The organism is Actinosynnema sp. NPDC020468 (assembly GCF_040642015.1).
Lineage (GTDB): Bacteria > Actinomycetota > Actinomycetes > Mycobacteriales > Pseudonocardiaceae > Actinosynnema.
The window spans coordinates 84097-285684 of record NZ_JBFAEO010000002.1 but is presented as its reverse complement, the minus strand read 5'-3'; the positions used below and the strand labels follow the sequence as shown (position 1 = coordinate 285684).

Here is a 201588-nt window from a genome sequence, read left to right as displayed (position 1 = left end):
ATCACCTCCCTGGGCCTCCATTTATAACTTTATTCTCAGGGTGCGGGGGGCGTTCCCCCCGCCCCTGTTGCGGGGGCGCCCGGCGGGGGTGGGGCCCCCCCCTTCTCCTCGAGGCTCGGGCGGTCAGAGCGTGGCGCGCAGGAACTCGGCCACGTCGGCGTGCGACACCGGGGAGATCGGCAGATCCGTGTACAGGCCGTAGAAGCCGTGGATCTGGCCCTTGTACTCCTTGTAGACGGTCGGCACGCCGGCTTCCTTGAGCCGCTCGGCGTACTGCTCGCCCTCGGTCCGCAGCACGTCGTACTCCGCGGTCATGACGAACGCGGGCGGCAGGCCCGACAGGTCCTCCGCGCGCGACGGCAGCAGGTAGGGGTTCTCCAGGTCCGCGGGCTTGGCCGGGTACTGGGCGAAGAAGAACCGCATGGAGTCCGCGGTCATCCCGTAACCCTCGGCGTTGTCCACATAGGACACCAGGCCCTCGTCGTCCGAGTGCGCGGTGACCGGCACGACCAGCACCTGCGCGGACACCTTGGGACCGCCGCGGTCCCGGCTCATCAGCGACACGACGGTGGCCAGGTTGCCGCCGGCGCTCTCGCCGCCGATGCCCACCCGCGAGCCGTCGATGCCGTGCTCGGCACCGTGCGCGGCCACCCACTCCAGGACCGCGTAGCAGTCGTCGGGCGCGGCCGGGAACGGGTTCTCCGGCGCCAGGCGGTACTCGACGGACACCACCGCGACGTTCGCCTCTCGGGCGACCCGCCGGTTGGCGACCTCGTTCTCCTCGATGCTGCCGATCGTCCAGCCGCCGCCGTGCATCCAGATGAACACCGGCACGGGACCGTCGGCCTCGGGCAGGTACAGCCGGATCCGCAGGTCGCCCGCCGGACCGGGCACGGACAGGTCGGTGACGGAGCGGACCTCGGGCAGGTCGTCGGGCAGCGACAGCATCGCCGCGAACCCGGCCCGCATCTCGGCCGGGGTCGGCGGGGGCGCGCCCTCGGGCGCCTCCGCCGGTGCGGGCATCGCCGCGAGCATCGCGGCGACAGCGGGGTCAAGTGCCATGGGAACTCCTTCTCCGGACGCGATTACCAGGATCCGTCGGCGTTGACCGCCCGGTCCGTCCACAGTGGATCGAGCTCCGCCCGCAGCTCGGCGCCGTGCTCGGCGACCAGGCGGAGCGCACCCAGGTTGTCGTCGAACTGCGCCGCGCGGCTCACGCCGAACAGCACGTTGGCGACGGCGGGGTTGGTCAGCGTGAACGCGATCGCCACCTGGGCCGCGGAGGCGTCGTGGCGGGCGGCCACCTCGGCGACCTTGTCGGCCGCCTCGCGGATCGCGTCGCGGATGCCGCCGGGGTCGGCGCCGATCTTGCGCTCGGGGAACTTGCGGCCGGCCAGGATGCCGCCCTCGAAGATGTCCGACGCCTGGAGCGCGAGCTTGCCCGAGGCGAAGTACTCGCCGTAGAACTCGCCCTCGGCCATCGTGCGCCGGGCGATGCTGTACTTCAGCTGCGCGAAGACCGGGGGCGTCAAGCCCTCCTTCTCCGCGAACACCAGGGCGGTCTCCAGGTCGGCGGCGACCCAGTTGTTCACGCCCCACGCGTCGAAGCGGCCGGCGCGGATCTGCTCGGCCACGTCGGTGACGATGGACGGGATGTCCGGCGGGGACATGTAGTCGCCGACCACGACGGTGTCGGCCTTCTCCACGCCGATGCGCTCGAGCGAGGTCACCATCTGCTGCTCGAAGCTGGTGGTGGGGTACTCCCACAGCCACAGCTTGCCGCACAGGTGGTAGTCCTCGCGGGCGATGCCGGCCGCGCGCACCGCCTCGCCGAAGATGATGTCGGTCCGCGCCTGCTCGGCGTGCGGGCCCATGTTGTAGTGCGCGACGTCGAACATGGTCACGCCGGCGTCGACGGCCTTGCGCAGCAGCGCGACGGCGTCGTCGAACTCCATCCGGTCCCAGGTGTTCCACGAACCCAGCGCGAACAGCGGCACCTGCGGACCGCCTGGACCCAGCTGTCGGACCGGGACGCTTGGCGCCTCGCCCATGAGTTACTCCTCACTACCGCGGGAAGTTTGGTTTAGTCTACATACATAGACTAAAAACCGGGATACCGGCTGATGTGGTGCCTATACTGAGGCCGCTTCATCTACATCTGTTGACGGAGGACACCGTGACCCGACACGCCGACCTCGTGCTCACCGGTGGCACGGTGCTCACCTTCGACGCGCAGGACAGCGAGGCCGACGGCCTGGCCGTGCTCGACGGCGAGGTGGTGGCGCTCGGCGACGTCGCCCCGCTCGTGGGTCCGGACACCCGCGTGGTGGACCTGCGCGGCCGCACCGTGCTGCCCGGCATCAACGACTCGCACCTGCACGGCGCGTGGCTGGGCGCGATGTGGCCGAACACGCTGCTCGGCGGCCCGCCGGCGGAGCAGACCGGCCCCCTGGTCTCCGACGCGGCGTCCCGCCGGGCCGCGATCCTGCGCGCGGGCGACGTGGTGGCCGAACTGGGCATCACCAGCTACACCGAGCCGGGCCTGGGCCCGGGCGAGGACGAGGGCGCCACCGGCTGCTTCTCGGCCGCCGTGCTGGAGGAGTACGCCGCGCTGGCCGCCTCCGGCGAGCTGCGCGCCCGGGTGACCGCGCTTCGCCTGTTCGGAGTACTCGACGGCCCGAGTTCGCTGGCCGACTTCGAGCGCGGCCTGGCCACCCCTCCCCCGGCCGCCGACCCCCGCTGGCTGGCCGTGACCGGCGTGAAGATCTTCGCCGACGGCATCCCGCCGATGAAGTCGGCCTGGACGCACAGCTGCTACACCGACGGCACGTCCGGCCACCTGCTCGTGGACGGCGAGCACGACGCCGAGCGCGAGGCCAACCTCCGCCGCATGATCGACACCGCGCACCGGGCCGGCGCCCAGATCGGCGTGCACGCGACGGGCGACCGCACGATCGACGTGGTGGTGTCCGCGATGGCCGACGCGATCGCCGCGCACGGCCGCGCGGGCAGGCACTACCTGATCCACGGCGACCTGATCTCGGCCGCGACCCTGGCGACACTCCCCGGTCTCGGAATCGGGCTGAACACCCAGCCGGGCATCGCCACGTCCACCGGCTCGTGGCTGGTGGCCGCGATGGGCGAGGACGCCCTGCACTCCGCCTGGCCCCTCCAGTCCGCCTTCGACCACGGCGTCCCGGTGTGCCTGAGCTCCGACGCGCCGGTGCTCGGCCCCGACTGGCGCCAGTGGATCGCCGCGGCCGCCGAGTGGACCGCCGCGACCCCCGGTCCCGACCTGATGCGCCGCCTGCTGCGCGGCTACACGGTCAACGCCGCCCTCCAGGACGGCGCGGAGTCCTGGAAGGGCACCCTGGAGATCGGCAAGGTGGCCGACCTCTGCGTGCTCGAGACCAACCCGCTGACGATCAACCCGGCCGACCTGCCGAAGGTGGGCGTGGAGCTGACCGTCGTGGGCGGCAAGGTCGTGTTCGAGCGGTAAACCGCAGCTCACCGGCCCCGTCGACCTGCCCGTCGACGGGGCCGCGCTGTCTCTCGGCCAGGGTTGTGATGATCGATATCTCAGATATGAGATACGCTCCCGCCCCGTGACCCAGGATCTCGACGTCTCCAAGCCGTACCTCGCCCAGATCGGCAACCTCATCCGCGACTCGCGGCGGCACCGGGGGTGGACGCAGGCGCAGTTGGCGACCGCCGTGTCGACCAGTCAGAGTGCCATCAACCGGATCGAGCGGGGCAACCAGAACGTCAGCGTCGACATGCTCGCCCGGATCAGCGAGGCGCTGGACTCCGGCATCGTGACGCTCGGGCCCGCCGCCCCGATGCACCTGCGGGTGACCGGCGGACGCACGCTCTCCGGCTCGATCAACGTCAAGACCAGCAAGAACGCCGGTGTGGCACTGCTGTGCGCGTCCCTGCTCAACGCAGGCCGCACGACCCTGCGCAAGGTCGCCCGGATCGAGGAGGTCAACCGCATCCTCGAGGTGCTGGGCAGCATCGGCGTGCGGACGCGGTGGCTCGGCGACGGCAACGACCTGGAGATCGTGCCGCCCCGGAACCTGGACCTGGCCGGCATGGACGCCGAGGCGGCCAGGCGGACGCGGAGCATCATCATGTTGCTCGGTCCGCTCCTGCACCACCGCGACACGTTCGAACTGCCCTACGCGGGCGGCTGCGCGCTGGGCACCCGCACCGTGGAACCCCACCTGGTGGCCCTGCGCCCGTTCGGCCTGGAGGTCAAGGCCGCCGCCGGCCGCTACCAGGCCGAGGTCGACCGCACCGTGCGGCCGGCTCGCCCGATCGTGCTCACCGAACGGGGTGACACGGTCACCGAGAACGCCCTGATGGCCGCGGCCGGCCGGGACGGCGTCACGGTCATCCGGAACGCGAGCCCGAACTACATGGTCCAGGACCTGTGCTTCTTCCTGGCCGAACTGGGCGTGCGCATCGAGGGTGTGGGCACCACGACGCTGACCGTCCACGGGGTGGGCGCCATCGACCGCGACATCGACTACTCCCCGTCCGAGGACCCGATCGAGGCCATGAGCCTCATCGCGGCGGCGATCGTGACCTCGTCCGAGATCACGGTCAACCGGGTCCCGATCGAGTTCATGGAGATCGAACTGGCCCTGCTCGAGGAGATGGGCCTCGACTACGACCGCACCGAGGAGTACCCGGCCGCCAACGGCCGCACCCGCCTGGTCGACGTGACGGTCCGCCCGTCGACCCTGCGCGCGCCCATCGACAAGATCCACCCGATGCCGTTCCCGGGCCTGAACATCGACAACCTGCCCTTCTTCGCCCTCATCGCCGCGACCGCGCACGGCTCCACCCTGATCCACGACTGGGTGTACGAGAACCGCGCGCTGTACCTGACGGAGCTGACGAAACTGGGCGCGAAGGTCACCCTCCTCGACCCCCACCGGGTGTACGTGGAGGGCCCGACCCACTGGTCCGGCGCGGAGGTCATCTGCCCGCCCGCCCTGCGCCCGGCGGTGGTCGTCCTGCTGGCCATGCTGGCCGCGAAGGGCACCTCCGTGCTGCGCAACGTGTACGTGATCAACCGGGGCTACGAGCAGCTGGCCGAGCGCCTGAACGAGCTGGGCGCCGAGATCACCACGTTCCGCGACATCTGACCGGACGCGGGAGGCGGTGGTCCCCCCGGGCTCGACCCCGGGGAACCACCGCCTCGTGAGGACCGGACTACAGCCGCGCGTACGTCTCGTCGTACCGGTCCGGGTCCATCGCGAGATGACCGTTCGCGTCGACGTGGAACGTGCCGTTCGCGTAGCAGGCGTTGAAGAAGCCGATCATCTGCTCGACACCGGCGAACTCGACCTCCGTGCTCTCGCCGACCAGCACCCCGGCGACCCGGGCCTGCTCACCCGGCCGCCAGACCGCGGCGTAGAGGTCGCCACCGCCGCCGCCGAGCACCGGCACCCAGTGCTCGCCCAGCACCGGGTCGCCCCGGTAGTGCTCGCGCACGGCCACCGCCTCCGCCAACGACAGCGGCGCGTACCCCGGAATCACGTTGACGTCGTCCTGGACCTGGCCCTCCCGGACCTCGACCCCGTCACGCCAGCCGAACCAGGCCACCACCTCCGCGGGCAGGTCGGCGCCGAGCACCGCCTCCACCGCGGCCGGCTCCAGCCCCGGCACGAGCCACCCCACCACGGGTCGGGACAGGGCGTCCAATCGCGCCACCAGCGAATCGAGCTCGTCGATCAGCACAACCGCCCCCCACGTCAACTGGTCCTGACATAGTACTGGTCACCGTTCCCGATGCCGTTGTCCCGCAGGAAGGGCCACAGCGAATCGCGGCCGTGCGACACGTTCTCCGCCCTCGGGATGAGCCGCAACGTCGCGCCCGCCCCACCCTCCCGAGTGGACGCGAACGGGAACTCCTCCCACGACATGCCGTCGGCCAGGGTGCCCGGCCGGGGCTGACCGGCCTGCGCCGCCGCCCGGTTCGCCCGGATCGCCGACCGGCCCGTCATCCGGGTGACGATCGGGCTCGCCCCGTTCGACACCGCGTTGGTGAAGTTGTCCGCGACACCCGAGTACACGCCGGAGTCGATCTCGTGCACCGGCAGCGAGGTCGCCTCGCCGGCGGAGTCGACGGCGAAGATGCGGGTGCCGCAGTTGTGGACCAGCACCGGCGTGCCGCCGGCGACCACGTAATAGGTGTGGACGCCCTCGACGGTGAGGTCGTACACCGGCTCGTACCGGGTGTGGTGCTCGACGTCGGCGACCGCCGGGTGCGTGCCGTCGACCGAGGTGAGCCGCGAGCCCGCCGTCAGCTCGCCCAGGTCCACGAACCGGTGCTCGGAGTCGACCCAGACCGGGTGCCACGAGGTGCCGTCGACCGAACCGGTGGACCCGTCCGCGGCGGCCACGGTCAGCTTGACCAGGTCGCCCTCGTCGGAGTGCACGAAGGTCGCCACGACGTCGCGGTCGGTGGTCTGCCCCGTCTCCGGGTCGGTGGCCTTGACCCGGTCGCCCAACCGCACCTCGGAGATGGGCTTCTCCGAGCCGTCCGCCATCACGACGGTGGTCGCGCCGACGAAGCTGTGCGACGCCGGGATCGGGCAGGACCCGCCGATGCTCTCCGCCTTGCCGCCGACCTTGCCCAGTCGCTCGGTGACCGCCGCGGCCGCCTTCTTGGCGAGGTCGCCGACCTTGCGGACGATGCCCTGCGCCTTGTCCACGATGGAGGCCAGGCGTTCGACCGCCTTGAACGCCTTCACGCCCGCCTGGAGGATCTTGCCGACCTTGCCCCACGGCACCAGTCCCAGGACGAGGCCGCCGCAGGCCATGATGTCGCCCTTGGTGAAGCAGTCGACGATGTCGTTCCACCCGGAGATGTCCTTCAGGACCTCCCAGGCGACCTCCTTGATCACGTCCCACTTGGTCTTGTGGGACTCCTCCAGCGCCTTGGCGTAGTCCTCGGCGGAGATGCCCTGCTCCGCCATGGCCTTCGCCATTTCCTCCTTGTAGACCGTCTGCTGGTACTGGACCTGGCGGTTGATCGCGATGTAGGTGTCGCGCTCCTGGTAGTACGTCGGCGTGTAGTTCGAGCCCGCCGACGGGTACGGGCTGGACGCCGCGTGCAGGCCGCACGCCACGCCGTCCGGACCGCAGTTGATGAACAGGCCGGTCGGGTCCGAGTAGGTGACCGGGTTGTTGTTCGCGTACGCGTACCCGTTGAGCTGCTGCGGGTCGTTGTTGTCGATCACCGGGTCCGCGGACAGGAACCGCCCCGACGCCGTGTCGTACTGCCGCGCCCCGACGGTCACCAGACCCGACTCGTCGTTCCGGCCGCCGACGAAGCCCAGCCGGTCGGGCCAGGAGGCCGGTACGCCGCCGCGCGCGCCGCCGTACGGGGTCTGCCGGCGCTGGGTGACGTCCATGGTGGCCGGGTTGATCGCGACCTGGTTGGTGCCCTGGTGGTCGCCCGCCATCCACTTCAGCCCGCTGACGCTGTTGCGCACCGCCACCACGTGGCCGTTGTGGGTGTACTGCCTGGTCCACGTCGGCGTGGTGGTGTTCTTCTCCAGGCGGATCTCCTGGCCGAACACGTACAGCGTCGTCGCCGACGGCTCGCGGCTGATCAGCCGGGCGCCTTCCGCGTCGTAGAGGTACTTCGACTCCTGCGTGCCCGTGACCACCCGCGACAGCCGGCCCTCGACGTCGTACTCCAGGGTTTGGGCGTTGCCGCCCGCGGTGCGCGAGGTCGTGCGACCCGAGGTGTCGTAGCCGAACGTGTCCAGCGCGGTGCCCGTGGGGCTGGTCGTGGTCACCGACGTCGCGGTGTGCGGCCGGACCGCGCCCGCCGCCGGGTAGGCGGTGGTGCGGACCGTGTCACCGGCCGCGGCGTGGGTCGTCTCGGTCAGCCGGTTGCCCGTCTTGTCGAACGTCCACGACTGCCAGTACGGCGCCGCGCCGCCCAGCGCCGACGTCGACTTCGGGTCGCCGCAGTTGGTGGACGACGGCGTCCACGCCTCCGACAGCCTGCGCAGGTGGTCGTAGGCGTAGCACTGCACGTCCGACGCCGCGCCCGCCGGGGTGTCGGCGACCCTGAGGACGTTGCCGGACGCGTCGTAGCCGTACGCCCGGTCGGCCACCTTCTCCGCGGTCGCCGTCTCCCGGACGACCGACGTGGTCGCGAGGCGCCGGGTGCCGACCTCGTAGGTGTTGGTGGTCCAGACGTTCTTCACCGACGCGCCCGAGCCGCCCTGCACCTCCTGGAGCACCTCGCCGTAGCTCGAGTAGCTCGTGCTGTCCACGTACACGTCGGTGCCGATGGTGTCGTTGAGCTGCCCGGACGCGTTGTACCGCACGCCGACGGTCTCGGCGGGCACGATGGTCGTCCCGCCGGAGGTGACCGCCTTGTACGTCACCGTGTCCGGCTTGCCGGTGTAGGTGTAGGTCTGCGACAGCTCGTAGGTCGTGCCGAGCACGCCCTCCTGCGCCGCCGGGACGATCACCTTCTGCCCCTTGGGCCGGCCCGCCGCGTCGAGCTCGGTGGTCTTCCTGGTGTACGTGCCGCCGCCCGCGAACCGCCGCGACGTCTGGAGCACCCCGAGGCCGCCGGGCAGCGTGTCGTACTCCCACTCGGCGATCTTGGTGCCGGTGGTCGGGCCGCTGTACCGCGCCGTGACGCGACCCAGCTTGTCGTAGACGTTGGACACCGTGCGGTTCTGGGCGTCCGTCGTGGACACCACGCGGCCCGCGACGTCGTAGGTGCTGGTCGAGTGACCGGCGTCCGGGTCGTCCGTGGCCACCACGCGACCGCGCAGGTCGTAGGTGTAGGACCAGGCGTTGCCCGCCGGGTCGGTCACCGTCTTCAGCTGACCGGCCGGGGTGTAGGCGTAGGAGGTGGTGTCGTAGGTGCTGCCCAGACCCGCCGTGTACTGGCGCTTCTCCTTGGTGCGGCCGTGCGCGTCGTTGATCACCACGACCGCGGGCGAACCCGGCGGCGGGGTGGTGCTGACCCGGTCGCCCGCGTAGAGGGTGGTGGTGCGCCACTGCTCGACGCCGAGCCTGCGGAAGATCGCCGCGGTCGGCCGGCCCATGCCGTCGTACTCGGTGATCGTCTGGTTGGGCACCTCGTTGTCGAACGCGCCGACCAGGGTCCCGCTCGCCGCGGCGCTGTTCCAGTACGCCGAGTTCTGCTTCCACGCCAGACCGCGCGTGTCGTAGTAGGTGTCGGACACCAGCCGACCGCCGTCGGGCCCGGTCGCCGGCACCTGGTTCTGCCGCTCGCGCAGCAACCCGTCGTAGAGCGTGTACCCGACGCGGTACTGGTTGTCGTCCTGCAACTGCTTGGACACCACGACGGACGGCTTGTCGTTGTTGAACTGGTACTCGAAGACCGCGTCGGCCTTCACGCCCTGCGCGTTCTTGTCGTGACCGGGCAGCCAGGCCGACACGAGCCGGCCGAGCGGGTCCAGGGCGAGGTCGACGTGCCGGTTGTTGGCGTCGGTCGACCCGACCGACAGGCCCCACGCCGGGTTCAGCTGCTCCTTCGCGACGTGGCCGAGCGGGTTGGTGCTGGTGACCTCGGTGACGGGGCCCGTCGCCGGGGTGTAGGCCGTGGTCGTCTTGTTGTCGCTCGAGTCCCACACGTCCAGCGGACGGCCGTAGGAGTCGTAGCTCGCCCTCGACGCGGTCACCCACGTCTGGCCCGAGGCGTCCCACTTGTCGAGCACCTCGGCCTTGGTGATCAGGCCGCGCGTCGGCGCGACGCCCAGGGCCTGGTTGTCGAAGTACGACCGGGCGCTGGACTGGACCGTGGCCGCCGACGCGGTGACCGCGCAGGTGCCCGTCACGGTCTCCACGGCGCTCGCCAACGTGATGATCCACGCCGTCTCGTTGCGCGCGTAGGTGTACCGGGTGCAGCTCTCGTCACCGGTCACGGCCGTGTCGCCGAGGTCCTCGACCCGGGTGACGACGCCCTCGGTGTTGAAGGTCTTGTCCACCCTGGTGCGCCGCCACGTGCCGTCGGCGATCTTCGTGCGACCGCGCACCGACGCCGTGCCGTTGACGAACGCCTTGAGGCCGCCGGAGTCGGTGGCCGTCGGCGTGGTCGGCAACCACGGGTCGTTGACCGAGGCCGAGACCAGGGCGCCCGCGGTGTACTGCCGGGTCTCGCGGACGAAGCCGCGCAACCGGTCGCTGTCGACGACCGACGCGCCCTCGCTGTCGGCCACGCTGACCGAGCGCGTGCCCGACGGCAGCTTGTCGCCGTCCATGCCGCGCAGGTAGAGGGACTCGCCGACCGACTGGGTGCCCGCCGGGTCGCCCCTGATCGTCCGCACGACGCCGTAGCCGCGCCACTGCGACCAGGTGCGCCTGGCCGGTTCGGCGAAGTCGGCCTCGTCGTAGTGCCACGCCGGGTCGCCGTCGTACTCGTACCTGGTCTTGACCAGGCTGGACCCGCCGGTGCGGTCGTCCTCGGTCACCGCCGTCACGACGTACTTGTGGAAGTAGTCCAGGATCGGGGCCTGACCGCCGTCCGGGGTCCACCACGTCGGGTAGCAGCGCAGGGTGTTCGACTCCGGCGCGGTCGGCATCCGGGTGCCCCGGACGCAGTCCGGTCCGCTGTACTCGACCTGCGTGACACCGCCCGCCTCGCCGGTGATCCGGTCGATCCGGTAGCGGGTGATCGCGGGCTGGTCGTCGGTGCTGTCGTCCACCCGGTTGTCCAGCGCCTTGTGCGAGAACGTGGTGGGCGGCAACGCGGTGCTGCCGCCGACGAGTCCGGTGTGGACGACCTGCTTGAGGTTCATCGCGGGCGCGAGCCCGTCACCGGTGGCCAGGAACTCGTGGGTCAGCGTCCACGAGTCGACGTCCTGGAACGTGGTCGCGTCCTTGGCGTAGCGGGTCACCACCCGGGTCAGGCGCTTGCGGGTGAAGAACGACGGGGTCAGCCGGTTCGCGCACTGCTGGCCCGAGTCGCAGATCTGGTCGAACGGGACGTCCGGCCACGACGCGGCGTTGGCCGCGGTGAGCTGGGCCGGCGCGCAGGTGATCGCGCCCGAGGGCAGGCAGCGCTCGGCGGTCTCGAACTCGACCTTCGCGGCGGGCCGGTCGTACACGGCGGTGGAGCGCAGGCCGTACTCGACGCGGTTCAGCGTGCCGGCGCGGACGTACTGGGTGCCCTTCGCCGCGTCGCCCTGCCGGCCGTAGTAGTTGAACTCCCGGTCGTAGTAGTAGGTCGTCACGTTGCCGTGCGGGTCGACCACGTAGTCGAGGTTCCAGCGGTAGGCCTGCTGGCACCACGAGTCGGCGTACGCGGCGGCGTTGCACGGTTCGCCGGAGTTGTTGCCGTACACCGGGACGGTCCACGCCGACTGGGTTTCGGGCTTGCCGGCAACCCAGCCGGGCAGGCGGTTCTGGCCGAGGAAGTACTGGGTGCCGTCGGTCGTGGTGACCTTCCAGTACTCGCCGTTGTTGTCGCCGTTCGTGGCGCCGTACAGGTGTTCCACCTTGGCGCCGTCGTCGTTCTGGGCGCGCCACTGCTCGGTGCCGGGGATGTTGACCAGCTTGCCGGACACGCCGACGAGGCTGATGGTGGCGTTGTCGGTGCCCCAGCACTGGTCGCCGTACTTGGTCTGGCCGTTGTTGCCGCCCAGGTCGAGCGAGCAGGGCTTGTAGGTGCGCTCGATGAACCCGCCGGGCGAGATGTCCCAGCCGTCACCGGCCCACGAGGCCTGGTTGTTGGTGGCCGACGTGCGGCCGTCCAGACTTTGCGCCGAGTAGCCCAGCGCCACCGACGGCGTGCTGCCGCTCAACGCCGGCGGCACGCGCATCGGGACGCTGTAGGTGAAGTCGCCGGACGAACTGCCCGCGCTCCAGGAACCCGCCGGCGCCAACGAGGTCGCCGAGTAGGTGCCCGCGCCGCTGGAGGTCGCGGCGGCCGCGGCCAGCACGACCGGGCCGGAGGAGGCCATCGTCGTGCGACCGGAGACCGTGCCGGACTTCGGGTCGTTGCGCGGGTTCTCCACCGGCGTCTGCGTTCGGCACTCGGGTTTGTCCGGAGTGGACAGCGCGCACGCGGGCAGCTGCACGAGCTTGAGCCGCGAGGCGTAGTCACCGCCGAACGACGGCGCGAACGACCGGTAGTCCAAGGTCACGTCCACCGGCGCGTCCGCCGCCCCACCGCCGTCGGTGAGGCTGAACACCACCGGGCCCAACTCCGCCTTGCGCGGGTGGACCTGGACGCGGACCTTGCCCGCGTCCGCCTTCCTCGCCCTGGCGCCGACCGCGTCGACCGCGGCCAGGCCCACCGACACCGGGGTGCCCGCGACCCGGACGCCCGCGCCCGCGGCACGCGCCGTGATCGCGGACGCGGCGGCGAAGTCCACCGCGCCCGTCGCCGGCGCCGGGAACGTCGCCTTCCTCGCCGGCTGGGCGACCACCTTCGCCGCCGAGGTGTCGTCGGGCAGCGCCCGGGTGTCCACGGCCGAGACCGGGACCGACTTCTCCTTCTGCAACTCCGGCAGCTTCCACCGGTACTGGTTGCCGGGCGCGGCGCTCGCCTGCGCCGTCGACAACCCGAACACCACCGCGGCGGCGAGCGCCACCGCCCTGGTCATCCGACCGCGTGCAGCAGTCATCGTTGTAGTGCCCCCTGTTGTTCGCGTGACTTGCGCTGTGCTCAGTTGTGCAGCGACGAGAGCCGGCGCTGCTGGATCTCGGACCCCGTCAGGACGCCGGAGAACACCCGGACGTCGTCCACGCTGCCCAGCCACTGGTCGGACCGGTTGCCGCCCCACAGGGTCCGGCCGACGTAGAGCGGGCCGGAGGCGTTCCACCCCCACACGCCCGTGCCGTCGGTGGTGCCCTGGAAGGTGGTCGTCTGCTTGACGCCGTCGACGTAGAGCGTCATCCGACCGCGCGGCGCGTCGAACACGCCGGTGAGCTGCACCCACTGGCCGGTCTGCGCGGGCGCGTCGGACATCGCGATCCAGCCGTCACCGCTGGGGCCCTTGGACATCAGGAAGCCCCACTTGCCGGTTTCCGGTCGGTACCCGAGGATGAACGGCGCGTGCGTGGCGTCGCCCATGCTCACCGCGGCGCGCGCCCACTGGTCCGCGCTGGTCAGCTTGACCCACGCCGAGACCGTGTACGAGCGGTCGGTGCGCAGCAGGTTCGGCCGCGGCGCGGAGACCTCGCCGGTGGACGTGTAGTTGAGGTCCAACCACTTCTGCTCGCTGGACAGCACCTGGTTGGGGTCGTCCGGGTCCGGCGCGACGCCGCCCCAGGTCGCGCCGGCCGCGACCGTGCCGTACTGGCCGCTCACCTCGTCCTTGGTCTGGTTGCCGGTCCGCTCGTCCAGGTTGTAGTAGGCCCGCGCGAGGCCGATGTTGTTGGCGTCCGCAGCTTCCGAGGCGGTGAGCGTCCGGTCCCACACCCGCACGTAGTCGATCGCACCCGGGAAGAACTCCGTGCGCACCCCGGTCCACCTGCCCGCGCCGACGACCAGGCCACCGGTCGGCTTCCACAGGTTCGGCATGGTCGCGGTGTTCTGCGGCTTGCCGTCGACGTACAGCGAGACCTTGCCGGTGTCCGGCGCGTAGGTGCCCATCAGCTGGTACCAGACACCGATCTCCGGCGCGGCCAGCGAGGTGGCGAACGCGCCCGCCGGAGCCGCGACGTCCGCGCTGTACGCGGTCATCGTCCAGCGGTCGATGTCCTGCCGGTACTGGAGGGCGAACGGGCTGGTCTGGCCGCCGTCCTGGCTGATCGCGGTGAAGTAGCCGTTCTTGCGGTCGAGCTTCGCCCACGCGGACACGGTGAAGGACCTGGTCGTGTCGAGCACGGTCGGCGTCGTCGCGCCGTACGCGGTGGAACCGTTGAGGTACAGCGAGTTCGAGGCGTACCCGGCGTTGAACGTCGCGCCGGCGGTGAGCGCCAGCGCCCGGTTGCCCGGGGTGGACTCGAACGCGCTGGTGCCGGCGGACTCGTTGAACTTCCACTCGCCGGTCGGCCCGGTCGCCGCGGCGACGCTGAACTGGTAGACGGCGTTCGTGCCGGACCGGTTGCCCGCCTTGTCGTACGCCGTGACGTACAACGTGTTCACGCCGGTCTGGGTGGGCGTGATGGTCGCGGTCGTGGTGCCGTCGGCGGTACTCACCGGCACGAGGGTCTTCTGCGGGACGTCGTTGTTCAGCGACCACCCGTAGTTCGCGACGTCCATCGTGCCGCCGGCGCCGGTGTTGCCGTTGACCTTGAAGGTGAACGTGCCGGACTTGCCGGGACTGCCGTTGAACCCGGACGTCGGGTAGTCGGTCGAGGTGACCGCCGGCGTGTTCGGCACCGTGCTGTCGACGGCGAACTCGCACGTCGTGGAGAACGTGCTGAGCTGGTAGTCGCCCGCCCACAGCTGGTAGGAGTACACGCCGTCCGCGCCGATGTAGCCGGTCGGCACGGTCACCTCGGCGAACGAGCCCGAGGGCACGTTGCCGGTGCGGATGTCCTGGCCGTTCCACGTGTAGCCGGTCGACGGCCCGACGAACAGCCGGAACCCGGCGTCCAGCATGCCACCGTCCGGATCGGACAGTCGCGCCCGGAGGCGAGGGGTCTTGGAGGACACGTACGGCCGGTTCGCGCCGACGACGCACGGCTTGGCGTCGGTCGGGGTGCTGCCGTCGACGCCGAGGTCGGTCGGCGCGTTCGGGTAGCTGTTGTACTTGACCTCGAGGTACGGGTTCAGGTCGAACCGGCGCCACGAGGTGTCCAACTGGTTCTCGTACTTGGCCTTGAGCATGAACGTCGCCGCGCTCCACCCGCCGCCGACCGCCTCGCGCACGCCCGACAGCGCGTCGAAGTCCGCGCCGCCGTCGCTCGGGCAGTAGCCGGGGTTGTTGGAGCGGTTGTTCTCCGAGAGCGCGCGGGTCCAGCCCGGCTGGTTGTTCCACGTCACGGTGCTGTCGATCCAGCCGACCAGCCACAGCTCGGTGGGCGACGGCGAGCACGAGTAGCTGGACACGACCTTGGTGTGCAGCGTCGCGCTCGCGATGTACTTGCCCAGCAGCGCCGAGGTGTTCATCTGGAGGTACGTGCGCGAGACGCCGTTGTTCGGCGCGCCGAGCGAGTTCTTGTTGAGGAAACCCGCCTTCAGGTCGCCGAGGTCGCCCGAGGTCACGTCGTAGTTGTGCGCGTTGGGCCACTGGTCCTGCACGACGGCGTGGTGCGTCTTGCCGCAGTTGGTGCACGAGTACTCGGGGTCGAGCAGCACCGGGTAGGTGGTCTTCGGGTCGTCCAGGAACGCCCGGTCGGGCGTGATCGACACCGCGTCGGGCGTGACCGCGACGGCCATCCCGGCCTGCCGGTCGCCGTCGGCGGGTCCCTCGGTCTGGTTGGCCGCGGAACGGCTGGAGGAGTCCCACATCCGGGACGCGTCACCGGCGAACACCGGCTTGCCCGCGTCGTCCTTGACGACCAGGCTCGCGCCGGAGCGGTCCTCGACGCGGGCGCTCTCGGCGTGCGTGGGGAACGCGATGGTGCCGAGGTTGCGCGCGGCGTCGCGGTTCTTCACCACCAGCACCTGGCCGAACCCGGTGAGGCTCGCCTCGACCTTGAGGTCGACGCCGGGCAGCACCTCGGCGTAGGTCAGCCCGCTGCCGTCGATGCGGGGTTCGGGCAGGTCGCCCTGCCAGCGCAGGCCCACCTCGCTGCCGCCCCGCGCGACCTTGGCCAGCGGCTCGAGCCCGGATCCCGTGCCACCGGCGGAGAACGCGACGTCGACCGGCGCCGCCTTGGGCGCGATCGTGCCGTCCGGCTTCCGCTCCAGGGTGAGGTCGACGGGCGTCCACCCGTCGCCGCGCTTCACCCGGACCGGCGCGACGTGCTGGACCAGCGTCATCGACCCGTCGGGATTGGCCCGCACCTCGTCGGTCTCGGTGGTGGCGGACGTGACGAGCACCGGTGTGCCGCTCTGCCTGGCGTACCGGGTCGCCGTGGTCGGGTCGGACGCCTCGGTCGGCGTCGGCGCCGCGGTCGCCACGACCGGGACGGCGACCACCCCGGCACCCAGAAGTGCTGTTGCCGCAACGAAAGCGCGCAGGGCGAAGCCCCGCGCTTGAGCGCGTGAACGCATGTCGAAAGCCCCCCGCCGGACCCACCGGCGTTTCCTCGTCCCAGCCCGGGTCCCTCGACCCGAGGTGGAACTATGAATGTCAGGTCCGGGTAAAGCACTAGCCCGAACGGAGCAATCACCGACGGTCATGGCCCGAGTGGTCCAACCACTCAGGAAGACCACGTTCCGTCACCTCGGCGACGATCTCCGAGTGGTCCGCCTCACCCCGGACCGCCGTCGTCCACTTCGGCGGGAAGTGGTGGGGGCCGACCGAATCGTTCGGGTGTAACGACTTCGGCGGGCACGACGACAAGCCCTTCGCGACGGTCCGGTGAGGACCTGACGAAAGCGGGGGTGCAGCGTGACCGCGACGGCCTTACCGGAGGGTCGGCACCTCGCCGTTGCCCGTCCACGCCACCTCGACGCCCCGCACACCCCTCGTCCACGCCGACGTCACGTCGGCCAGGGTTGACGGTGGGGGCGGTGTCCGGCCGAGGCCGATCGCGTAGCGGGTGACGGTCGCGGTGTGCTCGAACGGGCGGGGCCAGGCGTGCACGTCGCGGGCACCGGTCGCCTCGATCGCGGTCAGCAGGGCGCGCAGCCGGCCGCGCACCTGGCCGACCAGCGCGTTCGGCGCGGTGAGCACCGCCCACGCGGCGTGGGCGCGGTGCAGGTCCGGTGGTGCGGTCAAGGTCGCGGCGGCGCCGGCGGAGGTCAGTTCCCAGGCCCGGTAGAGCTCCTCGGTGAGCAGGTCGCGGAAGCCCGGTCCCACCTGGTCGGTGCACGAGCGCACCGGGTCGGTCGGGGTCAGGATCGTGACGGGCGCGCCGGTGCGCGCGGGCGGGTCGGTCAGCGCGATCGGGTCGCGCCAGTCCCACGCGGCCCACCGGGCGAAGAACTCGGCCGGGTCGTCGGAGGTTCGGGCGGCGATCGCGGCCAGGACCGACCACCCGACACCGGGCACCCCGCCGAAGGGCGCCGAGTCCAATCCCCGCGCCCTGGCCCAGGCCCGCACCCGGCGCGCCAGTCCGGCGCCCGCCCGCAACGCCTCGGCGTCGGTCACCGCGCTCAATGCCACGGCCGGGTCCGCCGGGTCGGCCACCGTGAGGTCCACGCCCAGCCCGTCGACCGCGAACCGCAGCCCCGGCGTGCGGGTCCCGACCACGGCCCGCACCTCCACCGCCTCCGGCAGCACCGCCCGCACCGCCGCCTCGACCGCGGCCGGATCCGCCGACACGGTGATCAGGTCCAGATCCGCGTCGGGCACCGCGCAGCCCATCCGGCGCGAGCCGACCACGTGCAGCTCCAGCACCCCCGACAGCACGGCGGTGACGCGCTCGGCCACCGCGTCCAGTGACACCGGCGCGGTCGGCTCCTCCGCGCACCACCGCACCTCGCCCGTGCCCAGGGACACCACCGCGCGCGGCCGCATCGGTTCCGCGCCGCGGCGGGACAGCACCACCAGTTCGCCGACCCGGTCGACGCGCGGCGCGATGCCCTCGGCCGCCCGCCGGGACCCGCCGACCGTCAGGTGCGGGGTGAACCTGGCCGCGCAGCGCGGAAAACGGCGGCGCGCCGCGGCGTGCAGGTCCTCCCACGGCCGCGCGCCGGCCGCCGCCGGATCCAGCCACACCACGTCCTCGCCGAACACGCCGACACCGTCGACGGACACCGGGAACGGCTCGATCGCGGCGACCGCGTCGGCCAGCAGCGGCACCGCGCGGGCGAACTCCGACTCGGGCGCGAACCCGAACAGCAGCGTCACGTGCGCGGGCCAGCGCCGCGCGCGGCGGTCGTGCTCGGCGCGCACCCGGTCGACCTCGGGCCACGGACCGGGCAGCCACACCACCGCGGTCCGCGCCGACGGCGCCACGTCCAGCACGTCGGCGGCCACCGCGCGCGGCTCCAGGTCCACCAGCACGCCGTAGTGGTCGGACACGAACACCCCGTCGACCGGCCGGGTGCCGAGCAGTTCCGCGCCCACCGCCCGCAGCCCGCCGCGCAGGAACACCCGGTCCAGCCGCGCGGCGCGCCCGGACAGCGAGGAGATCGCGGCCAGCGGGTTCGCGCCGGGGTCGAACGTCGGCGCGTCGTCGTCCCGCGCCTGCGTCCACGCGTCCCGCAGGTCGAGCGCCTTGCCGGGCCGCGCGCTCCCGTCGTTGAAATCGCCCGCCAGCACCACCTCGCCGAACCCGGCGAACGCCTCCGCCACCACGGCCAACTGCCGCTTCCGCTTCGCCGCGCCGTCGGCGGTGTGGTCGCTGGTCAAGTGAGTGGCCGCGACGACCAGCGGTTCCGCGCCGGTGTCCACCACGGCCGCGGCGACCGCCTTGTGCGCGCTCAACGCGAGCCGACCCGACTCCAGCACCGGCAGCCTGCTCAGCAGCACCACGCCGGTCGCCTCCACGTCCGGCCCGGTCGGGTCGACGTCCGCGGTGTAGTCCGCGCGCACCCACGGTTGGGCCAGCAGCACGGCCAGCAGGTCGCGCCGGACCTCCTGCAACGCGATCACGTCCGCGTCGGCCGCCCGCAGCGCGGCGAGCAGCAACGGCGTGCGGCGCTCGGTGTCGATCAGGTCGCCGTCGTACCGGTCCCACAGCACGTTCCACGTCACGACCCGGGGCGCGACCGTCGGGACACCCCGGGTGCCGGGCGTCCACCCGGACAGCGGGTCCCACACGTGCGGCGTGGCGGCGGCGAACGCGGGCGCCCGCAACCGGCGCGGCGCCCGGACCCGACCCGCGCCCGTCTCCCCGACCAGGTCGACGCCGGACGCCCGGTCCCACACCACCTCGCCGTCCGCCTCCACGAACAGCACCCGGTGCCACGGCACCTCGCCGCCGGGCGCGAACGCGGGCAGCGCGACCCGCTTGGCCGGCGCGTCCCGCTGCTGCACCCCGAGCACGAACCGCGCCGGGTCCAACCGGGGATCCCACCGGATCTGGTGGTACACCTGCTCACTGGTCCGCATCGGACCGCGTCCCCTTCCCGCGACCCCGCCCACCGGTCGCGCCACGATCAGGCCGCGCGACCGGCTCGCCGCGGTGGCGGACCTGCCGGTTCCCGTCCATCAGACCGCGTCCTCCACGGTGCCCGACGCGCCCACGTACCAGGTCCGGTGCGCCTGCCACGGGTACGGCGGCGCGAAGCGGCGCAGCTGGCCCGCCAGCACCTCGCCCGGCACGGCGTGGACGCGGTTCCCGTTGCGGCGCACCACTTCTTCTTCGTCCACGACCAGCACCGCGTGGGTCAGCAGGGCGTTGCGGCGCCGGGCCACCGCGTGCACCGACGCGCGTTGGCGGTCGTCGAGCGACGTCGCGTCCCACACCACGGTCCGCTCCCCCGTCAACGCCGCCCCCAGCCGGTCGACCGCGGCCCGCCACACCTGCTGGTTGCCGCGCTGGTCGGCCCGGTTGCCCGCCCGCTCGCGGAGGTCGTCCATCGACACCACCTCGTCCACATCGGACAGTCCGGCGACGAAAGTCGACTTGCCGCTTCCGGCCACCCCGACCAGGTGCACCAGCGTCGGGAACCCGCCGGCGTGCCACCGCCACGTCGCGGCCACCGCCTCCTCGACGTCGAGCACGCGCCCGGCCCGGATCGACGCGGCGCGCGCCTCGGCCCGTCGCCGCTCGGCCGCCCGGCCGGGACCGAGCCGGTCCCGCAGCGCCGCGTCCAGGGCGGAGAGCGAACCCGCGTCCTCGGCGTGCACCGCCGACCAGGCCACCTGGTCGCGCTCCTCGACCGCGGTCGCCGGCAGCACCGACGCCGCGACCGCGTGCAGCACGCCCAGGTCGGCCGCGGTGGACAACCGCAGCAACCCCCTGCGCCGCTCGGCGTCCGGGAACGGCGCGTGCACCAACCGGTGCAACCCCACGAGGTCGGCGACCCGCCGCGCCGACGGCAGACCGACCACAGTGGACAGTCGCGTCAGCACCTTCGGGCGCCGCTCCCGGTGCAGCGCGGCGGCCAGCGCGCCTTCCAGCCTCGCGTCACCGAGCAGGCCCAGTGCGTCCACTCCGGACAGTGCCTCGACCGCGGCTTCCTTGTCACCGGCCAGGTCCACCAGGGCTAGCAGGTCTTCCGGGTCGACCGGCGCGCCGGAGCGCGCGTCCCACAGCACGGCCTCGCGCCCGAGCCCGTTGGGCACCACCGGCGCGTGCATCCAGTGCGTGGAGGTGCGCACGTGCGCGGGTCGGACCCACTTCGCGACCCGCCGGCCGAACTCCGCGCGCCCGAACCCCTCGACGGTGCGCACGACGAAACCCTCCTGCCGCGCGGTGTCCACCCGCAGCGCCCGCAACGCGCGCTCGTCGAACACCCCGCGCCACAGCACCGGCGGGGTCGGGACGCCGAGACCGCGCAGGAAACCGACCGCGGCGTCCCAGTCCAGGCAGTGGTCGTCGTCCCACACCGAGAAGCCGTAGAACCAGCTCAGCAGGTCGTCGTAGGCCAGCGAATGACGGGCGTGCACGTTCTCGCCGCAGATCCGCCTGCCGACCGCCAGCCGGGGCCCGACCCGACCGTGCAGCGCCTTGACCCACGAGCGGGACGGGTGGTGCCCGGAGTCGAGCGACCGGGCGTGCAGGCCGTCCCGGTACAGCGTGGTGTTCTCACCGTCGAGCTTCTCGGTGACGACCACCTCGCGGCCGCGCCACCCCTCCAGGTCCGCGACCCGCACGTCGTCCGAGGACGCGCCCGGCGACCACGGGAGGTGCGGCGTGCGCGGGTAGTGCGTGCGCATGTCCCCTCCCGCCAACGGTTTCCGGTGCACTGTAGACACCGCGCACCGGCCGGTCGACCGGTTTCAGCCGCGGTGACGGGCGAGCACCCGGTCCACCAGCCACCCGGACGCGCCTAGGTAGCGGGTCGGGTCGAGCAGTCCGCGCAGCTCCTCGGGGTCGACGTCGGCGAGCCCCGGCTCCGCGCGCAGCGCCTCCTCGAACGGCCGGTCGCCGGTCGCGATCGAGGCCAGCAGCTTCTTCGCGCCCGCCTTGCCCAGCCTCGGCGCGAGGAACGCGGTGAGGCGCTCGGACACGATCGACCCGCCGGTGAGGTCCAGGTTCGCGCGCATGACCTCCGGGAACACCCGCACCCCCGCCGCGAGCTCGGCCACCGTGGCCGCCGCGCCGCCGGTGAGCCGCAGGCACTCGCGCAACGGCTGCCACTCGGCGTGCCACGCGCCGGCCGACCGCTCGTCCTCGGCGACCACCGACTGCGCGAGCACCGTCGCGTACAACGGGACCTGGCGCGCGGCCGAGGTCAACAACGTCGCCAGCACGGGGTTGCGCTTCTGCGGCATGGCGGAGGAGACGCCGCGCCCCTCGGCGGCGGGCTCGGCGAGTTCGGCGACCTCGGTGCGGGACATGCCCTGCACGTCGAGCGCGATCTTGCCCAGCGCGACGGTGACGAACGTGCACACCGCGCCGACGTCGGCCACCGGCGTGCGCAGCGCGTGCCACGGCACCAGCGCCTCGACGAGCCCGAGTTCGGCCGCGAACTTCTCGGACAGCCGCGCCGCGTGGTCCGGCGCGCGACCGGCGTACTCGAGGTAGGAGGCCAACGTGCCGGCCGCGCCGCCGAGCTGCGCGGGCAACCGGAGCGCCCGGACCCGGTCGCGGGCGTCGAGCACGAGCGTCAACCAGCCCGCCGCCTTGAGCCCGAACGTGATCGGCACGGCGTGCTGGGTGAGCGTGCGCCCGGCCATCGGCGTGTCCCGGTGGGCCGCCACCAGGTCCGCGAGCGCGTCGGCGGCGGCGGTGAGGTCCCGGTCGACGGCGGCGAACACCCGGGTGGCGATCAGCATGGACGCCGAGTCCAGCACGTCCTGACTCGTCCCGCCCCGGTGCACGAACTCGGCCGCGTCCCGGTCGACCCGCGCCACCTCGGCGGTGAGCGCCTGCACCAGCACCACCACCGGGTTGGCCGCGCCCCGCGCGCCCACCGCGAGGGCCTCCAGGTCCAGCCGCTCCCCGACCGCGGCCGCGGCGATCACCTCGGCGGCGTCGCGGGGCACCACGCCGAGCGCGGCCTGCGCCCTGGCCAACGCCACCTCCACGTCGAGCATGGCCTGCGCCCAGGCCTCGTCGGAGGTAGCCCCGGCGACCGCGGACCCGGCCCACCCGGGCGCGAGCAGCCCGCTGTCGATGCGGTTGGTGGAAGTCATGCGCCCGATCCTCACGCGGGCACGCCGACACGGCAATCGCCACCGCCCGCAATCACACCGCGGGCTCGCTCCCCACGGCCACGCGGAGGTCGGTGGGTACCCGCGCGCCGGCCGCGACGGTGCCGACGACGGGGGTTCCGCCAGCCTAGCGTACGGGCAGGTCCGAGCCGCGACCTCGGCTCGCAGCGAGCCGGCACGCCGACCGCGCCGCGCCCCTCGTTCCGCCGACCGCGAGTCAGGCGCACGGGCGAGTCCGAGCCGCCACCTCAGCCCGCAGCGAGCCGGCACGCAGGCCACGCCGCGCCGCGACCCTCGATCCGCCGGCCTGGCGTACGGGCAGGTCCGAGCCGCGACCTCGACTCCCAGCGAGCCGGCACGCCGACCACGCCGCGCCGCGCCCCTCGTTCCGCCGACCGCGAGTCAGGCGTGCGGACCCGGCACGCTCGTGCGCGCACGCCGACCGCGCCGCGCCCTCACCCTCGTTCCACCGACCGGGAGACAGGCGTACGCGCAGGTCGGAGGTGCGATCTCGAGGCCCGCGACCGACCGGGCCGGCGCCGGTACGCGCGGGGCCGCCGGGCCGGGCGCGGGAGGGAGTGGGGTCGTACCGGTTTCGGTGGGGTTCCCGTGAGGTACAGTCGGCCGGGTTGAGGGCACGCGCTGTCGGCAGTCGGCCGGCGGGGCTCTCGACCCAGTCCGGTTCCGGGATTCGCACCCGGCCGGGGACGGGAGCACCGGCTTGTCGCCGGACCAGTCACGCGTTTCGACATCTTCTTCCTCGCTCACCACCGAGGCCGAGCGGCCAGGTCGGTCGCGCGGTGCCGCGACGGGGTTCGCCGACGCGCGCGCCGCCGCCGACCGCGCGGAGACGGTGCAGCGCAGCCAGGCCGCGCGCACCGTGGCGCACAACTCGCTGGACGACGGCGACCTGCGGGAACTCCTGCGCATGCTCGACCTGCCGGACCCGCCGCCCGGGGAACTGCGCCCGGACGCCGCGTCCCACTCGACCGAAGGAGCACGCGAATGACCCAGGGCACCATCAAGTGGTTCAACGGCACCAAGGGTTTCGGCTTCATCAGCCCGGAGGGCGGAGGCGCCGACCTGTTCGTGCACCACTCGGAGGTGCAGGGGTACGAGGCGAACGCGCTGGCCGACGGCCGCCGCGTCGAGTACGAGGTCGGGCAGGGCGACAAGGGACCGCACGCCGTGGGCGTCAACCTGCGTTAAACGCCCCGCGCGTCGACCCGGAGGTCCACTGGGGACTCCGGGTCAGTAGGCGTGTCCGGCCATGAGCCGCGCCAGCACGGCGCGCGCCACCCTGGGCGGTGGCGTGGTGGGCGCCGGGTCGCGGCGGCGGGCGAGCGCGTCCGCGACGAACCGGACCACCTCGTCGGGCGCCGGCACGAGGTCGCCGCCCTGGCGGGACAGCACGATCTGCTCCTCGCCCGGGTTCGTCTCCACCAGCACGACCCAACCCTGCCGCTCGTTCCAGACCAGCATCAGGTCGCGGTCGGGGTGCGCCGGGTCCCGGTCGCCCAGCGCGAGGTACGCCGTCACCGTGTCCGTCACCTCGCACGTCGCGCCTTCCGGCGGCACGCCGACCGCCTCGGCGACCACGCGCACGTACCCGTAGAGGGCGGCGGTGAGGTCGTGCGCGGACAGGGTTTCGGTATCGGTCACGCTGTCTCCGTCTCCGTGCTGGGCCGGTGGCTCCGCGCCGGCTCGGGCGTCGCGCACCGGATGTCCACTCAGGACAACGTCGCGACGCGACGGGGAATTCCCGCCCGGTCGGACACGGCGGCCACCGCCTCGCCCGCGGTGGCCCGGATGATCAGCTCCGCGTCCACCCCGGTGATCTCCAGGACGCGCAGCACCCTCCTGCCCGCGGCGGCGATCGCGAACCGCATCCCGGCGCGCGCCGCCCGGCGCCGGGTCACGACGACCACGTCCACCCCGGTCGAGCCGAAGAAGCGGACCCGGGTCAGGTCCAGCACCAAAGCGGCGGGCAGCCGGTCGAACTGCGCGTCGAGCACGGCTCTGATCGCGCCGTCGCCGGCGATGTCGACCTCACCGTCCAGCGACACCACGGCCGTGCCGTCGCGATCCTCGACCCTGATCGTCACGTCGGGCACGGCCACGACGAATGCGCCATCCACGGGAACTCCTCCGGTTGCTCACGAAACCCGGCAACCGAGCTCCTTCTCAACCCGAATTGTCGTCCCTCGCCGCGTTGCTCGAACGAATGACCTACCCGGTCGACCGTACGGTGTCCGGGCCGCCGGCACAACGTCGCGGGCAGCCCCCGAAGTGCGGCGCGACCCGATCAGTCCACTGTGGACGAAGTGTCGCCGTCGTGCTCCAGACCGGCGCAGACGGCCTCCAGCACACCGAGCGCGGCGGTCAGCGCGGGCCGTCGACCGGTCGGTGTCCGCCACACGCCGTAGATCCGCCGCATCGGCGGCGACTTCACCGTCAGCACGCGCACCGTCGGCGGCAGCGCGCCGCGCCCCATCCTCGGCACCAGCGCGACACCGAGTCCGGCGCCGACGAGTTCGATCTGGCTCGCGTACTCGCTCACGATGTGGGTGAAGCGGGTCGGGCTCGGCGTGCGGTGGAACGCGTTGAGCAGGAAGTCGTGCGCGACCGAACCCGGTTCGTAGAGCCACGGGTCGTCGCACAGCTCCTGGAGGTCGACCGACGCGCGGTCGGCCAGCGGGTGGGTGTGGTGCGCGAGCACGTCGGACAGGTCGTTGCCCAGGTGCCTCGCCTGCAACCCCTCGGGCAGCGACAGCGGGATGGCCAACCAGTCGTGCGCCACGGCCAGGTCCGCGGTGCCGCGCGCGACCAGTTCCACCGCGCGGTGCGAGTCGGCCTCGATCAGCCGCAGCTCCAGACCGGACCACCGCGCGGACAGCTCGCGGGTGGCGGCCGGCAGCACGCCGCGCGCGGCGGTGGGGAACGCGGCGACGGTCAGCGACCCGGTGACCGTCTCGGTCTGCGCCTGGAGTTCGGCGCTCATGCTCTCCAGCTCGATCACGATCCGGCTCGCGGACTCGGCCAGGATGCGGCCGGCGACGGTGAGCGTCGTCCGGCCGCCCTGGTGTTCCACGAGCTGCTGGCGCACGTCCCGGCTGAGCCGGGCGATCTGCTGGGAGATGGCCGACGGGGTGTACCCCAGCGCGCTGGCGGCGGCCGTCATCGACCCGTGGGTGGCGAGGGCCTCGATCGCGCGCAGCCCCGCCAGGCTCACCGTCAGCACGCCGGCGTCACCTCACTCCCCGTACCCGGCCTCCGGATTCATCCTGGCACAACGCCGACGGATCGCCGCCGATCATGACCTTGCGTCACCGGATGGGAGCGGCAGGTGCAGGACGGCGTCGACCTCGACCTTCACCTGCCGCAGTCCGACGACCACCGTCGTGCGCGCGGGCCGGTGCGCGCCGAAGTGGTCCGCGTAGGCGCGGTCGAACTCGGCGAAGTCGGCCGCGTCGATGAGGTACGCGGTCACCTTCACCACCGACTCCGGCCCGCCGCCCGCCGCGGCCACCACGGCGGCCAGGTTGCGCAGCGCGAGCGCGGTCTCGGTGGCCACGTCGGCCGGCGCGTACGTGCCGTCCGGCTCGCGCGGCACCTGGCCGGACACGTACACCGCGTCACCTGCCCGGGTGAACGGCGAGTAGTGCCCGGCGGGACGCGGCACGGTCATCCGGCCGCCTCCCTGGTCACCCGGATCGCCTCCGAGACCTGGAAGGCGTTGAACCGCTGCCCGGTGGCGAAGTCCGCGTCGACGCCCGCGAGGAACGCGAACGCGGGCGCCAGCCGGGCCGGCGGCACGATGCCGATCCGCATCTCCTCGGTGTAGTGCGAGTCCGACATGGGCGTGTCGATGGGTCGGCCGGTGGACATCGTGTTGACCGCGATGTTGTGCTCCCTGCCCTCCAGGGCGAGCACCTTCATCAGGCCCTCCTGGGCGTGCTTGCCCGGCGTGTAGGCGGTCTCCTTGACGAACCCGAACAGCGCCGAGCCCGAGGACAGGAACACGATGCTGCCGTCCCGCGCCTCGACCATGTGCGCCCACACGGACTTCGTCAGCACGTAGGCGCCGCCCAGGATGATGTCGACCTCGCGCCGCCAGTTCTCGAAGGTGACGTCGAGCAGGGACACCTCGCGCAGCACGGCGGCGTTGTGGATCAGCACCCGCGGCGTGCCGTAGTGGCCCAGCGCGGTCTCGACGGCGGCGGCCGTGGCGACCGGGTCGGCGAGGTCGACCACGATCGGCAGCACGTCCGCGCCGCCCGACCGCAGCTCGTCGGTCAGCGCGGCGAGCTTGTCGCCCTGCACGTCCATCAGCGCCACCCGCATGCCGCCCGCGACGAGCTCGCGGGCGATCTCGCGGCCGAGACCCTCGGCGGCGCCGGTGAGGAACGCGACCCTGCCCCGGATGTCGATCACGCGGACGCTCCTTCCCGGGCGACCCGGATGGCCTCGGACAGCTGGAAGGCGTTGAACCGGTGGCCACTCGCGAAGTCCGCGTCGACACCCGCGAGGAACGCGAAGGCGGGCGCCAGCGCCGACGGCGGCACCATGACCGCGCGCATCGCGTCGGTGTAGGTGTAGGCGAGCGGGCCGTCGATCGGCGCGCCCGTGGTGATCGTGTTGGCGGCGACGTTGAACTCCTTGCCCTCCAACGCCAACACCTTCATCAGGCCCTCCTGGCCGTGCTTGCCGGCGACGTAGGCGGCCTCGTTCGCGAACCCGTTGAGCGCCGAGCCCGACGAGACGAACACGATGCTGCCGTCCCGTGCCTCGACCAGGTGCGGCCACACGGTCTTGGCCAGCACGAACGCGCTCTGGAGGATGCTGTCCGCCTCGGCCTTGAACGTCGCGACGTCCAGGTCCAGCACGGACACCTCGCGGAACACGGCCGAGTTGTGCACGACCAGCCGCGGCGTGCCGAACCGGGCCAGCGCCTCCTCGACCGAGGCGCGCAGCACCTCGGCGTCGGTGAAGTCGGTGACGAACGCGTGCGCGTCGGGCAGCTCGTCGGCCAGCGCGCGGACCGCGTCGGCCTGGTCGCACAGCACGGCGACGGTCATGCCGGCCGCGACCAGCTCGCGGGCGACGGCGTGGCCGATGTCCTCGGCGTTGCCCGCCACGATGGCGAACCTGCCGGTGGGGTCGATCATTCGGTGCTCTCCTTCGGTGGGTCTAGACGATCTCGGCGACCAGGGCGACGACCTGGCCGGGTGCCTCGATGCGGGCCAGCGTCGGCCGCAGCAGTGCCAGCACGGTGCGCGGGAACGGCGCGCGGAAGGTTTCCACGACCTCGCTGGACAGCGGGTCGAGCAGCTCGCCGATCACGGTGCCCTCGGCGACGACGGTGCCCAGCGCGGCCTCGCGCAGCAACGGCCGGTAGATGCCCGGGCGGGAGGTCGACAGCGGCACCTTGCCCACGCCCAGCGAGCCGGGCTCGTCGGGCAGGTCGGCCTCGGTCAGCACGCCCGCCTTGCCCAGCGCCCGGCGCAGGCCGCGGGTGACGGTCGCGGCGCGGTCCTCCTCGAACTCGCCGCGGCCGCCCATCTCGATCCACACCGCGACGGCGCCCTGCGCCCGGGCGTGGCCGGTGAGGCTGGACGCGCGGTCCGGCCCGTCCATGATCACCGGGGTGCCCATCCACTCGGCGACGTGCTCGCTGCCGGGGAACCGGTAGGTGAAGCAGTTGATGTTCCAGCTGCCGCCGCCGTGCACGTCCAGCACGACGTCGGCGCCGTCCACGGCGTGCTCGGCGAGCACCGCGGCCAGGCGCTGGGTGTGCGAGCCCGCCGGATCGCCGGGGAACGAGCCGTTCAGGTCGAGCAGGTCGAGGTGGGTCTGCCTGGCGTCGGCCTCGGTGGCGAGCGGGTGCGCGACGGGCACGACCCGCAGCGTGCCGGTCAACTCCTCCAACCGCACGTCGGCGAGCAGTCGGTTGATCGCCAGCGTGCCCCACGGGCCCTCGTCACCGTGCACGCTCGCCACGAGCAGCCCGACGGGGCCGCCCTCACCGACCGTCCCGATCCGGACGTCGACGGTGCCGTAGGCCAGCGACGAGGTGACCGGGTGATCGGTCCACACGATCGACTCGGCGAGTGTCGGCATATTCGCGCTCCCTGCTGTCCATTGCGCTTCGCATTCGGTGCGCGGATTCTGTGCAGAGCGGCGCGGAGAACACAAGACAGAGGTTCGACAAAGCGTCGATTAGGTTTGCTTAACGGCCATCTGCCCAGTTCAGACCCCCTTTAGCAGAGCTTAACGCCGGGCTGCACCGATTGTTGCTTGTCAGCTCGGTGACACCCCTGTTCACTCTGGTGATCCGCGGTCCACCCTCACCGTCGAGAAGATGTGGATGCACAGCATGAATCGAAGAAAGATTTCCGGCGTGGTCGCCGCCGCGCTGGTCCTGTCCGCGTGTTCCGGCGGCGCGCCGGAGGGCGGTGACACCGGCAACCAGGTGCGCGGCGAGGCCAACACCGTCAACGCCGGCACCGCCAAGCAGGGCGGCACGATCACCTACGTCCTGGAACGCAACATCCTCGACTGGAACCCGCTGGGCGCCGACATCGGCGTCGCGACCCAGCTGGTCGCCGACGTGTACGACCCGGGCGCGTTCACCACGCTGCCCGATCTCAAGACCATCGAGCTGAACAAGGACCTCCTGGTCAGCGCCGAGCAGACCGGCACGTCACCGCAGACGCTGGTCTACAAGATCAACCCGAAGGCCGTGTGGAACGACGGCACGCCGATCACGGTCGCCGACTTCGACTACGTGTGGCGGGCGTCCAACCCCAAGGCGTGCCCGAAGTGCGAGCCCGCCTCCACGATGGGCTACGACGGCATCTCCTCGCTGGTCGGCACCGACGACGGCCGCACCGTCACCGTCACGTTCGACAAGCCGTTCGGCGACTGGAAGTCGCTGTTCGGCCCGATCCTCCCGGCGCACGTGGCCAAGAAGCTCGGCGACGACGGCACCCCGGAGGGCCTGGCCAAGTCGTTCAACGACGGCTTCCGCTACAAGGACTCGTTCCCGGACTGGTCGGGCGGCCCGTACATCTTCAAGTCGTGGACGACCAACCAGGCCGCGACCCTGGTGCCGAACCCGAAGTGGTGGGGCAAGCCCGCGACGCTGGACAGCCTGGTGTTCCGGGTCATCACCGACACCACGCAGGAAGTGCCCGCGTTGCAGAACAACGAGGTCCAGATCATCAACCCGGACCCGCAGGTCGACCTGCTGCGCAACGTGCAGGCGCTCGGCGACGTGAAGTACCAGCTGGTCTCGGGGCTGCGCAAGCAGATGATCCTGCCGAACCTGAACAACCCGGCCATGCAGGACCCGGCGCTGCGCAAGGCGCTCTACACCGCGTTCGACGTGAACCAGACCATCGGCAAGACGGTCGGCCAGTTCTCCTCCGACGCGAAGCCGCTGCGCAACCGGATCTACGTGCCGCAGCAGCCGGAGTACAAGGACAACCTCGGCACGCTGGGCACCGGTGACGTGGAGAAGGCCAAGAAGATCCTCACCGACGCCGGGTACAAGGTCGACGGCGGCAAGCTGGTCGACCCCAAGGGCGCACCGGTGCCGGCGCTGACCATGCGCTACATCCAGAACAACCAGATCCTGCAAACCGTGTGCCAGTTGTTCTCCGACACGGCCAAGCAGCTGGGCGTGACGATCGACGTGCAGACCACGGACTCGATCGGCGCGACCGTGACCCACCAGGCGGGCAAGGACTTCGACCTGTTCGCCATGGGCTGGATCGGCCAGACGTTCGTCGCCTCGCAGTACTCCCAGGCGTTCATGACCAAGGCGGGCCTGAACTTCGGCGGCTACTCGAGCCCCGTCGTCGACGACCTGCTGACCAAGGCGCTGGGCGCGACCGACGAGTCGAAGGCCGCCGAGTACCTCAACGGGGTGGACGCGCAGCTCACCGAGGACGCCTACATCCTGCCGCTCTACCAGGTGCCGGACCTGTTGGCGTACAAGGCGAACCTGGTCAACGTCCGGGCCAACGGCACCTACTACGGGCCGCCCTACAACGGTGGCGAGTGGGGCATCGCCGGATGAGGCCGCACGGCGCGGACGCCCTGGGGGGTGGGACGTCCGCGCCGTGCCAGGGGAAGGTGGGTTAGCCATGGTGGCCTACGTGCTGCGGCGGTTGCTGCACACGATCCCGATCGTGCTCGTCGGCTCGTTCATCACGTTCGTGATGGTCAGCGCGTCCGGCGACCCGCTCGGTGACCTGAAGGCGAAGCAACCGCCGGTGTCGCAGGCGATCCTGGACGCCGAGGCGCACCGGATGCGGCTCGACCAGCCGGTGCTGGAGCGCTACTGGCACTGGTTGACCGGGATCCTGTCCGGTGACTGGGGCCCGTCGGTGAAGAAGATCGACATCGGCGCGGAGATCTGGCCGCGGCTGCTGGTGTCGGTGCGGCTGGTGGTGCTGGCCGTGCTGCTGGCGCTGCTGCTCGCGCTGGTGATCGGCGTGGTGAGCGCGGTGAAGCGGTACTCGGCGGTGGACTACCTGTTCACGTTCGTCGGCTTCCTGCTGCTGTCGATGCCGGCGTTCTGGTTCGCGATCCTGTTGAAGCAGCAGGCGATCAACGTCAACCAGGCCACCGGCACCACGCTCGTCTACACCGTCGGCGACGCGTCGATCCCGCCGCCGACCGGGTTCTGGCCCACCGTGCTGGACGTGCTCGGGCACATCGTGCTCCCGACGATCGTGCTGGCGATGACGTCGTTCGCGCCGTGGAGCCGGTTCGTGCGGTCCTCGATGATCGAGGTGCAGCAGAGCGACTACGTGCGGTTGGCCCGGGCGAAGGGGCTCAAGCGGCGGACGGTGCTCGTGCGGCACGCGCTGCGGACCGCGCTCGTGCCGCTGACCACGGTGGTCGCGCTGGACCTCGCGGTGCTGTTCTCCGGGGCGGTGATCACCGAGACGGTGTTCCAGTGGCGCGGCATGGGCTCGTTCCTGCTGACCTCGGTGCGGGACAAGGACATCTACGCGGTGATGGCGTGGCTGCTGCTGGTGTCGGTGATCGTGGTGTTCTTCAACCTCGTCGCCGACCTGCTCTACGCCGTGCTGGACAGGAGGATCCGCCTTGGTTGACCTCGGGCAGACGACCGCCGTGCCGAGCGCGGACGGCGAGGTGTCGGTGGCGACGCCGCGGTGGCGGCTGGTGGTGGGCCGGTTCCTGCGGCACCGGCTGGCGACCGCGAGCCTGGTGGTGTTCGTGCTGCTGGTGCTGCTGGCGTTCGTCGGCGGCGCGCTGTGGCACTACCAGTACGACGTGTTCACCCCGGACAACTCGCACCCGCCGTCGGCGAAGCACCCGTTCGGCACCGACGCCACCGGGTACGACCTGCTGGCCCAGGTGCTGCGCGGCACGCAGCGGTCGATCGAGATCGCGCTGTTCGTCGCGGCCGTGTCGGGCGTGTTCGGCAGCGTGTGGGGCGCGGTGGCCGGGTTGCACGGCGGCAAGGTCGACACGCTGATGATGCGGATCGCCGACCTGGTGCTGATCTTCCCGGCGATCGCGGTGGCCGCCGTGCTGGCGAACAACGTGGGCGCGACCGACCAGGGCTGGCTGCTGATCGGGTTGGTGCTGGCCGCGTTGACCTGGCCGTACGTGGCCCGGTTGGTGCGCGGGCTGGTGCTGTCGTTGCGCGAGCGGGAGTTCATCGCCGCCGCGCGCACGTTCGGCGCGGGCTCGTGGCGGATCATCTTCCGGCACGTGCTGCCCAACGCGATGGGCACGATCATCGTGGCGGTGACGATCATCGTCGCGGTCGCGATCCTGGCCGAGACGGCGCTGTCGTTCATCGGGTTCGGCGTGCGACCGCCGGACACCTCGCTCGGCCTGCTGGTCAGCCAGAACCAGACCGCGGTGTCCACCCGGCCGTGGCTGTTCTACTTCCCCGGGCTGTTCATCGTGGTCATCGCCCTGAGCATCAACTTCATCGGCGACGGGCTGCGGGACGCCTTCGACAACACCAGGTCACGGAGCAGGCGATGACGACAGCCACCACCGCGGAGGTGCTCGGCATCCGCGACCTCACCGTGGAGTTCCCCGACGAGCGCGGTCGGGTGACCGCGGTGCGCGGGGTGTCCTGGTCGCTGCGCGCGGGCGAGGTGCTGGGCGTGGTCGGCGAGTCCGGCTGCGGCAAGTCGGCGACCGCGCTGGCCGTGATGGGCCTGCTGCCGACCGGCGCGCGGGTCGGCGGGTCGGTCCGGTTCCGCGACCGCGAGCTGGTCGGGTTGTCCGACGACGAGATGGCGTCGGTGCGCGGCCGCTCGGTGGCGATGGTGTTCCAGGACCCACTGTCCGCGCTGAACCCGGTGTACTCGGTGGGGTTCCAGGTCGCCGAGGCGGTGCGGGCGCACCACCCCGGGTTGAGCCGGGAGGACGCGACCGAGCGCGCGGTGCGGCTGCTGGAACTCGTCGGGATCCCCAACGCGCGGGACCGGATCGCGGACTACCCGCACGAGTTCTCCGGCGGCATGCGGCAGCGGGTGGTGATCGCGATCGCGATGGCCGACGACCCGGACGTGATCATCGCCGACGAGCCGACGACCGCGCTCGACGTGACGATCCAGGCCCAGGTGCTCGACGCGCTGCGCACCGCCCGCGAGGAGACCGGCGCGGCGACCATGCTCATCACGCACGACCTCGGCGTGGTCGCCGGGCACGCGGACCGCGTGGTGGTGATGTACGCCGGGAAGGTGGTCGAGTCCGGCACCGTCGAGGAGGTCTTCTACCAGCCCCGGATGCCCTACACGCTGGGGCTGCTGGGCAGCCTGCCCCGGTTGGACGCCCGCGAGGACGCCCGGCTGACCCCGATCGCGGGCACCCCGCCGGCGCTGGACCAGCCGGTCGTCGGGTGCGCGTTCGCGCCGCGCTGCCCGTTGGCGCGCGAGGTGTGCCTGACCGAGGAGCCCGCGTTGACGGCCGTCGACGGCGAGCACCTGGCGGCGTGCCACTTCAGCGCGGAGCTGGTCGGCCGCCGGCCGCAGGACGTGTTCCCGCCGCGCGCCGCGCCACCGCCGCCGGACGCGCCGATCGCCGGGCAGGCGACGCCGATCGTGGTCGCGTCGGGGCTGGTGAAGCACTACAAGGTGCGCGGCTCCGGGTTGTTCCGGCGGGACCGGGGCGAGTTGCACGCGGTGTGCGACGTGTCGTTCGACCTGTCGGCGGGCGAAACCCTGGGGTTGGTCGGCGAGTCCGGCTCGGGCAAGTCGACCATCGCGAAGTTGTTGATGTCGCTGGAGAAGCCGACCGGCGGCGTGGTGCGGCTGGACGGCGAGCCACTGGGCGGGCGGCGGCACGCGCGCGACCTCCAGATCGTCTTCCAGGACCCGATGAACTCGCTCGACCCCCGGATGACGGCGGCCGACCTGGTCGCGGAACCGTTGCGGATCAACGGGATGGGCCGGAGGGAGGCCCGGGCGCGGTCGCTGGAGCTGCTGGCCTCGGTGGGGTTGTCCGGCGCGCGGTCGGAGCGGTACCCGCACGAGTTCTCCGGTGGTCAGCGGCAGCGGATCGGGATCGCCCGGGCGTTGGCGCTGCGACCGCGGGTGCTGGTGCTGGACGAGCCGGTGTCGGCGCTGGACGTGTCGGTGCAGGCGGACGTGATCAACCTGCTGGAGGACCTGCGGGACTCGCTGGGGCTCGCGTACCTGTTCATCGCGCACGACCTGTCGGTGGTGCGGCACATCGCGGACCGGGTGGCGGTGCTGTACCTGGGCCGGGTGGTGGAGACCGGTGGCCGCGACGAGGTGTTCGACCACCCGGAACACCCGTACACCAAGGCTTTGGTCTCGGCCGTGCCGCTGCCGGACCCGCGCAAGGAACGGGCCCGCGAGCGCGTCCTGCTGACCGGCGACGTGCCGAGCCCGGTGGACCCGCCCTCGGGCTGCCGCTTCCGCACCCGCTGCCCGAAGTTCCTGGGCGAGCTGACCGACGCGCAACGCACCCGCTGCGCCTCCGAAACCCCCGCCCTGGTCGCCGACGGCCTGACCCACCCGGTGGCGTGCCACTGGGCCGGACCCCGCTCATGACCGCCCACTCCCCCGACGCCGAGTCGCGCGACGCGGCCCTCACTCCCGGCCGGACCCGGTGCGACCGCGACGCCCGCCGACCGCCGGGAAACCACCTGGTCCGCACCTCGCCCGGGAGCCGGACGTGAGCGGGCGGGTCGCGGGGAAGGTCGCGGTGGTGACCGGCGCGGCGCGGGGTGTCGGGCGGGCGTGCGCGTTGCGGCTCGCGGAGGAGGGCGCGGACCTGGTGCTGCTGGACATCGGCGTGGTGACCCGGATGGCGACCGTGCCCGACGACCTCGCCACCGCCGACGACCTCTACCAGGTCGCGGAGCGGGCGCGGGCGCTCGGGCGGGAGGTGGTGTCGCGGTTCGTGGACGTGCGGGACGGCGACGCGTTGCGGGCCGCCGTGCAGGCCGGCGTGGCGGCGCTCGGGTCGGTCGACATCGCGGTGCCGGCCGCCGGGGTGCGGTCGCGCGGCGGCGCCTGGACGATGCCGGAGGCCCAGTGGCGCGCCATGATCGAGGTGAACCTGACCGGGGTGTGGCAGACCGCGAAGGCGGTGGCGCCGGTCATGGTCGGGCAGGGGGCGGGTTCCATCGTGTTCATCGGGTCGGCGCTGGCGCACGCGCCGGTCGCCGGGTACGCGCACCTGGCCGCCGCCAAGCACGGCGTCGCCGGGCTCGTCCGGTCGTTCGCGCTGGAACTCGCGGGCACGGGGGTGCGCGCCAACAGCGTCGACCCCGGTCCGCTCGACGACACCGGCGTGGCCGACGTGGCCAACGCCGTGCTCTACCTGGCCTCCGACGAGGCACGCGGTGTGACCGGATCGTCCATTGTGGTCGGTTCGGCGTGAAGACGACCGAGGGAGACACCGACATGGCGGCAAGCCGTCATTCCGTCGAATCACGGCGGGTGCTGCGGACGCACCTGCCGGAGCGGGCGGACACGCTCGGCACGTCCGTGCGCGAGGCGGACCTGGGGCTGCGGTTGGACGGGGCCGGGCACGGCCTGCTGGACACCACGCACTTCGACACGGTCCGCTTCCCGCCGCCGGACTGGGCGCTGCCCGCGTTCACCGCCGCCGCGCAGGACGGCGACCTCGCCTACACCGGCTACCGCGGCAACGCGGACGTGCGGGCCACCGTGGCCCGGTCGGTGTCCGCGCTGCTGGGCGTGGACGTGGACCCGGACCGGAACATCGCGGTGACGACCGGCACCCAGGGCGGGCTGTTCGCGACGTTGAGCGCGCTCGTGGACTACGGCGACGTGGTCGCGCTGGCCGACCCGGAGTACCTGTTCGTGGAACGGATGCTGCGGTTCCTCGGCGCGCGGGTGGTGCGGATCGGCATGGTCGAGGACCCCGCCGGGCCGCAGCTCGACCTGGCCGCGCTGGAGGTCGCCGCGCGCGAGGGCGTCAAGCTGGTGCTGACCTCGAACCCGAACAACCCGACCGGCACCGTGTACACCCCGGCGACCGTGCGCGGGTTGGCCGACCTGGCCGTGCGGCACGACTTCCTGGTGGTCGTGGACGAGCTGTACTGCCGGCTGGTCTACGACGGCGTCCCGTTCACCCACCTCGCGGCCGAGCCCGGGATGGCGGAGCGGACGGTGACCCTGCTCGGCGGGTCGAAGACCGAGTCGCTGAGCGGGTACCGGGTCGGGGTGGCGGTCGGACCGGGTCCGGTGGTGGACGCGATCGAGCAGGTGATGGCGATCTCGTGCCTGCGCGCGCCCGCGTACTCCCAGCACGTGCTGACCCGGTGGCTGGTGGACGACGTGGAGTTCGTGCGCGAGCGGGTCGGCGAGCTGCGCGCGTTGCGGGAGCTGACACTGGAGAGGTTGCGCCGCGTGGACGGGCTGGTGGTGCGTCCCGGTTCGGGGACCGCCTACCTGTGGCCGGACGTGTCGGCGCTGGGGTTGACCGACGTGGAGGTGGCGCGGTTGTTGCAGACCGAGGCGGGGGTGGTCGTGAGCCCGGGATACCAGTTCGGCCCGTCCGGGCACGGGCGGTTCCGGGTGTGCTACGCCCGGGACGAGGGGTTGTGGAGCGCGGCGCTGGACCGGGTGGTGGGCGCGTTGAACGGCGCGGCGAAGGCGGTGGCCTCGTGACGAAGGTGATCATCTGCTCGCCGTTGGAGCCGGAGCACGTGGCGCGGATCGCGGCCGTGGACCCGCGGGTGGAGGTGCTGTACGAGCCGGAGCTGCTGCCCGTGTCGCGGTACGAGGGCGACCACGTCGGCGTGCTGCCGGAGCTGACCGAGGCGCAACGGCGGCGCTGGTTCGAGCTGACGTCCTCGGCCGAGGTGGCGTTCGACTTCGACCGCCGCGCGCCCGCCGAGGTGAACGAGAACTTCCCGCTGCTGCGCTGGGTCCAGGGCACGAGCGCCGGCCTGGGCAAGCTCACCGACCGCTTCCCGCTCGACCTGGACGAGGTCGTGGTGACCACGGCGGCGGGGGTGCACGCGGTGCCGCTGGCCGAGTTCGTGCTGACCGGGTTGCTGCACTTCGTCAAGGACGTGCCGCAGCTCAGGCGCTGGCAGGCCGAGCACCGGTGGACCCGCTACACCTCGCGCACCCTGTCGGGTCAACGGGTGCTGGTGGTCGGGTTGGGCGCGGTCGGCAAGCACACCGCCCACGTGCTGGCCGGGCTCGGCGTCGAGGTGGTCGGCGCGGTGCGCCCCGGAGGCACCTCGGGCGCGCCCGGTGTGGCGGAGGTGGTCGGGTTCGACGCGATCGGCTCCGTGCTGCCGACCGTGGACGCGGTCGTGCTGGCCTGTCCCCTCACCCCGCAGACCGAGGGCCTGATCGGGGCGGCCGAACTGGCCGCGCTGAAGCCGCACGCCGTGCTGGTGAACATCGCGCGCGGCCAGGTGGTGGACGAGCAGGCCCTGATCACCGCGCTGTCCACGGGCGCGCTGCGCGGCGCGGTGCTGGACGTGGCGACGGTCGAACCCCTGCCCGTCGACTCGCCGCTGTGGGACCTGGAGAACGTGGTGGTGTCGCCGCACTCGGCGTCGACGGCGGCGAACGAGAACGCGCTCATCACCGACCTGTTCTGCGCCAACCTCCGGCGTTGGCTCGACGGCGAGGAGCTCCACAACCGCTACCGCCCGGACCTGGGGTACTAGGAGGACCCGGGTCGGTCGCGCCTCACGCGCCCGGTGCGACCGACCCGCCTCCGCCCCGACGCACGATCCAGCGCCAGGAGGCGAGCAGCATCAGCAGTTGGGCGGCTCCGCCGACGAGGAACGGCGTCCGCAGGTCGAAGTAGTGGGCGAGCGCGCCGCCGAACAGCGCGCCCAGGGGCGCGGTGCCGGTGCCCAGCAGCAGGTACACCCCGTTGACCCGACCCAGGACCCGGGCCGGCACGGTCGCCTGGCGGAACGCGACGGTCAGCGACACGTGGGTCACCGAGCCCGCGCCCATCAGCAGGAACAGCACGCCGACCGCGACCACGTCCGTCGTCAGGCCGACGAGCAGGCACGCGCCGGCCGCGACGCCCAGGCCGGCCAGGGCGGTGGGGAACGTGCCGAAGCGGCCGGCGAGACGGGCGGCCTGGGTGCCGCCCAGCAGTGCGCCCAGTGCGCTGACCACCAGGAACAGGCCGTAGGCGCCCAGCGGCACGCCCACCCGGTCGACCAGGTAGAGCACCGTCACCACGGTGGCGGCGCAGCCGAAGAAGACGACCGCGCCCAGCATCACCGCCAGCACGGTGAGCAGCCGGTCGTCCCGCAGGTGCCGGACGCCCTCCCGGAGCATCGCGGACCAGCCCGGGTGGTCGGTGTCGGTCGGCTCCGGCGGCACGACCGTGCGCAGGGACGCCATCAGCACCACGCCGACCGCGAAGCTCGCCGCGTCGACCAGGAACGGCAGCGCGACCGCGGCCGCGAACAGCACGCCACCGCACAACTGGCCGACGGTGTCCCGGAAGACGGTCTGGGCGGCGAACAGCCGACCCGCGCCCGCCGCCAGGCGCGAGGGGTGCACCACCTGCGGCAGGATCGACTGCGAGGTGACCGCGAACAGCACCTCGCCGACCCCGAGCAGCAGCGTGATCACGCCCACCACGGCCAGGTTCGCCACGCCCGTCCACACCGCGACGCCGAGCGCGCCGACCAGCAGGAACCGGGCGACGTCCACCCAGACCAGTACGAGCTTGCGCGGCCAGCGGTCCGCCGCGACGCCCGCCAGCGGCGAGATCAGCATGGGCAGCGTGCCCGCCACCGTCACCGCGGCCAGCAGCAGCGGCTCGCGGGTGTAGGACAGCACGAGCAGGGGCAGCGCGGTCAGCCGCACGCCGTCGCCGAGCGAGGAGAGCGCGGACGCCGTCCACAGCCGGCGGTAGCCGCCCCACCCGCCCGCGCCGAACACCACCTCGGACCGCCGGGTCCGCTCGCCCATCCGGACTCCCCCGCTCGGCGACGGCGTGCGCCCACGCCCGTCCGCGACGGGCGCACGCCGAGGACTGCTACCGACCCTCGGTCGCCCGGATCAGGCTCGCGGGCCGCAGGTCGGTCCAGTGCTCCTCCACGTAGTCGAGGCAGGACTGGCGGCTCTCCGGCCCGTGCACGCCGCGCCAGCCGGCCGGCACCTCCACGAAGGTCGGCCAGAGCGAGTGCTGGTTCTCGTCGTTGACCAGCACCAGGAACGTGCCGTTCTCGTCGTCGAAGGGGTTCGTCATCGGGTTCCCACTCTCCTCGGTCGGGTTGTCACAGCAGGGTCGAGAGGTACGCGCCGTACTGGCGCATGGCCGCGGGTTCGAGCATCACGGCGTGCCGGCAGTCGACCGGGAACACGTGCACCTCGCCGGTCACGTGCCGCCGCCAGCTCTCCGGCCGCAGCACCTCGAGCCGTTCGTCCTCGGCGACCACCAGGTGCAGGTCGCCGTCGAAGACGTCGGGCTCGTGGCGTTCGGCCACCGCGCGGTTGACCATCATGTTGTCCATGATCACCTCGAAGAACCCGGCCGGCGGCAGCGCGTCGACCAGGCCCTGCGCGTCGGCGGCGCGCCACACCTCGTCGTAGGTCAGGCGACCGATGTCCGGCGGCAGCACGATCCCGTTGTTCCGCACGTACTCCTCCAGCACGCTCTCGGCGAGCGTGGCGCGGTCGACCTCGGGCGCGTCCACGAACCGGTGGACGTAGGCGTCGAGCAGGACCAGCCGTTCCACGACGCACCCCCTGGCCCGCAGCGTCGCCGCGATCTGGTGCGCGACGACACCGCCGAACGACCAGCCGAGCAGCCGGTACGGCCCCTCGGGCTGGAAGGCCCGCACCAGGTCGGCGTAGTGCTCGGCCATCTCCTTCACCGACCGCACGGGCGTCCCGCTGTCGTCCGGGATCTGCCGGATCGCGACGATCGGGCAGCCCAGGTGCTCGCCGAGGCCCCGGTAGCGCCACCCCATGCCGCCACCGGGGTGCACGCAGAACAACGGCGTGCCGACGCCGTCGCGGACCACCGCGAGCGGTTCGACGGCGGGCAGTTCGACCCCGTCCGCGCCGGTGTCCACGACCCGGGCCAGCCGCGCGACCGTCGACGCCTCGAACAGGATGCGCACCGACACGTCCACGTCGAACGTCCGCTGCACGGCCGCGATCGCGCGCATCACCAGCAGCGAGTGGCCGCCCAGGTCGAAGAAGTCGTCGTCCACCCCGACCCGCTCGACGCCGAGCACCTCGGCGAAGATCCCGGCCAGGGCCTCCTCCACCGGGGTCGACGGCGGTCGGTAACCGGTGTCGGAGACCAGTTCCGGCGCGGGCAGCGCGGCCCGGTCGAGCTTGCCCTGGACGGTCAGCGGGAGGTGGCCGAGCACCACCACGGCGCTCGGCACCATGAACGCGGGCAGCCGGTCCGCCGCGTGCTGCCGCACGTCCGCCGCCAACTCCGCGGCACGCGGGTGGTTCGCGTACCGCGCCGGCGAGTCGAGCCCGGCGTGCCGGAACACGCCGGTCGGCGCGCGACCGTCGGCCGGGTCGTGGAACACCGCGTCCACGCACCCCGTCGTCGCCGACCAGGTCACGGCGGCGGCCAGGCCGTGCCGCTCGGCCAGGACGTGCAGGTGCTCGGGCAGCAGACCCTCGTCCGGCGCCGCGGCCTCCACCGGCAGGCCGGCCCGGATCCGCGCGGCCGCGGCGACCTCGTCGGTCAACCCGCCGTGCGGAACGCCCGTGACGCGCAGCGGCCGGCCGTTCCGATCCCGCACCAGGTCTTCCAGCCGGGTGGCGGAGTCGAACGCGACGGTGTCCACATCGGACAGATCGCGGGTGTCGGCCGGAGCCTTGTGCAGCACCACGTCGTACCGGTACCGGGTCAGCTCGTTGACCGCGTACCCGCGTTTGAGCCGCACGTCCACCCCGGTGACCCCGGGCAGGTCCCGGGCCAGCGCGGGGAAGTACTCCGGCGCCAGCACCAACTCCCGCTCGGTCGCGACCACCCGGCGCACCCGGTCGCGGATCACCCCGGGTTCGGCCGACGGGTCCCGTGCCACCTGCACGGCGGTCGCGAACTCCTCCAGCAGGGCGAGGTTGCGCACGTCGCCGACGAACACCGCGCCGCCCGGCGCGAGCAGCCGCACCGCCTGGTCCAGCACCCGGCGCAGGTAAGCCTGGTCCGGGAAGTACTGCGCGACCGAGTTCACCACCACCGTGTCGAAGTACTCCTCCGGCAGCCCGGTCACGTCGGTGGCCTCGGCCGCCCGCAACCGGACCCGGTCCGCCCACGGCACGCCGGACGCGGTCAGCCGCGCGCCGAGCTTCGCCACCGTGACCGCCGACAGGTCCGTGCCCCAGTACTCCTCCGCCTCCGGCGCCAGTCGGGTCAGCAGCAGGCCCGAGCCGACGCCGATCTCCAGCACCCGCCGGGGTTCCAGCGCCAGCACGCGCGCCACCGTGGCCGCCTGCCACTCCCGCATCTCCCCGACCGGGATCGGCTCGCCGGTGTAGCTGCTGTCCCACCCGCCGAAGTCGGCGTCGAGGGCGGCCTCACCGGGGCTCGAGTACAGGTCGTCGTACACCCGGCGCCACTGCTCGACCAGCTCGGTCGAGCCGGCCGCGTCCGGCGCCACGTCGGCGGGCACCACGTAGGCGACCAGTCGCGGGTCGCCCGCCCGGTCCTCGCGGGCGACGACGGCGGCGTGCGCGACCAGCGGGTGGTCGGCCACCACGGCCTCGATCTCGGCCGGTTCGATCCGGTAGCCGCGCACCTTCACCTGGTCGTCGGCCCGACCGACGTACTCCAGCTCGCCGGAGCGGTTCCAGCGCACCAGGTCGCCGGTCCGGTACAGCCGACCGCCGCCGAACGGGTCGGCCACGAACCGGGACGCGGTCAGCCCGGGTCGACCCCGGTACCCGAGCGCCACGCCGCCGCCGGACACGTACAGCTCGCCGACGACGCCGACCGGGACCCGCGCCAACCGCTCGTCCAGCACGAAGAACGCGAGCGAGGGCAGCGGCCCGCCCACCGGGCTCACGCCGGAGGCGGCGTCCGCTCCGGTCAGTTCCCGGAACGACGCGTGCACCGTGGTCTCGGTGATCCCGTACAGGTTCAGCAACCGGGGCGCGCCGTCGGTCAGCCAGGGCGCGACCTGGCGCGGGTCGAGCGCCTCGCCGCCGAACACCACGTCCTCGACGTGCCAGCGCGGGCCGCCGGGTTCCCGGGCCACCGCCGAGAGCACCCCGAACGCCGACGGCGTCTGGCTCAGCACGGTGACCCGCTCGGTCACCAGCAGCTCGTGGAACTCCCGGGTCGAGCGCGCCACGTCGTCCGGCACCACGACCAGCCGGCCGCCGTGCAGCAGCGCGCCCCACAGCTCCCACACCGAGAAGTCGAACGCGAACGAGTGGAACAGCGACCACACCCGCTGATCGCCCTCGCGCTCGTAGTCGAACCGGTCCGCCAGGGCGGCGAACAGGCCGACCACGTTGGTGTGCGGCACCACCACGCCCTTCGGGGTGCCGGTCGTGCCCGAGGTGTAGATCAGGTACGCCGCCGAGCGCGGGTCCGGGAACGGCACCTCGGCGGGCTCCGCCGCGGCCAGGCGGGGATCGGCGACGTCGACCACCTCGACGGCGGACTCCGGGAGCAGCGCCCGCAACCGGATCGCGTTGTCCTGGCTCGTGATCACCGCCGCCGGCGCCGCGTCCGCGAGCACGAACGCGATCCGGTCGTCGGGGTAGGCCGGGTCGACGGGCACGTACGCCGCGCCCGCCTTGAGCACCGCCACGATCGCGGTCACCGCGTCCGCGCCGCGCGGCAGCAGCAGCGCGACCCGGTCGCCGGGCGACACGCCGGACCCGACCAGGAGCGCCGCCACCCGACCGGCGTCCGCGTCCAGCTCGCGGTAGGTGCGCGACCGCCCGTCGAACACCACCGCGACCGCGTCCGGGTTCGCCTCGACCCGGCGCGCGAACAGCTCCGGGATCGACACCGGCTCGACCCGGGTTTCGGCCGCCCGGTTGCCGACCACGTCCAACCACCGCTGTTCCCGTTCGTCCAGCAGCACGAGCGAGCCCACGGTGGCGTCCGGGTTCGCGACCGCCTGCGTCAGCACGGCGCGCAGCCGACCGGTGAGCGCCTCGACGGTGGCCCGGTCGAACAGGTCGACCGCGTACTCCACGTACCCCGCCCACGCGGTCCGGTCGGCGGTATCGGCGATGTTGAAGAACAGGTCGAACCGGGAGGTGCCGGTCCAGGCCTCCAGCGCGGTCATCCGCAACCCGCCGGACGCCAGGTCCGCGTTCGCGGTGTTCTGGAACGCCAGCGCCACCTGGAACAGCGGATGGTGCGTCGCCGAGCGCACCGGGTCGAGCTGCTCGACCAGCACCTCGAACGGGATGTCCTGGTGCGCGTACGCGCCGAGCGCCCGGGTGCGGACCTGGTCGAGCACCTGCGCGACGGTGGCCGAGCCGGACACGGAGGTGCGGAACACGAGCGTGTTGACGAAGAACCCGACCAGCTCGTCCAACGCCTCGTCGGCCCGGCCCGCGATCGGCGACCCGATCACCACGTCCTCGCCCGCGCCCGACCGGTGCAGCACGACCGCGAGCGCCGCGTGCAGCACCATGGACACCGTCGCGCCCGCGCTCCGGGCCAGCCGCTCGACCCCGCGGCGCAGCTCGGCGTCGAGGGTGAAACCACTGGTGTCACCGCGATTCGTGGCCGACGACGTGGGCGGCCGGTCGGTGGGCAGCGGCACGCGCTGGGGCAACCCCGCGAGCTCCGCGCGCCAGTAGTCGAGCTGGGCGGTGAGCGCGCTGGCCGGGTCGTCCGCCGAGCCGAGCCACTCCCGTTGCCACAGCGCGTAATCCGCGTACTGCACCGGCAGCGGCGCCCAGTCCGGGGCCCGGCCCGCCGACCGCGCCAGGTAGGCGGTGGTCAGGTCGTCGATCAACGGTGCCCACGACCAGCCGTCGCCCGCGATGTGGTGCACCAGCAGCACCAGCACGGGGTCGCCGGCGCCCCGGTCGAGCAGGCGGGCGCGCACCGGGATGTCCGCGCCCAGGTCGAACCGGTGGCGGACGGCCGCGGTCACCTCGGCGTCGAGCCGCTCGTCCGACCAGTCCGCCGCCGCGACCACACCCCACACCTCGGCGCACTCCGCCGGCGCCGCCACGCGCTGCCGCGGCACGCCGTCGACCTCCGGGTACACCGTGCGCAACGCCTCGTGCCGGGTCAGCAGGTCGGTGAAGGCCGCGCCGAGGGCGGCGTGGTCCACCGGGCCCTCGAGTCGCAGCACCAGCGGCATGTTGTAGGTCGCGGACGGCCCTTCCAGCCGGTGCAGGAACCACAACCTGTTCTGCGCGAACGACAACGGCAGCACGTCCGGTCGGGCGCGCGGGCGCAGCGGCGGTCGGGTCGTGCGGTCCGCCGACGCGATCACGGTCGCGAGCCGCGCCACCGTCGGCGCGCCGAACAGTTGGCGCACCGTGACGTCCACGCCGAACGCGCGGTGGATGCCCGCGATCACCCGCATCGCGAGCAGCGAGTGCCCGCCCAGGTCGAAGAAGTCGTCGTCGGCGCCGACCCGCTCGGCGCCCAGGGTGTGCGCGAAGATCCCGGCCAGGGTGTCCTCGGTCGGGGTCGACGGCGGTCGGTGGCCCGTCGACCGCGGCGACCTGGCTTCGACCTCGTGGCGCACGGGCGCGAACTCGTCGCCCAGGTCGAGCGCGCCGACCGGGACGTCCGGGTTGTCGATCACCTGCCGCAGCACGCGGAGCACGCACTCGCCCAGCCGGCGCGCCGTCGCGGCGTCGAACACGTCCGCGCGGTACTCGACGGTGCCCGCGACGCCGCCCTCGCCGGCCGTCTCGACCAGGTTGAACGTCAGGTCCACCCGCGCGGCGCCGGTGTCCACCGGCACGGTCCGCGCCTCGACTCCCGCCAGGTCGTAGTCGGTCGAGCCGGCCGTGGTCTGCCACGCCACCATCACCTGCACGAGCGGGTGGTGGGTCAGCGAGCGGGTGGTGGCGAGCCGGTCCACCAGCACCTCGAACGGCACGTCCTGGTGCGCGTACGCGCCGAGCGCCGCCTCCTTGACCCGGGCCACCACCCGGGCCGCGGTCTCGTCGGCGACCACCCTGGTCCGGATCACCAGGGTGTTGACGAACGACCCGACCAGGTCGTGCAGCGCGGTGTCGGGCCGGCCCGCGATCGGGGTGCCGATCGCCACGTCGTCCCGGCCGCCGACCTTGGCCAGCACGATCGCGACCGCCGCCTGCACCAGCATGAACACCGTGGCGTCGTGCGCGCGGGCGGCGTCCCGCACTCCGCGCGTCGCCTCCGGCGGCCAGGCCAGGTCGAGCAGCCCGCCACCGTGGTCGGCGACGATCGGGTACGGCCGGTCGACGGGCAGGTCGACCCGCGGCGGCACCCCGTCCAGCTCGACCCGCCAGTGCTCGAGCTGGCGCGCGATCTCGCTGTCCGGGTCGTCCGGCGAGCCGAGCCACTCCCGTTGCCACAGCGCGTAATCCGCGTACTGCACGGGCAGCGGCGCCCAGTCCGGCTCCCGGTCGCGGACACGGGCCGCGTAGGCGGTGGCGAGGTCGCGCAGCAGCGGTGCCCAGGACCAGCCGTCGCCCGCGATGTGGTGCACCAGCAGCACCAGAACCGAGTCACCCGGCCCGGCCCGGAACAGCCGGAACCGCGCCGGGATCTCGGCGGCGAGGTCGAACTCGTACCGGGCCGCGTCCTCGACGGCCGCGTCGAGCTCGGCCGCCGACCAGCCCGCCGCGTCGACCGCGGCCCAGGCCGCCCCGGTGGCCGGCACGACCTGTTGGAACGGCACGCCGTCCGCGTCCGGGAACACCGTGCGCAACGCCTCGTGCCGGGTCAGCAGGTCGGTCACGGCCGCACCGAGCGCCTCGGCGTCCACCTCACCGGTCAACCGCAGCACCAGCGGCATGTTGTAGGTCGCGGACAAGCCCTCCAGCCGGTGCAGGAACCACAACCTGTTCTGCGCGAACGACAACGGCACCACGTCCGGTCGCGGCGACGGTTCCAGCGGCGGTCGCCGACTCGCGCCCGCGCCGGCCGTCACGATCGCCGCCACGCCCGCCGCCGTCGGCGCGCCGAACAGCTCCCGCACGGACACGTCGACGCCGAACGCGCGGTGCACCCCGGCCAACACCCGCATCGCGACCAGCGAATGCCCGCCCAGGTCGAAGAAATCGTCGTCCATGCCCACCCGGTCGAGGCCGAGCACCCGGGCGAAGATGCCCGCCACGACCTCCTCGGCCGGTGACGACGGCGCGCGGTGGCCGCGGCCCGCGAGCAGGTCCGGCGCGGGCAGCGCCGCGCGGTCGAGCTTCCCGTTGGCCGTCACCGGGAAGCGGTCGAGCAGCACCACCGCGGCGGGCACCAGGTGCGCGGGCAGCCGCTCCCCGGCGTGCCGGCGCACCTCGGCGGCGTCCACCGGCCCGGCCGCGACCACGTACCCGACCAGGTGCCTGCCGCCGGCACCGTCCTCCCGCGCGACGACCGCCGCCCGGGCGACCGACGGGTGTGCGGTCAGCGCGGCCTCGACCTCGGCCGGTTCGACGCGGTGGCCGCGGATTTTGACCTGGTCGTCGGCGCGACCGACGTAGGTCAGCTCGCCGAAGCGGTTCCACCGCACCAGGTCGCCGGTCCGGTACACCCGACCACCGCCGAACGGCGAGGCCACGAACCGCGCCGCCGTCTCACCCGGCCGGCCGCGATAACCCCGCGCCACACCGTGACCACCGATGTACAGCTCGCCGACCACGCCGATCGGCACCCGGGCCAACTGCTCGTCCAGCACCAGCAGCACCGCGCCCGGCACCGGTGACCCGATCGACGGCGTGCCGGAGCCCGCGCGCAACGGCGCGCTGATCGTCGCGTCGACGGTGGCCTCCGTCGGCCCGTACACGTTCACCATGATCCGGTCCGGCGCCCAGCGGTCGACCAGGTCCGCCGGGCAGACCTCGCCGCCGACGATCACCGTGACGGGACCGACGTCCTCGGGAGCCAGTTCGGCCAGCGCGGACGGCGTGATCGGCAGGTGGGTGACGCGTTCGCGCCGGATCAACGCGGTCAGCTCCGCTCCCGGCAGGACCTGCTCCGGGGTGGGGATCACCGCGGCGGCGCCGGTCAGCAGCGCGGACCACAGGTTCTGCGCGGAGGCGTCGAACACCAGCGGGGCGAACTGGAGGATCCGGCTGTCCTCGGTGAGGTCCGCCCGGGTCGCCAGCCCGTGGACCAGGTCGGCGATGCCGGCGTGGGTCACCGCGACGCCCTTCGGCGTCCCGGTGGTGCCGGAGGTGTAGCTCACGTACGCGAGCAGGCGGGGGTCCGGGTGCGGCGGGACGGTCGGCGTCGCCGCGTCGGGCGCCGGGTCCGCGAGGTCCACCACGACCACGTCGGCCAGCGCGCGCGCCCGGTCCACGTCGGTGGTGAGCACGGCGGTCGCGCCCGAGTCGCGGAGCACGAACCCGACGCGGTGGTCGGGGTGGCCCGGGTCCAGCGGCACGTAGGCCGCGCCGACCTTGAGCACCGCCAGGATCGCGATCACCGCGTCCGCGCCGCGGGGCAGCAGCAGCGCCACCGCGTCACCGGTCCGCACCCCGCGGTCGAGCAGGACGCCGGCCAGGCGGTCCGAGGCGTCGCGCAGGTCGGCGTAGGTCCAGGACCGGTCGGCGAACACGACCGCGGTGCGGTCCGGGCCCTGGGCGACCCGGTCCGCGAACAGGTCCGGGATCGACCGCGCGCCCGCCGACTCCCGGCTGCCGAAGGCGTTGAGGCGCGACGACTCCAGCTCGTCGGGCCGGTCGAGCGCGCCGACCGGCCGACCCGGGTCGGCGAGCATCCGGGTGAGCACGTGCCGGACCCGGTCCACCACCAACCGGATCGTCGCCGCGTCGAACACGTCGGTGCGGTACTCCACGAAGCCGTCGATCCCGGCCGGGCGTCCGGCGTCGGTGAGCCGCTCCAGCAGGTTCACCGACAGGTCCATCCGCGCCGCGCCGGTGTCGACGGGGAGCGGGACGGCGGTCAGGCCCGGCAGGCCGTGGTCGACCTCGGCGTTGTTCTGCCAGGCCAGCATGACCTGCACGACGGGGTGGTGGGTCAGCGACCGGCGCACCGCGAGGTGTTCCACCAGCACCTCGAACGGCACGTCCTGGTGCGCGTACGCGGCCAGCGCGCGCGTCTTCACCTGGTCCAGCAACTCCGCCACCGTCTCGGCGCCCGACACGGTCGTCCGCAGCACCACGGTGTTGACGAAGAACCCGACCACGTCGTCGAGCGCGGCGTCGGTCCGGCCGGCCACCGGCACGCCCACGGCCACGTCGCGGGTGCCGGCGAACCGGGCCAGCACGACCGCGAGTGCCGCCTGCACCAGCATGAACACCGTCAGGCCGTGCGCGCGGGCGGCGTCGTGCAGGCGCTGCTGGAGGTCCGCGGGCCAGGAGACCGCGACCCGGTCGCCGCGGTGGTCCGCGACCGCCGGGTACGGCCGGTCGGTCGGCAGCTCCAGCCGCGGCGGCAACCCGGCCAGCTCCGCGCGCCAGAAAGCCAGCTGGGAGGCCAGTTCGCCGCCCGGCGCGTCGAGGTCGCCGAGCCAGGACCGTTGCCACAGCGCGTAGTCCGCGTACTGCACCGGCAGCGGGGCCTGGTCGGGTGCCGCGCCACGGCGACGCGCGGCGTAGGCGGTCGCCAGGTCCCTCAGCAGGGGCGCCCACGACCAGCCGTCGCCCGCGATGTGGTGCACCAGCACCACCAGCACCGACTCCGCCGGGCCGACCCGGAACAACCGCACCCGCACCGGCGCCTCGGACACCAGGTCGACCACGTGCCTGGCCGCGGCGGCGACCTCCGCGTCGAGCCGTTCCGGTGCCCACCGGGCCGCGTCGACCACCTCCCACACCGGTCCCCAGCCGCCCACCGGCAGCACCCGCTGCCGCGGCACGCCGTCGACCTCCGGGAACACCGTGCGCAACGCCTCGTGCCGGGTCAGCACGTCCGCGACGGCCGCGCCCAGCGCCGGTTCGTCGGGCACGCCGGTCAGCCGCAGCACGAGCGGCATGTTGTAGGTGGCCGTGCGGCCTTCCAACCGGTGCAGGAACCACAACCTGTTCTGCGCGAAGGAGAGCGGCACGACGTCCGGGCGCGGCACCGGCACGAGCTCCGGCCGGCTGCTCGGGGTCCGGGTGTCGACCGCGGCCGCCAACCCGGCGACCGTCGGCGTCTCGAACAGCCGGCGGACCGTGAGGTCGACGCCGAGGTCGCGGTGCACGGCCGCGATCACCCGCATCGCGAGCAGCGAGTGCCCGCCCAGGTCGAAGAAGTTGTCGTCCACGCCGACCCGGTCGACGCCCAGCACCCGGGCGAAGGTCGCGGCGACGGTCCGCTCGGCCGCCGTCGTGGGCGCGCGGTAGTCGTGCTCCGACACCGGTTCCGGCGCGGGCAGCGCGTCGCGGTCCAGCTTCCCGTTGGCGGTCAACGGGAAGCGGTCGACCACCACGACGCCGGGCACCATGAACCCGGGCAGCCGCTCGGCCGCGTGCCGGCGCACCGCCGCCGCCACCGTCGCGGCCTGCGGGAAGTTCGCGTACCGCGCCGCGGCCTCCAGCGGTCCGGCCGGCACGAACACCCCGGTCGGCACCGCGTCGGCCGCCTCGGGCGGGAGCAGCACCGCGTCCATCCGCCCGGGCCGGGCCGACCAGGTCACGACGGCGGTGCGCCCGGTTCGGGCGGCGAGCCGGTGGACGTCCTCGGGCAGCAGGCCGTCCTCGCCGGGCCGCAACCCGGCGTGCGGGACACCGGTGACCCGGAGCGCGCCGGGACGGGCGCGCACGGCCGCGTCGAGCTGGTCCGCGGTGTCGAACACGACGGTGTCGGCCTCGGCGGTCGACCAGGTGCGGGTCGGCGCCTTGTGCAGCACCACGTCGTACCGGTAGCGGGTCAGCTCGTTGACCGCCGTGCCGCGCTTGAGCCGGATGTCGACCGCGCCGATGCCCGGGATCTCCCGGCCCAGCGCCGCGAAGTACTCCGGCGCCAGCAGCAGCTCCTGTTCGGTGGCCACCGCGCGGCGCACCCGGTCGCGCAGGGTGGTGACGTCGGGGTCGCGGGCCAGCTGCACCGCGGTGGTGAACTCCTCCAGCAGCACGAGGTTCCGCACGTCGCCGACGAACACCGACCCGCCCGGCGCGAGCAACCGCACCACCTGGTCGAGCACCCGGCGCAGGTAGCCCTCACCCGGGAAGTACTGCACCACCGAGTTGAGGACGACGGTGTCGAAGTACCCCTCCGGCAGCACCCTCGCGTCGACGGCCTCGGCCACCCGCAACCGCACCCGGTCCGCCCACGGCGCGCCCGACCGCGCGAGCCGGTCGCGCAGGTTCGCCACCGTCACCGGGGAGAGGTCGGTGGCCCGGTACTCCTCGACCTCCGGGGCGATCCGCGCGAGCAGCAATCCGGACCCGACGCCGATCTCCAGCACCCGCCGGGGTTTGAGCGCCAGCACACGCGCCACCGTGGCCGCCTGCCACTCCCGCATCTCCCCGACCGGGATCGGCTCGCCGGTGTAGCTGCTGTCCCACCCGCCGAAGTCCTCGCCCAACCCGGAGCCGTCGGGGTCCTCGACGCCCGACTGGAGGTCGTCGTAGACCTGGCGCCACTGGTTCACCAGGTCGTCCGCCCCGCCCCGGACCTCGCCGCTCGAGTCGACCGGGATCACGTACCCGACGAGGCGCCGATCACCCGGTCGGTCCTCCCGGGCCACGACCGTCGCCCGCGCTACTCCCGGGTGCCCGGTCAGCACGGCCTCGATCTCGGCCGGCTCGACCCGGTAGCCGCGGATCTTGAGCTGGTCGTCGGCCCGACCGAGGAACTCCAGCTCGCCGGACCGGTTCCAGCGCACCAGGTCACCGGTCCGGTACAGCCGACCGCCGTCGAACGGCGACGCCACGAACCGGGTGGCCGTCAACCCGGCCCGGCCCCAATACCCTCGCGCCACACCACGTCCGCCGATGTACAGCTCGCCGGGAACCCCGATCGGCACCCGCGCCAACCGGTCGTCCAGGACGAACAGCGCCGCGCCCGCCACCGGCGACCCGATCGGCGCGATCCCGGTGCCCGCGCGCAGCGCCTCGCTCATCGCGGCGTCCACGGTGGCCTCGGTCGGGCCGTAGGCGTTGACCAGCACCCGGCCCGGCGCCCACCGGTCGACCAGCGCGGGCGGGCAGGTGTCGCCCGCGACGACCAGCGTGCCGACCGACTCCCAGCCGGCCGGGTCGAGCGCCTCCAGCACGGCCGGGGTCACGTCGGCGTACGACACCCGGTGGCGCGCGACGAGTTCGGTCAACGCGGGACCGGGCATGGCCTCCGCGTCGCTCGGCACGACGGCGGTCGCGCCGGCGGCCAGCGCGGTCCAGAGGTTCTTCACCGACGCGTCGAAGGTCGTCGGGGCGAACTGGAGGACCCGGCTGTCGTGGTCGACGGCCGACCGGCGTGCCGGGGTCGTGACGAGATCGGCGATCCCGGCGTGGGTGACCGCCACGCCCTTCGGCGTCCCGGTCGTGCCGGAGGTGTAGATCAGGTACGCCAGGTCGCGCGGGTCCGGGTAGGGCACCGACGCCGGCGGCAGAGCGTCGACGCGCGGGTCGTGGACGTCGAGCAACGCCACGTCACCCCGACGAACCCGGTCCAGGGTGGTCGCGGTGCCGAGGACCGCGACCGGGGTCGCGTCGCCCAGCACGAACGCCACCCGGTCGTCCGGGTAGGACGGATCGATCGGCACGTACGCGGCGCCTACCTTGAGCACCGCCAGGATCGCGACCACCGCGTCCACGCCGCGCGGCAGCAGCAGTGCCACCCGGTCGCCCCGCGCCACCCCGGCCTCGACCAGCGCGGTCGCGAGTCGGCCGGACGCCCCGTCCAGCCGGAGGTAGCTCCACACCTGCTCGCCGAACACCACGGCGGGCGCGTCGGGGCGGGCCGCGACCTGACGCGCGAACAACTCCGGCGCGGACGGGACCGGTGAGTCCTTTGTGGACAGCACGTCCCGGTGGCCGAAGCCGTCGAGCGCCCGGCTCTCGTCCGGGTCGAGCAGCGCCACCCCGCCGATCGGCGCGTCGGGCGCGGCCGTGACCCCGTGCAGCACGGCGACCAGGCGGGCCACCAGGGCCTCGACCGTGTCCCGGTCGTACAGGTCGGTGGCGTACTCCACGAACCCGTCCCAGCCGGTGCCGCCGGGTCCGTCGGCGATGGTGAAGAACAGGTCGAAGCGCGCGGTGGCCGTGTAGGTCGGCACCGAGGTCGCCGCGAGCGGGCCGAACCCGACGGTCGGACGGGTGTTGTTCTGGAACGCCAACGCCACCTGGAACAGCGGGTGCTGCCCGGCCGAGCGCTCCGGGGCGAGCTGCTCCACCAGCACCTCGAACGGCAGGTCCTGGTGCGCGTAGGCCTTCAACGCCTTCGCGGTGACCTGCGCCAGGACCTCGGTGAACGACGCGTCGGGGTCGACCGCGACGCGCAGCACCCAGGAGTTGACGAAGAACCCGACCAGGTCGTCCAGCGCCTCCTCGGACCGACCCGCGACCGGCGAGCCGATCGCGACGTCCCGGCCCGCGCCCATCCGGTGCAGCAGCACGACCAACGCCGCCTGGAGCACCATCGACGGCGTCGCGCCCGCCCGCCGGGCCAACGCCTCCACCGCGGATCGCAACGCGGCCGGGACGCGCAGCGGCGCGGTGTCGCCGACGTAGGCCGCCACGGCGGGTCGGGGTCGGTCGGTGGGCAGTGCGATCCGCTCGGGCACGCCGGCCAGCTCGGCGCGCCAGTACCCGAGTTGGCGCGCGATCTCGCTGTCCGGGTCGTCCCACGACCCGAGCCAGTCCCGTTGCCACAGCGTGTAGTCCACGTACTGCACCGGCAGCGGCGCCCAGTCGGGCCCGTGACCGGCGCGGCGCGCGGCGTAGGCCGTGGACAGGTCCGCCAGCAACGGGGCCCAGGACCAGCCGTCACCGGCGATGTGGTGCACCAGCAGGACCAGCACCGACTCCGCCGGGCCGACCCGGAACAGCCGTGCCCGCACCGGCACCTCGACGGCCAGGTCGAACCGGTGCCGCGCCGCCGCCGTGGTCCGCTCCTCCAGCTCCGCCGCCGACCAGCCGGCCGCGTCCAGCACCGCCCACGCGGCGCCGCACTCCCCCACCGGCACGATCCGCTGCCGCGGCACGCCCTCGACGTCCGGGAACACCGTGCGCAACGCCTCGTGCCGCGCCAGCACGTCGGCCACGGCGGCGCCGAGCGCCCCGGCGTCCACCTCACCGGCCAACCGCAGCACCAGCGGCATGTTGTAGGTCGCGGACAAGCCTTCCAACCGGTGCAGGAACCACAACCGCTGCTGCGCGAACGACAACGGCACCACGTCCGGTCGCGGCACGGGTGTCAGCGCGGGACGTCGACTCGCCACGCCCTCGGCCGCGAGCACACCCGCCGGCGTCGGCGCGCCGAACAGCGTGCGCACCGCGATCTCCACGCCGAGCACCCGGCGGATCCGGGCGACGAGCTTCATCGCGGACAGCGAGTTGCCGCCGAGGTCGAAGAAGTTGTCGTCCAACCCGACCTCGGGCACCCCGAGCACGTGCGCGAACGCACCCGCGAGGGCCTCCTCCTCCGGTGTCGCGGGCGCCCGGAACACGGTGGTGGACAAGAACTCCGGCGCGGGCAGGGCCGCGCGGTCCAGCTTGCCGTTCGGGGTCAGCGGTATCCGGTCGAGCACCACGACCGCGGCGGGCACCATGAACTCCGGCAGTCGGCCGGCCGCGAACCGGCGCGCCGCGGCGCCCAGCCCGGACACCGGTCGCGCGGCGACGACGTAGCCCACCAGCCGGGTGTCGCCGGGCCGGTCGGCGCGGGCGAGGACCACCGCGCGCTCGACGTCCGGGTGCGCGGCGAGCACCGCCTCGACCTCGGCCGGTTCGATCCGGTAGCCGCGCACCTTCACCTGGTCGTCGGCCCGACCGAGGAACTCCAGCTCGCCGGAGCGGTTCCAGCGCACCAGGTCGCCGGTCCGGTACAGCCGACCGCCGCCGAACGGGTTCGCCACGAACCTCGTCGCGGTCAACCCGGCGCGGCCCGAATAGCCCTGCGCGACACCCGGTCCGCCCACGTACAGCTCGCCCGCGACACCGACCGGCACCCGCGCCAACCGCCGGTCCAGCACCGCGAACGACAGCGTCGGCAGCGGCGTGCCGATCGGGCTGACGCCACCGTCCACATCGGACTCGGCCAGCTCGCGGAAGGAGGCGTGCACGGTCGTCTCGGTGATCCCGTACATGTTGATCAAGCGCGGTCCGCCGAGCCACGACCGCACCCGGCGCGGGTCCAGCGCCTCGCCGCCGAACACCACGACCTCCACGCACAAGCCCGGGTGGTCGGGTCCGGCCACCGCGGTCAGCGCCTCGAACGCGGACGGCGTCTGGCTCAGCACCGTGACCCGTTCCGCGACCAGCAGGGCGAGGAAGTCCCGGGGCGACCGCACGACGTCGGCCGGCACCACCACGAGCCGACCACCGTGCAGCAGCGCGCCCCACAGCTCCCACACCGAGAAGTCGAAGGCGTACGAATGGAACAGCGACCACACGTGCCGCGCGCCGTCCACCGCCGACCCGATCCGGTCCCGCAGCCCGGCGAACAACGCGACCACGTTGGCGTGCGTGACCTCGACGCCCTTCGGCACGCCGGTCGTGCCCGAGGTGTAGATCAGGTACGCCGCGGACCGCGCGTCGGGACGCGGCAGCTCCACCGGCGGCACGGCGTCGACCAGCGGATCGGCCACGTCGACCACGACGGCGTCCAGGTCGAGCGCCGCCACCAGCGCGCGAGCCGCGCCCGGGTCGGCCGCGACCACCGCCGAGGGCCGGGAATCGCCCAGCAGGAAGCCGATCCGGTCGTCGGGGTGGCTCGGGTCGACCGGCACGTAGGCCGCGCCGACCTTCACCGCGGCCAGGATCGCCACGACGGCCTCCGCGTCGCGCGGCAACAGCAACGCCACCCGCGACCCGGCCGACACCCCGCGCTCCACCAGCACCGCGGCGAGCCGACCCGACGCCTCGTCCAGCTCGCGGTAGGTCCACGAGCGCGCACCCGACACCAGCGCGACCGCGTCCGGTCCCGAGGCGACGCTGCGCGCGAAGAGTTCGCCGATCGACGTCGCGCTCGCCTCCGCCGACAGGCCCACGTTGCCGACCGCGTCCAGCAGGCGCCGATCGGCCTCGGTCACCAGGTCGACCGATCCCACCGCGGCGTCCGGGTCGACGGCCAGTCGGCGCAGCGCGGTTTTCAGCCGCGCCACCACGTCCTCGACCGTGTCGCGGTCGAACAGGTCGGTCGCGTACTCGACGGTGCCCCGCCACGCCGCCCCGGCCGGGGCGTCCGCGACGGTGAGGAACAGGTCGAACCGCGCCGTGCCGGTCCACACCTCCCACTGCTCGGCCCGCAGTCCGCCGAGGTCGACCTCGGGCGCGGCGGTGTTCTGGAACGCCAGCGCCACCTGGAACAGCGGGTGGTGCGCCGCCGACCGCTCCGGGGCGAGCTGCTCCACCACCACCTCGAACGGCACGTCCTGGTGCGCGTAGGCGGCGAGCGAGCGGTCCTTCACCCGCGCGAGCAGCGCGGACACCGGCTCGTCGGCGGACACCCTGGTCCGCAGCACCACGGTGTTGACGAAGTACCCGACCAGGTCGTCCAGCTCCGCATCCGCCCGACCGGCGACCGGCACCCCGACCGCCACGTCCTCGGTGCCGCCCAGCCTCGCCAGCACCAGCGCGAGGGCGGCGTGCAGCACCATCGAGGACGTCAGGTCCGCGTCCCGCGCCAGCCGTTCGACCAGCCGGCGCAGATCGGGCTCGACCACGAAACCGAGCGTCGCGCCCCGGTGGCTCGCGACCGCCGGGTGCGGCCGGTCGGTCGGCAACGCGATCCGCCCGGGCAGCCCGGCGAGCTCCTCGCGCCAGTAGTCCAGTTGGCCCGCGACCGCGCTGCCGGGATCGGTGACCTCACCGAGCCACTCCCGTTGCCACAGCGCGTAATCCGCGTACTGCACCGGCAACGGCGCCCAGCCCGGCTCGGCGCCGACCGACCGCGTCGCGTACGCCGTCGACAGGTCGCGCAACAGCGGAGCCCACGACCAGCCGTCGCCCGCGATGTGGTGCACCAGCACCACCAGCACCGACTCCGCCGGGTCGACCCGGAACAGCCGCACCCGCACCGGGACCTCGGCCGCCAGGTCGAACGCGTGCCGGGCCGCGGCCGACACCTCGGCCTCCAGCCGGGCCGCCGACCAGCCGGCCGCGTCCACCACGTCCCACTCGCCCCCGGTGTCGCCCACCGGCAGGACGTGCTGGCGCGGATCCCCCTCGACGTCGGGGAAGGTCGTCCGCAGCGACTCGTGCCTGGCCAGCACGTCCCGGACCGCCGCGCCCAGGGCCGCCTCGTCCACGGCGCCGGACAACCGCAGCACGAGTGGCATGTTGTAGGTCGCCGACGGACCTTCCAGCCGGTGCAGGAACCACAGTCCCCGCTGGGCGAACGACAGCGGCACCACGTCCGGCCGCGCCCGCGCCCGCGGTCGGGGACGACGAGGCCCGGTGGCACCGGCCGCGATCACCTCGGCCAGTCCCTCGACCGTCGGCGCCTCGAAGATCGTCCGCACCGTGACGTCGACGTCGAGCGCGCGCCCGATCCCCGCCACGGCCTGCATCGCCAGCAGCGAGTGCCCGCCGAGGTGGAAGAAGTTGTCCGCGACCCCGACCCGCTCCACACCCAGCACCCGGGCGAACACCCCGGCCACCGCTTCCTCCAGCGGCGTGGAGGGCGCGCGGTACCCGGTGTCGGACAGGTACTCCGGCAGCGGCAGGGCGGCGCGGTCGAGCTTGCCGTTGACCGTCCGGGGGAAGTGGCCGACCACGACGACCGCGCCGGGCACCATGAACGCGGGCAGCCGCTCGCCGGCGAACCGCCGCACGTCCGCCGAGAGCGCCGCGGCCTGCGGGTGGTTCGCGTACCGCCGCGCGGGTTCGAGCGGACCGGGCCGGAACACGTCGGTGACCACGCGGGTGTCCGGGTCGAAGAACACCGCGTCCTGGTGGCCCGGCCGAGCCGACCACGTGACGGCCACGCCGTAGCCCAGCCGTTCGGCCAGCACGTGGACGTCCTCGGGCACCAGGCCTTCCCCGATCAGGCCCCGGTGCGGGATGCCCGTCACCCGGAGCGCGGCCGGTCGCCCGACCAGCACGGCCTCGAGGTCGCCCGCGAACCCGACCTCCGGCACGTCGGCCACCGAACGCGCGGAAGCCTTGTGCAGCACCACGTCGTACCGGTACCGGGTCAGCTCGTTGACCGCGTACCCGCGTTTGAGCCGCACGTCCACCCCGGCGATCCCGGGCAGTTCCCGGGCCAGCGCCGGGAAGTACTCCGGCGCCAGCACCAACTCCCGCTCGGTCGCCACGGTCCGCCGCACCCGGTCGCGGATCACCTCCGGCTCCGCGTCGGGGTCGGCGGCGAGCTGCACCGCCGTGGTGAACTCCTCCAGCAGCGCGAGGTTGCGCACGTCGCCGACGAACACCGCGCCACCGGGTGCGAGCAGCCGCAGCGCCTCCTCCACCACCCGGCGCAGGTAGCCGTGCGAGGGGAAGTACTGCGCCACCGAGTTCACCACCACGACGTCGAAGTGGCCCTCCGGCAACCCGGACACGTCGACCGCCTCGGCCACCCGCAGCCGCACCCGATCCGCCCACGGCACACCGGCGTCCGCCAACCGGCTCCGCAGCGTCGAAATGGTCACCGGCGACAGGTCCGTGCCCCAGTACTCCGCGCACCCCGGAGCCAACTCCGAGAGCAGCAACCCGGACCCGACACCGATCTCCAACACCCGCCGCGGCCCCAGCTCCGCGATCCGCTCCACGGTCGCCCGCCGCCACTCCCGCATCTCCTCCACCGGGATCGCCGCACCGGTGTAGCTGCTGTTCCAGCCGCTGAAGTCGGCGCCGAGCCCACCCCGCTGCGCCGCCTCCGCGTACTGCGCGCCCGAGTACAGGTCGTCGTACACCTCGCGCCACTGCTCGACCAGGCCGGAACCCGGGTCGGACGCACGGGGCACCTCGTCGGCCGGGATCACGTAGCCGACCAGCCGCCGGTCGCCCCGCCGGTCCGCGCGCGCGACCACCACCGCCCGGTCCACCCCCGGGTGCCCGGCCAGCACGGCCTCGATCTCGCCGGGTTCGATCCGGTAGCCGCGGATCTTCACCTGCTCGTCGGCCCGACCCACGAACTCGAGCTCACCGGACCGCGTCCACCGCACCACGTCGCCGGTCCGGTACAGCCGACCGGCGCCGAACGGGTTCGCCACGAACCGCGCCGCGGTCAACCCCGGCCGACCCCAGTACCCCTGTGCCACACCGAGTCCACCGAGGTACAGCTCGCCCGCGACACCCACCGGCACCCGACCCAACCGCGCGTCGAGCACGAACAGCGCCGTCGACGCCAACGGCACACCCACCGGGCTCGCGGCGCTCTCCGCGTCGGCGGCGGTCAACTCCCGGAACGACGCGTGCACCGTCCCCTCGGTGATCCCGTACATGTTGATCAACCGCGGCCCGCCGAGCCACGACCGCACCCGACGCGGGTCCAGTGCCTCGCCGCCGAACACCACGTGCCGCAGACTCGACCCCACGAGGGTCGGCAACGCCTCGAACGCCGACGGGGTTTGGCTCAGCACCGTGACCCGTTCCGCCACCAGCAGGTCCGCGAACTCCCGGGGCGAGCGCACCACGTCCTCGGGCACCACCACGAGCCGGCCGCCGTGCAGCAGCGCGCCCCACATCTCCCACACCGAGAAGTCGAACGCGAAGGAGTGGAACAGCGACCACACCTGGTCCTCGAACGGGAACCGCTCACGCAACCCGGCGAACAACCCCACCACGTTCGCGTGCGTCACGGCGACACCCTTGGGCGTCCCGGTGGTCCCCGAGGTGTAGATCAGGTACGCGGCGGTCCGCGCGTCCGGGTACGGCAACTCCACCGGTTCCGCGCCACCGTCCGCGACGTCCACGACCACCGAGCCCCACGCCCGTGCCGACGGCACACCGACGACCGCCGACACGCCCGCGTCGGCCAGGACGAACGCGACCCGTTCGTCCGGGTACCCCGGGTCCACCGGCACGTACGCCGCGCCGACCTTCACCACCGCCAGGATCGCGACCACCGCGTCCGCACCGCGGGGCAACACCACCGCGACCCGGTCACCCGACGACACCCCCGCCGCCACCAGCGATCCGGCCACCCGAGCCGACACCGCGTCCAGTTCCGCGTACGTCCAGGACCGGTCGCCGAAGCGCAGCGCGACCGCGTCCGGCGTCGCGGCGACCTGGCGGGCGAACAACTCGGGCAGCGAGGCGGTCGGCGCGGGCAGGGCGAGCGCGGCGCGGTTGGCGCTCGCGTCCAGCACCCGGCGTTCGTCCGCGTCCACCAGGTCGAGCGCGCCGACCGGTGCGTCCGGCTCGGCGACCGACCGGGCCAGCACGCGCAGGAACCGCGCCGCGACCAGCTCGACCGTGGCGGCGTCGTAGAGGTCGGTGGCGTACTCGACGGAACCGACCCACCCCGTGCGGTCGGCGGTGTCGGCGATCGCGAAGAACAGGTCGAACCGCGCGGTGGGCGTCCAGGTCTGCACCGGCGTCACGTCGAGCGACCCGAGCGCGAACTCGGCGCGCGTGGTGTTCTGGAAGGCCAGCGCCACCTGGAACAACGGGTGGTGCCCGGCCGAGCGCTCCGGCGCGAGCTGCTCCACCAGCACCTCGAACGGCACGTCCTGGTGCGCGTACGCGCCCAACGCCTTGGCCTTGACCCGGGCCAGCACGTCGTCGAACCCGGCGCCCGACTCGACCGGCACCCGCAGCACCCACGAGTTCACGAAGAACCCGACCAGGTCGTCCAACGCGGCGTCCGACCGTCCCGCGATCGGCGAGCCGATCACCACGTCGTCGCCCGCGCCCAACCGGTGCAGCAGCACCGCCAGGCCGGCCTGGAGCACCATCGACACCGTCACGCCCGCCCGCCGCGCCAACGCCTCGACCTCGGCCCGCACCCCGGGCTCGATCGTGAAGGTGAGCGTGTCGCCGCCGTACCCCGCGACCGCCGGTCGTGGCCGGTCGGTCGGCAGCGTGATCAGCTCGGGCGCCTCCGCGAGTTCCGCCCGCCAGTACGCCGACTGCCGGGAGAGCTCGCTGTCCGGGTCGTCCCACGACCCGAGCCAGTCGCGTTGCCACAGCGTGTAGTCCACGTACTGCACCGGCAACGGCCGCCACCCGGGAGCCGCGCCGGCACCACGCGCGGTGTAGGCGGTCGACAGGTCCCGCAGCAGCGGTGCCCACGACCAGCCGTCACCGGCGACGTGGTGCACCAGCAGGACCAGCACCGCGTGGTCCTCGGCGGTGTCGCGCAGCAACCGGACCCGCACCGGGACCTCGTCGGCCAGGTCGAAGGCGTACCGGGTCGCCGCGGTGATCTCCGCGTCCCACCGCTCCGGGTCCCACCCCGCCGCGTCGACCACCGCCCACACCGGCCCGCAGTCCTCGACCGGGACGACCCGCTGCCGCGCGACCCCGTCGGCGTCCGGGAACACCGTCCGCAGGGCCTCGTGTCGCGCCAGCACGTCGCCGACCGCGCGTTCCAGCGCCCGCTCGTCCACCCCGCCGGACAACCGCAGCACCAGCGGCATGTTGTAGGTCGCCGAAGGACCCTCCAGCCGGTGGATGAACCACAACCTGGTTTGCGCGAACGACAACGGCACCACGTCGGGCCGCTCGACGGGCCGCAGCGCGGGCCTCCCGGTACCGCCCACCGCGACGGCCGCGGCGACCCCGGCCGCGGTGGGCGCGTCGAAGAACCGCCGCACCGGCACGTCCACCCCGACCGCGCCGCGCAGTCCCGCGATCACCCGCATCGCGGACAGCGAATGCCCGCCCAGCGCGAAGAAGTCGTCGTCCACGCCCACCCGGTCGACACCCAGCACGCTCGCGAAGACGCCCGCCACCAGCTCCTCGACCGGCGAGGACGGCGCCCGGAACCCGGTGTCGGAGCCGAACTCGGGCGCGGGCAGCGCCGCGCGGTCCAGCTTCCCGTTGGGGGTGGCCGGGAACCGCTCGACCAGCACCACCGCCGCCGGCACCAGGTGCGCGGGCAACCGCTCGCCCGCGAACCGGCGCACGTCCTCGGCCCGGACCGTCCCATCACCGATGACGTACCCGACCAACCGCTTGTCGCCCGGCCGGTCCTCGCGCGCGACCACCACCGCGCGGTCCACCCCGGGACACCCGACCAGCACGGCCTCGACCTCGCCGGGTTCGATCCGGAACCCGCGGATCTTCACCTGGTCGTCGGACCGGCCCACGTACTCCAGCCCACCGGACCGGTTCCACCGCACCAGATCGCCGGTCCGGTACAGCCGGCCGGCGCCGAACGGGTTCGCCACGAACCGCGATGCGGTCAACCCCGGCCGACCCCAATACCCCTGTGCCACACCGGCGCCGGCGATGTACAACTCGCCCACCACGCCGACCGGCACCCGCGCCAACCGGTTGTCCAGCACGAAGAACGCCGCCGACGGCAGCGGCCCGCCGACCGGGCTCACCCCACCGTCCACATCGGACTCGGTCAGCTCGTGGAACGACGCGTGCACGGTCGTCTCGGTGATCCCGTACATGTTGATCAACCGCGGCCCACCGAGCCACGACCGCACCCGACGCGGATCGAGCGCCTCGCCGCCGAACACCACGTGCCGCAGACTCGACCCCACGAGGGTCGGCAACGCCTCGAACGCCGACGGCGTTTGGCTCAGCACCGTCACCTGTTCCGCCACCAGCAGGTCGGCGAACTCCCGAGGCGACCGCACGACCTCCTCCGGCACCACGACCACCCGACCGCCGTGCAGCAGCGCGCCCCACAACTCCCACACCGAGAAGTCGAACGCGAAGGAGTGGAACAGCGACCACACCTGCTCCTCGAACGGGAACCGATCACGCAACCCGGCGAACAGGCCCACCACGTTCGCGTGCGTCACCGCCACACCCTTGGGCGTGCCCGTCGTCCCCGAGGTGTAGATCAGGTACGCGGCGGTCCGCGCGTCCGGGTACGGCAGCGGAAGTGCCGCCACCACGCGGGAATCGGCGACGTCGACCACCGGGACCACACCGGCGAGACCCCGCACCCGGTCCAGCCGCCCGCGATCGGTGACCACCGCCGACGGATGCGCGTCACCCACCACGAACGCGATCCGCTCGTCCGGGTATCCCGGATCCACCGGCACGTACGCCGCGCCGACCTTGAGCACCGCCAGGATCGCGACCACCGCGTCCACGCCGCGCGGCAACACCAGCGCCACCCGGTCGCCCGCCGTCACGCCGGAGTCCACCAGCACGCGCGCCACGCGAGTCGACGCCGCGTCGAGTTCCGCGTAGGTCCACGACCGGCCACCGAAGCGCACCGCCGTCCGGTCCGGCGCCGCGGCCACCCGACCGGCGAACACCTCGGGGATCGACGTCGTGCCCGGAACGAGGACCGGCGAGCGGTTCCCGAGCACGTCGAGTTCCGCGTGCTCCCGCTCGTCCACCAGGTCGATCGCCCCGACCAGGGCGCCGGGCTCGGCGACGAAACGCCGCAGCACGTGGCGCACCCGCCCGATCAGCGCCTCGACGGTGGCCGGGTCGAACAGGTCGGTGCGGTACTCGGCGACACCCTCGAAGCCCGCGAACGGCACCGCGCCCGACGACCGCTCGGCCAGCGTGATCGTCAGGTCCACCCGCGCGACACCGGTGTCGATCGGCACCGGTGCGGCGTCCACGCCGAGCAGCGGCCGGTCGGGCACCGAGACGTTGTTCTGCCACGCGAACATCACCTGCACCAGCGGGTGGTGGGCGGCCGACCGGGCCACACCCAGCCGTTCCACCAGCACCTCGAACGGCAGGTCCTGGTGCGCGTACGCCTCGGTCGCGGCGGTTCGCACCCGGTCCAGCAGCCCGGACACCGGGTCGGTGTCGAGCACGGGCGTCCGCAGCACCACCGTGTTGGCGAACGACCCGACCAGCTCGTCCAGCTCCGCCTCCGGCCGACCGGCCACCGGAACGCCGACCGCCACGTCGGCGCTGCCCGCCAACCGGGCCAGCACCACGGCGAGCGCGGCGTGCACCACCATGAAGACGGACGCGCCGTGCGCCCGGGCCAGGTCGTGCACACCCCGGTGCAGCTCCGGCTCCCAGGAGATCGGCACCCGGGCACCGGCGTGCGTGGCCGCCGGCGGGCGCGGTCGGTCCGCGGGCAGCTCCAGGCGCGGCGGCAACCCCTCCACCGCCGTGCGCCAGTACTCGAGCTGGGCGCTGAGTTCGCTCTCCGGGTCGTCGGCCGAGCCGAGCCACTCCCGTTGCCACAGCGTGAAATCCGCGTACTGCACCGGCAGGGGTTCCCAGTCCGGCGCCACGCCGCGCAGTCGGGCCGCGTAGGCGGTGGAGAGGTCCGCCAGCAGCGGTGCCCACGACCCGCCGTCGCCGGCGATGTGGTGCACCAGCACGACCAGCACCGCGTCGGCCGGACCGCGGACGAAGAGCCGCACCCGCACCGGGACCTCGGTGGCCAGGTCGAACCCGTGGCGCACCGCGTCGAGCAGCCGCGCGTCGAGCAGCTCCGCCGACCAGTCGACGGCGTCGACCACGTCCCACACCGACGGGCACTCGGCGACGGGCAGGATCCGTTGCCGCGCGACGCCGTCGACGTCCGGGAACACGGTCCGGAGCGCCTCGTGCCGGTCCACCACGTCGGCCACCGCCGCGCCCAACGCGTCCGCGTCCACCGCGCCGGACAGGCGCAGCGCCAACGGCAGGTTGTACGTCGCCGACGCGCCCTCCAGCCGGTGCAGGAACCACAACCGGCTCTGTGCGAACGACAGCGGGATCATTCGAGGCCCTCTCGTGAGTACCTGCCGAGCGCAGGTCGTGCTGTCCGCTTGCCCTCGCCGACCCGGGCCCGACGCGCGAGCGCGCCGACCGTCGGCGTCTCGAAGACGGCCCGGACCGAGATCTCCGCGCCCAGCTCGACGCGCACCCGGCTGACCAGTCTCGTCACGAGCATCGAATGCCCGCCCAACTCGAAGAAGTCGTCGTCCACCCCGACCCGCGCGACCCCGAGCACCCGCGCGAACACGGCCGCCATCGCCTTCTCCGGCCCGGTTTCCGGCTCGCGGTGCCCGGTGCCCGGCGGCACCGCCGGCGCGGGCAGCGCGGCCCGGTCGAGCTTCCCGTTCACCGTCAACGGAATCCGCTCGACCACCACCACGGCCGACGGCACCAGGAACCTCGGCAGCCGGTCCGCGGCGAACCGCCGCACCTCGTGCGCGAGCGCCGCGGACTCCGCGCCGGCGGCCGTGACGTACCCGACGAGCCGCCGATCACCCGGCCGGTCCTCGCGCACCACAACCGCCGCGCGCGCCACGCCGGGGTGCGCGACCAACGTCGCCTCGACCTCGCCCGGTTCGATCCGGAACCCGCGCAGCTTCACCTGGTCGTCGGACCGGCCGAGGTACTCCAGCTCGCCGGAACCGTTCCACCGCACCAGATCCCCGGTCCGGTACAGCCGACCCGCGCCGAACGGGTTTGCCACGAAGCGGGCCGCGGTCAACCCCGGTCGATCCCAGTACCCCTGGGACACCGCGAGACCGCCCACGTACAACTCGCCGACCACCCCGACCGGCACCCGACCCAACCTCCGGTCCAGCACGAAGAACGCCGAGGTCGACAACGGGACGCCCACCGGGCTGACACCCGCGGTGGTGTCCGCGAGGGTCAGCTCCCGGTACGAGGCGTGCACCGTCGTCTCGGTCGTCCCGTACAGGTTCACCAGCCGCAGCGCGTCCGGGCGGGTCAGCCAGGAGGTCAACCGGCGTGGTTCCAGCGCCTCGCCCGCGAACAGCACGGTCCGGACGGCCAACCCCGCGCCGTCGGTGACCGTCGACAGCGCGTCGAAGGCGGACGGCGTCTGGCTCAGCACCGTGACCCGCTCGGCCGCCAGCAGTGCGCGGAAGTCCTCGGGCGAGCGCGCCACGTCCTCCGGCACGACCACCACCCGGCCGCCGTGCAGCAGCGCGCCCCAGAGCTCGCACACCGACACGTCGAACGCGTACGAGTGGAACAGCGACCACACCTGGTCCGCGCCGAGGTCGAGAGCGTCCAGGCCGGCGAACAGCTCGAGCACGGCCGCGTGCGTGACGGCCACGCCCTTGGGCGTTCCGGTGGTGCCGGAGGTGTAGATCAGGTAGGCCACGTCCCGCGGCCGCGCGAGCGGTCGTGCCACGGGCTCGGCCCGCCGCACGCGCGGGTCGGCCACGTCGAGCACGACGTCCGCCCAGGCCCGGACCCGGTCGACACCGGCACCGGTGGTGAGCACGGCCGACGGTCGCGCGTCGGCCAGCACGAACGCGACCCGTCCGTCCGGGTAGGACGGATCGACGGGCACGTACGCGGCGCCGGCCTTGAGCACCGCCAGGATCGCGACCACCGCGTCCGCGCCCCGAGGCAGGAGCAGCGCGACCCGGTCACCGCGCCCGACGCCGACGTCCAGCAGCACCGCGGCCAACCGACCCGACTCCTCGTCCAGCGCGCGGTAGGTCCACGACCGGTCGCCGAAGCGCAGCGCGACCGCGTCCGGCGTCCCCGCCGCGCGCCGGCCGAACAACTCCACCAACGACGCGTCCGGCGCCGTGCCACCGCCGCGAACACCCCGGTTGCCGAGCACGTCGAGCCGGTGCCGCTCGGGCTCGTCCAGCAGGTCGATCGAGCCGACCACGACGGCGGGATCGGCGGTGATCCGCTCCAGCACGAGCACCAGCCGCCGGCACAGCGCGTCGACGGTGGACCGGTCGTACAGGTCGGTCGCGTACTCGACGAAACCTTCCCAGGCCGTGCCGCGCGGACCGTCGGTCAGGTTGACGAACAGGTCGAACCGGGCGGTCGCGGTGAACGTCGGCACCGGCGTCACGCCGAGCCCGCCGAGGTCGATCTCGGGCCGGGCGGTGTTCTGGAACGCCAGCGACACCTGGAACAGCGGGTGGTGCGCGGCCGAGCGTTCCGGGGCCAGGTGCTCCACCAGCACCTCGAACGGCACGTCCTGGTGCTCGTACGCGGCCAGCGCGGTGCCCTTCACCCGGGCGAGCAGGTCCTCACCGGTGTCCGCGCCGGACACCGGGGTGCGCAGCACGAGCGTGTTGACGAAGAAGCCGACCAGGTCGTCCAGCACGGCCTCGGGACGCCCGGCGACCGGCACGCCCACGGCGATGTCACCGCTGCCGCTCCACCGCGCCAGCACCACGGCCAACGCCGCGTGCAGCACCATCGACACCGTCGCGCCGGCTCGCGAGGCCAGTCGTTCCACCGCGTCCCGCAGATCGGGTTCGACCCGGAACCCGGTGACCGCGCCACGATGGCTCGCCACCGCCGGTCGCGGCCGGTCGGTGGGCAGGTCGAGCCGCCGCGGCAACCCCGCCAACGCCGAACGCCAGTGGTCCAGCTGGGCGTTCACCTCGCTGTCCGCGTCACCCCGGTCGCCGAGCCACCGCCGTTGCCACAGGCCGAAGTCCGCGTACTGCACCGGGAGCGGCGACCAGCCGGGCGCGTGGCCCGCCGCACGGGCCCGGTACGCGGTGGACACGTCGCGCAACAACGGCACCCACGACCAGCCGTCGGCGCAGATGTGGTGCACCAACAACACCAACACCGCGTCGAACCCGAGCCCGCCACCGCACCGGAACAACCGCGCCCGCACCGGGACGTCCACCGCGAGGTCGAACTCGTGCGCGGCCTCGGCGGCGACGGCGGCGTCGACCCGCTCGCGGGTCCAGCCCGCCGCGTCGACCACGGCCCAGGCCGCGCAGTCCGCGGTCGGCACGATCCGCTGCCGCGGCGCGCCGTCGACCTCCGGGAACACCGTCCGCAAGGCCTCGTGGCGGTCCAGCACGTCGGCCACCGCGTGCCCGAACGCGACCTCGTCCACGGCGCCGGACAGGTGCAGCACCAACGGCATGTTGTAGGTGGCCGACGCGCCTTCGAGCCGGTGCAGGAACCACAGCCGGGACTGCGCGAACGACAGCGGCACGACCTCCGGCCTGGCCACCGCCGCCAACCTCGGCCGCCGACTCGCCACACCCCGGGCCGCGATCGCGGCCGCCAACCCGGCGACGGTCGGCGCCTCGAACACCAGCGCGACCGTCACGTCCACGTCGCAGGCCCGCCGCACGGCCGCGATCAGCCGCATCACCAGCAGCGAGTGCCCGCCCAGGTCGAAGAAGTCGTCGTCCACCCCGACCCGCTCGACCCCGAGCACCTCGGCGAACAACCCGGCCAGCGTGTCCTCCTCGGGCGACGAGGGCGCCCGATAACCCTGCTCCACCAACGCTTCCGGCGCGGGCAGCGCCGCCCGGTCCAGCTTCCCGTTCACCGTCAGGGGGAACTGGTCCACGACCACGACGGCGGCGGGCACCAGCGACCTCGGCACCCGGTCGGCCACGAACCGGCGCACGTCCGCCGCCAGCGCCGAGGCCTGCGGGTAGTTCGCGTACCGGGACGCCCGTTCCAGCGGTTCCGACGCCTCGAACACGTCCGTCAGCCGGTCGGTCGCCCCCGGTTCGAGGAACACCGCGTCCATCCGGTCCGGCCGGGCCGACCACGTCACGACCGCCGTGCCACCGCGGCGTTCGGCGAGCCGGTGCAGCTCCTCCGCCGACCACCCGGTGCCCGCGAGCGGTCCGCGCCGCGGAATGCCGGTCACCCGAACGCTTCCGGCCCGTTCGTCCAGAACGCGGGCGAGGTCGAGGTCCTCGAACGCGAGCCGCGGCACGTCGGCCAGCGACCGCGGCCGAGCCGGCGCCTTGTGCAGCACCACGTCGTAGCGGTACCGGGTCAGCTCGTTGTCCGCCGCGCCGCGCTTGAGCCGGACGTCGACCCCGGTGACGCCCGGCAGTTCCCGGGCCGCCGCCACGAAGTACTCCGGCGCCAGCAACAACTCCTGCTCGGTCGCGACCGCCCGGCGCACCCGTTCCCCGATCACCTCCGCTGACGCGGTCGGGTCCTTCGCGCGGTGCACCGTGGTCGCGAACCCGGTGAGCAGGGCCAGGTTCCGCACGTCGCCGACGAACACCGCGCCACCCGGCGCCAGCACCGTCAGCGCCTGCTCCAGCACCCGGCGCAGGTAGCCGGCGCCGGGGAAGTACTGCACCACCGAGTTGACGACCACCACGTCGAAGTGGCCCGCCGGCAACCCGACCCCGTCGACCGCCTCGGCCACCCGCAGCCGCACCCGGTCGAGCCACGGCACACCCGCGTGCTCCAGCCGGGACCGCAGCGTCGCGATGGTCACCGGGGAGAAGTCCGTCGCCCAGTACTCGTCGCACCCCGGCGCCAGTTCCGACAGCAACAACCCCGAGCCGACACCGATCTCCAGCACCCGCTCCGGCCGCAACCCCCGAATCCGCGCGACCGTCGCCGCCCGCCACTCCCGCATGTCCGCCACCGGGATCGCCGCGCCGGTGACGCTGCTGTTCCACCCGCTGAAGTCCGCGCCGAGACCACCCCGCTGGGAGTCGTCCGCGAACTCCGCGCCGGAGTACAGGTCGTCGTACACCCGGCGCCACTGCTCGACCAGCTCGCCGGACCCGCCGGGCGACGCGGTGTCGGCCGGGATCACGTACCCCACCAGCCGGCGGTCGCCGGGCCGGTCCTCGCGCGCGATCACCACCGCGCTGCGCACCCGCGGGTGCGCGGCGACGACGACCTCGACCTCGGCGGGCTCGATCCGGTAGCCGCGCACCTTCACCTGGTCGTCGGACCGGCCGAGGTACTCCAGTTCGCCGGAACCGTTCCACCGCACCAGATCGCCGGTCCGGTACAGCCGACCCGCGCCGAACGGGTCGGCCACGAACCGCGACGCGGTCAACCCCGGGCGGTCCCGGTAGCCCAGCGCCACCCCGCGACCGCCCACGTACAGCTCACCGGTGACCCCGACCGGCACCCGCGCCAACCGCTCGTCCAGCACGAGCAGCGCGGCGCTGGGCACCGGCGGCCCGATCGGCGGCACGCCACCGGCGCCCAACGGCCTCGAGACGGTGGCGTAGACCGTCGTCTCGGTCGGGCCGTAGGCGTTGACCACGGTCCGCCCGGTCGCCCACCGCTCGACCACCTCCGCCGGGCACGGCTCCGCCGCGACGACCAGCGTGGTGACCGACTCCAGTCCGTCCGGCGACAGCATCGCCAGTGCCGACGGGGTGTGGCTCAGCACGTCGACCCGTTCCGCCACCAGCAGTGCGCGCAACCGCTCGGGCGAGCCCACCACCTGCTCGGAGGCGACCACCAGCCGACCGCCGTGCAGCAGCGCGCCCCACAGCTCCCACACCGAGAAGTCGAAGACGTAGGAGTGGAACAGCGACCACACCCGTTGCGGGCCGCCGTCCACGCCGAAGTCGAACCGCTCGCGCAACCCGTCGAACAGCGCCGTGACGTTGGCGTGCGTCACCACGACGCCCTTGGGTGTGCCGGTCGTACCCGAGGTGTAGATCAGGTACGCGGGTCGACGCGGGTCCGGGTGCGGCAGGTCGGCGGGCACCCGACCTTCCGCCGTCGCGACGTCCACGACCGCACCGGAGGTCGCGAGCGACCGCGTCCGCGCCAGGTTCGCGGCGTCGGTGAGCACCGCCACCGGCGCGGAGTCCTCCAGCGCGAAGCGCACCCGATCGTCCGGATAGGACGGATCGACCGGCACGTACGCCGCGCCGGTCTTCAGCACGGCCAGGATCGCGATCACCGCGTCCGCGCCGCGCGGCAGCACCAGCGCGACCCGGTCCCCCGCCACCACACCGGTGTCGACCAGCAGCCCGGCCAGCCGCCCGGACGCCGCGTCCAGCCCGGCGTAGGTCCACGACCGGTCGCCGAACACCAGCGCGACGGCGTCCGGCGCGGCGATCACCCGGCGGGCGAACAACTCCGGGATCGACCCGGCGGGAACGGCGGCGGGGAGCCCGCGGTTGCCGAACCGGTCGAGCCGGGCGCGTTCGGCCGCGTCGACCAGGTCCGCCGAGCCCACGAGCGCGTCGGGCGCGGTGACCATCCGGCGCAGTACCACGAGCAACCGGCTCGTCAGCGCGTCGACGGTGTCCCGGTCGTACAGGTCCGTCGCGTACTCGACGAAACCCTCCCAGTCCGTGCCCGACGGGCCGTCCGCGAGGTCGAAGAACAGGTCGAACCGCGACGTGCCGGTCGAGGTGCGGGCCGGTGTCGCGGTCAGCCCGTCGAGCGCGATCTCCGGGCGGGCGTTGTTCTGGAACGCGAGCAGCACCTGGAACAGCGGGTGGTGCCCGGCCGAGCGCTCCGGGGCGAGCTGCTCCACCAGCACCTCGAACGGCAGGTCCTGGTGGGCGTACGCGGCGAGCGCCTTGGTCCGCACCCGCGCGAGCACCTCGGCGAAGCTCACCCCGGGGTCCACCGCCACCCGCAGCACCCAGGAGTTGACGAAGAACCCGACCACGTCGGTCAGCGCCTCGTCCGCGCGACCCGCCACCGGCGAGCCGATCGCCACGTCCGAGCCCGCGCCCAACCGGTGCAGCAGCACCACCAGCGCCGCCTGCACCACCATCGACGGCGTCGCGCCCGACCGCCGGGCCCACGACTCCACCTCGGCGCGCAGGTCGGCCGGGACGGTGAACCTCGTGCCACCACCGGCGAAACTCGACACGGCGGGACGCGGCCGGTCGGTGGGCACCGCGATCCGCTCCGGCACGCCGGCCAGTTCGGCGCGCCAGTAGGCGAGCTGCCGGGAGATCCCGCTGTCCGGGTCGTCCAGCGACCCGAGCCAGGCCCGTTGCCACAGCGCGTAGTCCGCGTACCGCACCGGCAATGGCCGCCGGCCGGGAGCCGTCCCCGCGCGCCGCGCCGCGTACGCGGTCGACAGGTCGCCCAGCAGCGGGACCCAGGACCAGCCGTCACCGGCGATGTGGTGCACCAGCAGCACCAGCACCGACTCCGGACCCCGCCGGAACAACCGCACCCGCACCGGCACGTCGACCGCCAGGTCGAACCGGTACCGCGCGGCCTCCGTCACCGCCGCGTCGAGGTCCGCCTCCGACCACCCGGTCGCGTCGACCACACCCCACGCGGACCCGCACCCGTCGACCGGGACGACCTCCTGCCGCGGCACGCCGCCGACGTCCGGGAACACCGTCCGCAACGCCTCGTGCCGGGCCAGCACGTCGGCCACCGCCGCGCCGAACGCGGGCTCGTCCACCACACCGGCCACCCGCCACACCAGCGGCATGTTGTAGGTCGCCGACAACCCCTCCAACCGGTGCAGGAACCACAACCGCTGCTGCGCGAACGACAACGGCACCACGTCCGGCCGCGGCACCGGTTCCAGCGCGGGCCTGCTGCTCGCCCGCACGCCGGCGGCGAGCAGTGCCGCCACCCCGGCGGGCGTCGGAGCGCCGAACAGCTCCCGCACGCTCAGGTCGACGCCGAACGCCCGGTGGACCGCCGCCAGCACCCGCATCGCGAGCAGCGAATGTCCGCCCAGGTCGAAGAAATCGTCGTCCAGCCCCACCCGCTCGCGCCCCAGGACCCGACCGAACACCTCCGCCAGGAGCCGCTCCTCGCGGGTCGACGGCGCGCGGTAGGCCGCGGCACGCCGCCGTGCGGGCACCACCTGGGCGACGCGCGGCCGCTCGTACTCCGCGAACACCTCGAGCGACCCGACCACCACGTCGGGATCGGCGACCACCCGCCGCAGCACCTCCGCCACCAGTGCCACCAGGTGCTCGACCGTGCCCGCGTCGAACACGTCGGTGCGGTACTCGGCGACCGCCTCGATCCCGTCGAACCCGCCGTCGGCGGCGAACCGCTCGGTCAGGTTCAGCGTGAGGTCGACCCGGGAGACCCCGGTGTCCACCGGCAGCACCGTCGTGTCCAGACCGGCGAGCCGGAAGTCCGCCTCCCGGTTGTTCTGCCAGGCCAGGATGACCTGCACGAGCGGGTGGTGGGTCAGCGACCGGGTCGCCGCGAGCCGGTCGACCAGCACCTCGAACGGCACGTGCTGGTGGGCGTAGGCCGCCATCGCCGCCGCCCGCACCCTCGCCAGCACCCGCGAGGCCGTGTCGTCGGCGGACACCCGGGTCCGCAGCACGAGCGTGTTGACGAAGAACCCGACCGACTCGTCCAACGCCTCGTCGGACCGACCGGCGACCGGCACCCCGATCGCCACGTCGGCGCCACCGCCGACACCGGCCAGCACCACGGCCATCGCCGCCTGCACCACCATGAAGCTCGTCGCGCCGTGCGCCCGGGCCGACTCCCGCACGCCGCGCTGCAACTCCGCCGGCCACACCGACCGCAGCTGCGCGCCCCGGTGGTCCGCCACCACCGGGTACGGCCGGTCCACCGGCAGGTCGACCCGCTCCGGCAACCCCGCCAACGCCTCCCGCCAGTACCCGAGCTGGACGCCGATCGCGCTGTCCGGGTCGTCCGGCGACCCGAGCCACTCCCGTTGCCACAGCGCGTAATCCGCGTACTGCACCGGCAACGGCGGCCAGTCCGGCGGGCGGCCCGCCACCCGGGCCTCGTAGGCGACCGACAGGTCCCGGGCCAGCGGTGCCAACGACCACCCGTCGCCGGCGATGTGGTGCACCAGCACCACCAACACCGGATCCGGGTCGCCGACCTTCCCGCGCAGCAACCGGATCCGGGTGGGCACCTCGGTCGCGAGGTCGAACTCGTACCGGGTCTCCTCGACCACCCGGCGGTCGAGCGCCTCGGCCGACCAGCCGCCCGTGTCGACCACCTCCCACGCGCCGCCGCACCCGGCCACCGGCACGACGTGCTGGTGCGGCACGCCGTCGTCGTCCGGGAACACCGTCCGCAACGCCTCGTGCCGGGTCAGCACGTCGCGCACCGCGAGGCCGAGCGCGTCCTCGTCCGGCGCGCCGGAGAGCCGGAGCACCAGGGGCACGTTGTAGGTCGCGGACGGCCCCTCCCAGCGGTGCTGGAACCACAACCTGTTCTGCGCGAACGACAACGGCACCACGTCCGGCCGCGGCCGCGCGCGCAGCGGTGGCCGGCCGCTCACCCCGCCGGTGCCGACCACGGCGGCCAACCCGGCCACCGTCGGCGCGTCGAACACCGCCTGTACCGGCACGTCCACCCCGAACGCCCGGTGGACGCCGGCGACGATCCGCATGGCCAGCAGCGAATGCCCGCCCAGGTCGAAGAAATCGTCGTCCACACCGACCCGGTCGACCCCCAGCACCCGCGCGAAGATCTCCGCCAGCGCCTCCTCGACCGGGGTGCCCGGCGCGCGGAACCCGCTGCCGGGCAGGAACTCCGGCGCCGGCAGCGCGGCCCGGTCGAGCTTGCCGTTCACGGTCACCGGGAACTCGTCCACCACGACCACCGCGGCGGGCACCATGAACGCGGGCAACCGCTCGGCCGCGTGCCGGCGCACGTCCGTGCGCAGGGCCATGGCCTGCGGGTTGTTCGCGTGGTGCGCCGGGTTCCGCGGCGGTCCGACGGGCTCGAAGACGTCGACCGGCGCCACGTCGAGGTCCGCCTCGGCGGCGAGCAGCACCGCGTCGAGGTGACCGGGCCGCGTCGACCAGGTCACGAGGGCGACCCGCCCGTGCTTCGCAGCCACCGCGTGGAGGTCCTCGGGCAGCAACCCGGTGCCCTCCCGCGGCGGCACGACCAGGCCGGCCCGGACGTGCTCGGCGGCCACGACGTCGGCCAGCAGCCCGCGGTGCGGGATGCCGGTGATCCGGACGTCACCCGGGTGCGCGCGCACGAGGTCCTCGACCGCCTCGCCGCCGAACTCCACCCGCGGCAGGCCCGTCACCGACCGGGTGGGCCGGGGTTCCTTGTGCAGCACCACGTCGTAGCGGTACGCGGTCAGCTCGTTGACCGCCGAGCCGCGCTTGAGCCGCACGTCGACACCGGCCACCTCGGGCAGTTCCCGCGCCAACGCGGGGAAGTACTCCGGCGCCAGCACCAACTCCTGCTCGGTCGCCACGATCCGGCGCACCCGGTCCCGGACCAGCGCCGGATCCGCGCCGGGCGCCCGGGCGAGTTGCACGGCGGTCGCGAACTCCTCCAGCAGCGCGAGGTTGCGCACGTCGCCGACGAACACCGACCCACCGGGCCGCAGCAACGCGAACGCCTGCGCCACCACCCGGTGCAGGTAGCCGTGCGAGGGGAAGTACTGCGCCACCGAGTTCACGACCACCGTGTCGAAGAAGCCCTCCGGCAACCCGGACACGTCGACCGCCTCGGCCACCCGCAGCCGCACCCGGTCGGCCCAGTCCACCCCGGACCGGGCCAGTCTCTCCTCCAGCCGGCCGATGGTCACCGCGGAGAAGTCGGTGGCCCAGTACTCCTCGCACCGCGGCGCCAACTCCGAGAGCAGCAACCCGGACCCGACACCGATCTCCAACACCCGCCTCGGCCCGAGCTCCGCGATCCGCTCCACGGTCGCCCGCCGCCACTCCCGCATCTCCTCCACCGGGATCGCCGCACCGGTGTAGCTGCTCGTCCAGCCGCTGAAGTCGGACCCGAACCCCGGGCCGTCCGCGACCGCCTCGGTGTACAGGTCGTCGTAGACCCGCCGCCACCCGGCCACCAACCCGTCGTCCTTCACCACCACGGGTTCCGGGCTCTCGTCGGCCGCGGTCAGGTAGGCGACCAACCGCCGGTCACCCGGCCGGTCCTCCCGCACGACGACGACCGCGCGTTCCACGCCGGGGTGCGCGGCCAGCACGGCCTCGACCTCACCCGGCTCGATCCGGTGGCCGTTGACCTTCACCTGGTCGTCGGCCCGACCCACGAACTCCAACCCGCCGGATCCGTTCCACCGCGCCACGTCGCCGGTGCGGTACAGCCGACCACCGCCGAACGGATCGGCCACGAACCGGGTCGCGGTCAACCCCGGCCGACCCCAATACCCCTGAGCCACCCCGGAACCGGCCACGTACAACTCGCCGGCCACACCGGGCGGCACCGGCCTGAGCCGCTCGTCCAGCACGTGCAGCGGCCCGGTCGGGAGCGGTGCGCCGATCGGGCTCGCCCCGCCCTCCGCGTCCCGCGCCGACAACTCCCGGAACGACGACAGGACCGTCGCCTCGGTGACCCCGTACAGGTTGACCAACCGCGGCCCGCCCAGCCAGGACCGCACCCGGCGCGGATCCAGCGCCTCACCGCCGAAGAACACCAGGTCGACGCCCGACCCGCCGGCCACCGCCGCCAGCGCCTCGAACCCCGACGGCGTCTGGCACAGCACGCTCACCCGCTCCGCCACCAGCAGCTCGTGGAACGCGCGCGGCGACCGGACGACGTCCTCCGGCACCACCACCAGCCGACCGCCGTGCAGCAGCGCGCCCCAGATCTCCCAGACCGAGTAGTCGAACGACAGCGAGTGGAACCACGTCCACACCCGCTGCCTCCCGTCGGCGATCGGGTACTCGACCAGGTCGCGCGTCCCCTCGAACAGCGCGGCGACGTTCTCGTGCGTCACCACCACGCCCTTGGGCGTCCCCGTCGTGCCCGAGGTGTAGATCAGGTAGGCCGCGCTCCGCGGGTCCGGGAACGGCAACTCCACCACCGCCGCGCCGGGTTCCGCGACGTCCACCGGCACCGCGCCCGGCACCGCGACCCGGGCAAGGGTCTCCGCGGTGCCCACCACCGCCGACACGCAGGCGTCGGCCAGGACGAACGCCACCCGTTCGTCCGGGTACCCCGGATCCACCGGCACGTACGCCGCGCCGACCTTCACCACCGCCAGGATCGCGATCACCGCGTCCGCACCACGCGGCAACACCACCGCGACCCGATCACCCGACGACACCCCCGCCGCCACCAGCGACCCGGCCACCCGACCCGACACCACGTCGAGTTCCGCGTAGGTCCACGACTGCCCGGCGAAGGCCAACGCCGGTGCGTCCGGCGTCGCGGCCACCCGCTCGGCGAACAACCGCGGAACGGAGTTTCCCGTCATCTCTCACCCATCCAGGACGCAGTGGACACGGCTCGGCGAAGTCTCAGGAGGACATCGCGGCGGAGCCGAGGAGTTCCGACAGCCGGCGGATCGTGGTGTGGCGGAAGAGGTCCTGCACGGCGAGCACCGCGCCTCCCCGGCCCCGCAACGCGGCCACCAGGCGCACGGCGCGCAGGGAGTTGCCGCCCAGCTCGAAGAAGTCGTCGTCCGCGCCGACCGGGACGCCGAACTCCGCCGACCACAGCTCCACCAGCACCCGCTCCGTCGAGGACGCGGCGCGCACGGGCGCCGTCCGGACGGCGGACCGCGGGTCGGGCAACGCCGCCACGTCCACCTTGCCGTTGACGGTCAGCGGCAACAGGTCCAGCACGGTGATGCCGGCGGGCAGCATGAAGGCGGGCAGCCGGTCGGCCAACGTCGCGCGCAACGCCCGCACCTCGAGGGGCGCGTCCAGCACCACGTAGGCGTCGATCCGCGCGGTCGTCGGATCCTCCTGGTCCGACCGCACCACGACGGCGGCCTCCCGCACGGCCGGCTCACCGAGCAGCACGGCCCGGATCTCCTCCAGCTCGATCCGGAACCCGCGCACCTTGACCTGGCTGTCGATCCGGCCGCGGTGCACCAGCCGCCCGTCGGGGGTCAGGTGCCCCCAGTCGCCGCTGCGGTACATCACCCCGCCCGCGAACGGGTCCGGGACGAACCGCTCGGCGTCGGACGGCGCGGCGTTGACGTACCCCTTCGCCACCCCGGCGCCGCCGACGCAGATCTCGCCGGGAACGCCGAACGGCTGCACCCGGCCGTCCCGGTCGGTGACGTACACGTGCCAGCCGGGCAGCGGCGCGCCCACCGACCGCGAGCCCTCCAACGCGGCCCGCCGGGTCACCGTCTGCGCCGTCACGTGCACGGTCGTCTCGGTGATGCCGTACATGTTCACCACCCGGCAGTCCGGCCGGATGTCGAACCAGCGCAACAGGACCCGCGGGTCGAGCGCCTCGCCGCCGAGGACGACGAGCCGGGTCGACAGGGTGACCGAGCGCCCCTTCATGGCGTCGATCAACGCCGCGACGGCCGACGGCGTCTGGCTCAGCACGGTCACCTCGGCCTTCTCCAGCACCCCGAGGAACTCCACCGGCGACCGCGACACCCAGTAGGGCACGACGACCAACCGGCCGCCGGTGAGCAGGCACCCCCACAGCTCCCACACCGAGAAGTCGAAGGCCACCGAGTGGAACATCGTCCACGTGTCGGCCGGGCCGAGCCCGAAGTCGTCCGCCGTCGCGTCGATCAGGGCGGCGACGTTCGCGTGCGACACCGCGACGCCCTTGGGCCGTCCCGTCGAGCCGGAGGTGTGGATGACGTAGGCGGTGTCCGCGACCCCGGCGTCGACCGGCTCCGCGTCCCCGTCCACCGCCTCCAACTCCTCGACGGTCACCGCGTGCGCGAAGGCGTCGACCGCGTCGCACTCGGCGATCACGACCGCCAACCCGGCGTTCTCCGCGATGGAGGACAGCCGCCCCGCCGGGTAGTCCGGGTCCATCGGCACGTACGCGGCGCCCGCCTTCAGCACCGCGAGCAGGCACACCACCAGGTCCGCCGACCGCTCCAGGCACACCCCGACGTGGTCGCCCACGCCGACTCCCTTGTGCCGCAACGCGTTCGCCAGGCCGGTCGACCGGGAGTCCAGCTCCCCGTAGCCGATCTCCCGCCCCTCCACGACGAGCGCGACCGCGTCCGGCTGCTTCGCCGCGCGCTCCCGGAACACCTCCTCGATCCGCCGCGCGCCGGTCGACGTCGGCCGCGGCCCCCGTCCGGCGGCCACGATCCGCCGCCGCTCCTCGTCGGACACCACGTCGATCGCCCGCACGTCCGCCTCGGGCCGCGCCAGGAGCGCGTGCGCGGCCGCCGCGTGCCGGGCGAACCGGGCGACCCGGTCCGGCGAGACCGCGTCCAGCCGGTGGCTCCACCGCAGCACGGGCCTGCCGTCGGCCGACGCCGCGGCCACCGTCAAAGGGAAGGGCGGCACCGGGTACGGCACGTACTCCGACCGCGGGTTCCCGTCCGGCGACCCGACGACCACGCCGACGCCCACCGGCACGGTCGCCTCGACCGGTCCCGCGACCAGGTCCGCCAGGTCGGTCACCAGCCGGTCCGCCGTGGTCGCGCCGTCCAGCGGGACCACCACCGCGCCACCACGCTCGTCGGCGACCTCCGGCGGCACGGCCAGTCGGCGGAACCCGACCACCGGCCGATCGGTGTTCTCGTACCGCGCCAGCACCACGCCGAGCGCGGCCATCCACCCGATCCACTCCTGGGCCGTCGGCGCGCCGTCCAGCGGGAGGTCGTGGTGACCCCACTCCCCCGCGCGACCCGCGTCGCCCTCACCCCACGGCACCGCCGCCGGCACCGGCGCGACGTGCTCGGCCAGGTCCGTCGGCACCACGAGCGGCAGCCCGTCGGCCAGGTGACCGGCGACGAGTTCCAGCCCGCGCCGGTCCAGCCGGTCCCGCCGCGCGACGAGCACCAGGTCCGCCCGACCGTCCGAGTACCGCAGCACCACGGCCCGGAGCCCGCGCCGGACCGGGACGGCACGGGTGAGTTCGGCACGCCTGCGGCGAACCGACCGCGCGTCGTCCGCGCCCGCGGCCACCTCCTCGACCCACAGCCGCGGCGCGACACCCCACCCGGACCACAACCCGTCCGCCGCCCGGAACCGCTCGACCACCGGTCCGACGTCGTCGGTGAGCCGGGTCCGGAGCGCGTGCGCGCCGTTGTCGATTTCCCTTGTCCCGTATGGCATTGCTGCTCCCCCGAGCCGGAACTAGTGTGCGGTGAAACCACCGTCGACCGTGACGACGGACCCGGTGACCCGGCTCGTGTCGTCCGACGCCAACCACACCGCGGCGGACGCGACGTCCTCCGGTTCGACCAGCGCGTTCAGCGGCTGGTCCGCGGTGAACGCGGTCTCGTGCCCGTCGACGGGGACACCCAGCGACCGCGCGACCTCCGACAGCATCCGGCCCTCGACCCACGCCGAGTCGCGGATGTTCCCCGGGCACACCGCGTTCACCCGCACCCTGTGCGGCGCGTAGTCCAGCGCGACGGCCTTCGTCAGCCCCACCAACCCGTGCTTGGCCGCGACGTACCCGGCGAAGTGCCGGTACCCGACCAACCCGGCGGTGGACGCGATGTTGACGATGCTGCCCGAGCGCTGCGCCGTCATGATCGGACCGACCGCGCGGATCGCCCGCCACGCGCCGGACAGGTCGACGTCCAGCAGCAGCGCCCACTCCTCGTCGGACACCTCGTGCACGACCTTGCCCGACGGCGCGACGATGCCGGCGTTGTTGACCAGCACGTCGATCCGGCCGAACCGGTCGTGCGCCCGCTCGACCGCCGCCGTCACCGCGACCGAGTCCCGCACGTCGGCCCGCGCGGTGAGCACCACCCCGCCCGCCTCCCGGCACAGCTCGGCGGTCAGGTCCAGCTGGCTCCCCGAGCCCAGCGGGTACGGCACGCCCTCGATGTCGTGCCCCACGTCGAGGGCCACCACGTCCGCGCCGGCCCGGGCGAACGCGACCGCGCACGCCCGACCGACACCACGAGCCGCGCCGGTGACGATCACGCACCTGCCGGCCAGCGTCACGACCCGACCGCCCGCACCACGTCCTCGGGCCGGTCGACCAGGTACATGTGCCCGCCCTCGGGCTCCACGAGGGTGAACCCGGCGGTGGTCTCGCGCTCCCACTCCCGCGCCTGCCCGGTGTCGACCAGCTCGTCCGACCGCCCGCGCAACGAAGTGATCGGCACCGGCAACGGGTCGCGCGAGCTGGGGCGGTAGTTCTCGTGCATCTCCACGTCGGCGCGCAACGTCGGCAGCACCATGTCCCGGACACCGTCGAAGGTCATCGCCTCGTCGGTGAACCCGGCGAACCGGCCGACCTGGCGCAGGAACTCGTCGTCGGGCAACCCGGTCGCCCGGACCTCGCGACGCGTCGTCGGCCCCGGCGACCCGCTGACCAGCAGCCGGGACACCGGCAGGTCGGTGTAGTCGACCAGCCGCCGCACGATCTCGAAGGCCAGCACCGCGCCGAGGCTGTGCCCGAACACCGCCACCGGTCGGTCTCGGTCGACCTCGGCGAGGAGATCGGGAAGCAGCCCGTTCACCGCCCGTTGGACATTCCGGTAAGGCGCCTGGTCGATCCGGCGCTCGCGGCCGGGCAACGACACCGGGAGCACCTCGACGTCGTCGGAAAGGTGGTCCCACTCGCGGAAGAACGACCCTCCGGCCCCCGCGAACGGCACGCAGATCAAAGTGACACGCGGCAACGCACTTCCCCCCAGTTCACCCCTCCGACCGGTATTCCGCCCCAATCCTGATCATCGTTCCCGGTCGCATCCCGTCATCCCATCGTCACAACCGGTCATGCGGATGTCAACCCATGCGACCGGGCATCGGCTGTCAACCGCCACCCCGCCCAACCAGGGCGTCCGCCGGCGGGCGCCGCCCCGGCCGGGTCGCCGTCACCGAACGGCGGACACCAGTGCCGCCCGAACGCGCCCGGTCCGCCGGCGTTCCCACCCGGCCATCGCCGCCGAATGGTGCACCTCGACCCCGAGCCGGCCGCCGAACGAATGGATGACGCAGGTTCCGCTGACCGCGTGCCGGGAACCGCCCGGAATGGGTTTTCCGGCCATCGCGACGCGGTACTCCTCGAATACCGACCCGGCCGTCGAAGGCAATTCCGGAATACGCCCGAAATTGGTCGCGGCGACCACGAGCCGGGTAGTCGGCTCACCCTCCTCCGGCGCGTCGCCCAGGTGCAACGGGGTTTGCAGTGGGAGGCCGGCCGCCACCTGGCTCTCCAGTTCCGACCGGATCGCCCGGGCCAGTCCGACCAATTCCGTCGGCGAGGTGGTGGTGGGCGGGTACACCGCCGAGCCGACCAGGTTCGTCGCCTCCGCGGCGCCGACCGGCGGGCTCACCATCGGGCGCAGGTTGACCGCGTACACGTGCAGCAGGTGCGCGAGCGAACACCCGCGGCACTCCGCCTCAGCGAGCAGGATCGCCGCCGAGACGAGACTGTTGACGGTCACGCCCTCCGCCCGCGCGAGCGCGACCAACCCGGCCGTCTGCTCCACCGTGAGCAGGACCCTGGTGGCGCGCAACGCCAGGAACCCGCGTTCGTCCACTTCGGACTCGTCCTCGCCGGCCGCCACCTCGACCGGCGGGGCAGGCGGCACGCAGTCGACCACCCGCGGCAACCGGTCGAGCGGGATCTTCACCACCCCGCGCGCGGTCAGCACCTGCTCGGCCGGCAGCGGATAACCGTGCGGCTCCACGACGACCGGCCGCCCCTCGACCGCGTCGGCGTACCGGGACCAGAGCGCGGCGAGCAGCGCGACGCCGTGCGCGCCGTCCGCGACGGAGTGGTGCAGGGACAGCGTGACGCTCGCCCGGGCCCCGTCGCGGACCAGCCCGACCGCGCCCAGCCGCACGCCCTGGTCGAGCACCGACCCGGCGAGCAGGTCGTCCGGGTCACCGGCCACGACCGAGATCGCGGGCGGCGTCTCCGACGTCACGAGCACGTGCCCGCCGTCGGGATGGGGTTTCAGCGCCGCCCCGACCACCGGGTAGGACCGGACGACCGCGTCGAACGCCGCCGCCAACGCGTCCTCGTCCACCCGACCGGCGACCAGGACCGCGTGCCCGATGTAGGCGTGCGCACCGGCGAAGATCTCCTCGCCCGGCGTCAACCGACGAATCTCCTCGACACTCACCGCGACGAAGCTAGCACAGCCCGCGACCGGGTCGAACTCCTTGCCACACCGGGACTTCAGCGCCAGCTGGGCAACCAGAGCTCGGCCTGCCACTGGTCCGCGCTGATCGGCACGCCGTTGAGGATGGGCCACAGCCACACGAAGTTGGCCACCACCAGGCCGGTGTACATCGCCACGACCAGCAACCCGGTACCGCGCCGCTCCGCGCCGGCACCCGCCCGGCCGAGCACGTCACCGCACGCCAGCACCAGCCCGAGCACCAGGAACGGCGCCAGCGGCGTGGTGTAGAAGAAGAACATCTGCCGGTCGACGTTGAGGAACCACGGCAGCAGGCCCGCCAGGTAGGCCACCAGCACGGCCGCGTGCCGCCAGTCCAGGTGCGCCAGCGCGCGCCACAGCGACCACCCGATCATCGGGAACGCCAGCCACCACATCGCGGGCGTGCCGACGAGCATCGTCGCGCCGACGCACTCCGCCGCGCCGCACCCGGCCGCCAGCGGGCTCGGCGACTGCTCGTAGTAGTAGAGCATCGGCCGCAGGCCCATCGGCCACGTCCACGGCTTGGACTCCCACGGGTGGGTGCCGACACCGGGCGCGTTGGTGAGCAGGTTCTCGTGGAAGCGCAGGACGTTGCCCTCGTAGAAGAAGAACGACCGCAGCGCGTCGGGCAGCCAGTCCGACGCCGCGACCAGGGTGCCGGCCGCGTGCCGGTCCACCGCGGTCTCGCTCGCGAACCAGGCCCACCAGGACCCCAGGTACACCAGCACGGGGATCAGCAGGATCGCCCACAGCGCGGGCAGCACGTCCCGCAGCAGCGCGCCGACCCACGGGCGGGCCACCCCGGCGGCCCGGCGGGCGGTGGCGTCCCAGATCACGGTCAGCAGGCCGAACGCGGCGATGTAGTACGCGCCGTTCCACTTCACCGCGCACATCAGGCCGATCGAGATCCCGGCTGCGAACCGCCACCAGCGGAACCCGAGCCGCGGCCCGTAGTCCGACAGGCCGATCCACCCCTCGTCCACGGCGGCGGCCAACCGGTCGCGGACCTGGTCCCGGTCGACCAGCAGGCAGGCGAACGCGATCACCACGAACAGCGCGCCGAAGATGTCGAGCATGCCCATCCGCGACTGCACGTGACTGACGCCGTCGCAGATCAGCAGCACCCCGGCGAGCGCGCCCAGCAGCGTGGACCTGGTCAGCCGCCGCGCGATCCGCACGACGAGGAAGATGCACACCGTGCCGGCGACCGCCGAGGCGAACCGCCACCCGACGCCGTCGTAGCCGAACAACCACTCGCCGACGGCGATCAGCTGCTTGCCGAAGGGCGGGTGGACCACCACCTCGTAACCGGGGTTGTCCTCGTACCCGCCGTTGCGCAGCACCTGCCACGCCTGGGCGACGTAGTACTTCTCGTCGAAGACGGGGGTGCCCTTGTCGGTGGGCCACCCGAGGTTCCAGAACCGGACGACGCCGCCGAGCAGCGTGACCGCGAGCGTGACCCACCACCCGCGCGCCCGGTCGCCCGGCACCACCGGCCGAAGCCGACGCACCCGATCGTCCGGGCCCAGCTCCGCCGGCTCGCTGACCGGCGGCAACTCCCCGACTTCCACAACGCCGGTCATCGCCACCCGAGCGATCTTAGACCGACACCGCGCACCCCTCCGATCGGCGGGGTCGGCCCGTCGCGGCCGGTCCGCGGCGCCCACCCGCGCGGTGAGGTCCGCCCGCCCGATCCGCGCCGGCCGTCCTCGTGGCACCCGCCCAGGGCGGCCCGCCGTGACCTGGAGAGCGGGCACCGTGCCCGGCACGGTCCCGAAGAGGGTTTACAGCCGGTAGTCGTCGCGCAGGTAGTGCCGGTACAGCGTGGCCGCCGCGGTCGCCGGGTCGCCCTCCGCCAGCACGTCCACCAGCTCGCGGTGCATGCGGGGCATGTCGGCCAGGTCCAGGTGCTGCTCCTCCAGCGAGGAGCGCATGACCGCGCCCATCTGGGCGTCCATCCCGCCGAACAGCTGCGCGAGCCGCGGTTTGCGCGCGGCGGCGACCAGGCGGCCGTGGAACGCGGTGTCCAGGTCCACGATCGCCGCCAGGTCCTTGGCGTTGGCGGCGTGCGCCATCCGCTCGACCAGCTCGGCGAGCGGGTCGAGCAGCTCCGCCACCCCGTGCGCCAGCACGGCCCGCAACGCGCCCTCCTCCAGCACGTACCGGGCGTAGCACGCGTCCTCGATGTCCGCGTGCGACAGTCGCGTCACGACGCTGTGCCGGCGCGGGCTGATCTCCACCAGCCCGTCGCCCTGCAACCGGGTCAGCGCGAGGCGGACCGTCGAGCGGCTGACACCCAGTTCCTGCGCGATCGAGGCCTCCACCAGGCGGGTGCCCGACGGCAGCTCGTTGTTCAGGATCCGGGTGCGCAGCAGGCGGTGCACGCTGTCCGGGAGGGACAGGTGTTCCAGATCAGGCATCAGGGCACCCCAGCAGCTCCGGTGTCACGCCGACGTGGTCGACCGGGTCCACCCGCACGGCGAACGACGCCGCCGGTCCGCACAGGATCGGCATCGCGCCGGGACCGTGCCCGGGCAGCGGGCTCGCCGCGTGGACCACCACCGCCACCGTCAGCCACCCCTCCCGGCGTCCCGCGTTGTGCCGGACGTCCACGTCGTCAATGCATAGCAGATCACCCAGCCGCCAGTGCGCCGCGTCCGCCCGCGCGACCTGCACGTCCAGGTCCCACATCGGCGCGGGCCGGCCGAACCCGTTGCCCACGAGCCAGGACGGCACCCGCGCGCGCACCGACAGCGGACTGGTCAACTTCGCCAGCACCGCCGGGTCGATGTTGAGCGAGTCCGGCGCGCCCTGGCCGTAGGCCCGGATCGCGACCTGGTCGGTCGGCGCCATCCGGGCCAGCACGTCCGGCGCGAACACGGCGATCACCCGACCCTCGTCGCCGCGCTTGCCGAGCACCCGCCCGGTGCTGCCCGCCGCGGCGCCGGTGCGCACCACGACCTCGTTGCCCAGGCAGGAGAACGCGGTCAGCGCGTGCCTCGCCGCCGGGTCCGGGTGCACGAGCGTGACGCCGGGCGCGGCGTGGTCGGCGTCGAAGTCGAACACGCCGTCGCCCAGCCGCAGGCCGAGCACGACCCCGCCGGTCGCGGTCGGCACGTAGGGCCGCCCGTCCCGGTCGACCAGGTACGGGTTCGCGCCCAGGCGCGGTGTCTCCACGACGCCGAGCAGGGTGGTCGGGACGAGTGCGGTCACCGGGCTCCTCCGGAGGTCGGCGGCACGGGACGACGAGCACCGGGTGTGGTCGAGGCGAGTGCGGTCACCAGGCTGCTCCGAGGTTCGCGGTGGGGTCGTCCACCAGGTCGAACGCGTCGACCGGGCCGGTGAACAGCGTGCTGGGACCCGGGCCGTGGCCGAACAGCCGGCAGTCGCCCGTGGTGATCGCGCCGATCGCGACGTACCCCGGCCGGTGGCCGCGGCCGAAGCGGTGGTCCTGGTCCTCCAGCGCCACCAGGTCGCCGATCCGCAGGCCCGTCACGCCCATCAGGTCGGTGTTGGCGAACTCCGACACCATGCCGGTGCCCGCGCCGACCGCCGACGCGGGCACCCGCGCCGCGACCGACACCCGCAGCCTGCCGTCCGGCGCGGTGTCCACGGGCAACGCCGGCAGCAGGTCCGGGTCCAGGTTCTTCACCACCACGGACGGGTGGTCGAGCAGCACCAACCCCTGACCGCGCGCCCGGATCGACACCCGGTCACCCGGCACGACCTCCTCCGCGCCGTCCAGGTCGACCAGCACGTACGCGTGCTGCCCGATGACCCGGCCGACCGGCATCCATCCACTCAGGACGGTCACCGGATTGCCCACGCAGGTGAGGAACTGGAGCGCGTTGTTCGCCTCCGGGTCCGGGTGCCACACGGACAACCCCGGCTCCAGGTGGTCGGCCGCGTGCCCGGTCGCCGGGTCGCCGACCCGCACGCCGAGCGTGACGCCGCCCATGCCGGGCAGCAGGAACGGCGCGCCGTCGCCGTCGACCCGGTAGCCGAACCGGTCGCCGCGCGGCGGGCACACCTCGCCCACCAGCACCTGCGTCAGCAACCGGTCGGCGTTGGTGCGGGGCGTCATCGCGGACCGAACCGGAAGCCGTGACCGCGCACGGCGGGCGCGGTGACCGAGCCGTTCCACACGTTCATGATCGGCTGGGACCGCAGCTCGGCGCCCACCCCGTCCACGGTCGCCAGCAGGTCGAACACGGACTGGGTGAACCGGGCGCCGGCCACCGGCTCGCCCAGCGCGCCGTCGGTGATCCGGAAGCAGGCGTCCCGGCTCACCCCGGTGATGGTGCCCGCCTGGCGGTCGACCAGTCGGGTGTACCAGAAGCGTTCCACGTACAGCCCGTCGTCGACGCCCGCGATCAGCGAGGCCTCGGTCTCGGTGCCCGCCGCCATCACCACGTTCGCCGCGACCGTCGCCGGCGCCGCCTCCCGCGCCACGTGCGCGTGCCCGGTGCGCTCGGTGACCGCGGCGCCGACGAGCCCGTCGGTCAGCAGCGGCACCACCACCTTCGGCGTGCCCAGCTGGTCGAACGGGATCGGCAGCCCGAACGGGTGGAACGCGTCGTCGGCCACCGTGACCAGCCGGGACGCCGCCCGCCCACCGGCACGGCCGGCCACCACGCCGACACCGGCGTCCGCCAGCCCGCCCTCGAACCCCAGCACGCCGAGGAACCCGAGCAGCTCGCCGGTCGCCTCGGGTCCGAGCACGACCGTGTACTGCCCGTCGGGCAGCGGTCGCCGGCCGCGGGACCGGACCGCCCGCTCGACGGTGCCCGCCACGTCCACGCCGAGCGCGTCACTCGACCGGTGCAGGTTCGCCCAGTGGGCGGAGCCGTCCCGGTCGCCGACGGTGAGGCTGCCGATCGCCTCGGTCGCCAGCACGTGCCGCAGCGTCCCGGCACTGCTCGCCACCGCGAGCTGGGTCAGCGCCCGACCCACCATGCCCGCCGCCGTGGTGCCGGCCGCCCGGGCCCGACCCATCGCGTCGGCGGCGATCGCGACCCGGGCGCCCGCGTCGAACGCCTCCGTGTCCGCGTGCCGCAGCACCTGGTCGTCGGCGCCCGGCTCGCCGGAAACCCAGGCGCCACCGGGTTTTCCGGCCGTGCGGGCCAGGTCGCGGGCGATGGCGGTGGCCCGGCGCACCGCGTCGGGCACCCGGTCGACCCGACTGGTCGACACCCTGGCAGCGTGCCCGGCCACGACCGCGCGCACCACCACCTGGTGCTCGGTGATGTCCTGCGGCTGGTGGACCCGCTCGCCCGCGAACCTGGTGTACTCGCCGGCCCGCGCGAGCAGCGTGGCGTCGACGTGGTCGGCCGCGACGTCGCGGACCGCCGAGGCGAGCAGTTCCCGGGCGCGGTCCGGGTCGACCGGTGCGGCGAACGACATCACGCCACCCCCACCCGGACGCCGCGCACCAGCGTGGACGGCGCGCCGTGGCTCAGGAAGCTCCACTGCTTGGGCTCGCCCTTGCCGCACGGGTAGCCGAAGATCCTCAGGTCGTCCGCCACGGCCTCCACCGATCCCCAGAACGCCGGCGTGACACCGCCGTAGGAGAAGTTCTTCAGCAGCCGACCGCGCCGACCGCCGCGCACCTCGTAGGCGACCTCGGTGCCGAACTGGAAGTTCAGCCGCCGCTCGTCGATGGACCACGACCGGTTGTCCTCGGCGTAGTAGCCGTCGCCGAGCCGCTCGCACAACTCGTCCAGCGTGCCCTCGCCGGGTTCCAGGTAGACGTGCGTGGCGAAGCAGACCGGCGTGTAGGCCCACCCGTCGGACCGCGCCGCGCCGGTGAGCGCCGCGCCCGTCCGCCCCGCCGAGTCCAGTGTGGACAGCGTGTTCCGGACGACGCCGCGGTCGATCAGCGTGCTGCGGCGGGCGGGTGTGCCCTCGTCGTCGTAGGCGAAGCTGCCGCGCGTGCCCGGCACGGTGGGGTCGCTGGTGATCGTGACGGCCGGCGAGCCGTACCGCAGCGAGCCGATGTCGCCGACGCCGATGAACGACGTGCCGGCGAAGTTGGCCTCGTCGCCCAGCATCCGGTCGAGCTCCAGCGCGTGCCCGGCGGACTCGTGGATCTGCAACGACATCTGCTGCCCGCCCAGCACCACGTCGGCGGTGCCGGACGGCGCGACGGGCGCGGTGAGCAGCGCGACGGCCTCCTCGCCGACCCGCGCGGCGTTGGCCACCAGGTCGCGGGCCTCCACGAACTCCCAGCCGGCCGCGCCGGTGTCGCCGTGGAACGAGTTGGGGTAGCTGCGCCGCTGCACGTCGCCGTGCCCGGCCGCCATCACCAGCACCAGCACGCCCGACTCCAGGAAGTGCTGGTGCTGCCGGGAACCCGCGAGGTTGCCGAAGTGCCGGTGCTGCCGCTTGGCGTTCACCCCGGCCTGCGCCGACACCACCTCGCGCGGCGCGGCGGCCGCGTCCAGCGCGTCGGACAGCAGCGCCTGCCGCACCTCCTCGGACACCGCGAACGGGTCCCGCGCCACGACCGTCTCGTACCGCCCGCTGCTCGGCTCCAGCACCGGCAGCCGGACCGGCGCCGACGTGCCCTTGGCCGCCACGGCGAGCGCGTGCGCCCGTCGGGCCGCCGCGACCGCGTCCGCGCCGTCGGCCAGCGGGCGGGCGGCGAACCCCCACACCCCGTCGACCAGCACCCGCACCCCGATGCCGAGCGAGTGCTCGAGCCGTTCGTCCACGTCCGCGCCGAGCTGCCGGTACACCCGCAGCTCCTCGGCCTCGACCAGCCGGACGTCGGCGTGCTCGGCCCGACCGTCCAGCTCCTCCAGCGCCACCTCCACCAGTGCCCGCGCGGTGGCGTCGTCGGCGAGCGAACCCCAGCCGTGCGCGCTCACGCCACGTCCCCGGCCACGTCGTCGGCCAGCGGGAAGTCGACCCACGCGCGCCGGCGGAAGGACGCCTCGAAGGCGTTGACGGTTTCCTGGACCAGCGCGCCCTGCGCGAAGTCGCCCTGGTTGACGTCGCCGCCGTCGAGCAGCTCGGTGGTGAAGTCGGCGCACAGGTTCGCGTAGAACAGCGAGTCCCAGTCCTCGGCGGAATCGCCGCCCGGCGGGAAGAACTCCCGCGGGATCTCCCGTTCCACGAACTCCACGTCGTCCTTGGTGGCGGTGCGGATGGTCTGACAGATGCCCGCCTCCTCGACGAGCCGGACGATCAGCGCGCCCTCCGAGCCGTAGAACCGGGCCTCGATGCCGGGCAGGTTGCCGACCGTGACGTAGGAGGACTGGATCGAGCCGAGCATCCCGCCGTCGAACTCGCAGATCCACATGTCGCCGTCGTCGATGTTCAGCCGCTGGCTGCGGCCCGTGGCGCGGACGACGCGCTCGGGCACGAAGTTGCGCATGGTGCCGACCACGGACGTGAGCCCGGCGTCCGCCCACCAGTGCATGATGTCGATGATCGGCGCGCCGTAGCCCTCGATGGACGAGGTCGCCAGCACGGCGGGGTCGGCGTCCGGGTCGACCTGGCGCATCGGCGTTGCCGGGTCGATCCACTGGCTGTTCTGCTCGAACCCGTTGAACACGTACGGGGTGCCGATGAACCCGGCGTCGATGAGGCTCTTGGCGTACCGGACGGCCGGCGCGTAGCGGAACGTGAAGCCGAGCTTGGTCTTGAGGCCCTTGGCCCGCGCGGCCTCGGCGAGCCGGCGCGTCTCCCGGTAGTCGCGGTGCACGGGCTTCTCGCACAGCACGTGCTTGCCCGCCTCGATGGCCGCCTCGGACACCTCGAAGTGCGCGGTGTTGGCGGTGGCCACGTCGATCACGTCGATCGACGGGTCGTCCAGCAGCTCGCGGTAGTCGGTGGTCAACCGGCCGATCCCGAACCGGCGGCCGGCGTCGGCGAGCACGTCGGCGTCGGTGTCGACCAGCGCGACCACCTCGACCCGCTCGTCGCGCTGCCACCCCGGCACGTGCGCCCGCTGCGCCCACCTGCCGGCACCGACGACCGCGACCCTGAGCCTGTCCATGCGCCACTTCCCTCCGCTCGGTGTCCCGACCGTAGGCCGACTGTCGATTGCCGACAATCGACAATGACAGTGACCCCGGTCACAGCGCTACCGACCGAGCTCGCGAGTCCCGCCCACCACCGGCCCGCGAATCGATACCATTCGAAGCCGACCTGAGCCGGAGTCGAAAGGACGACAGTGGAAACGCTCGCGTTCCAGTCAGAGGCTCGTCAGCTGTTGCAGCTGATGATCCACTCGATCTACTCGAACAAGGACACGTTCCTGCGCGAGTTGGTCTCCAACGCCTCCGACGCGTTGGACAAGCTGAGGCTGGAGTCGTTCCGCGACAAGGACCTCGTCGCGGACACCTCGGACCTGCACGTGGCCATCGAGGTCGACCGCGAGCAGCGCTTGCTGACCGTGCGGGACAACGGCATCGGCATGACCCACGACGACGTGGTCGCGCTGATCGGCACCATCGCGAAGTCCGGCACGGCCGAGTTCGTCCGCCAGGTCAAGGAGTCGCAGGACGCCGCCGCGCAGGACCTGATCGGTCAGTTCGGCATCGGCTTCTACTCGACGTTCATGGTCGCGGACAAGGTCACCCTGGTGACCAGGCACCCGCGGTCCGAGCGCGGCGTGCGGTGGGAGTCCACCGGCGAGAGCACGTACACGATCGAAGACGTGGACGACGCGCCGCAGGGCACCGCCGTGACGCTGCACCTGAAGCCGGCCGACGAGGAGGACCACCTCGCCGACTACACCTCCACCGCCAAGATCACCGAGATCGTCAAGCGGTACGCGGACTTCATCACCTGGCCGGTCCGGTTGGCGGGCGAGGACGGCGCGGAGCCGACCACCGTCAACTCGCGCAAGGCGCTGTGGGCGCGCCCGTCCAGCGAGGTGACCGAGGAGGAGTACGCCGAGTTCTACCGGCACGTCAGCCACGACTGGAACAAGCCGCTGGAGACGATCCGGGTCCAGGCCGAGGGCACCTTCGAGTACCAGGCGCTGCTGTTCCTGCCGTCCCAGGCGCCGCTCGACCTGTTCATGCGCGAGCGCAAGCGCGGCGTGCAGCTCTACGTGAAGCGCGTCTTCATCATGGACGACTGCGAAGAGCTGATGCCGGAGTACCTCCGGTTCGTCAAGGGCGTGGTGGACGCCCAGGACCTGTCGCTCAACGCGTCCCGGGAGATCCTCCAGCAGGACCGCCGGATCCAGCTGGTGCGCCGCCGGCTGGTGCGCAAGGTGCTCCAGACCGTCAAGTCGATGATGACCGAGAAGCCCGAGGCGTACGCGACGTTCTGGCGCGAACTGGGCGGCGCGGTCAAGGAGGGCCTGCTCTCCGACACCGACAACCGCGACTCGATCCTGGCCATCGCCTCGTTCGACTCGACGCACGACGCGGACGCGCAGACCACGCTCGCGCAGTACGTCGAGCGGATGAAGGAGGGTCAGCAGCACATCTACTACATGACGGGTGACTCGCGGGCCGCCATCGAGCAGTCGCCGCACCTGGAGGCCTTGCGCGCCAAGGACTTCGAGGTGCTGGTGCTGACCGACCCGGTGGACGAGATGTGGGTCGACGCGGTGCCCGGGTTCGAGGGGAAGACCTTCCGGTCGGTCGCCAAGGGCCAGGTGGACCTGGAGACCGACGAGGAGAAGGTCCAGGCCGAGGAGCGGAAGAAGGACTTCGCGGACCTGCTGGCGTGGATGGGCGCGACGCTCGCGGAGAAGGTGAAGGAGGTGCGCCTGTCGACCAGGCTCACCACCTCGCCCGCGTGCGTCGTCGGCGACACCCACGACATCACGCCCACCCTGGAGAAGATGTACCGGGCGATGGGCCAGGAACTGCCGCAGATCAAGCGGATCCTCGAGCTGAACCCGGACCACCCGCTCGTCGTCGCGCTGCACCGGGCGTACGGCGAGCGCGAGGACCGGACCGGGCTCGCGGACACCGTGGAGCTGCTGCACGGCATGGCGCTGCTCGCCGAGGGCGGCGACCTGGGCGACCCGTTCCGGTTCTCCCGGCTGCTGGGCGAGCACCTCGAGCGCTCGCTCTGACCGGTCGGCGCCGGGGGCTCCGCGGAGTCCCCGGCGTCAGGCCCGGGCACTCCACCTCCCGTCGTGCCGGCTCACCCGGATCGGGTGCTCGAACGCCGCCGAGACGTGCTCCGTGGTCACGACGTCGGCCACCGGCCCGGCCGCGACCACCCTGCCGCGGGAGATCAGCAGCGCGTGCGTGGTGGTCGACGGCAGCTCCTCCAGGTGGTGCGTGACCAGCACGGACGCGATGTCGGGGTGCGTGTCGTCCAGGCCGTCGAGGGTGGTCAGCAGCTGCTCGCGGGCGGCGACGTCGAGGCCCGTGGACGGCTCGTCCAGCAGCAGCAGTCGTGGCTCGGCGACCAGGGCGCGGGCCAGCAGCACGCGACCCCGTTCGCCCTGGGAGAGCACCGGCCAGCGCTCGTCCTCCTTGTGCGCCAGGCCGAGGCGGGTCAGCAGCGTGCCGGCGCGGGCGAGCTGATCGGCGTCGGGCCGCCACCGCGAGGGCACCTCGACGCTGCCGGTGAGCCCGGTCAGCACCACCTCCCGCACGGTCAGCGGTGAGCGCAGCGGGTGCCGCGGGTTGACGTGGCCGATGCGCCGGCGCAACGCCTGGAGTTCGACCCGGCCGAACGTCTCCCCCAGCACCCGCACCACGCCGGACGACGGGTGGGTCACCGCGCCGCAGAACCCGAGCAGGGTGCTCTTGCCCGCGCCGTTGGGCCCGAGCAGCGCCCAGTGCTCGCCCTCGCGCACGGTGAACGACACGCCGTGCAGGATCTTCTTGCCGTCCCGGCGGAACGTGACGTCGTCCAGCTCCACGACGGCGGTCACCCGAACACCTCCGCCAGCGCGGTGAGGTGCACCCGGCTCGCGGCCGCGGCGGCTCCCGGGTCCCGGGCCGCGATCGCCTCGACCAGGTCGGCGTGCGCGGCGTGGTCGGCATCCGGGTCGGGCAGCGGTCGCACGCGCAGCGCGGCCACCATCGCCGACCGCACGCGCGGCACGAACGTGTCGAACAGCTCCAGCAGCACCTCGTTGTGTGCGGCCACGACGACCACGCGGTGGAACGCCATGTCCGCGTCGACCAGGTGCTCCGGTCGTTCGCGTTCGGCGAGGGCTCGGCGCAACGCCCGCAGGTCCGCCGGCGTGCGTCGGGACGCGGCGAGCCTGGCGGCTTCGGCCTCGACCGCGATCCGCGCCTCGACCACCGCCACCGCGTCCACCCGCCCGAGCACCGCGTCCCAGTCCTCGACCACGTCCAGCGCGGCGACGAACACGCCCGCGCCCTGCCGGGACTCCAGCACGCCCCGGCCTGCCAGCTCGCGGACCGCTTCGCGCACCGTCGACCGGCCCACGTCCAGCTGGGCCGCGAGCGTCGTCTCGCCCGGCAGCTTCGAGCCCAGTGCCCACTCACCCGCCCGCACCCTCGCCAGCAGCGCCTCCGCTGCCCGCGCGGCGAGCGGCCGTCGTGCCACGGCCACCCTGCACTCCTCTACTTGTCTGAGGAGTGCAGGGTAGCCCGACCGGTGGCGCGACCGGTCGCACGGGGGGTACTACGCGGCGGAGAGCAGGTGGTCGACCTCGCGCTGGCGCGTCGCCGGGTCGTTGAAGTAGGCCGTGTGACCCACCTCGTGCGACACGATCAGCCGGGAGCCCTGGATCTGGCAGGCCAGGCCGATCGCCCACGGCAGCGGCGTGGACGGGTCGTGCTCACCGCCGACGACGAGCACGTTGGACACGCCGCGGACCGGGTAGTTGCCCCACGGGTAGTTGGCCTTGACCGGCCAACCCGCACACCCGGCCTGCACGTCCCAGCCCTCGACGTAGCCCCTGGTGACCGGTGCCAGCCGCAGGGCTTCCTGCCGACGGGCGGTCAGGTCCGCGAGGCTGCGCACGTCGCTCGGGAAGTCGTGGCACGCGATGACGCGGTAGGCCGCGTCCGTGTGCGCCCCGGCGAAGCGCGCCGCGTTCGGCGTCGGGGTGAGCACCTCGGTCAGGACCTGAGCCAGCGGCGCCCAGTTGTCCCGGAGGTAGATCGCGGAGTACACGGCGTACCCGATCTCCTCCGCCGAGACGCCGTCCGGGATGCCCTCGGCCGGGATCGGGGTCCGCTCCGCGCGTTCCAGCAGCGCGCGGTACTCGGCGACGACGTCGTGACCGTGCAGCGCGCACGACGTGTCCTCCGCGCACCACTTCGCGAAGAGGCGGAAGACGTCCTCGTAGACGCGCGTCTCGTCCGCGACCATCCGACGCGGGCCGAGCGCGTGGTCTACCGCGCCGTCGAGCACCGCCGACCGGACCCGGTTCGGGAACAGCCGGGCGTAGGTCGAGCCCAGCAGCGTGCCGTAGGACAGGCCGAGCCAGCTGACCTTGGACTCGCCGAGCGCGATCCGCACCGCGTCGAAGTCCTTGGCGGTGTTGACGGTGTCGGCGTGGTCGATCAGCGGGCCGGTCGCCTGCCGGCACGACTGCGCCACCTCGCGGTTGTAGGCCACCAACCGCTGGAACTGCTCCTCCGTGCGGGGGAACTGGGTGATCTTCGGGTCCTGCGGCGGCTTCGGGCAGGTGATCGCCGGGACACTGTCACCCACGCCGCGCGGGTCGACGCCGACGATGTCGAACCTGGCCCGCAGGTCCGCCGGGAACGCCTCCTGGACCTCGTCGCGCACCACCGAGACGGCGGGCGCGCCGGGTCCGCCGAAGTTGATGAACAGCGCGCCGATCCGGCGGGCCGGGTCGGCCGCGGACACCCGTGCCACGGCCACCGAGATCCGGCCGGCGTTCGGCTTCGTCCAGTCCAACGGGACGGACACCGAGCCGCACTGGGCACCGGAGTTCCCACAGCTGCGCCATTCCACGCCCGGCGGCGCCGCCTGGGCGGCGGCGGGAACGGCCACGACGGACGCCCCCACCGCGACGAGCAACGCGATTGCACGTTTCATGAAATCCCCTCGTTTGTCGGGTGGGGCAGATCTTGGCGGCACCGCGGCGCTGCGGTCGTCAACCGGCGGGCTGACCCGGGGTCATTCTGTCGACCGATCGTGTGACACTGTCATCTTGACAGTGTCATTGCTCGCCGGCAGTATCGACCACGTGACCGACGACGAGCTGTGGACGATCGACCAGCTCCCGACCCAGGTCGCCGCGCTGTTGGCCGAGAACTACGACGGTCAGCCCAGCGGCCGGGTCCGGGAGCTGCCGAACGGTCGCGCCATCCGGTGGTACACCACCATCGGCCTGGTCGACCGGCCGGCGGGCAACCGGGGGCGCGCCGCCCTGTACGGGACGCGCCACCTGCTGCAACTCGTCGCGGTCAAGAAGCTCCAGGCGGCCGGGCACACCCTGGCCGAGATCCAGGCCATGACGGTCGGGGCGTCCGACCGCACCCTGGCCGAGCTGGCGGGCCTGCCCCACCTGAACCTGACCGACGAGACGGTTCCCCGCACCGACGCCTTCTGGCGCCTGCGCCCGGAGGTGGGCGGCGTCCTGGCGCCACCCACTCCCCCACCCGACGAACCGCCCGCCCCACCCGCACCGAGCCCGACGACCTGGGGCGCGGTGCAACCCGATTCCCCTTCCCCCGCTTCAGGTTCCGCCGCGGCGTCCGCACCGCCGGGCTCCACACCGGCCGGTTCCGCCCCTCCCGACCCGACCACCCCTCCCGCCACCGTCCCTCCGACCACCAGCCGTCCCCGACCGGTCCCGTCCCTGACGCTGTCGTCGACCGTCGTCCCGAGCGTCCGGCTCGGTGACAGTGTCACCGTCGTGCTCACCGGCGCGGACCGCGTGCCCGACCAAGCCGAGTTGGCGGCCATCACCGCCGCCGCGGCACCACTGCTCGACCTGCTCGGCCGCCTGGGCCTGGCGCCCACCACCGGAGAGGACAACGGATGACCACCCGCATCGCGCCCATCGAGGACTTCGTCCCCCGGCCGTCCGAGGCCGCCGGGGCCGCCGAGGACGGTCTGGGCTGCCTGCGCACCGAGCGCGGCAACCTGCCACTGGAGGAGGTGGCCGTCCGCGCGACGGTCACCGGCCTCGCCTCGCTCACCACGCTCACCCAGGTGTTCCGCAACCCGCACGACGAGCCGATCGAGGCGACGTACGTCTTCCCGCTGCCGTCCCGCTCGGCGGTGACGGCGCTGCGCATGGAGGCCGACGACCGCGTGGTGGAGGGTGTGCTGAAGGAGCGCGGCGCCGCGCGCGCCGACTACGACGAGGCGATCGCCGACGGCAGACGCGCGGCCATCGCCGAGGAGGAGCGGCCCGGGGTGTTCACCACCCGCGTCGGCAACGTGCTCCCCGGCGAGCGGGTGACGGTGCGGCTGACGCTGGCCGGCGTGCTGGCGTACGAGGACGACGCGGCCACCTACCGGTTCCCGCTCGTGGTCGCGCCGCGCTACATCCCCGGCACGCCGCTGCCCGGCGGTCAGGTGGGCGCCGGGGTCGCCTCGGACACCGACGCGGTGCCCGACGCGTCGCGGATCAGCCCGCCGGTGCTGCTGCCCGGTTTCCCGAACCCGGTGAGGCTGTCGCTGGAGGTCGAGGTCGACCCGGCCGGGCTGCCCCGGGCCACGCCGTCGTCCAGCCTGCACGCGGTGCTCACCGAGGAGACCGCGAGCGGCTTCCGGGTGCGGGTCGAGCCGGGTGCCCGGGTGGACCGGGACTTCGTGCTGCGCCTGAGGTTCGCCGACGCCGGCGTGGTGCGCACGGCGCTCGCGGTGCGCCCGGACGAGGCCGGCGGCGCGGGCACGTTCGCGCTGACCGTGCTGCCGCCCGAGGCGGTCGCCACGCGTCCGCGCGACGTCGTGCTGGTGCTCGACCGCTCGGGCTCGATGCACGGCTGGAAGATGGTGGCCGCGCGTCGGGCCGCGAGCCGGATCGTGGACTCGCTGACCGCCGCCGACCGGTTCGCCGTGCTGGCCTTCGACGGCCGCGTCGACACCCCCGACGCGCTGCCGTCCGGTCTGGTCGACGCGACCGACCGCAACCGCTACCGCGCGGTGGAGTTCCTGGCGGGCGTCGACGCGCGCGGCGGCACCGAAATGCTCGAGCCGCTGCGCCGGGCGGGCGCGCTGGTGGGCGCCGCGGGCGACCGCGAACGCGTCGTGGTGCTGGTGACCGACGGCCAGATCGGCGACGAGGACCGCCTGCTGCGCGAACTCTCGGCGGTCCTGGCGGGCGTGCGGGTGCACACCGTGGGCATCGACCAGGCGGTCAACGAGGCGTTCCTGCGCCGGTTGGCCAGCTCGACCGGCCGCTGCGAACTGGTGGAGTCCGAGGACAGGCTGGACGAGGCCATGCGCCGCGTCCACCACCGCATCGGCGCTCCGGTGCTGACCGGGCTGGCGGTCCGCGCCGCGGGCCTGGCGGTGGACCTGGCTTCCCTTGCCCCACAACCACTTCCCGACCTGTTCGCGGGCGCGCCGATCCTCCTGACCGGCCGCTACACCGGCGAACCGACCGGCGCGGTGGAGCTCACCGGTTCCGGAGGCTGGCACGAGGAGCCGGCCGCCGTGCCGAGCGACAACCCGGCGCTGCCCGCCCTGTGGGCCCGGGCGAAGGTCCGCGACCTGGAGGACGAATACGTCGTCGGCACGAGCGACCCCCACGACCTGGAGCAGCGCATCGTAGCCACCTCCCTCCGCTTCGGCGTCCTCTCCCGCTTCACCGCGTTCGTGGCGGTGGACCAGCGGGTGGTCAACGAGTCCGGCCAGGTCCGCAGCATCACGCAACCGGTCGAACTCCCCGCCGGCTGGACCGACCAGGCCGCGGCCTTCGGCGGCGGCGCCATGCCCGCCTTCGCCCCGACCAAGCCCGCCATGCCTCTGAGCGCGGCCCCGGCCGGCGCCGCACCCCGACTCCGCGCCCGAGCGTCCGCACCGAAACTCAGCGCCCCCGCCTCCATTCCCCCACCCGCCCCTGCTCCCGCACCCGCGCCGGCCGCGGACCTGGCCCGAGCCGAAGCCTCCTTCCCGTCCCCGCCCCCGTCGCTCAGCCCGGCCGTCCCTCCGGCCCCGGACCTGACGACCTTCCTGACGGCGCGGGTGGAGTCACTCCGCAAGGCAAGCCACCTCGACCCGACCGCCCAGTCCGCCGCCCTGACCCACCTGGCCGAGGAACTGGCCCACCACAACGCCGCCTGGCGCGCGGCGGGCGTCCCGTCCGCAACCCTGGAAAAGCTGGAGGCCTTGACCACCACCCTGACCACACCCACCACCAATACGGCCGACCTGCTGCACCACACGATCACCACCCTGGAAGCCTTGATCACCCCACCCCGCCGCCGCCCGTTCTGGAAGCGATGACCCATGCTGACCAGGGCTTGTCCGGTTGCCGTCGAGCCAGAGGGGCAGACCGGCGCCAGTACGGACGACAAGGGAGCAGCAAGCGACCTCGCCGTAACGGCCGACCACCCGCCCCGACCTCGTCGGTGGCGGCCACGGATCGCCCCGCTGTCGTGGACCTTGCCGGTGCCGGTCACCGGTAAGGCCGGGCGAGCGCACAACCGCCAACGGCCTGCCGCCTTCGTCACCGCCGAGGCGGCCCTGCCGGCCAGTCGGCTGTCGCCCGGTGATCACGCCACCTCGGCCCTCCGCGTAAGCCTTCGACCGTGCGGCGGCGATCCGATCCGCGCGTTCCGGGCTGACGACCACGATTCCCCGACAGCGCGACCTCCGCCGGGACCGGGGATCCTGTTACACCCTGTCCACGATCACCGCATCCGATCGTGATCGCGGACATCCCGGCCCGGCACACCGGCCACCGGCCACCGGCCACCGATGCAGCCGAGCACTGGCGGCAGCTGCGGGTCACCCCCGCTGGGCCGGCGGTGTGCGGCGCCCGCATGGGCCACGCCCGCCGACGGCGAGGTGGGATCTTGGCGCTCAGTCCGCCGTGCGGCCGGCCAAGCCTCCGTCACCTCTTCGTTGTTCCTGATCAGGGAACTGTGGTCGATGAGCAGCGGTTCGGTCTGGTCGCGGCCGCGCGCACCGCCGGGCACCGGGTCGCCTACCAAGCCGCACACCGTTCTCCAGCAACGCACACAGTTCGCTGCCAAGGCCGAGGGGATGCTCGATGCGCACCACAGCCCCGGTGTTCCGGGATCGGCGCGCGCGTGCGCCCGCACCTCACCGCCCACAAGGCGACGGCGCGGGCGCCGACCGCTCCCGATCCCTCACCTCGTCGCGACCGACCACCGCGGCCAGGACACCGGGCGACACCTCGATCAGCTCCTCGCGACGCAAGCTCTCAGTCTCCTGACCGCGAGTGACCGCCCGCGAGCCGCGGCCTGCGGGTCGTCAGGTGCGGCGGAGGGCGAGGACGCAGATGTCGTCGTCGCCCTGGGGTTCCATCGAGCCGATCACCCACGGCGCCAGGTGGTGCGGGTGCCGGGGCAGGTGGGGCGTGGCGAGCAGGGCGCACAGCGTGGCCGTGCCCTCGTAGAGGTCGCGGTCGCGGCGTTCCACCAGGCCGTCGGTGAAGCAGAGCACCAGGTCCTCGCGGGCCAGGGTCAGGTGGTGGGTGCGGTAGGCGTGGTCGGGCACCGCGCCGAGGATCGGGCCGTGCTGGTGCGGCACGTACGCCGGTCTGGTGGTCGAGGTGATCAGCACCGGGTGCGGGTGGCCGGCGTTGGCGTACTCGAGCAGTCCGGTGGGCGGCGTGTACACGCCGTAGAAGGCGGTGGTGAGGGCCAGTTCCGGGTCGACGTGGACCAGGCGGTTGAGCTGGCCCAGGACGTAGTCGGGGTTCGGGTTCTGCAAGGCGTAGGCGCGGATCGCGTTGCGGACCCGGCCCATGGTGGCGGCGGCGTCGATGTCGTGGCCGACGACGTCGCCGACCACCAGCGCGACGCGGTCGCCGGTGACGGCGAACACGTCGTAGAAGTCGCCGCCGACGCCGACCTCACCGTCCGCCGGGCGGTAGACGGCGGCGACCTCCGCGTTCGGCACGGCCGGGATGCGGGGTGGCAGGAGGGCTTGCTGGAGGCGCAGGACGAGGCGGCGTTCGGCGGCCAGGTCGTCGGTGGCGATGTCGGCTCGGCGGGACGCGGCGCGGGGGGGGGGGGGCGCGGGGCGGGGGGCGGTGGGGGGGGGGGTGGTTGGGGGGGGGGGGGTGGGGGGGGGGTGGGGGGGGGGGGTGGGGGGGCGGGTCGGGGGGCGGGTCGGGCGGCGCCACGTTCACGTGGCGCGCCCTCTTGCCCTCAAGGGCTTGGTCCGCGTTCGGACACATCGCGCGCCGGCCACCTCGCGCCACCTCCCGCCTGGTTGGCCCAGACCATCCCGGGCGGCCCCCAACCTCGCGCGGCCCAACCTCGCGCGACCCAATCTCGGGCCGCCCGGTTTCGGGCGATCCCTCGCCTCGTGCGGGCGTCCTGCGCGGCACCTGTTTGCGGAGGTCTCTGTTTGGCGTGGTCCGGCTGGCGAAGGGCCGACCCGCGCGGTCCCCCTGTGTGGCGCGGCTCGTCGTGTGGGCGGGGATTGTTCAACAATTCTTCGATTCTACGTGGGGGCGATCCCACTTTTCGGGATTGGGGGATTGTTGAACGATTCTACTTGTCTACGAGGTGTCACACTGTCGGGTGGTTGTTGGATTGTTGAACGAGTACCCAGGGTGAGCGGGAGTTGACCTCCAGTAAGGTGCAGGTTTTATGGTCGAACGCATGGTCGTGAAGCTGAACCACACCATCGTCGCCGCCCGTGACGCGCGGGTCACCGCGGACTTCCTGAGCGAGGTCCTCGGTTTCGCGCCCGCCGAGCCGTTCGGGCCGTTCCTGTCCATCCACACCGACAACGAGGTCACCCTCGACGTCCTCACCACCACCGACGACATCGCGCCGCAGCACTACGCGTTCCTCGTCTCGGAGGAGGAGTTCGACGTCATCTTCGCCCGCGTCCGCGCCACCGGCGGCCGGTACTGGGCGGACCCCTTCCACCAGCACCCCGACGAGATCAACCACGCCGACGGCGGGCGCGGGGTGTACTTCGAGGACCCGTCCGGGCACAACCTGGAGATCATCACCCGCCCCTACGGCGGTTAATACAGGTGTGGTCGTGCGCGAGGCCGAGAAGGATCGACGCATGACCTCACGAGTCCGGCACATCACCGTCGACTGCGCCGATCCCCACGCGCTCGCCCGCTTCTGGAGCGACGTCACCGGCCGCCCGCTCTCCGACGACGACAACCCCGGCGACCCCGAGGTCTTCCTCGACCTCGGGGCCGGTCCGGGGTTGCTGTTCGTCCGGGTGCCCGAGCCGAAGGCCGGCAAGAACCGGGTGCACCTCGACGTCCAGCCCGACACGACCCGCGACGCGGAGGTCGACCGACTCCTCCACCTGGGCGCACGGCTCGAGGACGACCGGCGCCGCCCGGACGGCACCGGCTGGGTCGTCCTCGCCGACCCCGAGGGCAACGAGTTCTGCGTGGAGCGGAGCGCGGCCGAACGCAGCGCAGCCGAACCATCCACAACCGCCTAGGCACGGTCACCCACAAGCACCAAGGCGTTGTCCACAGACACCGCCGGGTTGTCCACAATCCGCAGGTCACCATCCACAGGCCACTGCGGCCCACCGCACCCCGCCGCGACGCCAGCCTCCGCTCGGGTGACGCACGGCGATCGACACCGCCCGGAGTGAGGCCGGCGTCACGTCCGCGGGCGGTCCGGTGAACACGCACGTTCCGCAAGGACCAATCAAGGTAGGAATCACGACCAGGTCTCACCCGGAAAGCCCAACCCTCCGCGACCAGCCGTAACCGCACTGCACTCGAAGGTGGCATCAAGGAGTCAACCGGGCAGTTGACGGGTTACTGTCGCCTGGTCGGGGATGGAAGCGTGACCAGAACGTAGCGCCTTGCGGCGTGCCGCCAGAAACGTGGAGACTGCGCCCGGACCATGACTGCCAACGCCGTGCTGAGCCCCATCCCCAGCCCCCCACACCGGGAACCGCCGCCCGGGGTCACCGCCATGGTGCGGATGATCCGGGAGAGCTTCGCGGTGGTGGAGCCGCGCTCCGAAGAAGTCGCGAAGTTCTTCTACGGGATGCTCTTCAGCCTCGCGCCGACCACCCGCGAGATGTTCCCCGCGAACATGGAGGTGCAGCGCAGCCGCCTGCTGCGCGCCCTCGTGCACGTGGTGCAGATGGTCGACCGCCCGGACGACCTCATCCCGTTCCTGCGCCAACTCGGCCGCGACCACCGCAAGTTCGGTGTGATCAACTCGCACTACGAGTCGGTCGGCACCGCGCTGCTGGCGGCCGTGAAGAAGTACGCCGGCCCCGCGTGGACGCCCCAGGTCGAGATGGCCTGGGCCGAGGCCTACACGATCATGGCCCGCGCCATGCAGGAGGCGGCGGCGGCCGACGACGGCCCGGCCTACTGGCACGCGACCGTCCTGGAGCACCAGCGGGTGAGCCGGGACCTGGCCGTGGTGCGCCTCCAGCCGGACCACCCGGTCAACTACCGCGCCGGCCAGTACGTCAGCGTCGAGACGCCGCAGCGCTCGCGCCTCTGGCGCTACTACACGCCGGCCAACGCGCCGCGCGAAGACGGCATCATCGAGTTCCACATCCGGTCCGTCGAGGGCGGCTGGGTGAGCCGCTCGGTCGTCGGCCACACCAGGGCGGGCGACGTGTGGCGCATCGGTCCGCCGATGGGTCGCCTCGCGGTCGACCGCACGTCCGGCCGCGACGTGCTGATGGTCGCCGGCGGCACGGGTGTCGCGCCCATGCACGCGATCATCGACGAGCTGGCGCAGTGGGGCGAGAACCCGCGCGTGCACCTGTTCGTCGGCGGGCGCACCCGCGAGGACCTCTACGACCTGGACAACCTGCAACGGGTCGCGGCCAGCAACCCGTGGCTGACGGTCGTGCCGGTGCTGGAGTCGGACCCCGGCGCGCGCGGCGTCGAGCAGGGCACGCTCGCGGACGTCGTCACGCGCTACGGCGCGTGGGAGGAGCGGGACGTGCTCGTGTGCGGGTCGCCGGGGATGATCCGGGCCACCGTGTCGCGCATGCTCGTCGCCGGCACGCCGCTGGACCGGATCCGCTACGACCCGTTCACGCTGGACTGACGCGCTAGCGCTGCTTGGGCTTCCACACGACCAGCGCGGTTTCGTGCCGCACCGGCACGAGGTCGCGGCGGTACGAGGCGTGCACCGACGCCGCGGCCGCCTCGGCGGCGGCCATCGCGGACGCCAACCGCTCGGTCAGCTCCTGCACCTGTGCGCGCAGCGCGCCGACCTCGTGCTCCAGCTCGATGATCCGCTTGATCCCGGCGAGGTTCACGCCCTCCTCCTGGGACAGGCGCTGCACCTCCCGCAGCACCACGATGTCGCGCATCGAGTACCGCCTCCCGCCACCGGACGTCCGGCCGGGCGACACGAGGCCCAGCCGGTCGTACGAGCGCAGCGTCTGCGCGTGCAGACCGGAGAGCTGCGCCGCCACGGAGATCACGAAGAACGGGGTGTCCTCGTCGGTGCCGGGCGGGAACGGGAAAGTCATGTCGACCTCTTCTCCACCAGGGTGTTGATCTCCGGTCGGGGGTCGTGGTCCTCGGTGGCCGCGGCGTAGGCCTCGAGGGCTTCCTTCGCGGCCGGGTCGAGCTTGTTCGGCACGGACACCTGGAGCGTCACCAGCAGGTCGCCGACCTTGCCGTCGCGCTTCTCGACGCCCTTGCCCTTGGCGCGCATGACCCTTCCGGTGGCGGTGCCGGCCGGGACCTTGAAGGTCACCTTGCTCTCGAGCGTCGGCACCGTCAACGTCGTGCCGAGGGCCAGTTCGGCGAAGGTCACCGGCACGGTCAGCGTCAGGTCGTTGCCCGAGCGGCCGAACAGCGGGTGCGGGTTGACGTGCACCCGGACGTACAGGTCGCCCGCCGGCGCCCCGTTGCGGCCCGGTTCGCCCTGGCCCGCCAGCCGGATGCGCTGCCCGTCCTCGACGCCTGCGGGGATGCGGATGGTCAGGGTGCGGGTTTTCGTGCTCACGCCGTCGCCGCCGCACTCGGGGCACGGGTCGTCGATGATCCGACCGGTGCCGCGACAGTCCCGGCACGGCTCGGAGAACGCGAACGCGCCCTGGTTGCGGGTGATCAACCCGGCGCCCGAGCAGGTCGGACAGGTCCGCGGCGTGGTGCCGGGCTTGGCGCCGGAACCCGCGCACGTGCCGCAGGTCGACGGCGAGGACAGCCGCATGGGCACGGTCGCGCCCTTGACCGCCTCGGTGAAGTCGATCCGGACGTCGGTTTCCACGTCCTCGCCGCGCCGTGGCCGGTTGGCCGCGCCGGTGCCGCCGCCGCGCTGGCGGTTGAACAGACCGCCGAGCAGGTCGCCGAGCCCACCCGCGCCGCCGCCCGCCTGCTGCTGGCGGTTGAACAGGTCGCCGACGTCGAAGCCGCCACCGGAGCCGAAACCGCCGGGGAACCCGCCGCCGCCCGCGAACAGCCGGCGCGCCTCGTCGTACTGCTTGCGCTTCGCGGCGTCGGACAGCACGCCGTAGGCCTCGGACACGGCCTTGAACCGCGCCTCGGCCTTGGTGTCGCCGGGGTTGGCGTCCGGGTGGAGTTCCCGGGCCAGCTTCCGGTACGCCTTCTTGATCTCGTCGGCCGAGGCGTCCGAGGAGACGCCCAACTCGCGGTAGAAGTCCTTTTCGATCCAGTCCCTGGCGCTCACCGCCAACGTCCCCTCTGTGTTGGATTGCCGCGACTCCGTCGCGGCGGCTCGGTCGCCTGGAAGTCGACCATCCGCCGCCGATTTCTCCTCGATCGAAAAGCGTGATCGAGGAGAAATGGGCAGCGGATGATCGACGCGACCTCGCGGTGGGTCGGTGTCGGCGGTCCGTCTTCGAGAGCCGACTGGGTTCCCGGTGGATCCCCACCTGTGGTGGGTGTCCGTTGGGGGTGTGCCGGTGCCCGCTGCCGGGCGGGTTTCCGGCCGGTCGGTGCGCCGGAGGGCGGTTCCCCGTTTCGGCGGGGAACCGCCTGTGGTCAGGCTTCCGGGGTCGGCTGGTCTGGTGCGGGCGGTTCCGGTGACGGCTCGTGGTCGGTCACGCCCACCAAGGCCGGGCGGAGTACGCGGTCGCCGAAGCGGTAGCCGCGGCGGAGGACGGCGGTGACCGTCGGGCCGGACACGTCCGGCGAGGTGGAGTGCTGGACGGCCTCGTGGACGGAGGGGTCGAACTCCTCGCCCTCGTGGCCGAACGGCTCCAGGCCGGTCGAGTGCAGCGCGTTGACCAGCTTGTCCGCCACCGCCTTGAACGCGCCGGTCAGGTCGCCGTGCGCGGCGGCCCGCTCGACGTCGTCCAGCACGCCCAGGAGTTCGTTCGCCACCTGCGCCTTGGCGCCGTTGACCACGGCCTCGCGGTCGCGCTCGACGCGCTTGCGGTAGTTGGCGTACTCGGCCTGGAGGCGCTGGAGGTCGGCGGTCCGCTCGTCGAGCTGGAGCTTCAGCTCGGCGGCCTGGTCGACCTCGGGCGCCGCGGACTCCTCGGGGGCGGCGTGCTTGCCGCCCTCGGGGGTCTCCGACTCCTCGACCTGGGTCACGCGCACCTCTCCCGTCTCCGGGTCGATCCGACGTCGGTCGTGCACGACCACGTTCGGCTGCTCGTCGGGGGTGGTCGTCACTTCTTCTCGTCCTCGTCGACGATCTCGGCGTCGACCACGTCGTCCGCCTTGGCGTCACCGGTGGTCGCACCGCCGGCCGCACCCGGCGCGCCCGCGTCCGCGGTCGGCGTGGCGCCCGCGTAGAGGGACTGGCCGATGGCCTGCGACTCGGTCGCGAGCTTCTCCACGGCGGCGCGGACGGCCGCGATGTCGGTGCCCTTGAGCGCCTCGGTGGTCTCGGCCAGGGCCGCGTTCACCTTGTCCTTGACCTCGGACGGCAGCTTCTCGTCGTTTTCCTTGATGACCTTCTCGGTCTGGTAGACGAGGGTTTCGGCCTGGTTGCGGACCTCGGCCTCGTCTCGACGGCGCTTGTCCTCCTCGGCGTGCGCCTCGGCGTCCTTGACCATGCGCTCGATGTCGTCCTTCGGCAGCGCGGAGCCGCCGGAGATCGTCATCGACTGCTCCTTGCCGGTGCCCTTGTCCTTGGCGGACACGTGCACGATGCCGTTCGCGTCGATGTCGAAGGTGACCTCGATCTGCGGGACGCCGCGCGGCGCCGGCGGGAGGCCGGTCAGCTCGAACATGCCGAGCTTCTTGTTGTCCGCGGCGAAGTCGCGCTCGCCCTGGAAGACCTGGATCTGCACGGACGGCTGGTTGTCGTCGGCCGTCGTGAAGGTCTCGGACTTCTTGGTCGGGATCGTCGTGTTGCGCTCGATGAGCTTGGTCATCACGCCGCCCTTGGTCTCGATGCCCAGGGACAGCGGGGTGACGTCGAGCAGCAGGACGTCCTTGACCTCGCCCTTCAGCACACCGGCCTGGAGCGCCGCGCCGACCGCGACGACCTCGTCCGGGTTCACGCCCTTGTTCGGCTCGCGGCCGCCGGTCAGCTCCTTGACCAGCTCGGCCACGGCGGGCATGCGGGTCGAGCCGCCGACGAGCACCACGTGGTCGATGTTGCCGACCGAGATGCCGGCGTCCTTGATCACGTTGTTGAACGGCGCGCGGGTGCGCTCCAGCAGGTCGTTCGTGATGCGCTGGAACTCGGCCCGGGACAGCGTCTCGTCCAGGAACAGCGGGTTCTTGTCGCCGTCGACGGTGATGTAAGGGAGGTTGATGGTGGCGTTGTTCGAGCTGGACAGCTCGATCTTCGCCTTCTCCGCGGCCTCGCGGATCCGCTGGAGCGCCATCTTGTCCTTGGTCAGGTCGATGCCGTTGCTCTGGCGGAACCGCTCGACCAGCCAGTCCACGACGCGCTGGTCCCAGTCGTCGCCGCCGAGGTGGTTGTCACCGGAGGTCGCGCGGACCTCGACGACGCCGTCGCCCAGCTCCAGCAGCGAGACGTCGAACGTGCCGCCGCCGAGGTCGAAGACCAGGATCGTCTGCTCGGTCTCGCCCTTGTCCAGGCCGTAGGCCAGCGCGGCGGAGGTCGGCTCGTTGACGATGCGGAGCACGTTGAGGCCCGCGATCTGGCCGGCCTCCTTGGTCGCCTGGCGCTGCGAGTCCTCGAAGTAGGCCGGGACGGTGATCACCGCGTCGGTGATCTCCTCGCCCAGGTACGCCTCGGCGTCGCGCTTGAGCTTCATCAGCACGCGCGCGGAGATCTCCTGCGGCGTGTACTTCTTGCCGTCGATCTCGGTCGTCCAGTCGGTGCCGATGTGGCGCTTGACGGACCGGATCGTCCGGTCGACGTTGGTCACCGCCTGGTTCTTGGCGGGCTGACCGGTGAGCACCTCGCCGTTCTTGGCGAAGGCCACGATGGACGGGGTGGTGCGCGACCCCTCGGAGTTGGCGATGACCGTCGGCTCGCCACCTTCGAGAACCGCGACGACGGAGTTGGTCGTCCCCAGGTCGATGCCGACCGCTCGCGCCATGGATTCCTCCTGGTAGTACGTGTGTGAGAGCCCTGCGTTGAGCGGGCCCGGCTCAAGTTTGCCAGGTGGGCCGTACTTGAGTCCACCCGGCTCAAGGTTTCTGATCCGTCCAACGTGCGGGGTGGGGGTGGTGTTCCCGGCGGGCCGGTCACGATCGGGTGATGCGGGCCACGTCGGAAGGGGTGGGGACGCAGGTCGGCCCCACCCCGGTGGACGGTCGGGGGTGGGGCCGGTGGCACGCGGGTTCGGCTAGGCGGTGCGCAGGACGACGTTGCCGCTCTTGGTGTCCAGGACGATCTCGGCGGTGCCGTTCGGGTCGTCGGCCACCGAGACCCGGTTGTCGCCGGAGCCCGCGTCGGTGCGCACGTGGTACTTGCCCTGCGGCACCGTCACGTTGACGTCGCCCGAGCTGGCGTCGGCCTTGACGTTCTGCGCGGTCGCCATGGTGACGCTGATGTCGCCGGACCTGCCGTCGACGGTCACCGGACCCTTCATGTCGGTCAGCGTCGTGGTGCCGGAGCCGACCAGGGCGGTGAACGCGCCGGACACGTCGGAGGCCACGACGTCGCCGGACTTGGCGTCCAGGTGGACCGGGCCGGAGACCTTGCGGAGCGTGGCGGTGCCGGAACTGATGCTCAGCTCCACGGAGGCCACGCCCTCCACCCGCACGTCGCCCGACGAGCTGTCGCCGGTGACCTTGGTGTCCGCGGAGGGCACCGTGACGTCGTAGGAGACCGAGCACTGGTTGTCGCAACCGTCCAGGACCAGGGTCGAGCCCTCGACGCGGGTCGTCGGGTCGGTCGGCTTGTCGGCGTTCTTCGGGTAGTTGATCACGCGGCGGACGACCGTGTCCTTGACGCCGTCGGCGCTGCGGATGGTGACCTCGCCGGAGTCGTTCTGCACCCGGATCGTGGTGATCCGGTCGGTCACGGTGCTCTCGTCCCTGGCGGTCTGCTGGACGAGCCGGACGCAGGACGTGAGCGAACCGGCCACGGCCACTCCCGCGACCAGCCACAACGCGACTCGGTTGACCACCACTGCCCCCTCAGGCATCGGGATTTCCGCTGGGCCGAAAGGGTTTCGCCGATCAGCCGGGTTGATGGGACAAAGCTATGCGGCAGCGGGGACGGGACACACCGGGGAGGCCCCCGACCTCGTACGGGGGTTGTCCCTACCCCTCGGTCAGGGGAGGGGCGGCGTCACCTCTGCCGGCGGGTGCTCGGCCAGGCCAGCGTCTGGATCGTCGTCCTCAGTGCCGTCGCCGTCTTCGCGTGGTCCGCCAGGAAGTTCGCCGACGCGATCACGTGGTTGCCGGTCAGGCGCTCCCAGATCAGGCCCTGCACCGGGACCGCGGTGATCGCCAGGTGGAACGGGTTCTCCGAGGGGCCGAAAGCGGATTCCAGCGCCTTCACCACGTCCGCGGTCGGGAGGGTGGCCGGGCGGATCGGGTGGGTGGCCGCGTAGGTCGCCGCCCGCGGGGCCAGGGCGACGATCGCGGCGCGCAGGGCCGGGCGGACGGACAGGGACGGGCCCGTCGGGTCCGCCGGGTTCGGGGTGACACCCCTGGTGTGGTCGAGGATGTCGGCCCACCACTCGAGCCACTCCTCCGCGGCTCTCGCGCGGTTCGCGTTCGGCGGGATGTGGACCGGTACGGGCGGGTCGAGGCCCGGGAGTTCCGGGACGGTGTCGACCGAGAGCGCCAGGGTGTCGCGGAGGAACAGCGCGGTGTTCAGGGCTTGGTTCGTGTCGTGGGATACCTGCCAGGACTCGCGGCCGGCGTGTCTCATGAGTTCATTGTGAGCTTTTTTCGGGGTGTTCGGGCATCAGGAGGGACACGACCTGGAGCACGTCCGCATACCTGGGCGGGGTGTCCGCGATGAGGCCCTGGAGCAGCAGCCCGTCGACGCCCGCCAGCAGCGCCCTGACCCGAGTGGTGTCGCCGAACGCCGCCAGCAGGGCGGTGAGCCACTGCCGGGCGGCCGGGCGGAGGGTCGGGTTCCGGGCCGCCTGGAGGTACAGCTCGTACCCGGCGAGGGTTCGGGATCGGTGTTCGGTCAGGGCCGAGACCAGGAAGCCCGCGATCGCCGCCGCGGTGGGCGGCAGGGCGCGGACCGCTTGGCGGACCTCGTCGGCGGACGTGGTCAGGGCGGCGGTCAGGAGGGCGTCGACCGACGGGAAGTAGTAGACGACCGACGACGCCGGCACGCCCGCCTCCAGCGCCACCGAGCGGTGCGAGACGCCGGTGACGCCGGAGCGCTCCACCACCGCCAGGGTCGCCGCCACGAGGGCCGCGCGCCGGGCCTCGCCGCGGGCCAGCCGGCCGTCACGCATGGGCGCCCAGCTCGATCGCCACCACCCCGGCCACCACGAGGACCAGGCCCAGCACGGTCGGCCAGTTGAGGGTTTCGCCGAACGCCACCACGCCGATCGCCGCGACGGCCGCGATGCCGAAGGCGCACCAGATGGCGTACGCGACGCCGATCGGCATGCCCAGCTTGAGCACGAACGCGAGCGCGGTGAACGCCACCAGGTAGCCGACCACCACCACGATCGACGGGACGAGCCGGCTGAAGCCGTCGGACACCTTCAGGGACACGGTGGCCGTCACCTCACCGATGATCGCCACCGCCAGCAGGACGTAAACCACCGCTAACCCCCCTGCACAACTTGAACAGATGTTCAACTAGTCTACCGGCGGTATGCGATCGACCACGTCCAAGTGGTTACCGGCCAGTAATCGGGCGTAGGCTGCCCAGCCAGGAGTACGGACGAGAAAGGCCACCACCACAATGGGAGCCCTCCAGCTCACCCTCGGCGCCCTCGGCGTCGCCGTCAGCGTGTACGCCTGGGGCCTGTTCGTCGCCGGTGTCGCGAGGATGATCCGGATCATCCGGCTCGGCCAGCCGGACGCCACCCGCAACGGGCCGTTCGTGCCGCGGCTGCGGACGTTGGTCGTGGAGTTCGTGGCGCACACCCGGATGGCCAAGTTCCGCAAGGTCGCGCCGTGGCACTGGATGGTGATGTGGGGCTTCCTCATCGGCTCCCTGGTGCTGTTCGAGGCCTACGGCGAGGTCTTCGACCCCGGCTTCCACTGGCCGGTCATCGGCACCTGGTCGGTGTGGGCGCTGCTGGTCGAACTCCTCGGTCTGGGCACGGTGGTCGGCGGCGTCGCGCTCGCGGTGATCCGCCAGCTCAACCACCCGCGCCGCGCCGACCGGCTGTCCCGCTTCGCGGGCTCGGACTTCAAGGCCGCGTACTTCGTGGAAGCGGTCGTGATCATCGAGGGGCTCGGCATCCTCGGGGTGAAGGCGTTCAAGCTCGCCTCCGGCCTCGAGGAGGCGCCGCTGTGGTCGTCGTTCGTCACGGAGCCGCTCAGCACGATCCTGCCGACGAACCCGGACTGGGTGTCGATCATGGCGATCGTCAAGCTGCTGTCCGCGATGGTGTGGCTGGTCGTGGTCGCCAAGAACCTCACCATGGGCGTGGCGTGGCACCGGTTCAGCGCGTTCTTCAACATCTACTTCAAGCGCGAGGCCGACGGCGGTGTCGCGCTCGGCGCGCTGAAGCCGATGATGAGCGGCGGCCGGGTGCTCGACCTGGAGGAGGCGGACCCGGACAAGGACGTCTTCGGCGTCGGCAAGGTCGAGGACTTCTCCTGGAAGGGCCTGCTGGACTTCAGCACCTGCACCGAGTGCGGCCGCTGCCAGTCCCAGTGCCCCGCGTGGAACACCGGCAAGCCCCTGTCCCCCAAGCTGGTGATCACCCAGCTGCGTGACCACGCCTACGCCAAGGCGCCGTACCTGCTCGCGGGCGGCAGCCGGGACATGGCGGGCGACGAGGTCGGGCTGGTCGAGGACAAGTACGAGGACTACAAGAAGCGCCTCGAGTCGATCGACGTGCTGGCGATGGCCGAGTCCGAGCGGCCGCTGATCGGCGGGCCGGACGAGCTGGGCGTGATCGACCCCGACGTGCTGTGGTCCTGCACCACGTGCGGCGCGTGCGTCGAGCAGTGCCCGGTCGACATCGAGCACGTCGACCACATCGTGGACATGCGGCGCTACCAGGTGCTGATCGAGTCGAACTTCCCGTCCGAGCTGGGCGGCATGTTCAAGAACCTGGAGAACAAGGGCAACCCCTGGGGCCAGAACGCCAAGGACCGGCTCGCCTGGGCCGAGGGCCTGGAGTTCGAGGTGCCGGTGTTCGACGGCGAACTCGGCGACGCGGAGTACCTGTTCTGGGTCGGCTGCGCCGGCGCGTTCGAGGACCGGGCGAAGAAGACCACCCGCGCGGTCGCCGAGCTGCTGCACACGGCGGACGTGAAGTTCACCGTGCTCGGGCCGGAGGAGACCTGCACGGGCGACCCGGCGCGGCGCGCGGGCAACGAGTTCCTCTTCCAGATGCTGGCCCAGCAGAACGTCGAGGTGCTGAACTCGGTGTTCGAGGGCCGCGAGGCCGGTCGGCGCAAGATCGTGGTGACCTGCGCGCACTGCTTCAACACGCTGGCCAACGAGTACCCGCAGGTCGGCGGCACCTACGAGGTCGTGCACCACACCCAGCTGCTCAACCGGCTGGTGCGCGAGCGGCGGCTGGTGCCGGTGGCCGAGGTCGCCGAGGACGTGACCTACCACGACCCGTGCTACCTGGGCCGGCACAACAAGGTCTACGAGGCGCCGCGCGAGCTGGTCGGCGCGTCCGGCGCGAACCTCCGCGAGATGCCGCGGCACGCGGACCGCTCGATGTGCTGCGGCGCGGGCGGCGCGCGGATGTGGATGGAGGAGCGGATCGGCAAGCGCATCAACGTCGACCGGGTGGACGAGGCGCTCGGCACCGCCCCGTCGAAGATCGCGACCGGCTGCCCGTTCTGCCGGGTGATGCTGACCGACGGCGTGACGGCGCGGCAGAACGAGGGCAAGGCCGGCGCGCACGTCGAGGTGGTCGACGTGGCGCAGCTGCTGCTGACGGCGGTGAAGCGCGGTCAGGAGCAGGCGGCCGCGGACGCCGTGGCGGCCGAGTAGGCGCCCGTTCCCGGCGAAGGCCCCGGTCCACTGTGGACCGGGGCCTTCGTCACAACCGGCCGGTGAAGGCGAAGTGGAACACCAGGCCGAAGCCGCCCATGATCAGACCGCCCCACAGCGCCGGCCACAGGCCCTGGACGTGGAACGGCAGTCCCAGCACGCCGGCCAGCCACCCGGTGACCCAGAACGTGACCGTCATGATCACCACGTCCACCACGTCGAGCAGGCAGCCGAGAACCGGCGACTCGTTGCGGTCGCTCAGGGCCATGAGCGGGATCTTGGGCAGGAAGTTCACCAGCATCAGCAGGATCGCGACCACGAGCAGCGTGCCGATCCGGCCGGGCGTCGACGTGTCGCCGAAGTCCACGCCGGGCAGTGCCGTGGTCACCCACAGGGCGAGCGCGGTCAGGACCACCTGCGCCAGGAACAGGATCATGCTCGAACGTTAGGGCGTGGCGCCGGTTCCGGGACCGCGCGACGGCGGATTCGGTGCGGGGTTCAGTCGCCGTCGAACACCCGGTCCGCGACGATGCTCAGCACCCAGCCGACGAACGCGACGATGATCGCGCCCCAGAACGCCGGCCAGAAGCCCGTGACCACGAACGGCAGGCCCAACTTGTCGGCCAGGTAACCGGTGAGCCAGAACATCAGGCCGTTCACCACCAGGCCGATCAGGCCGAGCGTGACGATGTAGAACACGCAGCCGAAGAACTTGACCACGGGTTTGACCACCGCGTTGACCAGTCCGAACAGCAGCGCGACACCCAGCAGGGTGCCGATCTTGGCCACCGGCGACGCGTCACCGAGGTCGATACCCGGCACGACGGTGGAAACCCACACCGCCACCGCCGTCAGCAGCACTTGCAGCAAGATGCCCATGCCGAAGGCTAACTCCGCGAGTGGGCCGGACGGGTGAGGCGAGGCCTGCGCGCCACCCGTCCGGCTCACACCGTCGCAGCCGTCAGCTCGCGGCCAACGGCTTGACGACCACGTTGTTGCCGCCGGTCGGCCCGTTCTCCCAGTCCGCCGCCGCTTCGAACCGCACGTCACCGGTCAGCGCCACGTCGGCCCGAGCGGTGATCGTGAACGACTCGCAGGCGCCCGACGGGGTGTCCGACTGGTAGAAGCTCGACAGCGACACCGTCCGCCCGTCGACCCACGTGGGCCGACTCCCGGTCGCCGACACCACCGTGACGCCCTGCGGGAACTCGACCCGTCCCCACAGGACCGTCGGCACGTTGCCGGTGTCGCAGAGCTGAACGGTCGCCTGGAACTCCGCGCCGACGGCGACCGACGCGGGCAGCGACACGTCGCCGACCCCGGTGTCGATCACCGCGTTCTTCAGCCCGATGCCGAGCGGACCGGCCGAACCGCCCACCGGCAGGGTGATCGGCGCGCTCTGCCCCGTGGCCGGGTCCACGACCGAGTCGCCGCCGCCGACCGTGAAGCCGTAGCGGTTCGACGAGACGTAGGTGCCCAGGCGGTAGTCGTCCGCCCGCAGGTCGCCGAAGCGGTAGTGGCCCTGGGCGTCGGAGTTCGTGGCGTAGAGGCTCGACCGGGATCCGGTCAGCCGCATCGAGAATCCCTCGACGGGCGGCTCACCCGGCTGCCGCACGCCGTCCACGTTCTCGTCCAGCCACACCGAACCGGTGATCTCCCCGCCCCGGTACCCGAAGCCGACGTCGGTCCTGCGGTTCGGCCTCACGGTCACCACGACGGTGTCCGGCGACGTGGTCGCCAACCCGTCCGGCTTCGCCGCCGCCACCCGGTAGCGGCCGGCGGGCAGGTCGGACACGTCGGCCGGTCCGCCGTTCACCGTCGTCGTGGTCCGCGTCGCGCCCGTGACGACGTTCTTCAGCGTGATGTCCACCGGGGTGTGACCGGGTTCGCCCGCGTCCGGGACACCGTCGGAGTCGTGGTCGAAGAACGTGGTCACCCGGAGCGCCCCCGCGCCCGGAGCGGCCTCCGCGGTCGCCGTGCCGGCGAGCGCCAGGGCCACCAGGGCAGCACTCATCACCATGCGTTTCATTACAGTTCCCCCCTGTAAGTGACGTACACCCGGAAGACGCCCACCGCGGACCGGGGTTGCGCCGGGGTGTGCGCGGGTTCGCGCGGGCCTACGGTTCACGCATGGCCTCGGACGAAAAGGGTTCCGGCGGCGAGAGCACGGTCACCGTGCTGCTCGCGCTCGGGGTGAACCTGGCGATCGCGATCATGAAGGCCGTCGCGGGGGTGATCACCGGCTCGGCGGCGATGATGTCGGAGGCCGCGCACTCGGTCGCGGACACCTTCACCGAGGCGCTGCTGCTGACCGCGTTGCGCCGGTCCGAGCGCCCCGCCGACCGCCGCCACCCGTTCGGGTACGGCAAGGAGCGGTACTTCTGGTCGCTGCTGGCGGCCGTGTCGATCTTCGTGTCGGGCGCGGTGTTCGCGTTCTACGAGGGTTTCCGGACCGTGTTCGGCGAGGCGGAGGAGCAGACGTCGCCCCTCGTCGGCTACATCGTGCTGGCGATCGCGTTCGTGCTGGAGGGCGTGTCGTGGTCGCAGGCGGTGCGCCAGGTGCGGCGGCAGTCGCGCGAGGAGGGGCGCTCGGTGTGGGCGTTCCTGCGGGTGTCGGACGACCCGACGGTGAAGACGGTGTTCCTGGAGGACTCGGCGGCGCTGGTCGGCCTGCTGCTCGCGTTCGGCGGGTTGGGGTTGCACCAGCTGACCGGGTCGTCGGTGTGGGACGGCGTGGCGTCGTTGGCGATCGGGGTGCTGCTGGCGTTCGCGGCGTACACGCTCGCGTCGACCAACCGGGGGTTGCTGATCGGTCGCCAGGCCGACCCGAAGCTGGTCCGCGGCACGTGGGCGTACCTGCGCGACGAGGTGCCCGAGGTGGAGCAGGTCGTGGACCTGCTGACGATGGCCGTCGGCACGGACCGGGTGCTGCTGTGCGCGCGCCTGGACTTCGACGACTCGCTGGGCGCGGCGGACCTGGAACGCGCGTGCGTGCGCATCGACGGCGAACTGCGCGAACGTTTCCCGGACCTGGACGAGGTGTTCCTGGAGCCCGTGCCGCGGACGGACCCGGAGCTGAGGTCGCGCGTGCTGGCCCGGTACGGCGACCTGAAGCTCTAGCGCTTGGTCGGGCTGCGGTGGAAGTTGAGGTACGCGCGACTGGGCGTCGGCCCGCGCTGCCCCTGGTACCGCGACCCGGCCTGCGACGACCCGTACGGGAACTCGGCCTCGCTGCTGAGCCGGAACAGGCACAGCTGCCCGATCTTCATGCCGGGCCACAGGGTGATGGGCAGGTTCGCGACGTTGGAGAGTTCCAGCGTGATGTGCCCGGAGAACCCGGGGTCGATGAACCCGGCGGTCGAGTGCGTGAGCAGCCCGAGCCGACCGAGCGAGGACTTGCCCTCGAGCCGGCCCGCGAGGTCGTTGGGCAGCGTGACCAGCTCGAACGTCGACCCCAGGACGAACTCGCCGGGGTGCAGCACGAACGGCTCGTCGTCCTCGCTCTCGACCGCGCTCGTCAGGTCGTCCTGCTGCACCGACGGGTCGATGTGGGTGTAGCGGGTGTTGTTGAAGACGCGGAAGAACCGGTCGAGCCGGACGTCGATGCTCGACGGTTGCACCATGACGTCGTCGAACGGATCGAGCACCAGTCGCCCGGAGTCGACTTCCTTGCGCAGGTCGCGGTCGCTCAACAACACGGTGCCCACCCTATGTCCCCGCCGAACCCACCACGCGGCGGGCCTGTGTATGATCGGTCGGGCACGAGCAAGCGGGTGTAGTTCATTGGTAGAACGACAGCTTCCCAAGCTGTAGAGGCGGGTTCGATTCCCGTCACCCGCTCGGAACGACGAAGCCCAGGTCAGAGTCGGTGCAACCGGCAGACCTGGGCTTCGTCGTGATCGGGCTCTGACCCCGTCGTGCTGTTGGCGTGCTGTTAACCGATAGGCGCAAGCACCCCTGACGGGCCGTCATCGTCTCCCCCTTCCGGGACCAACCCGGCGAACCTCTCGGGCATCACCCGGGCGAGCATCCGCATGGCCTCGCGCTCCTCCTCGGTGAAGCTCCGCCACGCGGCCAGGCTCTCCTCCTCGGTCATCCGACCACCACGTTCCCGGGCGATCAACGAATCCAGGCCCGTCGCCAGCTCACGGCCGGCCTCGGACGTCGCGTGCTGGTAGATCAAGGCGGCCCGAGGGCTGTCATGCCCCATCCGCGCCATCAGGTCCCTGGTGCTGACCTTGGTCCGCGCGGCCAGCGTGTTGCCCGTGTGCCGGAGGTCGTGGAACCGCAGACCCGGAACACCGATCGCGGCCACCGCCTTCTTCCAGCCGGTGCGGGGGTTGAAATCACCGCGCCGAAGCGGATTCCCCCGCTGTCCCGTGAACACCCAGGCATCAGGGGCCGAGCCGGTGAATTCTTCGAGGTGGGCGAGCAGCACTTACCGGATCGACTCCGGAATCGTCACCGTCCTAAGACCGGCGCGCGACTTGGGCGGACCGTGGACCAGGCCGCGACCGGGCAGCTCTACGAATGCCCCGGAGACCCGGACCGAACTCGCGTCCGGCGCGACGTCCATCCGCCGCAGAGCGGTGATCTCACCCCACCGAAGCGTGGCGAACGCCGCCAGGAGTACGAAGGCGCGATAACGCCTGTCCGCCATCCGCGCCGCCAGGTCGAACACCTGCGCCACGGTCAGCACCGGCCGTTCCTCGGGGTTCTCGGTGCCGGCACCACGCACCTGACACGGGTTGCGCGGGATGATCCGATCTTCGTTGGCGGCGGTCGTCAGCACAGCCCTCAGGAGGCGGTACGCCTTGGCCGTCATCGAGTTCGAGACGCCCGCGGCTAGCAGGTCCGACCGCCACCGCCTGATCATCGGCGTGCTGAGCTTGCCGAGTTGGACCTCACCCAGGTGCGGAGTGACGTACTTGGCCAACAGCCAGCCGTACAGGTGGACCGTGCGGGGACGCAGATTGGGCCGCTCCACGATCCAACGCTCCGCGTATTCCTGCACGGAGACCTTGCCCAGTTCCGGATCGGTCCAATCGTTGCGCATGATCGCACCTTCGACCTCGACCAACCATCGATCACATTCACGCTCGGTCGCAAATGTCTCAGACGCAAGGTGCCGACCCCCGTTCGGGCCGAGATAACTCGCCTGAAATCGACCGGAGGGCAATTTCCGCACCCAGCCGAACCTGCGCCTCTTCCCGCGCGCCATCAGGCAGCCCTCCTCAGATCGCGACGGACAGAGGCCGCGGTGATCGGCTCGACCCGGCCCGATTCGACGTAAGCCTCCAGGTCCGCTCGCTTGAACCGCACGTAGCGGCCCACCTTGTAGAACCTGACACGCCGATCGGCGACCAGGCGGCGAATGAAACGCACCGTGGTGCTGAGGTAGTCGGCAGCCTCAGTCACCGAGTAGTGCTCGCGAGCAGTCATGCTGCGTCCTCCTCTACGTGCTTGCGTTGTCGTTGTGCGCGGAGCCGTTCGGCGACGGCCGAGGCGAGTTCGCGTTCGGCATCGTTGGCGTAGCCGGACCCGGCGTAGGTCCAGTCGTTGACGATGAGCACCTGGTCCTCGTGCAGGCCGAGGCGTTCGAGCGTTTCGGCGGCGCGGTAGGCGCGTCGGTCGTCGCGGATGCGTTTGAACGTGGTCGAGTAGTGCTTGGACTTGGTGAGGAAGTGGCCGCGGAAGGCGAGCATGTGCGCCCATTTCCGCAGGTTCAGGTCCTGGTAGAAGGGGTGTTCGCCGAGGTCCCACGCGGTTTGGATCATGGCCCGGTGGTGTGCGGAGACCCTGAGGTGGTCGAGGTCGAGTTGGGACCGGACAGGGCGGTCGGGGGTGTCTCGGGCGCCGGTGCCCTTGGTGGCGTACTTGGCGACATAGGCCGCCAACCTGGCGTCACTGAGACCGCCCGCGTCGTCCTCCAGCTCGACGGAGGCGCGGATCGGGCGGACGTCGACCTGATCGCCCCACCTGAGGTCGAGCACGGTTCCGTCCGGGCGCGGGACCTCCACCAGCACCCTGCGGGCAGCGGCACGGACGGCCTGGTCCACGAGTTCGGCGGTCGCCCAGGCCGGTGACGGGTCGTGCGGGCCGTCTGCTCCGTCGATCCGGACCACGGCGTGGAAGTGGACCAGGCCGCGCCGCTGGTACTCGGCGACCTTCGCGTAGGACAGGCGCGCGACGTGCTGAAAGGACCGAACAGTGAGGCCGGCGGACCGGGCCAAAGCGCGGCGCAACGCGATGGTGAACCGGTGCCACAGCTTCCCGGCATGGGCCTGCCACAGCACCGCGCCCTCGTAGTCGTACTCCCCCACCGGACCGCCGATGCGGGGGTCGTCGGCGTGGTGGAACTCGCCGCACCCGGTGCACGGGCGAGGCTTGCCGCCCCTGGTCTTGGGCCGGTTGTGGACGGTGCCGAACGACGGCGCGGTCAGCGTCACGAACAACCGCGGCTTCTCGGCGACCGATTCCGGCACGCCCTTGGAACCACCGGACAGACCGGCACGCATCAGGTGGAACGCATCGGCCGCGTACCGGTCAGAACAGGTCTGGCACACCGACGCACGCCGATTCCCGCACGGCACCATCACGTCCCCACCCAGGTGGGCGAGGACGTCGGGACGGTCCCGGCCTTGGACCTGCCAGGCACCGGACAGCCGGATCGGAGCGGAACACCCGCCGATCGCGGTGACCTTGTCCCGCCATTCCCGGTAGTCGGTGCGACGGACCCGGTCGGCTATCCGGTCTTGCAGCGTGAGGACCATCGATCCTCCCTTCGTTAAGCGGTGTTGAGCTGCGAGGCGAGGGCTTCGGCGTAGGACTGGGGCACGTTCACGACGTCTCGGACGTCGGCTGGAGTCAGGGACCGGCCCTCACGACGGGCCTGTGCCGCGCGGTTCTCCAGCGACGTCCGCAGTGGGGCCGGCAACCGCAGTGACGGCGAGGGCCGAGCAGGCTCCGGAGGCTCGACCCGGTCCCGTGCCGCCACGCAGCGGTGTTGCACGATCGGCAGGACTTCGGCGCGTGGAGCTGGTGCGATTCGGCGAGCCGGTCACGGAGCCTGCGCACCGCCCGCGTCTCGGTCACGACGCTTGTCGGCCGGGCGGCGCGTGCAGGAGTTGACGCTCACGCCCAGTGAGGCCGCCGACGACACCGGCCGCGCGGTACCGGTTGTTGCCGGCTCCCCGGGCTTCCCAGTCGAGTTGATCGGCACGGCACGTGTGGAGCACTGGGCACGCGGCGCAGATCTCCGCCGCTTCCTGTTCCTTGCTGTAGGAGAAGAACAGGCGCGGGTCGGTGTCCTTGCACGCCGCTTGGTCGCGCCACTCCGGCGGCTCGCCCAGCCCGCCGAACAACGCGATCATCAGCGTGCGGTGACCTTCGTGCTGCGGTTGGAGGCCGTTCACGCCGCCACCGCCGTTCCGGCCTGCACGAACGCCACCAGTTCGGCGAGGTCCCGATCACTGGTGTACGCCGCGCGCACCCGTCGCGGGGTGCGGGACCGTCCGTCGACCCGGTACCCGACCCCGGCCGTCGACTCGTCGGCGGCGATCTCGTCCGCGATCGCGCCACGTTCCCGCGCCCCGTCGCCGAGCACCATGTCCGGGTGCCGCTCCGAGGTCACCCGCAGGCACACCCGGTGCGGCAACAGATCCCGGATCGGCACCACGTCTTTCGACGGTTCCTGCACGTACACGTCCAGCACGTCGTTGGTGGCACGGCCCATGCTGGAGATCACCGCGCACGCGTTGGCGATCTCGTGCGCGAACTCCGAGTTGTACGCCATCAGGTAGCCGACTTCGTCCAGGATCAGCCAGTCCACCGGGTGCTCGACCGACACCGGAACGCCACGCACTCCCTTGCGCTGCAACCGCTTCTGCTTGCGCTCCATTGTGGACACGAACTTCGCGATCAGCTCCGCGCAGTCCTCCGGCGAATCGGCGTACCGACCGTGCAGGATCGGCTTCAACGCCACGAACTCCAGCAACTTCGGGTCGCACACCCACGGCCGCACCAGGCCGTCCCGGATCATCGGCGCGACCGCCCGCAACTTGGCCATCACCACCGAGTTCTTGCCGGACCCGGTCGCGCCCGCGGTGAGGTGGTGCGTGCCGATCAACGGCTCCCGCCACTCCCCGCCCAGTTCGTTCTCGCCCAGGCACAACGACTTCAGGTCCACCGCGGCGGACGACTCCGGCATCAGCGGCGCGGGGATGACGAGGCCGAACGGTTCGTCACGCTGGACGATCAGCACCACCTCACCCGGCCGCCCTTGCTCGACGGCGACCCGTTCGGCCTTGAGCGTCGCGGTCAGCTCCGGCAGCGCCGACGTGAACGCCCGCAACGCCTGCCCCGGCACCAGCCGCACCCGCACCGTGTCGATCGACGCCGACCACGACCGGACCTTCAGCACGCGCGGGACCAGCACCTCACCGGTCTTGTGGTGGACCGTGGTCAGCCCGCACGACCCCATCAACCCGACCCACCGCCGACCCGAGTACGCGCCCACCCACCTGCGCCGCCAAGCACGCACCACCGGCGCGGCCCAGGTGTCGAACGTGTCCGGGTGGCCCCGGTACCAAGCCCCGGCACCGACCACCAGGCCGCCGACGACACCCCCGGTGACCTCCGGCCCCAACCCCACCACCGCCCCGCCCACGAGGCCAGGGCCGACGGCCGCGCCGGGGTGGCGGACCAGCCACCGCACCACGCGGAATTCCCACCCGGCCGTGCGGCGGGACCTGCCGGAAGGCAGTTTCGACATGACGTCCTCCAGTGATCCGGGCACGGCAACGGCCGACCACCCGCGACAGGTGACCGGCCGTTGCCGTGAAACGTGGCTACGTGCGTGGACCGCCCCGCCGTCGACGCGCGGGCGCCAACTGCGACCGGGAGTAGGACAGCGAGGTCCGCAGCACCGCGACCGACCGCACGAACGCGTTGTGCCCGCCCCGGAACCCCTCCCGCCGGTACGGAATGCCGACCGTGGCCTGCCGGAGAAAACGCATCGCCCGGTCCAGGCTCTCCAACGCCGTGTTCATTTCCTGCGACACGCTCACACCCTCCATTCCCGATTCTTCAACTCGGCCTCGTACCGCATGGCCTGATCCTTGAGTTCGGTCAGCCGTGCCTTGACCGTGTCGATCAGCTTCCTCAAGTCCTCCGGCGGCGTGACCCGCCAGGAACCGGGAGGAGCCGGGTTGTCCTTCATCTTCGCGACCATCTTCTCCAGCGGCGCGAATTGTTCGCTGACGAACTCGATCGCGTTGACGAGGTTCGCGAACTTCTCCTCAGCCCGCTTGTTCGTCACCGGCGGACCCCTTCAACCGGGCTGACGACTGCAACGCCTGCCACTGCTCGTACAGGTCCCACCCGGCCTCGCTGACCCACACGGAGACCACCGGCGCGAAGATCGCACCCTGCCGCATCCTGGTGCGACTGGCACCAGTCCGAGCGAATCCCGCGTGCAGCAACCGCAGCACCACCGATGCCTCCAGTCCTCCGACTGGCCGCATCCGCGCTTCTCCGATCTGCCGATAAGGCCGACCGGAAGCGACGGTCAGCACGTATCCGTTGACCGAACACGCCTGCCCGAGAACGTCGAGCACCAGTCGCATCTCGGCGGGGTCGCCAGGTCGGTCCATCGCGTACGCCAAGCTCTTTTGCATTGCCACTCCCCACATGGTTGACGTGAGGCGCACAGAGTTGTGCGCCCCGTTTTCTGGCATGGCTCTACCCACTGTGGAATTGACAAGGAACGAACAGCCGCGAAGAACGGCTTACGAATCAGTCACTCAGGCCGCAGCGCGCACCGGACGTACCGCCGGCTTCAACCCGGCTGCCTTGAACCACAATCCGGCCGAGGCGATCTTGCGCGGGTCCACGCGGTCGGGAATCTCGTAGGTGTTGACCACGGCGTCGATCAGCTCGACGTACATCCCTTCCTCGAACCCTTCGCCGGGGTCACCGGGCAGGTTCACCCGAATCTCCTCGCCCTTCCCCGCGCGACGCCCCTCCACCGGCAACGGCTTGGCGAACAACGTGACGACGTACTGGACGTCCCCCGACAGCCGATCCACGACCGGCGACACCGACCCGTCGTCGGCCTCCCGCATCTTCATGACCGGTGCTTCCGTGACCATCAACCGATAGCCGCCGAGCATCACCGGCAAGTCCTGCAACGCCACCCGCTCCACCTCCACCCGATCCTCGCTTACCTCACCAGCATAGCTAGTAAAGCTGACAGAGACGGTAGTCCGTTCGGGTGACTTTCAGCTGAGCTAGCTTTGCCGCTACAGTCGGCGCATGGCCCTAGACGCGGCGGACCCCAGACCGGCGTACCAGCAGATCGCGGACGACCTGCGCCGTTTCATCGCCTCCGACGAGGCTGAGATCGGCGACAAGCTCCCGTCCCTCGCCGAGCTGCAAACCAAGTACAACCGCGCCGTGATGACGTTGCAGAAGGCGCTGGACCTGCTGCGCAACGAGGGCCTGGTGCTGTCCCGCCAGGGCGAGGGCACGATCATCGTCCGGAAGCCGGAATCCCGTGCGGAGACCGAAGTCCCGTCCCCGCACGAGATCCGACAGTTGTTCGACCGCGTCAACGAGGCCCTGGACGACCTCAGCCGGCGCGTCGCCGCGGTCGAGGCCGAGGTGTTCCGCTCGACGTCAGACGGTCCTCCAGCCGCTGAAGACGACCGGTGAGATCGTCCAACCGCTCGACCAAGTCCTGAGACCTGGCGTGCAACTCGCGCCAGTCCTCAGCCGTCCACTCGTTGTCCCCGGCCACCCGCACGCCCCCTCTGGTCGTCGGCTCAGACTCGTTGCGCGTGAGCCAAGTCCTCCGGTTCCTGCTCAAGCCGTGAGTTGACGGCCGGCAGCCAGACGATGCGTGCGGACACGTCGTCGTCCGCGGCGGTGAACACGCGCAGCGCGCTCTCCGCGTCCTGGACCCGCATCCGGAGCCCGCCGTCGACGGCGACGACCTCCGCGTGACCCGGGAACGCCATGCCCCAGGCGGCGAACCACCCGTTGAGCCGGTCGCCGTACTCCTGCACCACGGCGAAGAGCCGAGGCGCGAAGTCCACCACCATCCCGTTCAGGATCTCGGCGAACTCCTCCTCACCGCACAGCGGTTCGAGGGTTGTGGTGTCGTGATGGGTAGTCGATTCCATACGACGAGCATCAACCCAAATAACCGCACGTCACAGTGTCACCGACCGGACGTCGGGGTGACGTGGTGACATGAGCGCGTCACCCCGGCGTCACCTGTGTTGCGTGCACGCCACTGACACACTGGAGGGGTAGACGGGAATCGGGAGGTACCGCCGTGAGCAGCGACGTTCCGAGCTGGGCGCGCCGGATCAGGGTGCTGCGCGAGGCCCGCGGCTGGTCGCAGTCCGAGGCCGCGGAGCAGATGCGCCGACACACGCAGGACGTGTTGCCGGACCCCGACCACCTGGTGCGTCGGTGGAAGGCTTGGGAGCGCGGCGAGAACAAGCCGAGCCCGCACTACGCCCCGATCATCGCCGCGACCCTGCACACCGTGACCACGGCCCTGTTCCCCCCGGTCACCCGCTCGGAGTCGGGCCTGGAAATCGTGGACGCCACCGGCATGGACACGATGGAGATCATCTCCCGGTTGCAGTCGTCGTCGGTGAACGAGGCGACCTTGCAGGCCCTGCGCATCACCGTGGACCGCCTGTGCTCCGAATACGCCCACAGCCGCCCTGACGAGCTGCTGATCGAGGGGCGCCGGTGGCTGCGCCGCATCGTGGAGATGCAGGAACAGCGGTTGAGCTTCACCCAACGCCGCGACACCCTCGAACTGGCCGGTTGGCTCGCGTTGTTGGTGGGCTGCCTGGAGTACGACCTGGGCGATCGCCGAGCCGCGGAGGCCACCCGCCAGGCCGCCCTGAACCTGGGCCATGAGGTGGGCAGCCCCGGAATCCTGGGCTGGGCCTACGAGATGAAGGCGTGGTTCGCCCTGACCTCCGGCGACTACCGAGGCGTGATCGCCGCCGCCGGAGCCGGCCAATCCGCCTCCGGCAGCCATTCGGTGGGCGTCCAGCTCATCGCCCAGGAGGCGAAGGCGTGGGCACGCATGGGCCGTGAGCCCGAAATGGAAGACGCCCTGGAACGCGGCCGGGTACTGCTGGACTCGATGCCCTACCCGGAGAACATCGACAACCACTTCGTGGTCGACCCGCTGAAGTTCGACTTCTACGCCATGGACTGCTACCGCCACGTAGGCAACGACCGCCTGGCCTCAACCCTGGCCGACGAGGTGATCCGAGGAGCCACCGACTTCAACGGCTTCGAACGAGCCCCCATGCGCATAGCCGAAGCCCGCGTAACCCTCGGCGTGGCCGCAGCCCGCGACGGAGACCTGGAAGCAGCAGTCGCCTACGGCCGCCAAACCCTGGACAGCGAACGCAAATCCCTGCCCTCCCTCGCGATGGTCTCCCAGGACCTGGCCACCGTCCTGACCCAACGCTACCCAGGCGAACCCGAAGCCGAGGACTACCTGGACCGCCTCCATGAAATCCGCCGCACCCGCTGACCCGACGCCGATAGCCCAGGTGTTCAGAGTTTCTTTTCTTCTTCAAGGCGGCCCCCTCCGGGGGCCGCTGGCCGCTCGTGTCTATTCAGGCTGTTGCGGCCAGGCTCCTGCGGTGTTGTCGGTCGCGCCAACGCGGGCCTGGCGGCCCACGGGCGCGACCTGCGAGGCACCGAAGCCTGCCCGCAACAGCCCGAGGCCACGGCCAGCGGGCCTCGCCGAGCAAACACGTTGTCGAACCAATTCACTTGTGCTGAGGAATTACCTTCGGTGGTGAGGTTTGAACGATTGTCTATGTGTAGTCGTGATCAGGTTGGCCATGGCGCTCGAATAACGCACCCGCAGGCAGCACAAAGCACTAAAGACATCGGCCTGCCCACAGCCTTGTCATCACGCGACTTTAGTGCGGCAACGTATAGCAGGGCTGAAACGAAGCGAAGGACAAAAAGAAGGAACCTGTATCGGGCGAATACTCAGCATTGAAACAGCGAGCACGAGAACCGACATCAGGTAATGATGCCGAAACTCAATCAGGCATCGCACTAATCGCCACCAGACCGCGCCACTGTCACTATCGTCGCGACTACCGCAAGACCCAAATACTTGGCCATTCGTACTGGCACCGCATTTCCTATTTGCCGCTCAATAGACTCATAGGTGCCCTCGAAGTCGTAAGTGTAGGGAAAAGTTTGAAACCAAGCTGCTTCGCGAAGCGTGATTCCGCGGTTCTCAATCGGGTGAATGAAGGAGCCACATGCTGGTGTAGTGCACCGAGTGGTCATGGTAGGTGCCGGCGAGTCCAGTCGAATTCGACCATAGGAGCCTGTCGCACGCCGCGCCCCTTTTCCTTTGCGGTCCACATCGTTGTGACAACGAAGGCGGAGATGCTCAGGAAGGTCAAACCGGGTGCCCCCTACAGGAATCGCACTTACGCGCGCCAGCGTTTTAGCTGCTAGCTTACGGTACTTTGATAGCGGATCACCGACCCGGCTTTCTTGATCCAACCGCTCAAGCGCATTGCCAGCAGTTACCGCCGAAGGCCGTTCGTCGCTGGCAAAGTTGTCCCAAAAATTTTCGGGAAGCCTGCTTCTTAGACCCTTAACCGCAAGAACCACAAGGCGACTCCTGCGTTGAGGTACGCCGAAATCGATAGCGTTCAATCTATATGTAGAAAATGAGTAGCCAAGTCCGGACAGTCTCGATGTAAGCTCGCCGAAGCGAGGATCACGTGCGAGCCCCGGTACGTTCTCAAGCAGAATTGCCCTTGGTTTGAACGCTCTTACAAAACGCACTACCTGACGAATAAGGTCATCCCTTGCCTCGTCGGTACTACGCCCACCGGAAAGTGTGGAAAAACCTTGACAAGGAGGACAAGCCTTCAGGAGTGTCAGTTCACCACTGGCCAGCCCTAGATCTCGACGCATCTTCTGGGCAGGTAGCGTGCGTATGTCGCACTGATACAAACGCGTGTCGGGGTGGTTCAACTTATACGAACGCGCAGCATCTGAATCCAACTCGACCGCACCGAGCACCTGGAAGCCAGCATCTCTGAGACCTTGCGTGGCTCCGCCTGCACCGGCGAACAGGTCTACGGCGGTCAATGCAGTCACCAGCGTATCTTAGCGGATGACTCCAGCTGCCGTTAGACTGTTGGGCAACAAATCGATCACACAGTTTCCGTGCCGTGCGACGTTGCAAGGCTCGATGCGATCCGCTCACTTACCACGTCTGGTGACTGACGCATATTAACCAAGGACAGTTTGGGCGTCACTCGTACCAACTGACCTGACAGGGCCTCCAAACCAAAAAGTACTTGATTGAAGTCCTCTGCTACCATCTTCTTCCATTCTGGTTTCGACTGCCGAAGCTCCAGCATGGCAACAGGTTCACCGCTCGCGGTCCCTTGCTGCTTCTCCCAAAGAATTTCAAGAACCTCCCTCCAGTCTACTGAAGTTTCGAGAGGTGTGAACATTTGCGCAATACGCTTTTCCTTGTCGTTTGGCGATTCTATCGCACGGAGAACCTCAGCGATAGCGGTCAAAGGATAGTGAAATTCCTGCACCGCACGGTAGAGTTCGATCAACGAGTCAACAGCCAGAATGGCGACAGGAGGATCTTGCGTTCTGCACTCTTGGAGAATGGCTGGCTCAGCGTCCGCAGAGCTTCTGGCGAAGCCAGCAAACTCGCGAGAGATCACGACAGCGAAAGAGGCTCCAGTCTCCTTTGCGTGCGCGGCGGCTCCGCTAATTTCTGCGGCATCATTCTTCAGAGGGTGTTTTGACCCTTTGGCTTCGACGGTGAAACGAAGCTCGTTCTCTCCGACCGGAGCGACGACCATGACATCTTTCTTACCGGAAGCGCCGTCTACCTTGGTCTTGAACCCCATGATGGTGAACAGCTTGGCCAAAGCTTGCTCAAATGCGCTCCCACCCTTATAACTCCTATCGGCGACCTCCTTGATGATCAAGTCTGGGCTATCTTTAAATGTAGTCGCAAGTGAGCGAAGCAGCGACTCACGCCATGCCATCACTCTGTCAATCAACTCGCTATCGACGCCTGCATCGAGGAGGTGACCTTTCAAGAGCAAGTCGGCAATGGCGTACATCTCTACTAGCTTCTGAGCCTGCCTGCTGTTTTTATTCCTTCCGAATGTGTCGACCATAGTGGTGAACAGTGGATGGTCAGTATTGGTGACAATCCTGTTGTCGTCAATATCCAGGCGCGCGGGGACCTCGCTCGAACCATTGGGCTCGATCGCCAGTCTCGTTTTCGACGGGTCCAGACGCGACAGATCTGCATTCGGGTCACTCAAAATCAGCGCGGTCAGCGGTTCGCGCACCATCTCGCGAGTGGTAATAGGCAGCTCTGCCACGTGAGGAGCGCTGGGTGAAGAACTGTCGACTGCGGTCAACCGCTGTCGTGCAGCCCGGTAGAGCGCAACCTGTAGAAATTCGAGCTCCCTACCGGCCGGGCTTGCCCGATGAAGCCTCTCGCGGTCGGCAAGCAATTCATTATCGAGGCCGTCTGCGCGAATGACTATCTGCATCCTGTTGAAGACGCCGTACGAAGGCTCGTGAAGAAACAGCTTTGGGTCGTCGGAGTTTAGAAGCCTATCCCTGACCAGGATGAAGAAACCTTCGCTCCGCCCTGCATCGGTCCTCCCCTTCTGGAAGAGTGACCGATCGTATAGTCGGACCTCGAAGCTAACTTCACCCATCACTGGAAACGTGACTGTTTTTCCCCGCGCGACACTATCGGAGAACGTCAAGTCTCCCGCGAATACTCCGGCCTGCCGGACTTCTTTCCAATCTGTCCCAAGACGTTTCTTAATGTCTTTGGACGACGCATCCCAAACGGCGATAGGGTCTTTCTCAATTTTGGGCTTTACTTCAGCATCATCAACATACACTTTGAAGTCGGGCCTGCTGGGCATTCCATTTCCTAGAACCCAACCCAACCTTGCAGATGTCAGGGAAATGTCTGGTTTAAGCCGATCAATGATCGCTAGCGTCCAAGAGGGCTTATTCCATGCTGCGGAGAAGCTTTTCGGTATGACTCGAAAGAGAGACTCGGCATAGGTTCTTGCTTCAGGCTCGGAAAGTTCCGAGACGGGAACCTCGAAACTTCGCCGACTGTCGGAATCATTGGGCTCAATCTTAGGCGCGAGCCCGTAATCGACAGCGATTAGATAGTAATGCCCATCGCGATGACAAAGGTGGGAGATCGTACGGCCAACGGCATAGCTCGCCAGCTTCCCGATCCCAAACTTACCGATCATCGCACGGGTGCGTTTACCGTCAAACGATCTCGCGATTCTTTCCGTGCCGTCAGCTTTAGGACTTTTGGCGATCCACCAGAGGTGCTTAATTCCCTCGATGTTCATCGAATCGCCATCGTCCCAAACCAGAACGGTACTGTTCGTCACAACGCCAGGAAGGTGTACGCGAACCTGCTGGGCCAGGGCATCGTACCCGTTTGTGACCAACTCTTCGACGGCTTTATTCGGTGAGGAATAGAGGTGCTGGGAGAAGTGCTGCAAGATCGCATAGTCGATTTCTACACGAACCGTCGCAACGTGGTTCCCTGATGCCTCGGTGTCACTCATTCAGCTCCCTCGCCCACGGCACGCCAAGTCCACTAGGGTAGGCGACTTTTCGGTGCGACTAAATCACTAGATTGAGTGGTGCTGATACGATTTAATCGCTCATATGTTCGAGTCGCAACCGGCTCACGTGATGCATCTGCCGACAATGTTATCGGAGGTAGAGCTTTGCTCACGTCGCACCCAACGGTGGTATGTACGAGCTGGTGGCTCTCACAGGTCTACAACGCGGGTGGGAGGATCGACTCTACGCTTGATGTTCGTGCCGTAGGCGGCTTCGAGGTATGAATCGTCTACATCCGAAGGGCGGCACGGTCCTCGCCGGACGGGCAGGCCAACAGGATGGTGGGGGAACGACGTGACGTCGCGTTGGGAGATGGGCCGGGACATCGCACCATCCCGTCGACCTCCACGAGGGCTATCACGCAAGTCGGGGGCCTGCGAGCCTGGGAGGTCGCCTCCAGTTCACGGGCATGTCGCAGGCCCCCGACTTGCGTGACAGGGCTACGCCAGGTCGACGGGATGGTGCAAAGCCCCTCCTTGTGAGGAGGTCGCGCCGCGGTTCGGTGGCAGCCCGGCGTGCTGTTCGCGTGCTGTAAGCACCGGTCAGGAGCGGTCGGCGCGGGGTACTTGGGGCCGATCTCCGCCGCAGGTCGAGGCTCCTACCTGGGGTAGCAGATCGGGTTCCCAAGCTGTAGAGGCGGGTTCGATTCCCGTCACCCGCTCGGAACGACGAAGCCCAGGTCCCGCTGGTCTCGCCGGCCGACCTGGGCTTCGTCGTGATCGGGTTTCCCCCGCCGCCGTGCGATCCACGTGCTGTCAGCCGGGTGTCGCGAACCCACGCCTTTCCGATCGGCAAGAGCCTGCTGCCGTCCTGAGGGCCAAGCGAGCCGCCGTGGTCGGACACCCATGCGGAACGCCGTGGAGTTGCTCGGCGGTAGTTCACACGAACGGCGCAACTGAGCTCTGTGTTGTCGATTGGTCGGACGGATGTCTTGCGTCGCCATCGGGCTTGGTGTTATGCGCGCGATATGCGCGAATGAGGCCCCCTCGAAGCGCACTCGATAACCGTTCCCGGCGGGTGCCGAGCAAAGCGAGAACGCCTCCACCGGTGGGTGCGGCGGCGTGTTCCGCGCACCCTCCGCTGCCTTGGCCGGGCTGTAATCGGAAGAGCACGCAGCGTCCACTTCCATCTTTCGCCCGATATAAAAATGGACCCGACGTCCAGTTCCACAACGCTCCTACCAGCGGTTTCAACAGCCGGCACAGCCGGATCGATACCGTGAGGGTTACTCACACACGACTTCGGCGGGCGACCGGTGAATCGGCCGCGAAGGGAAAGGTTGACAAGTCGGGTAGTTTGCGGCTGCCGGTTCTAGCGGAGGTTGGTCGTGAAGTTCACCCGTTTCATGTCGTTGGGCTTTTTACTGGGCGTTCTCGCCGGATGCGGCGATGCCGGGCAGGGGACCAGTCAGGTTCCGGTCGGCAATGCGGCCGCCACCACCACCATGGCCTCGCCGCAGTTGTTCAGGCTCGGGGAGGAGGCCACCGAGGGTTGCGGGAACAGTGGTTGCGCGTTGAAGTTCACGCTGGTCAAGGTGTCCGAGTGCACGGGTGAGCGCGGCGGGGAGACGCTGCCTCCCGGCACCAGCCGAAAACTGCTCTGGATCGAGGTGGAGACGAGCAACGCCTACGACGCGTCGACGTTGCCGGCGTCCCGGTTCACCCAGTTCACCGCCATCAACCCGACGGGCGTCACCAAGGGCGCGATCAACCCGACGACGCCCGGGCCGTGCGCGGCGAAGGCCGATCGGGTCGGGTTCACCGGTGAGCCCTGGGCCCAGGGTCGGAAGTACTCGGGCGCGGTGGAGGTGTTCCTGCCGGACACCGCGACCAAGGTCGTCAACGCGGAGGGTTACTGGCAGTGGGCGGTGCAGTGAGGCGGTGCGTCACGACGAGCAGGTGGGACGAGACGCCGATCATCGACTCGTCGCGCTCGGTCTGCTCCAGTGACCACATGAGGTAGTCCAGGTGGTCCGGGTCGGCGTAGATCGCTTCCAGGTCCGCGTTCGGCAGCATCCAGGCCGGCCCCTCCACCGCGAACGTCCCGGTCACCGTCAGCCCCGCCTCCGCGGCCTCCGACGCGCCCTCCCACGGCTGGTGGAAGTACGCCTTCGTGAACCACGGGGTGTCGGCCGGCGGGTGGTGCTCACCCGTCGCCACGGCGGTCGACACGACCTGGCGGTAGCGCGGGTCCAGCGGGAACTCCTTGCGCAGGCCGTCCCACATCGAGGCGTGCCGGGTGATCACCTCCGCCGCCACCAGGCCTCCCGGGCGCACGACGCGGCACGCCTCGCGCCACGCCGCCACGCGCTCGGCGCGCGACAGCAGGTGGTAGAGCGGCCCCATCAGCAGCACCGCGTCGTGCGGTCCGTCCGGCAGGTCCGACGCGAGCCCCTGGACCGCGCGCAGCCCGGCCGCGGACGCCTGCTCCACGTGCAGCGGCACGGGGTCGACGACCAGCACGTCGTGCCCGTCCTCGGCCAGCCACCGCGAGTGGATGCCCGCGGCACCGCCCACGTCCACCACCGACGAGCCCGGCCGCAGGAAGCGGCGCAGCAGTGCCCGCACCCTCAGGTACTCGAGCCGACCGTTGCCCGCGAGCAGCCTCCCGGACTCCTCGCCCCGTTCGTAAAACGTTCTGATCGTCTGGTCCACACGTCCAAACTACGAAGCGCCCCAAGCGAATTAGCCACCGTCGTCGGGTCGCGACGAGGCGCCCGGAGCCCCTCGACCCGGCGGGTCGACGCACGTCACCACTTCGGTCACCCCGAAGTTTTTCCGCCCGACCACGTCATGCCGGCCGATCACGGCACTCCTCTCCACATGGGTGCAGGGGTGAACGAGCGTCCGTCGTCCGCGGCGGGCGCCGCGAAGCATGCCGGCGGGCCGGGAATTGCGCTGGTGGATCCGGTTCCGCTGTTCCGGGAAGGGGTCGCGGCGGTGGTCAGGCGCACACCCGGGTTGCACTGGCTGGGCGCGACCGGCCACCTGCACACGGCGGTGCGGCTGCACGAACGGCTCCGGCCGGATGTGCTGCTGGTGGACTCGGTGTTGGACCCGCAGGGTCACCTCGCCACCCTGCTGGTCGAAACCGACCCGGGGCTCGCGGTGGTGTCGCTGGTCCGCGAACCGCACCGCACGGCCAAGTACGTGCGCGCCGCGCTGGCCGCGGGTGTGCGCGGACTGGTGCCGCGGACCGGCGAGATCGCCGAGATCCTGCTCGCGATCACCCGCTCGCACCAGGACCGGGTGTACCTCGACCCGACGCTGGCACCGCTGGCCGCGGGGTTCACGCCGGCCGCCGAGGCGGGGAGCAGACGGGCGCTCTCCAGACGCGAGTACGAGGTGCTCCAACTGATCGCCGACGGCCTGGAGAACCAGGCGGTCGCGAACGAGCTGTACGTCTCCGTGGAAACCGTGCGCACGCACGTGAAGAACATCCTGCGCAAGCTGCGGGCGAGGGATCGCACACACGCGGTCTCGCTGGCCTACCAGGCCGGGCTGCTGACCGGCAATCTGAGGGCATGACCGCCTTCATCCTCACCTGCCTGGCCGTGGCGCTGTCACCGGGGCAGACCCTCGCCGTGGTGATCGACCAGTCGCTGCGGGCCGGCCGCTCGGCGGGACTGGCCGCGGTGGCGGGCAACTCGCTCGGCCTGGTGTTCTGGGCGGGCGCGTCCGCGCTGGGACTCACGTTCCTGGTCCGGACGTCGCTCATCGCGTTCCTGGTGCTCAAGATCGCGGGCGCGGCGTACCTGTGCTGGCTCGGCGTCCAGGCGTTCCGGCGCGCCGGGCAGGCGAAGGCGACGACCGCCCGGCCGGGCAACGCGTTCCGGTCCGGCTTCGTGGCCAACGTGACCAACCCCAAGGCGGCGGCGCTGTACCTGGCGCTGTTCCCGCAGTTCCTGCCCGCCGACGGCGGCACGTTCGCGGACACCGCGCAGCTCGCCGCGGTGCAGATGACGATCAGCACGTCCTACTACACGCTCGTGGTGCTGGCGGTGCACGTGGTGCGCGCGTTCCTGAGCCGGCCCAAGGTGCGCAGGACGCTCGACCGGCTCACCGGTCTGGCCCTGGTGGGACTGGGGCTGCGGATGCTGACGTTGTCCCGCGCGGCCGTCTGATTCGCCACAACGGGCGACCTGACCTTGCCGAGGTTACCGACAGGTAATACCCTGATTGTTACCGGTCAGTAGCGGGGGACCGCCCCGACCTTGATGGAGTGAGCGACGAGATGGGTCACTACAAGAGCAACGTCCGAGACCTCGAATTCAACCTCTTCGAGGTCTTCAACGTGCAGGACCACCTCGGCACGGGGCCGTTCGAGCAGTCCGACGAGGACACCGCGCGCGGCGTGCTGGCCGAGTTGAACAACCTGGCCGTCGGCCCGCTGGCGGAGTCGTTCGTCGACTCCGACCGCAACCCGCCCGTGTTCGACCCCGCGACGCACTCGGCCACGCTGCCCGAGTCGTTCAAGAAGTCCTACCGGGCGATCTGGGACGGCGAGTGGTACCGGCTGTCGCTGCCGAACGAGCTGGGCGGCTTCGGCATCCCGCCGTCGGTGCAGTGGGCCGCGTCCGAGCTGATCCTCGGCGCGAACCCGGCCGTGTACATCTACCTCGCGGGTCCGAACTTCGCGACCGTGGTGTGGCGCAACGGCACCGAAGAGCAGAAGCGCTGGGCCGAGCTGATGATCGAGCGCGGCTGGGGCGCCACCATGGTGCTGACCGAGCCGGACGCCGGTTCCGACGTCGGCGCGGGTCGCACCAAGGCCGTGCTCCAGGAGGACGGCACCTGGCACCTCGACGGCGTGAAGCGGTTCATCACCTCCGCCGACCAGGACCTGACCGAGAACATCATGCACCTGGTGCTGGCCCGGCCCGAGGGTCCCGGCATCGAGGCGAAGGCCGGCACCAAGGGCCTGTCGCTGTTCCTGGTGCCCAAGTGGCACTTCGACCCGGAGACCGGCGAGTCCACCGGCGAGCGCAACGGCGCCTTCGTGACCAACGTCGAGCACAAGATGGGCCTCAAGGTCTCCACGACGTGCGAGCTGACGTTCGGCCAGCACGGCGTGCCGGCCAAGGGTTGGCTGCTCGGCGAGGTGCACGACGGCATCGCGCAGATGTTCCAGGTCATCGAGTACGCCCGGATGATGGTCGGCACCAAGGCCATCGGCACGCTGTCCACCGGCTACCTCAACGCGCTGGCCTACGCCAAGGAGCGTGTGCAGAGCGCCGACCTGACCCGCATGACGGACAAGACCGCGCCGCGCGTCACGATCACCCACCACCCGGACGTGCGCCGCAGCCTGATGTTGCAGAAGGCCTACGCCGAGGGCCTGCGCGCGGTGTACCTGTTCACCGCGACCTACCAGGACCGGATCGCGCTGGGCGGCGCGGAGAAGGAGCTGGCCGAGAAGGTCAACGACCTGCTGCTGCCCATCGTGAAGGGCGTCGGGTCGGAGCGGGCCTACGAGCAGCTGGCGCAGTCGCTCCAGACGCTCGGCGGCTCGGGCTTCCTCCAGGACTACCCGATCGAGCAGTACATCCGGGACTCCAAGATCGACTCGCTGTACGAGGGCACCACGGCGATCCAGTCGCTGGACTTCTTCTTCCGGAAGATCATCCGCGACAAGGGCCAGGCGCTCGGCCACATCAACGGCGAGATCCAGAAGTTCCTCGACAACGAGGGCGGCAACGGCAGGCTCAAGGACGAGCGGCTGCTGCTCAAGCAGGCGCTCGAGGACCTCCAGGGCATGCTCGGCGCGCTCGTCGGCTTCCTGACGAGCTCGCAGGAGGACGTGAAGAACCTCTACAAGATCGGTCAGAGCTCGGTCCGGCTGCTGCTGACCGCGGGCGACGTGCTCGTCGGCTGGCTGTTGCTGCGCCAGGCCGAGGTCGCGCTGGCCAAGCTCGCGGGCGACGTGTCGGCGCGGGACAAGGCGTTCTACGAGGGCAAGGTCGCCGTCGCGAGCTTCTTCGCGAAGACCGTGCTGCCCGAGCTGACCGCCCGTCGCCGGATCACCGAGCAGACCGACAACTCGTTGATGGACGTGGACGAGTCGTCGTTCTGACCCCGAGCACGACGAAAGGGGCCGCACCCACCACGGGTGCGGCCCCTTTTCGCACGGGATCAGCCCTTGTGCGCCTTCGCCGCCGCGAACGCGTAGACCGCGTAGCCGAGGAAGCCGACCGCGATCACCGCCAGCACCACGACGCCGAACGGCTGCGCGGCCAGGGTGTGCAGCGCCTTGTCCAACCCGCCGGACTGCTCCGGGTCCGCGGTGATCGCGGCGACCCCGACCAGCACGCCGATCACCACCACGGACAGGCCCTTGCCGATGAACCCGATCCGGCCGAGCCGCTCGACCCACTTCTGCGTGCCGGTGGGCAGTTCGGACATGGTCAGGTCCTCCTCGAAGGACTTCTTCACGCCCTTGCGCGCGATCGCCACGCCGATGCCGATCACGACCGCCGCCGCGATGCCCACGAGAACCTGGCCGCCGGGCATGGCGAGCACCTCGCCGGTCAACGTCTGCTGCTTCTCGTTCGAGTCCGACGACGAGCCGCCGACCGCGTAGGTGACGGCCGCGATGCCCACCACGACACCGGTCACCGCACGCGCGCCGGACCCGATCCGCCGCATCCAGCGCTTCTTCTCCGGCGAGATCCAGTGGTACCCGGACACCGCCAGGACCGCCTGCCACACCGCGAACGCGAACAACCCGACGGCCAGCACCCACAGCAGGAACGGCCCGGCCGGGCTCTCCGCGACGAGCGCCAGTGCGCCCTTCTGGTCGGTGCTCTCGGACGACGAGTTCCCGAACACCACCTGGGCCGTCAGCACCGCCAGCAGCACGTGCACGACCCCGTAGCAGACCATGCCCGCCCGGCCGAGCACCTGAACCGCCGGGTGACGCCGCACTTCGCTCGCTGTAGCCACGATCGGGTGATACCCGACCGTGGGACAACTCAACCCCCGGCGGGTTTCGGCTCCTCGCAGACGATCTTGGGCGACGGGTCGTACCGCACCGTCCGCGACTCCGACCGGGCCACGCCGGTGCGCCGGTCGGTGACGGTGCGGGTGTCGGTCACCGTGAAGCCCTGCGCGCCGGCCGACGCCGCGCACGGCTTGGTGGTCTTCTTGATCTCCTGCGGCTCGGTGAACGCCGACTTCTCCGAGGTGGAACCGGTGACGTCGTAGTTCTTGGTGCCCCACAGCACGATCTTGATCGACGACGGGGTCCAGATGGTCTGGATCGCCACGCCGGTCTCGTCCGGGTTCTGGAACCGGATGTCGATCAGGCTGTTGCCCGCGGGGTCCATGAACACGGTCGCCTCGCGCCCGGCCGGGTACCGCGAGATCCAGTAGCTGTGCTCCTTGTGGCCCGCGTCCTTCATGCCCGCGTGGTAGCCGGCGTTGTACAGCGTGGTCGCGAACTGCGAGATGCCGCCGCCGACCGCGCGGCTCGGCGCGCCGTTGTCGATGATGCCCGCCTCGACGTAGCCCTGGGCGGTGCCGCGGGGACCGGTGTAGCCGTTGAGCGAGAACGTCTCGCCCGGCTTCACGATCGCGCCGTCCACCTTCTCCGCCACCACGCGGATGTTCGTGCCCGAGTCCGCCGCGAAGCCACCGGTCTCGAACGACCCGATGACCTCCTTGATGCCCATCTTGTTGGCCTGCTCGGTGGTCACCTTGGCGGGCGTGTGCTTGTACTCGGCCTTGACCTCGCGGCCGTCGGCCTTCTTCAGCAGGTCGAGCAGGGGCGCGGACGTCTTCTCCCAGTCCACGCCGCGGCCGTCGACCGACTCCTTGACGACCGGGTGGCCGCCCTCGAAGACGATCTCGGCGTCCTTGCCCTCCTTCTCGGTCTCCTTGAGCTGCGGACCGGCCGCCTCGGACACCTTCGCCGGGTCGACCTTCGCGGTGAGACCGCCGCCGTCGGCGGGTTCGAACACCAGCACGGCGCCGATCTGCTCGGGCTTGAGCGTCGCGTCCTTGCCCTCGCCCTTGATCACCAGCGGCGCGGCGACGGCGGGCGTCCCGACCTCGGCCAGCGCCTTGGCGACGCCCTCCTTGGTCGTCTTCACCGGCGTGGTGGCGACCGGCAGTTCCACGACACCGCCGCCGGCCCAGTCGGCGAGGATCTTGGTCGTGGCGGCGGGCGCGTCGAGCTTCTGGCCCTGCCTCGGGTCGACCGCGGACGCCTTCGCGCCCTCGAACTTGATCGTGCCCTCGGACGGGTCGTGGTCGGTCTTGGGGCGCAGGCCCTCGACCGCGGCGGTCAGCTTCGCGTTGTCCGACTGCGTCGCGAAACCGACCTCGCGCGAGGTGAAGAACGAGGTCACGCGGGTGATAGGGGACAGCGGCTGGCTGCCGGCGCGCTCGATGGTGGCGTTCCAGTCCAGCGCGAGACCGGCGGCCTTCGGGTCGATCTCGGTCTCGACGTCACCCGCCTTGGCCTTCACCGGCTGCTCCAGGCGCGGGCTCAGCCGCTCGCGCAGCTTCGTCTCGGCCTCGGAGTGGCTCAACCCGCCGACGTCGACGCCCGCGACCGTCACGCCGCGCGGCACGTTGCCGTTGGAGATCAGGATGTCCAGGCCGTAGAGCACGACCAGCACGCCGAGCACGCTCGCCGCGACCAGTCCGAGCCGGCGGAAGCGCTTCTTCTTCGCGGCGGCGACCTCGTCGGCCTCGACCTCCGGGTCGACCATGACCGGGCCGAGCACGGTGGCCTCGGGTTCGGCGACCGGCGTCGCGAACACCGTGGTCTGCTCGGCCGCGCTCCACGGCGAGCGCGCGGGTTCGGGCGAGGGCGGCGCGGGAGTCGGGGTGAGGGCGGGCGTGGGCGGCGGGGTCGGCGTCGGGTCCGCGGACACCGGCGCGAACACCTGGGTGGCCTCGCCCGAGCCGTCCGGCAGCGCGCGGGTGAGCTCCTCGCGCGAGGTCAGCTGGGTCTTCTCCGACTGTCCCAGTGGTACGGTCGGTCCGGATTGTCCGCTTTGGACGGTCGGTGCGGGCGGCTCGACCCGACCGCCGAGGGCGCGGGTGATCGAGTCCGCCGGCGGCACGTTGCGCACCGTGGGCTCGTTCCGCGCGGCCTGGTCGTCCCGCGCGGCCGGCGAGGCGTCCGGCTCGTCCGGCTCCTCCGACGGCCACGCCGCCTCCTCGGGGGGCGCGAGGTGCGCCGTCCGCTCCGAAGCGGTGTCCGACGGGCGGACGGGCTGCATCGCCCTCGTCCGCTCGGCGTCGTACTCCGGTCGCTCGTTTTCCGGCACCGCTCCCCCTCTTGCCTTTCCCGCGAGGTCCTGGGACTGCTTACCCGACCGCCGTCACACGCCGGTCACGGTCGGCCTACAGGTAGAGCCCCGTGCCGTGGTCGGTCCGCTCGGTGGCGGTGGCGTGCACGTCCCGTTCGCGCAGGACCAGGTAGGTCTGCCCCTGGACCTCGACCTCGAACTGGTCCTCCGGGTTGAACAGCACGCGGTCGCCCACCTTGACGTGCCGCACGTTCGTGCCGACACCGTGGACGTCACCCCACGCCAAGCGCTTGGCCATCTGCGCCGTCGCCGGGATCACGATCCCGCCGCTGCTGCGGCGTTCTCCGTCCTCCGACGAGATCCGGACCATGATCCGGTCGTGCAGCATCTGGATCTCAAGCTTGACATCGGGCACCGGAAGAGTCTACGTGCCCCGCTAACGACCTTCGTCCAGCCCGCCCATCACGAGGGCGAGCCGGCCCGGGCCGTCCGACCCGACCACGATCGGCACGCCCCAGTCCTGCCGGGTCAGCCGGCACACCGGGTGCTCGACGGCCGGGTCGTCGGTGCAGCTCGCGGCCTGCGCCACCACGTGCAGCACACCCTCGGTGACGCCGGGCGCGATGCGCAGCGACCGGACCAGGTCGGTGCCCACGCCCGCGCCCGCGGCCAGCAGCTCCGGCGGTGAGCTGGTGATCTCCAACCGGGTCGACGGGCCGTAGCGGTCGTCCAGCTTCGTGCCGGCGGGCGGGGTGAACACGACGACCAGTTCGAGGTCGCCGGGTGCGAGCACCGTCGGCGGGCGGCGGACCTGGTGCGCCTCGCCGTCCACCAGCCGCGCGCCGGGCGCGACCGGGCGTTCCAGCCGATGAGCCGCACTGGCCACCACGACCAGTTCGCCGTCGACGAGGACCGCGTCCGACGGTTCGGCGACGTCCGAGGCGATGGTCGACACCTCGTCGGTCGCGGGGTCGTAGCGGCGGATCGCGCCGTTGTAGGTGTCGGCGATGGCGAGCGAGCCGTCCGGCAGCACGGTCACCCCCAGCGGGTGCTGGAGCAGCGCCTGGTCGGCCTTGCCGTCGCGGTGGCCGAAGGCGAACAGGCCCTTGCCGACGACGGTGCGCACGGTGCGGTCCGCGTCGAGCCTGCGCAGCGCCGAGGTCTCCGAGTCGACCAGCCACAGCACGTCGCCGTCGGCCGCGAGCCCGGAGGTCTGGGCGAAGAACGCGCCCTCGGCCGGTCCGTCGTTGATGCCCTCGACGGTCGTGCCGGCGAGCCGTTCGAGCCGGCCCGCGACCGGGTCGAACAGGCCGAGCGTGTGGTTGCCCGCCAACGCGATCGCGACGCCGTTCGCGGGTTCCCACCACGCGACGTCCCACGGGCTGGTGAGCGGGATCGCGTCGGCGGGCCCGTCGGTCGCGCCGTCCCGCCACTGCTCCCCGGTGCCCGCGACGGTGGTGACCTCGCCGGTGTCCAGGTTCAGCCCGCGCAGCAGGTGGTTGACCGTGTCGGCGACGACCACGTGGTACCCGACCGCGGCGGCCACCCGTTCGGGCAGCAGCGCGAGGCCCGCGGGTTCCTGGAACGTCGGCTCCTTGCCGTCCTCGCGACCGCGCTCGCCGGTGCCGATGCGCCGCAGGACGGTTTCGCCGTCGGTGTCCAGTTCGACCAGGCTGTGATGGGCGGAATCACTCACCAGAAGGGTGTTGTCCGGCGTCAGCAACGCCTTCGCCGGGAACCGGAGGTCGGTCGCGGCGGCGGGCGGCGGCACGTACGGACCGGACCCGCGGTGCAGCGTCCCCTTGCCCTCGTGCTCGGCGATCAACTCGTTGACCACCTGCCGCAGCGCGTCCTCGTGCCCCTCGCCGGCCGCCACGTGCACGACGTAGCCCTCGGGGTCGACCAGCACGAGCGTCGGCCACGCCTTCACGGCGTAGTTCTGCCAGGTGGTGAGCTCCGGGTCGTCCAACACGGGGTGGTGCACCCCGTACCGCTCGACGGCGGCCGCGAGCGCGTCGGGGTCGGCCTCGTGCACGAACTTCGGCGAGTGCACCCCGATGGTGACCAGCACGTCCGCGAACTCGGCCTCGAGCGGCCGGAGGTCGTCCAGCACGTGGAGGCAGTTGATGCAGCAGAAGGTCCAGAAGTCGAGCAACACGACCTTGCCGCGCAACTCCTTGAGCGCGACCTCGCGCCCCCCGGTGTTGAGCCACCCCCGACCGACGAGTTCGGGAGCGCGGACACGGGCGCGGCGGCGTGGTGCGGTCGTCACGCACGAAGTCAACCGCACGTCAAGGCGCCGGCATTCCGCGGTCCACCGTGTGGGCGGATCATCGTTCGTTTTGTTCGTTTCGAGCTACGATCGAGGTATGACGACCATCGTTGGGGAACGGACGGTGCTGCCTCCCGCGCAACCGGAGAGCCTGTCGCCGTGGGTCGCGGCGCTGGCTCGATCGGGCGAGGACGCCGCGGTGCTCGTCGGCCCCGACGGAAGCCGGTTGGCCCTGCCAGTCGAGGTGTTCGAGGTGCTGCGCGACGTCGTGACCGCCATGTCCCAGGGCCTGGCCATCACGGTCGCGCCCCAGCACACCGTGCTCACGACCAGCGAGGCGGCCCACCTGCTCGGAGTTTCCCGGCCGACCCTGGTGCGCCTGCTCGAAGCGGGGGAGATCCCCCACGAGAAACCCAACCGCCACCGCCGGGTCCGACTCGCGGATCTGCTCGCCTACCAGGAGCGCACCCGCCGAGCCCGCTCCGCCGGTCTGGACCAAATGGTCCGGGACGGCGAGGAGGGTGGACTCTACGACCTCCCGCTCGACGCGCCGGTCGAGCGGCTGCCGGTCGACGACAGGTGAGCTTTGTTCCCAGCGTTCTTCGACACCTGTGTGCTGTTCAAGCCGTACCTGCGCGACACGATCCTGAGCATCGCCGAGAGCGGGCTGTACCGGCCGTTGTGGTCGACGGGCGTGCTGGAGGAACTCGACCGGAACCTGCGCCGGCGCGGAGTGGCCGAGCACCAGGTCCGCCACCTCCGTGAACAGCTGGGAAGCGTGTTCCCGGAGGCCGAGGTCACGAGGTACGCCGACCTGGTCGACGCGATGACCAACGACCCGAAGGACCGACACGTGCTCGCGGCCGCGATCCGGGGCGGCGCGGAGGTCCTGGTGACCGACAACCTCCGCGACTTCCCGGCCTCGTCGTTCGAGTCCTACGACATCGAGGTCGTGCACCAGGACGACTTCCTGCTCGACCAGCTCGACCTCGCACCACGGGCGGTGCACCGGGCGTTGCGGACACAGGTGTCGCGCTACCGACACTCCCCCAGGTCGGTCGCGGAACTGCTCGACATCCTCGGGAACGACAACCACGCGTGCGTGAGGTTCGCAGCGGCCTGCCGCCGGGACATCACGTGGCGGAGTTGATCCCTCCAGTGCGGGCACAGCTAGTCGACTGCGCGCCACCCGACGCAGGTCGGGCGGGACGCGGTGGTGAGGAATTCCTTGAGGGCGTTGGTGAAGAGGGGGAGGGGTAGGCCCGTGCCCGCCTCGAAGTCGGTGTAGTCGTAGTGGTGCGCCGGGGACGTCGGGTCGCCCACCGAGGCGCTGGACGGGTGTTCCGGGCAGTAGTGCAGCAGGTAGCCGAAACCGCCTCGTACCAAGGCTTGGAGCAGGTGGTCCGGGACGGTCCGGCCGGTGAACTCCGACGTCGTCGGGCGGCGGGCCGAGTGGGAGATCAGGGCCTGTTCCGCCGACGGCTCGGACAGCAGGGTCACCAGGTGGTCGACGTCCTCCGGAGTGCGGACGACCAGTTCGGCGACTTCCGGCAGTTCGGCCGGGTCGTACACGTTCCACACGGCCTGGAAGCTCATCGTGCGCACGAGGCACCTTAAAGCGCCGTCGGGCGCCGGATACGCGACTTCGCCCATTACTTTCAGATCACGGGAGAACGCGTTCCGTGACCGACACCGTGCTACCGGCGGTGGTTTCCGCGCACCGACGTGGGCCCCATCACGGAAGCGCCGAATTCGGTCACCCGGCGGCGGAGTTCGCGGTCGGCGGTCACCACGGCGCACATCCGGTCGACGCCTTCCGCGCGCACCAGGTCGACCATCGCGTCGTCACCGGACCCCGGCGCGGAGACCACGCGGACGCCCGGCACCGACGCCACGTCACGGGCTTTGCCCTCCACCACCAGCACGATCTCGAGCGGACCCGGCGCGAACCCGTCCAGGCCGGATGTGGCGAACGGCACGAGGGAATCGCGGAGGCGTTCCGCGGCGCCGAAGCGGTCGCGCCACCAGCCGTCGGGGACCGATCCCACGACGTTGGCCGCGTCGACCACGAGAAGTGGTCGCGTCATCGCTTCATGCTCTCAGCAAACCCACAAAAAACTGTCGTACCCCGGTGGCACCATGGAATGTGTCCATGGGGGACAAGCAACCGCAGGGGGAGAGATAGTGATGAACAGCCGCGCGCCCAGAATGCCTGGCCGGGAGACCACCGACACGTGGAACGGTTCGCCCACGGCCCGGTAATGGGAAACCCCGCGGTGCTGCCAGGTCGGGGGTCCGACAGCACCGCGGGGTCATCACGTTCATCGATACACGATCGTGGGTCGTTAACATCCACTAGCGGATGTGACACAGATCACGTTTTAACAGACGGAAGCCCTGCCGCGCGGGAGGTGCGACAGGGCTTCCGGTTCCCCTTGCCCGGGTCGCGGCGACGGCGGGGCGTGTGCACCCGCGTGTCGTCGGGTGGCCGTCGGCCGCGTTGTGGGCTCAGCGGAGCGTGGTCACCTGCGCCTGGGCGATCGCCATCAACTCGTGGCGCATCGCGGGGGTGGGCGCCAGGTCGATCGCTCGGGCAACAGCCTTGCGGTTGCGAGCCTCGACACGACGAGCGCGGAGCTTCGCAGTGAAGTTCATCGGGGTTCATCCCTCTCAGGGTGTCTCTCGGTGGTGTGCCTCAAGTATGCACCCCCGGGACCCCCAAAGTCACCCGATTATCCGGTGAGGTGGGGCACATGCCGACGAATCATCGGCGGCCACCCGAACAGTACCGACGATTCGCTTGCAGTACACCTTGTGCACCGGATCACTCCTCCCGCCCGAGCAGGAACCGGCCGAAGTGGGGCACGGTGAACGCGATCTGCCCCCGTTCGGCGGAGTACACGAGGCCCTTCTTGATCAGGCTGTCCCGGGCGGGCGAGAGCGACGACGGCTTGCGTTTCAGCTGGTCGGCGACCTGCGCGGTGGTCACGCCGGCGTCCTTGCCGTCGGTCAGCTCGGCCATCGCGCGCAGGTACTCGCGCTCGGCGGGCGTGGCCCGCTCGTACCGGGAGCCGAAGAACCCGACGGCCAACTCGGCGTCCGCCTCCGGCGCGGCCACCGCCACGTCCAGCGCGGTGATCGGGTCGGACGGCGCGGCGTCCCACGCGGCCTTGCCGTAGGCCTGGATGAAGTACGGGTAGCCGCCCGAGGCGTCGAACAGCGCGTCCAGCGCCTCATCCGCGATACCCGCCTCCTCGCGCTCCACGGGCGCCAGCACGGCGCGGTCGGCGTCCTCGCGGGACAGCCGGTCGATCCGGACGTACCGGAACAGCCGCTCCGAGTAGGACTTCGACGCCGACAGCACGGTGGGCAGGTGCGGCAGCCCGGCGCCGACGACCACCAGCGGCGCGCCGGACTGGGACAGCTCGTGGCACGCCGCGCACAGCGCCGAGATGTCGTCCGACCGCACGTCCTGCATCTCGTCGATCAGCAGCGCGACGCCGGTGCCCACGTCCTGCGCCAGCTCGGCCACCTCGGTGAACAGCTCGACCAGGTCGATCTCGATGTCGCCGGAGTCCGCCCGACCGGACGCCGCGGGCACGTCGATGCCCGGCTGCCACCGGTCGCGCAGCTTGGCGTCGTCGGGGTTGGCCCGCAGCGCGAACGCCTTCAGCACGCCCAGCACCGACTCCACCCGATCGGGCGCGCGGTGCCGCACGGCCAGGTCGCGGATCGCCCGGTGCAGCGCGGCGGACAGCGGTCGGCGCAGGCCCGCCTCCGGGCGCGCCTCGATCTTGCCCGCGCCCCACCCCCGGCGGACCGCCGTCGAGCGGAGTTCGCCCAGCAGCACGGTCTTGCCGACGCCGCGCAGACCGGTCAGCACCAGGCTGCGCTCGGGCCGACCGCGCGCCACCCGTTCGAGAACCACGTCGAACGCGCCGAGTTCCTTGTCCCGACCGGCGAGTTCGGGTGGTCGCTGGCCTGCGCCGGGGGCGAACGGGTTACGCACCGGGTCCATCCTCGGACGGTATCGGGGTGTCTACCGCCGATCCGATACGCGCGACCCGTGTCGCTCACTATTCAGCCATCTAGTGAAATGGCTATACAGCCCTATCGTTGCGCATGATCCGGTGCGACGGGTTCAGTGGGTGCCGTGGCCGAAGTCGTGACGAGGGGTACGGGCCGGGTCGAGCGCACCGCAGACCGGGCCGAGGTGCAGGTGAGCTTCGAGACCACGGGCTCGTCGCGCACGGAGGCGGTGACCGCGCTGACCGAGCGGGTCGCCGCCGTCGAACGGGTGCTGGCGAGCGTCGAGGTGCGGTCGCGGCAGCTGTTCGTGCACGACAACTGGAACGGCAGGCGCCGGGCGGGCAGCCGGGCGAGCCAGCAGTACACGCTGCGGGTGGACGACCTGGCCGTGCTGGACGAACTGCTCGGCACGCTCGTGCAGGCCGAGCCGGCGTGGTTGAACGGCCCGAACTGGCAGCTCAAGGACGACGCCGACGCGGTCCGCGAGGCCCAGTCGGCGGCCGTGGCCGACGCACGCCGGCGCGCCGAGGGGTACGCGGAGGCGCTGGGGGCGAAGCTCGGCCCGCTGCACCGGATCAGCGACGGCGACACCGAGACGTCCTGGGCGCCGGAGCGCGCGATGGTCGGCTACGGCGGCGCGCCGGGCGCGGGTCCGCAGATGGACCAGCTCAACCTGGAGGCGCAGCAGATCGTGGTGTCGGTCCGCTGCGCCGGCACGTGGACGCTCCTGGACTGAGCGGTCAGCGCTCCAGGATCGCGGTCACGCCCTGGCCGCCGGCCGCGCACACCGAGATCAGGCCGCGGCCCTCGCCCCGTTCGGCGAGCAGCTTGGCCAGGGTCGCCACGATCCGCGCGCCGGTCGCCGCGAACGGGTGGCCCGCCGCCAGCGACGAGCCGTTGACGTTGAGCTTCGCCGGGTCGATCGGACCGAGCGGCGCGGGGAGGCCCAGCCTGCCCGTGCAGAAGTCCTCGTCCCGCCACGCGGCGAGGGTGGCGAGCACCTGGGACGCGAACGCCTCGTGGATCTCGTAGAAGTCGAAGTCCGCCAAGGAGATCCCGGCCCGGGCGAGCATCCGCGGCACGGCGTACGCGGGCGCCATCAGCAGACCCTCGTCGCCGTGCACGTAGTCGACGGCGGCGGTTTCGGTGTGGGTCAGGTAGGCCAGCACGGGCAGGTTCCGCGCGGCCGCCCACTCCTCGCTCGCCAGCAGCACGGTCGACGCGCCGTCGGTCAGCGGCGTGGAGTTGCCGGCGGTCATGGTCGCGCCCTCGCCGCGGCCGAACACCGGCTTGAGCTTCGCGAGCTTCTCCTCCGACGAGTCGGGCCGCAGGTTCGCGTCCCGGGTCAGGCCGAGGAACGGGGTCACCAGGTCGTCGAAGAACCCCCGGTCGTAGGCGGCGGCCAGGTTGCGGTGACTGGCGACGGCGAGCGCGTCCTGGTCCTCGCGCGCGATGCCCCACTCCTTCGCGGTGATCGCGGCGTGCTCGCCCATGGACAGGCCGGTGCGCGGCTCGCCGTTGCGCGGCACGTCGGGCACCACGTGCCGCGGCCGGAGCTTGAGCGCGGCGCGCAGCCTCGCGCCGGCGGACCGGGCCCGGTTGAACTCCAGCAGCACGCCGCGCAGGTCCTCGTTGACGCCGATCGGCGCGTCGCTGGTGGTGTCGACGCCGCCCGCGACGCCGACGTCGATCTGGCCGAGCGCGATCTTGTTGGCGACCGCGATCACCGCCTGGAGCCCGGTGCCGCACGCCTGCTGCACGTCGTACGCCGGTGTCTGCGCCGACAGCGCGCTGCCGAGCACGCACTCGCGGACCAGGTTGAAGTCGCGGGAGTGCTTCAGCACCGCGCCGGCGACGACCTCGCCCAGCCGTTCGCCCTGGAGGTGGAACCGGGCGACGAGGCCGTCGAGCGCGGCGGTGAACATGTCCTGGTTGGACGCGGTGGCGTACGGGCCGTCGGATCGGGCGAACGGGATGCGGTTGCCGCCGAGGACGGCGACCCGCCTGGTGCCGGCCATGTCGTGACCTCCGGTGGTGGGTGTGGTGGGCATCCTACCTACTCACCAGTAGACTTACCAACGAGTAGGGAGTGTGATGTCCCCATGGATCGGTACCAGTCTTTCGCCAGGTCCGGTGTCGGGCGGTTCGTCGTCGGCAAGCTCGGGCTGCCCGACCCGTACCCGTTGCGCCGCCACTCGCCGGCCGAACCACCGCTGACCGGGCCCGTCCTGCTCGGCGGTGCCGGGCGGCTGGCCGGGCCGGTGGCCGGGGTGCTCGCCTCGATCGGGGTGGACGTGGTGTCCGCGGCCGACCGCTACGGGGCCCTGGTGTTCGACGCCACCGGGATCACCGACGTGGCCGGGTTGCGGGCGCTGTTCGACTTCTTCGGGCCGGTCGTGCGGTCGCTCGGGCCGTGCGGTCGAGTGGTGGTGCTGGGCACGCCGCCCGCGTCGGCCGCCTCCCGGGTCGCGCAGCGGGCGCTGGAGGGGTTCGTGCGCAGCGTCGGCAAGGAGCTCAAGCGCGGCGGCACGGCGCAACTGGTGTACGTGGACGAGGGTGCCGAGGGCAACCTCGAGTCGACGCTGCGGTTCCTGCTGTCCGGGCGGTCCGCGTACGTGTCCGGTCAGGTCGTGCGGGTCGGCGCCGGACCGGTGGAGGTGCCGGCGGACTGGTCGCGGCCGCTCGCCGGGAAGGTCGCGCTGGTCACCGGCGCGGCACGGGGCATCGGGGCGGCCATCGCCGACGTGCTCGCCCGCGACGGCGCCCACGTGGTGTGCCTCGACGTGCCGGCGCAGGGCGACGAGCTGGCCGCGGTCGCGAACCGGGTGGCGGGCTCGACGCTCCAGCTCGACCTCACGGCGGACGACGCGCCGGTGAGGATTGTTGAACAGTTGAACGTGAGACACGGCGGGGTGGACGTCGTCGTGCACAACGCGGGCATCACCCGGGACAAGACGCTCGGTCGGATGGACGCGGCGCGCTGGGACGCGGTGGTGGCGGTGAACCTGGCGAGCCAGGAACGGCTGAACGCCGCGCTGATCGGCCCGGACGGTTCCGGCGGGCTGCGGGCGAACGGCAGGATCGTGGGCGTGTCGTCCATCGCGGGCATCGCGGGCAACGTCGGGCAGACCAACTACGCGACCACGAAGGCGGGCGTGATCGGCGTGGTCGACGCGCTGGCGCCGGAACTGGCCGGCCGGGCCACGGTGAACGCCGTCGCGCCCGGCTTCATCGAGACGAGGATGACCGCGGCGGTGCCGCTGTTCATCAGGGAGGCGGGACGGCGGATGAACAGCCTGTCCCAGGGCGGTCTTCCGGTCGACGTGGCCGAAACCGTCGCGTGGTTCGCGCACCCGGCGTCCTCCGGCGTGACCGGCAACGTCGTCCGGGTGTGCGGGCAGAGCCTGCTGGGCGCGTGATGGCGAACCTGACCCTGTTGTACGCCAAGGCGGCGCTCACCGGGTTCACCCGGCGCGGCTCCACCCTGCCGGAGTCCACTGTGGACACAGGCGTCACCGTCGACCCGGCGCACCTGGCCGCCTACAACGGGGTGTGCGGGTTCGGCGTCCGCGACGAGCTGCCCACGACCTACCCGCACGTGCTGGCGTTCCCCGCGCAGATCGCCCTGATGACCGGCCGCGGCTTCCCGTTCCCGCTGCCGGGGCTGGTGCACGTGGCGAACCGGATCACCGCGCGCCGCGCCGTCCTCGCCCGCGAACCGCTCACCCTGCGCGTGCGCCTGGCGAACCTGCGCCCGCACGAGCGCGGCCGGCAGTTCGACGTGGTGTCGACGGCGTCCGTCGAGGGCGAGGAGGTGTGGGTCGACGTGTCCACCTACCTGCGGCGCGACGGCGGTACCGGCGGCACGGCCGAGCGGGCCGGCAAACCCGAGCCGACGGCGGTGTGGGACCTGCCCGGCGACCTCGGCCGCCGGTACGCGGCGGTGTCCGGCGACCGCAACCCGATCCACCTGCACCCGTTGGCCGCCAAGGCGTTCGGCTTCCCCCGCGCGATCGCGCACGGCATGTGGACCAAGGCCCGCTGCCTGGCCGCGTTCGAGGGTCGGCTGCCCGCCGCGCACACGGTGGACGTGCGGTTCAAGGCGCCCGTGCTGCTGCCGACCCGGGTCGACTTCTCGGCGGAGGAGACCGGTGACGGGTGGCGGTTCGCGCTGTGGTCGGCGCGTCCGCACCTGGAGGGTGCGATCACCCCGGTTCGGTAGCGCGAAGTCGCCTCGCGGCGGGCGGAGTCGACGGGTCCTCGCGACGCGTTCCGTGATCGTCAGCAACGGAACGCGAGGAGCCGACGATGATCCACCTCGAACCCGCCGCGGTCGAGTTCGCCGCCGCGACGGCGCACCCTCCCTACCTGCACCAGCTCGACCCGTCCGAGGGGCGCAAGGTCGTGGACGAGGCGCAGGCGGGCCCGGTCGACGTGCCGCCGGTGGACGAGGAGTTCGTGACGGTGCGCGGGGTGCCGGTGCGGATCGTGCGACCGGTGGACGCGCGGGGTTCGCTGCCCGTGCTGCTGTACCTGCACGGCGGCGGCTGGGTGTTCGGCGGCGTGCGGTCGCACGACCGGCTGGTGCGCGAGTTGGCCGTGGGAACCGGCGCGGCGGTGGTGTTCCCGGACTACAGCCGGTCGCCCGAGGCGCGGTACCCGGTGGCGCTGGAGGAGGTGCACGCCGTGGCGCGGTGGGTCGTGGCGGCGGGCGAGGCGCACGGGCTGGACGCGTCGCGGGTGGCCGTGGCGGGCGACTCGGCGGGCGGCAACCTGGCCGCGGCGTTGACGCTGCTCGCGAAGCGGCGCGGTGACGTGGTGTTCCGGGCGCAGGTGCTGTTCTACCCGGTGACCGACGCGTCGTTCGACACGCCTTCGTACCGGGAGTTCGGCGAGGGGTACTTCCTGCGCCGGGACTCGATGGAGTGGTTGTGGGACCAGTACCTCCCCGACCACCGGCACCGCGCCGAGTCGACCGCGTCGCCGTTGCGCGCGGCGTTGGCCGAGCTGGAGGGGTTGCCGCCGGCGCTCGTGGTGACCGCGGAGGCGGACGTGCTGCGGGACGAGGGCGAGGCGTACGCGGACCGGCTGCGCGCGGCCGGCGTGCCCGTGACGGCCGTGCGCTACCAGGGCGTGATCCACGACTTCGTGCTGCTGAACGGGTTGCGCGGCACGCGGGCCGCGTCGGCGGCGATCGCGCAGGCGATCTCGGTGCTGCGGGAGGCGTTCGTCTGAGCTCAGCGGCGGTTCGGCGGGTGCCAGACGTGACCCTGCACCAGGTCGCCGAATCCCATCCACACCAGGTTCATCAGCCGCGCGGCGACGACGCCCGCCGGTTCGGCCGGGTGGTCGAGCCACCAGTCCGCGAGCGACTCGCCCGCGCCGACCAGTGCCGCGGCCAGTGACTCGGCCTCGGCGTCGCCTGCCCTGGGCACGTCCTGGGTTTCCGAGGAGTGCAGCAGGAGCGCGGCGACGAGGCCGATCGCGCGGCCGCGCATGTCGGCGAGCTCGGCGGCGAACGGGCCGCCCTGGGAGGACGCCTGGCGGTGCAGCACCTGCCAACTGGCGCGGTTCTCGCCGACGAAGCCGAAGAACGCGCGCAGGCCGCTCCACAGCTGGACGTCCGGCGGCTGGTCGGGTTCGACGCCGGCTGCGATCGCCTCCATCATGCGGGTCGCCTCGCGGCGGATGCAGGAGGCGAAGAGCTCCTCCTTGGAGCCGAGGTACGCGTACAGCATCGGCTTGGAGATGCCCGCGACCTCCGAGATCTCGTCCATCGACGCGGCGTGGAAGCCGAGTCGCGAGAAGACGTCGACCGCGGCGTCCAGGATCTGGCGTTCGCGCACCGCGCGCGGCAGCCGCTTGGCTCGACCGGTCCGGACCGGTTGGTCTGCGTGCATCACACCCCCTTGAGGCTGACACAAGATTATCGGACCCCCTTGCACTCTTACCTACTCACCAGTAGGTTAACCGCCGAGTAGGTAGCGGAGGTGCGACCATGACCATCGACCTGACGACCGAGGCGATCGCGAAGCTCAGCCCGGCCGAGTTGATCTCGACGCTGCGGCAGGTGTCGCCGGACGACCCGGCGCTGACCGGCGTCGACATCGACGTGATCGCGCGCGGGATCGACCCCCGCAAGCTCGGTCGCGACGAGTTCGCGGACCTGCTCGGGGCGCTCGGCGACCTGGCCGACGGCGGCGCGGACCTGGACCTCGCGCGGATGGACCCGCAGAACTTCGCGCGCATCATCTCGCGCGCGTCCAAGGACCAGGTCGAGGCGGTCACCGCGCGACCCGGCTTGCGCACCCGCGTGCTGGACGAGGTGTTCCGGCGCATGGAGGTGCACTTCCGGACCGACCGCGCCGGCGCGACGCGCGCCGTGGTGCACTTCAAAGTCACCGGATCGAGTGAAGATTTGTACGAGGCGATCATCGCGGACGCGACCTGCGTGATCAACAAGGAGGCGACCCGCGAGCCCCGCGCCGTGGTGACGCTGGGTCCGGTGGAGTTCCTCAAGCTCGCGACCGGCAACGCGTCGGCGCCCGTGCTGTTCATGACCGGGAAGCTGAAGGTCAAGGGCGACCTCGGTTTCGCCGCGGGTTTCATGAGCCTGTTCGACATTCCGAAGGCGTAGGGGACATGGGCGGCTTTTCGCTGGAGTTGAACGAGGACCAGACCGATCTCCGGGACTGGGTGCACGGGTTCGCGAAGGACGTGATCCGGCCCGCCGCCCCGGAGTGGGACGAGCGCGAGGAAACGCCGTGGCCGGTGATCCGGGAGGCCGCGAAGATCGGCCTGTACGGGTTCGAGGCGTTGGCGACGTGGTTCGCGGACCCGATCGGGCTGTCCCTGCCGATCGCCACCGAGGAGCTGTTCTGGGGTGACGCCGGAATCGCGCTGGCGTTGATGGGCACGGGTCTGGCGGCGGCCGGGATCTTCGCCTCCGGCGAGCCCGAGCAGTTGGCGGAGTGGGTGCCGGAGTGCTTCGGCACCGAGGACGACCCGAAACTGGCCGCGTTCTGCGCCTCCGAACCCCAGGCCGGTTCCGACGTGGCCGGCTACCGGACCCGCGCGGTGTACGACGAGGCGACCGACGAGTGGGTGCTCAACGGCCAGAAGGCGTGGGCGACCAACGGCGGGATCGCGAACGTGCACGTGGTGACGGCGGTCGTGGACCCCGCGCTGGGCGCCCGCGGCCAGGCCGGTTTCGTCGTGCCGCCGGGAACGCCGGGCCTGTCGTCGCCGGGCAAGATCCGCAAGCACGGCATGCGCGCGTCCCACACGGCCGACGTGTTCCTGGACGACGTGCGCGTGCCGGGTCGGTGCCTGCTGGGCGGGAAGGAGCGGTTGGACGCCAGGTTGGCGCGGGCCCGTGAGGGGCAGAAGGCCGGCGGGCAGGCCGCGATGGCGACGTTCGAGACGACCCGCCCGACGGTCGGCGCGATGGCGGTGGGCGTGGCGCGGGCGGCGTACGAGTACTCGCTGGACTACGCCAAGGACCGCTCGGCGTTCGGCCGGAAGATCATCGAGAACCAGTCGATCGCGTTCGACCTGGCGAACGTGAAGATGGAGATCGACGCCGCCCGCCTGCTGGTCTGGCGTGCCGCGTGGATGGGCCGCAACAACGTCCCGTTCACCGCGGGCGAGGGCTCGATGTCCAAGCTCAAGGCGGGCGAGGTCTCGGTCTGGGCGACCGAACGCGCGATCCACATCCTCGGCGGCGCGGGTTACACGCGTGAGCACCCGGTGGAGCGGATGCACCGCGACGCCAAGATCTTCACCATTTTCGAGGGCACGTCGGAGATCCAGCGGTTGGTGGTGGCCAGGGCCATTTCGGGCGTCCACATCCGGTGACGCGGTTAGGCTTCGGCGGTGATCGGGCACCTGGAATGCGTCGTGCTGGACTGCCCCGAACCCCGGGCGTTGGCCGAGTTCTACCGCGGGGTGCTCGGCGGCGTGGTCGACCGGCCCGACCCGCGGTGGTCGTTGGACGGGGACTGGTCGACGCTGCACTTCGAGGGCGGCGTGCTGTGCTTCCAGCGGGTCGAGCCGTACGTGGCGCCCGCGTGGCCCGACCCGTCCCGGCCGCCGCAGTTCCACCTGGACGTGGGGGTGCCGGACCTGGCCGCGGCGCGCACCGCGGTCCTGGCCCTGGGCGGCGCGGTCCTCGACACCTCCCGTGCCACGTGGTGGGTTGCCGCCGATCCCGCGAACCACCCGTTCTGCCTGGTTCTGAGCCGGCGGTCGAACGAGCCGCGCTGACCGCCGCACCGCCGCCGGACCAAGCCCGACGAGTCGGACGCGGTGATCTGCGGTGGTGGTCTGCGGTGGTGGTCTGCGGTGGTGGTCCGGCGCGCGGCGGTGGTGGCGGTCCGCAGCGGTGGTGGTGGTCCGCGGCGGCGGTCCGGCTCGCGGCGGTGGTGATCCGGCTCGGAGGGACTCGGCTTCGCTCGGCGGTGTCCGCCGGGTCGAGCCGGCCGGGCCGCTGTGCCGCGCCCGACCGGCTCACCTCACCGAGCCGCTCCCAGGTCTCCCGAATGCCCGCCCAGCCCGGCACGACCCACCGACTGCCCTCCGAGCGGTCCCGGCCGCCGGCCGCCCCGACCAGCCGGGCAACTCCCGCGCCCCACCCGTCAGGCCTTGCTCGCCTCCACCAGCCACGCCCGCTCGGCGGTCGTGTCCGGCACCGGGGGCCAGCCGTTGATGCGGGCCAGCAGCACCCAGTAGCGCTCCGCCCGTGGGTCGCCGAAGTTGTTCAACGATTCTACGAGTGAAACGTAGGTGGATTGACCTGCGGCAGCGCCCCAGGTGGCGTTGATTTGTTCAACAATCCTACGAGCGTCATCCGATCGGGGGTTGATTCCCGACTTCAGCGCGGTGGCGGCCTGGGCGATCACGTCCTGGAAGGCCGCCATCTGACCCTGGGGCGGGGTCGACATGTCGACACCTGCCGCGCGCAGCTCCTGGTGCTTCTCGGACATCCGCCGGATCGAGGCGCGGAAGTCCGGGTCGCGGACCAGGTTGGCCAGCTCGACCCACGCCTCCAACTGCTCGGTCGACGGGTCGTCCGGCAGCTCGATCCGCACCGACCGCATGGCCCGCGAGAAACCCGGCTCCAGGTCGAACCCCCCGAAGACCTCCTCGAAGAAGTCGTCCAGGATCGCCTGCCGCTGCTCCTCCGACAGTCGCGCCAATTCGTGCACCATCTCCACCTCCCCGTTGCGCGCCACGACCCGCAGCACGGCCCGGCGCAACCGGAGCGTGCGCATCTGCGCGTCGATGGCTTCCGCGTGTGCCCGCGCCACCTCGGCCACGGACAGTTCGCTCGCCAGCACCCGCCGCGCGGTCGGGAGGTCGATCCCCAGGTCGCGCAACGTCCGGACGAGCCGCAACCGCGTCAACCCGTCGGCGTCGTAGGCGCGGAACCCACCCGCCGTCCGCCCGGCCACGGGGACCAGACCGGAGTCGGAGTAGAACCGGATCGTCCGGGTGGACATGCCGGTCAACCGCGCCAGTTCGCCGATCGAGTAGTGCGTCACGGGGACCACCCTGAACCTTCCACCGACTGGAACTTCAAGCCGATAAAACCACCGGCGCCCGCGATCCGCCGCGACCCGACCCGCGGCGACCGGGAGGAGAGCCCGACCCCCGACACGCGGAAACCCCGCCGGATCATCCACAGTGGACGAACCGGCGGGGTTCCCGGGTGATCAGTAGGTCAGCGCCACGCCCGGATCGGCCAGCAGCGCGCCGACGTCGGCCAGGAACTGCGAGCCCTGCTGCCCGTCCACCACCCGGTGGTCGAAGCTCAGCGCCAACTGGCACACCTTGCGCGGCACGACGGCGCCGTCGACCACCCACGGCATGTCGCGGATCGCGCCCAGCGCCAGGATCGCCACCTCGCCGGGGTTGATGATCGGGGTTCCCGTGTCCACCCCGAAAACACCGACGTTGGTGATGGTGAACGTGCCGCCGGCCATGTCCGCGGGAGTGGTCTTGCCCTCCCGCGCCACGGTCGCCAACCCGTCCAGCGCCTCGGCCAACTCGCGCAACGACAACCGGTCCGCGTCGCGGACCTTCGGCACCACCAGGCCACGCGGGGTGGCGGCGGCGATGCCCAGGTGCACGTAGTCCTTGTAGACGATCTCCTGCGCCGCCGCGTCCCACGTCGCGTTCACGTCCGGCGTGCGACGGGCCGCGAGCAGCACCGCCTTCGCCGCGAACGCCAGCGGGGTCAGCTTCACGCCGCGGAACTCGGGCGCGTTCTTCAACCGCGCCCGCAGCTCCATCATCGGCGTGACGTCGATCGTCAGGAACTCGGTGACGTGCGGCGCGGTGAACGCGCTGTCCACCATCGCCTGCGCGGTCGCCTTGCGGACACCCTTGATGGGCACCCGGCGTTCCCGCGCGCCACTGTCCACAACGGACGGTGCGGCGGCCGGTGCCGGCGCGGTGGCCTGCTCGACGTCCTCGCGGGTGATCACGCCGCCGGGACCGGAACCGGACAGCACCCGCAGGTCGACGCCCAGGTCCTTGGCCAGCTTGCGCACCGGCGGCTTGGCCAGCGGCACGTAACCGCCGAGCGCCACCGGTTCCACGACGACGGGAGCCGGCGCCCGCACGGGAGCGGGAGCCGGAGCGGCGACCGGCGCGGGGGCGACCGCGGCGGCGGGCACCGGTACCGGCGCGTCCTTGCGGGCCCGGCGCTTGGCGGCGCCGGTCTTCGGCCCGTACCCGACCAGGTTCGCGACCCGGCCCTCCTCGGCCGGCGTCCCGTTCGTCGCCGGGACCGCCGCCGGAGCGGCGGGCGCGGCCGCGCCGGACGGGTCGAGGTCGATGGTGATGATCGGGACGCCGACCTCGACCGTCTGCCCGACCTGCACCAGCAGCTCGGTCACCACCCCGTCCCACGGACAGGGCAGCTCGACGGCCGCCTTGGCGGTCTCGATCTCCACGATGATGTCGTTGACCTTGACGGAGTCACCCGGCTTCACGTGCCAGGTCAGGATTTCCGCCTCGGTCAGCCCCTCGGCCGTGTCGGGCAGGGGGAATTGCTTGAACTGCGGCACAGCTTCCCCTCACCAGGCCAGAGAGCGGTCGACGGCGTGCAGCACCCGGTCGAGGTCGGGGAGGTACTCCTCCTCCAACTTCGCGGGCGGGTACGGCGTGTCGAAGCCCGTCACCCGCAACACCGGCGCCTGTAGGGAGTAGAAGCACTCCTGCTGCACGCGGGTCGCGATCTCGCCGGTCAACGACGCCTCGCTCGGCGCCTCGGACACCACGACCAGCCGGCCGGTGCGCCGCACCGACTCGTACACCGGCGCCAGGTCCAAGGGGGACAACGACCTCAGGTCGATGACCTCGAGCGACCGGCCCTCCTCGGCGGCGGCCGACGCGGCGTCGAGCGACGTGCGGACCATCGGCCCGTACGCCACGACCGTCACGTCGGTGCCGGGGCGCAGCACCCGCGAGGCGAACAGCGGGCCGGGTGCGGCCGTCGTGTCCACTTCGGACTTCTCGTAGTACCGGCGCTTCGGCTCGAAGAACAGCACCGGGTCGTCGGACTCGATGGCCTGCTGGATCATCCAGTACGCGTCGGTCGGGTTCGAGCACGACACGACCTTGAGGCCCGCGGTGTGCGCGAAGTACGACTCGGGCGACTCGGAGTGGTGCTCCACCGCGCCGATGCCGCCGCCGAACGGGACCCGGATCACCATCGGCAGCCGGATCTTGCCCGACGTCCGGTAGTGCAGCTTCGCGACCTGGCTGACGATCTGGTCGAAGCCGGGGAAGATGAAGCCGTCGAACTGGATCTCGCACACCGGCCGGTAGCCGCGGATCGCCAGACCCACGGCCGCGCCGATGATGCCGGACTCGGACAGCGGCGTGTCCAGCACGCGCTGCTCGCCGAAGTCCTTCTGGAGACCGTCGGTAATTCGGAAGACGCCGCCGAGCTTGCCGACGTCCTCACCCATCACGAGGACCTTCGGGTCGGCCTCCATCGCCGCGCGCAGGCCGGAGTTGAGCGCCTTGGAGAGCGTCAACGTCTGCGTCGGCGCCGTGGCGGCGCCCGCCGGTCGGTCCATGGTCGGAGCAGCCATCAGTGCTCACCTCCCGCGAAACCCGCGTGGTAGGCCAGGAACTCGTCGCGCTGGGCTTCCAGCACCGGGTTCGGCTCGGCGTAGACGTCCTGGAAGATTCGTTCGGCCGGCGGATCCGGCAGGTTGACGCAGTGGTCCCGGATCTCGACCGCCAGCGCCTCGGACTCGCGCTCGACCTCGTCGAAGAAGTCCTGGTCGGCCCACTGCTGCTTGACGAGGTGGACCTTGACGCGCTCGATCGGGTCCTTGAGCTTCCACAGCTCCGTCTCGTCGGAGAGGCGGTAGCGGGACGGGTCGTCGGACGTGGTGTGCGCGTCCATGCGGTAGGTGAACGCCTCGATCAGCACCGGGCCGTTGCCCTCGCGGCACTGCTCCAGTGCCCAGCGGGTGACCGCGAGCGAGGCCAGGACGTCGTTGCCGTCGACCCGGATGCCGGGGAAGCCGTAGCCGCGGGCGCGCTGGTAGAGCGGGAGCCGGCTCTGCCGCTCGGTGGGCTCGGAGATGGCCCACTGGTTGTTCTGGCAGAAGAAGACGAGCGGCGCGTCGTAGACCGCCGCCCAGACGAAGCCCTCGTGCACGTCGCCCTGGCTGGTGGCGCCGTCGCCGAAGAAGCAGATCGTGGCCTCGCCGTCGGCGTCGCCCACCTTGCCGTCGAACTTCTGGCCCATCGCGTAACCGGTGGCGTTGAGCACCTGGTTGCCGATGACGATCGTGTACGGGTGGAAGCGGTGCTCGATCGGGTCCCACGGGCAGTTGTCGACGCCGCGGAAGATGCCGAGGATCTGCTTGGGGTGGATTCCCCTGGTCCAGGCGATGCCGTGCTCGCGGTAGCTCGGGAACGCCATGTCCTCGGGGCGCATCGCGCGGCCGGCGCCGATCTGGGCGGCCTCCTGGCCGAGCAGGGGTACCCAGAGGCCGAGCTGGCCCTTGCGCTGGAGCGCGTTCGCCTCGCGGTCGGCGCGGCGGACCAAGACCATGTCCCGGTACAGGCCGCGCAGTTCCTCGGCGGAGATGTCGATGTCGAAATCCGGGTGCTGGACGCGCTCGCCCTCGGGGGTGAGCAGCTGCACCAGGTCGGCGCCGCCCTCGTCTGTCGCTCGCAAACCTGCGATCACCTGTTCTGCCGTGGGCTTGGCGGCGGTAGCGGACGGCACGGTGTCCGGATGCGCCCAGTTCTCGGGGGACGACATGCGCCTTACTCCTCGTCTTCGAGGCCGCCAAGTCGCTCGTGACGACCATGCGCGGCGGCACCGCCAGTCGCCTCCACCCCGGGTGAGGGAGGTCGGGCAACCGTCGGCGTTGACGGTGTTCTCATCCACATCCTGACATGGCCTCACCCGACATGGTGAGCCCCGTCCCACTTCGTAACACTTCGTGCAGCCGCCTGAGCAGCGACAACGGTAGGAAGGCCAATCTTCGGGGGTCCGAGTAGGCCGTTCGTACAACGGACACCGTTGTCCCGGTTACCGATCGTTAACCACGGTCCGTAGGGGGTGATGGGCGCGCGGTGAGCCCGATTCCCCACGTCGACGACGACCGCGTGCATGGACGCCCGACCATCGGCATCACTGCCTGTTTCCAGCACGCGGTACTCCGCCCGACGCTCCGTGACCGCCCTCGCCCCGAATCCTCATCTCGAATCTGCCCGCCGGCCACTCGACCGACGGCCATTCGACGTCCCCTCGTAGAATCACCCCATCGTTCAACAATCCCCACCTCCAACAATCCCCACCGACCTACCTTTCGCCCGAAGTGCCCACCTGAACGAAGTGCCGTTCCGAGCGCCGCACGGAGCGCGAACGGTTTCGCACAGGCACGCGGGACCAGCCGGCCAAGAACGCGAACCAACTCGCCCGCGGCCCAGGAGGACCAGCCGCCGGGCGGGGGCGGGGGGCGTGGCCGAGGAACAGCCGGCGGCGAGGCGATGGACCGGGACACGGACAGCAACGACGACGTCGGTCGAAGGCGCGGCGGCACTCGTGCCGGAACGCGTGCTGGAACGCGCAGTGGCAGGCGCAGTGGCAGGCGGCGGCAGCGAGTGCCGGCAGATATGAGGCGGCGGGCGCGGACGGCGGGCGGACGGGCAGGAGAGCGAGCGGGCGCGGCGGGCAGGAGAGCGAGCGGGCGCGGCGGGCAGGAGAGCGAGCGGGCGCGGCGGGCAGGAGAGCGAGCGGGCAGGCGGGCGCGGGGGGCAGGCGCGGGGGCAGGCGGGAGAGCGAGCGGGAGAGCGCGGCGGGTGGGAGAGCGGGCGCGGCGAGCGAGCGGGCAGGCAGCAGACGGCGGGCAAGCGGCGAGCGGCAGGCGGGCCGCAGGCGGCAGGCGGGAGAGCGGGCGGCGGGCAGGAGAGCGGGCGGCGGGCGGCGGGCGGCGGGGAGACGATGGCCGATCGCCGGTCGCGTGCCGCAGCTGTGGGGTCGCAGCTGTGGGGTCGCAGGTCGCGAGCCACAGATGACGGATCGCGGATTTAGGGTCGCCAATCAGGGTCGTGGCTCGCGGCTCGCCGGTCGCGAGTTTGTGCGGGCTGCCGATCGCTGGCAGCGAGGTCGCCGGTAGCGGGCTACGGGCTGCGGGCCGCCGCTGGCGGGTCGTGAGCAGCTGGCCGCAAGCCGCAGGCTGCCGTTCGTGTGCAGCAGGCCGCGGTCGCGAGTCGCCGGGCGCTAGTCGCGAATCGCCGGCCAAGGGGCGCCGGCCGCAGGCCAAGGGACGCCGGTCGCTGGCTGCGGGGCGCCGACCGCCAGCCGCGAGTCGCTGGCCGTGAGTCGGTGGCCGTGAGTCGCTGGCCGCAAGCTGCCGAACGCGAACTTCGGGTCGCCTGGTGGGCGGCGGCGGAAGGGCTGAGGCGGCCGAAAGGTATGCCGGTGTCGGTGTTCGGCCTGGGCGATCGGTCTCGGCTTGCCTGCTCAGGTTCCGTCGGGCGCACCGCGGCCTGTTCCTGGTCCACCAGAGTGCGTGGTGCGTTTCCCGGGCTCGCTGGGCGGGGCGTGTTGAATCGGGGGATTGTAGAATTGGGGGATTGTTGAACGATTCTCAAAGGGGCGGCTTGAACGATCCTCCGTAGTCGGACAGCAGGTCAGCGGGTCGGGTCGTGACAGGATCGGTCGTGTGGACCGTTCTGTGCTGACCCGTACCGTCCGTGGGTTGTGGGATGACGACATCCTCCCCAGCCTGTCCGAACTCGTCGCGGTGCCCGCGATCTCCCCCGCGTTCGACCCCTCGTGGGCGGAGAACGGGCATCTGGCGGCGGCAATCGAGCACGTCCGGGGGTGGTTGCACGGGCGGGACCTGCCCGGGGTGGCCATCGAGGTCGTGCAGTTGCCCGACCGGACGCCCCTGTTGCTGGTCGACGTCCCCGGCACCGCCGGTCGCGACGACACCGTGCTCCTCTACGGGCACCTCGACAAGCAGCCGCCCGTCGCCAACTGGAGCGAGGGCCTCGGCCCCTGGACCCCGGTGGTCCGGGACGGCCGGCTCTACGGCCGCGGCGCCGCCGACGACGGCTACTCCGGCTACGCCGCGATCGCCGCCATCGAGGCCACCCGGAAGGCGGGCGGCGAGCACGCCCGCGCCGTCATCCTGCTCGAAACCGGCGAGGAGTCGGGCAGCCCGGACCTGCCGCACTACCTCGAGCACCTCAAGCCCCGGCTGGGCGACGTCAGCCTCGTCGTCTGCCTCGACTCGGGCGGCAGCGACTACGAGCGGATGTGGCTCACCACGTCGTTGCGCGGACTCGCCCAGGTCACCCTCACCGTGCGGGTCCTGGAGAGCGGCCTGCACTCGGGCATGTCCAGCGGCGTCGCGCCGAGCTCGTTCCGGATCGCGCGGATCCTGCTCGACCGCCTGGAGGACTCCGAGACCGGCCGGGTCAAGCTCCCCGAGCTGCACACGGAGATCCCGGAGGTCCGGATCACCGAAACCCGCGAGGCGATCGCCAGCGTCCCCGGCGCGCAGACCGGCACCGTCCCGTGGCACGGCGACACCAGGCCGATGCACGACGACGAGGTCGAGCTGGCCCTGAACTCCGGCTGGCGCCCGACCCTGAGCGTCATCGGCGCCGACGGCCTGCCGAGCCCGGAGGACGCCGGCAACGTGCTGCGCCCGTTCACCACCCTGGTGCTCAGCTTCCGCCTCCCGCCGACCGTGGACGCCAAGAAGGCCTTGGAGGCGGTCAAGAAGGCGCTCACCACCGACGTCCCGTACGGCGCGACGGTCGAGCTGACCCGGGTCGAGTCCGCCGACGGCTGGAACGCGCCCGACCTCGCGCCGTGGCTGCGCGACACGCTCGACAGCGCGGGCAAGGAGATCTTCGACGCCCCGTGGCGCACGGTCTCGCTCGGCGGCTCGATCCCGTTCATGGGCCTGCTGCACGAGGCCTACCCGCAGGCGCAGTTCCTGGTGACCGGCGCGGTCGGCCCGGACAGCAACTGCCACGTCCCCGACGAGTGGCTGCACATCGCGCACGCCACCAGGGTCACCGAGGCCGTGGCCGTCGTCCTGGACGCGCACGCCAAGAGGTAGGCGGTCGACCACGCCGTCGTGTCACGGAGAGTGCACGGCGGCGTGGAATGGCCACCCATCCGTGAGGCCAATTCCCGCCCGTAAGTCACCCTCCGCCAGGCCCGGCGCACCGGACCCGCACGGAATCCGAAGTCTTCGACCGGCCCACCACGAAGGTTTGGAAGTCCCCCGCGCGGGACAACACCACGTTCATGGGCCACCAGCCGGGAGAGCCGCGCACGCCGACGCACGGCGGCGACGAGCCCCGCACCCTTGTCACGGCGCGAGGTTCCACGTGGAACCACCCACCGCGTCGCCACGCCCGGCCCACCGGCCGCGGGCGGACCCGCCGCTTGTGACGCACGATCCCGGCAAGGCCTTCGGCTGTAACACGGACGTGCTGTCCCCGGGGGTCACCCAAGTGGCAGTATGCCGAACACTCACCAACCACAGTTACGAGGAGTGACGCCCGTGGCCAGTCGTACCAGGCAGGCTGTGCTCACCCTGTTGCCCGTGCTCGCCCTCGCCGCCACGGCGACCGCGTGCGCGACCAAGGTGAACACCGGTTCCCAGGACAGCGGGTCGGGTGTTCCCCTGATCAAGCCGGGCAAGATCGTCACCTGCACCCACCTGTCCTACAAGCCGTTCCAGTTCAGCGAGGGCGACAAGACCGTCGGCTTCGACGTCGACCTGGTGGACCTGGTCGCCAAGGACCTCGGTGTCACGCAGGAAATCTTCGACACCCCGTTCGAGACGATCACCTCCGGCGAGGCGTTCAACACCTCCAAGTGCGACGTCGCCGCGGCCGGCATGACGATCAACGACACGCGCAAGCAGGCGATCGACTTCTCCGACCCGTACTTCGACGCCAGCCAGGCGTTGCTGGTCAAGAAGGACTCGACCTACAAGGGCCTGGAAGACCTGAAGGGCAAGAAGGTCGGCGTCCAGCAGGACACGGTCGGCGAGGAGTACGCCAACGCGCACTCGGCCGAGTTCGGCTACACCGTGATCCAGTTCGAGGACCTGCCGCTGATGGAGACCGCCGTGCGCACCGGCGCGGTGGACGCGGCCGTCAACGACAACGGCGTCCTCCTGGACTACGCCAAGGACTACCCGGACACCGCCGTGCCGAAGGAGTTCGACACCGGCGACAAGTACGGCATCGGCATGAAGAAGGGTTCGACCACCCTGCTCACCAAGGTCAACGAGGTCCTGAAGAAGGCCAAGGACAGCGGGGACTACGACAAGATCTACGAGAAGTGGTTCGGGAAGAAGCCCGAGAAGAAGTGATCGGCCTGCCCGCGGGGGTCGGTGCTCACCCGGCACCGGCCCCCGCGTCTTGTCCCCCGCCCCTGTGAGGTAGCAACCGATGGCACTCTCGAAACGCCAACGCGCGCAGACGTTCCGCATCGCCCAGTACGGGCTCCTCGTCGTGATCGTCGTGGTACTGGCGCTGATCGCGGACTGGGGCGAGATCCAGCGCGCCTTCTTCCGACTCGACATCGCCGCCGGCATGTTCCCGAACGCCATCACGACGGCGCTCAAGAACACCATCGTCTACACCGCGCTCGGCTTCGTGTTCGGCCTGGTCGTCGGACTGGTGCTGGCACTGATGAAGCTCTCGCCGGTGCCGCCGTACCGCTGGATCGCCACGATCTACATCGAGTTCTTCCGCGGCATCCCGGCACTGCTGGTGTTCATCGCGATCTCGTTCGGCGTGCCGCTCGCGTTCCAGATCCAGTTCGACATCTACTCGACGGTGATGCTCGCGCTCGGCATCGTCGGCGCCGCCTACATGGCCGAGACGATCCGCGCCGGCATCCAGGCCGTGCCGAAGGGTCAGATCGAGGCCGCCCGGTCGCTCGGCATGTCGCAGGGCCGGACCACGCTGACGGTCGTGATCCCCCAGGCGTTCCGGATCATCCTGCCGCCGTTGACCAACGAACTCATCATGCTCACCAAGGACTCCTCGCTGATCTACATCATCGGCCTGGCGCGCGAGCAGTACGAGCTGACGAAGTTCGGCCGCGAGACGCTGAGCCGATCCGTCTCGCTGACGCCGATCCTGGTGATCGGCCTGTGCTACCTGATCATCACGCTGCCGCTCGGCCACCTGTCGCGGCACCTGGAGAAGCGCACCGGTGGCAAGAAGATCGACACGCCGGAATCGACGGGGGTGTGAGGACATGACTGCCGAGATCGCCGTCGAGATCACCGGGCTGAAGAAGTCGTTCGGGCCGCTGGACGTGCTCAAGGGCATCGACCTGACCGTGCGGAGCGGTGATGTCGTGTGCATCATCGGCCCGTCCGGCTCGGGCAAGTCCACGATGCTGCGCTGCGTGAACCTGTTGGAGGAGCCCAACGCGGGCAAGATCGTCGTGAACGGCGTCGAGCTCACCGACCCCGAGGTCGACGTGGACGCGGCCCGGCGGACGATCGGGATGGTGTTCCAGGGGTTCAACCTGTTCTCGCACCTGAGCGTGCTGAACAACCTGACCGTGGCGCAGCGCAAGGTGTTGCGGCGGTCCGAGGAGGAGTCGCAGCGGGTCGCGTTGCACAACCTCGAGCGCGTGGGGTTGTCGGACAAGGTGAACGCGATGCCGGCGCAGCTGTCCGGCGGGCAGCAGCAGCGGGTCGCGATCGCGCGGGCGCTGTCGATGAACCCGTCGGTGATGCTGTTCGACGAGCCCACGTCGGCGCTGGACCCGGAGTTGGTCGGCGACGTGCTGGGCGTGATGCGGCAGTTGGCCGACGAGGGCATGACGATGCTCGTGGTGACGCACGAGATGCAGTTCGCGCGCGAGGTCGCCGACCGGGTGCTGTTCATGGACGGCGGCTACGTGGTGGAGGAGGGACCGGCCGAACAGGTGATCGGTGCGCCCACCCACGAACGGACGAAATCTTTCCTGGCTCGGGTTTTGAACCCGAATCACCTGGACTGAGCTTATTGTCGATCTCATGGGCGACGGCGGGCTGGACGTGTTCGACCCCAGCCCGCCGCGTGCCGTCCGGGTCGCGGCGGCGGACGTGCTGCGCGTGTCGGGCGATTCCGAGGGGTCGTTCCGGTTGCGGCGGAGGCCCTCGGCGCCCCCGGTGATCCGGGTGGAGGACCGGTTCGTCACCGGGGTGCTCGACCTGCGGGCGGTGGAGTTCCCGTTCCTGCTGGAGTTCGTGCGGTGCCGGTTCGAGGAGGTGCCCGACCTGCGGCAGGGCAACCTCGCCGGTGTCGGGTTCGCCGACTGCCGGTTGCCCGGGCTCGCGGGGCGCAACCTGAGCAGCGCGAACGAGGTGTCGCTCGCGGGCAGCACGGTCGAGGGGCTGGTCGACCTCACCGACGCCGACATCGCCGGGTCGCTGTCGTTGCAGGGCAGCACGTTGCTCGCCGACGGCCTCGCCCTGCACGCGGACCGGCTCAAGCTGGCCGGCGCGTTGCTCGCCCACCGGGTGACGGTGTTCGGGGAGCTGCGGCTGGCCGGTGCGCACGTAGGTGGCAACTGCAATCTGACCTGGGGATCGTTCAACAATCCTCATGCTCACTCGTTCAACGGCATGGGGCTCCAGGTGGGCGGCAGCCTGCTGATGTCGTCGTGCGTGGCGCGCGGGACGGTGCTGCTCTCGAGCGCGCGGGTCAGCTCGTCGCTGACGATGCGGGCGGCGTCGGTGTCGGACGGCCGGGTGGACGAGGAGTCGGCGGGCGACCCGCACAGCGACCCGGCGGCGTCGGTGGTCCTCGACCGGGTGACGGTGGACGGCGACGTGCAGCTGGACCGGGGCTTCCGGTCGATCGGCACGGTGCGGATGGTGAACGCGGCGGTCGGCGGCACGCTGTCCCTGTCCGGCGGCCACTTCGACGCGGGCGGCCCGACCGCGGACCCCGCCGAACCCGCCCGACCGGCCGCGGACGACGACTCGACCCTGCGCCTGCGCCCCGCCGTGCCCCGACCGCGACCGGCCGTCTCCGAGGACGCCCACCGACCCGAGCCGGAGGCGACCGGCACCCCCGAGTCCACCGATCCGCCCGCACCCGCCGTCCCCGACCCGCCGCACCGCCCCGTCGACGCGGGCGCGCGGATCACCGGCGTCGGCCGCGCCGCGCGCCAGGAGCTCGCCGAACCCGTCGGGTTCGGCCGCGCGCTGCACTGCGACGGCGCGCAGATCGGCGGCGACATCATCGGCCGCCAGGCGCGGGCCCGCGGCCAGCTGCGGATGGTCGACCTCCGGGTCAAGGGCAGCCTCACCCTCGACGGGTCCACAGTGGACAACCCGCGCGCGGATGCCGTGCTGGGCAACAGGTCCCACGTCGGCAGCAACCTGACCCTGCGCGAGGTCGACGTGACCGGCGGCGTCGAGCTGCGCGGCGTGAACGTCGGCGCCAACATCGACCTGCGCGCCGCGCGGATCACCCAACCCGGCCGCTACCGCCACCAGAACGCGCGCAAGCCGTCGGTCGACGTGGGCGGCGCGGTCATCGGCCGCGACCTGATCTGCGCGGGCGGCACCAAGGAGTTCGTCGCGCACGGCGGGGTCCGGGCCAGGCGCGCCCAGGTCGCGCGGATGGCGACGTTCGCGGGCGCGGTGCTCGGCGACAAGCTCGATAGCCACGCCCTGAACGCGCTCGGCCTCCAGGTGCAGGAACTCGTGCTGACACCGGTCAGCCCGCCGCGCGGCGACGTCACGCTCCGCCAGGTCCGCTGCACCTCGTTGGACGACAACGAGTCCTTCTGGGAGGCCACCGGCCGCATCGACCTGGAGGAGTTCCGCTACGACTCGCTGCGCAACCCCATCGACCTGCGCGACGACCGCGAGGTCGAACGCCGGCTGCGGTGGTTGCGCCAGGCCATGCGCCGCACCTACCGGCCCGGCCCGTACGACCAGTTCGCCGACATGCTCCGCGCGGGAGGCAACGACGAGCACGCGGCCACCGTGCTGGTGGAGAAGCAGCGCCTGCGCTACCGCGCGCTCGCCGAGGGCCGCCGGTACCTCAAACCGCTGGTGCTGATCTGGAGTTGGCTCCAGCGCTCGATGGTCGGCTACGGCTACCGCCCGGCCCGTGCGCTCGGGTGGCTCGTCGTCGGCTGGGTGCTGGGCAGCCTGTGGTTCCAGTTCCACCCCGGTCTCACGCCGATCAACGCCGACGACCACCTGCCGTGGAACGCCTGGCTCTACACCATCGACCTGGTGGTGCCGATCGTCGACTTCGGCAACAAGAACCGCTGGCAGACCCCGGGCGCGTCGCAGTGGATCGCGGCCGGGCTGATCGTCACGGGCTGGTTGCTCGCCACCACGGTCGCGGCCGGCATCACGCGGATGTTGAAGCGCTGACCGGTGCGTAGTGTGCACGGCATGACAGACCTGGTGCTGGCACTGGACATCGGCGGCACCAAGATCGCCGGCGGACTCGTGGACCGGCACGGCGAGGTGGTGCGGACGGCGCGCGCCGCCACGCCCGTCGACCACGCCGAACGCACGTGGGACGCCGTGGTGGCGGTGGTGGACGAGGTGCTGCAAGGGGAATCGCCCGCCGGCGTGGGCATCGCGTGCGCCGGTCCCGTCGACGCCGGCGTGGGCACCGCGAGTCCGATCAACGTCGCGGTGTGGCGGGGTTTTCCGCTCCGCGACCGGGTGCGGGCGCTGCTGCCGGGGGTGCGCGTCGAACTCGCGGGCGACGGCACGTGCATGGCGCTCGGCGAGCACTGGACGGGTGCCGGTCGTGGCAGCCGGTTCCTGCTCGGGTTGGTCGTGTCGACGGGTGTCGGCGGCGGGCTCGTGCTGGACGGCAGGCCGTTCGGCGGTCGGACCGGCAACGCGGGCCACGTCGGGCACGTCGTGGTGGAGCCGGACGGCGAGCCCTGCGCGTGCGGCGGACGCGGGTGCGTCGAAACCGTCGCGGGTGGTCCGAACCTGGTGCGGTGGGCCCGGGAACAGGGTTGGCTCGCGCCCGAGGACGCCGACGCCGCGACGTTGGCCGCCGCCGCGCTGCACGGCGACGACCTGCCGAAAGCCGCGTTCGAGCGGGCCGGACGGGCGGTGGGCCTGGCGATCGTCGCCACCGCGGCGGTGTGCGACCTCGACCTCGCGGTGGTCGGCGGTGGCGTGGCGCAGGCCGGTGACCTGCTGTTCGAACCCTTGCGCCGCACCGTGGCCGAGCACGCCGGGTTGTCCTATTTGGACGGACTGCGGGTCGAGCCCGCCCGGCTCGGTGGCCGGGCGGGACTCGTCGGCGCGGCTGCTCTCGTGCTGCGGTAGGTCAGTGCGCGGCGACCGGCTTGACCCGGTCGCTGTTCTCGTCCGCGTGGTAGTCGTCGGCGGCGGTCTGGTCGGTGCCGTTGAACACCTTGGCCCGGCGGGCGATCAGCGTCACGACGACCGCGACGACCAGGTTGGTGACCAGCGCGACGGCACCGACGTAGATCTGCACGGTCGAGCCCGCGAACGGGTGCCAGCCGAACAGCGACAGCTGGCCCAGCGGCAACGCCGAACCGGCGAAGTGCGCCTTGTTCACCGCCGGGTTGCCGATGTTGTAGAGCAGCCACATGCCGTAGCCCATGCCCGCGACCCACCCGGCGATCAGGCCCCACACGTGGAACCACCTGGTGTACAAGGCGATCGCGACCGCCGGCAGCGTCTGGAGGATCATCACGCCGCCGATGAGCTGGAGGTCGATGGAGAACTGCGGGTCGACGAACACGATGAACGCGACCGCGCCGAACTTCACCACCAGCGACGCGATCTTGGCCTGCTTGGCCTCCTGCGCGGGCGTGGCGTCCTTCTTGACGTACTCCTTGTAGATGTTGCGCGTCCACAGGTTCGCCGCCGCGATCGACATGATCGCCGCCGGCACCAGCGCGCCGATGCCGATCGCGGCGAACGCGATGCCCGCGAACCACGACGGGAACTGCTGGCCGAACAGCACCGGCACGATGGTGTTCGTGTCCGGACGCCCGGTCGCCTGGTTGGTGATCGGCTTGGCTCCGGCGGAGATCGCCACGAAGCCGAGCATCGCCAACAGGCCCAGCAGCAACGAGTACGCGGGCAGCGCGACCATGTTGCGCTTGATCACGTTGCGGCCGCGCGAGGCGAGGATGCCGGTCAGCGAGTGCGGGTAGAGGAACAGCGCCAGTGCCGAGCCCAGTGCCAGCGTCGCGTACTGGAGCTGGTTGTTGGCGGTCAGCAGGATGCCGTCGGTTTTCGCGGGTGTCGCGTCGAACTTGGCCTGGGCGCTGTCGAACACCGCGCTCCAGCCGCCGAACTTGCTCGGCAGGTAGAAGACCGCGACCAGGATCACCAGGTAGATCAAGGTGTCCTTGACGAACGCGATCAGCGCCGGCGCGCGCAGGCCCGACTGGTAGGTGTACAGCGCGAGGATGACGAACGCGATGAACAGCGGCAGGTGGCCGAGGACGCCCGAACCGTTGAGGCCCATCGTGCGCAGCACGGCTTCCAGGCCGACGAGCTGGAGCGCGATGTAGGGCATGGTCGCGACGATGCCGGTGATCGCGATCAGCAGTGCCAGCCAGTGCGAGCCGTAGCGGCCGCGCACGAAGTCGGCGGGCGTGACGTAGCCGTGCACGCGGGACACCGACCACATGCGCACCAGCGGCAGGAACACGATGGGGTACAGGACGATCGTGTAGGGCAGCGCGTAGAAGCCGAGCGCGCCGGCGCCGAAGACCAGTGCCGGCACGGCGACGAACGTGTACGCGGTGTAGAGGTCGCCACCCACCAGGAACCAGGTGATCCACGAGCCGAACTTGCGGCCGCCGAGGCCCCACTCGTCCAGGTGGTCGAGGGTGTCGCCGGCCTTCCACTTCGCCGCCACGAAGCCGAGCACGGTCACCAGCAGGAACAACGCGCTGAAGACGACCAGTTGGGTCCAGTTCACGGCTCTACTCCGTCCCCTCGTCCAGGTCGTCCACGCTCAGCCGGTCGGGTTTGCCGGTGACGACGGGCTCGTCACGGGTCATCGCGTAGACGAGCCCGACGCAGACGACGCCGACCGGGACCCAGGCGAACTGGTACCAGTAGAAGAACGGCAGGCCGAGCAGCCGCGGTCCGTCCACGTTGAACCACGACGTGATGAGCATGAACAGCGGAACCGCCAGGAGCAGATTCCAATTGCTCCAGCGAAGGCCGGCGTTCGGACTCGGCGGCATGTTCCCCTCCTTGCGGCCTGGGGTGACGAGGTGAAGCGGAATGCTAGGGCCGCGAGGGGATCCAAGTCACCGTGCGGGCGGGGTTACCCGCCCGTGACCTTGGGGAACCGGCCCCGACCCCTACGCGCTCCGCAGGCCGGCGGTCACATCCTTCTCCGCGCGGTCGAAGTAGGTGCCCAACGCGTCTTCGGCCTCCCGCAGCTCACCGCGGTCCAGGTGGGCGACGATCAGTTCGTGCATCCGGAGGAAGTCGGCGTGCAGGAGGTGCGGCTCGGCGATGACGTGGAAGGCCAGGCGCAGCTCGGCGAGCAGGCGGCTGATCTCCTCGTTGAGCCGTGAACTGCCGGCGAGGTCGACCACGGCCTGGTGGAACCGGTTGTTCGCACTGGCGACGCCGGCCCAGTCCTCCTTCATCTGCCGGTCGATCCCGAGCTGGAGGGCGTCGGCCACGGCCTTCTGCTTCTGCTTGTCGGCCTGCGCCCACAACCGCAGCGCCCCGGTCTCGATGACGCGGCGGGCGGCGTAGAGGTCGACGATGTCCTGCCACTCGGGCTTACGGACGAAGACGCCCTTGCTGTAGGTGTGCACCAACAACCGCTCGTGAGCCAACAACCGAAACGCCTCACGCAACGTATTGCGCGAAACCTTCAACACCTCCCCGAGCGCCTTCTCGTTGAGCTGCTGCCCGGGCTTGATGACCCCGTCCAACACCCGCGCCCGCAACATCTCGGCCACCCGCTCCGCGGTGCTGGACCGATCGATGTCCCGACCCTCGGTCAACGCGCTCAGCCAGTCCTCGGATTCAACTGTCGTCATGTTGAACAAGTCTACTGCCCCATCCATCAATTGAAGTATCGAAGAATCGTTCAACAATCCCACAATCCAACGACCTGCCTAGCTACTCACACCCCCGGCAACCGGACAAGCGGGCAGCGGCCAACAGGCCGAGCAGGGGGCCGAAGGCCGATAGGCCGACGCCAGGCAAGTGGGCGAGGAGCAGGGAGCAGCCGCTGATCAGCAGCCCCGGTGATTCGGTGACTCGGCGATCGGCGACCGGAAACCACAGCGATCGCCCCACCGGCAGCAGGGGCGCGACCACCGGCGGCAGGTAGTCGCGGACAGGCGCGGGCAGTCGCGGCCGGAGTCGCGCGGCCAGGGTGCCGGGCCGGCGGTTACCCGTGGGGGGCGAGTTGGGATCACGCAGCAGGAGAGGGCAGGCGGACGACGAAGACCAGGCGACGAGGGCCGATTGAAGGCGGTGCGGGCGCGAGCAGCGCGGAAGCGTGCGGGCAAGCGGCGGGCGAGCAAACGAGCGGTCGGCCAGGCAGACGGCCGGGCAAGCGTGCCGGCGAGCAAGCGAGCGGTCGGCCAGGCAAGCGGGCGGGTGAGCGGCCTGCCAGGCAGGTGTCGGGCAAGCGGGCAAACGGGCAGGCGAGTGGAGCCCGCAATGCGGATGGCAGGCGGGTGCGGGTGAGCGGTCAGGCAAGCGAGCGTTCGGCCCGCCACTCGCTCAGCACGCTGGCCGCTCGGTCGTTCGCGCGGCCAGCCCCCGACCAGCCGGGCGGGCAGCTGGTCAGGGGGCTGGCGAGCGGGGGTCGGTCCAGGGGGCGGTCGGCCAGGCGGCTGGCCGGGCGGTTGAGCCCTCGGTCGGAGGTTGGCTCCGACGGTTGGGCAGGCGGTTGAGCACTCGCTCGGGCGTCGGCTCCGGCCGCTGGGCACGCGGTTGAGCAGTCGGTCGGGCGTGGCTCCGGCGGTCCGGTGATTGGGCGGGCGGTCGCTTGGCCAGTCGAGCTTGGGTCTGGCGGTTGGCCGGGCGGGCGCTCGCTCGGGGAGTCGCGCGAGTGGGCGGGCGGTGGGTGCGGGCGGGTAGGCCCGTGGTGCGTGGTGGTGGGCATTCGGCGAGGAAGGGTGGGTGGTGGCCTGGCGCCGGGTGCCAAGGTTCGGGCAGTCAGGACGGAAGTGACCGGTGGCCCGCTCGCCGCCGCTTGCTTGCCGCCGCTCGCACGCCGGTTGTTGTTGTCAGACGGAGTTCCCGCATTCGCGCCTGCGAGGGTTGTGGGTGGTGGGGATTGTTGAACGATTCTACGTTTGGACAAGGGGGCGAGCCTAAGGATCACCTGGTTGAGGTGGGGAAGGTGACTGATCGTGGAACGAGAGGGCACGGCGGCCGCACTACTGTGATCGGCGTGCTGCGGAGAGTGATGGTGGTGCTCGTCGCGTTGGGGCTTGCCGCCTGTACCGCCTGTACGACCCGTGTTCCGGGGTCGGCGGACGACGAGGTGATCCGGCCTTCCCTCACTCCGGTTCGGGACGAGCTTCCCCAGGCCGGGCGGTGTACGGACGACGGGCTCGCCGTGGTCGACTGCGCCGCGCCGCACGAGGCCGAGGTGGTCGGGGTCGGGGGGCTGGACGGGATGTCCGGTGGGCTGCCGACCGATGTCGATCTTCGCAAGGCGGCGCTGCCCGGGTGTCGGACCGCCGTCACCTCCTACCTCGGCAGTCCGGACCACGACGCCACGCGGCTTCAGGCTCGGGTGTTCTGGCCCAGCAGGGACGGCTGGGCCCGAGGTGATCGCTGGGTGTTGTGCACGGTGGTCGAGGTCCGGCCGGACGGGGTGGTGGTCAAGCGGTCCGGCAGTGCCAAGGACCTGCTCAAAGCGGCCGGGTTTCCCACCGTCCAGCTCTGCGCCGAAGGCTCGCCCGCCAAGGACGACAGCCTGAAGCCCACCACCTGCGACCGGACCCACCTCGCCGAGGCCGTACCGGGGGTGGTCGGGTTGGGGGTGGTGACGGATCCGGTTCCCTCCAAGGACGAGGTGGACACGATCGTGAAGTCACGGTGCGCGACGGCCGTGCGGGGTTACCTCAACGCCGACCGACCCGACGTCATCGCCTCCTGGCGCACGTTCGGCGAGCAGGGCTGGGCCGAGGGCTTCACCACCGCGGTCTGCTACGCCGAGGCGAGCCGTCCGTTCACCGGCACGCTCTGGGGCATCGGCACCAAACCACTGCCCTGACCACCACCGCGCCGACCACACCCGCCCGCGGTTCTCCACAGCCGTCAACAGCCTGTGCACAGCTTCATCCACACCCTGTGGACAACTACCGGCGAAGCACCGCGACAACCGCCAGCAGCACCCCGACCCCCACCGGCACACCGCTCTCGAAAACCGGCCTGAGCACGGGCAACAGCCACACCGGCCGCACCTCGGCCACCACGCACCCGGCCAGCGACACCAGTGCACAGGCACCGGGCGCGGCTGGGGACAGCCGCCCCTGGCACACCAACCCCACCAGCAGTCCCGCGAACCCCAACGCCACCAGGGCGTGCCACCGGACCTCGTCCAACTGGTCCACCCCGTACCCGGCGACCACGAACACGACCGGCGCGACGACCAGTCCGAGCACCGTCCCCCAGAGGTGCGACCACCACGACCGTCGGGTGACGACAGGCTCGACCGATGACACCGGGTAGTAGCGCACCACCCCGGGTACCGGCCCGGGATCGACATCCCGCTGCCCGTCGAAGTGCAGTCCGCCCGGCAGGTCGCTCACCCCTCCATCGTTCCCCCGAACGGCGCAGGTTTCACGGTGGGTGATCAAAAAGAAACCCCGGCGACCGCAACCGCGGTCACCGGGGTCCCGAGCAGGCGGATCAGCCCAGGCGCAGCTTCAGCGCCTCGAGCTCGTCACGCAGCGAGGTCGGCACCTTCTCGCCGATCTTCGCGAACCACTCCTCGATCATCGGGATCTCGGCACGCCACTCGTCGGCGTCGAACGCCAGCGACGCCTCGATGTCCTCGTTCGGCGCGTCCAGACCCGAGAGGTCCAGCTCACCGGCGGTCGGCACGTGACCGATGGGCGTCTCGACGGCGGCGGCCTTGCCCTCGATGCGCTCGATGGCCCACTTCAGCACGCGCGAGTTCTCGCCGAATCCAGGCCACAGGAAGCGCTTGTCGTCGCCCCGGCGGAACCAGTTCACGTAGAAGATCTTCGGCAGCTTGTCCGCCGCGGCCGACTTGCCGGTGTCGATCCAGTGCTGGAAGTAGTCACCGGCGTGGTAGCCGATGAACGGCAGCATCGCCATCGGGTCGCGCCGCACGACGCCGGTCTTGCCGACGGCCGCCGCGGTCGTCTCACTCGACAGGGTGGCGCCCATGAACACGCCGTGCTGCCAGTCGCGCGACTCGGTGATCAGCGGGATCGTCGTCGCGCGCCGGCCGCCGAAGAAGATCGCCGAGATCGGGACCCCGTTCGGGTCCTCCCACTCGGGGGCCTTGATGTCGCACTGCGCGATCGGCGTGCAGTACCGCGAGTTCGGGTGCGAGGACAGCTCCTCGCTGTCCGGCGTCCAGTCCTGCTTCTTCCACGAGGTGAGGTGCGCGGGCGGCTCGCCCATGCCCTCCCACCACACGTCGCCGTCGTCGGTCAGCGCGACGTTCGTGAAGAGCGAGTTGCCCTTCTCGATGGTGCGCATGGCGTTCGGGTTGGTGTGGTAGTCGGTGCCGGGCGCGACGCCGAAGAAGCCGTTCTCCGGGTTGACCGCGTACAGCCGGCCGTCCTTGCCGAAGCGCATCCAGGCGATGTCGTCACCCAGCGTCTCGACCTTCCACCCCGGGATGGTCGGCTCCAGCATCGCCAGGTTGGTCTTGCCGCACGCGCTCGGGAACGCGGCCGCGATGTAGTAGACCTTCGACTCCGGCGAGGTGAGCTTGAGGATCAGCATGTGCTCGGCGAGCCAGCCCTCGTCGCGCGCCATCACCGAGGCGATGCGCAGCGAGTAGCACTTCTTGCCCAGCAACGCGTTGCCGCCGTAACCCGAGCCGAACGACCAGATCGTCCGCTCCTCGGGGAACTGCGTGATGTACTTGGTGTCGTTGCACGGCCACGGAACGTCCGCCTGACCGTCCTCCAGCGGCGCGCCGATCGAGTGCAGCGCCTTGACGAACTCGCCGTCCTCGCCGAAAACGTTCAGCGCCTTGGTGCCCATGCGGGTCATGATGTGCATGGAGACGACCACGTACTCCGAGTCGGTGATCTCCACGCCCAGCATGGGCTTCTCCGCGTCCAGCGGTCCCATGCAGAAGGGGATCACGTACATCGTGCGACCGCGCATGGAGCCGCGGTACAGCTCGGTCATGATCCCCTTCATCTCGGCGGGGTCCATCCAGTTGTTCGTGGGGCCGCAGTCGGCCTCGTCCACGGAACAGATGTAGGTCCGCTCCTCCACCCGCGCCACGTCGGTGGGATCGCTGGCGGCCCAGAAGGAGTTGGGTTTCTTCTTCAGGGGCACGAACGTGCCGGCGTCGACGAGTTTGGCGGTCAGGCGGTCCCATTCGTCCTGGGAACCGTCGGCCCAGACGACCTCGTCCGGGCAGGTCAGCTCTGCGACCTCACGCACCCAGGACAGCAGGCGCGGGTGGTTGGTGGGTGCCTGGTCGAGACCGGGAATGGTCACTGCCGTCATCTCGTCTCGTCTCCTAGTGAGCGGCCAGCCCACGGTGGACGCCGTTGTCCGGGTGGGACGTCTGGAGGAAATGCCTCAGCACGCCCCGTGGGGGGCGTGCGGTAAGTGGGATGGACGGAGGTTAGCCCGGTGAATCACCGGTTACGCACACCTGACCTGTCGGCTCCCTCACAAAACCGATTCTGGAATCGATTCAGCACCCGATCACCACAAAACCCGGTGTGACCTGCGCTTTAGTTGACGGAATGCAAGAGCCGCAGGGTGCGGCGGTGGCCACATACCCGGGTGACGATCCGGTTACGGAGTGAGAGCGCTCTCACACCCTGCCGGAAGAATTGTCGCACCTATTGCCGGTTTCAGCCCCTTGAACGAAAACGGCCCGGGACAAACCCGGGCCGGACGCTGAATCGTTGTGGTGACCGAAAAAGACCTCGAACGGCCGCGAGCCGATCCCCGCCCCGACCGCCGCCCCCGCCGCCCCGAAATACGGCCACACCAGGCAAACCGCCCGTTTCAACAATTCACGTGTTCCATCGTTCCATTGTCGGATTGTTGAACAATGGAACGACGGCAGGCTCGCGCCTACCCGGAGTGCCGGAGCGAGGGCGGGGGAGGGACGCGCCGGGGTGCTAGTTCGGGCTGATCCACTGACCCGTGACGGAGTCGATGCGGACCACGCCGGAGACGGTGACCTTGCCGGACTGGTCACCGACGGTGGTGTCGGAGCCGTGGTCGGCGCCGCCGTTCGCCGCGCCGTCGGGGCCGTCGGCGGACCAGAGCTCGTCGGCGTCCGGACCGAGGGCGCCGTGCCTGCCGTCCGGCACGTACTTGCCGTGCTCGTCGATGCGACCGTGCTCGACCTCGGTCCACTGGTCGTCGGCGGTGTGCTTGGACGTGGTGACCTCACCGTCGCGGGTGACCTCGGTCGCCAGGTCGGCGTGACCGTCGCCGTCGACGTCGGTGAACAGCCACGTGTCGCCGTCCTCGTCCTTCACCACGGCAGTGTCGGCACGGCCGTCGCCGTCGGTGTCGTCCGTCGCCGCCCCGACGTTCTGCTGCCCGCGCTCGGTGTCGACCACGATCGACCGACCGGCGTTCGAGTTGGTCTGCTCGCTGTGGTCGTCCGACGGGTGCACGGCGACCCACTCGCCGGACGAGGCGTCGAACCGCGCCTGGCCCACGATCTCGCCGGACTTGTCGAACGTCGTCATGAGGTCCGCGTCGCCGTCGCCGTCGGTGTCGCTGAACGCCAGGTGACCGCCGTCGTCGGTCTCCACCACCGCGCTGTCGTCAACGCCGTCGTGGTCGAGGTCGTAGTTCGCCTCGGCGTGGTACACCTCGTCCTCGACGGTGACCTTCAGCTCGCCGTCCGCCGCGCCTGTCTCGTCGATGAACACCGGGTTCCACCCTCCAACGGTCTGTGCCGGTAGGACTCACGTTATGCCGGTTCGGTTCCCCGGCGGAACCCATGTCACCCACACCGCAGACCCGTGCGACCGACCGTCGCCAGCCGGTCACCGGTGGTCAGGAGCGGTCGCGGAGGGCGCGGATGCGGGCCAGGAGTTCGTCGACCTTGACCCGGCCCGCGGTCAGCTCGGCCACCTGCCGCGTCACGGCCTGCAACGCGCGGGTCCGCTCGCCGGCCTCCATCCGCAGCGCCTTGTCGACGTCGCGCAGTTCGGCCTCGATCGCCTCGACCCGCTTGCCGAGCGCGTCGTCCAGGGCCAGCGACAACTGCTGCTCGGCCTCGATCAGCTGCTCGGCGACCAATTGGTCCACAGTGGACCGGGCGTCCGCGATCGCGTCGGACAGCCACTGCTTGAGGTGCTGCTTGTCGGCCGAGTGCTTGCGGGTGCGCGCCATCCACCAGCCGGCACCCAGGCCCAGCACGATCGTCACCGGCAGCACCACGGGGTTCAGCGCGGCGACACCGAGTCCGGCCAGCGGCAGCGCCGCCAACCGCCCCGCGCCCAAACCGCCGGACACACCCATGAACACCAACAACTTGTCCTCGGCGGTGGGCGTGCGCTTCTCCGGCGGCCGCAGCACGACCGGCGGCGTGACACCGCGGGCGAACTGGCCGCGGATGACGGCCAACTCCTCGGGCGCGAACAGGTCCGCGAGCGCCGAGTCCGCGACCCTGGCCAGCCGGTGGCCCAACCCGGCGCTGATCCGGCCCGACACCATCTGGAGCGCGATGTCCACCTGCTGCGGCAACGTCGCCAGCTGCTCGCGGTTCGCCGCCTCGATCGCGGTGCGGAACCACGACTGCACGTCCCGCATCTGCCTGCTGACCTCGTGCGAACCCTCGACCCGCGCCCGCTGCACCTCGCCGCGCAGCCGGACCTGCCAGCTCCGGGTCGAGGAACGGCGCTGCGAGTTGAGCTCGTCCCGGCGCGCCCGAAGGGTTTCCGCCTCCTCCTCGCCCGAGGACAGCGCCCGCCGGTCGGCCTCCTGCCGCGCGACCAGCTCGTCCAGCACGGTGGCGAGCGCGCGCAAACCGTTGGCCTCGCCCAACATCGCGGCCCGGCCGACCACCAGCTCCTGCAAAGCCCCTTGCAGCTCACCGATTCCGGACCGCTCGCGCAGCATCGCCGCCGCGTCCGGGTTGGGCGCCTTGGCCGCCAGCTCGAACATCCGCGACGACACCGGGTGGAACGTCGCGCCGGCGAACCGCGGCGCGTGCTCGGCCAGCAGCGCCTGGTCGGCCTCGAGCACCTGCCGCCAACCCCGGTACTGGTCGACCTTGGTCAGCGCGAACACGACCGTCTCGACGCGTTCGCCGACCGTGCGGAGGAACTCCAGCTCACCGCGGGTGAACGGGGCCGAGGCGTCGACCACGAACAGCAGCGCGGTCGCCGACGCCGCCGCCTCGGCGGCCAGCTCGCCGTGCACCGACTCCAGCCCGCCGACACCGGGTGTGTCCACAATGGACAGCCGCTCCAGCAGCGGTATCGGCGCGTCCACCTCGACGTAGCGCGGCGGCAGCATGCCCTCGGGCAGCTCGTGCGCCGCGGACACCCAGTTGATCAGCTCGGTGCGGTCGAACTCGACCGGCGACATCGAGCCCGGGTAGCACGCGCGGGCCGACCACTCGGCGGCGTGCCGGAACACCAGGTAGGTCGCGGTCGCGACCTCGGCGTCGACCGGCGACAACCCCGGCGTCGCCAGGAGTGCGTTGACCAGCGAGGACTTGCCGCGGTTCGTCTCGCCGACCACGACGACCGAGGCGGGACCGGACTTGCGGGACTCCACGAACGCGGCGGCCGACGGGTCGAGCGAGCGCACGAGCGCGGTCAGCTTCTCCCTGGTCTGCCGCACGGTCTGCGGGAACGAGGTGGGCATCAACGGCTCGTGTACACGGTCACGATCGGCGCGCGCAGCGTGCGACCCCGGTCGGCGAACCCGACCACCTCGGTTTCTGCCACGAGCCCGTCGAGCGCCGCGTCCTCGGTCGGCACGACGCCGCCCGCCTCGTGCACCGACGGGTCGAACCGCTCGCCGTCCGGGCGCAGCGCGACCACGCCGATCGCGGCCAGGCCGTCCTCGATCCGTTCCACCACACCGGAACTGCGCGCCCGGTCCAGCGCGTACAGGCACAGCTGGACCAGCGCCCGTCGTTCGGCCAACGCCTGGTCCAGCAGCGAGGCCGTCATCGTCTCCACGTCGGCATCCGACGCCGCCGGCACCGGTTCCGTTCCGCCCTCGGTCATCGCCGTCCCCGGAGTTGTTGCCACATCAGGAAGTACGCCCGGTGCACGACGTGGGCGACGCGGCTCTGGGCGGGCGTCGCGCCGAACGAGGCGAACGAGCGCCACCAGCCCGCGCGTTCCAGCGCGTACGCGAGGAGTTCGGCGTGCGGGCGTCCGCGCAGGCCGAGCTGCTCGCCCAGGTCCGGCGAGCTGCCGAACCGCAGCACCTCCTCGACCAGGTCGATCGGCATCGAGACGGCGCCGGACGCGACCAGGGTCAGCGCCTCGAGCAACCTCAGCTGGTGCGCCTCGGGTTTGGCCAGCAGCACCTCGATCGCGTTGTGCACGCGCTGGCGCTCGCCCTGGTCGCCGGACGCGGCGGCGAGCGCGGTGACGCTGGCCAGCGCGGCGGCGGCCTTGATGCCGTCGGACCTCGACCGGAACACCGCGTTCAGCTTGCCCCGCACGCCGTCCAGGCCCGACGCGTCCAGCAGGGCGCGGCGCAGCGCGCCGGCGGTGAGGCCCGGCTCGGCGTCCAACGCGGTCAGGGCCACCCGGATCCCGTACAGGTCCAGCTTCTCCAGCAGGCGCGCGCGGGTGCCCGGCGGCACGTCGCAGTCCCAGGTCGCGAACAGGTCGGCCGAGATGAGCATGGTCTCGCGGGTGACGGGGTCGAGTTCGGCGAGCTTGCGCAGGCTGTCGGCGTCGGTGCTGGTGAAGCCGCCGGTTTCGGCCGACTCGGCGATCAGGCCGATCACCGGGATCACGTCGGCGACGCGCGGTTTGAGCGTGTCGGCCTGGCGCTCGGCGAGCATCACGGCGGCCTTCCAGGTGTCGCCGCCCGAGCCCTCCACGGTTTCGGCGGCGATCGTGTCCGCCTTGTTCAGCACCGCGATCGCGTTGACCGGCCCGGCCTCCCGGCTCGCGGTCGCGGCGGTGAACGCGGCCAGCGCCTGCTGGTCGTCGGAGCGGACGCCCTGGGTGACGACGTAGAGGACGGCCTCGGCGCCGGCGACCGCGTTGCGGCTCACCGGGTCCAGGTCGTTGGTGAGCAGGGCCTCGGTGCGGGCGACGGACGCGGCGTCCAGCGAGCCCAGGCCCGGGGTGTCGATCACCGTCAGGTCGCGCAGCACCGCGTTGGTCAGGTACGCCTCGACGTGGCTGACCCGCTCGACGTCGACGCCGAGGTCCGGCGGGATCATGCCGTTGGGGTCGAACGGGAGCACCTGCTTGCGGCCGTCGGTGAAGACGACCTCGACGCGGTCGACCGTGCCGTACTGGAACCGGGTGACCAGGCGCGTGCACTCTCCGACGTCGGTCGGGGCCACGCGTCGCCCGATCAGGGCGTTCACCAGGGTCGACTTGCCCGATTTGATCCGGCCGGCGACGGCGACCTGGAGCGGTGCGGACAGCCTGCGCAGCACCTCGCCGAACCCCGCGGCGGTGGCCGGCGACACCTGCGGCTGCAAACCCACGCACAGGTTCGCGACGGCCGCCGAGAGCGGACCGGCGAGTTGCTGGGCCTGCGCTGTCACGCGCCAGATCGTGCCACGCGTGACACCCGATCGGTTTGTGAACACCACGTCCGGGGTAACGAAGGGCACAGGAGGAGGTCTTCGTCATGGATGACGGTTTCGCGGTTTTCCTGCTTCTCGGAGTGGTGTTGGTGCTGATCGACGGCCAGCTGATCTACCGCAGCGGCCGTGGGTACATGAACAAGGCCTACGGGGACCCGGAGGCGGCCCGCTCGATGACGAGCCTGGCCACCGTGCTGTTCCACCTGGTGGTGCTGGGGCTGCTCGCGCTGGTCTCGATCATCACCGTGGACACCGGCGACCCGGTCAAGGACGTCGTGGTCAAGCTCGGTGTCGTGCTGCTGCTGCTGGCGCTGGTGCACGCGGTGACAATGGTGATCCTTGGGCGGATCCGGGACCGGCAGATCCAGCAGCAGCTGGCTGACGAAATGGCGCGGGAGAACCGGCGGGCCGAGCAGGAGCGGTTGGTGCCGCGGCAGGACCGGGTCGAGGCCGCGCCGGCCGCGCCGGCTGCGTCGGTCGCTCCGGTCGCCCCGGTCGCACCGACGGCTCCGGTGGCGAGCGGTGAGGACCGGCCCGTGGAGAAGCCCGTCGAGCCGGTGACCGCCGAGCCTGCCGGGCCCGTCGACGTGGCGCGTGCCGAGCCGATCGACCCGACCCAGGTCCGGACGGTCAGGTAGTCCTCCTGGAGGATTACCGCGTTTCCGACCGTGGCGCGACGCGGTGGGCCGCGCCCCCTACCTAACCTGGTGCCGTGCGGCGGCTGAGCCTGTGGATGCGTGCTCACCCGGTGTTCGGGGACTCCCTGATCGCCGGGGCGCTGCTGCTTTTCGACCTGCCGCTGATCTTCACCCACGGGACGGCCGTGCCGGACCCGGTGGTCGTGCTGGTCGGCCTGCTGATGGTGGTGCCGGTGGTGTTCCGCCGCCGGTACCCCCTCGGCAGTTCCTACGTCATCCTTTTCGGTGGCGTCCTCCAGCTGGCCACGCACGGTGACATCGATTCCGGAATACCCATACGTCCGGCCGATTTCGTGTTGGCCGTGACGTTGTACACGGTGGTCGCCTTCGAGGGCAGGCGGCAGGGCCTGATCTACCTCGGCTTTCTCGCGCTGGGAACGCTGATCTGGTCCCTGTGGGTCATGGGGCCGCGGACCGAAACCGTTTTCGCGGTGTTCTTCGTGGTGCTGTTCTTCGCCTTTTCCTGGGCGTTGGGCGAATTCGTCGGCGCGCGGCGGGCGTACCACTCGGAGTTGGAGCAGCGGTTGAAGCTGCTGGAGACCGAGCGGGACCAGCAGGCGCGGATCGCGGTCGGCGAGGAGCGGTCGCGGATCGCCCGTGAGCTGCACGACGTGGTCGCGCACGCGGTCAGCGTGATGGTCGTGCAGGCCGACGGCGCGGGGTACGCGATCAAGACCAACCCCGAGCTGGCCGAGGCCGCGATGCGCACGATCTCGGATTCCGGGCGGCAGGCGTTGACGGAGTTGCGGCGGTTGCTGGGGGTGCTGCGGTCGTCCGACCAGTCGAGCACGCAATGGGCGCCGCAGCCCGGTGCGCTGGACCTCGCGGAATTGGCCGAGAACTGCCGCGCGGCCGGGTTGCCGGTGACGCTGGAGATGTCCGGCGATTTCTCCGCGCTGCCCGCCGGGTTGGGGTTGGGTATTTACCGGATCGTGCAGGAGGCGTTGACGAACACGCTGAAGCACGCCGGCACTGGGGCGTCGTCCCTGGTTCGGGTCGCTCGGGCGGGTGAACAAGTTGCCCTGGAAGTGGTGGACGACGGTTACGGAACGCCGCACGACCTGGTGGCGGTGTCGGGCGGGAACGGGCTCATCGGGATGCGCGAACGGGCGGGGGTGCTCGGTGGGACGTTGGAGGCCGGGCCGAATCCCGGCGGCGGGTGGCGGGTTCGCGCCGTGCTGCCGTTCGCGCCGACATAGGGTGGTCGTGTGATTCGGGTACTGCTCGTCGACGACCAAGAGCTGATGCGCATGGGGTTCCGGATGGTGCTCGGCGCGCAGGAGGACATCGACGTGGTGGGCGAGGCGGGTGACGGGCTGGACGCCGTGCACATGTCCGCCGCGCTGCGGCCCGATGTGGTGCTGATGGACGTGCGGATGCCGGTGCTGGACGGGGTGGAGGCGACCAAGCGGATCACCGAGGCCGGTACCTCGCGGGTGTTGGTGATGACGACGTTCGACATGGACGAGTACGCGCTGTCGGCGCTGCGCAACGGGGCCAGCGGGTTCCTGTTGAAGGACACCCCTCCGGGTGACCTGGTGTCGGCGCTGCGCGCGGTGGCGTCGGGGGACGCGGTGGTGTCGCCGTCCGTGACGAAACGTCTCCTGTCGCGGTTCCTGGGCGACGGGGGCGGCGAGCTTCGGGACGCGTCGGTGCTGGACGCGTTGACGGAACGCGAGCGCGAAGTCCTGGTCCTGATCGCGAAGGGCCTGTCCAACACGGAGATCGCCCGCAAGCTGTTCCTGTCGGAGGCGACGGTGAAAACCCACGTCGGCCGGATCCTGGCGAAGCTGGAGCTGAGGGACCGCGTGCAAGCCGTGGTCCTGGCCTACGAAACCGGCCTGGTGCGCCCCGGCGACGTCTGATCGTTCACCCGCTCGACAGTTCACACGTTCTATCACCCCATTGTTCAACAATCCTCACGACGCCGAACGGCAGGCAGGGATGGCCTGCCTGCCGGTTGTCGGATTGCGGCATTGTTGGATTGTTGGATTGCCGGATTGTTGAACGATGGGAAGGTAGGGCGAGGGTGCCGGTGGGTCTGCGATCAAGGCCCCCGCGGTAGCCCCGCCCTGGGCAACCGCGTCAAGGTTGCGGTGCCGGCGGTGGGTCCGCGGTCGAGGCCCCGCGGTAGCCCTGCGGTTGGAGTGTGGGGCTGCGGCCCGGCGTGAGAGCAGCGGCCGGCGTGAGAGCTGCGGCCCCGATGTGAGAGCAGCGGCCCGGTGTTAGAGCAGCGGTCGGTGGGATTCCGCGGATCGGCTGGACCGGGGGTCAGCGGTAGAGGGAGGCGTCGGCTTCCTTCGGGTCCTTGCCCGGCTGGACGATCTCGCGGTACCAGCGGCCCCAGTCGGGGCGGGAGCCGTCGAGGTCGGTGGTGGCGTACTCGTGCATCAGGGTCCAGGAGGCGAGGGCCTGGCCGGTGAAGCGGTTTCGGGTGGGGTCCTCGGCCAGTGCCCTGATGCCCCTGGCCAGGTAGTACGGGGTTTCGGACAGCGCGTAGTGGGGTTCCTGGGCAATCGCGTCGCGCCAGTTCTCCTCCGTCACGCCGAAGTGGTCGAGCATCTGCTCCGACCTCAGGAAGCCCGGGGTCACCGCGACCGACGTGCCGCCGTGGGGTTCCAACTCCTTCGCCAGCACGGTGCCGAAGCGGCGGATGGCGACCTTCACCGAGTCGTAGGCCAGGGATCCCGGGTAGTACTCGTCGTTGTCGCCGTCGGTCACCTCCACCAGCAGGCCGCCCGGCTTGCGCACCAACAACGGCAGCAGGCGGTGCAGCGTCACGAGGTGGGCGCGGACGCTGTTGTCCCACAGGCGGAGCTGGCGGGTCAGGTCCTGTTCCCAGAACGGGCCGAACTGGGTGTCCAGCTCGCCGCCCCACACGTCGTCCACCAGCACGTCCAGACCGTCCACTTCGGACTCCACCGCCGCGCGGAACGCGTCGACGTCGGCCGGATCGGTGAAATCGCACCGGATCGCGACGCCGCGACCGCCCGCGGCGGTGACCAGCTCGGCGGTCTCCTCGATCGTCTCGTCCCGCCCGATCACCGACTTCCGCCCGCGCGTCGACCGCCCGCCGACGAACACCGTCGCACCCGCGGCGCCCAGCTCCACCGCGATCGCGCGCCCCGCACCCCGGGTGGCACCCGCCACCACGACCGCCTTGCCCTGCAACGACTCCATCTACTTCCCCTTCCACGCGTCGAGCACCGCGTCCACGTCCTCCGCCAACCGCGCGACCAACTCGCCGCGCGGCCGGATCGACCAGTCCATCGACACGCCGTAGACCAACCCGGTGAGCACCCGGGCCGCGCGCTCGGGTGCCGGCCCGCGCGGCAACGGCACGGCGCGCACCAGTTCCAGCACCGCGCCGAACGTCGCCTCGTACAACTCGGCCAGCAGCGCCCGCAGCTCCGGGTCGATCAGGTCCGCACCGAGCTGCGCCAGGTGGTTGCCGGTGGTCGTCGGGTCGGTCATGCCCGGCATGAACCACGCGACCAGCCCGGCGCGCAGGCCCTCCAGCGGTGCCAGGCCGACCGCGGCCGCCCGCATCCGCTCGACGAGCGCGGCGCTCTCCTGCCTGGTCAACGCCTGGAGCAGGCCGGACTTCGAGCCGAACCGGCCCGCCACCGTACCCACCGCCACCCCGGCCCGCGCCGCCACCTCGGCGACGGTGAAACCCGGACCCCGCACGCCGATCACGTGCGCGGCGGCGGCGAGGAGGCGCTCGTCGGTGATGGTCTTCGGTCGTGCCACGCCGTTAGTGAACCACGATTCATTAATGTCCGCCATTAGGGTGGTGCCACGTGACCTGGAGACCGCACTTCATCGCGCTCGACATCGACGGGACGATCACCCGCGAGGGTCGGGAGGAGATCGCGCCCGCCGTCCACGCCGCGATCCGCCGGGCCGTCGACCACGGGGCGCGCGTCGTCCTCGCCACCGGCCGCAGCCTGATCGGCACCCGCAAGGTGGTCGCGGACCTGGACCTGCGCGGCAGCACGGCGATCTGCTCCAACGGCGCGGTCTGGTGGGACACGACGTCCGGCGAGGTGGTCCGGCAGGTCACGTTCGACCCCGGCCCGGCCGTCCGGCTGCTGCGGGACCTGCTGCCGGGCGCGGTGTTCGGCGCGGAGGTCACCGGCGTCGGCAACCTGTCGCTCGGCACGTTCCCGCCGGGCAACCTGTGGGGCGAGACCCGGCACGTGGACGAGGCCGGGCTGGTCGCGACACCGACGTCGCGGCTGGTGGTGCACTGGCTCGACCACACGCCCGAGGAGTTGGCGCTGCGCCTGCTGGACGTGGAGCTGCCCGGCGTGCAGGCGTCGGTCGACCACACCCTGGCCTGGCTCACGCTCGCACCACCGCGCGTCACCAAGGGCGCGGCGCTGGCGCGGCTGTGCGCGGACCTGGCCGTCGACCCGGCCGACGCGCTCGCCGTCGGCGACGGGCACAACGACCTCGAGATGCTGCGGTGGGCCGGGCACGGCGTGGCGATGGGCCAGGCGCCTGCCACCGTCCGCGAGGTGGCCGACACCGTCACCGCGACCGTCCTGGAGGACGGCCTGGCGCAGGTGCTCGACCGGTACTTCTAGTCCGCGACGTCGACCTTGGCCACGATCCGCGCGTCGCGGACGTACACGACGAGTTCGCCGTCCACACCGTTGCGCTCGGCGAACTCGTTCGCCCGCTCGGCGCCCATGTACCGGGCGCCGAGCCGGCCCGCCCAGTAGCGGACCTGCTCCGGGTCGGCCACGACCTCGGCCCGGCCGGTCACCGTGACGAAGGAGAACGGCGGCCGCTCGTCGTCCAGGCACACCGACACCCGGCCGTCGCGGAGGATGGCCCGACCCTTGATCGAGTCGCGGTGCGTGGTGAAGACGAGCGAGCTGCCGTCCACGTCCACCCAGATCGGTGACACGTGCGGGGTGCCGTCCTTGCGGACGACCGCCAGCTTGCCGGTGCGGGGCGTGGCCGTGACGAACTCGCGCCACCAGCCGTCGGGCGCGTCGGTGTAACCCATGACCGAACAGTAGGGGACGACTCAGGGTCATCACTGATTGCTGCAACCGAGGTTTCCGGCACCCTTAGACGGAAGTCGCACGCCGTCGTCAACTACAGAACGATGCGGTTGCGTCCCCCGTTCGGGCAAAGTACCCGGGTACCGGGGGAAGCGAAGGGGAGAAACGATGATCGAGGCGATCGGCCTCACCAAGCGCTACGGCAACACGGTCGCCGTCGACGACCTGTCGTTCACCGTGGCGCCCGGCCGGGTGACGGGGTTCCTCGGGCCGAACGGCGCGGGCAAGTCCACCACCATGCGGATGATCCTCGGCCTCGACCGGCCGACGGCGGGCCGGGTGCTGATCGACGGGCAGCCGTACGCCAAGCTCGACCGCCCGCTGACCAAGGTCGGCGCGCTGCTGGACGCGAAGTGGGTGCACCCCAACCGGTCCGCGCACGCGCACCTGCGGTGGCTGGCGAAGTCGAACGGCCTGTCGACCCAGCGGGTGGACGAGGTGCTCGACCTCGTGGGCCTCACCAAGGTCGCCAAGCGGCGCGCGGGCGGTTTCTCGCTCGGCATGTCGCAGCGCCTCGGCATCGCGGGCGCACTTCTGGGTGACCCGAAAGTATTGCTGTTCGATGAACCGGTGAACGGGTTGGACCCGGAGGGAATCCTCTGGATCCGCCACTTCATGCAGGGACTCGCGGCCGAGGGTCGGACGGTGCTGGTGTCCTCGCACCTGTTGTCCGAAATGGCGCTGACGGCGCAGGACCTGGTCGTGATCGGGCGCGGCAAGCTGATCTCGCAGAGCACGACCGAGGAGTTCGTGGAGCGCTCGACCGAGAACACGGTCCGCGTCCGCAGCCCGCACGCCGACAAGCTGGGCGCGATGCTCATCGACAAGGGCTTCACGGTCCGTGAGGACTCCGACGGCTCGCTCACCGTCTCGGGAGCGACGAGCGACCAGATCGGGGATATCGCCGGGTCCACCGGCGTGGTGTTGCACGAGTTGAGCCCGCAGCGCGGTTCACTCGAACAGGCCTTCATGCAGCTCACCGGCGATTCGGTCGAGTACCACACCGAAATCACCACCGAGACGGGGAAGTGAACCGGGATGACTCTGCTCGCCGTTGAACGGATCAAGCTCTTCTCCACGCGGTCGCCGTGGTGGTGCATGCTCCTGGCGCTGGGGTTGACCGTCGGCATCACCGGGATCATCGCGGCGAACTGGCAGGACTCGCCGATGCCCGTGATCGGCACCGTGTTCACCTACACGTTCGGGCTCTACGTCATCATGGTGATGGCCGCACTCGCGGTGACCACCGAATACCGCTTCGGCACCATCCGCTCCACCTTCCAGGCGGTGCCCGACCGGGTGTCGGCACTGGTGGCCAAGGCCGTCGTGGTGACGCTGCTCGCGGGCCTGGTCGGCGAGGCCGTCGGGTTCGGCTCGTGGGGCCTGAGCAACCTGCTGGCCAAGGACACCTCGCAGCTCGCGCTGAACTCGGCCAACGACTGGCGGCACGTCGCCGGCATCGGCCTGGTCTACGCGGCGGGCGCGATCCTCGCGGTCGGCGTCGGCACGCTGGTGCGGCAGACCGCCGGCGCGGTGTCGATCATCCTGGTGTTCGCGCTGGTGCTGGAAAGCGTGGTCGGCCTCATCCCCAAGATCGGCGACGACATCCAGAAGTGGATGCCGTTCACGGTCGCCAACAAGTTCATCTACGGCAGCCCGGACCCCGGTTCGCTGCCGGAGGGCGCGGGTCCGCCCGCGATCGGCGAGCTGAGCCCGTGGGGTTCGCTCGGGTACTTCGTCGGCATCGCGCTGGCGGTGTTCGTGATCTCGCTCGTGGTCGCGAAGCGGCGGGACGCGTAGCTCGTCCGGACGGGGGGCTCGAACCACTTTCGGGGGGTGGTTCGAGCCCCCTTCGGCTACTTTCGGGAGTCGGGGGAATCATGCTCGAAGCAACCGGACTGACCAAGCACTACGGGAAGACCGTGGCGGTGGACGACCTGTCGTTCACCGTGGCGCCGGGGCGGGTGACGGGGTTCCTCGGGCCCAACGGCGCGGGCAAGTCCACCACCATGCGGATGATCCTCGGGCTGGACCGGCCGACCGCGGGCCGGGTGCTGATCGACGGCAAGCCCTACACGTCGCTGGCCAGGCCGCTGACCAAGGTGGGCGCGCTGCTGGACGCGAAGTGGGTGCACCCCAACCGGTCCGCGCGGGCGCACCTGCGGTGGCTCGCCAAGTCCAACGGCATCTCCTACCGGCGGGTGGACGAGGTGCTCGACGTCGTCGGGTTGACCTCGGTGGCAGGCAAGCGCGCGGGCGGGTTCTCGCTCGGCATGTCGCAGCGCCTGGGCATCGCGGGAGCCCTGCTGGGCGACCCGGAGGTGCTGCTGTTCGACGAGCCGGTCAACGGGCTCGACCCCGAGGGCATCCTGTGGATCCGCCAGTTCCTGCACCGGCTCGCCGACCAGGGTCGGACCGTGTTCGTGTCCTCGCACCTGCTGTCGGAGATGGCGCAGACCGCGCAGGACCTGATCGTGATCGGGCGCGGCAGGCTGATCTCCCAGACGTCGACCGAGCAGTTCATCCAGGACGCCACCGAGGACACCGTGAAGGTGCGGTCGCCCGAGCTGGACCGGCTGCGCGCGCTGCTCGGCGACGACGCGCGGGTGGACGACGTCGAGGGCTCGATCGTGGTGCACGGCCTCGAGCCCGCCCGGATCGGCGAGCTGGCCGCGTCCAACGGGATCACGCTGCACGAGTTGAGCCCGCAGCGCGGTTCGCTCGAAGAGGCGTTCATGCAGTTGACCAAGGAATCCGTGGAGTACCACGGGGCCGAGTAGGGCCGTTCGCGCCCCGGAGTCCGGGAGTGGACCACTCGCGGACTCCGAGTGGTGGCCGCGCGGGTTTGCGTGGTGCGTTTTCGGGGTAAGGGCGAGTGGTTCCGACGGTTTTTGTTTTCTTCCGGTGCGCCCTGTTGGTGGAAGTCCGCCCTGGTCAGCCCTGTGGGTGAGGTCACAGCTATTCCATGTCGGTGATGTTTCGAATATGTCCGCGACGGCAAGTGGAGTAAGGGGTTCGTTAAGACCACGTGAACTCCCGCACATCGGCGAGACAAGTGGTTCTGAAGCCGGTCAGATGGAAAGTGACGAATCGTGAGGCGGAGGTGTACCGCACGCGAATTCGGCTACCCCCGTCAAGGAACCCCCGGAGGTGAACCCGTGACGGTGCTTGATCCGGACGTGAACGCCGACCCGTCGGCCACCAAGTCCAAGAAGCTGCCACGGCAACGAGACCACGCCCTGCGCGTCGAGCCGATGCTCGCGCTCGAGTGGTCGTCCGCCATCGAACCCGCGGGTGGCGTCGGCATCGCCGACTCGCCCGCGCAGAACCGTCGAGCCTGGATCCACCGGGCGGACGAGGACCAGGTCCTCACCCTGTTCCGCGCCGTCGGGGCGCAGGCGCCCGCACCGTGGTGGCTGCGCGCGCTCGACCGCGGCCGGATCGCCTCGCGCGCGGCGGCGTTCGCCGTCGAGGACGAGGTGACCGCGCTGCTGGCCGAACGCCCGGGCTGGGTGTTCGTGCCGTGGGCCTCCGAGGGCGAGGTCGGCTACTGGGAGTTCGTGCCGTCGGAAAGCGGCGTGTACGGCCCGGCCGAACCCACCACCGTCCAGTTCACCGACCGCCACACCGGTTTCGTGGACCTGCTCCCCGCGCACCGCGGACACGGGCAGCGCCACCCGATCGAGTTCACCCCCGCCGGCCTGCGCGAGCAGATCGAGGACCTGGAGAACATCGCCTAGCGCACCACCTAGGCTGTACGCCCGTGACGTCCAGCCGAGAGCGACCTGCCCACCACCGTTCCGTCGTGTCCTACGTGCAACGCGGCGAGCGGATGACGGTCGGGCAGGAACGCGCCTGGGACCGCCACTGGGAGCGTCTGGGCCGCGAGGTCAAGGCGCTCCCGGCCGGTCCCGTGGACTTCACGTCCTGGTTCGGCCGCGAGGCACCCGTGCTGCTGGAGATCGGCTCGGGCATGGGCGAGACCACGTCGCAACTGGTCGCCGCCGCGCCCGAGCTGAACTACGTCGCCGTCGAGGTCTACAAGCCCGGTGTCGCCCAACTGCTGATGCGCGCCGAGTCGTTGCAGGTCACGAACCTTCGGGTGTTCCGGGGTGACGCCGTCGACCTGCTGACCGAGCACGTGCCCGAGGGCTCGTTGCACGGCGTGCGGATCTTCTTCCCCGACCCGTGGCCCAAGAAGAAGCACCACAAGCGGCGGCTCGTGCAGCCGGAGTTCGTGCGACTGCTCGCCACCCGGCTGGAGGTCGGCGGCACGCTGCACCTGGCCACGGACTGGGAGCACTACGCCGAGCAGATGCTCGAGGTCTGCTCCGCCGAACCGCTGCTGCGCAACCCGCACGAGTCGTGGGCGCCGCGCCCCGACTGGCGGCCGGTGACGAAGTTCGAGCAGCGGGCCGTGGAGGAGGAGCGGATCAGCCGCGACCTCATGTTCACCCGGATCGAGACCACCTGACCGGGTACTCAAGTCCGGTCCCGGCGGGGTGACGTGGACTCCTCGTCGTTCCGTCACCCCATCGGGCGAGGGAACATGATCAGTCCGGGTGCCCCTTCTGGCAGTGACGGGTGACGAGGTTTCGTCATTACGGTCACCAGCCGTGACCGCTGACATCCTGGACGTCGCGGAGGCCTTCCTCCGGATGTTCCACATCGCCCACCCGGAAGCCGGGGCCGTCGGACCCAGACTCGCCGAGGTCCGCGCCGAGATCGACGCCACCGGCACGTACCGGCACACCACGCCCGAGCTGAACTACGGCGCGCGCATCGCGCTGCGGGACAGCGGCTGGTGCACGAGCGGACTGCCGTGGCGCCGGCTCAAGGTGCGCGACCTGCGCGGGCTGCGCAACGCCGCCGCGGTGGCCGCCGAGTGCGTCGAGCACCTCCGGCTCGCCACCAACGGCGGTCGGATCCGGCCGCTGGTCACCGTGTTCGCGCCGGACTCGCCGGGCGGGCCGGGGCCGTGCGTGTGGAACGAGCAGCTGGTCCGGTACGCGGGTCACCCCGACGGCTCCGGCGACCGCCGCTACACCGCGTTCACCGAGGCCGTGACGCACCTCGGCTGGCGCCCGCCGGCCATGCCGACCGCGTTCGACCCGTTGCCGATCGTGGTCGAGACCGCGCACGAGGGACCGCGGCTGTTCACCCTGCCGGGCGACGTCGTGCACGAGGTGTGCCTGGAGCACCCCGACCTGCCGTGGTTCGGGCGGCTCGGGCTGCGCTGGCACAGCGTGCCGGTGATCACGAACATGCGGATGGACATCGGCGGCGTGAACTACCCCGCCGCGCCGTTCAACTCGTGGTTCGTCGGCTCGGAGATCGGCGCCCGCAGCCTCGGCGACGAGCACGCCTACGGCGCCGCGCGGCAGGTCGCCGAGGCACTGGGCCTCGACACGTCCACCGAGCGCTCGCTGTGGCGCGACCGCGCGGTGGTCGAGCTCAACCGGGCCGTGCTGCACTCGTTCGACCTGGCGCAGGTCACCATCACCGACCACCACGCCGAATCGCGGCACCGGCTGTCCTGGCTGCGGTCGCGGCAGAGGTCGGCCGGCAACCGGCCCGCGTTCCGGCTCGACCACGCCGCGGCCCACCGCGCCCGCGCCGGCGGCCCCGGGCGGTTCTCCGCTTCCCCGGCGGAAACCACCCGACCGCACCCGGCGATCGCGGAGCTGGTCTGACTACGAATCCGTGATCACGCCCGCGAGGGCCATCAGCACCAGCACCAACAGGCCGATCCCCGCACCGATCCAGGTCGCCACCGTGGTGAACATGGCCATTCCTCCTTTCCCCGACTTCGTTTCCAGGGTCACCCCCGGAAACGTCATCCGACATCGGCCAGTGGGGTACAACCGCGCGTGTTCGGGTCAGACCTCCGGCTGACCCGCCGCGATACCGGGGTCGGACGCGTTCCCGCGGTGGACGACCTACCGTGACGTCTCGTGGACAGCTCGGACCTCGGCTGGCGCGCGCTCGCCCGACGGCAGTGGCCGCTCGCGGGCGCGCTCGCCTTCCTGCTCGCCCTCGAGACCTTCGGCGACGCGCCCTGGTGGCAGTTCCCGGGCACGGCGGCGGTGTCCGTGCTGGCGATCGTCGCGCCACGCCGCCCGTTCGACGCCTGCCTGGCCGCGGCGACCGCGCTGCTCGCGTCGTCGGTGGTGCTGCGGCTCGCGGACACGCCGTCGTCCGTGCCGTTCACCGGCGGGCTGGTGGTGTCCGAGGGCGCGGCGTCGATGGCGCTGATCGCGATCGCGGTGCGGCAGGCCTCGCCCGCGCGGGCCGTCCTCGGACCCCTGGTGCTGGTGGCGGCGGCATTCGTCACGCAGTGGATCCGGCCGCCCTACTGGGAGCGGTATGCCGCGAAGTACGACTTCGCCGGGCCGGACGTGCTCCAGGAGGTCGTGGCGCTGACGATCGTGCTGGTGCTGGCCGTGGGCACCGGCCTGTACTTCCGGGCGCGCGACCGGGAGCGGTCGACCGCCGTGCGCGCCGAGGTGGCCGCCGCGCAGCACGCCGAGCGGATGGCGCTGGCGCGCGAGCTGCACGACGTGGTGGCGCATTACGTCACCGGGATCGTGGTGCACGCGCAGGCCGCGCAGGCGGTTCCCGGCGCGGCGCAGGAGGTGCTGCCGGTGATCGTGTCGTCGGGCAACGAGGCGCTGACCGCGATGCGGAGGCTCGTCGGCACGTTGCGGGGCAACGAGGCGGACGCGCCGGCGGCGTCCAACGACCTGGCGCGGGACGTGCGGGCGGTGGTGGAGGAGTCCGGCCAGCCCGTGCGACTGCGGGTGGACCTGCCCTCGGACGTGCCGACGTCGTTGGAGCGCTCGGTGCTGCGGTTGGTGCAGGAATCCTTGACCAACAGCCGGAAGCACGCCGAGGGAGTGTCCCTTGTGGACGTTTCGGTGACGGTGGTCGACGACGCGGTCGTCGTGCTGGTGACCGACGACGGGCGCGAGGGCCGGTCGGCGCCGGTCGGCGGGTCCGGCGGATTCGGGCTGATCGGCATGCGCGAGCGGGTGGAGCTGCTCGGCGGTCGGTTCACCGCCGGGCGGATCGCGTCGGGCGGGTGGCAGGTGCGCGCCGAGTTGCCGATCGCATAGTGCCGGCGCGGTGGTCGTGCGGCAGGATCCCGGTATGCCGCTTCGCCTCCACGCACCCGTCGTCCTGCCGTGCGACCCCGAGTGCTCCGTCCTGCGCGACGCCGTGGTCGACGTCGACGGCGGTCGGGTCGTGCACGTCGGTCCGCTCGCCACCGCGCCCGCGTTCGCCGGAGAGGTGCGCGAGCTGACCGGGATCCTGTTGCCCGGCTTGGTGAACGCCCACGCGCACAGCCCGATGGTGGTGCTGCGCGGGCTCGGCGGCGACCTGCCGCTGCTGCGGTGGCTGCGCGAGGCGATGTGGCCCGCCGAGGCGAAGATGCGGCCGTCGGACATCCGGGCCGGGCAGCTGCTGGGCGCGGTCGAGATGCTGCGCAACGGCGTGACCACCAGCGCCGAGATGTACTTCCACGGCGAGCAACTGGTCGACGCGGTGCTCGCGGCCGGGTCCCGGGTGCTGTTCGGCGGGGCGATCATGGACCTGCCCGGGTTGCCGTGGAAGCCGATGACCGACGAGATCAGCCGGTGGATCGACGCCGACGGGCTGCGGTTCGGGCCGCACGAGCGGGTCGAGCTGGGTTACGGGCCGCACTCGGCGTACGTGCTGTCGCCGGAGGCGCTGGGCGCGGTCGCGGACGAGGCCCGGTCGCGCGGGGCGCTGCTCCAGATCCACGTGGCCGAGTCGCCGGACGAGGACCAGGCGCAGCGCGCGTCCCACGGCTCCGTGCCGCGGCTGCTGGAGGCCTCGGGGGTGCTGGGCGGGCGGGTGCTGTCGGCGCACTCGGTGCACCTGTCGCCGGAGGACGTGTCGATCTACACCGCGCACGGTGTCGGCGTCGCGCACTGCCCGGGGTCGAACACCAAGCTGGCGTCCGGGATCGCGCCGCTGCGGCAGTACCTGGACGCGGGGGTGGCCGTCGGGTTGGGCACGGACGGGCCCGCGTCGAACGACGACCTCGACCTGTTCGAGGAGGCCCGGTTGGCGGCGTTGCTGTCGCGGGTGACCACGGCCGACGCGACGTCGATGCGGGCGGCGGACGCGTTGCTGCTGGCGACCCGGGGCGGGGCGGCGGCGTTGGGGCGGGACGACCTGGGTGCCCTGGAGGTGGGGCGGTGGGCGGACGTGGTGCATGTGGACGTGGACGACCCGGCCTTCGCGACCGGGTTGGACGCGCCCGACTCGCAGGTGCTGGCGAACCTGGTGTGGGCTTCGGGGACCCGGCGGGTCAAGGACGTGTGGGTGGGTGGGGAGCAGGTGGTCGCCGGTGGGGAGACCACGCTGGTGGACCGGCGGGAGGCGCAGGCCGGGGTGCGTGAGGTGGCTCGGCGGCTGCGGTAGGCGGTTGCCTTGGGGTTCTTGTTCGTTGCGCGGGCTTCGGCCGGTCGGGCTTTCGGGCGATCAGGCTTTCGGTCGGCTGAGCGGTCGGGCCTGCGGTCGGCGGGCCGGTTGCGGTCGGCGGGTCACCGGGGGCGCGGTCGGAGGACGACCTGGGTGAAGTGCGCGTCGTTCGGCGCGAGCACCACGTGCTTCACCGCGTCGGCGACGGACTCCGCGGTCAGGTAGTTGTCGGGCTCGTAGGCGCCGGACTCCTGCGCCCGGACGTCCCGCTGCATGTCGGTGTCGGTGCGTCCGGGGTGGATCGAGGACACCCGCAGGGCCGGCTCCTCGGCGCGGAGCGCGTCGCCGAACGCCTTCAACGCGAACTTGCTCGCCGCGTACACGCCCCATCCGGGGTTCGCCTGGAGCCCGGCACCGGAGTTGATCAGCACCACGTCGCCCCGCGCCGCCCGCAACAGCGGAAGCGTGAGCCGCGTCAACTCGGCCACGGCCACCACGTTGATCTCCAACGTCCGCCGCCACACGTCCGCCCCGGCCTCCGCCAACGGCCCGAGTTCGGCGACCCCGGCGCTGTGCACCAGGACATCCAGCCGCTCGAGGCCCTCCACGGCCCGGGCGACCTGCGCCGAATCCCCCAACTCCACCGGCCACGGCGTCGCACCCGGCAACGTCCCGGCCAGATCGTTCAACGCGTCAACATCCCGACCACCCAACAAAAGATCGTGCGTAGACGCGAGCGCTCGCGCCACCGCCGCACCGATTCCCCGGGAAGCACCAGTGATCAGACCGACAGGTCGACTCATACCCGCGACCCTATCCGCCACCTGCCGCCCGCCCGGCGTGTTCCCATCCACCTACTTCCCCCATGTCCCCTTGTTCAACAATCCAACCACCAAATCGTTGAACAATCCCCTCATTGAACAATGACTGGCCTGGTTGACTGATCCAACGATTCAATCGTTCAACAATCCACACGCAGACGGGCCGCTCGCCTGCCAGCTGCCAAGCGGCCGCTCCGGGCTGCGCCCGGGTCACGCTGGGTCACGCTGGGCCGCCCTGGGTCACGCTGGGCAGCGCCGGGTCACGCCGAAGTCGCGAGGCGGTCGCGCTGCCGAAATCCCAGGCCGCCAAGGCGAAAGGGCGCAGGAGGGCGCAGGGGTCGGGGGCTGCCGGAGTCGAGGGCTTCCAGAGTCGCAGACTGCCGGAGTTACAGACTGCCGGTGTCGCGGTGGCCAGGAGCAAGGACCAGGAGCGCAGGGGCGGCGCTGCCGGAGTCGCAGGTGAGCGGAGGTCGCGGATCGCAGGGGCCGCTGGGGTAGCGGGGCTGCTGGGGTAGCGGGGCCGTCGGAGTCGCGGGTCGGAGGGGAGCAGAGTCCCAGAGGCGCGGAAGTCGGGAGTTGTGGGTCGCCGAGGGGTGCAGGACAGCGAGGTGGTCGCCGGCACACAAAAAGCGCAGAGGTCTAACGACTGCAAGGTGGCCGAGCTGGTCACAGGGCGCTGCGGGGGCGCGCAGGTGGCGGGCGGGCGGCGTGTGAGCACGGTTGCTCCGCTGTGGTGCCGGCACGCGGCTGGCACAGCGGGTGCGTCGGGCGCTGCGGGCTCTGCGGGTGCGTCGGGCTCTGCGGGTGCCTGCCGCCGCGTGGTGGGCACAGGTCGAGCGCGGCGAACGCCTGCCGTAGCGCTGTGGGTGTCCGTCGCGCGGCGAACGCCTGCCGCAGAGCCATTCCATGAGCACCGGTCGAGCCGCCGACGCCTGCCGCGGGGTGGTGTGCGGCAGGCGTCGGGGTGGCCGGGGTGGTCAGCCGCAGACTCGGCCGCGGTCCTTCTTCCAGGACACGACCACGGCCGGACGGGGTTGGGAGGTGCCGCCGTCGGGCCAGTGGGAAAGGGGGTTGTTCGCCGAGGCGCCGTCGATTTCGCCCGGGTGTTGGACCGAGACCAGGACGAAGTCGTCCTCGATCCACGGGCCGCAGGTTTCCGCGCCCTTCGGCACGGTCAGGAACTGCTTCAGGTGGCCGCGGTACTTGCCCTCGACCGGGACGGCGAACAAGCCGTCGTTGGACTTCAGGGCGTTGCCGTCGGTCGAGATCCACAGGTTGCCGTGGGAGTCGAAGGCGACGTTGTCCGGGCACGAGATCGGCGAGACCTGGGTCTTGTCGTAGCCGCCGAAGTACGTGTCCGCGGACGTCGGGTCGCCGCACACCAGCAGCAGCTTCCAGGAGAACGTCAGCGCCGTGTTGTCACCGCGCTTCTCCTCGAGCTCCAGCACGTGCCCGTGCTTGTTGCCGACGCGCGGGTTGATCTCGGTCGCGCCTTCCTTGCCCGCCTTGCCGCGGTCGGTGTTGTTGGTCAGCGCGGCGTACACGCGGCGGTTGCGCGGGTTCGGCTCGACGTCCTCGGGGCGGTCCATCTTCGTCGGGCCGACCTTGTCGGCGGCCAGGCGGGTGAAGACGTAGACCTCCTCGGCGGTGAAGCCGGGCACGAAGGACTTGTCGCCCGACACCAGCGGGATCCACTCGCCGGTGCCGTCGAACTCGCCGTCGGCCGGGAGCTTGCCGGTGCCGTCGAACTCGCCCGCCGGCGAGTCGCCGGTGAACTTCGCGACGTACAGCGTGCCCTTGTCGAGCAGCTTCTTGTTGTGCTCACGGGCGAACCGGCTGTTGCCCGGCTTGTACTTCCCGTCCGACACGAACTTGTACATGTAGTCGAAGCGCTCGTCGTCGCCCATGTACGCGACCACGCGGCCGTCGCGGGCGATGATCACGTTCGCGCCCTCGTGCTTGAACCGGCCGAGCGCGGTGTGCTTGACCGGCGTCGAGGTCGGGTCGAGCGGGTCGATCTCCACGATCCAGCCGAACCGGTTGACCTCGTTGGGTTCCTGGGCGATGTCGAAGCGCTTGTCGAACTTCTCCCACTTGCGCGTCGACGTGCCGGAGACCAGCCCGTAGCGGGTGAGGCGCTCCTTGACGACCGGGTCGGTGACCGTGTTGCCGTTGGCGAAGTACTGGTTGAAGTTCTCCTCGCCGGACAGGATCGTGCCCCACGGGGTGACGCCGCCGGCGCAGTTGTTCTGCGTTCCCAACACCTTCGTGCCGGTCGGGTCGACGCTGGTCTTGAGGTACTGGGACCCCGCGGCCGGCCCCGTCACCTTGAACGGCGTGGTGAGCGTGATGCGGCGGTTGTAGCGGCGGTCGACCTTGGGGACCAGCTTGCCGCTGCGGCGGTCGCGCTCGACCAGGACCACGGACAGGCCGTGCGCGGCCCACGCGATCTCGACGTGCTCGCGCTTGGGGTCGGCGCCGTTCCAGTCCTTGAACATGAACTCTTCGGTGGTGTACTCGTGGTTGCTGACCATGAGCCACTGGTCGTGGCGGTCCAGCGGCACGAGCCCGCAGAAGTCGTTGTTGAAGCCGAACTGCTGGGCCTGCGCGGCCGCGGTCTGCTTGTCGAAGTCGAACTTCGGCGCGCCGGGCAGGATCGGGTCGCCCCACCGGATGACGACGGAGTGGTCGTACCCGTCCGCGGTGACCACGCGGTCCTCGGTGTTCGGCGCGACGGCGGTGAAGTTCAGCCCGTCGCGTCGCCGACCGCCACCCAGGTCCTTGTCGGCGGCCTCGACCTTGTCCGCGCCCTCGGTGCCGACCGGGGCCGCGACGGCGGTACCGGCGCCGACCAGACCCGCGCCGGCACCGGCGACGGCGAGCACCGCGCCGGCCTTGAGCAGCCCGCGCCTGCGCACCACGTCGCCGACGACGTCACCGAAGTACGCGTTGTCCGAGGTGTTGGGCGCCTCGTGGGCGCACGCGTCGCCGCAGCGGTACTTGCAGGTGATCGCCGACCGGCCCAGGGGGTGGTTGGGCAGCAAGGGCAGCAGGCGCCGACCCTGATTGGTGGATGAGGACACACGGACCTCCGAAATCGCTCAGTGGGAACTGGGCGACCGTAAGTGCGCAAATCCACCGCTGGGGAGCTACCGGATGAACGAAAAGCAAACACCTATCGGGTGGTATTTCGGAACGGGCTGGTCACGCCGCGTGTCGGCGAGGTGTCCAAAACCGATCACTCGCCGATCTTCTTGGCGGACAGCGTGACGGTCGTCGTGCAGTCGACCACCTGGCCCGCGGCGACGCTCTGCGCGACCGTCGTCCAGTTCCGGTCGAGGATCAGCAGACGGCCCTGACCTGTGGCGTCCTCCTCGCGGAGGAAGTACAGGCCGGCCGCCTGCATGGTGTCCTGCGCGGTCTGGTGGACCATGCCCACGACGTTCGGGACCGTGCAGGTCTTCGGCGGCGGTGACGTCTCGACCGCGCGCTCCGCGGTGGTGGTCGAAGTGGTCGGTGTTCCGCTCGGCGCCTTGTCGTCCGCCTTGTCGTCCGCGTTGGCGATCGCGCCGGCCACGACGAGTGCCGCGACGATGCCCACCGCCCACTTCACCTTGTTCGCCATCGAGGCCTCCCGATTCAGGTTCCCGCTTCCGGAGAGGCACCGTGGTCATACGTTCAGGTGAATTCAGCCCACCAATTCCTCACCGACGAGGACTGCCTCGTCGGTCACCGGGGCGTCCTCCTCCCGGCCGATCGCCAACAGGCAGGCGGCGAGCACGCAGCACACCGCGGCGACCACGAACGGCTGGGCGAGGTGGCTGACGAACGTGGCCGCCGCGGCGCCGCCCAGCCAGCGGAGGAAGTTGTAGCCGGCACTGGCCACCGGTCGCGGCGCCGGGCTCACGCTCATCGCCGTGCTGGTGAACAGGGTGTTGAGCAGTCCGGACACCAGGCCGCTGACGATCACCGCGACGACCAGCAGCGCCTTGTCGGGCACGGCCATGACCAGCATCAACGCCGCGAACGCGAGCACCGCCACGATCGTGGCGCGCCGTTCGCCCAGCAGGTCGGCGAACCGCGGCGCGAGCCACACGCTCGACACCGCCACGCACGCGCCCCAGCCGAAGAACACCAGTCCGATCCCGACCGCGCTCCACCGCAGCACGAACGGCGACCACGCCAGCACCGCGAAGAACGCGGCCGTGTAGAGGGCCGAGCCGAGCGCGGTGCGCAGCAGGCCGGGGTGGCGCAGCGCCTTGAGCGGGTCGAGCAGGCCGACGCGGTGGGTGGGCCTGTCGGCGTCGAGGAACACGGAGCAGAGCACGAACGCGATCAGCATGAGCACGGCCGTGCCGAGGAACGGCGCGCGCCAGGACACGCTGCCGAGCAGGGCGCCGAGCAGCGGTCCGACCGAGAGCCCGAGCCCGAGGGCGGCCTCGTAGAGCAGGATCGCGCCCTTCTGGCCGCCGGTCGCGGCGCCGACGATGACGCTGAGCGCGGTGGCGATGAAGAAGGCGTTGCCCAGGCCCCACACGGCGCGCAGGCCGACGAGTTGGCCGATGGTCCCGGCGAGCGCGCACAGCAGGGTGGCCGCGACGATCAGCGCGAGGCCGACGACCAGGGTCCGCTTGGCGCCGAACCGTGCGCTCGCCGCGCCGGTGAACAGCATCGCGAGGACCTGGACGCCCAGGTAGGAGGAGAACAGGAGGGTGACCTGCGACGGTGTCGCGTGCAGGCCTTCGGCGATGGACAACAGGATGGGGTCCACGAGGCCGATGCCCATGAACGCGATCACCGCGGCGAACGCCGTGACCCACACCTGACGGGGTTGGTCGAGGAAATTCACTTAGCTAGTCTAACATTATTTGTTTCGCCTAGCTAAGTAAGTGGGTTCACGCGGGGTGCCGGCGGGCGCAGTACGGTCGGTCGCGTGGATGCCGTGGTGTTCGACCTGGATGGCGTGCTCGTCGACTCCGAGCGGGTGTGGGACGAGGTGCGGCAAGCGTTTGCGGCGGCGCACGGCGGGGTGTGGTCGGCGGATACGACGCGGGCGATGCAGGGGATGAGCACGCCGGAGTGGGCGGCGTACCTGGTGTCGGAGGTGGGGGTGCGGCTGCCGGCGGCGCAGGTCGCGTCCGGCGTGGTCTCGGAGATGACCAGGCGGTACGCGGCCGGACCACCCGTGCTGCCGGACGCGGTCTCGGTGGTCCGGGCGGTGGCCTCCCGGGTGCCGGTGGCGATCGCGTCCTCGTCGCCGCCGGTGTTGATCTCGTCGTTCCTCCGGGCGACCGGGTTGGACGACGTGGTGCGGGTGGCGTTGAGCAGCGAGGAGGCCGGCGCCGGCAAGCCCGCGCCGGACGTGTACCTGCTCGCCGTCGCGCGACTGGGGGTGACGGCGTCGCGCTCGGCGGCGGTCGAGGACTCCACGAACGGGTTGAAATCGGCGTTGGCGGCGGGACTGACCGTGTTCGCGGTGCCGAACCCGCACTTCCCGCCGGACCCGGTGGTGCTCGCCCGGACGTCGGTGCTGGGGTCGTTGGCGGAGTTGCCCGGACTGCTTTGAGCCCGGGCGGTTCCGGCTTCGGGCCGCTCCGACTTCGGGTGGTTCCGATCTAGCCTCGGTGGCATGGGTCAACGAGTTGCGGTGGTCACCGGTGCGGCGCAGGGGATCGGGTTGCGGATCGCGGATCTGCTGCGGTCCGAGGGGTACGAGGTCGTCGGGTTCGACCTGCGGCCGACACCCGGTGGAGTGGTGGGTGACGTCGCTGATCCGGGTGACGTCGCGGCACTGGCGGCGCGGGTGGGGTCGCGGGTGGACGTGCTGGTGAACAACGCCGGCATCGCGGGCATCGTGCCGTTCGAGGACATGACGACGGAGCAGTGGTCGCGGATCCTGTCGGTGAACCTGACCGGGCCGTTCCTGCTGACGCAGGCGTTGGGGCGGGTGATGCTGGCCCGGGGGTCGGGGTCGGTGGTGAACATCGCGTCGGTGGCGGGGTTGACCGGGGTCGCGGATCGGGCGGCGTACAACACGACCAAGCACGGGTTGATCGGGCTGACGCGGACGCTCGCGGTGGAGTGGGGTGGGCGCGGGGTGCGGGTGAACGCGGTGTGCCCGGGGTGGGTGAAGACGGAGATGGACGTCGAGTCGCAGGCGGGCGGCCATTACGCGGACACGGACATCACCGACCACGTCCCCCTGGCCCGCTTCGCCCAGCCGGACGACATCGCGCAGGCCGTGTCGTTCCTGTCCGACCCGACCCGCAGCGGCTACATCAACGGCGTCGCGCTGCCGGTGGACGGCGGTTGGACGGCCGATGGCAGCTGGCAATCCCTTCGCCTGTCCAAACGCTGAACATCAGAATCGTTCAACAATCCCCCTCCTCAAGAGTAGAATCGTTCAACAATCCAACGCGGGGTCACGCGGGGTCACGCGGGGTCACGCGGGGTCACGCGGGGTCACGCGGGGTCACGCGGGGTCACGCGGGGTCACGCGGGGTCACGCGGGGTCACGCG

General features: G+C 71.6%; 145 protein-coding genes and 1 tRNA gene. 56 read left to right on the top strand and 90 right to left on the bottom strand.

What is annotated here, in order from left to right:
* Positions 1-123 precede the first annotated feature (123 nt).
* Positions 124-1062, bottom strand: a complete 939-nt coding sequence (locus AB0G50_RS03280; RefSeq protein WP_360101699.1) for an alpha/beta hydrolase — start codon at positions 1060-1062, stop codon at positions 124-126.
* Between the two features lie 23 nt (positions 1063-1085).
* Entirely contained in the window at positions 1086-2051 is a 966-nt protein-coding gene (locus AB0G50_RS03275) for an aldo/keto reductase (protein ID WP_360101697.1), read from the bottom strand.
* A 125-nt stretch (positions 2052-2176) separates the two neighbouring features.
* On the opposite strand from AB0G50_RS03275, the gene AB0G50_RS03270 reads away from it, so the two are divergent.
* A complete protein-coding gene (locus AB0G50_RS03270) occupies positions 2177-3499 on the top strand; it encodes an amidohydrolase family protein (protein ID WP_360101695.1) in 1323 nt (440 codons plus the stop codon).
* Between the two features lie 106 nt (positions 3500-3605).
* The gene (locus tag AB0G50_RS03265) at positions 3606-5153 is read left to right on the top strand and encodes a UDP-N-acetylglucosamine 1-carboxyvinyltransferase (RefSeq protein ID WP_360101693.1); all 1548 of its coding nucleotides are present in this window, start codon (positions 3606-3608) and stop codon (positions 5151-5153) included.
* Positions 5154-5220: 67 nt separating this feature from the next.
* On the opposite strand, the gene AB0G50_RS03260 is transcribed toward AB0G50_RS03265, so the two are convergent.
* The 6 genes from AB0G50_RS03260 to AB0G50_RS03235 all read right to left on the bottom strand — a co-directional run bounded on the left by AB0G50_RS03260 (position 5221) and on the right by AB0G50_RS03235 (position 22268).
* Positions 5221-5748: a hypothetical protein gene (locus AB0G50_RS03260; RefSeq protein ID WP_360101691.1), complete on the bottom strand. Its 528-nt coding sequence runs from the start codon at positions 5746-5748 to the stop codon at positions 5221-5223.
* A 14-nt stretch (positions 5749-5762) separates the two neighbouring features.
* Positions 5763-12638 (bottom strand): RHS repeat-associated core domain-containing protein, encoded by a 6876-nt coding sequence (locus AB0G50_RS03255; protein WP_360101689.1) that lies wholly within the window; start codon positions 12636-12638, stop codon positions 5763-5765.
* Positions 12639-12679: 41 nt separating this feature from the next.
* Entirely contained in the window at positions 12680-16048 is a 3369-nt protein-coding gene (locus tag AB0G50_RS03250; RefSeq protein WP_360101687.1) for a LamG-like jellyroll fold domain-containing protein, read from the bottom strand.
* Positions 16049-16478: 430 nt separating this feature from the next.
* Entirely contained in the window at positions 16479-19073 is a 2595-nt protein-coding gene (locus AB0G50_RS03245) for an RNA repair domain-containing protein (protein ID WP_360101685.1), read from the bottom strand.
* A gap of 99 nt (positions 19074-19172) precedes the next feature.
* Positions 19173-20846: an RNA ligase family protein gene (locus tag AB0G50_RS03240; protein WP_360101683.1), complete on the bottom strand. Its 1674-nt coding sequence runs from the start codon at positions 20844-20846 to the stop codon at positions 19173-19175.
* Between the two features lie 63 nt (positions 20847-20909).
* Positions 20910-22268 carry an adenylosuccinate lyase family protein gene (locus AB0G50_RS03235; RefSeq protein WP_360101681.1) on the bottom strand — a complete coding sequence of 453 codons (1359 nt, stop codon included), beginning with the start codon at positions 22266-22268 and terminating at the stop codon, positions 20910-20912.
* An 871-nt stretch (positions 22269-23139) separates the two neighbouring features.
* Here AB0G50_RS03235 and AB0G50_RS03230 point away from each other — a divergent pair.
* Positions 23140-23295, top strand: coding sequence for a hypothetical protein (locus AB0G50_RS03230; RefSeq protein WP_360101679.1), 156 nt, complete (start codon positions 23140-23142; stop codon positions 23293-23295).
* Positions 23292-23495 (top strand): cold-shock protein, encoded by a 204-nt coding sequence (locus AB0G50_RS03225; RefSeq protein ID WP_360101677.1) that lies wholly within the window; start codon positions 23292-23294, stop codon positions 23493-23495. Before AB0G50_RS03230 ends, AB0G50_RS03225 begins: the two co-directional genes overlap by 4 nt.
* A gap of 42 nt (positions 23496-23537) precedes the next feature.
* Here the strand turns inward: AB0G50_RS03225 and AB0G50_RS03220 are convergent, their stop codons facing one another.
* From AB0G50_RS03220 to AB0G50_RS03190, 7 genes are all read right to left on the bottom strand, one after another.
* Positions 23538-23948 (bottom strand): DUF6292 family protein, encoded by a 411-nt coding sequence (locus tag AB0G50_RS03220; RefSeq protein WP_360101675.1) that lies wholly within the window; start codon positions 23946-23948, stop codon positions 23538-23540.
* A 68-nt stretch (positions 23949-24016) separates the two neighbouring features.
* Positions 24017-24424 (bottom strand): STAS domain-containing protein, encoded by a 408-nt coding sequence (locus tag AB0G50_RS03215; protein ID WP_360101673.1) that lies wholly within the window; start codon positions 24422-24424, stop codon positions 24017-24019.
* A 167-nt stretch (positions 24425-24591) separates the two neighbouring features.
* Positions 24592-25527, bottom strand: a complete 936-nt coding sequence (locus tag AB0G50_RS03210; RefSeq protein ID WP_360101671.1) for a LysR family transcriptional regulator — start codon at positions 25525-25527, stop codon at positions 24592-24594.
* 72 nt (positions 25528-25599) lie between these two features.
* Positions 25600-25974 (bottom strand): RidA family protein, encoded by a 375-nt coding sequence (locus tag AB0G50_RS03205; RefSeq protein WP_360101668.1) that lies wholly within the window; start codon positions 25972-25974, stop codon positions 25600-25602.
* The gene (locus AB0G50_RS03200; protein ID WP_360101666.1) at positions 25971-26720 is read right to left on the bottom strand and encodes an SDR family oxidoreductase; all 750 of its coding nucleotides are present in this window, start codon (positions 26718-26720) and stop codon (positions 25971-25973) included. Before AB0G50_RS03200 ends, AB0G50_RS03205 begins: the two co-directional genes overlap by 4 nt.
* Positions 26717-27454: an SDR family NAD(P)-dependent oxidoreductase gene (locus AB0G50_RS03195; RefSeq protein ID WP_360101664.1), complete on the bottom strand. Its 738-nt coding sequence runs from the start codon at positions 27452-27454 to the stop codon at positions 26717-26719. Before AB0G50_RS03195 ends, AB0G50_RS03200 begins: the two co-directional genes overlap by 4 nt.
* A 22-nt stretch (positions 27455-27476) precedes the next feature.
* Positions 27477-28406: a M14 family metallopeptidase gene (locus AB0G50_RS03190; RefSeq protein ID WP_360101662.1), complete on the bottom strand. Its 930-nt coding sequence runs from the start codon at positions 28404-28406 to the stop codon at positions 27477-27479.
* Positions 28407-28662: 256 nt separating this feature from the next.
* Here AB0G50_RS03190 and AB0G50_RS03185 point away from each other — a divergent pair, with 256 nt between their 5' ends.
* The 7 genes from AB0G50_RS03185 to AB0G50_RS03155 all read left to right on the top strand — a co-directional run bounded on the left by AB0G50_RS03185 (position 28663) and on the right by AB0G50_RS03155 (position 37473).
* Positions 28663-30369, top strand: coding sequence for an ABC transporter family substrate-binding protein (locus AB0G50_RS03185; RefSeq protein WP_360101660.1), 1707 nt, complete (start codon positions 28663-28665; stop codon positions 30367-30369).
* Positions 30370-30436: 67 nt separating this feature from the next.
* Positions 30437-31414, top strand: a complete 978-nt coding sequence (locus tag AB0G50_RS03180; protein ID WP_360101658.1) for an ABC transporter permease — start codon at positions 30437-30439, stop codon at positions 31412-31414.
* 46 nt (positions 31415-31460) lie between these two features.
* Positions 31461-32321: an ABC transporter permease gene (locus tag AB0G50_RS03175; protein ID WP_360101848.1), complete on the top strand. Its 861-nt coding sequence runs from the start codon at positions 31461-31463 to the stop codon at positions 32319-32321.
* Positions 32318-34363 (top strand): ABC transporter ATP-binding protein, encoded by a 2046-nt coding sequence (locus AB0G50_RS03170; RefSeq protein ID WP_360101656.1) that lies wholly within the window; start codon positions 32318-32320, stop codon positions 34361-34363. Before AB0G50_RS03175 ends, AB0G50_RS03170 begins: the two co-directional genes overlap by 4 nt.
* A 124-nt stretch (positions 34364-34487) precedes the next feature.
* Positions 34488-35198: an SDR family NAD(P)-dependent oxidoreductase gene (locus AB0G50_RS03165; protein WP_360101654.1), complete on the top strand. Its 711-nt coding sequence runs from the start codon at positions 34488-34490 to the stop codon at positions 35196-35198.
* A gap of 59 nt (positions 35199-35257) precedes the next feature.
* Positions 35258-36454: an aminotransferase class I/II-fold pyridoxal phosphate-dependent enzyme gene (locus AB0G50_RS03160; RefSeq protein ID WP_360101652.1), complete on the top strand. Its 1197-nt coding sequence runs from the start codon at positions 35258-35260 to the stop codon at positions 36452-36454.
* The gene (locus AB0G50_RS03155; protein ID WP_360101650.1) at positions 36451-37473 is read left to right on the top strand and encodes a D-2-hydroxyacid dehydrogenase; all 1023 of its coding nucleotides are present in this window, start codon (positions 36451-36453) and stop codon (positions 37471-37473) included. The genes AB0G50_RS03160 and AB0G50_RS03155 overlap by 4 nt, the downstream gene beginning before the upstream one ends.
* Before the next feature lie 22 nt (positions 37474-37495).
* On the opposite strand, the gene AB0G50_RS03150 is transcribed toward AB0G50_RS03155, so the two are convergent.
* The 15 genes from AB0G50_RS03150 to AB0G50_RS03080 all read right to left on the bottom strand — a co-directional run bounded on the left by AB0G50_RS03150 (position 37496) and on the right by AB0G50_RS03080 (position 89736).
* On the bottom strand, positions 37496-38746 hold the full coding sequence (locus tag AB0G50_RS03150) for an MFS transporter (RefSeq protein WP_360101648.1): 1251 nt from the start codon (positions 38744-38746) through the stop codon (positions 37496-37498).
* A 67-nt stretch (positions 38747-38813) separates the two neighbouring features.
* The gene (locus tag AB0G50_RS03145; protein WP_360101646.1) at positions 38814-39026 is read right to left on the bottom strand and encodes an MbtH family protein; all 213 of its coding nucleotides are present in this window, start codon (positions 39024-39026) and stop codon (positions 38814-38816) included.
* A 28-nt stretch (positions 39027-39054) separates the two neighbouring features.
* Complete coding sequence (locus AB0G50_RS03140; RefSeq protein WP_360101644.1) at positions 39055-63810, bottom strand: non-ribosomal peptide synthase/polyketide synthase; 24756 nt, start codon at positions 63808-63810, stop codon at positions 39055-39057.
* Positions 63807-75917, bottom strand: coding sequence for an amino acid adenylation domain-containing protein (locus tag AB0G50_RS03135; protein WP_360101642.1), 12111 nt, complete (start codon positions 75915-75917; stop codon positions 63807-63809). The genes AB0G50_RS03140 and AB0G50_RS03135 overlap by 4 nt, the downstream gene beginning before the upstream one ends.
* Positions 75918-75960: 43 nt before the next feature.
* Positions 75961-78714 (bottom strand): non-ribosomal peptide synthetase, encoded by a 2754-nt coding sequence (locus AB0G50_RS03130; RefSeq protein ID WP_360101640.1) that lies wholly within the window; start codon positions 78712-78714, stop codon positions 75961-75963.
* A gap of 21 nt (positions 78715-78735) precedes the next feature.
* Positions 78736-79560 carry an SDR family oxidoreductase gene (locus AB0G50_RS03125; RefSeq protein ID WP_360101638.1) on the bottom strand — a complete coding sequence of 275 codons (825 nt, stop codon included), beginning with the start codon at positions 79558-79560 and terminating at the stop codon, positions 78736-78738.
* A complete protein-coding gene (locus tag AB0G50_RS03120; protein WP_360101636.1) occupies positions 79557-80219 on the bottom strand; it encodes an alpha/beta fold hydrolase in 663 nt (220 codons plus the stop codon). The genes AB0G50_RS03125 and AB0G50_RS03120 overlap by 4 nt, the downstream gene beginning before the upstream one ends.
* A 219-nt stretch (positions 80220-80438) precedes the next feature.
* Positions 80439-81695, bottom strand: a complete 1257-nt coding sequence (locus tag AB0G50_RS03115; RefSeq protein WP_360101634.1) for a hypothetical protein — start codon at positions 81693-81695, stop codon at positions 80439-80441.
* Positions 81696-81751: 56 nt separating this feature from the next.
* Positions 81752-83317, bottom strand: a complete 1566-nt coding sequence (locus tag AB0G50_RS03110; RefSeq protein ID WP_360101632.1) for a phospholipid carrier-dependent glycosyltransferase — start codon at positions 83315-83317, stop codon at positions 81752-81754.
* A gap of 201 nt (positions 83318-83518) precedes the next feature.
* The gene (locus AB0G50_RS03105; RefSeq protein WP_360101630.1) at positions 83519-84154 is read right to left on the bottom strand and encodes a GntR family transcriptional regulator; all 636 of its coding nucleotides are present in this window, start codon (positions 84152-84154) and stop codon (positions 83519-83521) included.
* Positions 84147-84947, bottom strand: coding sequence for a DUF4438 domain-containing protein (locus tag AB0G50_RS03100; RefSeq protein ID WP_360101628.1), 801 nt, complete (start codon positions 84945-84947; stop codon positions 84147-84149). The genes AB0G50_RS03105 and AB0G50_RS03100 overlap by 8 nt, the downstream gene beginning before the upstream one ends.
* Before the next feature lie 64 nt (positions 84948-85011).
* A complete protein-coding gene (locus AB0G50_RS03095) occupies positions 85012-85818 on the bottom strand; it encodes a DUF4438 domain-containing protein (protein WP_360101626.1) in 807 nt (268 codons plus the stop codon).
* Positions 85815-87137, bottom strand: coding sequence for a metallopeptidase TldD-related protein (locus AB0G50_RS03090; RefSeq protein WP_360101624.1), 1323 nt, complete (start codon positions 87135-87137; stop codon positions 85815-85817). Before AB0G50_RS03090 ends, AB0G50_RS03095 begins: the two co-directional genes overlap by 4 nt.
* On the bottom strand, positions 87137-88603 hold the full coding sequence (locus AB0G50_RS03085) for a TldD/PmbA family protein (protein ID WP_360101622.1): 1467 nt from the start codon (positions 88601-88603) through the stop codon (positions 87137-87139). The genes AB0G50_RS03090 and AB0G50_RS03085 overlap by 1 nt, the downstream gene beginning before the upstream one ends.
* Positions 88600-89736: a Gfo/Idh/MocA family oxidoreductase gene (locus AB0G50_RS03080; RefSeq protein WP_360101620.1), complete on the bottom strand. Its 1137-nt coding sequence runs from the start codon at positions 89734-89736 to the stop codon at positions 88600-88602. The genes AB0G50_RS03085 and AB0G50_RS03080 overlap by 4 nt, the downstream gene beginning before the upstream one ends.
* A gap of 177 nt (positions 89737-89913) precedes the next feature.
* Between AB0G50_RS03080 and htpG the strand changes: the two genes are divergently transcribed.
* Positions 89914-91779: a molecular chaperone HtpG gene (gene htpG / locus AB0G50_RS03075; protein ID WP_360101618.1), complete on the top strand. Its 1866-nt coding sequence runs from the start codon at positions 89914-89916 to the stop codon at positions 91777-91779.
* Between the two features lie 36 nt (positions 91780-91815).
* On the opposite strand, the gene AB0G50_RS03070 is transcribed toward htpG, so the two are convergent.
* The 3 genes from AB0G50_RS03070 to AB0G50_RS03060 form a co-directional block, all read right to left on the bottom strand.
* The gene (locus AB0G50_RS03070) at positions 91816-92592 is read right to left on the bottom strand and encodes an ATP-binding cassette domain-containing protein (protein WP_360101616.1); all 777 of its coding nucleotides are present in this window, start codon (positions 92590-92592) and stop codon (positions 91816-91818) included.
* Positions 92589-93242, bottom strand: coding sequence for an FCD domain-containing protein (locus AB0G50_RS03065; protein WP_360101614.1), 654 nt, complete (start codon positions 93240-93242; stop codon positions 92589-92591). The genes AB0G50_RS03070 and AB0G50_RS03065 overlap by 4 nt, the downstream gene beginning before the upstream one ends.
* 72 nt (positions 93243-93314) lie before the next feature.
* On the bottom strand, positions 93315-94703 hold the full coding sequence (locus AB0G50_RS03060) for an alpha/beta fold hydrolase (protein WP_360101612.1): 1389 nt from the start codon (positions 94701-94703) through the stop codon (positions 93315-93317).
* A 151-nt stretch (positions 94704-94854) separates the two neighbouring features.
* On the opposite strand from AB0G50_RS03060, the gene AB0G50_RS03055 reads away from it, so the two are divergent.
* Together AB0G50_RS03055 and AB0G50_RS03050 are read left to right on the top strand one after the other, a co-directional pair.
* Positions 94855-95655, top strand: a complete 801-nt coding sequence (locus AB0G50_RS03055) for a MerR family transcriptional regulator (protein WP_360101610.1) — start codon at positions 94855-94857, stop codon at positions 95653-95655.
* Positions 95652-98069, top strand: coding sequence for a VIT domain-containing protein (locus tag AB0G50_RS03050; RefSeq protein ID WP_360101608.1), 2418 nt, complete (start codon positions 95652-95654; stop codon positions 98067-98069). The genes AB0G50_RS03055 and AB0G50_RS03050 overlap by 4 nt, the downstream gene beginning before the upstream one ends.
* 993 nt (positions 98070-99062) lie before the next feature.
* Here AB0G50_RS03050 and AB0G50_RS03045 read toward each other — a convergent pair.
* Positions 99063-99713, bottom strand: a complete 651-nt coding sequence (locus AB0G50_RS03045; protein ID WP_360101606.1) for a PP2C family protein-serine/threonine phosphatase — start codon at positions 99711-99713, stop codon at positions 99063-99065.
* 710 nt (positions 99714-100423) lie between these two features.
* On the opposite strand from AB0G50_RS03045, the gene AB0G50_RS03040 reads away from it, so the two are divergent.
* The 3 genes from AB0G50_RS03040 (at position 100424) to AB0G50_RS03030 (ending at position 102829) form a co-directional block, all read left to right on the top strand.
* Positions 100424-100801 (top strand): VOC family protein, encoded by a 378-nt coding sequence (locus AB0G50_RS03040; protein ID WP_360101846.1) that lies wholly within the window; start codon positions 100424-100426, stop codon positions 100799-100801.
* Positions 100802-100841: 40 nt separating this feature from the next.
* A complete protein-coding gene (locus AB0G50_RS03035) occupies positions 100842-101237 on the top strand; it encodes a VOC family protein (RefSeq protein ID WP_360101604.1) in 396 nt (131 codons plus the stop codon).
* A gap of 488 nt (positions 101238-101725) precedes the next feature.
* Positions 101726-102829, top strand: a complete 1104-nt coding sequence (locus AB0G50_RS03030; protein WP_360101844.1) for an FAD-binding oxidoreductase — start codon at positions 101726-101728, stop codon at positions 102827-102829.
* A gap of 4 nt (positions 102830-102833) precedes the next feature.
* Here the strand turns inward: AB0G50_RS03030 and AB0G50_RS03025 are convergent, their stop codons facing one another.
* The 8 genes from AB0G50_RS03025 to AB0G50_RS02990 form a co-directional block, all read right to left on the bottom strand.
* Entirely contained in the window at positions 102834-103259 is a 426-nt protein-coding gene (locus AB0G50_RS03025; RefSeq protein WP_360101602.1) for a helix-turn-helix transcriptional regulator, read from the bottom strand.
* Positions 103256-104425 carry a molecular chaperone DnaJ gene (dnaJ, locus tag AB0G50_RS03020; protein ID WP_360101600.1) on the bottom strand — a complete coding sequence of 390 codons (1170 nt, stop codon included), beginning with the start codon at positions 104423-104425 and terminating at the stop codon, positions 103256-103258. Before dnaJ ends, AB0G50_RS03025 begins: the two co-directional genes overlap by 4 nt.
* Positions 104426-104739: 314 nt before the next feature.
* Positions 104740-105375, bottom strand: coding sequence for a nucleotide exchange factor GrpE (gene grpE / locus AB0G50_RS03015; RefSeq protein ID WP_360101598.1), 636 nt, complete (start codon positions 105373-105375; stop codon positions 104740-104742).
* Positions 105372-107225 carry a molecular chaperone DnaK gene (dnaK, locus tag AB0G50_RS03010; protein WP_360101596.1) on the bottom strand — a complete coding sequence of 618 codons (1854 nt, stop codon included), beginning with the start codon at positions 107223-107225 and terminating at the stop codon, positions 105372-105374. The genes grpE (AB0G50_RS03015) and dnaK overlap by 4 nt, the downstream gene beginning before the upstream one ends.
* A 249-nt stretch (positions 107226-107474) precedes the next feature.
* Complete coding sequence (locus AB0G50_RS03005) at positions 107475-108278, bottom strand: DUF4097 family beta strand repeat-containing protein (RefSeq protein WP_360101594.1); 804 nt, start codon at positions 108276-108278, stop codon at positions 107475-107477.
* A gap of 146 nt (positions 108279-108424) precedes the next feature.
* On the bottom strand, positions 108425-109012 hold the full coding sequence (locus AB0G50_RS03000; protein ID WP_360101592.1) for a hypothetical protein: 588 nt from the start codon (positions 109010-109012) through the stop codon (positions 108425-108427).
* Between the two features lie 4 nt (positions 109013-109016).
* Entirely contained in the window at positions 109017-109556 is a 540-nt protein-coding gene (locus AB0G50_RS02995) for a TetR family transcriptional regulator (RefSeq protein ID WP_360101590.1), read from the bottom strand.
* The gene (locus tag AB0G50_RS02990) at positions 109549-109872 is read right to left on the bottom strand and encodes an SMR family transporter (RefSeq protein WP_360101588.1); all 324 of its coding nucleotides are present in this window, start codon (positions 109870-109872) and stop codon (positions 109549-109551) included. Before AB0G50_RS02990 ends, AB0G50_RS02995 begins: the two co-directional genes overlap by 8 nt.
* Before the next feature lie 142 nt (positions 109873-110014).
* Between AB0G50_RS02990 and AB0G50_RS02985 the strand changes: the two genes are divergently transcribed.
* Entirely contained in the window at positions 110015-112240 is a 2226-nt protein-coding gene (locus AB0G50_RS02985; protein WP_360101586.1) for a (Fe-S)-binding protein, read from the top strand.
* A gap of 49 nt (positions 112241-112289) precedes the next feature.
* On the opposite strand, the gene AB0G50_RS02980 is transcribed toward AB0G50_RS02985, so the two are convergent.
* The 3 genes from AB0G50_RS02980 to AB0G50_RS02970 form a co-directional block, all read right to left on the bottom strand.
* Entirely contained in the window at positions 112290-112676 is a 387-nt protein-coding gene (locus AB0G50_RS02980) for a phage holin family protein (RefSeq protein WP_360101584.1), read from the bottom strand.
* A gap of 62 nt (positions 112677-112738) precedes the next feature.
* Positions 112739-113119, bottom strand: a complete 381-nt coding sequence (locus AB0G50_RS02975) for a phage holin family protein (RefSeq protein ID WP_360101582.1) — start codon at positions 113117-113119, stop codon at positions 112739-112741.
* An 82-nt stretch (positions 113120-113201) separates the two neighbouring features.
* Complete coding sequence (locus AB0G50_RS02970) at positions 113202-114269, bottom strand: SdrD B-like domain-containing protein (RefSeq protein WP_360101580.1); 1068 nt, start codon at positions 114267-114269, stop codon at positions 113202-113204.
* Positions 114270-114370: 101 nt separating this feature from the next.
* Between AB0G50_RS02970 and AB0G50_RS02965 the strand changes: the two genes are divergently transcribed.
* Positions 114371-115360: a cation diffusion facilitator family transporter gene (locus AB0G50_RS02965; RefSeq protein WP_360101578.1), complete on the top strand. Its 990-nt coding sequence runs from the start codon at positions 114371-114373 to the stop codon at positions 115358-115360.
* Here the strand turns inward: AB0G50_RS02965 and dcd are convergent.
* A complete protein-coding gene (gene dcd, locus AB0G50_RS02960; RefSeq protein WP_360101842.1) occupies positions 115357-115938 on the bottom strand; it encodes a dCTP deaminase in 582 nt (193 codons plus the stop codon). The genes AB0G50_RS02965 and dcd overlap by 4 nt on opposite strands.
* Positions 115939-116009: 71 nt before the next feature.
* Here dcd and AB0G50_RS02955 point away from each other — a divergent pair.
* Positions 116010-116080, top strand: a tRNA-Gly gene (locus AB0G50_RS02955).
* A 94-nt stretch (positions 116081-116174) separates the two neighbouring features.
* Here the strand turns inward: AB0G50_RS02955 and AB0G50_RS02950 are convergent.
* The 10 genes from AB0G50_RS02950 to AB0G50_RS02905 all read right to left on the bottom strand — a co-directional run bounded on the left by AB0G50_RS02950 (position 116175) and on the right by AB0G50_RS02905 (position 122436).
* A complete protein-coding gene (locus AB0G50_RS02950; RefSeq protein WP_360101576.1) occupies positions 116175-116678 on the bottom strand; it encodes a tyrosine-type recombinase/integrase in 504 nt (167 codons plus the stop codon).
* Positions 116679-117320, bottom strand: a complete 642-nt coding sequence (locus tag AB0G50_RS02945) for a hypothetical protein (RefSeq protein ID WP_360101574.1) — start codon at positions 117318-117320, stop codon at positions 116679-116681.
* Positions 117321-117460: 140 nt separating this feature from the next.
* Positions 117461-117682 (bottom strand): excisionase family DNA-binding protein, encoded by a 222-nt coding sequence (locus tag AB0G50_RS02940; RefSeq protein WP_360101572.1) that lies wholly within the window; start codon positions 117680-117682, stop codon positions 117461-117463.
* A complete protein-coding gene (locus AB0G50_RS02935) occupies positions 117679-119013 on the bottom strand; it encodes a replication initiator (protein WP_360101570.1) in 1335 nt (444 codons plus the stop codon). Before AB0G50_RS02935 ends, AB0G50_RS02940 begins: the two co-directional genes overlap by 4 nt.
* Positions 119014-119331: 318 nt before the next feature.
* A complete protein-coding gene (locus AB0G50_RS02930; protein WP_360101568.1) occupies positions 119332-119655 on the bottom strand; it encodes a WhiB family transcriptional regulator in 324 nt (107 codons plus the stop codon).
* Entirely contained in the window at positions 119652-121013 is a 1362-nt protein-coding gene (locus AB0G50_RS02925; protein ID WP_360101566.1) for an FtsK/SpoIIIE domain-containing protein, read from the bottom strand. Before AB0G50_RS02925 ends, AB0G50_RS02930 begins: the two co-directional genes overlap by 4 nt.
* Positions 121014-121089: 76 nt before the next feature.
* Positions 121090-121302: a hypothetical protein gene (locus AB0G50_RS02920; RefSeq protein ID WP_360101564.1), complete on the bottom strand. Its 213-nt coding sequence runs from the start codon at positions 121300-121302 to the stop codon at positions 121090-121092.
* 2 nt (positions 121303-121304) lie between these two features.
* Positions 121305-121559 carry a hypothetical protein gene (locus AB0G50_RS02915; RefSeq protein WP_360101562.1) on the bottom strand — a complete coding sequence of 85 codons (255 nt, stop codon included), beginning with the start codon at positions 121557-121559 and terminating at the stop codon, positions 121305-121307.
* Positions 121540-121857 carry a hypothetical protein gene (locus AB0G50_RS02910; RefSeq protein WP_360101560.1) on the bottom strand — a complete coding sequence of 106 codons (318 nt, stop codon included), beginning with the start codon at positions 121855-121857 and terminating at the stop codon, positions 121540-121542. The genes AB0G50_RS02915 and AB0G50_RS02910 overlap by 20 nt, the downstream gene beginning before the upstream one ends.
* Positions 121858-122043: 186 nt before the next feature.
* A complete protein-coding gene (locus AB0G50_RS02905) occupies positions 122044-122436 on the bottom strand; it encodes a hypothetical protein (protein ID WP_360101558.1) in 393 nt (130 codons plus the stop codon).
* A 118-nt stretch (positions 122437-122554) separates the two neighbouring features.
* Between AB0G50_RS02905 and AB0G50_RS02900 the strand changes: the two genes are divergently transcribed.
* Positions 122555-122953, top strand: coding sequence for a GntR family transcriptional regulator (locus AB0G50_RS02900; protein ID WP_360101556.1), 399 nt, complete (start codon positions 122555-122557; stop codon positions 122951-122953).
* Between the two features lie 110 nt (positions 122954-123063).
* On the opposite strand, the gene AB0G50_RS02895 is transcribed toward AB0G50_RS02900, so the two are convergent.
* On the bottom strand, positions 123064-123423 hold the full coding sequence (locus AB0G50_RS02895; RefSeq protein ID WP_360101554.1) for a hypothetical protein: 360 nt from the start codon (positions 123421-123423) through the stop codon (positions 123064-123066).
* A gap of 155 nt (positions 123424-123578) precedes the next feature.
* Between AB0G50_RS02895 and AB0G50_RS02890 the strand changes: the two genes are divergently transcribed.
* Positions 123579-124811: a helix-turn-helix transcriptional regulator gene (locus tag AB0G50_RS02890; RefSeq protein WP_360101552.1), complete on the top strand. Its 1233-nt coding sequence runs from the start codon at positions 123579-123581 to the stop codon at positions 124809-124811.
* Between the two features lie 539 nt (positions 124812-125350).
* On the opposite strand, the gene AB0G50_RS02885 is transcribed toward AB0G50_RS02890, so the two are convergent.
* Together AB0G50_RS02885 and AB0G50_RS02880 are read right to left on the bottom strand one after the other, a co-directional pair.
* A complete protein-coding gene (locus tag AB0G50_RS02885) occupies positions 125351-126418 on the bottom strand; it encodes a DNA cytosine methyltransferase (protein WP_360101550.1) in 1068 nt (355 codons plus the stop codon).
* A 56-nt stretch (positions 126419-126474) separates the two neighbouring features.
* On the bottom strand, positions 126475-128913 hold the full coding sequence (locus tag AB0G50_RS02880; RefSeq protein ID WP_360101548.1) for an ATP-binding protein: 2439 nt from the start codon (positions 128911-128913) through the stop codon (positions 126475-126477).
* Positions 128914-130487: 1574 nt separating this feature from the next.
* Between AB0G50_RS02880 and AB0G50_RS02875 the strand changes: the two genes are divergently transcribed.
* Positions 130488-130850 (top strand): hypothetical protein, encoded by a 363-nt coding sequence (locus tag AB0G50_RS02875; RefSeq protein WP_360101546.1) that lies wholly within the window; start codon positions 130488-130490, stop codon positions 130848-130850.
* On the opposite strand, the gene AB0G50_RS02870 is transcribed toward AB0G50_RS02875, so the two are convergent.
* The gene (locus AB0G50_RS02870; protein ID WP_360101544.1) at positions 130813-131628 is read right to left on the bottom strand and encodes a class I SAM-dependent methyltransferase; all 816 of its coding nucleotides are present in this window, start codon (positions 131626-131628) and stop codon (positions 130813-130815) included. The genes AB0G50_RS02875 and AB0G50_RS02870 overlap by 38 nt on opposite strands.
* A gap of 246 nt (positions 131629-131874) precedes the next feature.
* On the opposite strand from AB0G50_RS02870, the gene AB0G50_RS02865 reads away from it, so the two are divergent.
* From AB0G50_RS02865 to AB0G50_RS02855, 3 genes are all read left to right on the top strand, one after another.
* A complete protein-coding gene (locus AB0G50_RS02865) occupies positions 131875-132501 on the top strand; it encodes a response regulator transcription factor (protein ID WP_360101542.1) in 627 nt (208 codons plus the stop codon).
* On the top strand, positions 132498-133097 hold the full coding sequence (locus AB0G50_RS02860; RefSeq protein ID WP_360101540.1) for a LysE family translocator: 600 nt from the start codon (positions 132498-132500) through the stop codon (positions 133095-133097). Before AB0G50_RS02865 ends, AB0G50_RS02860 begins: the two co-directional genes overlap by 4 nt.
* Before the next feature lie 110 nt (positions 133098-133207).
* Complete coding sequence (locus AB0G50_RS02855) at positions 133208-135046, top strand: acyl-CoA dehydrogenase (protein ID WP_360101840.1); 1839 nt, start codon at positions 133208-133210, stop codon at positions 135044-135046.
* A 59-nt stretch (positions 135047-135105) separates the two neighbouring features.
* On the opposite strand, the gene AB0G50_RS02850 is transcribed toward AB0G50_RS02855, so the two are convergent.
* The 4 genes from AB0G50_RS02850 to AB0G50_RS02835 form a co-directional block, all read right to left on the bottom strand.
* Positions 135106-135915: a DUF1206 domain-containing protein gene (locus AB0G50_RS02850; RefSeq protein WP_360101538.1), complete on the bottom strand. Its 810-nt coding sequence runs from the start codon at positions 135913-135915 to the stop codon at positions 135106-135108.
* A gap of 29 nt (positions 135916-135944) precedes the next feature.
* Positions 135945-138251, bottom strand: coding sequence for a VanW family protein (locus tag AB0G50_RS02845; protein WP_360101536.1), 2307 nt, complete (start codon positions 138249-138251; stop codon positions 135945-135947).
* A 76-nt stretch (positions 138252-138327) separates the two neighbouring features.
* The gene (locus tag AB0G50_RS02840) at positions 138328-138648 is read right to left on the bottom strand and encodes a co-chaperone GroES (RefSeq protein WP_360101534.1); all 321 of its coding nucleotides are present in this window, start codon (positions 138646-138648) and stop codon (positions 138328-138330) included.
* A 21-nt stretch (positions 138649-138669) separates the two neighbouring features.
* A complete protein-coding gene (locus AB0G50_RS02835; protein WP_360101532.1) occupies positions 138670-140505 on the bottom strand; it encodes an NHL domain-containing thioredoxin family protein in 1836 nt (611 codons plus the stop codon).
* A gap of 97 nt (positions 140506-140602) precedes the next feature.
* On the opposite strand from AB0G50_RS02835, the gene AB0G50_RS02830 reads away from it, so the two are divergent.
* Positions 140603-141088 carry a helix-turn-helix domain-containing protein gene (locus AB0G50_RS02830; protein WP_360101530.1) on the top strand — a complete coding sequence of 162 codons (486 nt, stop codon included), beginning with the start codon at positions 140603-140605 and terminating at the stop codon, positions 141086-141088.
* Positions 141089-141091: 3 nt separating this feature from the next.
* On the top strand, positions 141092-141655 hold the full coding sequence (locus AB0G50_RS02825) for a PIN domain-containing protein (RefSeq protein WP_360101528.1): 564 nt from the start codon (positions 141092-141094) through the stop codon (positions 141653-141655).
* A 20-nt stretch (positions 141656-141675) separates the two neighbouring features.
* Here AB0G50_RS02825 and AB0G50_RS02820 read toward each other — a convergent pair whose 3' ends face one another.
* The 4 genes from AB0G50_RS02820 to AB0G50_RS02805 form a co-directional block, all read right to left on the bottom strand.
* The gene (locus tag AB0G50_RS02820; RefSeq protein WP_360101838.1) at positions 141676-142101 is read right to left on the bottom strand and encodes an Imm1 family immunity protein; all 426 of its coding nucleotides are present in this window, start codon (positions 142099-142101) and stop codon (positions 141676-141678) included.
* Positions 142102-142202: 101 nt separating this feature from the next.
* Positions 142203-142592 carry an NTP pyrophosphohydrolase gene (locus AB0G50_RS02815; protein ID WP_360101526.1) on the bottom strand — a complete coding sequence of 130 codons (390 nt, stop codon included), beginning with the start codon at positions 142590-142592 and terminating at the stop codon, positions 142203-142205.
* Between the two features lie 421 nt (positions 142593-143013).
* Complete coding sequence (locus AB0G50_RS02810) at positions 143014-143160, bottom strand: hypothetical protein (RefSeq protein ID WP_360101524.1); 147 nt, start codon at positions 143158-143160, stop codon at positions 143014-143016.
* A 169-nt stretch (positions 143161-143329) separates the two neighbouring features.
* A complete protein-coding gene (locus AB0G50_RS02805) occupies positions 143330-144523 on the bottom strand; it encodes an ATP-binding protein (RefSeq protein ID WP_360101522.1) in 1194 nt (397 codons plus the stop codon).
* A 135-nt stretch (positions 144524-144658) separates the two neighbouring features.
* On the opposite strand from AB0G50_RS02805, the gene AB0G50_RS02800 reads away from it, so the two are divergent.
* Positions 144659-145270 (top strand): SIMPL domain-containing protein, encoded by a 612-nt coding sequence (locus AB0G50_RS02800; RefSeq protein ID WP_360101520.1) that lies wholly within the window; start codon positions 144659-144661, stop codon positions 145268-145270.
* A 4-nt stretch (positions 145271-145274) separates the two neighbouring features.
* Here the strand turns inward: AB0G50_RS02800 and AB0G50_RS02795 are convergent, their stop codons facing one another.
* Positions 145275-146552, bottom strand: a complete 1278-nt coding sequence (locus AB0G50_RS02795) for an acetyl-CoA C-acetyltransferase (protein WP_360101836.1) — start codon at positions 146550-146552, stop codon at positions 145275-145277.
* Between the two features lie 84 nt (positions 146553-146636).
* Here AB0G50_RS02795 and AB0G50_RS02790 point away from each other — a divergent pair, with 84 nt between their 5' ends.
* The 3 genes from AB0G50_RS02790 to AB0G50_RS02780 all read left to right on the top strand — a co-directional run bounded on the left by AB0G50_RS02790 (position 146637) and on the right by AB0G50_RS02780 (position 149769).
* Positions 146637-147953, top strand: coding sequence for a 3-oxoacyl-ACP reductase (locus tag AB0G50_RS02790; protein ID WP_360101518.1), 1317 nt, complete (start codon positions 146637-146639; stop codon positions 147951-147953).
* A complete protein-coding gene (locus AB0G50_RS02785) occupies positions 147953-148756 on the top strand; it encodes a MaoC/PaaZ C-terminal domain-containing protein (protein ID WP_360101516.1) in 804 nt (267 codons plus the stop codon). Before AB0G50_RS02790 ends, AB0G50_RS02785 begins: the two co-directional genes overlap by 1 nt.
* A gap of 86 nt (positions 148757-148842) precedes the next feature.
* The gene (locus AB0G50_RS02780) at positions 148843-149769 is read left to right on the top strand and encodes an alpha/beta hydrolase (protein ID WP_360101514.1); all 927 of its coding nucleotides are present in this window, start codon (positions 148843-148845) and stop codon (positions 149767-149769) included.
* Positions 149770-149771: 2 nt separating this feature from the next.
* Here the strand turns inward: AB0G50_RS02780 and AB0G50_RS02775 are convergent, their stop codons facing one another.
* Complete coding sequence (locus AB0G50_RS02775) at positions 149772-150434, bottom strand: TetR/AcrR family transcriptional regulator (RefSeq protein WP_360101512.1); 663 nt, start codon at positions 150432-150434, stop codon at positions 149772-149774.
* A 98-nt stretch (positions 150435-150532) separates the two neighbouring features.
* Between AB0G50_RS02775 and AB0G50_RS02770 the strand changes: the two genes are divergently transcribed.
* The 3 genes from AB0G50_RS02770 to AB0G50_RS02760 are packed head-to-tail and all read left to right on the top strand — an operon-like array spanning position 150533 to position 152799.
* Positions 150533-151171 carry an SCP2 sterol-binding domain-containing protein gene (locus tag AB0G50_RS02770; RefSeq protein WP_360101510.1) on the top strand — a complete coding sequence of 213 codons (639 nt, stop codon included), beginning with the start codon at positions 150533-150535 and terminating at the stop codon, positions 151169-151171.
* A gap of 5 nt (positions 151172-151176) precedes the next feature.
* Entirely contained in the window at positions 151177-152391 is a 1215-nt protein-coding gene (locus tag AB0G50_RS02765) for an acyl-CoA dehydrogenase family protein (RefSeq protein ID WP_360101508.1), read from the top strand.
* An 18-nt stretch (positions 152392-152409) separates the two neighbouring features.
* On the top strand, positions 152410-152799 hold the full coding sequence (locus tag AB0G50_RS02760) for a VOC family protein (protein ID WP_360101506.1): 390 nt from the start codon (positions 152410-152412) through the stop codon (positions 152797-152799).
* 371 nt (positions 152800-153170) lie between these two features.
* Here AB0G50_RS02760 and AB0G50_RS02755 read toward each other — a convergent pair whose 3' ends face one another.
* From AB0G50_RS02755 to pdhA, 4 genes are all read right to left on the bottom strand, one after another.
* Positions 153171-154076, bottom strand: coding sequence for a MerR family transcriptional regulator (locus tag AB0G50_RS02755; RefSeq protein WP_360101504.1), 906 nt, complete (start codon positions 154074-154076; stop codon positions 153171-153173).
* A gap of 171 nt (positions 154077-154247) precedes the next feature.
* On the bottom strand, positions 154248-155606 hold the full coding sequence (locus AB0G50_RS02750) for a dihydrolipoamide acetyltransferase family protein (RefSeq protein WP_360101502.1): 1359 nt from the start codon (positions 155604-155606) through the stop codon (positions 154248-154250).
* Positions 155607-155615: 9 nt separating this feature from the next.
* Entirely contained in the window at positions 155616-156638 is a 1023-nt protein-coding gene (locus AB0G50_RS02745) for an alpha-ketoacid dehydrogenase subunit beta (protein ID WP_360101500.1), read from the bottom strand.
* The gene (gene pdhA / locus AB0G50_RS02740) at positions 156638-157828 is read right to left on the bottom strand and encodes a pyruvate dehydrogenase (acetyl-transferring) E1 component subunit alpha (protein ID WP_360101498.1); all 1191 of its coding nucleotides are present in this window, start codon (positions 157826-157828) and stop codon (positions 156638-156640) included. The genes AB0G50_RS02745 and pdhA overlap by 1 nt, the downstream gene beginning before the upstream one ends.
* 1903 nt (positions 157829-159731) lie before the next feature.
* On the opposite strand from pdhA, the gene AB0G50_RS02735 reads away from it, so the two are divergent.
* From AB0G50_RS02735 to AB0G50_RS02710, 6 genes are all read left to right on the top strand, one after another.
* Positions 159732-161153: a M20/M25/M40 family metallo-hydrolase gene (locus AB0G50_RS02735; protein WP_360101834.1), complete on the top strand. Its 1422-nt coding sequence runs from the start codon at positions 159732-159734 to the stop codon at positions 161151-161153.
* A gap of 450 nt (positions 161154-161603) precedes the next feature.
* A complete protein-coding gene (locus AB0G50_RS02730; protein WP_360101496.1) occupies positions 161604-162422 on the top strand; it encodes an ABC transporter substrate-binding protein in 819 nt (272 codons plus the stop codon).
* A gap of 79 nt (positions 162423-162501) precedes the next feature.
* Positions 162502-163314: an amino acid ABC transporter permease gene (locus AB0G50_RS02725; RefSeq protein ID WP_360101494.1), complete on the top strand. Its 813-nt coding sequence runs from the start codon at positions 162502-162504 to the stop codon at positions 163312-163314.
* A 4-nt stretch (positions 163315-163318) separates the two neighbouring features.
* The gene (locus tag AB0G50_RS02720) at positions 163319-164074 is read left to right on the top strand and encodes an amino acid ABC transporter ATP-binding protein (RefSeq protein WP_360101492.1); all 756 of its coding nucleotides are present in this window, start codon (positions 163319-163321) and stop codon (positions 164072-164074) included.
* A gap of 16 nt (positions 164075-164090) precedes the next feature.
* A complete protein-coding gene (locus tag AB0G50_RS02715; protein WP_360101490.1) occupies positions 164091-166454 on the top strand; it encodes a hypothetical protein in 2364 nt (787 codons plus the stop codon).
* Positions 166455-166475: 21 nt separating this feature from the next.
* Entirely contained in the window at positions 166476-167378 is a 903-nt protein-coding gene (locus tag AB0G50_RS02710; protein WP_360101488.1) for an ROK family protein, read from the top strand.
* A gap of 1 nt (position 167379) precedes the next feature.
* Here AB0G50_RS02710 and mctP read toward each other — a convergent pair whose 3' ends face one another.
* From mctP to AB0G50_RS02695, 3 genes are all read right to left on the bottom strand, one after another.
* Positions 167380-169014, bottom strand: coding sequence for a monocarboxylate uptake permease MctP (gene mctP, locus AB0G50_RS02705; RefSeq protein WP_360101486.1), 1635 nt, complete (start codon positions 169012-169014; stop codon positions 167380-167382).
* Between the two features lie 4 nt (positions 169015-169018).
* Positions 169019-169285, bottom strand: coding sequence for a DUF3311 domain-containing protein (locus AB0G50_RS02700; RefSeq protein WP_360101484.1), 267 nt, complete (start codon positions 169283-169285; stop codon positions 169019-169021).
* A gap of 120 nt (positions 169286-169405) precedes the next feature.
* Complete coding sequence (locus AB0G50_RS02695) at positions 169406-170101, bottom strand: GntR family transcriptional regulator (protein WP_360101482.1); 696 nt, start codon at positions 170099-170101, stop codon at positions 169406-169408.
* Positions 170102-171564: 1463 nt separating this feature from the next.
* Here AB0G50_RS02695 and AB0G50_RS02690 point away from each other — a divergent pair.
* Entirely contained in the window at positions 171565-172302 is a 738-nt protein-coding gene (locus tag AB0G50_RS02690) for a septum formation family protein (protein WP_360101480.1), read from the top strand.
* A gap of 85 nt (positions 172303-172387) precedes the next feature.
* Here the strand turns inward: AB0G50_RS02690 and AB0G50_RS02685 are convergent, their stop codons facing one another.
* The 6 genes from AB0G50_RS02685 to AB0G50_RS02660 all read right to left on the bottom strand — a co-directional run bounded on the left by AB0G50_RS02685 (position 172388) and on the right by AB0G50_RS02660 (position 179979).
* Positions 172388-172840 (bottom strand): hypothetical protein, encoded by a 453-nt coding sequence (locus AB0G50_RS02685; protein WP_360101478.1) that lies wholly within the window; start codon positions 172838-172840, stop codon positions 172388-172390.
* Between the two features lie 100 nt (positions 172841-172940).
* Positions 172941-174752: a phosphoenolpyruvate carboxykinase (GTP) gene (locus AB0G50_RS02680; RefSeq protein WP_360101476.1), complete on the bottom strand. Its 1812-nt coding sequence runs from the start codon at positions 174750-174752 to the stop codon at positions 172941-172943.
* Positions 174753-175381: 629 nt separating this feature from the next.
* Positions 175382-176149 (bottom strand): hypothetical protein, encoded by a 768-nt coding sequence (locus tag AB0G50_RS02675; RefSeq protein WP_360101474.1) that lies wholly within the window; start codon positions 176147-176149, stop codon positions 175382-175384.
* Positions 176150-176276: 127 nt separating this feature from the next.
* Positions 176277-178097, bottom strand: a complete 1821-nt coding sequence (locus AB0G50_RS02670) for a dynamin family protein (RefSeq protein ID WP_360101472.1) — start codon at positions 178095-178097, stop codon at positions 176277-176279.
* Complete coding sequence (gene grpE / locus AB0G50_RS02665) at positions 178097-178465, bottom strand: nucleotide exchange factor GrpE (RefSeq protein WP_360101470.1); 369 nt, start codon at positions 178463-178465, stop codon at positions 178097-178099. Before grpE (AB0G50_RS02665) ends, AB0G50_RS02670 begins: the two co-directional genes overlap by 1 nt.
* The gene (locus AB0G50_RS02660) at positions 178462-179979 is read right to left on the bottom strand and encodes a dynamin family protein (protein ID WP_360101468.1); all 1518 of its coding nucleotides are present in this window, start codon (positions 179977-179979) and stop codon (positions 178462-178464) included. The genes grpE (AB0G50_RS02665) and AB0G50_RS02660 overlap by 4 nt, the downstream gene beginning before the upstream one ends.
* Positions 179980-180065: 86 nt before the next feature.
* Between AB0G50_RS02660 and AB0G50_RS02655 the strand changes: the two genes are divergently transcribed.
* The 3 genes from AB0G50_RS02655 (at position 180066) to AB0G50_RS02645 (ending at position 182584) form a co-directional block, all read left to right on the top strand.
* Positions 180066-180659, top strand: a complete 594-nt coding sequence (locus tag AB0G50_RS02655; RefSeq protein WP_360101466.1) for a hypothetical protein — start codon at positions 180066-180068, stop codon at positions 180657-180659.
* Between the two features lie 95 nt (positions 180660-180754).
* Positions 180755-181918, top strand: coding sequence for a sensor histidine kinase (locus AB0G50_RS02650; protein WP_360101832.1), 1164 nt, complete (start codon positions 180755-180757; stop codon positions 181916-181918).
* 9 nt (positions 181919-181927) lie between these two features.
* A complete protein-coding gene (locus tag AB0G50_RS02645; RefSeq protein ID WP_360101464.1) occupies positions 181928-182584 on the top strand; it encodes a response regulator transcription factor in 657 nt (218 codons plus the stop codon).
* 406 nt (positions 182585-182990) lie between these two features.
* Here AB0G50_RS02645 and AB0G50_RS02640 read toward each other — a convergent pair whose 3' ends face one another.
* Entirely contained in the window at positions 182991-183899 is a 909-nt protein-coding gene (locus AB0G50_RS02640) for an SDR family oxidoreductase (protein ID WP_360101462.1), read from the bottom strand.
* On the bottom strand, positions 183900-184472 hold the full coding sequence (locus AB0G50_RS02635; protein WP_360101460.1) for a TetR/AcrR family transcriptional regulator: 573 nt from the start codon (positions 184470-184472) through the stop codon (positions 183900-183902).
* Between the two features lie 50 nt (positions 184473-184522).
* Between AB0G50_RS02635 and AB0G50_RS02630 the strand changes: the two genes are divergently transcribed.
* On the top strand, positions 184523-185311 hold the full coding sequence (locus AB0G50_RS02630; RefSeq protein ID WP_360101458.1) for an HAD family hydrolase: 789 nt from the start codon (positions 184523-184525) through the stop codon (positions 185309-185311).
* Here the strand turns inward: AB0G50_RS02630 and AB0G50_RS02625 are convergent.
* Positions 185308-185739, bottom strand: a complete 432-nt coding sequence (locus tag AB0G50_RS02625; RefSeq protein ID WP_360101456.1) for a PPOX class F420-dependent oxidoreductase — start codon at positions 185737-185739, stop codon at positions 185308-185310. The genes AB0G50_RS02630 and AB0G50_RS02625 overlap by 4 nt on opposite strands.
* Before the next feature lie 166 nt (positions 185740-185905).
* Between AB0G50_RS02625 and AB0G50_RS02620 the strand changes: the two genes are divergently transcribed.
* The 8 genes from AB0G50_RS02620 (at position 185906) to AB0G50_RS02585 (ending at position 194248) form a co-directional block, all read left to right on the top strand.
* A complete protein-coding gene (locus tag AB0G50_RS02620) occupies positions 185906-186829 on the top strand; it encodes an ATP-binding cassette domain-containing protein (RefSeq protein ID WP_360101454.1) in 924 nt (307 codons plus the stop codon).
* A 6-nt stretch (positions 186830-186835) separates the two neighbouring features.
* Positions 186836-187597 (top strand): hypothetical protein, encoded by a 762-nt coding sequence (locus AB0G50_RS02615; protein WP_360101452.1) that lies wholly within the window; start codon positions 186836-186838, stop codon positions 187595-187597.
* Between the two features lie 80 nt (positions 187598-187677).
* Positions 187678-188577: an ABC transporter ATP-binding protein gene (locus tag AB0G50_RS02610; protein ID WP_360101450.1), complete on the top strand. Its 900-nt coding sequence runs from the start codon at positions 187678-187680 to the stop codon at positions 188575-188577.
* 378 nt (positions 188578-188955) lie between these two features.
* Entirely contained in the window at positions 188956-189537 is a 582-nt protein-coding gene (locus tag AB0G50_RS02605) for a hypothetical protein (protein ID WP_360101448.1), read from the top strand.
* Positions 189538-189629: 92 nt separating this feature from the next.
* A complete protein-coding gene (gene trmB, locus AB0G50_RS02600; RefSeq protein WP_360101830.1) occupies positions 189630-190271 on the top strand; it encodes a tRNA (guanosine(46)-N7)-methyltransferase TrmB in 642 nt (213 codons plus the stop codon).
* A gap of 142 nt (positions 190272-190413) precedes the next feature.
* Entirely contained in the window at positions 190414-191490 is a 1077-nt protein-coding gene (locus AB0G50_RS02595; RefSeq protein ID WP_360101446.1) for a nitric oxide synthase oxygenase, read from the top strand.
* Positions 191491-191751: 261 nt separating this feature from the next.
* Positions 191752-192912, top strand: coding sequence for a histidine kinase (locus AB0G50_RS02590; protein WP_360101444.1), 1161 nt, complete (start codon positions 191752-191754; stop codon positions 192910-192912).
* Between the two features lie 34 nt (positions 192913-192946).
* Positions 192947-194248, top strand: coding sequence for an amidohydrolase family protein (locus AB0G50_RS02585; protein ID WP_360101442.1), 1302 nt, complete (start codon positions 192947-192949; stop codon positions 194246-194248).
* A 122-nt stretch (positions 194249-194370) separates the two neighbouring features.
* Here AB0G50_RS02585 and AB0G50_RS02580 read toward each other — a convergent pair whose 3' ends face one another.
* From AB0G50_RS02580 to AB0G50_RS02565, 4 genes are all read right to left on the bottom strand, one after another.
* Positions 194371-195051: an SDR family oxidoreductase gene (locus AB0G50_RS02580; protein WP_360101440.1), complete on the bottom strand. Its 681-nt coding sequence runs from the start codon at positions 195049-195051 to the stop codon at positions 194371-194373.
* A 995-nt stretch (positions 195052-196046) separates the two neighbouring features.
* Positions 196047-198152: a PhoX family phosphatase gene (locus AB0G50_RS02575; RefSeq protein WP_360101438.1), complete on the bottom strand. Its 2106-nt coding sequence runs from the start codon at positions 198150-198152 to the stop codon at positions 196047-196049.
* 155 nt (positions 198153-198307) lie between these two features.
* Positions 198308-198694, bottom strand: a complete 387-nt coding sequence (locus AB0G50_RS02570) for a hypothetical protein (RefSeq protein WP_360101436.1) — start codon at positions 198692-198694, stop codon at positions 198308-198310.
* Positions 198695-198757: 63 nt separating this feature from the next.
* Positions 198758-199918 carry an MFS transporter gene (locus AB0G50_RS02565; RefSeq protein WP_360101434.1) on the bottom strand — a complete coding sequence of 387 codons (1161 nt, stop codon included), beginning with the start codon at positions 199916-199918 and terminating at the stop codon, positions 198758-198760.
* A gap of 84 nt (positions 199919-200002) precedes the next feature.
* On the opposite strand from AB0G50_RS02565, the gene AB0G50_RS02560 reads away from it, so the two are divergent.
* Positions 200003-200635: an HAD family phosphatase gene (locus AB0G50_RS02560; RefSeq protein WP_360101432.1), complete on the top strand. Its 633-nt coding sequence runs from the start codon at positions 200003-200005 to the stop codon at positions 200633-200635.
* 63 nt (positions 200636-200698) lie between these two features.
* Positions 200699-201427 carry an SDR family oxidoreductase gene (locus AB0G50_RS02555; protein WP_360101430.1) on the top strand — a complete coding sequence of 243 codons (729 nt, stop codon included), beginning with the start codon at positions 200699-200701 and terminating at the stop codon, positions 201425-201427.
* Positions 201428-201588: the final 161 nt, after the last annotated feature.

What these genes read in the sequence shown, in the direction of transcription:
- AB0G50_RS02680 (WP_360101476.1), bottom strand. Translation starts at nt 174,752, where the DNA reads ATGACGGCAGTGACCATTCCCGGTCTCGACCAGGCACCCACCAACCAC.
- AB0G50_RS02715 (WP_360101490.1), top strand. Translation starts at nt 164,091, where the DNA reads ATGGGCGACGGCGGGCTGGACGTGTTCGACCCCAGCCCGCCGCGTGCC.
- AB0G50_RS03205 (WP_360101668.1), bottom strand. Translation starts at nt 25,974, where the DNA reads ATGACCGTGCCGCGTCCCGCCGGGCACTACTCGCCGTTCACCCGGGCA.
- AB0G50_RS02745 (WP_360101500.1), bottom strand. Translation starts at nt 156,638, where the DNA reads ATGGCTGCTCCGACCATGGACCGACCGGCGGGCGCCGCCACGGCGCCG.
- AB0G50_RS03090 (WP_360101624.1), bottom strand. Translation starts at nt 87,137, where the DNA reads ATGTCGTTCGCCGCACCGGTCGACCCGGACCGCGCCCGGGAACTGCTC.
- AB0G50_RS02995 (WP_360101590.1), bottom strand. Translation starts at nt 109,556, where the DNA reads ATGCGTGACGGCCGGCTGGCCCGCGGCGAGGCCCGGCGCGCGGCCCTC.
- AB0G50_RS02940 (WP_360101572.1), bottom strand. Translation starts at nt 117,682, where the DNA reads ATGACTGCTCGCGAGCACTACTCGGTGACTGAGGCTGCCGACTACCTC.
- AB0G50_RS02985 (WP_360101586.1), top strand. Translation starts at nt 110,015, where the DNA reads ATGGGAGCCCTCCAGCTCACCCTCGGCGCCCTCGGCGTCGCCGTCAGC.
- AB0G50_RS03170 (WP_360101656.1), top strand. Translation starts at nt 32,318, where the DNA reads ATGACGACAGCCACCACCGCGGAGGTGCTCGGCATCCGCGACCTCACC.
- AB0G50_RS02725 (WP_360101494.1), top strand. Translation starts at nt 162,502, where the DNA reads ATGGCACTCTCGAAACGCCAACGCGCGCAGACGTTCCGCATCGCCCAG.
- AB0G50_RS03060 (WP_360101612.1), bottom strand. Translation starts at nt 94,703, where the DNA reads ATGAAACGTGCAATCGCGTTGCTCGTCGCGGTGGGGGCGTCCGTCGTG.
- AB0G50_RS03005 (WP_360101594.1), bottom strand. Translation starts at nt 108,278, where the DNA reads ATGCCTGAGGGGGCAGTGGTGGTCAACCGAGTCGCGTTGTGGCTGGTC.
- AB0G50_RS02615 (WP_360101452.1), top strand. Translation starts at nt 186,836, where the DNA reads ATGACTCTGCTCGCCGTTGAACGGATCAAGCTCTTCTCCACGCGGTCG.
- AB0G50_RS02780 (WP_360101514.1), top strand. Translation starts at nt 148,843, where the DNA reads ATGATCCACCTCGAACCCGCCGCGGTCGAGTTCGCCGCCGCGACGGCG.
- AB0G50_RS02640 (WP_360101462.1), bottom strand. Translation starts at nt 183,899, where the DNA reads ATGGAGTCGTTGCAGGGCAAGGCGGTCGTGGTGGCGGGTGCCACCCGG.
- AB0G50_RS02700 (WP_360101484.1), bottom strand. Translation starts at nt 169,285, where the DNA reads ATGCCGCCGAGTCCGAACGCCGGCCTTCGCTGGAGCAATTGGAATCTG.
- AB0G50_RS02970 (WP_360101580.1), bottom strand. Translation starts at nt 114,269, where the DNA reads ATGAAACGCATGGTGATGAGTGCTGCCCTGGTGGCCCTGGCGCTCGCC.
- AB0G50_RS03195 (WP_360101664.1), bottom strand. Translation starts at nt 27,454, where the DNA reads ATGATCGACCCCACCGGCAGGTTCGCCATCGTGGCGGGCAACGCCGAG.
- AB0G50_RS02805 (WP_360101522.1), bottom strand. Translation starts at nt 144,523, where the DNA reads ATGGACCCGGTGCGTAACCCGTTCGCCCCCGGCGCAGGCCAGCGACCA.
- AB0G50_RS03000 (WP_360101592.1), bottom strand. Translation starts at nt 109,012, where the DNA reads ATGAGACACGCCGGCCGCGAGTCCTGGCAGGTATCCCACGACACGAAC.
- AB0G50_RS02710 (WP_360101488.1), top strand. Translation starts at nt 166,476, where the DNA reads ATGACAGACCTGGTGCTGGCACTGGACATCGGCGGCACCAAGATCGCC.
- AB0G50_RS02585 (WP_360101442.1), top strand. Translation starts at nt 192,947, where the DNA reads ATGCCGCTTCGCCTCCACGCACCCGTCGTCCTGCCGTGCGACCCCGAG.
- AB0G50_RS03180 (WP_360101658.1), top strand. Translation starts at nt 30,437, where the DNA reads ATGGTGGCCTACGTGCTGCGGCGGTTGCTGCACACGATCCCGATCGTG.
- AB0G50_RS02830 (WP_360101530.1), top strand. Translation starts at nt 140,603, where the DNA reads ATGACGACCATCGTTGGGGAACGGACGGTGCTGCCTCCCGCGCAACCG.
- AB0G50_RS03140 (WP_360101644.1), bottom strand. Translation starts at nt 63,810, where the DNA reads ATGATCCCGCTGTCGTTCGCACAGAGCCGGTTGTGGTTCCTGCACCGG.
- AB0G50_RS02695 (WP_360101482.1), bottom strand. Translation starts at nt 170,101, where the DNA reads ATGACGACAGTTGAATCCGAGGACTGGCTGAGCGCGTTGACCGAGGGT.
- AB0G50_RS02790 (WP_360101518.1), top strand. Translation starts at nt 146,637, where the DNA reads ATGGATCGGTACCAGTCTTTCGCCAGGTCCGGTGTCGGGCGGTTCGTC.
- AB0G50_RS03225 (WP_360101677.1), top strand. Translation starts at nt 23,292, where the DNA reads ATGACCCAGGGCACCATCAAGTGGTTCAACGGCACCAAGGGTTTCGGC.
- AB0G50_RS03145 (WP_360101646.1), bottom strand. Translation starts at nt 39,026, where the DNA reads ATGACGAACCCCTTCGACGACGAGAACGGCACGTTCCTGGTGCTGGTC.
- AB0G50_RS03105 (WP_360101630.1), bottom strand. Translation starts at nt 84,154, where the DNA reads ATGCCTGATCTGGAACACCTGTCCCTCCCGGACAGCGTGCACCGCCTG.
- AB0G50_RS03025 (WP_360101602.1), bottom strand. Translation starts at nt 103,259, where the DNA reads ATGACTTTCCCGTTCCCGCCCGGCACCGACGAGGACACCCCGTTCTTC.
- AB0G50_RS02650 (WP_360101832.1), top strand. Translation starts at nt 180,755, where the DNA reads ATGCGTGCTCACCCGGTGTTCGGGGACTCCCTGATCGCCGGGGCGCTG.
- AB0G50_RS03135 (WP_360101642.1), bottom strand. Translation starts at nt 75,917, where the DNA reads ATGACGGGAAACTCCGTTCCGCGGTTGTTCGCCGAGCGGGTGGCCGCG.
- AB0G50_RS02900 (WP_360101556.1), top strand. Translation starts at nt 122,555, where the DNA reads ATGGCCCTAGACGCGGCGGACCCCAGACCGGCGTACCAGCAGATCGCG.
- AB0G50_RS03255 (WP_360101689.1), bottom strand. Translation starts at nt 12,638, where the DNA reads ATGACTGCTGCACGCGGTCGGATGACCAGGGCGGTGGCGCTCGCCGCC.
- AB0G50_RS02975 (WP_360101582.1), bottom strand. Translation starts at nt 113,119, where the DNA reads ATGGGCATCTTGCTGCAAGTGCTGCTGACGGCGGTGGCGGTGTGGGTT.
- AB0G50_RS02580 (WP_360101440.1), bottom strand. Translation starts at nt 195,051, where the DNA reads ATGAGTCGACCTGTCGGTCTGATCACTGGTGCTTCCCGGGGAATCGGT.
- dnaK (WP_360101596.1), bottom strand. Translation starts at nt 107,225, where the DNA reads ATGGCGCGAGCGGTCGGCATCGACCTGGGGACGACCAACTCCGTCGTC.
- AB0G50_RS02880 (WP_360101548.1), bottom strand. Translation starts at nt 128,913, where the DNA reads ATGAGTGACACCGAGGCATCAGGGAACCACGTTGCGACGGTTCGTGTA.
- AB0G50_RS02795 (WP_360101836.1), bottom strand. Translation starts at nt 146,552, where the DNA reads ATGGCCGGCACCAGGCGGGTCGCCGTCCTCGGCGGCAACCGCATCCCG.
- AB0G50_RS02720 (WP_360101492.1), top strand. Translation starts at nt 163,319, where the DNA reads ATGACTGCCGAGATCGCCGTCGAGATCACCGGGCTGAAGAAGTCGTTC.
- AB0G50_RS03040 (WP_360101846.1), top strand. Translation starts at nt 100,424, where the DNA reads ATGGTCGTGAAGCTGAACCACACCATCGTCGCCGCCCGTGACGCGCGG.
- AB0G50_RS02785 (WP_360101516.1), top strand. Translation starts at nt 147,953, where the DNA reads ATGGCGAACCTGACCCTGTTGTACGCCAAGGCGGCGCTCACCGGGTTC.
- AB0G50_RS02855 (WP_360101840.1), top strand. Translation starts at nt 133,208, where the DNA reads ATGGGTCACTACAAGAGCAACGTCCGAGACCTCGAATTCAACCTCTTC.
- AB0G50_RS02935 (WP_360101570.1), bottom strand. Translation starts at nt 119,013, where the DNA reads ATGGTCCTCACGCTGCAAGACCGGATAGCCGACCGGGTCCGTCGCACC.
- trmB (WP_360101830.1), top strand. Translation starts at nt 189,630, where the DNA reads ATGACGGTCGGGCAGGAACGCGCCTGGGACCGCCACTGGGAGCGTCTG.
- AB0G50_RS03280 (WP_360101699.1), bottom strand. Translation starts at nt 1,062, where the DNA reads ATGGCACTTGACCCCGCTGTCGCCGCGATGCTCGCGGCGATGCCCGCA.
- AB0G50_RS02980 (WP_360101584.1), bottom strand. Translation starts at nt 112,676, where the DNA reads ATGATCCTGTTCCTGGCGCAGGTGGTCCTGACCGCGCTCGCCCTGTGG.
- AB0G50_RS02655 (WP_360101466.1), top strand. Translation starts at nt 180,066, where the DNA reads ATGGATGACGGTTTCGCGGTTTTCCTGCTTCTCGGAGTGGTGTTGGTG.
- AB0G50_RS03050 (WP_360101608.1), top strand. Translation starts at nt 95,652, where the DNA reads ATGACCACCCGCATCGCGCCCATCGAGGACTTCGTCCCCCGGCCGTCC.
- AB0G50_RS03275 (WP_360101697.1), bottom strand. Translation starts at nt 2,051, where the DNA reads ATGGGCGAGGCGCCAAGCGTCCCGGTCCGACAGCTGGGTCCAGGCGGT.
- AB0G50_RS02625 (WP_360101456.1), bottom strand. Translation starts at nt 185,739, where the DNA reads ATGGGTTACACCGACGCGCCCGACGGCTGGTGGCGCGAGTTCGTCACG.
- AB0G50_RS02895 (WP_360101554.1), bottom strand. Translation starts at nt 123,423, where the DNA reads ATGGAATCGACTACCCATCACGACACCACAACCCTCGAACCGCTGTGC.
- AB0G50_RS03030 (WP_360101844.1), top strand. Translation starts at nt 101,726, where the DNA reads ATGGTGCGGATGATCCGGGAGAGCTTCGCGGTGGTGGAGCCGCGCTCC.
- AB0G50_RS02610 (WP_360101450.1), top strand. Translation starts at nt 187,678, where the DNA reads ATGCTCGAAGCAACCGGACTGACCAAGCACTACGGGAAGACCGTGGCG.
- AB0G50_RS03110 (WP_360101632.1), bottom strand. Translation starts at nt 83,317, where the DNA reads ATGACCGGCGTTGTGGAAGTCGGGGAGTTGCCGCCGGTCAGCGAGCCG.
- AB0G50_RS03130 (WP_360101640.1), bottom strand. Translation starts at nt 78,714, where the DNA reads ATGCCATACGGGACAAGGGAAATCGACAACGGCGCGCACGCGCTCCGG.
- AB0G50_RS02765 (WP_360101508.1), top strand. Translation starts at nt 151,177, where the DNA reads ATGGGCGGCTTTTCGCTGGAGTTGAACGAGGACCAGACCGATCTCCGG.
- AB0G50_RS03035 (WP_360101604.1), top strand. Translation starts at nt 100,842, where the DNA reads ATGACCTCACGAGTCCGGCACATCACCGTCGACTGCGCCGATCCCCAC.
- AB0G50_RS02620 (WP_360101454.1), top strand. Translation starts at nt 185,906, where the DNA reads ATGATCGAGGCGATCGGCCTCACCAAGCGCTACGGCAACACGGTCGCC.
- AB0G50_RS03190 (WP_360101662.1), bottom strand. Translation starts at nt 28,406, where the DNA reads ATGCCGACACTCGCCGAGTCGATCGTGTGGACCGATCACCCGGTCACC.
- AB0G50_RS02770 (WP_360101510.1), top strand. Translation starts at nt 150,533, where the DNA reads ATGACCATCGACCTGACGACCGAGGCGATCGCGAAGCTCAGCCCGGCC.
- grpE (WP_360101470.1), bottom strand. Translation starts at nt 178,465, where the DNA reads ATGACCGAGGGCGGAACGGAACCGGTGCCGGCGGCGTCGGATGCCGAC.
- pdhA (WP_360101498.1), bottom strand. Translation starts at nt 157,828, where the DNA reads ATGTCGTCCCCCGAGAACTGGGCGCATCCGGACACCGTGCCGTCCGCT.
- AB0G50_RS02815 (WP_360101526.1), bottom strand. Translation starts at nt 142,592, where the DNA reads ATGACGCGACCACTTCTCGTGGTCGACGCGGCCAACGTCGTGGGATCG.
- AB0G50_RS03095 (WP_360101626.1), bottom strand. Translation starts at nt 85,818, where the DNA reads ATGACGCCCCGCACCAACGCCGACCGGTTGCTGACGCAGGTGCTGGTG.
- AB0G50_RS03185 (WP_360101660.1), top strand. Translation starts at nt 28,663, where the DNA reads ATGAATCGAAGAAAGATTTCCGGCGTGGTCGCCGCCGCGCTGGTCCTG.
- AB0G50_RS02965 (WP_360101578.1), top strand. Translation starts at nt 114,371, where the DNA reads ATGGCCTCGGACGAAAAGGGTTCCGGCGGCGAGAGCACGGTCACCGTG.
- AB0G50_RS03240 (WP_360101683.1), bottom strand. Translation starts at nt 20,846, where the DNA reads ATGCGCACGCACTACCCGCGCACGCCGCACCTCCCGTGGTCGCCGGGC.
- AB0G50_RS02555 (WP_360101430.1), top strand. Translation starts at nt 200,699, where the DNA reads ATGGGTCAACGAGTTGCGGTGGTCACCGGTGCGGCGCAGGGGATCGGG.
- AB0G50_RS02670 (WP_360101472.1), bottom strand. Translation starts at nt 178,097, where the DNA reads ATGCCCACCTCGTTCCCGCAGACCGTGCGGCAGACCAGGGAGAAGCTG.
- AB0G50_RS03080 (WP_360101620.1), bottom strand. Translation starts at nt 89,736, where the DNA reads ATGGACAGGCTCAGGGTCGCGGTCGTCGGTGCCGGCAGGTGGGCGCAG.
- AB0G50_RS02925 (WP_360101566.1), bottom strand. Translation starts at nt 121,013, where the DNA reads ATGTCGAAACTGCCTTCCGGCAGGTCCCGCCGCACGGCCGGGTGGGAA.
- AB0G50_RS02820 (WP_360101838.1), bottom strand. Translation starts at nt 142,101, where the DNA reads ATGAGCTTCCAGGCCGTGTGGAACGTGTACGACCCGGCCGAACTGCCG.
- AB0G50_RS02810 (WP_360101524.1), bottom strand. Translation starts at nt 143,160, where the DNA reads ATGAACTTCACTGCGAAGCTCCGCGCTCGTCGTGTCGAGGCTCGCAAC.
- AB0G50_RS02860 (WP_360101540.1), top strand. Translation starts at nt 132,498, where the DNA reads ATGACCGCCTTCATCCTCACCTGCCTGGCCGTGGCGCTGTCACCGGGG.
- AB0G50_RS03235 (WP_360101681.1), bottom strand. Translation starts at nt 22,268, where the DNA reads ATGACTTCCACCAACCGCATCGACAGCGGGCTGCTCGCGCCCGGGTGG.
- AB0G50_RS03150 (WP_360101648.1), bottom strand. Translation starts at nt 38,746, where the DNA reads ATGGGCGAGCGGACCCGGCGGTCCGAGGTGGTGTTCGGCGCGGGCGGG.
- AB0G50_RS03245 (WP_360101685.1), bottom strand. Translation starts at nt 19,073, where the DNA reads ATGCGGACCAGTGAGCAGGTGTACCACCAGATCCGGTGGGATCCCCGG.
- AB0G50_RS02775 (WP_360101512.1), bottom strand. Translation starts at nt 150,434, where the DNA reads ATGCACGCAGACCAACCGGTCCGGACCGGTCGAGCCAAGCGGCTGCCG.
- AB0G50_RS02570 (WP_360101436.1), bottom strand. Translation starts at nt 198,694, where the DNA reads ATGGCGAACAAGGTGAAGTGGGCGGTGGGCATCGTCGCGGCACTCGTC.